Origin of the sequence: Nocardia abscessus NBRC 100374, assembly GCF_000308455.1 — a bacterium.
Lineage (GTDB): Bacteria > Actinomycetota > Actinomycetes > Mycobacteriales > Mycobacteriaceae > Nocardia > Nocardia abscessus.
On the sequence record NZ_BAFP01000123.1, the window covers coordinates 1 to 186,831 of the forward strand.

General features: G+C 69.0%; 152 protein-coding genes, 1 tRNA gene and 1 pseudogene. 80 read left to right on the forward strand and 74 right to left on the reverse strand.

Annotated features, from left to right (window positions below; all coding sequences use genetic code 11):
- The 3 genes and pseudogenes from ON19_RS25210 to ON19_RS25220 all read right to left on the reverse strand — a co-directional run.
- Window positions 1-487: pseudogene (locus ON19_RS25210) on the reverse strand (hypothetical protein); the annotation flags it as partial.
- A gap of 248 nt (window positions 488-735) precedes the next feature.
- Window positions 736-1,170 (reverse strand): effector binding domain-containing protein, encoded by a 435-nt coding sequence (locus ON19_RS25215; RefSeq protein WP_043697910.1) that lies wholly within the window; start codon window positions 1,168-1,170, stop codon window positions 736-738.
- Window positions 1,167-1,610 carry a GyrI-like domain-containing protein gene (locus ON19_RS25220; RefSeq protein ID WP_043698209.1) on the reverse strand — a complete coding sequence of 148 codons (444 nt, stop codon included), beginning with the start codon at window positions 1,608-1,610 and terminating at the stop codon, window positions 1,167-1,169. Before ON19_RS25220 ends, ON19_RS25215 begins: the two co-directional genes overlap by 4 nt.
- Before the next feature lie 369 nt (window positions 1,611-1,979).
- On the opposite strand from ON19_RS25220, the gene ON19_RS25230 reads away from it, so the two are divergent.
- Window positions 1,980-2,717: a uracil-DNA glycosylase gene (locus tag ON19_RS25230; protein ID WP_086006712.1), complete on the forward strand. Its 738-nt coding sequence runs from the start codon at window positions 1,980-1,982 to the stop codon at window positions 2,715-2,717.
- Between the two features lie 32 nt (window positions 2,718-2,749).
- Here the strand turns inward: ON19_RS25230 and ON19_RS25235 are convergent, their stop codons facing one another.
- The 3 genes from ON19_RS25235 to ON19_RS25245 all read right to left on the reverse strand — a co-directional run bounded on the left by ON19_RS25235 (window position 2,750) and on the right by ON19_RS25245 (window position 4,725).
- Entirely contained in the window at window positions 2,750-2,983 is a 234-nt protein-coding gene (locus ON19_RS25235) for a metallothionein (protein WP_043697915.1), read from the reverse strand.
- An 89-nt stretch (window positions 2,984-3,072) separates the two neighbouring features.
- Window positions 3,073-3,258, reverse strand: coding sequence for a ferredoxin (locus ON19_RS25240; RefSeq protein ID WP_043697918.1), 186 nt, complete (start codon window positions 3,256-3,258; stop codon window positions 3,073-3,075).
- Between the two features lie 3 nt (window positions 3,259-3,261).
- Window positions 3,262-4,725: a cytochrome P450 gene (locus tag ON19_RS25245; protein ID WP_083899620.1), complete on the reverse strand. Its 1,464-nt coding sequence runs from the start codon at window positions 4,723-4,725 to the stop codon at window positions 3,262-3,264.
- A 101-nt stretch (window positions 4,726-4,826) separates the two neighbouring features.
- Here ON19_RS25245 and ON19_RS25250 point away from each other — a divergent pair, with 101 nt between their 5' ends.
- Window positions 4,827-5,492: a TetR/AcrR family transcriptional regulator gene (locus ON19_RS25250; protein WP_043698222.1), complete on the forward strand. Its 666-nt coding sequence runs from the start codon at window positions 4,827-4,829 to the stop codon at window positions 5,490-5,492.
- On the opposite strand, the gene ON19_RS25255 is transcribed toward ON19_RS25250, so the two are convergent.
- The gene (locus ON19_RS25255; RefSeq protein WP_083899621.1) at window positions 5,476-6,102 is read right to left on the reverse strand and encodes a TetR/AcrR family transcriptional regulator; all 627 of its coding nucleotides are present in this window, start codon (window positions 6,100-6,102) and stop codon (window positions 5,476-5,478) included. The two genes, ON19_RS25250 and ON19_RS25255, sit on opposite strands and share 17 nt — an antisense overlap.
- 306 nt (window positions 6,103-6,408) lie before the next feature.
- On the opposite strand from ON19_RS25255, the gene ON19_RS25260 reads away from it, so the two are divergent.
- Window positions 6,409-6,837, forward strand: coding sequence for a DUF2511 domain-containing protein (locus ON19_RS25260; RefSeq protein ID WP_157229835.1), 429 nt, complete (start codon window positions 6,409-6,411; stop codon window positions 6,835-6,837).
- A gap of 285 nt (window positions 6,838-7,122) precedes the next feature.
- Window positions 7,123-7,659 carry a hypothetical protein gene (locus ON19_RS25265; RefSeq protein ID WP_043698231.1) on the forward strand — a complete coding sequence of 179 codons (537 nt, stop codon included), beginning with the start codon at window positions 7,123-7,125 and terminating at the stop codon, window positions 7,657-7,659.
- A 70-nt stretch (window positions 7,660-7,729) separates the two neighbouring features.
- On the opposite strand, the gene ON19_RS25270 is transcribed toward ON19_RS25265, so the two are convergent.
- From ON19_RS25270 to ON19_RS25280, 3 genes are read right to left on the reverse strand one after another with little or no spacing between them, the layout of a single operon-like run.
- Window positions 7,730-8,248 carry a hypothetical protein gene (locus ON19_RS25270; RefSeq protein ID WP_157229836.1) on the reverse strand — a complete coding sequence of 173 codons (519 nt, stop codon included), beginning with the start codon at window positions 8,246-8,248 and terminating at the stop codon, window positions 7,730-7,732.
- A gap of 32 nt (window positions 8,249-8,280) precedes the next feature.
- Entirely contained in the window at window positions 8,281-9,462 is a 1,182-nt protein-coding gene (locus ON19_RS39175; protein ID WP_051169288.1) for a DUF6973 domain-containing protein, read from the reverse strand.
- Window positions 9,459-9,764 carry a hypothetical protein gene (locus tag ON19_RS25280; protein WP_043697923.1) on the reverse strand — a complete coding sequence of 102 codons (306 nt, stop codon included), beginning with the start codon at window positions 9,762-9,764 and terminating at the stop codon, window positions 9,459-9,461. The genes ON19_RS39175 and ON19_RS25280 overlap by 4 nt, the downstream gene beginning before the upstream one ends.
- Between ON19_RS25280 and ON19_RS25285 the strand changes: the two genes are divergently transcribed.
- Both ON19_RS25285 and ON19_RS25290 read left to right on the forward strand, forming a co-directional pair.
- Window positions 9,741-10,262 (forward strand): YbaB/EbfC family nucleoid-associated protein, encoded by a 522-nt coding sequence (locus tag ON19_RS25285; RefSeq protein WP_157229837.1) that lies wholly within the window; start codon window positions 9,741-9,743, stop codon window positions 10,260-10,262. The two genes, ON19_RS25280 and ON19_RS25285, sit on opposite strands and share 24 nt — an antisense overlap.
- 198 nt (window positions 10,263-10,460) lie before the next feature.
- Window positions 10,461-11,588, forward strand: a complete 1,128-nt coding sequence (locus ON19_RS25290; protein ID WP_227954610.1) for an alpha/beta hydrolase — start codon at window positions 10,461-10,463, stop codon at window positions 11,586-11,588.
- Here the strand turns inward: ON19_RS25290 and ON19_RS25295 are convergent.
- Entirely contained in the window at window positions 11,577-13,016 is a 1,440-nt protein-coding gene (locus tag ON19_RS25295) for a helix-turn-helix domain-containing protein (protein ID WP_218006475.1), read from the reverse strand. The genes ON19_RS25290 and ON19_RS25295 overlap by 12 nt on opposite strands.
- A 284-nt stretch (window positions 13,017-13,300) precedes the next feature.
- On the opposite strand from ON19_RS25295, the gene ON19_RS25300 reads away from it, so the two are divergent.
- Entirely contained in the window at window positions 13,301-13,891 is a 591-nt protein-coding gene (locus ON19_RS25300) for a hypothetical protein (protein ID WP_255218409.1), read from the forward strand.
- Window positions 13,892-13,902: 11 nt separating this feature from the next.
- Window positions 13,903-15,027 (forward strand): radical SAM/SPASM domain-containing protein, encoded by a 1,125-nt coding sequence (locus ON19_RS25305; RefSeq protein WP_227954609.1) that lies wholly within the window; start codon window positions 13,903-13,905, stop codon window positions 15,025-15,027.
- A 7-nt stretch (window positions 15,028-15,034) separates the two neighbouring features.
- On the opposite strand, the gene ON19_RS43980 is transcribed toward ON19_RS25305, so the two are convergent.
- Window positions 15,035-15,409, reverse strand: a complete 375-nt coding sequence (locus ON19_RS43980) for a hypothetical protein (RefSeq protein ID WP_227954608.1) — start codon at window positions 15,407-15,409, stop codon at window positions 15,035-15,037.
- Between ON19_RS43980 and ON19_RS43985 the strand changes: the two genes are divergently transcribed.
- The gene (locus ON19_RS43985) at window positions 15,408-15,692 is read left to right on the forward strand and encodes an RNA-binding protein (protein ID WP_227954607.1); all 285 of its coding nucleotides are present in this window, start codon (window positions 15,408-15,410) and stop codon (window positions 15,690-15,692) included. The genes ON19_RS43980 and ON19_RS43985 overlap by 2 nt on opposite strands.
- Here the strand turns inward: ON19_RS43985 and ON19_RS25315 are convergent.
- A complete protein-coding gene (locus ON19_RS25315; protein ID WP_043697935.1) occupies window positions 15,689-16,615 on the reverse strand; it encodes a carbohydrate kinase family protein in 927 nt (308 codons plus the stop codon). The genes ON19_RS43985 and ON19_RS25315 overlap by 4 nt on opposite strands.
- 4 nt (window positions 16,616-16,619) lie before the next feature.
- Window positions 16,620-17,087 carry an NUDIX hydrolase gene (locus ON19_RS25320; protein ID WP_051169289.1) on the reverse strand — a complete coding sequence of 156 codons (468 nt, stop codon included), beginning with the start codon at window positions 17,085-17,087 and terminating at the stop codon, window positions 16,620-16,622.
- Window positions 17,088-17,305: 218 nt separating this feature from the next.
- Between ON19_RS25320 and ON19_RS25325 the strand changes: the two genes are divergently transcribed.
- Together ON19_RS25325 and ON19_RS25330 are read left to right on the forward strand one after the other, a co-directional pair.
- Entirely contained in the window at window positions 17,306-17,494 is a 189-nt protein-coding gene (locus ON19_RS25325; RefSeq protein WP_043697938.1) for a hypothetical protein, read from the forward strand.
- A 6-nt stretch (window positions 17,495-17,500) separates the two neighbouring features.
- On the forward strand, window positions 17,501-17,704 hold the full coding sequence (locus ON19_RS25330; protein WP_043697941.1) for a hypothetical protein: 204 nt from the start codon (window positions 17,501-17,503) through the stop codon (window positions 17,702-17,704).
- A 181-nt stretch (window positions 17,705-17,885) separates the two neighbouring features.
- Here the strand turns inward: ON19_RS25330 and ON19_RS25335 are convergent, their stop codons facing one another.
- The 6 genes from ON19_RS25335 to ON19_RS25360 all read right to left on the reverse strand — a co-directional run bounded on the left by ON19_RS25335 (window position 17,886) and on the right by ON19_RS25360 (window position 23,024).
- Window positions 17,886-18,257, reverse strand: coding sequence for a hypothetical protein (locus ON19_RS25335; protein ID WP_157229838.1), 372 nt, complete (start codon window positions 18,255-18,257; stop codon window positions 17,886-17,888).
- 223 nt (window positions 18,258-18,480) lie between these two features.
- A tRNA-Ala gene (locus ON19_RS25340) sits at window positions 18,481-18,556 on the reverse strand.
- A gap of 88 nt (window positions 18,557-18,644) precedes the next feature.
- Window positions 18,645-19,730 (reverse strand): divisome protein SepX/GlpR, encoded by a 1,086-nt coding sequence (sepX, locus tag ON19_RS25345; RefSeq protein ID WP_043697947.1) that lies wholly within the window; start codon window positions 19,728-19,730, stop codon window positions 18,645-18,647.
- Window positions 19,731-19,991: 261 nt separating this feature from the next.
- A complete protein-coding gene (locus ON19_RS25350) occupies window positions 19,992-20,642 on the reverse strand; it encodes a GNAT family N-acetyltransferase (protein ID WP_043698246.1) in 651 nt (216 codons plus the stop codon).
- Window positions 20,643-20,654: 12 nt separating this feature from the next.
- The gene (glp, locus tag ON19_RS25355; protein WP_043697950.1) at window positions 20,655-21,911 is read right to left on the reverse strand and encodes a molybdotransferase-like divisome protein Glp; all 1,257 of its coding nucleotides are present in this window, start codon (window positions 21,909-21,911) and stop codon (window positions 20,655-20,657) included.
- Window positions 21,912-22,067: 156 nt separating this feature from the next.
- Complete coding sequence (locus tag ON19_RS25360; protein WP_043697953.1) at window positions 22,068-23,024, reverse strand: UTP--glucose-1-phosphate uridylyltransferase; 957 nt, start codon at window positions 23,022-23,024, stop codon at window positions 22,068-22,070.
- Between the two features lie 68 nt (window positions 23,025-23,092).
- Between ON19_RS25360 and ON19_RS25365 the strand changes: the two genes are divergently transcribed.
- From ON19_RS25365 to ON19_RS25375, 3 genes are all read left to right on the forward strand, one after another.
- Entirely contained in the window at window positions 23,093-23,701 is a 609-nt protein-coding gene (locus tag ON19_RS25365) for a 5-formyltetrahydrofolate cyclo-ligase (protein WP_051169290.1), read from the forward strand.
- Between the two features lie 69 nt (window positions 23,702-23,770).
- Complete coding sequence (locus ON19_RS25370) at window positions 23,771-24,064, forward strand: FmdB family zinc ribbon protein (RefSeq protein WP_043697957.1); 294 nt, start codon at window positions 23,771-23,773, stop codon at window positions 24,062-24,064.
- Window positions 24,065-24,151: 87 nt separating this feature from the next.
- Complete coding sequence (locus ON19_RS25375) at window positions 24,152-24,817, forward strand: SAF domain-containing protein (RefSeq protein ID WP_043697960.1); 666 nt, start codon at window positions 24,152-24,154, stop codon at window positions 24,815-24,817.
- A 90-nt stretch (window positions 24,818-24,907) separates the two neighbouring features.
- On the opposite strand, the gene ON19_RS25380 is transcribed toward ON19_RS25375, so the two are convergent.
- From ON19_RS25380 to ON19_RS25415, 8 genes are all read right to left on the reverse strand, one after another.
- Window positions 24,908-25,579: an MspA family porin gene (locus ON19_RS25380; RefSeq protein ID WP_043697963.1), complete on the reverse strand. Its 672-nt coding sequence runs from the start codon at window positions 25,577-25,579 to the stop codon at window positions 24,908-24,910.
- Between the two features lie 66 nt (window positions 25,580-25,645).
- Window positions 25,646-26,320 (reverse strand): MspA family porin, encoded by a 675-nt coding sequence (locus ON19_RS25385; protein ID WP_043698251.1) that lies wholly within the window; start codon window positions 26,318-26,320, stop codon window positions 25,646-25,648.
- 321 nt (window positions 26,321-26,641) lie between these two features.
- Window positions 26,642-27,313, reverse strand: coding sequence for an MspA family porin (locus tag ON19_RS25390; RefSeq protein WP_043697967.1), 672 nt, complete (start codon window positions 27,311-27,313; stop codon window positions 26,642-26,644).
- 65 nt (window positions 27,314-27,378) lie between these two features.
- Window positions 27,379-28,053, reverse strand: a complete 675-nt coding sequence (locus ON19_RS25395) for an MspA family porin (RefSeq protein WP_043697970.1) — start codon at window positions 28,051-28,053, stop codon at window positions 27,379-27,381.
- 694 nt (window positions 28,054-28,747) lie between these two features.
- Window positions 28,748-29,242, reverse strand: coding sequence for a MogA/MoaB family molybdenum cofactor biosynthesis protein (locus ON19_RS25400; protein ID WP_181719529.1), 495 nt, complete (start codon window positions 29,240-29,242; stop codon window positions 28,748-28,750).
- Window positions 29,243-29,343: 101 nt separating this feature from the next.
- Entirely contained in the window at window positions 29,344-30,780 is a 1,437-nt protein-coding gene (locus ON19_RS25405) for a S1C family serine protease (RefSeq protein ID WP_083899623.1), read from the reverse strand.
- 250 nt (window positions 30,781-31,030) lie between these two features.
- Window positions 31,031-32,485 (reverse strand): sensor histidine kinase, encoded by a 1,455-nt coding sequence (locus ON19_RS25410; RefSeq protein ID WP_083899624.1) that lies wholly within the window; start codon window positions 32,483-32,485, stop codon window positions 31,031-31,033.
- A gap of 10 nt (window positions 32,486-32,495) precedes the next feature.
- Window positions 32,496-33,182: a response regulator transcription factor gene (locus ON19_RS25415; RefSeq protein WP_043697976.1), complete on the reverse strand. Its 687-nt coding sequence runs from the start codon at window positions 33,180-33,182 to the stop codon at window positions 32,496-32,498.
- A 356-nt stretch (window positions 33,183-33,538) separates the two neighbouring features.
- Between ON19_RS25415 and ON19_RS25420 the strand changes: the two genes are divergently transcribed.
- The 6 genes from ON19_RS25420 to ON19_RS25445 all read left to right on the forward strand — a co-directional run bounded on the left by ON19_RS25420 (window position 33,539) and on the right by ON19_RS25445 (window position 39,767).
- On the forward strand, window positions 33,539-36,298 hold the full coding sequence (locus tag ON19_RS25420) for a sensor histidine kinase (RefSeq protein WP_043697979.1): 2,760 nt from the start codon (window positions 33,539-33,541) through the stop codon (window positions 36,296-36,298).
- Window positions 36,295-36,705, forward strand: coding sequence for a roadblock/LC7 domain-containing protein (locus ON19_RS25425; protein ID WP_043697982.1), 411 nt, complete (start codon window positions 36,295-36,297; stop codon window positions 36,703-36,705). The genes ON19_RS25420 and ON19_RS25425 overlap by 4 nt, the downstream gene beginning before the upstream one ends.
- A 7-nt stretch (window positions 36,706-36,712) precedes the next feature.
- Window positions 36,713-37,084, forward strand: coding sequence for a DUF742 domain-containing protein (locus ON19_RS25430; RefSeq protein ID WP_040782732.1), 372 nt, complete (start codon window positions 36,713-36,715; stop codon window positions 37,082-37,084).
- Window positions 37,085-37,121: 37 nt separating this feature from the next.
- Window positions 37,122-37,742, forward strand: a complete 621-nt coding sequence (locus ON19_RS25435; RefSeq protein ID WP_051169312.1) for a GTP-binding protein — start codon at window positions 37,122-37,124, stop codon at window positions 37,740-37,742.
- Entirely contained in the window at window positions 37,735-38,544 is an 810-nt protein-coding gene (locus ON19_RS25440; protein WP_051169292.1) for an MHYT domain-containing protein, read from the forward strand. The genes ON19_RS25435 and ON19_RS25440 overlap by 8 nt, the downstream gene beginning before the upstream one ends.
- 173 nt (window positions 38,545-38,717) lie before the next feature.
- Window positions 38,718-39,767 carry a DUF1906 domain-containing protein gene (locus ON19_RS25445; RefSeq protein ID WP_051169293.1) on the forward strand — a complete coding sequence of 350 codons (1,050 nt, stop codon included), beginning with the start codon at window positions 38,718-38,720 and terminating at the stop codon, window positions 39,765-39,767.
- 619 nt (window positions 39,768-40,386) lie between these two features.
- Here the strand turns inward: ON19_RS25445 and rpmF are convergent.
- From rpmF to mrf, 3 genes are read right to left on the reverse strand one after another with little or no spacing between them, the layout of a single operon-like run.
- Window positions 40,387-40,560, reverse strand: coding sequence for a 50S ribosomal protein L32 (gene rpmF / locus ON19_RS25450; RefSeq protein WP_043697986.1), 174 nt, complete (start codon window positions 40,558-40,560; stop codon window positions 40,387-40,389).
- 1 nt (window position 40,561) lies between these two features.
- Window positions 40,562-40,822 carry a type B 50S ribosomal protein L31 gene (locus ON19_RS25455; RefSeq protein WP_043697989.1) on the reverse strand — a complete coding sequence of 87 codons (261 nt, stop codon included), beginning with the start codon at window positions 40,820-40,822 and terminating at the stop codon, window positions 40,562-40,564.
- Complete coding sequence (gene mrf / locus ON19_RS25460; RefSeq protein WP_043697992.1) at window positions 40,819-42,108, reverse strand: ribosome hibernation factor-recruiting GTPase MRF; 1,290 nt, start codon at window positions 42,106-42,108, stop codon at window positions 40,819-40,821. The genes ON19_RS25455 and mrf overlap by 4 nt, the downstream gene beginning before the upstream one ends.
- Window positions 42,109-42,265: 157 nt before the next feature.
- Between mrf and rpmB the strand changes: the two genes are divergently transcribed.
- From rpmB to rpsR, 4 genes are read left to right on the forward strand one after another with little or no spacing between them, the layout of a single operon-like run.
- The gene (rpmB, locus tag ON19_RS25465; protein ID WP_043697994.1) at window positions 42,266-42,502 is read left to right on the forward strand and encodes a 50S ribosomal protein L28; all 237 of its coding nucleotides are present in this window, start codon (window positions 42,266-42,268) and stop codon (window positions 42,500-42,502) included.
- A gap of 10 nt (window positions 42,503-42,512) precedes the next feature.
- Window positions 42,513-42,683 carry a 50S ribosomal protein L33 gene (gene rpmG / locus ON19_RS25470; RefSeq protein WP_019049259.1) on the forward strand — a complete coding sequence of 57 codons (171 nt, stop codon included), beginning with the start codon at window positions 42,513-42,515 and terminating at the stop codon, window positions 42,681-42,683.
- 1 nt (window position 42,684) lies between these two features.
- Window positions 42,685-42,990, forward strand: coding sequence for a 30S ribosomal protein S14 (rpsN, locus tag ON19_RS25475; RefSeq protein ID WP_043697998.1), 306 nt, complete (start codon window positions 42,685-42,687; stop codon window positions 42,988-42,990).
- 34 nt (window positions 42,991-43,024) lie between these two features.
- Entirely contained in the window at window positions 43,025-43,279 is a 255-nt protein-coding gene (rpsR, locus tag ON19_RS25480; protein ID WP_011211513.1) for a 30S ribosomal protein S18, read from the forward strand.
- Window positions 43,280-43,368: 89 nt separating this feature from the next.
- Here the strand turns inward: rpsR and ON19_RS25485 are convergent, their stop codons facing one another.
- On the reverse strand, window positions 43,369-43,950 hold the full coding sequence (locus ON19_RS25485; RefSeq protein WP_043698264.1) for a LysM peptidoglycan-binding domain-containing protein: 582 nt from the start codon (window positions 43,948-43,950) through the stop codon (window positions 43,369-43,371).
- Between the two features lie 211 nt (window positions 43,951-44,161).
- Here ON19_RS25485 and ON19_RS25490 point away from each other — a divergent pair, with 211 nt between their 5' ends.
- A complete protein-coding gene (locus ON19_RS25490) occupies window positions 44,162-44,623 on the forward strand; it encodes a hypothetical protein (protein WP_043698001.1) in 462 nt (153 codons plus the stop codon).
- A 265-nt stretch (window positions 44,624-44,888) separates the two neighbouring features.
- On the opposite strand, the gene purH is transcribed toward ON19_RS25490, so the two are convergent.
- From purH to sucC, 6 genes are all read right to left on the reverse strand, one after another.
- On the reverse strand, window positions 44,889-46,460 hold the full coding sequence (gene purH, locus ON19_RS25495) for a bifunctional phosphoribosylaminoimidazolecarboxamide formyltransferase/IMP cyclohydrolase (RefSeq protein ID WP_043698004.1): 1,572 nt from the start codon (window positions 46,458-46,460) through the stop codon (window positions 44,889-44,891).
- Window positions 46,457-47,113, reverse strand: a complete 657-nt coding sequence (gene purN, locus ON19_RS25500; protein ID WP_086006713.1) for a phosphoribosylglycinamide formyltransferase — start codon at window positions 47,111-47,113, stop codon at window positions 46,457-46,459. The genes purH and purN overlap by 4 nt, the downstream gene beginning before the upstream one ends.
- 58 nt (window positions 47,114-47,171) lie before the next feature.
- Complete coding sequence (locus ON19_RS42210; RefSeq protein WP_043698010.1) at window positions 47,172-48,674, reverse strand: cell division protein PerM; 1,503 nt, start codon at window positions 48,672-48,674, stop codon at window positions 47,172-47,174.
- 87 nt (window positions 48,675-48,761) lie between these two features.
- The gene (locus ON19_RS25510) at window positions 48,762-49,841 is read right to left on the reverse strand and encodes a DUF5336 domain-containing protein (RefSeq protein WP_043698013.1); all 1,080 of its coding nucleotides are present in this window, start codon (window positions 49,839-49,841) and stop codon (window positions 48,762-48,764) included.
- 437 nt (window positions 49,842-50,278) lie between these two features.
- Complete coding sequence (gene sucD / locus ON19_RS25515; RefSeq protein ID WP_040782761.1) at window positions 50,279-51,193, reverse strand: succinate--CoA ligase subunit alpha; 915 nt, start codon at window positions 51,191-51,193, stop codon at window positions 50,279-50,281.
- A gap of 26 nt (window positions 51,194-51,219) precedes the next feature.
- Complete coding sequence (gene sucC, locus ON19_RS25520; protein WP_043698018.1) at window positions 51,220-52,386, reverse strand: ADP-forming succinate--CoA ligase subunit beta; 1,167 nt, start codon at window positions 52,384-52,386, stop codon at window positions 51,220-51,222.
- Between the two features lie 538 nt (window positions 52,387-52,924).
- Between sucC and ON19_RS39180 the strand changes: the two genes are divergently transcribed.
- From ON19_RS39180 to ON19_RS39185, 3 genes are all read left to right on the forward strand, one after another.
- Window positions 52,925-54,223, forward strand: a complete 1,299-nt coding sequence (locus ON19_RS39180) for a M23 family metallopeptidase (RefSeq protein ID WP_051169296.1) — start codon at window positions 52,925-52,927, stop codon at window positions 54,221-54,223.
- Between the two features lie 397 nt (window positions 54,224-54,620).
- Window positions 54,621-56,000: a DUF1731 domain-containing protein gene (locus ON19_RS25530; protein ID WP_083899627.1), complete on the forward strand. Its 1,380-nt coding sequence runs from the start codon at window positions 54,621-54,623 to the stop codon at window positions 55,998-56,000.
- Window positions 56,001-56,057: 57 nt separating this feature from the next.
- The gene (locus ON19_RS39185) at window positions 56,058-56,492 is read left to right on the forward strand and encodes a hypothetical protein (RefSeq protein ID WP_157229839.1); all 435 of its coding nucleotides are present in this window, start codon (window positions 56,058-56,060) and stop codon (window positions 56,490-56,492) included.
- A gap of 119 nt (window positions 56,493-56,611) precedes the next feature.
- On the opposite strand, the gene ON19_RS39190 is transcribed toward ON19_RS39185, so the two are convergent.
- On the reverse strand, window positions 56,612-57,838 hold the full coding sequence (locus tag ON19_RS39190; RefSeq protein ID WP_051169298.1) for a helix-turn-helix domain-containing protein: 1,227 nt from the start codon (window positions 57,836-57,838) through the stop codon (window positions 56,612-56,614).
- Between the two features lie 215 nt (window positions 57,839-58,053).
- Between ON19_RS39190 and ON19_RS25545 the strand changes: the two genes are divergently transcribed.
- From ON19_RS25545 to ON19_RS25555, 3 genes are all read left to right on the forward strand, one after another.
- The gene (locus ON19_RS25545) at window positions 58,054-58,368 is read left to right on the forward strand and encodes a hypothetical protein (protein WP_043698020.1); all 315 of its coding nucleotides are present in this window, start codon (window positions 58,054-58,056) and stop codon (window positions 58,366-58,368) included.
- Between the two features lie 243 nt (window positions 58,369-58,611).
- On the forward strand, window positions 58,612-58,977 hold the full coding sequence (locus tag ON19_RS25550) for a hypothetical protein (protein WP_043698023.1): 366 nt from the start codon (window positions 58,612-58,614) through the stop codon (window positions 58,975-58,977).
- Between the two features lie 270 nt (window positions 58,978-59,247).
- On the forward strand, window positions 59,248-59,544 hold the full coding sequence (locus tag ON19_RS25555; RefSeq protein WP_043698026.1) for a carbohydrate-binding module family 14 protein: 297 nt from the start codon (window positions 59,248-59,250) through the stop codon (window positions 59,542-59,544).
- Between the two features lie 23 nt (window positions 59,545-59,567).
- Here ON19_RS25555 and ON19_RS25560 read toward each other — a convergent pair whose 3' ends face one another.
- Window positions 59,568-60,791 carry a cytochrome P450 gene (locus tag ON19_RS25560; RefSeq protein WP_043698029.1) on the reverse strand — a complete coding sequence of 408 codons (1,224 nt, stop codon included), beginning with the start codon at window positions 60,789-60,791 and terminating at the stop codon, window positions 59,568-59,570.
- Window positions 60,792-60,940: 149 nt separating this feature from the next.
- Between ON19_RS25560 and ON19_RS25565 the strand changes: the two genes are divergently transcribed.
- The gene (locus tag ON19_RS25565) at window positions 60,941-61,495 is read left to right on the forward strand and encodes a TetR/AcrR family transcriptional regulator (protein WP_043698032.1); all 555 of its coding nucleotides are present in this window, start codon (window positions 60,941-60,943) and stop codon (window positions 61,493-61,495) included.
- A 13-nt stretch (window positions 61,496-61,508) separates the two neighbouring features.
- Here ON19_RS25565 and ON19_RS25570 read toward each other — a convergent pair whose 3' ends face one another.
- Both ON19_RS25570 and pcrA read right to left on the reverse strand, forming a co-directional pair.
- Window positions 61,509-61,934 (reverse strand): hypothetical protein, encoded by a 426-nt coding sequence (locus tag ON19_RS25570; protein ID WP_043698035.1) that lies wholly within the window; start codon window positions 61,932-61,934, stop codon window positions 61,509-61,511.
- 57 nt (window positions 61,935-61,991) lie between these two features.
- On the reverse strand, window positions 61,992-64,574 hold the full coding sequence (pcrA, locus tag ON19_RS25575) for a DNA helicase PcrA (RefSeq protein ID WP_043698038.1): 2,583 nt from the start codon (window positions 64,572-64,574) through the stop codon (window positions 61,992-61,994).
- Window positions 64,575-64,958: 384 nt separating this feature from the next.
- Here pcrA and ON19_RS25580 point away from each other — a divergent pair, with 384 nt between their 5' ends.
- Window positions 64,959-65,252 carry a chorismate mutase gene (locus tag ON19_RS25580; protein WP_083899637.1) on the forward strand — a complete coding sequence of 98 codons (294 nt, stop codon included), beginning with the start codon at window positions 64,959-64,961 and terminating at the stop codon, window positions 65,250-65,252.
- Window positions 65,253-65,393: 141 nt separating this feature from the next.
- Here the strand turns inward: ON19_RS25580 and ON19_RS25585 are convergent, their stop codons facing one another.
- Complete coding sequence (locus ON19_RS25585; protein WP_043698044.1) at window positions 65,394-66,851, reverse strand: NAD-dependent succinate-semialdehyde dehydrogenase; 1,458 nt, start codon at window positions 66,849-66,851, stop codon at window positions 65,394-65,396.
- Between the two features lie 232 nt (window positions 66,852-67,083).
- Between ON19_RS25585 and pgi the strand changes: the two genes are divergently transcribed.
- Entirely contained in the window at window positions 67,084-68,721 is a 1,638-nt protein-coding gene (gene pgi, locus ON19_RS25590) for a glucose-6-phosphate isomerase (protein WP_043698046.1), read from the forward strand.
- 14 nt (window positions 68,722-68,735) lie between these two features.
- Here the strand turns inward: pgi and ON19_RS25595 are convergent, their stop codons facing one another.
- The gene (locus ON19_RS25595) at window positions 68,736-69,284 is read right to left on the reverse strand and encodes a potassium channel family protein (RefSeq protein ID WP_051169299.1); all 549 of its coding nucleotides are present in this window, start codon (window positions 69,282-69,284) and stop codon (window positions 68,736-68,738) included.
- A gap of 181 nt (window positions 69,285-69,465) precedes the next feature.
- Here ON19_RS25595 and ON19_RS25600 point away from each other — a divergent pair, with 181 nt between their 5' ends.
- On the forward strand, window positions 69,466-70,653 hold the full coding sequence (locus tag ON19_RS25600) for an NAD(P)/FAD-dependent oxidoreductase (protein WP_043698049.1): 1,188 nt from the start codon (window positions 69,466-69,468) through the stop codon (window positions 70,651-70,653).
- Window positions 70,654-70,748: 95 nt separating this feature from the next.
- Here the strand turns inward: ON19_RS25600 and ON19_RS25605 are convergent, their stop codons facing one another.
- Window positions 70,749-71,432, reverse strand: coding sequence for a nucleoside/nucleotide kinase family protein (locus tag ON19_RS25605; protein ID WP_227954606.1), 684 nt, complete (start codon window positions 71,430-71,432; stop codon window positions 70,749-70,751).
- A gap of 173 nt (window positions 71,433-71,605) precedes the next feature.
- On the reverse strand, window positions 71,606-72,532 hold the full coding sequence (locus ON19_RS25610) for a LysR family transcriptional regulator (protein ID WP_043698052.1): 927 nt from the start codon (window positions 72,530-72,532) through the stop codon (window positions 71,606-71,608).
- A gap of 79 nt (window positions 72,533-72,611) precedes the next feature.
- Between ON19_RS25610 and ON19_RS25615 the strand changes: the two genes are divergently transcribed.
- The gene (locus ON19_RS25615; protein ID WP_051169314.1) at window positions 72,612-73,004 is read left to right on the forward strand and encodes a nuclear transport factor 2 family protein; all 393 of its coding nucleotides are present in this window, start codon (window positions 72,612-72,614) and stop codon (window positions 73,002-73,004) included.
- A gap of 5 nt (window positions 73,005-73,009) precedes the next feature.
- Here the strand turns inward: ON19_RS25615 and ON19_RS25620 are convergent, their stop codons facing one another.
- Both ON19_RS25620 and ON19_RS25625 read right to left on the reverse strand, forming a co-directional pair.
- Window positions 73,010-74,629 carry an acyl-CoA dehydrogenase family protein gene (locus tag ON19_RS25620; RefSeq protein ID WP_043698059.1) on the reverse strand — a complete coding sequence of 540 codons (1,620 nt, stop codon included), beginning with the start codon at window positions 74,627-74,629 and terminating at the stop codon, window positions 73,010-73,012.
- On the reverse strand, window positions 74,616-75,266 hold the full coding sequence (locus tag ON19_RS25625) for a TetR/AcrR family transcriptional regulator (RefSeq protein ID WP_043698062.1): 651 nt from the start codon (window positions 75,264-75,266) through the stop codon (window positions 74,616-74,618). Before ON19_RS25625 ends, ON19_RS25620 begins: the two co-directional genes overlap by 14 nt.
- 53 nt (window positions 75,267-75,319) lie before the next feature.
- Here ON19_RS25625 and ON19_RS25630 point away from each other — a divergent pair, with 53 nt between their 5' ends.
- From ON19_RS25630 to ON19_RS25640, 3 genes are all read left to right on the forward strand, one after another.
- Window positions 75,320-76,093: a crotonase/enoyl-CoA hydratase family protein gene (locus ON19_RS25630; RefSeq protein WP_043698065.1), complete on the forward strand. Its 774-nt coding sequence runs from the start codon at window positions 75,320-75,322 to the stop codon at window positions 76,091-76,093.
- A 5-nt stretch (window positions 76,094-76,098) separates the two neighbouring features.
- Entirely contained in the window at window positions 76,099-77,340 is a 1,242-nt protein-coding gene (locus ON19_RS25635) for a non-ribosomal peptide synthetase family protein (protein WP_043698067.1), read from the forward strand.
- A gap of 313 nt (window positions 77,341-77,653) precedes the next feature.
- A complete protein-coding gene (locus tag ON19_RS25640) occupies window positions 77,654-78,388 on the forward strand; it encodes an MspA family porin (RefSeq protein ID WP_169334221.1) in 735 nt (244 codons plus the stop codon).
- A gap of 13 nt (window positions 78,389-78,401) precedes the next feature.
- Here ON19_RS25640 and ON19_RS25645 read toward each other — a convergent pair whose 3' ends face one another.
- Window positions 78,402-79,076 (reverse strand): pyridoxamine 5'-phosphate oxidase family protein, encoded by a 675-nt coding sequence (locus ON19_RS25645; protein WP_043698075.1) that lies wholly within the window; start codon window positions 79,074-79,076, stop codon window positions 78,402-78,404.
- A gap of 80 nt (window positions 79,077-79,156) precedes the next feature.
- On the opposite strand from ON19_RS25645, the gene pdxR reads away from it, so the two are divergent.
- Genes pdxR through ON19_RS25665 form a run of 4 tightly spaced genes read left to right on the forward strand, consistent with a single transcriptional unit; the run spans window position 79,157 to window position 83,750 of the window.
- The gene (pdxR, locus tag ON19_RS25650) at window positions 79,157-80,527 is read left to right on the forward strand and encodes a MocR-like pyridoxine biosynthesis transcription factor PdxR (RefSeq protein ID WP_043698079.1); all 1,371 of its coding nucleotides are present in this window, start codon (window positions 79,157-79,159) and stop codon (window positions 80,525-80,527) included.
- Window positions 80,528-80,537: 10 nt separating this feature from the next.
- Window positions 80,538-80,783: a DUF2630 family protein gene (locus ON19_RS25655; RefSeq protein ID WP_043698279.1), complete on the forward strand. Its 246-nt coding sequence runs from the start codon at window positions 80,538-80,540 to the stop codon at window positions 80,781-80,783.
- Between the two features lie 8 nt (window positions 80,784-80,791).
- A complete protein-coding gene (locus ON19_RS25660) occupies window positions 80,792-82,228 on the forward strand; it encodes a dihydrolipoyl dehydrogenase family protein (protein ID WP_043698083.1) in 1,437 nt (478 codons plus the stop codon).
- Between the two features lie 13 nt (window positions 82,229-82,241).
- A complete protein-coding gene (locus tag ON19_RS25665) occupies window positions 82,242-83,750 on the forward strand; it encodes a carboxylesterase/lipase family protein (protein ID WP_043698086.1) in 1,509 nt (502 codons plus the stop codon).
- A 9-nt stretch (window positions 83,751-83,759) separates the two neighbouring features.
- Here ON19_RS25665 and ON19_RS25670 read toward each other — a convergent pair whose 3' ends face one another.
- Together ON19_RS25670 and cobF are read right to left on the reverse strand one after the other, a co-directional pair.
- Window positions 83,760-84,629, reverse strand: coding sequence for an Fpg/Nei family DNA glycosylase (locus tag ON19_RS25670; RefSeq protein WP_043698089.1), 870 nt, complete (start codon window positions 84,627-84,629; stop codon window positions 83,760-83,762).
- A 60-nt stretch (window positions 84,630-84,689) separates the two neighbouring features.
- Window positions 84,690-85,433 (reverse strand): precorrin-6A synthase (deacetylating), encoded by a 744-nt coding sequence (gene cobF / locus ON19_RS25675; RefSeq protein ID WP_043698092.1) that lies wholly within the window; start codon window positions 85,431-85,433, stop codon window positions 84,690-84,692.
- Window positions 85,434-85,542: 109 nt separating this feature from the next.
- Here cobF and ON19_RS25680 point away from each other — a divergent pair, with 109 nt between their 5' ends.
- From ON19_RS25680 to ON19_RS43990, 7 genes are all read left to right on the forward strand, one after another.
- Window positions 85,543-86,370: a thymidylate synthase gene (locus ON19_RS25680; protein WP_051169300.1), complete on the forward strand. Its 828-nt coding sequence runs from the start codon at window positions 85,543-85,545 to the stop codon at window positions 86,368-86,370.
- Complete coding sequence (locus ON19_RS25685) at window positions 86,367-86,873, forward strand: dihydrofolate reductase (RefSeq protein ID WP_083899630.1); 507 nt, start codon at window positions 86,367-86,369, stop codon at window positions 86,871-86,873. The genes ON19_RS25680 and ON19_RS25685 overlap by 4 nt, the downstream gene beginning before the upstream one ends.
- Before the next feature lie 199 nt (window positions 86,874-87,072).
- Window positions 87,073-87,399, forward strand: coding sequence for a cupin domain-containing protein (locus ON19_RS25690; RefSeq protein ID WP_043698095.1), 327 nt, complete (start codon window positions 87,073-87,075; stop codon window positions 87,397-87,399).
- A 57-nt stretch (window positions 87,400-87,456) separates the two neighbouring features.
- Window positions 87,457-88,515, forward strand: coding sequence for a Dyp-type peroxidase (locus tag ON19_RS25695; protein ID WP_043698288.1), 1,059 nt, complete (start codon window positions 87,457-87,459; stop codon window positions 88,513-88,515).
- Window positions 88,512-89,312 carry a family 1 encapsulin nanocompartment shell protein gene (locus ON19_RS25700; protein WP_043698098.1) on the forward strand — a complete coding sequence of 267 codons (801 nt, stop codon included), beginning with the start codon at window positions 88,512-88,514 and terminating at the stop codon, window positions 89,310-89,312. The genes ON19_RS25695 and ON19_RS25700 overlap by 4 nt, the downstream gene beginning before the upstream one ends.
- 102 nt (window positions 89,313-89,414) lie before the next feature.
- Window positions 89,415-89,945, forward strand: a complete 531-nt coding sequence (locus ON19_RS25705) for a hypothetical protein (RefSeq protein WP_043698101.1) — start codon at window positions 89,415-89,417, stop codon at window positions 89,943-89,945.
- 77 nt (window positions 89,946-90,022) lie between these two features.
- Window positions 90,023-91,828 carry a TerD family protein gene (locus ON19_RS43990; protein WP_051169301.1) on the forward strand — a complete coding sequence of 602 codons (1,806 nt, stop codon included), beginning with the start codon at window positions 90,023-90,025 and terminating at the stop codon, window positions 91,826-91,828.
- Window positions 91,829-91,831: 3 nt separating this feature from the next.
- Here the strand turns inward: ON19_RS43990 and ON19_RS25715 are convergent, their stop codons facing one another.
- Window positions 91,832-92,506 carry a TetR/AcrR family transcriptional regulator gene (locus tag ON19_RS25715; RefSeq protein ID WP_043698104.1) on the reverse strand — a complete coding sequence of 225 codons (675 nt, stop codon included), beginning with the start codon at window positions 92,504-92,506 and terminating at the stop codon, window positions 91,832-91,834.
- A gap of 219 nt (window positions 92,507-92,725) precedes the next feature.
- Here ON19_RS25715 and ON19_RS25720 point away from each other — a divergent pair, with 219 nt between their 5' ends.
- The 4 genes from ON19_RS25720 (at window position 92,726) to ON19_RS25735 (ending at window position 97,792) form a co-directional block, all read left to right on the forward strand.
- Window positions 92,726-94,261, forward strand: coding sequence for an amino acid permease (locus ON19_RS25720; protein ID WP_043698107.1), 1,536 nt, complete (start codon window positions 92,726-92,728; stop codon window positions 94,259-94,261).
- An 80-nt stretch (window positions 94,262-94,341) separates the two neighbouring features.
- Window positions 94,342-95,094 (forward strand): DUF1989 domain-containing protein, encoded by a 753-nt coding sequence (locus tag ON19_RS25725; RefSeq protein ID WP_043698295.1) that lies wholly within the window; start codon window positions 94,342-94,344, stop codon window positions 95,092-95,094.
- Window positions 95,091-95,705, forward strand: a complete 615-nt coding sequence (locus tag ON19_RS25730; RefSeq protein ID WP_043698110.1) for an urea amidolyase associated protein UAAP2 — start codon at window positions 95,091-95,093, stop codon at window positions 95,703-95,705. The genes ON19_RS25725 and ON19_RS25730 overlap by 4 nt, the downstream gene beginning before the upstream one ends.
- 80 nt (window positions 95,706-95,785) lie before the next feature.
- Window positions 95,786-97,792 carry a 5-oxoprolinase/urea amidolyase family protein gene (locus ON19_RS25735; RefSeq protein ID WP_043698298.1) on the forward strand — a complete coding sequence of 669 codons (2,007 nt, stop codon included), beginning with the start codon at window positions 95,786-95,788 and terminating at the stop codon, window positions 97,790-97,792.
- A 109-nt stretch (window positions 97,793-97,901) separates the two neighbouring features.
- Here ON19_RS25735 and ON19_RS25740 read toward each other — a convergent pair whose 3' ends face one another.
- The gene (locus ON19_RS25740) at window positions 97,902-99,056 is read right to left on the reverse strand and encodes an epoxide hydrolase family protein (protein WP_043698113.1); all 1,155 of its coding nucleotides are present in this window, start codon (window positions 99,054-99,056) and stop codon (window positions 97,902-97,904) included.
- Window positions 99,057-99,118: 62 nt separating this feature from the next.
- On the opposite strand from ON19_RS25740, the gene ON19_RS25745 reads away from it, so the two are divergent.
- On the forward strand, window positions 99,119-100,069 hold the full coding sequence (locus ON19_RS25745; RefSeq protein WP_043698116.1) for a helix-turn-helix transcriptional regulator: 951 nt from the start codon (window positions 99,119-99,121) through the stop codon (window positions 100,067-100,069).
- A 6-nt stretch (window positions 100,070-100,075) separates the two neighbouring features.
- Window positions 100,076-100,201, forward strand: a complete 126-nt coding sequence (locus ON19_RS43995; RefSeq protein WP_255218410.1) for a hypothetical protein — start codon at window positions 100,076-100,078, stop codon at window positions 100,199-100,201.
- 13 nt (window positions 100,202-100,214) lie between these two features.
- Here the strand turns inward: ON19_RS43995 and ON19_RS25750 are convergent, their stop codons facing one another.
- A complete protein-coding gene (locus ON19_RS25750) occupies window positions 100,215-101,225 on the reverse strand; it encodes an NAD(P)-dependent alcohol dehydrogenase (RefSeq protein ID WP_086006714.1) in 1,011 nt (336 codons plus the stop codon).
- 90 nt (window positions 101,226-101,315) lie between these two features.
- Here ON19_RS25750 and ON19_RS25755 point away from each other — a divergent pair, with 90 nt between their 5' ends.
- Window positions 101,316-101,969, forward strand: a complete 654-nt coding sequence (locus tag ON19_RS25755) for a TetR/AcrR family transcriptional regulator C-terminal domain-containing protein (protein WP_083899632.1) — start codon at window positions 101,316-101,318, stop codon at window positions 101,967-101,969.
- Window positions 101,970-101,972: 3 nt separating this feature from the next.
- Here the strand turns inward: ON19_RS25755 and ON19_RS25760 are convergent, their stop codons facing one another.
- A complete protein-coding gene (locus ON19_RS25760; RefSeq protein WP_043698119.1) occupies window positions 101,973-102,446 on the reverse strand; it encodes a MarR family winged helix-turn-helix transcriptional regulator in 474 nt (157 codons plus the stop codon).
- Window positions 102,447-102,549: 103 nt separating this feature from the next.
- On the opposite strand from ON19_RS25760, the gene ON19_RS25765 reads away from it, so the two are divergent.
- The gene (locus tag ON19_RS25765) at window positions 102,550-103,686 is read left to right on the forward strand and encodes a GDSL-type esterase/lipase family protein (RefSeq protein ID WP_043698305.1); all 1,137 of its coding nucleotides are present in this window, start codon (window positions 102,550-102,552) and stop codon (window positions 103,684-103,686) included.
- A gap of 43 nt (window positions 103,687-103,729) precedes the next feature.
- Here the strand turns inward: ON19_RS25765 and ON19_RS25770 are convergent, their stop codons facing one another.
- On the reverse strand, window positions 103,730-104,341 hold the full coding sequence (locus ON19_RS25770) for a TetR/AcrR family transcriptional regulator (protein WP_043698122.1): 612 nt from the start codon (window positions 104,339-104,341) through the stop codon (window positions 103,730-103,732).
- 74 nt (window positions 104,342-104,415) lie between these two features.
- Here ON19_RS25770 and ON19_RS25775 point away from each other — a divergent pair, with 74 nt between their 5' ends.
- Genes ON19_RS25775 through ON19_RS25785 form a run of 3 tightly spaced genes read left to right on the forward strand, consistent with a single transcriptional unit; the run spans window position 104,416 to window position 106,063 of the window.
- Complete coding sequence (locus ON19_RS25775; protein ID WP_043698308.1) at window positions 104,416-104,973, forward strand: peroxiredoxin-like family protein; 558 nt, start codon at window positions 104,416-104,418, stop codon at window positions 104,971-104,973.
- Window positions 104,970-105,452: an anthrone oxygenase family protein gene (locus ON19_RS25780; protein WP_043698125.1), complete on the forward strand. Its 483-nt coding sequence runs from the start codon at window positions 104,970-104,972 to the stop codon at window positions 105,450-105,452. The genes ON19_RS25775 and ON19_RS25780 overlap by 4 nt, the downstream gene beginning before the upstream one ends.
- Entirely contained in the window at window positions 105,449-106,063 is a 615-nt protein-coding gene (locus ON19_RS25785; protein ID WP_043698129.1) for a YHS domain-containing protein, read from the forward strand. The genes ON19_RS25780 and ON19_RS25785 overlap by 4 nt, the downstream gene beginning before the upstream one ends.
- Before the next feature lie 95 nt (window positions 106,064-106,158).
- On the opposite strand, the gene ON19_RS25790 is transcribed toward ON19_RS25785, so the two are convergent.
- From ON19_RS25790 to ON19_RS25805, 4 genes are all read right to left on the reverse strand, one after another.
- Window positions 106,159-106,758: a Uma2 family endonuclease gene (locus tag ON19_RS25790; RefSeq protein WP_043698131.1), complete on the reverse strand. Its 600-nt coding sequence runs from the start codon at window positions 106,756-106,758 to the stop codon at window positions 106,159-106,161.
- 124 nt (window positions 106,759-106,882) lie between these two features.
- Window positions 106,883-150,739 (reverse strand): non-ribosomal peptide synthase/polyketide synthase, encoded by a 43,857-nt coding sequence (locus ON19_RS25795; RefSeq protein ID WP_043698133.1) that lies wholly within the window; start codon window positions 150,737-150,739, stop codon window positions 106,883-106,885.
- Window positions 150,740-151,200: 461 nt separating this feature from the next.
- Window positions 151,201-151,968, reverse strand: coding sequence for a precorrin-4 C(11)-methyltransferase (gene cobM, locus ON19_RS25800; RefSeq protein ID WP_043698135.1), 768 nt, complete (start codon window positions 151,966-151,968; stop codon window positions 151,201-151,203).
- 604 nt (window positions 151,969-152,572) lie between these two features.
- Complete coding sequence (locus tag ON19_RS25805; RefSeq protein ID WP_043698137.1) at window positions 152,573-152,998, reverse strand: PPOX class F420-dependent oxidoreductase; 426 nt, start codon at window positions 152,996-152,998, stop codon at window positions 152,573-152,575.
- A 511-nt stretch (window positions 152,999-153,509) separates the two neighbouring features.
- Between ON19_RS25805 and ON19_RS25810 the strand changes: the two genes are divergently transcribed.
- Together ON19_RS25810 and ON19_RS25815 are read left to right on the forward strand one after the other, a co-directional pair.
- Complete coding sequence (locus tag ON19_RS25810; protein ID WP_043698138.1) at window positions 153,510-154,337, forward strand: alpha/beta fold hydrolase; 828 nt, start codon at window positions 153,510-153,512, stop codon at window positions 154,335-154,337.
- A gap of 158 nt (window positions 154,338-154,495) precedes the next feature.
- Window positions 154,496-154,903, forward strand: coding sequence for a hypothetical protein (locus ON19_RS25815; protein ID WP_043698142.1), 408 nt, complete (start codon window positions 154,496-154,498; stop codon window positions 154,901-154,903).
- Between the two features lie 146 nt (window positions 154,904-155,049).
- Here ON19_RS25815 and ON19_RS42215 read toward each other — a convergent pair whose 3' ends face one another.
- Window positions 155,050-155,316, reverse strand: a complete 267-nt coding sequence (locus ON19_RS42215; protein WP_157229840.1) for a hypothetical protein — start codon at window positions 155,314-155,316, stop codon at window positions 155,050-155,052.
- 471 nt (window positions 155,317-155,787) lie between these two features.
- Here ON19_RS42215 and ON19_RS25825 point away from each other — a divergent pair, with 471 nt between their 5' ends.
- Window positions 155,788-157,335, forward strand: a complete 1,548-nt coding sequence (locus tag ON19_RS25825; protein WP_227954604.1) for an amidase — start codon at window positions 155,788-155,790, stop codon at window positions 157,333-157,335.
- A gap of 314 nt (window positions 157,336-157,649) precedes the next feature.
- On the opposite strand, the gene ON19_RS25830 is transcribed toward ON19_RS25825, so the two are convergent.
- The gene (locus tag ON19_RS25830) at window positions 157,650-158,162 is read right to left on the reverse strand and encodes a nitroreductase/quinone reductase family protein (protein WP_051169302.1); all 513 of its coding nucleotides are present in this window, start codon (window positions 158,160-158,162) and stop codon (window positions 157,650-157,652) included.
- Between the two features lie 382 nt (window positions 158,163-158,544).
- Here ON19_RS25830 and ON19_RS25835 point away from each other — a divergent pair, with 382 nt between their 5' ends.
- Window positions 158,545-159,018 (forward strand): hypothetical protein, encoded by a 474-nt coding sequence (locus tag ON19_RS25835; protein ID WP_157229841.1) that lies wholly within the window; start codon window positions 158,545-158,547, stop codon window positions 159,016-159,018.
- Window positions 159,019-159,098: 80 nt separating this feature from the next.
- Here ON19_RS25835 and ON19_RS25840 read toward each other — a convergent pair whose 3' ends face one another.
- A complete protein-coding gene (locus ON19_RS25840) occupies window positions 159,099-159,389 on the reverse strand; it encodes a hypothetical protein (RefSeq protein WP_157229842.1) in 291 nt (96 codons plus the stop codon).
- Window positions 159,390-159,635: 246 nt separating this feature from the next.
- On the reverse strand, window positions 159,636-159,908 hold the full coding sequence (locus ON19_RS25845) for a hypothetical protein (protein WP_043698152.1): 273 nt from the start codon (window positions 159,906-159,908) through the stop codon (window positions 159,636-159,638).
- A 425-nt stretch (window positions 159,909-160,333) separates the two neighbouring features.
- Here ON19_RS25845 and ON19_RS25850 point away from each other — a divergent pair, with 425 nt between their 5' ends.
- Window positions 160,334-161,779, forward strand: a complete 1,446-nt coding sequence (locus tag ON19_RS25850) for an ATP-binding protein (protein ID WP_227954603.1) — start codon at window positions 160,334-160,336, stop codon at window positions 161,777-161,779.
- Window positions 161,780-162,020: 241 nt separating this feature from the next.
- Here ON19_RS25850 and ON19_RS25855 read toward each other — a convergent pair whose 3' ends face one another.
- The 3 genes from ON19_RS25855 to ON19_RS39200 form a co-directional block, all read right to left on the reverse strand.
- Complete coding sequence (locus tag ON19_RS25855) at window positions 162,021-163,211, reverse strand: FAD-dependent oxidoreductase (RefSeq protein ID WP_043698157.1); 1,191 nt, start codon at window positions 163,209-163,211, stop codon at window positions 162,021-162,023.
- 1 nt (window position 163,212) lies between these two features.
- A complete protein-coding gene (locus tag ON19_RS39195; RefSeq protein ID WP_086006715.1) occupies window positions 163,213-163,812 on the reverse strand; it encodes a TetR/AcrR family transcriptional regulator in 600 nt (199 codons plus the stop codon).
- A 99-nt stretch (window positions 163,813-163,911) separates the two neighbouring features.
- The gene (locus ON19_RS39200; RefSeq protein ID WP_157229843.1) at window positions 163,912-164,268 is read right to left on the reverse strand and encodes a hypothetical protein; all 357 of its coding nucleotides are present in this window, start codon (window positions 164,266-164,268) and stop codon (window positions 163,912-163,914) included.
- Window positions 164,269-164,527: 259 nt separating this feature from the next.
- Between ON19_RS39200 and ON19_RS25870 the strand changes: the two genes are divergently transcribed.
- Window positions 164,528-165,844, forward strand: coding sequence for a helix-turn-helix domain-containing protein (locus tag ON19_RS25870; protein ID WP_043698160.1), 1,317 nt, complete (start codon window positions 164,528-164,530; stop codon window positions 165,842-165,844).
- A gap of 40 nt (window positions 165,845-165,884) precedes the next feature.
- Here the strand turns inward: ON19_RS25870 and ON19_RS25875 are convergent, their stop codons facing one another.
- Window positions 165,885-166,184 carry a DUF6506 family protein gene (locus ON19_RS25875; RefSeq protein ID WP_043698163.1) on the reverse strand — a complete coding sequence of 100 codons (300 nt, stop codon included), beginning with the start codon at window positions 166,182-166,184 and terminating at the stop codon, window positions 165,885-165,887.
- Between the two features lie 124 nt (window positions 166,185-166,308).
- A complete protein-coding gene (locus ON19_RS25880; RefSeq protein WP_051169315.1) occupies window positions 166,309-167,235 on the reverse strand; it encodes a LysR family transcriptional regulator in 927 nt (308 codons plus the stop codon).
- 566 nt (window positions 167,236-167,801) lie between these two features.
- Between ON19_RS25880 and ON19_RS25885 the strand changes: the two genes are divergently transcribed.
- The 3 genes from ON19_RS25885 to ON19_RS25895 all read left to right on the forward strand — a co-directional run bounded on the left by ON19_RS25885 (window position 167,802) and on the right by ON19_RS25895 (window position 171,696).
- The gene (locus ON19_RS25885) at window positions 167,802-169,295 is read left to right on the forward strand and encodes a purine-cytosine permease family protein (RefSeq protein WP_157229844.1); all 1,494 of its coding nucleotides are present in this window, start codon (window positions 167,802-167,804) and stop codon (window positions 169,293-169,295) included.
- A 272-nt stretch (window positions 169,296-169,567) separates the two neighbouring features.
- Entirely contained in the window at window positions 169,568-170,953 is a 1,386-nt protein-coding gene (locus tag ON19_RS25890; RefSeq protein ID WP_051169307.1) for an MFS transporter, read from the forward strand.
- A complete protein-coding gene (locus ON19_RS25895; RefSeq protein WP_043698169.1) occupies window positions 170,950-171,696 on the forward strand; it encodes a 3-hydroxybutyrate dehydrogenase in 747 nt (248 codons plus the stop codon). Before ON19_RS25890 ends, ON19_RS25895 begins: the two co-directional genes overlap by 4 nt.
- An 8-nt stretch (window positions 171,697-171,704) precedes the next feature.
- On the opposite strand, the gene ON19_RS25900 is transcribed toward ON19_RS25895, so the two are convergent.
- Complete coding sequence (locus ON19_RS25900) at window positions 171,705-172,298, reverse strand: SACE_7040 family transcriptional regulator (protein WP_043698172.1); 594 nt, start codon at window positions 172,296-172,298, stop codon at window positions 171,705-171,707.
- 93 nt (window positions 172,299-172,391) lie between these two features.
- Here ON19_RS25900 and ON19_RS25905 point away from each other — a divergent pair, with 93 nt between their 5' ends.
- From ON19_RS25905 to ON19_RS25930, 6 genes are read left to right on the forward strand one after another with little or no spacing between them, the layout of a single operon-like run.
- On the forward strand, window positions 172,392-173,990 hold the full coding sequence (locus tag ON19_RS25905) for a carboxyl transferase domain-containing protein (protein ID WP_043698175.1): 1,599 nt from the start codon (window positions 172,392-172,394) through the stop codon (window positions 173,988-173,990).
- A gap of 5 nt (window positions 173,991-173,995) precedes the next feature.
- Window positions 173,996-176,050 carry an acetyl/propionyl/methylcrotonyl-CoA carboxylase subunit alpha gene (locus ON19_RS25910; RefSeq protein WP_043698326.1) on the forward strand — a complete coding sequence of 685 codons (2,055 nt, stop codon included), beginning with the start codon at window positions 173,996-173,998 and terminating at the stop codon, window positions 176,048-176,050.
- A complete protein-coding gene (locus ON19_RS25915; protein ID WP_043698178.1) occupies window positions 176,047-177,207 on the forward strand; it encodes an acyl-CoA dehydrogenase family protein in 1,161 nt (386 codons plus the stop codon). Before ON19_RS25910 ends, ON19_RS25915 begins: the two co-directional genes overlap by 4 nt.
- On the forward strand, window positions 177,204-177,689 hold the full coding sequence (locus ON19_RS25920; protein WP_043698182.1) for a MaoC family dehydratase: 486 nt from the start codon (window positions 177,204-177,206) through the stop codon (window positions 177,687-177,689). Before ON19_RS25915 ends, ON19_RS25920 begins: the two co-directional genes overlap by 4 nt.
- Window positions 177,690-177,732: 43 nt before the next feature.
- Window positions 177,733-178,545: an HpcH/HpaI aldolase/citrate lyase family protein gene (locus ON19_RS25925; protein WP_043698185.1), complete on the forward strand. Its 813-nt coding sequence runs from the start codon at window positions 177,733-177,735 to the stop codon at window positions 178,543-178,545.
- Window positions 178,546-178,575: 30 nt separating this feature from the next.
- Window positions 178,576-180,525 carry an acetoacetate--CoA ligase gene (locus ON19_RS25930; RefSeq protein ID WP_043698188.1) on the forward strand — a complete coding sequence of 650 codons (1,950 nt, stop codon included), beginning with the start codon at window positions 178,576-178,578 and terminating at the stop codon, window positions 180,523-180,525.
- 66 nt (window positions 180,526-180,591) lie between these two features.
- Here ON19_RS25930 and ON19_RS25935 read toward each other — a convergent pair whose 3' ends face one another.
- The 3 genes from ON19_RS25935 to ON19_RS25945 form a co-directional block, all read right to left on the reverse strand.
- On the reverse strand, window positions 180,592-181,026 hold the full coding sequence (locus ON19_RS25935; RefSeq protein ID WP_051169308.1) for a PIN domain nuclease: 435 nt from the start codon (window positions 181,024-181,026) through the stop codon (window positions 180,592-180,594).
- Window positions 181,023-181,223 carry a type II toxin-antitoxin system VapB family antitoxin gene (locus ON19_RS44550; RefSeq protein ID WP_043698333.1) on the reverse strand — a complete coding sequence of 67 codons (201 nt, stop codon included), beginning with the start codon at window positions 181,221-181,223 and terminating at the stop codon, window positions 181,023-181,025. The genes ON19_RS25935 and ON19_RS44550 overlap by 4 nt, the downstream gene beginning before the upstream one ends.
- A 313-nt stretch (window positions 181,224-181,536) precedes the next feature.
- Entirely contained in the window at window positions 181,537-181,719 is a 183-nt protein-coding gene (locus tag ON19_RS25945) for a hypothetical protein (RefSeq protein ID WP_043698191.1), read from the reverse strand.
- 203 nt (window positions 181,720-181,922) lie between these two features.
- Between ON19_RS25945 and ON19_RS25950 the strand changes: the two genes are divergently transcribed.
- The 4 genes from ON19_RS25950 (at window position 181,923) to ON19_RS25965 (ending at window position 186,115) form a co-directional block, all read left to right on the forward strand.
- A complete protein-coding gene (locus ON19_RS25950; RefSeq protein ID WP_043698194.1) occupies window positions 181,923-182,168 on the forward strand; it encodes a hypothetical protein in 246 nt (81 codons plus the stop codon).
- Window positions 182,169-182,448: 280 nt separating this feature from the next.
- Window positions 182,449-183,690: a TetR/AcrR family transcriptional regulator gene (locus tag ON19_RS25955; protein ID WP_043698336.1), complete on the forward strand. Its 1,242-nt coding sequence runs from the start codon at window positions 182,449-182,451 to the stop codon at window positions 183,688-183,690.
- A 149-nt stretch (window positions 183,691-183,839) separates the two neighbouring features.
- Entirely contained in the window at window positions 183,840-185,078 is a 1,239-nt protein-coding gene (locus ON19_RS25960) for a TetR/AcrR family transcriptional regulator (protein WP_043698197.1), read from the forward strand.
- A 149-nt stretch (window positions 185,079-185,227) separates the two neighbouring features.
- A complete protein-coding gene (locus ON19_RS25965) occupies window positions 185,228-186,115 on the forward strand; it encodes an aldo/keto reductase (RefSeq protein WP_043698200.1) in 888 nt (295 codons plus the stop codon).
- A 116-nt stretch (window positions 186,116-186,231) separates the two neighbouring features.
- Here ON19_RS25965 and argS read toward each other — a convergent pair.
- Window positions 186,232-186,831: arginine--tRNA ligase domain-containing protein (argS, locus tag ON19_RS25970; RefSeq protein ID WP_083899640.1), on the reverse strand; the 600-nt coding region annotated here is incomplete at its 5' end.

Here is a 186,831-nt window from a genome sequence, read left to right on the forward strand (position 1 = left end):
CGAGCAGCCGCGCGGCGTGCAGCACGGTGCGCGAGATCGCGGCGCTCAGTTCGGCCCGGTTGGCCGCGTCCCGGGCGACCCACGCGCCCTTGGCCTCGATCACGCCGTGCGGTATCCGGTCGGCGATCATCCGGCGTAAGGTGTCCGCGCCCGGCTGACCGGCCCATTCGACCAGCGCGTGCGCCTGCCGCGCATCGGTGTACGGCCCTTGCATCCGCACCCCCGCGAGCATGTCACCGTCGGCGTCGAGCGCTGTGAAGAACAGCGACGTCGAACCACCGTCGGCGACCACGTCGTATTCGAGTGCGTGTTCGACTCCGAAACGCCGGTAAACGTCCAGCGCCCCGTCCAGATACCGGTGCCAGAGCTCCGGCTGAACGCTCGGTTCGGAGACAAAGAACGCACATTCGGATTGCGCGTCGTAATACCGCAGCACTCCCCGCCCACGGGAGTTCCTCGGCACGACTGCAATCAGATCCACAGTCATGTTGTTCCTACTCCATCGCCGCGCTGTCATGCGCGATAGTCCAGCCCGATGCAGCCCCCCGCGGCCCTGCGCCGAGATGAAGTTGCCCAGGGCAGTATCCGTCATCGGACAGGAATTGACCAGCCGTCCGGCTAATTTCCCGAAAACTTGGCGGTACATACGATATCTTCGCAGGTCAAACCATGTGCAATCAATATCGGGAATAACATGGAGACCAGTCGGTTCGGGGGTAGCTACCGTCTAGCAAGCTAAACGAGGATGGAAATGAACAGCTCGACCGACTCCGGGCCGTGCCAGATCTCGATCTCTTCACGGTAGGCGCGGGTTATCTCCGCCGAGGCCGTGGCGTCGTCGACCTGCGCCCACACGTCCTCCACCGGATCGTGATAGTCGCCGTTGGGAGCGAAACGGGCGTAAACGCCTTTCGGCACCTTCACCAAGATGTCGCCCACCGGCACGGCGTCCGGAGCGGGGTACTCGAAGCAGACCACCGCGTTGTAGTTCCCGGCCGGATCCGGCACGTACACCGTGTACATCGGATGGTCCTCGCCCGCCCGGTCGCGCAGCCGGTCCTTCAGGAACTCGATCAGGTCGCTGTTGCTGACCTTGAAGCTCGGGCGCACGCGCGGGACGACCAGCCCGCCGTAGACCGCCTCGGCACGCACCACGATCGCATAGCTCATCGCGCGTCGACCGCCAGGTACAGATCGATCTTGTAGGCGTGCGGGTAGCACTCGAAATCGCCGGTGTAGGTGCGTTTGATGTGGTTGTGTTCCTCGGCGTAGGCGATCTGCGTCCACAGGTCGGTCATCACCTGCGGGAAGTTACCGACCGAGGAGAACCGGGCATAGGCGCCGCGCGGCAGCCGAGCGACCAGGTGACCGCGGGTGACGTCGTCGAAGGACGCGCACTGATAGCCGACGATCTGGGTGTTGTAGGTGCCGAGTTCACCGGTGTAATCGGTGTAGGCGCTGGCCAGCGGCCCGCCGAGTTCCTGGTGCAGCACCGCCGCCCAAGCGGCCTCCAGATCGCGGTCCCGCAGTTCCCCGAGCGCGCGTTTGGGGCTGCGTACCGGCAGCCCGGCAACCCACGTCTCGTCCCGCTCGACGATTTCAAACTGCATGAAAAGACTCTTTCGAAGGAAGCCGGAGGTCAACCACCGCATCCGGTCGGTCGGAAACGCCATGCTACCAACCCCGACCGGGTGGTACCGATCACATATCGGCCCGGGTTGCCGCACGATCACCCCGCTGAACTGGACAGATGTCCGAAGCGGTACGGTCCGGACGGGACCGTTCGGCGAACGAGAGCGCCGTCCGGTCGCGCCGAGGCACAGTGGGCACGATCGTCCGTTTCGCCCATTCTGTGGCACCACCGAACGGAGTTCTGATGATCGAGACGCCGATCTCCGGCCGACGCAGGCGCGCCGCCGGGGGGCACCCGTACGAGCATCCAGCGGGCAGTGCCACCGATCCGGGCGGCCGGTACTGACATGTGCCGAACCATCGCCGAACTCGACGCGGCGGTCGCGGACTGCTTCGCCTGCCCGCGCCTGGTGGCGTGGCGCGAACTCGTCGCGAAACAGAAGCGCGCCGCCTTCCGCGACCAGACCTATTGGGGCAGGCCCGTCCCCGGCTTCGGTCCGGCGGACGCGCGGATGCTGCTCGTCGGCCTCGCGCCCGCCGCGCACGGCGGCAATCGCACCGGCCGCATGTTCACCGGCGACCGCAGCGGCGACGTGCTCTACGCGGCGCTGCACGCGGTGGGGCTGGCCAATCAGCCGACCGCGGTCAGCCGCGACGACGGCCTGCGCCTGCACGGTGTCCGGATCACCGCCCCGGTGCACTGCGCGCCGCCGGACAACAAGCCGACGCCCGAGGAACGAGACCGTTGCGGTCACTGGCTGGACACCGAACTGCGCCTGCTGGCCCCCACCGTGCGCTCGGTGGTGGTACTCGGCGCGTTCGGCTGGCAGGCCCTGCTCCCCGTACTGGCCCGCGCGGGCTGGGTCGTACCGCGTCCGCGACCGAAGTTCGGCCACGGCGCGCACGTGGAACTGGCCGCGACCGACGCGGGCCGACGCCCGCTGCACCTGTTCGGGTGCTATCACGTGAGCCAGCAGAACACCTTCACCGGCCGGCTCACTCCGGCCATGCTCGAGGCGGTACTCGCCGACGCGGCGGCGGCCGCCGGGCTCGAGGTGCGGCGCGGTCACGCACCGCGCGGGTGATCGGTCGCGCACCGCCGCTTCGATCCGGCGGCTCAGACGTGGTCGACCAGAGCCGGATGACCGGCTTCGTGGGCGCAGTGCGCACAGCAGAAGTAGTCGCCGCGCGCCTCGACCCCGTGGCCGAGGATGCGGCAGGAACAGTGCGTGCACGTCGGGGCCATGGCGTTGATCGCGCATTCGAAGCTGTCGAAGGTGGCGGACTCGCCGTCCCGGGTGATGGTGAACGTCTTGTCGTACTCGTTTCCGCACGTGTCGCAGGTGGCCATGGGTTTCACCGGTCCTCTCGCGTCGATGGGCAGAGCATCGCAGTTCGCGGTACCCAGCGCGGGGGGACGCAAAACGGGCCCCGGCGGCCTCAGGCCAGGCGCAGCGCCCCGACCGGGCAGCTGTCGACCACGAGCTCGAGCAGTTCCCGATCAGGCGCTGCGGCGGTGTCGGCCTGCGCGACGATCCCGTCGTCACCGACGCGGAACAAGTCGGGCGCGAGTGCTTCGCACATGCCGTGCCCGGCGCACAGGGTGCGGTCGGCGATGATCCGCATCGGTCAGATCCGTTCCAGCCGGATGGGCAGGCCATCGGCGGGCACCGGGCCGGTTCCGGCGACCAGCGGCACCTGGTAGCCCTCCGGCACGCTCCAGCGGTACCGCAACAGCATCTGGTGCACAACTGCTTTCACCGTCATGCCGCCGAAGTAGAGGCCGATGCACTTGTGCGCGCCGCCGCCGAAGGGCGCCCACGCGAAGCGGTGCGATCGGTCCTCGCGGCGGTGATCGGCGAAACGTTCCGGGTCGAAGGTGTCGGCATCGTGCCAGTACGCCTCGTTGCGCATGAGGCCGTACGTGCCGCACAGGATCAGCGTCCCCTTCGGCAGGTAGTAACCGAGGATGTCGGTGTCGGCGATGGTTTCGCGGACCTGCTGGGCCACCGGCGAATAGACCCGCAGCGCCTCCTTGAACGCGAGGTCGAGCGAGGGCAGGCGATCGAGATCGTCGTAGTCCAGCGCGGGCTTGCCCAGCGCGACGGATTCCGCGCGCAGCCGCTCCTGCCACTCCGGATGCCTGCCGAGCTCGTAGACGAGCATGGACGCGGCAATGGTGCTGGTGTCGTGGGCGGCCATCATCACGAAGATCATGTGCTCGACCACCTCGGCGTCGGTGAAGGTCTCGCCGTCGGCGGTGCTCGCCCGGCACAGCACGCTGAACAGGTCGTCGCCCTCGCCCGCGCGCTTGGCGGGCAACTCCCGGCGGAAGTGCTCCTCGAGCACCCGGCGCCCGCGCACGCCGCGGGCCCACACTCCGCCCGGCACGTTCGCCCGGATCAGCGCGGCCCCTCCGCGCACCGCGTCCTCGAAGGCGCGCTCCAGCCGTGCCGCGTCCGCGCTGAGCTCGGCGCCCGCGAAGACTTCGGTGGCCTGCTGGAGCAGCAGTTTCTTGATCGCGCGGTAGACGCGGAAGTCGTCGCCGGGCTCCCACCGCGCGATGCCACGCGTGATTCGCGGCGTGGATAGGCCCAAGTAGCCGATCAATCGCGGCCGAGTGAAGGCCTGCTGCATGATGCGCCGGTGGAAAAGGTGCTCGTCGAAATCGCGCAGCAGCAGTCCACCGCGGAAGAAGGGGCCGATCAGCCACTCCCAGCCGCGCTGCGCCGACAACACCTTGTCCCGGTCCAGCATCACCGCCTCGTACCCCTCCGGACTGCCGAAGGTGACCATCCGCCGACCGAGCATGCCCATCCACTGCACCGGACCCAAGCGATCGAATCTGTTGCGCGCGAACTGGATCGGATCGGCCAGCGCGTGCAGCGTGTATCCGATCCCGGGGAGCCCGAAGTCGCCGGGCACGGGTTTCAGCCCGCTGCCCGGTGGCGGATCGGCCAGCGGACGCACCGGCGCCGGGTAGGACGCGACCAGCCGCGCAGCCGCCCGCTGCGCGTGCCACGCCCAGGTGACCCGCGCCTGGCGGACCGCGCCGGAGACCTCGTTGATCGATTGGGGCACAAGCAGACTCATGACCGTCTTCCCTTCGCGACACTGCGATGGTTCGACGATATAGGAAACAATCGTTTCCGTAAACGTTTGTTTCCCAATAGCGGCTGTGTCAAGCTGGCGTGGTGACCCGTACCGTCAGCGGCACCTACCGCGGAGCCTCCACGGCCGAGCGCCGCGAGGATCGGCGCAGGCGGCTGCTCGACGCGGCTCTGGACATCATCGGCACCCAGGGGTTGTCGGCGTTGACCGTGCGCGGCGTGTGCGAACAGGCCAAGGTCGGCCCGCGATTCTTCTACGAAGCGTTCCCCGACCTCGACGCGCTCGCCTCCGGCGTGCTGGTCGAGATCCAGCAGGCGGCGCTCGATCGGGCGAAGGCCGCGATCGCCGAGACCGCGGGCACGCCCGGCGACCGGATCCGCGCCGGGGTCGCGGCCCTCATCGTGGAACTCACCGACGACCCGCGGCGGGCGAAGGTCGCGTTCGCCCAGACCTACGGGGACGAGGCGCTGATGCGCAGCCGGTTCGCGGGCATGCGCCAGGTCGCCGACGTCATCATCGAGCAGACCCGTCTCGTGTTCGAGCTGCCCGAAGGACAGGACACCGCGATCGCCGCGACCTCCCAGCTGATCACCGGCGGCGCGGCCGAACTGGTACTGGTCTGGCTGGACGGCGGACTCGACATCGACCGGGACGGGCTGATCTCGCTGCTCGCCGACTACACCGTGGCCATGATCGATCGGCTGCCCGCGGTCGCCGGACGGCTGTCCGGCCTCACACCAGATTCTTGATCAGCGCGGACATCAGCGGCTCGCGCAGCCCGGGCAGCGCGGCGAAATCGTCCGCGACGACGCGATTGGTCGCCAACGAGACGACCGCGCCGATCACCGCCTCGCCCACCAGCTGCTGATGCGGCCGGGTCGCCCCGAGCGCCGCGGCGAACCCGTCCACCAAAGTGGCCTGGGCCGCAAGCCGCCGCTCCAGCACCGGCCTTCCCGCCGCGTACACCTCCACCAGGAAAACCCTCGCGACCTGCGGCTCCTGCGCCAAGGTAGCGAAGTACGCGTCGAGTGCGCGATCCATCCGTTCGAGCGGAGTGCCGTCGCCCGCGAGCGCGCCCGCGATGCGGGTCATCACGATCTCCACGGCCATGTCGTAGGCGGCGAGGAAACACGCCTCTTTGTTCGCGAAATGCTGATAGAAGGTCATCCGCGAGACCTCCGCGCGCTTCAGCACATCCGCCACCGTCGCCGCCGCGTACCCCTTGTCCGCGGCGGCCTCGATCATCGCCACCAGCATGCGGGCCCGCTGCGCGGCGACCACGTCTTCCGGGGCGATCCCGTGGTTTCCGCCGTGCAGTTTCCCGCCCGCCCGCGCCTTCAGCAACGATCCTCGCTCCACGCTCCGATGCTAAGCACTCGCGCGGTCGCGCGAGTGCGGAAACACGGTCGCCTGTCTTCGCCGCCCTGCCCACCGGTCCGGGACGGGTGCAGGTCGACGTGACCACCGACTTCCCCCACATGTCGGCTTCCACCGTGGAGATCCGGATCCGCTGAGCCACTGCACGCGGCCGATGTCGTCAAAGTCCTCTTGCCGGGCGGGGTGGGGTCACGTCGGCACCAAACCCCTGGCGCTACAGTGGCTTCGGTCGGTAGGCTTCCTGCCGAGCGCACGGGGACAGCGCGACCGCAGAGGGGGGAGACGCGGATGACCGTGTCGGCAGGACACACGGATCTCGGTACTCGGCCGGGAAGAGCCCGCCGAGCACTGCTCACATGTCTCATCGCCGGCGCTTTGGCGTCCAGCGCATGCGGCGGCGGCTCGGGACCGAAGAACCCCCCACACCCGACACCGTCGCCTCTACCACCACCCACCTCCAACAGCCAGGCGATCCGCAGCGAGAACCTGGGCTACCTGTGGCCGCTGACCGTCGATCACGGCACCCTGGAATGCCGTCCCGGCGATCAAGCCGTGTTCATCGCCCCGGACGGCACCGCCTACGCCTTGAACGGCAACGCGTCCGACGCCGGCGTGGCCGACATCGAGCCCCTGCGCGCCACCGGCGCGGGAAACGACAAGATCAGCCTCGGAGCCATGCGGACCAAAGCCCTCTCCCTCTGCCACCAGCACGGCTGAGCAAATCCGTGCGCACCCCATGGTCAGCGCATCGCGGTATGCGGACCGAACGAAGCGACCGGCAGGGCTCGGCGTAGGGGAAGACGGGCAGCGCGAGCCTGCTGTGGCAGATTCGCGAAAGTAGGCGGGTGATGGCGATGCGTGGGCGGTGCCCGGCTCCTAGACTGGGGAACTGCGGCACGGTCGACCGTCGAAGGGCTCCGGCAATTCCACGATCGGCATAACTCGAAGTCCCGATCCGGCATGGGCCGGTACATCCGGCCCGGTTTCATGGAGGAGGGCCGCATGCCCGATCCGTTCCATATGCGCGTCTGTCTACTCGGCGAGGGTTGCGTCTGCCCCACGGTCACCCTGTTCCTGGCCCCGGAGCCACTGATCCCCGGCGGCAACATGCTGCACCTGCTCGAACAGGCCCCGCTCTCCGACGAGACCGGCGCCCCGACACCCGACGCCGAGCTGATCGACTTGGTCCAGAGCGAGCCGGCTCCCCCCGATCGAGGGGTCCGCACCGAACTCCAGGTGTTCCACACCGACCGCCCCGACCCACACCAGATCCACGCCATCCTGCACGACCAGCACATCACCGCCGCCGCCCCGATGGGTCTGGACCTCAGCGACCCCGCCGAACTGGTCCGCCTGGCCCTACTCCCCGAACATCCCATCGGCTACCGCCGCATCGACGACTTCCAACAGGAAGCCACCTCCCGCGCCATGCTCGCCGTCTACCGCCTCTTCGAAGTAGACCAACGCGTCCGCCTCACCTACCACGGCTTCGCCGACCCGACCACGGGCTGGTTCGCTTTGCGCACAGCGATCGCCTGAGCGCGATCGATTCTGTCGTGCATAGCCGCACCCGCCGCTCTTCGATCCCCGGGCCACGAGTCGACAGCGGTCAGGAGAACTCCTCGATATCCAGGACCCAGACCGGACCGCTGGACAACGGTCCGTCCTGCCGCGTCTCCCGCGCCCGCACGACGGAATCGGGCGTCGCATATTTCTTGGCGCGCACACTATGGCGCGGCAGCTTGTCGTCGAAGGCGTAAACGACCTTGCCATTGAGCACGAAAACTTGGATCGCGGAATCCGAATCCTGGGGCAGCCCTCTCCACTCGAGATCCTCGGTCCCGAGCGTGGCATTCACCTTGTCCTCCGACACCGGCGAATAGAAGCTGTACATCCGGTCCCACGCCCCGATTCCGATCTTCGAATCGGTGACGACATCCCCCAGCCGCGCGGTGCCCCGCGTATCCCGCACACGATCGAAAGCCGCCGCCAGCGCAGGATTCTCGTCCTCGACGGTCACACTCTCACCCACGAAGGGGAGCCGGCATCCAGCGGCAACCGCGACAACCGCCGCCAGCCCGAGAACGCTCAGTGCCCAACTGGTAATGGTTTCCGTACTGGTTCGCATGAGTCTCCGATGTTCGAGTGAGGTAGTCGGCGCTACTTGGGCGAAGGTCGATCGTTCGGCAACGGTGTGCCGGGCAGGAACTGCGGGTTCTTGTCGAATTCGGCCGAATCGACAGCTTGCCCCTCCCCGGCCTGGTTGGTGAAGCTGAGGCGCTGATTCTGATTGATCAGAACGGTGTCGCCGCGCTCGACAGCGTCCTTGACGAGATCTTGCAGCTCTTCTTGGCCAGCATCGGGATTCGCCAGCGCGATCTTGCGGCCGATTTCGTTGTTGTAGAGGTCCATCGCCTCACGAACCGCAGCGTTGTCGGGACGACCTTCGTGCTTGGAGGTGTACTCATTGGTCCAGTCCTCGCCGAATTCCTGCGTCATCAGGGCGTTCCAGTACGCGTGCCGGAAGGCGTCGGTGTGGTTGTCCTGGGTGTTGTCGTTGGGGAACAGCGAATTGGCGGTGTCTTCAGCCTCCGTCTTGAGGTTGTAGAACCTGATCTTGTCGCCGAGGCTGAGTTGTTCGAGCATGGCGGCTTCGGCCACCGTCACATTCTGCGGTTCGAACCCGGGCTTCAAGCCCATGAGAGTCGCCAGCGTTCCGTCCGGCCACTCCACCATGCCGCCTGGGTCGGCCTCCACCTGATAGTCCGTCACGATCCGCTCGAGTTCGGCTCCGGGCGGGATCGGAACGTCGGCAAAGGCGTTCTCGATGGCCTTGCGGGCATTCTCCGCAGCGTCGGCGGCAGCCTGGAGCGCGGCGACAATGTCCGTTTGGTGCTGCTTGGCGATCGCGCGCAAGACGAAGTCCGCCATGGCCCACGAAGTGTCGGACTGGCTCAGCAGCCAAGCCAATGTCGTGTCGTCATAGCCGACGGCACCGCTTTCCGCGACGACGAACTTCTGCTCCTCAGCGGTCGCAATAGCGTTCACCGCAGTGGTTTTCGCGAAGCCGAGGATGTTCCCGATCAGGGAACTCGCTTGTTCGCCTTTTTCGAATGCGGTAGCCACTTTGGACATCGAGGACAGCGCTTCTGTTCCCTTGTCGCGCATGGCGTCGCTCGCGGGGCCGCGCCAGAAGCCGGGCGAATCGGCGAGTTGCCGGGAAACCGCGCCGTGTTCGTCGGAGATCGCTTTGACTCCGCGGCCCCACTCCGAACCCTGCTCCGCCAGAGGTGCGACGTTCCAGCTGCGAATCTGCGACTTGGTCGGTGGCAGCGAACTCATCTGGGCGGGTCCTCGACGGATTCGAGTGCGCCCGCGTTGATCCGGTCACGGTTGTTGTACTCGGTGATGCTGATGCCCGCCTTATCCGCGATTTCGGTCAGCTGAGCATTGACACCCCGCAGGCTCGCACCCGCGCGCCAGCCCGCCTTCATGAAGGCGTGCCCGAGACCGGAGCCGGGCAGCGCCTGCTCGATCGCGGCGATGAAGCTGCTGGTCGGTACCCCCGCCAGCGCATCGCGAGACTGGTTCAGCGCGCCGATCATGCCTTCGACAGCGGCTTGATCGACATAGAGCTCGGTCATGAATCCCTCCCCTGGAAACGGCTATTCTATGGCGACTCTATTGGAGATGTGGGAGGGGGTCCGAAGGTGTATCCGATCAATGGGGACATCGATCCGATAACCAACCGGATGGATGCGGTGCGGCGAGCGCTGCTGACCGATCGCGCCAGCGCAGGCCGATATGGAGTCACCGTCGAAGTCGGCGCGGACGGAACCTTGGCGGCGGTTCGAATCGACGACAGCGTGACGCCGTACGGAGCCGAACTCGGCAAGCTGATCACCGATTTGGCTCGAGAAGCCCTCGAGGAAGCTCGCGCCAACGTGCGCGATCGCTTGGCCGAATTCACCGAGGATCCCCGCATCGAGGCTGTGCGGGAAACATTGCATACCGCCGTAGAACGCCCGTATCCCGCCGAGCCCCAACCACTCCGCCGCCCCGTGCCGGTGAAAGAGGACGAGCTCACCGAGGAAGAGTTGATCGAACTGAACGAGCAGCGCAACCGAAGTTTCTTTCGCTGAGGACAACACCGCTCGGCGCCCCACCAGCTGACCGCTGGGATCGAGCCCGAGTCCCCGGTCACAGGGACGGAAAAACAACGTTCCAGTAGGGGACGTAAGGAGCAAAAATCCCCAAGCTTTTGACCTGGGGATTTTGTGAGTGGGCTTCCTGAGGTCGCAGTCAACAATGAAACCCCTGGTCAGGCACTTGTGCAGTTGGTGGCCGACGCGAAGCATCGTGTTCAGGACGGAGTGCCACCTCGGGGTTTGACTAACGCCTCACCGAAGCGGATGCGCCGGCTGTCCGAGGAGGAGCGGACATCGCTGGCAGAACGCACCACATTGCCCGCCACCTGCGCCCGGAACGAGGCTGACGGGCCGACACGCGCCCGGATGGCCTCCCAAGCCCAACACCCGGGCCGGTCGGGCGAAACAGAGCGAATCCGCGCCGTGGTGCGGATCTGCGCTCTCGTCCTACATCGTAAGCGCCGCCTGGTCGCGGGCGCGCACCTCTGCTTCACTGATTCGGTGCCCTCAGCCAGCGCCACCAACCAAATCCGCACACTCGACGGCCTCCACCTTGCAGCCACCCTCGCCACTCCTGAGCAGCCAGCGGCGCGTGCCGTCCTGCTAATACATGGCGGGGGCGTCACCCGCGAGGAGGGCGGCTTCTTCACTCGCCTGGCGGCGGGCCTGGCCGATGTCGGCATCGCCTCGCTCCGCTTTGATCTTCGTGGTCATGGCGAGAGCGAGGGCCGACAAGAGGAGCTGACACTTTCCACCATCCTGAACGACATCCGCGTCGGTCTGGCGCACCTCCGAGAGGCTACCGGCGCGGACGAGCTGAGCCTCTTGGGTGCGAGCTTCGGCGGTGGCATCTGCGGCTACTACGCCGCCAAGCGTCCGGACGAACTGGCGCGGCTGGTCCTGCTCAATCCGCAGTTCGACTACAAAAAGCGGACTATCGACACCCGGCCGTACTGGGCGGACGACGTCATCAACGACGAAGCCGCACGTGAGCTGAACGAGACCGGCGCCATTCAGTTCACCCCGACGCTCAAGCACGGCCGCCCGCTCTTGAACGAAGTGTTTTGGTTGAAGCCGAATAAGGTACTTGGCGAGATCAAGACGCCGACCCTCATCGTCCACGGCAACGCCGACACGCTGGTGCCGATCGACGGCTCGCGCGCTGCGGTCTCTCAGTTCACCGCACCTGTCGAACTGGTGGAGATCGACGGTTCGCAGCACGGCTTCGCCGTCCACGATGATCCGCAGTATCTCAACCCCAAGAGCCAGGAGTATCAAGCCGAGGTCATCGGCATCGTGGCGCAGTGGCTACGGCATTAGGACATCGTTGAGCATCCGGACACTCGGCCGGTTGCGCCACGGGTCGAGTGCCCGAACGACTTCGACCACCACGTTCATGGTGCGCTCGGATCTGGTTTCCCTGGCTACTGTGACCGCCGTGGCGGCAACGGTCGCCGCTTCATCGGGTTCACCGCCGAGCGCCAGCGCCTTGGCTTGCCGAGCCCCGAACAGGCCGCTGTCGCGCTTGGAGAGGGTGCCGCCCGCCAGCACATCACCGAACAGCTGCACGGCCTGGTGCGGCTTGCCCGCTTCGGTATAGCAACAGGCCGAACGCACGAGCAGCGTGCTCTGTTTGAAGTAGGCCCCGAGCGCATCGCCACCGGCATCCTCGGCAGCGGATAACAACTGCTGAGCGTGGACGAGATTCTGTTCGACCGCGGCCAGCGGTTCGCCGGTCATAGCAAGGCCCAGCGCTTCCTGCTGTACTACCTCAGCCTGAGCACGAGGCGGGAGCTGCCACGGTCCGGTGCTGGCGGCCTGCGCCAAGGACAACACGGTGCCCGCATCCTGCGTGTCGTAGGCCATTTGGGACTTCTTGAGCAGGACGTAGCCCTGGAGCGGCAAGCTGCCCGCTGCCTGCGCCCACTCCATTGCCCGGTCGTACAGGAACGTCGCGGTTAGCGGATCGTGCAGGTCGCGGTAGAGCCAGCCTGCAAATTCGGCACCATCGGCCCCGACCTCCAGTAGCTGACGCCGAATCTCGGGCTTGGCATCGCGACTATGCCGGCGAATGGCCCCGAGTACGCCAAGGACGAGCGGGAGCGCCGCCGCAGGGCCGAGAGTGCCATCGTCCGCCTTGCATCGGACGAGCTGCTGGCGGAAAAAGTCCACCACAGGCCCGTCGAAGTAGCGATGCGCGTTGTCCAGCGCCGCGCCGACCCGCTGAAGCTCGTCGGCACTACCGACCGGAGGTGTATCGGCTCCATCCGACGCCAACCAGCGGGCCAGCAGTAGGGCGTTCTCGCCTGCCCCGCGCGGGACGGCTGGCTGCGCTGCCGTCACACCGTCGACGGACGGTGGCACTTTGAACCACAGCAGCTCGTCCGGGATGCCGAGGATCTGTGCCCACCGCACCAACTTCGAGAGCTGTTCGGGCGCCGCTCCTTTCTCGATGCGGCTGAGCTGCGCCTGGGTTAGTTCGAGCCAATTGGCGACAAGCTCCTGCGGCAGTGGTCGGCCGTGGTACGGATGCGTCCGATAAGCGAAGATCACTCGGCCCATGTGCCAGGTCGCGAGGGCATCACGGATCTGGTCGGTCTGCCAGAAATCACCGGAAACGCTCGGCGGCTGTTGCCGCTCACCGCGAGATGCAGATTCGCAGGGAGCGCAGAGAGGTTCGGGGTTGTAGCGATTCAATCTGGAACCGCATCGGGCGCAGTAGCGCTGCTCCTGGGATGCCCGTTTCATGGTTTGTTCCCCTGGGGTCTCTTGGGCGTTGGTGCGCCGTTTGCCCTGGTCGCGTGACCGTATCAGGGCTTCGCATCGGCCGCTATACGTTTCATACATAGCGCGTATGCCCCCGCGTCGTGGCCGTTTTCGCGCAGTCGGCTGACCCTTACCCAGTCACCCAAAGGTCCACTAGGGAAAGGGGGTAGGCCGTGGCATTGTCCCTCGTCGTTCCGATTTTCGGGCCACCAGCCGCTGGCAAAACGACCCTGACACTGCGTCTCGGATCGGCGTCAGGGCGCCGGGTGTTCCGGCTGCGCGAGCACGTCTCCAAGGAGGTGCTGGCCGCGACAGCGACCAGCAGCGAACAACTCGGCTGGATCGACGAGTTCACTGTGGCCGAGGCGCTGCGCTCCTACTTCAACGCTGCCCACGACGACCCCGACGTCCATACCGTCCTGCTCGACAACTTTCCGGGCTCGGCCAACCAGGTCGACCAGCTCCTGATCACGCTGTGGATGTTGACCCCGACGCCACATATCGAAGCCATCGAAGTGGTCACGGACGTAAGGACGCTCAAGCAGCGGGCCAGAAACCGTAAGGTCTGCCACCGCTGCGAGCGTGACCCGATCTCCGATCCGCGGTTGCCGGCGATTCCGAGCAACGACGACCCGTGGCAGTGCGCCCACTGCGGCGGCCTCCTGCATCCCCGCCGTGGTGATTCACCCCGGCTGCTCAAAGCCCGGATGCAGCGCTACCACCACACGGCAGCCGGAATCCGAGCAGGCTTTACCGACTCCGGGATCACCGTCACCCAGCTCGACACCACCAACACGATCGACGGAGCAGCGGAACTGCTTGCCCCGCTTCTTATCTCACGGAGCAGATCACTATGACGACTGTCCCCTTGCCGACGCCCGGCCTCCGAGGTGATGGCTACGGCCACGCCCGCATGCCGCGCCGGATCGACCTCCCCGCGCCAGAGCGCATCGACCGCGTGGCCTACGGCCGATTCCGCAACGTCTACCTCTACATCACCGAAGCCTGCCAACTGCGCTGTGAGCACTGCTACATGGGCGAGCGGCTGGAGCGGGCGCTCAAGATGCCACTGCCGAAGATCGCCGAGACGCTGACCACCTGGCGCAAGTTGGGCGGCAGCAAGCTCACCCTCCTCGGCGGCGAACCGACGCTGCATCCGTACTACTGCGAAGCTGTGCGACTCAGCCGCCAGCTCGGCTATGAGCACGTCATCACCACGACGAATGCTCAGAAATCCGCGCTCAAGAGGTTCCGGCAACTGGCGCCAGACGACTTCGCCTACGTGCAGGTCAGCTTGGACGGTGGCAGCCGAGAGACGCACGACGCCGTGCGCGGCGCCGGCACTTTCGACGACGCGATGGAGACCACGCGCGAACTGGCCGAGCGCGGCTTCGACACCCGGATCATCTGCACGGTGAACAAGGCCAATGAACGAGATGTGTTGCAGCTGCTCGACATCGCGGACGTGCTGGGCGTCAGCCTAGTGAAGTTCCACGTCTTCTCGACCATCGGCACCGGTCACGGCAACGCCGAGATGGCGATGACGCCGCCGGAATGGGTGACGTTCTGCGATCGGCTCAATCAGGTTGCGCCGGAATACAGAACACGGGTCTGGTACCAACCGACCTACGCCCGGCGCGACCAGATGGAGCGCTACGCGGCCGAGGGCTACCAAGGGTGCATCGGCCGAACGTTGGACCGGATCTCGATCTTCCCGGATGGCCGCTGCTACGTCTGCTCGTATCTGTTCGACACCGACCTGTACTTCGCCCAGATGGTCGACGGGCACATCCAGCTCAACCACAACTCGAACGAATTCGATCTGTTCACCAGCGCACTGGCCGAAAGCACCTGCGGCGGCTGCAAAGCCAGCGCTTGCATGGGCGGCTGCCCGGCCGAAGAACTTGTGATGGGCAAAGCCTCCTGCGAGGCAGACGACGACATCGTGCCGGTCTGCCGCCTTTGGAAGTCCAGCGCCAAACCCGAAGAGTGAGGAAGCCTCAATGGACGACATGGACCGGATCGCCGAAAATCTGTGCTGGATCGACTGGAACGACATCGACGACGTCGAACTCAATTGCCGTGAAGCCCTGAATGAACTCGCGGCCGAACCCCGGATCGTGCGCATGCGACTGGAGCAGCTGCCCGATCGACCGGAACTGCTTGCCCTGTGCGAGCACTACGACATCCTCGACAAGATCGTGCTGCACACCGATGACGATCACGGCGTGCGTATCCGGCTGCACTTCTTCTTGCCCGGCTACTTCGACCGGCCACACAACCACCGCTGGTCCTACGCCAGCCGCATCTTGCGCGGACAGTATCGGCACTACCTCTTCGGGAATGCCGAGGTAGACGAGCACATCGAGCCCCATGAAACTGCCGGTGCTGCAGGCGCGGGAGGAACCGGTGGGCACGACCTACGCCCTGCACCACACGATGGTTCACGCCGTCGTGGCCGAGCCGTACACGGTGTCGCTGGTAATCCGCGGCCCGGCGATCAAGGACAAGTTCCTGGTGATGGACCGCAAGACGGGCGAGGCGTGGTGGCAGTACGGCGCGACGCAGGAATCGGCGGAAGATGCGCTCCGCAAGCGGATGACGCCCGCCAGGTTGCAAGAGCTTATCGGCCGCCTGGACGAGTGGCAGTTGTTCTAGCTGGCGACGGACTGCGGGCGTGAGGCGATGACCGCCCGTAACTCGTCCAAGCTCGGCAGCGGGGCACTCTGGTGTCGTGCGCACCGGAATGCCCCGCTGGCCGATCCAAGCAGCATGCCACGATGCATCGACCATCCCGACCGCAGGCCGTAGAGCAGCCCCGCCGAGAAAGCGGCCCCTGCACAATGGGTGTGCCGAACTTCCACTGGGAAGCTGGGCGCGGACACCGTTTCCGATCTGCTGACCGCAATCGCGCCGAATGCTCCAGCCGTCACGACCACCCAGGCCGCGCCGGTCTGGACCAGCAAGGATCGCGCTACCTCCGGCGCCGCGGCGTGGGCGGCATCATCGACGTTGGTTTGGATCACCAGCCCTGCGCACCCACGGATGGCGGACGCCATCGCCTGTGAAAGTTCGGAGCCGCCCAGATTGAGCAGCATCGGCACCTCGACTGCGCGGCCGGCCTCGATCACCCGGAGCGCTGCCCGCTCTATGAGCTGATAGCAGTCCAGGTAGAGAAACGATGCACTGGCGATCGGCGACAAGTCGGCGCGCTCCAGACTGCCAACCACGGCGGGCAGGTGTGCAAACCAGGTCCGGGTGTGATCGTCGTCGGCTGCCACGACGACCCGTGGCGTGACGACCTCTGAACGGATCGCAAAGGCACGTTCGACGCGGCGCTCCTCCAGCCATCGGCGAACGTACTGGCCTTGCTCGTCGTCGCCGATGTCATTAGAGAGGAGCAACGAGGGCGCTCCCAGGGATGCGAGCGCCGCCGCTGTCATCGGTCCGTCGGCCGCTACCGACCACTCAATGCTTCGGATTTCCGCCCCGTGGTTCGCTGCCGGAAATCGGGGCAGGTTCCACAGCTCCGCCAGCGCCAAGTAGCTGACGCACACCACCGGGCCGGACTGGAGCGTCATAGCTCTACCAGCCGTAGACCGAGAACGGCGTGCCCTCGGCGATGTGCTTCATCGCGGCCCGGCAGTAGTCGATCATGCGATCGGGCGGAGTGTCGAGCGCGAACCAGTCGAGCGCGCTGCACTTGTCGGGCTCACAGTTCGTCGGCTCGCCCTGCCAGTTCGTCACAGTGAAGAAGATCGCCATGCGGCCACCGGACGACGAGTTGTGCATGAAGTGGCTGAACTGCACGTCCTCCGGCTTGATCGTCACGCCGATCTCCTCGGCGGCTTCGCGGATCAGAGCGGTGACGACGGATTCGCCTGCCTCCAGGTGGCCGGCGGGCAGGTGCCATGCGCCGTCCTCGAACCCGGTGTTGGAGCGCTGCCCGTAGAGCACGGTGTCACCGCGGCGCAGGACCAAGTGAACGTCGGCAGTTACCTTGTGCCGCAGCGGCTTTGCATCCGGGATGGTCTCGGTTGCTGTACTACTCACACATGCTTCCTTTCGTTTAGCTGTTGTTGTTGATGCCGCGCCCCGGCGGCTGAAGCTCCTGAAGCGCCCCGAGCCTAATGCGCGGCCAGCTTGCCGAATATGCGCCGGACGCATACCCGCGGGGCAACCGCCGGTATAGAACCGTTCGGCCACCCGGACCAGGCTCGACCCTGGGGCCGCCCTGTAGTGGCCCGGTCGCCAACGGGAGGAACCGGGAGATGACGGAAGACCTGCGGCACATTCACATTGAGTCCGGTGCGCTGCGGCTGGACTATCAGGCCAGCGCCACACAGGCCCGGAACGTGGCCGATGAACTGGCGCAGTGCTGTCCGGGTCTCACGGTGACCGTCGATGGCAACGTGCGAGCAGATCTGCCGCCGCTGCCCTGCGCGGCACTCTGGGATTGATGCTTGATGGCTACGCCAGAACCTCTGAACCGCAAGACGTTTGTTCAAGCGGACGGCATGCTGGCCGAATTCATGTGCCAGGTGCAGTTGCTCGATCTCACCGTGGAACGGGCCAGGAAACTGCTGTATATCCACCGCCATCACCATCCGGACGAATGCATCGTGCATTTGGAGGCGGCGTACCTGCTGTTGATCGAAGACGGTGACTGAGCGATGTCGCCCCTCGTCCTGATTGTGTGGGCAGCGTCGACGCTCTTCACGGCTGTGTTGTCGTTCCGAGTTGGCTACTGGTGGAAGACGACCGAGCTGCACGGTCGGCATGCGCTCGGTGCTGGTGGTCGAACACTACAAGACCATTGCTTTCACGCCGGAGTTCATCGAATTGATGCGCTCAGCCATGGAGAAGACCGTCGCTGAGAGCCAGGCCGCGACACGCCTGTATCGGAAACAACTCCAAGACCAGCTCAAGGAGCTGGACACCAAGGAGGCGAACCTGGTTGAACTGGCCGAGGACGGCGCGATGCCGAAAGCACCGATCAAGACGCGCCTGACCGAGATCCAACGCACGCGGGAGAAGCTGGCGGCCGAGCTGGGCCAGGTGGCCGAGAATCTGAATGCTGGTGTGGAGTACATCACTGCATGCTTGGAGCTGCTGCGCGATCCGCACAGTACGTACATGGGGGCCAGCGACAAGGTCCGGCGCAGCCTGAACCAGGCGATCTTCAAGCGAATCTACGTGTTCAACGAGGAGATCATCGGGCACGAGCTACAACCGGCGTTGGCCGAGCTGCGCGCCGTCCAAGCCGGAGTTGCAGCCATGCAGCGAGGAGAAGACCCAAGCAAAGCCTCGATGCTGGCACGGAGTGTGCTGAAGCGGCACGTGCCAAAAATAGAACTCGCCACCCGAAGAGGTGGCGAGTCGCTGAGGTTGGTTGAAGACCTGACCTGCGGTTTTTCTTTAGGGCAGGGCTTTAATACGGACCATATGGTGGAGCTAAGGGGAATCGAACCCCTGACCTTCTCGATGCGAACGAGACGCGCTACCAACTGCGCTATAGCCCCGTGCGGCTCCGGGGAACCGCGCTGTGACACTGTATCAGGCCGTGGTGCCAGACTCCGAATCGGTGCTCTGACCTGCGCGGACGGGAGATCACGCGCCGGCGGCGCGGCGGACGTCGCCGCTGGTGCGGGTGCGCAGGGCGCGGGCGGTGGCGGGGTCGAAGGGGTCGAGGTGGGCGAACATGGGGTCTTCGTCGTCGGGCTCGAGCAGCGTGGAGCGGCGGCGGAGGGCGCGGGCGGTGTCGCGGTCCATCGCGCCTTGCGGGGCGCGGCCGCGTCGCGTGCGGGAATCGGCTTCCCCCTGCTGGCCGCTGCCGAGGCGGGCGGCGCGCCTGCGGCGGATCTCCTCCTCCATCCGCACCTGCTTGCGCAGGTAGGCCAGGTAGGTCACCAGCACGGTGACGGCGAGTCCGCATGCCCACCACAGCAGCGAGGTGAGTACCAACGCGAGGGCGCCGGACAGGATGGCGGCCAGCAGCAGGCCGAGCACGGCGCGCTGCCGGAAGGTGTAGCGGGCGGCGCGGGCGATGGCGTCGGCCTCGGGGTCGTAGCCGCCGCGGCCACGGCGAGTGGGGACGAAATCCGGTTCCATCGGGTCGGCGTCGTCGTAATCGTCGTAGTCGTCGTACGCGTCGTAGTCCACGCGGGCGGGCACGTTCGAGCGCGCAGGCGGGATTCTGGCCGCGACCGGCTCCGGGTGGTGTGCGCCCACGCCGTCATCATCGGTCTCCGCGTCGATCTTCGCAGCGACTTCGGCGGCTTCGTCGTCGTGTTCCGACTCGTCGTCGTCCGGTGCGGCGGGCGCGAGGTCGTCGACCTCGGCGTCGTCCGTTTCGGCGTCAGCGATGTCGGATGCCGCGGTGTCGTCGGCCGCGGGCGGGTTCTCCTCGTCGGTCTCGGTGACGGGCTCGTCGGCCGGTGTCGTCATCCGGTCCTCCGCATCATCGCTGTGGGAATGCTCTCTCGGTACGCGGCGGGGCCGCCAGTTCGGATCGGTTTCGTGCCCGGCGGCCGGGCCTTTCCTGAGACGTCGTTTGCCTCCGCCGCGGTGCAGGACTCTGGTGGCCAGCGCGGCGTCGGTGGTGCGGCGGATTCTGGGGTGGCGGTCGGCGAGAATCGGAAACAGAACAAAGACCCAGAGCACGACGAGACCGATCCACAGGATCGAATTCGGCATCGCGTCAGCACCTCCGTCCCGCCAGGATTTGTCCGGCTCGGCCCGCGAGCGGGTGCGTCATACGCCCCGCGCTCGGCCGGCTCCCGTCCGCGCAGCGGCGTGGACGCCGGTCCCCTCGCAGGCTCCCTGCCGATGACGCAAGACGCACCATCGACGTCCGTAGGCTAATTCCGGGTAGCACCAAGTTCCGGCAGGCGCGCCGTGCTCATCCGCCACACCTGTCACATTTCCACCAACGCCACCGCGTTCCGGTGGCCGGTTCTACTGGAGGGTGACGCGCCCCTCTCGCACCATCCGGTCCAGGACCGTTCCGGCGAGTTCCTCGACGGTCATGCCGACCAGCAGGTGGTCCCGCCAGGCGCCGTCCACGTCGAGGTAGCGCCGCAGCAGCCCCTCCTCCCGGAATCCGACATTCCGCAGCACCGCTTGACTGGCCAGATTCTCCGGTCGCACGGTGGCCTCGATCCGGTGCAGACCCACCGGCCCGAAGCAGTGGTCGACGCCGAGCGCCAACGCTGCGGTCGCGACGCCCTGCCCGCTGAGATCTTTGGCCACCCAGTAGCCGATCCAAGCCGAGCGCAGTGCGCCGCGCACGATATTGCCGATGGTCAGCTGCCCGCTGAAAGCCCCGTCCACTTCGATCACGAGCGGGATCATCGCGCCGCGGCGGGCCTCGGCTTTCAAGCTCGACCACAGCGAGGGCCAGTTGGAGGCGTGATTGCGCGCTTCCCACGCCCCGCGGCCGGTCGGCTCCCACGGCTCGAGATGCGCCCTGTCCCGCAACCGGATCCGGCTCCAAGCGGCCGCGTCACGCAACCGCACCGGACGCAAGGTCACCTGTCCCGCGGCCACCCGGACCGGGCCCAGTCGCGCGGGCCACCCCGGATGCTGCGTGACCCGGAAAACGTTCATCGCGTCCACGACTCATCCGCGCTGTGCGAGGAAGGCGACCTGGACTTCGTCACCGGTGCGGATCTCGGTGTCGTCCGGATCGATCACGATCAGGCTGTTCGCTTCGGCGAGCGTGGCGAGCAGGTGCGAGGACGAGTTCCCGCCGCCGAGCGGCTGCACGAGGTATTCGCCGGTCGCCTCGTCCCGCATGAGCTGCGCGCGCAGGTAGCCCTTGCGCCCGGCCATGGAACTGATCGGCGTGATGGTGCGCGCGCTGATGATCCGGCGCATGGGATGCCTGCGCCCCAAAGCGATCCGGATCAGAGGCCGCACCATCACTTCGAAAACCACCAGTGCCCCGACCGGGTTGGACGGCAGCAGGAAGGTCGGCACCTCGTCGCGGCCGAGCCGGCCGAAGCCCTGCACCGAGCCGGGATGCATGGCCACGCGGGTGATCTCCAGTTCGCCGAGCCCTTCGAGCGCCTCCCGGACCTGCTCGGAGGCCCACCCGCCCACCGCGCCCGCGATGACGACCACCTCGGAGCGCACCAACTGCCCCTCGACCACGTCACGCAACCGGCGCGGATCCGAACTCACGATGCCGACGCGGTTCACGTCCGCGCCCGCGTCCCGCGCGGCCGCGGCCAGCGCGTAAGAGTTCACGTCGTAGACCTGGCCGGGACCGGGTGTGCGGTCGATATCGATCAGCTCTCCACCGACCGAGAGCACCGATAGTCGCGGGCGCGGGTGCACCAGCACCTTGTCCTGGCCGACCGCGGCGAGCAGACCGACTTGCGCGGCGCCGATGATGGTGCCCGCGCGCACCGCGACGTCGCCGGGCTGGACGTCGTCACCGATCCGCCGGACATAGTCGCCGGAGCGCACCGGCTCGTACACCTTGATCCTGGCGCGCCCGCCATCGGTGAAGTCCAACGGGAGCACCGCGTCGGCGAGGGTGGGCATCGGGGCGCCGGTGTCCACCCGGACGGTCTGGCGCGGTTGCAGGCGGATCGGCTGCCGCGAACCGGCGACCACCTCGCCGACCACGGGGAGGGTCAGGTCGACGAGATCGCCCGCCTCGTCGCGGATGTCGGCCCCGGCCGAGGCGACGTCGACGCTGCGCACGGCGTAGCCGTCGATGGCGGCCTGGTCGAAGCCGGGCAACGGCCGCTCGGTGACGACATCCTCGGCGCACAGCAGGCCCTGGGCCTCGGAAATCGCGACCCGGACCGGCCGGGGCGCGACGGCCGCGGCGGTCACCTTGATCTGCTGATCCTCAACCGAGCGCATCCAGCCCTTCCTGATTTTCTCCGCACTCCATCCGACCTCGCCTGCGCTGCGCGGGCACGCGTGATCCCGCCGCGGCGCAAGCGCATTCGCGCGCACCGCGGTGAACCATCATTCGTACCCGACGGTCCAGTCTCGGCGAAACCCCGGCCGGGTCCGTCAGTCGTCGGTCGTCAGCTGCGGATCCCAGTCCGGACCGAGGCGGTGCTGCAGCCACTCCCGCAGGGCGGGGCCGTATTCCTCTCGTTCCAGTGCGAAATCGACCGCAGCACGAAGATAACCGCCCGGGTTGCCCAAATCGTGGCGCGACCCACGGTGCACCACGACATGAACCGGATGTCCCTCGGCGATCAGCAGGGCGACGGCGTCGGTGAGCTGCAATTCGCCGCCCGCGCCGGGCTCGATGCGGCGCAGCGCGTCGAAGATCGCGCGGTCGAGCAGGTACCGGCCCGCGGCGGCGAACGTAGACGGCGCGTCGGCGAGCGCGGGCTTCTCCACCATCCCCTTGACGCGCAGCACGTTCGGGTTCACCGCGTCCGGCACCGGCGCCACGTCGAACACGCCGTACGCGCTGACTTCGTCCTTGGGGACGTCGATGGCGCACAGCACCGTTCCGCCGCGCTTGCGGCGCACCCGGCTCATCACGTCGAGCACGCCACGGGGCAGCACGAGGTCGTCGGGCAGCAGGACCGCGATGGCGTCCTCGTCGTCGTCGAGCGCCCGTTCGGCCTGGGCGACGGCGTGACCGAGCCCGAGCGGCTCCTCCTGCACGACCGAGGTGACGTCGAGCAGCCCCGGCGCCTTACGTACCTTCTCGAGCAACTGGTACTTGCCGCGCTCGGCCAGCGTGCTCTCCAGGACCAGGTCTTCGACGAAGTGCGCGACCACGCCGTCCTTGCCCGGGGACGTGACGATCACCAGCCGTTCGGCGCCTGATTCGGCCGCCTCGGCGGCCACCAGCTCGATGCCGGGGGTGTCCACCACAGGAAGAAGTTCTTTGGGCACCGTCTTGGTCGCGGGCAGGAACCGTGTCCCGAGCCCGGCCGCGGGCACCACGGCCGTGCGGAAGCACGACACCACCGAGGCGTCACCGGGCTTTCCGGCCTTTGCTGTCATACGCATACCCTATCCATCCATCACGCCGCCGGGTCGGCGTCGCGCCGGCCCGGTCCCGCGGTGAGCCTATGGTGATCACTGTGGAGATGCCCGGCGAGCGCGATAAACATGCATGGCGCATCGAACTGGTCGCCCGGCGGGGTGTGATGAGCGCCACGGAGCGGGAAAAGGAAGCGTTCGCGCTGGCCGGTGCGGTCGGCACGTTGGACGCGCGCGGGTGGGTCTGCGCGTATGTGCCGGTCGCCGGCGAACCGGGATCCACGGCGATGCTGGACGCGCTGCTCACCGAGGGTGCGCGGGTGCTACTGCCCGTCACCGGTCCGCCCGGGCCGCTGAGCTGGGCGGAGTACACCGGCACGGATGCGCTGCGCCGGGCCCGCTACGGCCTGCTGGAGCCCGTCGGGGCCGTACTTCCGCCGGATACCGTGGCCAGGGCCGAGCTCATCCTGGTCCCCGCGCTCGCGGTGGATCGCCGTGGTGTGCGGCTCGGCCGCGGTGCGGGCTATTACGACCGCACGCTGCCCGCGGCGCGGCCGGACGCCCGGCTGGTCGCGATCGTCCGGGACGACGAGCTGCTCGACCGTCTGCCCGAGGAACCGCACGATCTGCGCATGGGCTGGGCGCTCACGCCGCGCGGTGGCCTGCGGCGACTCGGCGACGATTACCCTGAGGAATGAAACACCGATTGGCGGTGTTGGCACTGTCGGCTGTAGAGTGCCAGATCGACGAACACCGCGGAGGATCCTGTGCCTACTTACTCGTATGCGTGCACCCAGTGTGACAACCGCTTCGACATCGTTCAGTCCTTCTCCGACGAAGCGCTGAGCGTGTGCTCGGAGTGCTCCGGGAAGCTGCGCAAGCTGTTCAACTCGGTCGGCATCGTCTTCAAGGGCAGCGGTTTCTACCGCACCGACAGCCGCGGTGGCTCCTCCACCGCCAGCGAGCCCGCCAAGTCCGAGAGCAGCAACTCGAGTTCGTCGTCGGACTCCGGGTCGTCGAGCGGGTCCACTGCGTCCACCAGCACGGCCGTGGCCAGCTGATCTGACGGTTTTCCACAGCCAGTCACCTATCCACAGCCCCCCGTGATCCGGGCCGGGCGAGTGCATGTCCGGCCATAGGATCCGGCCATGACTCGCGCACTCGCCGACCTCGGCCGCGGCGGCTGGAATCCTTCCGAGTGGCAGCTACCGCCCTGGGCCGACATCGTACTGGCCCGGCGTCTGCTCGCTGCCGCTCTCGCCGCGCTCGCGGCGTTCCTCTTCCTCCGTGGCGACCCGGACACAGAACGCACGCCGGTCGTCGTCGCGGGCCGGGATCTGGCACCCGGACGGCTTCTGGAGGCGGCTGATCTGCGCTCCATGCCGCGCGAGGCGGGCACACTGCCCGCGGGCGCGGTCACCGATCCCGCCGCCCTCGTCGGCGCGACGCTCACCGGCGCGGTGCGTCAGGGCGAGATCCTCACCGACCTGCGCGTCGTCGGTCCGCGCTCGGCCGCGGCGGCGACCGGTGCCCGGGACGCCAGGATCGTGCCCGTCCGCCTGGCCGACACGGCGGTCGCCGACATTCTGCGCGCGGGCGATCGCGTCGATGTCATCGGCGCGGAAGACGCGAGCGGACCTGGTACCCGCCCGGCCCGCACGCTTGCCACCGATGCCGTCGTCATCCTGGTCTCCGGTGTGGGCGACGGACGCGCAGCCGCCGAACGCGTGGTTCTGGTCGCGATGGACGCCGAGCACGCCACCGCCGTGGCCCGGGCGTCACTGCGCACCGCGCTCACCGTCGTCTTCCACTGACCCGCCGACAGCGGTCGGCCGGATATGCGCGAAACGGGCCTGTCGTGACGGCGACAGGCCCGTTCGCGTTGCACGAGTGGTTATCCGAGATCAGCCGAGGCTGAACGGCGCTCCCCACAGCGTCACCCAGGTGATGACGTTGTCGGTCTCGACCTCGACACTCACGAATGCACGCGCCTGCGCATAGCCCCCGCAGCCGCTGAGACCGATGGTCTCATCGGCCCACGTCACCGAACCGCTGGTGCCCTTGAACGCATTACGCGTCTTGTGTGACTCGTTACCGAAGTCATCGGCCTGCTCCAGATCGAGTACATAGAACGACTTCGCCTGGCCCGGACCCAACGACAGGTTGCCGCCGCTGTTAGCCCCTACCCCGCCGGTGAGGTTCTGTCCGTCGCTCCAGTCCACCTCGCCGTCCACACCACCGGTGGCACCGCCACCGGCGATGTTCACCTGGCAGCCCACGGTGTAACCCGGGAAGATCTTGCCCCCGGCCGCACCCGACAACTCGACCTGCGCACTACCGGACACCCACGCATTGCGGTGCAACGGCGTCGAACCCATGGACGGGCTGATATTGGCCGACTCACCGACCAAGCGGATGGTCACGACGGTGCCATCCGACAATGTCTTGGTCAGCTCACCGCCCGGCAGCGGAACAAAGGTGTCGGCGTTGGCCGCACCCGTCGAGAGCAGGCCCACAGCGATTGCCGCGGACGCGCACAGCCCGGCCGCGCGCGCCATTTTCTTACGATCGAACATGATGGTAATCCCCTAAGAGAATCGAATTCGCTTCAGCGAAAGAAGGTTTGACAGATCCGATCCGCGTCAGCCGATGCTGAACGGCATCCCGTACAAGGTGGTCTTCGAGTAGTGATCACCGATGATCTCGACGACCGTGTACGAACGCGCCTGCGCGTAACCCGCGCAGCCCTGGATCTGGATCTCCGCATCCTGATACTCCACCGAGTACACACCCGGCTTCAGGATGTCCTTGTAATCGATCTGAACGAACTTGACCTCACCGGGACCGAGGTTGATACCGATCGAACCACCGGCGCTCGCGCCGCTGAGGTTCACGCTGCCGGACATACCGGCGGAAATCGCGTCGTCGGCGATGCTGACCTGGCAGCCGACGATGTAACCGGTGCTCAACTGCGAAGCACCGTGGGTGGACGAATTATTCGTGCCCGGGTTCCCGGTCGGACCGTTGTTCGGCCCGATCTCGCCCTCCGGGGTGACGGCTACATCGGCGATGGCGTTCCCCGATACCCACACGACACGGCCGGCACCGTTCGCGGCAAGGGATGGGGAGATCAGGGCGCGCTCGCCCGTACGGGCGATGTTCACGCCAGGGCCGACCTTGTGACCGTCCGGCAACGGCACGAAGACATCGGCATTAGCGGCACCGGTCGACAACAGACCGGTTGCTACGGCCGCCACGGCGGCGGCGCCCGCGACGCGGACGCCTCGAGACAGACCGTTGGTGCGGTACTTGCTCATCTTTTTCCTCATCAGGTTGCATCCGCCCACCTCAGGGTGTCGAGGCGGACATGTCCCTCCAAAGCCGACGGCCCTCGATGGAATGTGCTGTCCATCAAGCGACGCCGACCATCGCCTCATCGAGCGATCTCGGACGAAACAATGTTATTCGGTATCAACCAGACTTTTCCGGAAATTCGGGCAAATAGTCTCGGAGCAGAAGCGATCGGACTAAGATCGCCCGGCTTCTTGCCGCGCAATCGAATTCATGACGAAATGGACCCGCCGCGAAGCGAGGGGTCCATTTCATCAAGTGCTACGGGTTTTTCACCCGCCGTTCACTCAGCCGAGACTGAAAGGCTGTCCCCACAACGTCACCCAGGTGATGACATTGTCGGTCTCGACCTCGACACTCACGAATGCACGCGCCTGCGCATAGCCCCCGCAGCCGTTCAAACCGATGGTCTCATCGGCCCACGTCACCGAACCGCTGGTGCCCTTGAACGCATTACGCGTCTTGTGTGACTCGTTACCGAAGTCATCGGCCTGCTCCAGATCGAGCACATAGAACGACTTCGCCTGGCCGGGGCCGAGCGACAGGTTGCCGCCCGAGTTGGCGCCCACGCCGCCGGTGACATTCTGTCCGTCGCTCCAGTCCACGTTGCCGTCGACGCCACCGGTGGCACCGCCACCGGCGATGTTCACCTGGCAGCCCACGGTGTAACCGGGGAAGATCTTGCCCCCGGCCGCGCCGGAGAGTTCGACCTGCGCACTACCGGACACCCACGCATTGCGGTGCAACGGCGTCGAGCCCATGGACGGGTTGATATTGGCCGACTCACCGACCAGACGAATGGTCACGACAGTGCCATCAGACAGCGTCTTGGTCAGCTCGCCGCCCGGCAGCGGAACGAAGGTGTCGGCGTTGGCCGCACCGGTGGAGAACAATCCCATGGCAATGGTGGCAGCGGCGCCGACGCCGGCCATCCGAGCCAGGTTCTTACGGTTGATCATGGTTGATATCCCTCGAGGGTTGAGTCCGCTTCAGCGGGAGGATGGTTCGTTGGATTCGACAGACGTCAGCCGATGCTGAACGGCATCCCGTAGAGGGTGGTCTTCGAGTAGTGATCGCCGATGATCTCGACGACCGTGTACGAACGCGCCTGCGCGTAACCCGCGCAGCCCTGAATCTGGATCTCCGCATCCTGGTACTCGACGGAGTACACACCGGGCTTGAGGATGTCCTTGTAATCGATCTGAACGAACTTCACCTCACCGGGACCGAGGTTGATACCGATCGAACCACCGGCGCTCGCGCCGCTGAGGTTCACGCTGCCGGACACACCGGCGGAGATCGCGTCGTCGGCGATGCTGATCTGGCAGCCGACGATGTAGCCGGTGCTCAGCTGCGACGCGCCGTGCGTCGAGGAGTTGTTGGTTCCGGGGTTTCCGGTCGGGCCGTTGTTCGGTCCGATCTCCCCCTCCGGGGTGACGGTGACGTCGGCGACCGCGTTGCCCGACACCCAGACCACGCGCCCGGCGCCGTTGGCGGCCAGCGACGGCGAGATCACTGCCCGCTCTCCGTTCCGGGTGATCGTCACGCCGGGTCCCACCTTCTGGCCGTCCGGCAACGGCACGAAGGTGTCGGCGTTGGCAGCGCCGGTCGAAAGCAGGCCCATGGCAACAGCCGCGGCAGCGCCGATGCCCGCGACGCGGGCACCGCGGCGCAGACCATTGGTGCGGTTCTCGCTCATACTTCCCCTCATCAGGTTCAAACAGTCAACCTCGACCATCGAGGCTGGACAGTGGTCCTCTCAGGCCCAGCTCAGTGTGTCGCTCCTTTGTTGCCGACGTGTAACCGGCTGTTATTTCGGCGCAACGTACTGGCTGACGACGGAATCGAGCCGTATTCCGCCGAACGGCTTCGTGGTGCCGATACCGGGCCCGCGGGGTCCATTCGTCAATTGGCTCGATGGGAGATTAAACGTTCCATATCGAAGCCCGCAACGCGGGGTTTCGTAAAGTTCAAGGTGACCTGCATCACAGTTGCGCACATTTGAATATCGCTTGACGTGCATAAATGCAGGCTCGCTACAGCCGAGCCGGGCGGAGCGACGGATTCGAGGGCACAGGAGCGCCAGTGACCAGGTACGGGACAGGGCAGTAACGATGCCTGGGCGGGTTACTTTCAACCGGAAACGATCACCAGAAGATAACGAACTCGGGCCCGTCCTAGTACGTAGCTACTACGTAGATAACGGTCTCAGCCGTGATGCGGGGGCACCTGGGAGCGCAGCCACTCGTCGCCGGCCCGGTTGTCGTCACGGTCGTCGCGCTCGTCGCCGGTGGTCTCGGGCAGCGTGTCACCGAAGACTTTCGCCAGGCGCGCGGCATCCCTCGCCCGGCGCGCGGCCGGGCGAGGGTTCTCGGCGGGAGTAGGGGCGGTGATTATTCGACCAATCCGGACAGCTCGCCGATCACCCGGCTGGCGAGCGGGCCGAGGGTCGCCATGCCGTCCCGGATGGCGGACCGGGTGCCGGGCAGGTTGACCACCAGGGTGCTGCCGGAGACACCGGCGACACCGCGAGAAAGACCCGCGTCCAGTGAGCCGGCCACCCGGCCGGAGGAACGAAGGGCCTCGCTGATTCCGGGCAACTCGCGGTCGAGCACCTGCGAGGTGGCCTCCGGCGTCACGTCACGCGGGGACATGCCCGTGCCGCCGACGGAGATCACCAGATCGACGCCGCCGATCACCGCGGTGTTGAGCGCATTGCGGATCTCCACCTCATCGGCCTGCACCGACACCGACGCGTCCACGAGGAAACCCGCCTCGGTGAGCAGCTCGGTGACCAGCGGGCCGAGCGAGTCAATACCTCCATGCGCCGTTCGATCGTCGACGACCACCACCAGAGCACGCCCCGCCACAGGAGCATCGATTTCCATGCTGCTCACCGTAGCGCCTGCGTCGAGCAACTCGGCGGCCGCGCCGAGAACGTCGGCGTCGACCTCGATCAGCCGGGCCCGGTCTGCCGGAACCGCGCGGATCATCGGCCACCCTCCGCGGGCGCGCCGGAGAGGGTCACCTCGACGGTCTTGGCGTTGTTGCCTTGGTCATCGGTGTAGGTGACTTTCACCTTGTCTCCTGGTTGGTGTGAGCGGACCGCGGCGACGAGCGCGTTCCCCGAATCGATCGGGCGGTCGTCGAGCTTCGTCACCACCGCCCCCGGCGGAATGCCCGCGCGGGCCGCGGGCCCGTCCGCCGTCACGTCGCGGACCTTCGCGCCGGAAACCTGCTGCGCCGGGTCCTGCTGACGCGACACCGTGATCCCGATCTGGGCGTAGGTGGCCTTGCCGGTCTTGATCAGTTCGTCGGCCACCCGGCGGGCTTGATCCACCGGGATCGCGAACCCGAGTCCGATCGAGCCGGTCTGCCCGCCTGCCGTCTCGGTGGGCCCGAGCGTCGCGATGGCGGTGTTGATGCCGACGAGCTTGCCGTTGCCGTCCACCAGCGCGCCGCCGGAGTTACCCGGGTTGATCGCGGCGTCCGTCTGGATCGCGTCGATCACCGGACTGACCGCGGGACCGGGCTCGCTTCCGTCCCCGGAGGTCACGACGGGACGGTTCAGCGACGACACGATGCCCGTGGTGACCGTGCCGGCCAGGCCGAGCGGCGACCCGATCGCCACGACCGGCTGGCCGACCTGCAGATTCGCCGAGGTGCCCAGCTCGATCGGAGTCAGGCCGGTTTTCCCGGACACCTTGATGACGGCCAGGTCGGAGACCGGATCGGCGCCGACCAGCGTCGCGGGCGCACTGCTGCCGTCGGAGAAGACGACCTCCATCTTGGCGCTCGGCCCACCGCCCGCGGCCACGTGGTTGTTGGTCAGGATCAGCCCGTCGGAGGACAGGACCACACCGGAGCCCTCGCCCTCGGCCTTGCTGCTGGCCACCTTGATCATCACCACGCTGGGCAGCACCTTCTGGGCGACCGCCTGGGTGGAGCCGGCCGGAGCGTTGACGGCGTTGCTGACGTTCGGCTTCGGCGCGTCCAGCGCGTTCGTCACCGGGGCGCGCCCGTCGTCGCCGCGGGTGACCAGGGCGCCGACCGCACCGCCGACACCGCCGCTGACCAGCGCGAGCGCGACGGCGCCGACGGCGAGACCGGTGCGGAACGGACGCCGGGCCCCGGCGGGCGCAGCGCCGTAGACCGGGCCGTGCGGTCGCGTGGCCTCCGCCGGACCGAACGACGCCGGGTGTCCCGGAAACGGCGGAGCCGGATCGTGCTGCGGCGGATAATGCGGGACCGGGTGCTGCGGGCCGTAGCCGTACGCGGGCGGTGCGCCGGGCCCGTGCGGCGGCTGGCCGGGCGCACCCGCCGCTCGCGCGTCGGGCGCCGCGCCGCGGATCTGCTCGGTCGGCCGGCGATCGGGTCCGCCGTCCACCGGACCCGGCTCCCGGCGATCCTTCGAATCCTCGGTCATGGACTCCTCGTTTCTGCTCACGTCTCGACCAGGTTGGCCATGGCGGCTGAGAGCCGACTGAGACCGTGCTTTCAGTTTTCCGAGATCTGTCCCCAGGCGCCGGTACGCGATAGAACCACCGGCAACTCGATGTCTCAAATCCTGCGGCAAACCGATCGGAGCAATGTGCGAAATAACCCCGCCGACGATGAATATTCCGCACCGGACCGAAGATTATGCGGAAAACTGACTTCGGCCGCCCGGTATTGCGTCAATCGGGCGCGGGCGCGCCCGGCTCGCCGGGCAACACGATGCGGACGACGGTGCCGCCGCGTTGCGAGGTATCGATGGCGATGGTGCCGCCGTGTTTCGTCACCACTTGCTTCACGATCGCCAGCCCGAGACCGGAGCCGGGCATGGACCGCGACGACATGACCCGATAGAAACGCTCGAACACCAGCTCGCGCTCGGCCGCGGGAATGCCGGGACCCGCGTCGTCGATGGACAGTTCGAGCAAGCCGGGGCCGCTCTCCCGCATCAGGATCCGGACCTGAGCAGCCGCGGGGCTCCACTTCGCCGCGTTGTCGAGCACGTTCAGCACCGCGCGCTCCAGGCCTGCCTCGTGCCCGTAGACGAACCACGGGCGCAGGTCGGCGACGAACTCGATGCCGGTGCGCCTGCGCCGGGCACGCTCGAGCGCGCGTTCCACGACCTCCCCGAGATCCACGCGCTCGTAGACGGTTTCCGGCGCGTCCTCCCGTGCCAGATCGACCAGATCGCCCACCAGCGTCGACAACTCTTCGATCTGGGCCATCACGTCGGCGCGCAGCCCGGCCATGTCCTCGTCCGGGAGGCGGGGAGCCCCGGGACGACTCGAAGCGATGAGCAACTCCATGTTGGTCCGCAGGGACGTCAGCGGTGTCCGCAGTTCGTGCCCGGCGTCCGCGACGAGCCTGCGCTGCCGGTCGCGCGACTCGGTCAGCGCGCGCAGCATGGTGTTGAAACTCTCTGTGAGCCTTGCCAGTTCGTCGTCGCCCGTGACCGGGATCGGCGTCAGGTCGTCGGTGCGGGCGATCCGCTCCGTGGCCGCCGTCAGCCGCGCGATGGGCCGCAGACCGGTCCGCCCGACCGCCGTGCCCGCCGCGGCGGCCAGTACGACCCCACAGCCGCCGACGACGAACAGCAGCCAGGCGAGCCGGTCGAGCACTTCCCTGGTGCGGTCCAGTCGCTGGGAGATGACCAGCGTCGCACCCGAGTCGGTGTTGACGGCCAGCACGCGCTGATTGCCGACCGTGCGCAGCGACGAACTCCGCTCGCCGCGCGCCACGGCCACCTCTTGGGCGCCGACCGGCGGATCGGTGGACTGCGGCGGCAGCCAGCGCCGCAGGTCGGGATAGATCAGCGCGATGCCGGTGTCGTCGTAGAAGGCCGCGGCGACCATCAGGTTCAGGTTGTTGAACCCGTAGGGATTGCTGGCGATCACGGCCGTGGACCTGCTGCGCAGCTGGGCGTCCACGTCGGCGTACAACGCGCGCGCCACCAGCGCGTAGGCCGCGATCGAGGTGACCGCCACCGCGATCGCCACCACGGAGGCGGCCAACAGCGTCACCCGCCACCGCAACGAGACCGACCGCGTCAGCGGCATGGGCGGCCGCATGTCCGCGGACTCGAGCGGTCGCTGGCCGAGCGCGGCGACCACGGGATGCTTGGGAACTGTCCGTGCCATGACCCGCGACCTACGGTGGCGTTTCACGCAGCACATAACCGACGCCGCGCACGGTGTGGATCAGCCGCGGCTCACCCTCGGCCTCGGTCTTGCGGCGCAGATAACCGATGTAGACCTCGAGCGCGTTTCCCGAGGTTGGGAAATCGTAGCCCCAGACCTCCTCGAGAATGCGGCTGCGGGTGAGCACCCGGCGCGGATTCGCCATCAGCATTTCCAGCAGTGAGAACTCGGTGCGGGTGAGACTGATCTGCCTGCCGCCGCGGGAGACCTCGCGAGTCACCGGATCCAGCGACAAATCAGCGAACTTCATTGCCTCCGATGCCTCGCCCGGATCGGCGGTCGTGCGCCGCAACAGCGCGCGCAGTCTGGCCAGCAGCTCCTCCAGCGCGAAAGGCTTCGGCAAATAGTCGTCGGCACCGGCATCGAGCCCCGCGACCCGCTCGGATACCGAATCTCGCGCGGTGAGAACCAGAATCGGCAAATCATCGCCGGTGCTGCGGAGACGGCGGCAGACCTCGAGCCCGTCCAGCCGGGGCATCATCACGTCCAGCACGAGGGCGTCCGGTCGCTGGACGGTAGCCTTCTCCAGTGCGTCCACACCATCCACCGCGAGATCGACGGAGTAGCCGTTGAAGGTGAGCGACCGGCGCAGCGATTCCCGGACCGCCCGATCGTCGTCGACCACCAGAATGCGCATGTCACCAGTTTGACCGCACCGACTGAGAGGTAACTGAGAGGGCGCTCCCGACACGCCGGGGCCAGCAGGGCCGACAACCCTCGGCGCGTCGCGCCTGTCAACCCCGGGTGACCAGCGCCTTCCGTGGCCTTTCCGGGAAGTTGACGCGTCCCTTACGCATTCCACCGCGAATCTTGTTCTCTATAGCCATATTCGGCAATTTGCGGACGGACTCCCCCGGATTGCCGATGACCCCTCTGCACGGTATGTTCCGTGCGGTAAAAAGAAGACCTCTAGTTGGTTCTTTGCGGGTTGAATCAATACCGAACAGCCACGCGCGCCCGAGGTCACTGGTGAAGCGGAGGCGACGGAAGCGGATGGAAGCTGCACCGCGGTCCTGGCAATTCAGCCTGTCGAACTGGTCGGTCACCCGCAAGGTTGGCGTGGTGCTGGTGCTTCCGGTGCTGTTGGCGACCGTCTTCGCCGTGCTCCGAATCAACAACGAACTGCGCACCATGGCGCAGTTGGACGCGGCGACCGAACAGGCGATCATCATCCGGCCGATCGTCAAGTTCGGTTCGGCCACCGAGCAACTCGGCGTCACCGCGACCGCCACCTGGGGCAACACCGCCGACCCGCAGACCGACGCGGCGCTGACGAAGTTCGACCAGGCGCTGGCCGAGCTGGAAGCCGCGTTGCAGACCACGAAGGTCAGCAGCCGGGTCACCTCCGAACTCGCCTCGGCCATCGCCACCGGGACCACGATGCGCAACAGCCTGCGCAACGGCTCGCCCGCCATGGTCGGTGAGCAGTCCGACGAGATCATGGTGCGGATCGGCAACGCGCTCGCGCTGTCGCCATCGGTGGACGATCTGGTCATCCAGCGGTACTTCCTGCAGCTGGCGTCGGTGCAGACCGCGCGGCGCGTGGTCACCCAGCAGCGCATGCTGATCGGCTCGCCGGACGCGGGCCGCAACCCGAGCGTGCGGCCCCGCGTGCTGGTCGCCGCAGGCGCCGAGATCACGATGATCTACCAGTACGCACAGATCCTGCCGGACTACGCGGGCAACATGCGCCCGCTGCTGGACGCGGTGCAGACGCGTCTGGGCACCTTTAGTCAGAACGTCGCGGATCCGGCGAGCAACCCCGCCGTGCTCGACTCGCTCCTGGTCAGCTCGGACACCTACGAGAAGACCACCGCGCAGCTGATCGACACCATCGACGGCGCGCTGGCCGACCGCACCACCGAGGCGCAGACCGGCGCGCTGCGCGAGACGACGATCGTCATCGGCATGCTGCTCGCGGGCCTGGCCTTGGCCCTCTCGGTCGCGCGCACCCTGGTCGTCCCGGTCCGCAGGCTGCGCCGGGACGCGCTCGAGGTCGCGCACATCAAGCTGCCCGACGAGCTCGCCGTGGTGCGTGCGGGCGGCACCACGCCGGAGATCACCCCGGTCGCGGTGCACACCACCGACGAGATCGGCCAGCTCGCCCGCGCCGTGGACGAGATCCACGAACAGGCGCTCAACCTGGCCGCCGATCAGGCCCGCCTGCGCCTGCAGATCGGGAACATGTTCGAGACCCTGTCGCGCCGCAGCCAATCGCTGGTCGAGCAGCAGTTGGCGCTGATCGAGGATCTCGAGCACGACGAGGACGACACCGACCGGCTGCAGAGCCTGTTCCGCCTCGACCACCTGGCCACCCGCATGCGCCGCAACGGCGACAACCTGCTGGTGCTCGCCGGTACCGCGCTGCGGCGCGGTCAGCTGCACCCGGTGCCGCTGTCGGACATGCTCTGGAGCGCGGTCTCCCAGGTCGAGGACTACCAGCGGGTGGAGATCGGCGCGGTGCCCGACGGCATCGTCGCGGGCGAGCCCGCCGTCGACATCGAGCACCTGCTCGCCGAGCTGATCGACAACGCGCTGCGTTACTCACCGCCGACCACGCCGGTCACCGTGATGGTGTCGCGCGCGGTGGACGGCGGATACCTGATCGAGATCACCGACCGCGGCCTGGGCATGTCCCTGGAAGACCTGCAGACGACCAACGACCGGCTCGCCTCCGGTGGTGAGGTCACCGTCGAGACCGCGCGCCGCATGGGCCTGTTCGTCGTCGGTCGCCTGGCCAAGCGCCACACCATCACGGTCAACCTGCGCCGCACGTCGACGATGGCGCAGCAGCCGGGCATCACCGCCAGCGTGCACCTGCCCGGGGCGCTGGTGGCGCCGCCGATGGACGTCACCGACCCCGCGGGCAAGCCGCTCGACCTCACCGCCGAGCATCAGCTGCCCTCGCCGGTCGCGCCGCCCACCGGTGCGCAGCCGCGCAACCTGGTCCCGGTGCCGAGCCTGCCCCAGCGCGACACCGCACGGTTCGGCGTGACCAGTTCCGGACTGCCCCAGCGCCGTCCGGCCATCCGCGTCGCCGACGCTCCCGACCAGCCCACGGTCTCCACGCCGGTCGGCCGGGCGGTCAGCCCGGCGGAGCAGCCGCCCACCCAGCCGTGGCCGGTCCTCACGCCGCGCTCGGACGACCACACCCCGACCGGCCCGTTCGCCCCGGTGACGCCCGCCACCGGTGAGCAGCCAGTCGAGCGGGAGCAGCCGCGCACCGATCTGTGGGCCGAATTCAAGGACGACGAACCGACGACCGGCCCCGCTCCGGCCGTGCCGAGCCAGCCGCCCGCGCCGCAGACCACCGCCCGGTCCGGTCTTCCGATCCGGAAGCCGGCCGTACCCGCCGACCCGCCGCAGGAGGCAGCACCGGAACCCGCGACGGTGACCTCCTCCCGGCTGCAGCCGGTCGCGGGCGCCTCTCCGACCCCGATCTATCAGCGCATGGTCTCGGAATGGCTGGTCGAACCCTCCACCTCGCAATCGCCGGAGAGCACGTGGTCCTCGCCTGGTGACGCGGGCTGGTTGGCCGCGGAGGACGCCAGTCATCCGACCACGACCGCGCGTACCGTCGGCGGACTGCCGATTCGCAGGCCGGGCGCTCAGTTGGTGCCCGGCGGTCTGGCGCAGGCCGAGGACGCGGGCGCGCGTGATCCGGAAGAAATTCGCAACAACCTGACCAGGCATCTCAGTGGGGTCCGCAGCGGGCGGGCCAATGCGCAGTACAACGACGGAGGGCTTGCATGACCAACGCGAACAACAGCACCACGGACGAGAATCTGAACTGGCTGGTCGCCCGCTTCACCCGTGATGTGCCCGGCGTTTCCCATGCGGTGCTGGTATCGGCGGACGGCTTGTTGCAGGCCACCAGTCCGCACCTGCCCAGCGATCGCGCCGAACAGCTCGCCGCCGTCACCGCCGGACTCGCCAGCCTCTCCATGGGCGCGGCCTCGCTGTTCGACGGCGGCAAGGTCATGCAATCGATCGTGGAGATGCAGCGCGGCTATCTGCTGGTGATGAGCGTCGGCAACGGCTCGCACCTGGCGGTGCTGGCCAACAAGACGCACGACATCGGACGTATCGGCTACGAGATGGCCCTGCTGGTCGATCGGGTGGGTTCGGTGGTCACCGCGACCGCGCGCACCGCTGTTTGAGTGTGAGATGTCCAACCCATACGGCCCCGGACCACGACCGACAACGCGCGTCCGGCCATACGCCCTGACCTCGGGGCGCACCGAACCCGCGATCGACCTGCCATTGGAGGCGGTCATCGAAACCTTGTCGTACACTGCACATCTCGACTGGCCGACCGGCGACATCCGCACCGAGATACTGCGACTCGGCACGCACCGGCTGTCGGTCGCCGAGATCGCGGCACATCTGGACCGGCCGCTCGGCATGGTCCGAGTGGTGATCGGCGACCTCGTCGTCGACGGCACCATGCGCGTGCATTCGACCCTGACCGAAGAGGCGAGCTATGACGAGCGCCGTTCCCTGATGGAGAGGACATTGCGTGGACTCCGCGCCCTATAGGAATCTGGGGCCCAGTGGACATCCCGGGCCAAGTGGAATTCCCGGACCCGGAAACGCCCCCGGACCGGACGGCTTCGAGAACCGGGTCGCCTCGACGAAGATCGTCGTCGCGGGCGGCTTCGGCGCGGGCAAGACGACATTCGTCGGCGCGGTGTCGGAGATCGTTCCGCTGCGCACCGAGGCGATGGTGACCCGTTACTCCGACGGCATCGACGATCTCGCCGAGACGCCGGAGAAGGAGACCACCACCGTCGCCATGGACTTCGGCCGGATCATCCTGCCGGGCAACCTGGTGCTCTATCTGTTCGGCACGCCGGGTCAGCGGCGGTTCTGGTTCATGTGGGACGACCTGATCCGCGGTGCGATCGGCGCCGTGGTGCTGATCGACACCCGGCGGCTGGAGGACAGCTTCGCCGCGGTCGACTTCTTCGAGGCGCGCAAGCTGCCGTTCCTGATCGCGGTCAACCGCTTCCCGGACGCGCCGCGCTTCCCCATCGCCGAGCTGCGCGAGGCGCTTTCGGTGCGCGAGGGCGTGCCGATCGTGGACATCGACGCGCGCAACGCGATCGAGGTGCGCCAAGCGCTCGCCGCGGTCACCGAGTACGCGATCGCCCAGCTGAAGGCGAGCGAACTGGAAGGAACAGCGCGGCATGCGTGAGGTCGCGGTGCTGGCCGCGGGCGGTGGCGCGGGAACGTCCGTCGACCAGTTCGCCCTCGGCTATTGGCTGGTCGGGCTGTCGCTGGGCATTTCGGTGCTGGGCGCGGTAGTCGGTCTCGCCTGCATCCTGCACGGCGCGCGCTCGGTCCAGTTCCGGTTGGTGTGGCTGGTTTCGGCGGCGATATCGCTCGGCGGCGTCGGGGCGTGGCTGGCCACGTCGGTGGCCATGCTGGGCCTGAAAGTGCCGGGCAGCGCGATGCGTTACGACACGGGCAGACTGATCTCGGCCCTGGTGGTGGCGATCGTCTCGGTCTTCGCCGCGCTGCTGATCATCGGGCGCACACCGCGGCTGACGCTGCTGTTGCCCGGCGGGGTGGTACTCGGCCTCGGCATCGGCGTCACGAACTACCTCGGCGTCGGCTCGCTGCAGATCCAGGGGTCGGTCGGCGTGACGATGTGGCTGGCCGTGATCTCCGCCGTGATCGGGGTGATCACCGCGACCGCGACGCTGTGGCTGTTCCAGACGATGCGCTTCCCGCTGGCCCGCGCCGCGACGGTGCTGCTGTTCGGCGTCGGCGTGGCCGCCACCTACTACACCGCGCTCGCCGCGTTGCACTTCGACGTGAACCGGTCGGCGAAGGTGCCCGATGGCGTGGAGTTGTTCGACTTCGTGTTCCCGATGTTCGTCATCGGGTTGCTGGCACTGACGGTGCCGATCTCCGCCGTGCTGATCGCTCCGGACCGCCGGGAGCTGGCCGGGCCGCCGAAGGCCCGCCGGCCGAAGCTGGAGCCCGCCCGCTGATCCGAGGCACCGTCGGGAAAACGACGGTCGGCACCCGAATCGCACCGCCGGCCGTTCGGTTTCGCGGTGCGTGTCGAGCCTCCTCGACCGTTTTCCGCTGAGCGATCCCCCCGCGCCGCCCGGATTCGGCGATGGCCCGAATTCACCCGCCCGGCCGACTTACAGTGGAGGCCATGCGTTTCGGTCTGGACTACGCCGCTGGACGCCCGGGGGGCGCGGCGGTTCGGGCGGCGGGGTTCGATTTCGTGGTGCGGTACCTGTCCGACGGTGGCCCGAGTCTGCCCGGCAAGCTGCTCACCCCGGCCGAGGCGAACGATTTGCGGACGCACGGGGTCTCGATCGTGTCGAATTGGGAGACCACGGCCGCGCGGATGCTGGACGGCTACGGCGCGGGCATCGTGGACGCACGCGCGGGCCTCGCCCAGGTGTTGCGCTGCGGCGGACGGGTGGACCGGCCGATCTACTTCTCCGCGGATTTCGATGCTTCACCGCAGGACCAGCTACCAATCAACGCCTACCTGGACGGGGCGGCGACGGTGCTGGGGCGCGCGAACGTCGGTATCTACGGCGGGTACTGGGCGGTCAGCCGCGCGCTGGACGCCGGATACGCGACGTGGGCGTGGCAGACCGACGCCTGGTCGGGCACGAACGTGGAGACCAGACGCGCCATCCATCAGACCCGGCGCCAAGTGACGGTCGGCGGCGTGCGCTATGACGTGAACGAGGCCGAGACGACCGATTTCGGCCAGTGGGACTTCGTGGGACGGGAGGATCCGGACGTGACGCCGGAACAAGAGGCAGTGCTGCGCGACATCCAGATTCAGCTGCGCGGACCGGGGTTGTCGGGCTGGCCGCAACTGGGGGCCGATGCGGACGGCCGGAATCGTACGCTGGTGGACGGATTGGCCGCGGCGCTGGCGCGCATCTCCGCATTGGAGCGCGAATCCGCCGAGTTGCGAACGCAAGTGGGCGAATTGCGGACCGAGATCAGCGAACTGGAGGCGACGACGGCCGAGCTGACCGAGCAGGTGCAGCGCTGGAACGGACGGCACTGGCCGTGGCCCCTGTCGCTGATCGAGGGGCCCGCGGCACTGGTCGGCGAGCAGCTGGCGCGTCTGGAGGCGTTGTTGCCGGATCTTCCCGGGCTGCCGGGGCACGACGGTGGCCAGCGGCGCGCTGCGATCGACGACGACCGGCCGCCCGAGTTGACCTCGAAAAACTGAGCCGCACACCGGCGCGACCACCGGACGCGCGCAGTCCGGCAGGGCGAGAGGGAAATCAGGAGAGCGGCAATCGGCGTAACGCCCCGCAGAGTGGCGATGAGCGGGCTCTCCTGGAAACCAGGAGAACCCGCCCTCGAGCACGAGGGTACCTCCCTCCGGCCGAGAGCGCATCCTTTCTGGGGACTTTTCCGTAGTTCAAAAACCAACCGTCAGTGCGCAATTCACCATCTGGCTACCCAGCCGCAATCGCTTCCGGCGCAATAGTGCGACGTGATGCAGAGCACATCGATAGCTATAAAATAGCTAACTCGGGCGTTGTTCGCGCGAATATTTTTCGTCCGACACCCCCGAGTGCGCGTTTCCGGACGATTGACCGAGAACCGGCGCGTTCTGCCGCTCACCAGTATCCAGCGAGCTACCGTGGGCCGGTACGAGGCAGGTCTATCGGCGTCGCGGGTCGCATCGAAGCGCATCAAGACGATCGGCGATCCGGCCGCTTCCCTATCGCTGCCGGGGTCGCCGAATACGCAGGTCCAACGACGCGCAACGCAGCGAAGCGGGGCCGATCCGGATCACACCGGCGGCCCCGCTTCCGTTCCGCGAGTTTCGGATGCCCGGCTCAGAGCCGCTCGACGTCGATCAGTCCGCGGCGCACGGCCGCGACCAACCTGCGCGGCACCTGATGCACGACGCCCCCGACGGTCACCGGCACCAGGTCCACGGGAACGGCCTTCCAGTTCGAGCGGCGGCTTCGGGTGTTCGACCGCGACATCTTCCGCTTCGGTACCGCCATCTCAGGACCCCTTCCGTGCGCGCTTGCCGTATTTGCGTTCGAACTTCTCCACGCGCCCCTGGGCATCCAGCACGCGGTGCGCGCCGGTCCAGAACGGGTGCGAGTCGGCGGTGACGTCCACCGTCAGCAGCGGATAGGTGTTGCCGTCGGTCCACTCGACGCTGCGTGCGCCGGTGGCCGTGGACCGGGTGAGGAACCGCTTGCCGGTGCTCGCGTCCTCGAAGACCACCGGGTGATATTCCGGATGGATACCCTTCTTCATTTCGCCTCTCCTCTCGGGCTTTTCGCGTCTTCCACGGGCTGGCCGGTCGCCTCGTCACTCGCGCACGGGTCGGCGTGCCAGTCGCCGAACGGGTCCTCCCACTGGGCCACTCGCTCCGGCGCACGCTCGACCAGGCGCAGTTCGTCGTCCTCCACCAGCGCCCAGTGCAGCGCTTCGCGGATCTCCGCCGGATCGGCTTCGTGCACCAGGATCGACAGCGAGATGTCCCGGTCGCCGAAGCGTTCGTCCCAGCGCAGGGCCGCCATCGCGCGGCGCTCCGGATCCGCCTCGGCCAGTTCGGCTTCCGGCATCGCGGCCAGCCAGCGCCCCGCTCCGCCCACCCGCAGACCACCACCGGCGGATTCGAGCCACACCACCTCGTCGGGTTGGGTGGCCAGCCAGATGCGCCCGCGCGCGGTCACCACGCCGTCGAGCAGCACGTCCAGCGCCTCGTGCAAGCGAGCGGGATGGAACGGCCGCGCCGCGGCGAACTCCACGAGTTCGACGCCGCAGTCACCGGTCAGGGGTGGTCGGCCGCGCAGCAGCGGCGCGTGGGCGTCGAAGACCCGGCCGCGCCGCGAATCGGCGGGGATGCGGGTGAGCAGCGTCTCGACCAGGGCAGGGGTGAGCCGGGGGAGCTCGTCCACCCAGGCGACCGGCGCGCCGGGGACGAGCCTGGCCAATACCGCGGCCAGCTTGGCCCGCGCGTCGCCGAGCAGCGCTCCGGAGGCGTCGTCGGCGCCGAGGGCGATGACGGCATCGGCGAAATCGACCTGGCCTACCGCGACTTGCGCCACTGTGCGGTCGTCGTCGGCGGTGGCGAGGCCGCGCTCGGCGAGCGTGTCGTCCCCGGTCGCGTCGGCGAGCCAGGCGTCGGCGTCCAGGCAGGTCAAAACCGCGTCCACGCGCACGTCGCGGCCCGCGGGGCCGTCCACCCGGCCGTGCACGCCCGCGACCACGACGTTCTCGATGGCCTGGCAGACCGCTTCGGCCTCGAACGCCGGGTCCAGCGCGAGCACGATGCGATCGACCGACTCGCGCTGGGCGAGGGTGCACAGCAGCGGAAGCAGATCCATCCGCAGCGTGCAGGAGACGCAACCGTGCGCGAGCTCCAGCACGGCCGAGGTTTCCTGCGTAGCGGTGCGCACCGTGCGGTGCACGATGCCTTCCCGCAGCTGGGTCAGGTCGTGGCGGACCACGACGGTACCCGGCGCCATGCCGAGCACCGCGGCCGCGCGATCCACGCCCGCCGCGGCGAGTCCGGCGAAACCGGCGAGCGCAACCACGGGCGTTCTCCGGTCGGACTCGGGTGGGACCTGGGTGGAATCTGCCGCAGCCACCGGGGCACCCCTTTCAGTAACGATTTTCATTTGCTTTACGGCAACGGTACATTGTGCGGCAGCCATTGTCGAAAACGATTGTCATCTACTGGAGGGAGTCCGCATGTCGGCCCACTGCCAGGTCACCGGGCGCAAGCCCGGCTTCGGCAAGTCCGTGTCGCACTCGCACAAGCGGACCAGCCGTCGCTGGAACCCCAACGTCCAGCGCAAGACCTACTACCTGCCAAGCGAAGGCCGGCGCGTCACGCTGACCGTCTCCGCCAAAGGCATCAAGACCATCGACCGGGACGGCATCGAGGCCGTGGTGGCCCGGATCCGGGCCCGCGGCGACAAGATCTGAGGAGCGACCCATGGCGTCGAAATCGACCGACATCCGCCCGATCGTCAAGCTGAAGTCCACCGCGGGCACCGGCTACACCTACGTCACCCGCAAGAACCGCCGCAACGACCCCGACCGCCTGGTCCTGCGCAAGTACGATCCGGTGGTGCGCAAGCACGTCGACTTCCGCGAGGAGCGCTGAGATGGCCAAGAAATCGAAGATCGCGCGCGACGAGCAGCGCAGGGCGATCGTGGCTCGCTACGCGGCTCGCCGCGCCGAGCTCAAGGAGCTCATCAGGAAGCCGGGCACGCCGGAGGGCGAGCGCGCGGCCGCGGAGGCCGAACTGCGACGCCAGCCGCGCGACGCCAGTCCGGTACGATTGCGCAATCGGGACGCCGCCGACGGACGACCGCGCGGTCACCTCCGGAAGTTCGGGCTCTCCCGTGTGCGTGTGCGCGAGATGGCCCACCGTGGCGAGCTGCCCGGTGTGCGCAAATCGAGCTGGTAGACAACCACTGTTCTCGTGAGAAGGAACTCGTCATATGGCAGTCAAGCGAGCACCGTCGAAGAAGGTCCGTGCCGAGCAGGCCCGCCGTCCGAAGAAGAACCCGCTCATCGCCGCCGGCATCGAGACGGTCGACTACAAAGACGTGAACCTGCTGCGTACGTTCATCTCCGATCGCGGCAAGATCCGCAGCCGCCGGGTCACCGGGCTCACCCCGCAGCAGCAGCGCCAGGTCGCTGTCGCGGTGAAGAACGCCCGTGAGATGGCGCTGCTGCCGTTCACCAGCCGCTAGGCGCACTTCGCGACACGAGCGAAACGAAGAAGACCCCCGAGGCTCGAGCACCGGGGGTCTTTGTCGTCGTCGCTACCGAGCCGACCGGCTCACGGGATGGTCAGCACCTGGCCCGGGTTGATCGCGTCCGGGTTCGGGATGCCACTGGCGTCCGCGATCTCCTGGTAACGGTTGCCGTCACCGTAGAAGCGCTCGGCGATCGCCCACAGGGTGTCGCCCGGCTCGACGGTGTAGGTGCGCGGCTCCGGGGCGGGCGGCGGAGGCGGCACCTCCTCGGCCGGAGCCGCGACCTGCTCCTGCTCTTGGACCGCTTCTGGCTCCGGGGCAGGCAGCGGGGTGTCGGTATGAGTACCGGAAGCCCACAGCGCGCTGCCGTCGGCGCCGTACAGCACGACGTTGCGATCGGCCTGCACGACCAGCCGGTCGGCCGCCTGGCCGTTGGTCTCGGTCGCCCACGCGGCGCCGTCGCCCTTGTAGAGCACGAAGTTGCCGTCGTCCTGCAGCACGGCGCGCTCCACGCCCTGATCATGAGTTTGCGTGGCCCACACCACATTTCCGCCCGGCTCGGACAGCACCAGATTGCCGTCCTCCTGCAGGGTGAGGGTGTAAGCACCACCTTGGAGGGACTGGCCCCGTCCGAGTTCTTCGCCTACGCGCAGCGTGTCGACCACGTTGATTCCTTTCCGGAAAAGCTGGTAGAGCATCCGACATGGATGAGCGCCACACCCCCTGGCGCGCACCCCCGCCGAACTTACTGCCCCCGAACGGTTTTCGGAGCGAATACGTGCACGGTTCGCGGAACGTTCACTGTGGGGTTCGTCCTAGTGCACGATGCGCCCGGCGTGCGCTGTGTGCAGTCGCGCCGGGACTAGGGTGTCGGGTATGGATCGGATCCAGGCCGGACGCGCCGCCACAGCTGTCGCCGTAGTGCTCGCCTGTCTCGCCGCAACGGGCTGCGGCGACTCGGACGACAAGGGGGCGGCGCCGAACTCGAGCACCACATCGACGGCCGCGCCCCGCACGCCGATCGAGGACCCGCGCGGAAACGAGGGCAAGCCGTTCACCGCCGACCCGGCCATCGTCGGGGCGCACCCGATCCCGTTCCAATCGTGGACTCGGTTGGCGGACAACAAGATAGCCGTCAATTTCGAAACCGGGTCACCGGAGTGCTACGGCGTGGACGCCACGGTCACCGAATCCGCGTCGACGGTCACCGTCGAACTGCGCTCGGGCAGCCGCGCCGAGGCGGTCGGCCGGATGTGCACGATGATCGCGGTCTTCGGGACCATGGAGGTGCCGCTGAAGGAACCGCTCGGCAACCGCACGGTGCTCAGCGCGGTCTAGAGCGCCACGCAGCACGGTCCGGTGCTGCGCACGGCACAGCCGTCCACACCGGCGCCCGGGTAGCTGTCAGCTTGCGCCAAGCCATCATCTGAGCTGGGAAAACGAAAACGAACCGTACTGCGCCGCAATGTAGTCCATGGACCGAAGCCGGGCGCATGCACCGAATCTGCTGCCGCACTGGGCAATACGGTTTCCGCTCATCGTCGCGATAACACAAACGCCGCGTCGGATCATCGATCCGACGCGGCGTTTCCGGCTACCGGCCTCAGTGGGCGAAGTGGCGGGCCCCGGTGAGATAGAGCGTGACGCCCGCCTCGCGCGCGAGGTCGATGGTCTCCTGGTCGCGCACCGAACCGCCCGGCTGGACGATGGCGCGGACACCGGCGTGGATCAGGGTCTGCGGCCCGTCCGGGAACGGGAAGTAGGCGTCCGAGGCCGCCACCGAGCCCTTGGCGCGGTCACCCGCCCGCTGCACCGCGAGACCCACCGCGTCCACCCGGTTGACCTGCCCCATGCCGACACCGACCGAAGCGCCGTCGTGCGCGAGCAGGATCGCGTTGGACTTCACGGCCCGGCACGCGCGCCAGGCGAACGCCAGATCGGCGAGCGTCTCCGCGTCGGCGGGCTCGCCCGCGGCGAGGGTCCAGTTGGCCGGGTCGTCGCCCGGGGCATCCAGCACGTCACGCTGCTGCAGCAGGGCGCCGCCGCTGATCGGCCGCAGCTCGGCGCCCGCGCGCCGGGGCGGCTCGGCGACGAGGATGCGAACGTTCTTCTTGCGCTGCAACACTTCCACCGCGCCGTCGGCGTAGGACGGCGCGACGATCACCTCGGTGAAGATCTCGGCGACCTGCTCGGCCATCTCCACGGTGACCTCGCGGTTCGCGGCGATCACCCCGCCGAACGCGCTGACCGGGTCGCAAGCGTGCGCCTTGCGGTGCGCGGCGGCGATGTCGGCGCCGAGGGCGATGCCGCACGGGTTGGCGTGCTTGATGATCGCGACAGCCGGGGCCTCGTGGTCGAAGGCGGCACGCCAGGCCGCGTCGGCGTCGACGTAGTTGTTGTACGACATCTCCTTGCCGTGCAGCTGCCGCGCCTGCGCCAGCCCGAGGCTGCCGTCGCCGGTGGTGTACAGGGCGGCGGACTGATGCGGATTCTCGCCGTAGCGCAGCACCGCCGACCGCTCCCAGGTGCCGCCGAGCCATTCGGGGAACCGGATCGCCGTGTCCTCGGCCGCACCGTCGCCGGTCAGCACGTTGGTCATCCAGCTGGCGACCGCCACGTCATAACTCGCGGTGTGCTGGAACGCCTTGGCGGCCAAGGCGGTGCGCTCGGCCAAGGTGAAGCCACCGGACTTCACCGCGGCCAGCACGTCGTCGTAGTCGCCGCTGTCGACGACCACGGCCACCGAGGGATGGTTCTTCGCCGCGGCGCGCACCATCGACGGCCCGCCGATATCGATCTGCTCCACGCACTCGTCGGGGGTGGCGCCGCCTGCCACGGTCTGGGTGAAGGGGTAGAGGTTCACCACCACCAGCTGGAACGCCTCGACGCCGAGCTCGACCAGCTGGTCGACGTGCTCCTGCTTGCGCGAGTCGGCCAGGATGCCCGCGTGCACCCGGGGATGCAGCGTCTTGACCCGGCCGTCGAGGGTCTCCGGGAAACCGGTCAGGTCTTCGACCTTGGTCACCGGGATGCCCGCGTCGGCGATCCTGCCCGCGGTGGACCCGGTCGAGACCAGCTCGATGCCCGCGGCGTGCAGACCGGTCGCGAGCTCCACGAGACCCGTCTTGTCGTAGACGCTCACCAGCGCCCTGCTGATCGGCTTGCGTTCACTCACCGGAGAACTCGCTCATCTGGGATAACTGCCTTTCGTCCGTCGGAGACAATGCCTCGCGTCGCGACGGCGGCGACGACCTCCGCCAGCAACCGTCGCTCGACAACCTTGATGCGCTCGTGCAGGGTGGCCTCGTCGTCACCCGGCAGCACCGTCACCGCCTCCTGCGCGAGGATCGGCCCGGTGTCCACGCCCTCGTCGACCAGGTGCACGGTGCAGCCGGTGACCCGCGCCCCGTAGGCGAGCGCGTCACGCACACCGTGCGCGCCGGGGAAGGCGGGCAGCAGGGCGGGGTGGGTGTTGATGATCCGGCCGCCGAACCGGTCCAGGAAGGCGGGGCCGAGCAGCTTCATGAAGCCCGCCGACACTACGAGATCCGGCTCGTGCGCGCCGACCGTCTCGGTGAGCTCGACATCCCACGCGGCGCGGTCGGGAAAGTCCTTCAGCGCCACCCGGAAGTGCGGTACGCCCGCGGCGTCGGCGTGGGTCGTGGCGGCGCAGAGCCGGTCGACGCCGACGGCGACGACCTTCGCCGGGTAGCCGGGTTCCGACGCGGCGTCCAGCAGGGCGCGCAGCAGCGAACCGGTGCCCGACGCCAGCACGACGACGGTGGCCGGCGTCGCTGCGGGCTTCCACGAGGCATGCGGGGACGTCAGCGCTCTACTCCTGCGATCGATCGGATGGCGGACGGATGCGGCACCGCCGGGTTAGAGCCTAACGACCGTCCATCCGGTCACTGTCCGGCAGGTCCGCCTCGACCACCTCGGCGTCGACGATGTCCGGGGTGGCGTGGTGGTGGTATCCGCCGCCGGTCTCGATCGCGGGCTGTTCGTCCACGAGTTCGGCGTCCAGCGGAGCCTCCAGCTCGCGCCGGTCGTAATCGTCGTAGGGGTCGTCGCGGTAGTCGTAGTAGTCGTCGTCTTCGTAGTAGTCGTCGTCCGCCTCGTAGTAGGCGTCGTCCTCGTCGTGGTAATCGTCGTACGGATCGGTGTAATCGACCGGCGGGATGCCGACGGGCACGAGGAACCAGCGCGCGAAGGCCAGCCCCGCGTAGCCGGGAATGGCCAGCCAGGCGAACGTGATCAGGGGGAAGACCGGCAGGTCGAGGCCGACCCGGCCGATCGTGCCGAGCTCGCCGCCCGCGACCACGCCTGCCACCGTCAACGCGAGCGCGGAGAGCGCGGCGGAGGTGAGTGTGGCCCACGGCGCGGTGATCCCGTCGGTGGAGGTGCGGGCGAGGTCCAGCCCCCCGAGCACGCCGACCGCCGCGGGGACCAGCAGCAACACCGGCCACCATCCGGCCGCGGGTCCGGTGGGCACCGCGGCGAGCAACGGAAAGGCCGGAATCGGACCGCCGACCACGGAGAACACCCCGAAGGAGGCGGCGCCGATCTGCGCGCTGGAACCGACCAGCACACCGACGGTCTGGATCGCCAGATTCGGCAGATACGCCAGCGAGAGCACCGTCAAGCCGAGGACGCCACCGGCGTTTCCCGCCGACTGGTACATGTCGCCGAGCCGGGAAATGTGCGCCAGGAACGAGATCACCACCACCGCTGTCGCACAACCCAGCAGCCGGGCCACGGTCCGGCCCGCGCCGTAGAGGCCGGAGACCGCCCAATCGGGCAGGCGCAGCAGCACGAACAGCTGTCGCCGGAGACGGACGGCGATACCGATCGCGGCGGCGAGCAGATACAGGCCCGCGACCCACGCGAACGCGGCCAGGGTGTTCGGCGGTTGCAGCGGGAGCACACCGGAGGCGTCTTCGGTGACCGCGAGGCAGACGGAGGTGACCAGCAGCGGACCACCCACCGCGGCGCCCGCGATCCACCCGAGATCCGCCCTGGTGCACCGCGGTTCCACGGCGCGAGCGCTTTCCCGCGCGGCCAGCCAGACCAGCAGCGCGGTCGGCAGCAGCGGAAGCAGCCCGAGCGACGTCTTGCCGATCACCAGCGGAACCTGGTGCACGCCGAGCCAGGAGGCGGCGATCGCCCCGGACGTGCCCGCGAGATCGCTGCCCGAGGCGAGCAGCGCGCCGAACACGAGGACGACGAGGGTGGTCAGCCCGAAGGCCGAAGGACGGCCCGCGACCGCGATGAGAACCCTGGACCGCTCCGGGGTGAGGGACAGAAACCCGGCTTCGTCCGCTTCGGGGTGCGGCCGCGACGCGCGCGACCCGCCGATTCGGCGGGTCGAAGAGTTTCTGGAGGAGCTCATGGCAATTCAGCGTGGCACTCTCCCCGGCGCAAGAGGGTCAGGCGCGCCGCAGGCGGCCGCCGCGCCGGGGAGGATGCCGCTGAGTTCTTACTTGTTGTTGTCGTCCGAGGGACGGAATGCCTGGGTGGCGTCCGACGAGGGATCACCACTCTGTTCGCCGCCGAACGGCTTGTTCTGCTGGCTCGGCTGGGCCTGTTGCTGCTGGCCGTAGCCCGGCGAACCGTAGGGCGCCTGCTGGCCCGCCTGCTGCTGCCCGCCGAAGTGCTGGGTGACGCTCTCGTCCGGGCGCGGCTGCGCGCCGTACGGCGAAGCCGGCTGCGGGGACGCGCCGTAGGCGGTCGTCGGCTGGCTCTGCCCGTAGGGCGACTGCTGCTGCCCGTACGACTGGCCCTGCTGGCTCTGGCCGTAGCCCGGCTGCTGGCTCTGCCCGTAAGGCGACTGCTGCTGCTGCTGCGCCTGGGAGGGGAACTGCGGCGGAGCGGACTGAGCGCCGTAGCCGGACTGCCCGTACGGGCTCGCGCCGTAGCCGGGCTGACCCGGCTGACCCTGGCCGTAGGACTGCTGTCCGTACGACGGCTGCTGCTGCTGGCCGTAGCCGCCCTGGCCGAAGCCGCTCGGCGCGGTGGCCGGGCGCGGCGCGGGCGCCTTGAGGATGCCTGCCTCGAACAGCGTCGCGGCGATCGCCACCGCGGCCTGCACGAAGGCCAGCGCCAGCAGGATGTACGCACCCGCCTTCAGCTCGCTGCCCTCACCGAAGTTGAACGACTGGAACAGCAGCGCGAGGAAACCCGCGGTCGAAGCCGCGGCGGCCACGCCGATCCAGTTCTGCTTCGGCAGCAGCGACAGCCCGGCCAGCAGGCCGCCGAGCAGCAGCAGGCCCAGCAGCGGCGAGCCGGAGGCCACCTCGAAGAGGTTGGCCGACTCCGGTGTGCCGACGGTCCGGCCGCCGAAATCGATCGGCTTGGTGCCGAGGAACGGCAGGAAGCCGAGCAGGAAGTTGATCACGCCGAGTGCCGCTACGCCGACCACCAGGAAGAACGGCAGACCTTTGGCATCGGAACCGGTAGCGCTCGAACCTGCATTGGCACCACCCGTCGCCGGGCTCTGACTGGATGGCGCTGAGGGCGTGGGTGTGTTGTACCCGGAGCCCCCGGTCGGGTAGGACATGTCGTCGTCTCCTAAATCGAGTCGTACATGGTCTTCACGGCTGGATTACTTCTGACGCTACTGCACTCCCACGCCCAAATCACCCCGCCGCGACGGCCGGGACGAGCGAGTCCGCCCATATCTCGGCAGGTCGCGGGGCGTGTCCGGCGCCGAGCCGTTGGCGAGACCACCTACCGCTTCTAGACACTGTTGCCCGCGATGGCGCTTTTCACACCACGCGGGTTCTCAATAGCGGGGAATTCCCGGTGACAAGTCGATGAACCATCCGTCCGGCTGCCTCGTGTGGACAGATAAGGGGACGACGAACCCCCGCCATACCTTCGATTCCGCACGTGGCTGGTCCGGACGCTCCGCTACTGCCCGAGCCGGAGCCCACCGCCACACATGACGAAGGCCGCCTCCCGAATTCGGAGGCGGCCTTCGTGCGCGGTGGGAGATCAGGCGCTGATGCTGGCCTTCTCCAAGATCTCGCGAGCCAGCGCGGCGGTCTCGGACGGGGTCTTGCCGACCTTCACGCCCGCGGCCTCCAGCGCGTCCTTCTTCGCCTGGGCGGTGCCCGACGAACCGGACACGATGGCGCCCGCGTGGCCCATCGTCTTGCCCTCGGGGGCGGTGAAACCCGCCACGTAGCCGACGACCGGCTTGGTGACGTTGGCCTTGATGTAGGCCGCGGCCCGCTCCTCGGCGTCGCCGCCGATCTCGCCGATCATCACGATCAGCTTGGTCTCCGGGTCCTTCTCGAACGCCTCGATGGCGTCGATGTGGGTGGTGCCGATGACCGGGTCGCCGCCGATGCCGATGGAGGTCGAGAAGCCGAAGTCACGCAGCTCGTACATCATCTGGTAGGTCAGCGTGCCGGACTTGGAGACCAGGCCGATCGGGCCCTTGCCGGTGATGTTGGCCGGGGTGATGCCGACCAGCGACTCGCCGGGGGTGATGATGCCGGGGCAGTTCGGGCCGATGATCCGGGTCTTGGCGCCCTTCTCCACGTTGTAGGCCCACGCGTACGCGGTGTCCTGCACCGGGATGCCCTCGGTGATGACCACGAGCAGCGGGATCTCCGCGTCGATGGCCTCGATGATGGCGTCCTTGGCGAACTTCGGCGGCACGAACGCGATGGACACGTCGGCGCCGGTCTCCTTGATGGCTTCGGCGACGGTGCCGAACACCGGCAGCTCGACCGCGTTGCCGTCCTTGTCGGTGTGCGCGACGGTGGTGCCCGCCTTGCGCGCGTTCACACCGCCGACGATCTGGGTGCCCGCCTTCAGCATCAGCGCGGTGTGCTTGGTGCCCTCGCCGCCGGTGATGCCCTGGACGATGACCTTGGAGTCCTTGTTCAGGAAGATAGACATTTCGTTTCGTCCTTACTCGGCCGTCGTTATCGGGCGGCTGCCAGTTCGGCGGCCTTGTCGGCGCCTTCGTCCATTGTCTGCGCCAGCGTCACCAACGGGTGCGCGGCATCGACGAGGATCTTGCGGCCCTCGTCCACCCGGTTGCCGTCGAGGCGGACGACCAGCGGCTTGTTCGCGTTGTCACCCAGGATCTCCAGCGCCTTCACGATGCCGTTGGCGACCGCGTCACAGGCGGTGATACCACCGAACACGTTGACGAACACGCTCTTGACCTGCTCGTCGTTCAGGATGACGTCGAGACCGGCGGCCATCACCTCGGCCGAGGCGCCACCGCCGATGTCGAGGAAGTTGGCGGGCTTCACGCCGCCGTGGCCCTCGCCCGCGTAGGCGACCACGTCCAGGGTCGACATGACCAGACCCGCGCCGTTGCCGATGATGCCGACCTCACCGTCGAGCTTGACGTAGTTGAGGTCGTTCTCCTTGGCCTTCAGCTCGAGCGGGTCGGTCGCGTCCTTGTCCGCGAACGCCTCGTGCTCCGGATGGCGGAATCCGGCGTTCTCATCGAGGGTGACCTTGCCGTCGAGCGCGAGGATCTCGTCCTGCGGGGTGCGCACCAGCGGGTTGACCTCCACCAGGGTGGCGTCCTCGGCGACGAACACCTCCCACAGCTTCTGGATGGTCACGGCCGCAGCGTCCAGCACGTCGGCGGGCAGATGGCCCTGCTCGGCGATCGAGCGCGCGAACGCCAGGTCGACGCCCTTGACCGCGTCGACCGGAACCTTCGCCAGCCGCTCCGGCTTGGTGGCGGCGACCTCTTCGATCTCCATGCCGCCCTCGACCGAGCACATCGCCAGGTAGGTCCGGTTGGCCCGATCCAGCAGGAAGGAGATGTAGTACTCCTCCGCGATGTCCTTGGCCTCGGCGACAAGGATCTTCTTGGTGATGTGGCCCTTGATGTCCAGGCCGATGATGTTCTGCGCGTGCGTGAGCGCGTCGTCCGGGGTGGCGGCGTACTTCACGCCACCGGCCTTACCGCGGCCACCGGCCTTCACCTGGGCCTTGATCATCACCGGCTTGCCGATTTCCGCCGCGATGGCGCGGGCGTCCTCGGCCGTGTCCGTGACGCGGCCCTCCGACGAAGGCACTCCGTGCTTAACGAAGAGCTCCTTCGCCTGATATTCGAAGAGATCCATGTACTCACCGTCTCGTCTGCGTTGTGATGACAACGTCTTTGTTGGCGGCCCGACGTCGGAAGCGGGTCGGGTCGGACTCTAACCAGTCACATGGAGGGCCAATCGGCCACGTTCATCCTAAGTGGCGCAGGTCACCCGGCGCTGCCGGGAGCGGCAAAACCGCTGGCCAACGCTACTGGCGAGTAGGTTGCTGACACCGCGCCAGGTAGAGCGGGCGAAGCCGGGAACGCACCGCGGACTACTACAACTCGTCGTTGAACGACCTCTCCGGAGTGCCCATACAGCAGTGAGATATTCCGGAGGCTAAGCGTGATCAATCTCACATGTTTGTTACGGACCCGTCGCAGCGCTTGTGGGCACGACATCGTTTCGTTACCGTCATTGCGGTCGATGTCACAACACGGTCACGACTAGGAGGACGGCAAGCTTTGACGCAGCACAGCACTCCGCAGCAGGAGAGCCGCTCCGCATTCGACCGATCGACGCCGCTGGTCAGGCGGCATTCGAGTTCCATCCGCTTCACGATGTGGCACCGCCGATGAATCACAGCTCCACCTTCGCTTCCGATGATCGGGTCCGCTCCGGACATCGTTACCGCCCCGACGACGAGCCCTTCGATCCGGTGGGCAGCCACGCCGATCCCTCGTTCGACCAGCACCACGCCGGATACGAGGCGCCGCCGCAGGCGGACTACCACTTCCACCCCGCGAGCGGTGGGTACGACTACGCGGCCGATGCGCCCGTCGACCCGAGCTACGCCCAGCCCGCCTACCAGAACGAGTCCTACGCCGCCCCCGCGGCCTACGACAACGCCTGGGACACGAACAACGCGTGGGCGCAACAGGATTGGGCTCAGCAGGGCACCTGGTCCGATGGCGGCGCCTGGAATGCCGGCGACGCGTGGGCCGAAAACTCCGGCGACGCGTGGGCCGAAGAGGGTTCCTGGACGCCCGACGAGAAATCGTGGGTTTCCGACACCGGTTGCTGGGCCCCCGAGGAATCCTGGGCGACCGACACCACCGAGCCCGAGGCCGTCGATCCCGAGCCCAGCGCTCCCGCCCTACCGACCGTGATCCCGGCCCGCCGCGCCACGAACAAGCGTGGCGGCGCGCACCGCGTGCCCGCCCCGCCCGCCGCCCTCAAGGGCCGCGCCGCCGTCGCGGCCGTCGCCGCGGGTGCGGTGGTCGCCGCCGGGCAAGCCGCGTTCGCCTCGCCCGAGCAGCCGTCGCAGACCGTCGACTACGAAGCCGCGGGCCAGATCCACGAGATCGCCGCGCAGTCGATGAACGTGGCCGACCCCACGGCTTCGCCCGAATCGCCTCAGGTGCTGAATGTTTCGGCCCCGGCGAACCTCGATCAGTTCAACGACATGCTGCAGAAGGGCCAGAAGTACGCCGAGGACCTCGCCACCCAGGAGGCCGCGAAGCTTCGCCCGCTCTTCCACAAGTTCTTCGCCGCGGGCACCTTCACCTCAGGGTTCGGCGCCCGCTGGGGCGTACAGCATCTCGGCATCGACATCGCGGGCCCGATCGGCACTCCTATCTACGCCGTCGCCGACGGCACCGTGATCGAGGCCGGTCCCGCGTCGGGCTTCGGCATGTGGGTCCGCCTGCTGCACGACGACGGCACCGTCACCATCTACGGCCACATCGATACCGCCACGGTGTCGCAGGGCCAGCGCGTGCTCGCCGGAGACCAGATCGCCACGATCGGCAACCGCGGGTTCTCCACCGGTCCGCACTGCCACTTCGAGGTCTGGCTGAACGGCGTCGACAAGGTAGACCCGCTCCCCTGGCTGGCTACCCGCGGCATCAGCCTCGGCCCACAGCGCGACTGAACGGCGCGGCCGCGTCACCAGTCCGGCCGCTTCCACCCGCGCAGCCGTAGCAGAAGCCTTTCCAGCGCAGTAGCCCTACTCCGGCGTCCGCGCGATGGCCGACCGCCTTGCGTTCGTACCTCGGCAACCACAACGTGTGGAGAACCGCTGGCCGGCGCGGGAAACGTGCGCACACGTTTCAGGTAGGTGCCGCGCCCAGCCGCCTCCGCACGGTGATCACACGGGCGACCCACCCCGGTTCGACATCGAGCCCATTTCCCGCCTCGCAGCGCAGCTGATGCGCACGGCGATTCGTCCGTCCAGCCTCCGGCAGCGCATTCTCACTCAGCCGTCCCAGCAGCGGTACATGACGATGCGCACGTTTCCACGACGACTGACGACGGATTAGCGTCGGCTCATGACTCGACGTACAACGACGTACACGCAGTTCATCGCATTGCCTGCCGAACGCATCTGGCAAGTGCTCGCCGACCCGGAGCGGTGGCCGGAATGGAACCCGGATATCACCGCTGTACGGCTGAGCGGAACGGTCACGGTCGGCAGCAGGGGAACGTACGTGCCGAAAGGGCGCACCCACCGCGTTCTGCACCCGCGCGCCGCCCTGCCGTTCATCGTCGCCGCCGCGCGGACCGGGCAAGAGTTCCGGATCGAGCAGCCCGAACCGCTCGGCCGAATGCGACTGTCCTGGACGCTGACCCCGCGCGACGGCGGCACCGAACTCACTCAGCAGCTGACGTTTCTCGGCGCTTCATCGGGCGTGGCCCGCCCGCTCGCCGCGTTCCTGGAGTCCGAGGTGCGCGTGTGCTTTGCCCGTCTGGCTCGAGTGGCCGGTCTGACGCCTGGTCCCGACGCGCTCACTGTGGTCATCCCGGGCGGCAGTGGCGGACTCGGCAGACACGTCGCCGCCGACCTGACCTGTCGCGGCCATCGCGCGATCATCCTCACCCGCCACCGTGACCCCGAGCTACCGTTCGATCAAGTGGAGTGGGACGGCAAGACGGTAGGCGAATGGGTTGCGGCACTGCGTAATCCCGGCCGAACCGCGATCGTCAATCTCGCGGGTAAGCTGGTCGACTGCCGTCCCACCTCGCAGAACGTCGCCGAATTGCGTGATAGCCGAGTGGATTCCACCCGAGCCCTGGTTGCGGCAGCAGCGACACTCGACGAGCCGATCGACTACTGGGTGCAGGCGAGCACCACCGCGATCTGGTCCGACGCGGGCGAAACCCGTTGCACCGAAAGCACTCCCCTGCCGGTAGGGCTACCGCAGATGACCGGCGTGGCCGAACCGTGGGAGCGCACGTTCAACCCGGCCCGCGCCGCGCACTGGACCGTTCTGCGGACCTCCATCGTGCTCGACCCGCACGCGCCCGCTCTGCAGCGGCTCGGCCAGCTCACCAAAGCGGGGCTCGGCGGTCGTGTCGGTTCCGGCGAGCAGTGGTTCAGCTGGATCCACATCGAGGACTGGCTGGCGATCGTGCGCGCCGCGCTCGGACTCGATCCGGCGGTCGAGCTGCCGGACGGAGTCCTGGTGGCCGCCACCGATGCCCCGGTTCGCAACCGCGAGCTGATGCGCGTCCTGCGCAAGCGCCTGCACCGGCCACCGGCACCCCCGACACCGAAGCTCCTGCTGTCGCTCGGTGCTGTCCTCCTCCGCTCCGACCCCGCCCTCGGCCTCACCGGCCGCCACGCCACCTCGGAGGTCTTGCAGAAGGCGGGCTTCACCTTCCGCTATCCCACCCTCGAAAAGGCGTTGGCGGACCTGCTACCCCACTGACCGGTCTCGAAGGATTCGGGGTGCGAAAGTGCCTGATCCTCGGGGCATCATGGGGCAATGACAGAACCGATGCCGCCTCTGGAACCGATGCGGCCCGTGGAACCGATGCGGCGCCTATCCCGAAGACCGGCATTCGGTCGGCCGTTGGCGTTGGGGCTGGTACTCGGTTTCATTCCGGGCGTGCTCGTGACAATCGTGGCGGCAGTTGGGCTGTTCATGCATCGAACAGACACGGTCCGCACGTATCCGGCGCTGAATGACACGTATGCCGCCGCCATAAAGCGGATACACAGCCCGATGGACATCGACGCATACGAGGTATGGCTCGGACCTTTGGTCGACACCGGGGTGCCGCGCGGTCACGTCATCGCGATCCCACTCGGCTGGAGTATCGAGCCACGGATCGACTGGAACGAAGACATGGTTGTCCTGCATTTCACCCCCGGTGGGGAAATCCGTGTGCCCATTGCAATGGTGCTGGATACCCGCTAGTCGACTTACTTCGACGCTCTGCCACAACCTGACACGCCCTACCTACGACACACGCCGTGCGTCACCTCAACCGGCACCAGGAATGGTGGCTCGCGCTCGCTCTCGTGGGGAGGGGGCTGTCACGTTACCGTGCCGGCGAACAACTCCGGCGCAGCCTTCCGCACCTTCCGCAAGACTTTTGATGCGCGTTCCGAGGACACGGCGGAGAGAATGGGCAGCGCGGACCGCCATAGCTTCGCCGCGTCTTCATGCCGTCCGAGACGCCACCGGATCAGCCCTGTTTCCGCAGCGGAAAGTGCATGAATCCTGGTGTGGGTCTCGGGGTTCCACATCGAATGGGACAGGTACAGGTACCGCTCGGCTTCAGCGTGGTCACCCAGGGCGGCGAACGCTTTCGACGTCTGCCTCGCTACGCTCGCTTTGTTCGGGCACCACAGCGCCGCCCAGCGAGGTAACTCGGTGGTGATTTCCGTGTCTATCCATGGTTCCGCCTTGCGGAGGGTATTCCGCGCGGCTCGATGCTGCCCCGTTTCGGCATAGCAGCGCGCCAGACCGACCAGGAATAAGGACATGGTGTCCGGAGACACTTTGTCGCGCGCCGCTGCCACTCCCCGTTCGGCAAGCTCGGCGGCGTGCTGTGGCTGTCGGACATCGGTGGCATGCAACCCGAGGATGCGGAAACAGAAACCATCCTGTCCCGGCACATGACATTCCTCCGCGAGCCGCAATGCCGAAAGGAAATACCGCTGCGCGATACCGTCTTCCCCTGCGTCGTGCGCTTTGAAACCCGCGAGATAGGCCAGCTCGGCGGCAGCGCTGAACGCTGCGGACCGGACCGTCGAGTCGGCGAACCGCGACCGTAGCAGGGACGCGACATCGGTACTCAGGAACTCGGCTACAGCGGTTCGGCCGATTCCGCCGCCCTTGACTTCGTCCAGGCGCAGGAAAGCGTCCGTAATTCCTTGGACAGCACGAACTTCTGGCATACCGACGCGCGCCGTGTCGTCGACTCGGACCAACCGGGCTATGTCCGACTGCGATGCCAGCGCTGTCGCCGAAAGCGCCGCGCTGTAGACGGACGTGCGTAGGAACGACCGCCGGTCGACATCCGCTCTGCCCAACACACTGACCAGTGTGACAGGATCGCATGTCATTTCGCCGCACGCGCGCATATAGGCCGCGACCACATCGGCCGAAGCGACGCGTGTCCCCGTCTCGACATGGCCCAGGTAGCTGCGCGAAAACGGTATCCGCGCCGCCAACTCCGCCAGCGACAACCCCGCCGCCTGCCTGGCGGCCCGCAAACGCTCCCCGATATCAGGCGGCAATCCCCCATCCGTCCCCATGCGTGGATCGTAGGCGGGTCCGTAGACGCGCTGTAGCCGTTTCCCCAGTCCGGAAGGAAGTTTTCCGCGCAACGCTTGTCCCGGCACCCACCCGGCGAGCGCGTCTCTTCCGTCCGGAAGGGACGCACCGCCAGCCGTGAGCGGCCCGCGGTGACATCACCTCGCCGGGTGGCGTGCGCCCAAATGACCAGCGAGAACAGCAGGGGTGATACGCGATGGGGTTCGATTGGTGGCGCCACGCCGAGCAGGACGACATGTCAGCGCAAGCGATCATCGACCGCGTAGCCGCCGAGTGGCGCGCCGCCCGCGAACGCGAGCGCCCCCGCACCGAGCAGCCCGACCCCGGACTGTGGCCCATCGGCTGGCCGCACGAAGCTCCCGACAATCCGTTGAACGTCTCCGAAGCGCACCGAGTCATGCAGCAGCACAGGGCATGCCGCGCCGATCAATGCCCGCGCAAGGCGGCGGCCCGGCAGACGCTCATCGATGCGGGGCGCATGAAGCCGGACACCTCGCGGGAGCCGCACTGAATGTGTCCCAGCTCAGTCGTGGTGGAGGCCGAACTCAGGGGATGACATGGGAACACGCGGAGGGCATCGGTGATCGGCTTCATGCTGACTGGGTCGTTTATCGCGGGGGTCACAGGCGCGGCGGTAGTGACTGCGGCACACCGACCTACCCGATTCAGGTAGCAGCTGCCACGACCGGGCAGCCTGGTCTGGTCACCGGTTCAAAAGAAGCCGAAGAAGGCAATCTGAGAAAGGCACGATGAAGTGAGCAGCTACCTGGTGATCCAGCTGTACTGCACCACTATGGAGGCAGACGCTATCCGTTCGGTGCTGGCAATGAAGGTCGCCGAGTTTCCTGGATTCGCCGACGCCAGGATCCAGCTCGGACAGAAGGCAGAGACGGACTCCGAGATGCACCTGGATTGGGCTGCCCAGCACCCAGGACAGGATGCCGCTGACCGCGCATACTTCCTCCTGGAGGTGACCTCCGCGACCGATATCGCAGAGCCGATACTGCGAGAAGTGGAGGATGCGGTCACCGATTCGATCAATTCGACCTACAACGACAACCCCGACGAGATCATCGAGGTCCCCTGGGGAAGTTACGCCGGAACCACCCTCCCCAGCTGAGGGATCCAGCGGACCGGTCACGGCGGTGGCGCTGGACTGTATCCAAACTGTCGATCTGCCTCGACGTCTAGCGGCAGACCGCTCGCAGGAGCAGGGTTCCGGTAGTGATCGCCAGTTGCGGCGAAGTCGTTGGTGGTCAACGTTTCTCATTGCGAAGTGGCGAGTGGCTCGGCGCGCGCGGTTGTGACGAGATCGGCGCGTTCACGCGTGCGTCCTGCCAGCCCATGCCATGATGCGAGCGGCCCTGACCCTTACCCGAAGGAGACAACAGTGCGATTCACCTGCCTTCTGGCTTTACCCGCCGTCGCGCTGCTCGGTTCGGGCCTCACGCTCGCCGGCGCGTCCTCCGCCCTCGCTGAAGGTCCCGAACTCGATGTCGCGGCCTTCAGCTGTCCCCAGCCCGACGGACTCTTCCCTTACCCCGGGGACGTGACGAAGTACGTTCAGTGCTCGAACAACGTCCCGACCGTTCACAGGTGTCCGGACGGCCTGAATTGGAACCGGACCGGCCAGTACTGCGACTGGCCGGCCAGCGCGGGCGCGGTGGCTGAAGTCCGGCAGCGGTAAGAGCGGCGGACGGAACGACCCGATCAGTGCCGCACGCGGACCGGCACGTTGGTCCAGCCCGCGACGCTGGTCTGCGCCGCTCTTCGCAATCCTGCTCGATCCAGGGAGTATTCGGGCATGAAGTCGAGCATCGCGTCCAGGGCGATCCGGCCTTCCAGGCGTGCGAGGGCCGCGCCCAGGCAGCTGTGTATGCCGTAGCCGAAGCCGAGGTTGTGACCGGAGTGCGGTCGGTCGATGTCGAAGCGGTCCGCGTCGCGGAATGCCCGCTCGTCGCGGTTCGCCGAGGCGAGCAGCATGAGCACGGGGCTGTGTGCCGGAATGGTCTGCCCGTGCAGATGCACTTCGCGCAGGGTGTAGCGGAGGTCGTATTGCACCGGTCCCTGGTAGCGCAGTAATTCCTCGAAAGCGCCGGGGATTTTGGACCGATTGGCGCGCAGGTCCTGCCATTGCTCGGGCTGGTCGGCGAAGATCACCGCGGCGTTGCCCAGGAGTTTCGCCACGGTCTCGGCTCCGGCGCCGGCCAGAAGGGAAGCGAAGCCGAGGATTTCGCGGTCGGTGAGCCGCGTGGGAGCGCCGTCCTCGCGCTCCACCTCCACTTGGGTGAGACTGCTGATCATGTCGTCTCGAGGGTCGGCGCGGCGTTCCAGGATGAGCTGGTAGTAGAAATTCGCAGTGGCCTCCACAGCCAGTCGACCCTCCGGTGTGAGGCCGTTGTACCCGGGTTTACGTTCCATCGGCGCCGCCAGCCAGAGACGCAGCTGCTGGCGATGTTCGGGCGGTACGCCGAGCATCGTGGTGATGACCTCGATCGGGAACAACTCCGAAAAGTCAGCGACGACATCGAAATCGTGGGGATCGAGTTGCTCGGCGAAGCGGTGGACGGTGTCGCGGATCATCGACTCGAGTCCGGCGATGGCGCGCGGGGTGAACACCTTGCTCACCAGCTTGCGCATCCGGGTGTGCTCGGGCGGGTCCATCATGATGATCATCGGCGTCGTCTGGTCCGGCGGATCGGGATCGAGAACCATCTCGAGCGTGATCCCCCGCGCCGACGAATACGTCTGGAAGTCCTTCATCGCCGGTGCGACGTCTTCGTAGCGCGACAGTGCCCAGAAGCCGTAGGCCGGGTTGTGGTAGACGGGGGCGTGGTCGCGCAGCCGACGGAAGGTCTCGTCCGGATCGGCGAGGAATTTTTCGGAGTAAGGGTCGAATTCGATCGTGTCGTCCGGGACAAGTGTGTCTGTCATCTGTATCTCTACTGTTCCGGGAAGGCCCGCATCGCACCGAGTCCGACGGTGGGTGCCTAGGATTCGGCTCGAGAGCGGACGATGTGGAGAACCGGATTCTCCGGCACCGCTGATGTTACAGTTTTTACGATTCTTGTAAAGGATGTAAGTTGGATTCGGACGGCGGCACGAGCTCGGACACGACGACCCGGACGCGGATACTGCGGGCGACCTTCGAGGTGCTCGGCCGCAGAGGGCACAGCAAGCTGAGCCTGTCGGATGTCGCCGCCGCGGCCAAGGTGTCGCGGCCGACGCTGTATCGGCTGTTCTCATCGAAGGAGGAACTCCTCGCCGCGTTCGGCAACTACGAGCAGCGAAACATCGAGGAGGGGCTGCGCGCCGCGACCGAAGGACTGACCGGCCACGACCGGCTGGACGCCATCCTGCGCTTCATCGTCGACTTCCAGGATTCGTACTCGCTGAGCCACCTGGTCGCCGTGGAGCCCGATCACGTGCTGTCGCAGATTACCCGGGTGATACCGATCATGCGCGGGCTCATCGCGCCGATGGTCGACGGCGACGACGCAGAACTGGTCGCGGCCACGATCGTGCGGCTGGCGGTGTCGCACTACCTCGTCGCGAGCGACGACAAGGCGACCTTCCTTGCCCAGCTCCGGCACGTGGCCCGAATCGAGGCGCCCGCCCCGCCGCGGCCTGGTCGATGAAAGCGACCAGCGCCTAAGGCGTCGCCGCGATCGCGAGACCGAACAGCGCGACGACCTTGACGACCTCCAGGCCGATGTACCAGAAGTGAGCGTGCGAGCGCGGTAGTTCCTCGCCCGCCAGCACACGATCGGCGCGGCGGGACAGCGGCGGGCGAACCACCAGGATCTGAACTGCCAGCAGCGCCACGGCCACGCCAAGCCACAGCCACGTCGCCCGGCCCGGCCCGACGATCAGTGCGGCGACCACCAGCAGCGCCGCGAGCACGGCCTCGGTGACGTTCAGCGCCCGGAACACCAGGCGGCCGATGCCGAGACCCAATGGCAGCGTCACCCCGGGAGCCCGGAACTTCAGTGGCGCTTCCAGGAACGAGATGGCCAGCACCATACCGAGCCACAACATGGGCAGAAACCACAGAACGTGCTGCGCGATCGTATCCACTTCGCGGACCCTACCGGCGTGGCGCGCTCCCGGGCAGGGCCGGAATACCCACGCCGCTCAGAGCTTGACCAACGTCCGGCTGTACTGCGGGATCAACCGGATCTTGCCCGCGGTGCCGAAGTCGATGGTCACCGTGGCCAGTGGGCCGAAGCCCTCGGCGGCGATCACCCGGCCGAGACCGTACTTGTCGTCGCTGACCCGATCGCCCACGGCGAGCACCAAGTTCGTGTTGTTGCGGGTCGCGCCGCCGGGAGCGGGCCTGCGCGGTCCACGATCACGCAAGCCGGGCCGCTGCTGCGACCACCCGTCACCGCGCGTCCAGTCCCGCTCCAGGCCGTCGTCGTCGCCACGCCGCCGGAGACCTCTCGTCCCGGGCGATCCGGCCGGCTCGAGCCGCCGCCAATCGAGGAGGTGACCGGGGATCTCTTGCAGAAACCGTGATTCCGGGTTCGACACCGGCTGACCCCAGCCCGAACGCACCACGGCACGCGTCAGGTACAGCCGCTGCCGGGCCCTGGTGATGCCGACGTAGGCGAGGCGGCGTTCCTCGGCCAATTCGGTCGGATCGCCGAGCGCCCGCATGTGCGGGAACTGCCCGTCCTCCCAGCCGGTGACGAACACCACCGGGAACTCCAGTCCCTTGGCGGTGTGCAGCGTCATCATCGTGACCACGCCGGAGCCCTCGTCCGGAATCTGGTCGGTGTCGGCCACCAGCGAGACCCGCTCCAGGAACGCCGCGAGCGAACCGGGGTCCGGCTCGCCTTCACCCACCTCGGGCAGCAGCCCCTCCTGCCGGGCCGCCTCGGCGTTGTTGTGCGCCTCGGAGCTGAACTCGCGCGCCACGCTGACCAATTCGTTGAGGTTGTCCAGCCGGGCGCCGTCCTGCGGGTCGTCGGACGCCTCCAGCTCGGCGCGATAACCGGTGCGCTCGAGCACCGCTTCGACGACGTTGCCCACGTCGGGGAAGTCGGATTCCGCGCGTTCACCGGCGGCGCGGACGTCGTCGAGCAGGTCGAGGAAGCTCGCGATGGCGCGCTGGGCACGCGTGTTCAGCAGCGCCACTTTGCCTTCGGCGGCGTCGCGCAGCGCGGCGGCGAAACCGATCCCGCGCTGTTCGGCATGGACCGCCACGCAGGCTTCGGCGCGGTCGCCGATGCCGCGGCGGGGCGTGTTCAGGATGCGACGCATGCTCACCGCGTCCTCCGGGTTCTCCAGCACCCGCAGGTAGGCGACGATGTCGCGCACCTCTTTGCGCTCGTAGAAGCGGACGCCGCCGACCACCTTGTAGGGCAGGCCCATCCGGATGAAGATCTCTTCCAGCGCGCGGGAGTTGTTGTTGGTGCGGTAGAACACCGCGACGTCGGCGTAGTTGGCCTCGCCCTGGTCGACCAGCCGGTCGATCTCGCGCGCCACGAACGACGCCTCGTCGTGCTCGTTGTCGGCGACATAGCCGGTGATCAGGTCGCCCTCGCCGGAATCGGTCCACAGCTTCTTGTCGCGCCGGTTCTCGTTGCGCGAGATCACCGCGTTGGCGGCGGAGAGGATGTGCTGGGTGGAGCGATAGTTCTGCTCCAGCAGAATGGTTTCGGCGTCGGGGAAGTCGCGCTCGAACTCCTCGATATTGCGGATCGTCGCGCCGCGGAAGGCGTAGATGGACTGGTCGGCGTCACCCACCACGCACAGTTCGCTCGGCGGAACCCGATCCTCGGCCCCCTCGTCCACGTGGTGGCCGACCAGCTCGCGGACCAGGACGTACTGCGCGTGGTTGGTGTCCTGGTACTCGTCCACCAGCACGTGCCGGAACCGGCGGCGGTAGTACTCGGCGACCTGCGGATGGTTCTGCAGCAGCGCCACCGTCTCGCCGATCAGGTCGTCGAAGTCCAGCGCGTTCGCCGAGCGCAGCCTGCGCTGATACTCGGTGTAGACCCTGGCCACCAGGCCGGGCAGCTCGGTGTCGTCCGATTCCGCGTCCGCGGTGGCGCGGGCCGGATCGATGAGCTCGTTCTTCAGGTTCGAGATCGCGGTGGCGAGCAGGCGCGCCGAGTACTTCTTGGTGTCGATGTCCAGGTCGCGGCTGATCATGGTGAGCAGGCGCCGCGAATCGTCCGCGTCGTAGATGGAGAAGTTCGAGTTCAGGCCGGGCAGCAGCGCCGCCTGGGTACGCAGGATGCGGACGCAACTGGAGTGGAACGTCGACACCCACATGGTGTTCGCACGCGGTCCGACCAGCCCTGTCACCCGCTCCCGCATCTCCGCGGCGGCCTTGTTGGTGAACGTGATGGCGAGCACTTGGCCCGGGGTGACGCCACGAGCGGCCAGCAGATAGGCGATGCGGCGGGTGAGCACGGCGGTTTTTCCAGAGCCCGCGCCCGCCACGATGAGCAGGGGGGATCCGGTGTGCACCACCGCCGCCCGCTGCTGCGGGTTCAGGCCGTCGAGCAGGCGCTCGGCTTCCTCGGCGCGCCGCTGCTCGCGCTCGACGCGCTGCCGCTCGCGCTCGGCGTCCGTGGGCGGCGCCTCGGGCGCGGCGGCAGGCCGCGACCCCTCCGCCGCGTCACCGCCGGGGAACGGCGGTTTCGGTGTCGGGTCCGGGTGCGCGATCCGACCGGCCTGCGTCTTGGGAGCCACCGTGATGTCCATCGTCCATCCACGCTACCGGCGGCCACCGACACGGATGAAGCCCCGGGGGACATCGGTATCGGTTCGGCGCCGGATGCCTGAACGGCGCGTGAACTCCCGCTGGTGGGAAGCCGGGGCGAAACGACCTGCGTCTCTCCCGCGATTCCCAAACGTATCCGTTTTGCATACCCCCCAGCCCGTGGCACACTGGCGACATGCTCAGCGCTTCCGCAAGACATCCGATTCGGCTGCCGGCCGGACACCGGGATCGCGGAGCCTGTACCTGAGCACACCTTTCTGGGGGGACAATACAAGGCCCACCAGGTCTGTTTCACGGTGAAAGAACTGATCGGTAACGAGCCGCGTGCACGCGCCGATCCCTGTTCTGACACGAGGAGATGAATGATGAGCACCCCTGCCACGACGACCGGGTCCGAATCCGCGTTGCCGCAGACCGAGGCCGAGATCGACAAGCTCCGCAAGGAGATCGACAGTCTCGACGCCGAGATCCTGGCCGCGATCAAGCGGCGGACGGAGATCTCCCGGATCATCGGCCGGACGCGCATGGCGTCGGGCGGGCCGCGCCTGGTGCACAGTCGCGAAATGAAGGTGCTGGAGCGGTTCAGCGAGCTGGGCCAGGAAGGCCACACCCTCGCCATGCTGCTGCTGCGCCTCGGGCGCGGTCGCCTCGGCCACTGACCTGACAATCACGCGGCGCGCTCGCGAGACCGTCGCTTCCACAAGGCCGCCCCGGGTGTGCTCAACCCCGGGGCGGTCGTTTCATGTCCGCGGTCGGATGCTTCGAGTGCCGGTCGGCCGCATCCCACCCCCGCGGAAGCGTCAGGTGAGTGCGATGTACTTGGTGGACAAGTACTCCTCGATCCCCTCGGTGCCACCCTCCCGGCCGAAACCGGACTGCTTGACGCCACCGAAGGGCGCCGCGGGGTCGGAGATGACGCCGCGATTGACGCCCACCATGCCGGATTCCAGGCCCTCGGCGATCCGCATGGCGCGATCGAGGTCGCGGGTGTACACGTAGCTGACCAAGCCGAATTCGGTGTCGTTGGCGGCGGCGAGCCCTTCGGCCTCGGTCCGGAAGCCCACGATCGGCGCGACCGGGCCGAAGACCTCCTCGCGCAGAATCCTGGCTTGCGGCGGGACGTCCCGCAGGACGGTCGCCGGGTAGAACCAGCCGGGCCCGGCGGGCGCCTTGCCGCCGATCAGCACCCGCGCACCGGCCGCGACGGCGTCGTCCACCAGTTCGCTCACCGTGTGCAGTTGCTCCTCGTTGATCAGTGGGCCCAGCGTGGTGTCCGGGTCGGCGCCGGGTCCGAGCCGCACGCTGCTCGACATCGCCTCCACCAGCTTGGTGGAGAACTCCTCGAGCACGCTCTCGTGCACGTGGAAGCGGTTGGCCGCGGTGCACGCCTCGCCGCCGTTGCGCAGTTTCGCCAGCATTGCGCCCTGCACGGCGGCATCCACGTCGGCGTCCTCGAACACCACGAACGGCGCGTTCCCGCCGAGTTCCATCGAGGTGCGCAGCAGCCGGTTCGCGGACTTCTCCACCAGCTTCTTGCCCACCTCGGTGGAGCCGGTGAAGGTGAGTTTGCGCAGCCGGGGATCGTCGAGCAGCGGCTGGGTCACCGCGCCGGAGCGGCTGGAGGTGACCACCGAGAGCACGCCGTCGGGCAAGCCGGCCGCGCTGCACAGCTGGGCCAGCAGAAGCATGGTCAGCGGCGTCGCCGAGGCGGGTTTGACGATCATCGTGCAGCCCGCCGCCAGCGCGGGGCCGATCTTGCGCGTGCCCATGGCGAGCGGGAAATTCCACGGCGTGATCGCCAGGCAGGGGCCGACCGGTTGCTTGTGCACCATGATCCGCCCGGTACCGGAAGGCGCGTGCAGGTAGCGCCCGTGCACCCGGGCGGCCTCCTCGCTGAACCAGCGGAAGAACTCGGCGCCGTAACGCACCTCGTTGCGGCTCTCCGGCAGCGCCTTGCCCATTTCCAGGGTCATCAGCAGGGCGAACTCCTCCGCGCGGGCGGTGATCTGCTCGAACACCTCGCGCAGGATCTCCCCCCGCTCGCGCGCGGCCGTGGCCGCCCATTCGTCCTGTGCGGCGACGGCCGCGTCGAGTGCGCGCACCGCGTCCTCCGGGGTCGCGTCCGCGACGTGCGTCAGCACCTCCCCGGTCGCGGGATTGTGCACCGGGAAGGTGCCCCCACCGGTGGCGTCCACGGGGCGCCCTGCGATCCACAGCTGCTTCGGTACGGATTCGAGAAGTTCACGTTCGGAGCCCATGACGCCAGACTATGCCTCACACCGGGAGCACATCCTGGAACTCATATCGGCCGCCCCCATCGGGTCGGTGCAGGGGCCCGGCCCGGCGCGTCGCCCCGGCCGCGGGCACCTGTGGCCACGGTAAGTCCGATGTGGCGCAGCGGATTCTCGCCTCGGCGGCGGCACCGGCGGACCCGACTCTCCGCGAACGCACCCGTGCGCGCGACCGTGCCTGCTTGTACCCTCGGCGAACGTGAGCAGCGACATCACCGCGACGGCGGCATGGCGGAAACTGCACGATCATCACGGCACCGTCGCCGACCGACACCTCAGGGAGTTCTTCGCGGACGATCCGGCGCGGGGCAGCGAGCTGACCGTCGAGGTGGGCGATCTGCACATCGACTACAGCAAGCACCGCGTCAACCGGGAAACCTTGCACCTGCTGGTGGAATTGGCGCGCGAGGCCGGTGTGCCCGAGCGGCGTGCCGCGATGTTCGGGGGCGAGCACATCAACACCTCCGAGAACCGCGCGGTCGGCCATGTCGCGCTGCGGCTGCCAGCGGGCGAGACCATGGTCATCGACGGCGCCGACGCGGGCGCCGAGGTGCACGAGGTGCTGCGGCGGATGGGCGAGTTCACCGACGCGCTGCGCTCCGGCGCGTGGCGCGGGGCGACCGGCGAGCGCATCACGACAGTGGTCAACATCGGCATCGGCGGCTCGGACCTCGGGCCGGTCATGGTGCACCAGGCGCTGCGGCACTACGCCGACGCCGGGATCGGCGCCCGGTTCGTCTCGAACGTCGACCCGACCGATCTGATCGCGAAGCTGGACGGCCTGAATCCGGCCACCACGCTGTTCATCGTCGCCTCGAAGACGTTCTCCACCCTGGAGACGCTCACCAACGCGACCGCGGCCCGGCGCTGGCTGGTCGCCGCGCTCGGCGAAGGCGCCGTGGCCAAGCACTTCGTCGCGGTATCCACCAATGCCGAGCGGGTCGCGGAATTCGGTATCGATATCGAGAACATGTTCGGTTTCTGGGATTGGGTCGGTGGCCGATACTCGGTGGCCTCGGCGATCGGCCTGTCGGTGATGGCGACCATCGGCAAGGAACGCTTCGCCGAGTTCCTCGCCGGGATGCACGCGGTGGATCGGCACTTCGCCGAGGCGCCGCTGGAGGCGAACGCCCCGGTGCTGCTCGGCCTGCTCGGCGTCTGGTATTCGAACTTCTTCGGCGCCGCCTCCCGCGCGGTGCTGCCGTATTCGAACGATCTGGCCCGTTTCCCGGCCTATCTACAGCAGTTGACCATGGAGTCCAACGGCAAATCGGTGCGCGCCGACGGCACCCCCGTCACTACCTCCACCGGCGAGATCTTCTGGGGCGAACCGGGCACCAACGGCCAGCACGCCTTTTACCAACTGCTGCACCAGGGCACCCGGCTCATCCCCGCCGACTTCATCGGATTCGCCCAACCCACAGCGGATCTGGCGACCATCGACGGCACCGGCAGCATGCACGACATCCTGATGAGCAACCTGTTCGCGCAAACCAAGGTGCTCGCCTTCGGCAAGACCGCCGAGGAGATCGCCGCCGAGGGCACCGATCCCGCACTAGTGCCGCACAAGGTGATGCCGGGCAACCGCCCCTCCACCACCATCCTCGCGCCCCGGCTCACCCCGTCGGTGGTCGGTCAGCTCATCGCGCTCTACGAGCACCAGGTCTTCGTGGAAGGCACCATCTGGGGCATCGACAGCTTCGACCAGTGGGGTGTCGAACTCGGCAAGCAGCAGGCCCTCGCCTTGGCCCCGCTGCTCACCGACGCGCAAGAGCCCCAGCCACAGGACGATTCGTCCACCGACTCGCTCATCCGCTGGTACCGCGGGCACCGCTGATCCATCCCGCGACGCTAGTCGGCCCCGCCGGGCGGGCTTTTGCGCTGCGCCTCGTCGAGCCGACGGACGATGAGCGAGGTGCCTATCGCGATCAAGGTGCCGATGACGCCGAGATCGAAGACGACCTGGACCATGGTGGCCACTTTCGCCGCGGGCCCGACCGCATGCACGTCCCCGTAGCCGACGGTCCCGAGAGTGACGATCGTGTAGTAGAGCGCGTCGGTTCGCGTGTGCAGTCCGTCGAACTGGCCGGGCGCGCGCTGTTCGAGCACGTAGTAGTAGAGGGCGAAGAACGTCACCACGACGCAGACCACGAGCAGCACGTCGTTGATCCGTCCGCTGCTCGCCCGCGGATCGCGGAAGTAGCGGCGGACGCGCCACCGAGCCAGCCAGATCAGGCCGGCGACTCCGACGACGAAGGCGACCAGCCCGAGCACCGCGGCGGGGCGACCGAGCGGCACGCTCTCCAGCGGCAGAAAGTAATAGAACAGCAGAGCGCACACCACGGCCGGCACATTGTGCACCACGCGCGATGACCTGCCGACTGCGCGATTATCCGTCATCACTCCATCATCTGCCCAGGTAGAGCGCATGAGCCGCTGCACGCGCCGGACGCGATGCGCGGTTGGCTTGCCGCGGGCCGTCAGGTCTCGGCGGCGCGGTGACGTGATCCGCCTCACCAGGTGTCACAAGGATCGGTTGCGCGGTGTCTTGTGTCCGAAGCCCTCGAACGAAGGAGACGCCATGACTGGAAACATCGATGTGGTCGTGGTCGGCGGCGGATACGCCGGCGTCTTGGCCGCCAATCGCCTGACGCAGCGTGACGACGTGACAGTGACTCTGATCAACCCGCGCCCGACCTTCGTCGAGCGGATCCGCCTGCACCAACTGGTCGGGGGTTCGCACCAGGCGGTCGTCGACTACCGCGAGATCCTGGGCGAGCGCGTCCGGCTCGTGGTCGACACCGTGACCCGGATCGACGCGGCCGAGCGCAGCGTGGCCTTGGCGACCGGCGGCACGGCGAGCTACGACTATCTGGTGTACGCGGTGGGCAGTGGCAGCGCCGATCCGGGCGTGCCGGGAGCGGGCGAGTTCGCCTATCCGGTCGCCACTCTGGAGGAGGCGCGGCGGCTGCGGCCGGTCTTGGACGCCGCGCCCGTGACGGCCGCGGTGACCGTCGTTGGAGCCGGTGCGACCGGCATCGAGATCGCCGCCGAGCTGGCGGAGCAGGGTCGCCGGGTGACCGTGGCCTGCGGCGGGGCGCTCGGCCCGTACCTGCATCCTCGGGGTCGGCGGTCGGTGGCCAAGCGGCTGGCCGAACTCGGGGTGACCGTGCTCGAAGGCCCCCACTCGAAGGTCACGTCCGTGACGCCGGATTCGGTGCGGCTCAGTGGCGGCCACACGCTGCGGAGCACGGTGACCATCTGGACCGCCGGTTTCGGCGTGCCGGACCTGGCCGCCCGCAGTGGACTGAGCACCGACGCGGTCGGCCGCCTGCTCACCGACGAGACGTTGACGAGCGTGGACGACGTGCGCATCGTCGCGGCGGGCGATTCGGCGGCGCCGTCGGACCTGCCGTTGCGAATGAGCTGCCAGACCGCCCGTCCGCTGGGCGCCCACGCCGCGGACACGGTGCTGGCCCGGATCGCGGGTACGCAGCCCGCGGCCATCGACGTGGGTTACTTCGGCCAATGCATCGCCCTGGGCCGTCGCGCCGCCACCCTCCAGGTCGCCTCGAGGGACGACACCGCGAACAGGTTCTACATCGGTGGTCGCCTGGCCGCGAAGATCAAGGAAATCGCCTGCAAGAACGTCGTCAAGGAACTGGCGGACGAGGCACGCAAGCCGGGGTCGTTCACCTGGGGGTTCAAGGACGGCAAACGCAGGCAGCTGCTGCAGGCCGAGCGCGGCGCGGCGCCTGCCACCCTCTGACCGGCGGCCTGCGCCGTCGGTGTCCGAGACGTGCACGCGCCGTGTCGGTTCGGCTCGGTGGACGAGGACGGCAGCCGTGCACGACGCGTCGTGCCTCAGCGGTCGAGGACCGCGTAGCCTTCCGCGTGCCGGCGCAGCACGAGGTCGGCGCGCTCCCTTGTGGTCGCGACGAGATCCGCGTTGCGTAAGTCGCTGTCGTGCACCTTGTCGCGGGCTGCCGTGGGAGTGCGACCGCCGCGGATGTGCCTGTCCAGCAGGCGATTCTCGAGCACGTCGCGCGGCGCGTCCAAGTACCAGCATTCGTCGAGCAGGGCGCGGACCGCTGACCACCGCCGCCCCTCGAAGTCGTCGAGGAGCAGGTAGTTGCCCTCGGTCAGGATGATGGACTGCCGATCGAGCACCACGCCGCCGGGCACCGGCGCATCGATGGACCGGTCGAACGTCGGCCATGGCACCGGGGCACCCACCGGCGTGGTGCGCAGGCGCCGCAGCCCCGCGACGTAGCCGTCGACGTCGAAGGTGTCCGGCTCACCTTTGCGCGCAAGGCTTTCCATCGCGCGCAGGACGTCGTTGCCCAGGTGATATCCGTCCATGGGTGCGATCTCGGCGACCGTGCCGCCCGCCTCGGCATTGATCGCATCGCGCAATGCGACCGACAAAGTGGATTTGCCCGCGCCCGGCGGCCCCGCGATACCGAGCAGATACCGCCCCCGCGCGGCCCGGTCGAGCACCCGCCGGACCAACCAGCTCACCGGTCGCTGCACGAACTCCCCTGCCACCGCCGCCACACTACCGCCGCGTGCCGTCTCATGGCCCACCCGCGAACTCGTGCGGACGATCGCGCCGCACGGCGGTCTTGCGCCGCGCAACACGGTTGAACGAGCTGATCGGCCCGGCGCAGTGGCCCCGCGTGCCGCGGACCTGGCAGGCGAATGACCGATATCGGCGGCGCTCACCCGCCACCGCGAAGACGCCGGCGCACTTGGGCGGACAACTCCGCCGCCTGGTCGCGCAGCGCCTCGGCGAACATACCGCGAGGTCCGGCGGTGCCGCGGTCGCCACCATGGGCGAGGACGGTCCGCCGCACCGCGGCCGGGTGATCGATCCGGAGCAGCGCGATGGTCGGCGGCAGGAGGGGAACGGCGATGCCGGGAACCACGGTGATGCCCAATCCTGCCGCGACCAGGCCGAGTTTGGCGAACCAGTCGCGGGCGACGAAGGCGATATCCGGCTCCCAGCCGGGATCGCGCCACGCACCGAGGAGGGTGGCGGCCGGCTCCTGGCTGCCCACGATCCAGCGTTCGGCGCGGAGCAGATCGGGCGGCGCGCTGGTGGCTCCCGCGAGCGGATGCGTGGACGCGACCGCGACGAGCAGCGGATCGTCCAGCAGCGGTTCGATCGCCACGCCGCTGGGCGGGGTTTCCGGCGCGGTCACCACGGCGAGGTCGAGGCGCTCTCGCGCGACGGCGGCTAGCAGCCGAGGACTGAGCCCCTCCCGCAACGAGATCCGCAGCTGCCGATCGCGGAAGGCCGCGGCGGCGATCGCGCGGGGCACCAAGGCGGCCGTCGCGGTGGAGAACGCGCCGATGCGCAGGCGGCCTGCCGGGCGCGCCGCCAGATGGCGGATGTTGTGCCGGGCGTGCTCCAGCTCGCCGAGGATCGCCTCCGCGTGCCGCAGCACGATGCGTCCGGCTTCGGTCGGCCGCACACCGCGGGCGTGGCGCTCGAACAGTGCGCGACCGGCGGCCCGCTCCATCAACGCGATCTGGCGGGACACCGCGGATTGGGTGTAGCCGAGATTCTCCGCCGCGGTCGAGAACGATCCACAGGCAGCCGCCTCCCGAACCACGCGCAGGCCCGCGACGGTGAACTCATTCATGCATAATGCTCATACCAGATATGCCAGACAGTCGCTTGTCGCATGTATCGGGCGACTTTAGCGTCGAGTCGTGACCGCGATGGAGAACAAGAAGCTGCTCGCCGACATCTTCGAGCAGATGTCCCTCGGCAATACCCGCGCGCTGACCGACGCCATGGCCGACGACTTCCGCTGGGTGTTCCCCGGCGACTGGTCCTGGAGCGGCACCTGGGAACCGAAGTCCGCGGTGCTCGAGGGCCTCCTTCGTCCGCTCATGGCGCAGTTCACCGAGTACCGCAGCGCCGCGGAGCTGATCCTCGCCGAGGACGACCGCGTCGTCGTGCGGGCCCGCGCCCAGGCCGTGACCACGCGCGGCGAAACCTACGAGCAGATCTACTGCTTCCTCTTCCGGGTCGCCGACGGGAAGCTGCGCGAGGTGGTCGAGTACTGCGACACGGCGTTGGTCGAGCGCGTGTTGACCCGCCCTGCGTGAGCGGCTCAGACGAACGCGCGCTCGATGATCGCGCCGGTGTCCACTCCCGTGGGCAGCGTGCCGAACGCGATGCCCCAGTCGTCGCCGAGCCGGGTGGCGCAGAACGCGTCGGCGACCGCCGGGTGACCGTGGCGAACCAGTTGCGCGCCCTGGAGGACGAGCGCCATCAGCTCTACCACGCGCCGGGCGCGGTATTCGATGTCGTCGAGATTCGACAGCTCCTTGCCGACCAGGGCGATCGCGTCGTCCAGGCGCGGGTTCGCGCCCTTGGCCAGCGACACCTCGTCGAAGTACGCCTCGACCGTCTCCGGCTGGCGTCCCATGGCGCGCAACGCGTCCAGCGCCGCGACGTTGCCCGACCCCTCCCAGATGGACATCAGCGGCGCTTCCCGGTACAGCCGCGGCATGCCGGATTCCTCGGCGTATCCGTTGCCGCCCAGGCATTCCAGCGCCTCGGCCGCGTGCGCGGGGGCCCGCTTGCACACCCAGTACTTGGTGACGGCCAGCGCGATGCGCCGCAGCGCCGCCTCGGCCGGATCCTGTCCGGCCCGGTCGGTCGCCCCGGCCAACCGCATCATCACGGTGGTCGCGGCGTCGGATTCGATCACCAGGTCGGCCAGCACGTTGCGCATGGCGGGCTGGTCGATCAGCTCGGCGCCGAAGGCCTTCCGGTACCTGGCGTGATGCACCGCGTACACGGTGCCCGCCCGCATACCGGTGGCCGAGCCGATCACGCAGTCCAGCCGGGTCATGTTCACCATCTCGATGATGGTCTTGACGCCCGCGCCCTCCGCGCCGACCAGCCAGCCGACGGCGTTCTCGTACTCGATCTCCGAGGAGGCGTTGGACTTGTTGCCCAGCTTGTCCTTGAGCCGCTGGATACGGATGGGGTTGCGGGCGCCGTCCGGCAGCACCCGGGGCAGCAGGAAGCAGGACAGGCCGCCGGGCGCCTGCGCCAGGGTGAGGAACATGTCCGACATCGGCGCGGAGGTGAACCATTTGTGCCCGACGATCCGGTAGGTGCCGTCCGGCTGCGGCGTCGCGGTGGTGGTGTTGGCGCGCACGTCCGAGCCGCCCTGCTTCTCGGTCATCGACATACCCGCGATGAGTCCGGCCTTGGTGGACGGTTCCCGCAGCCCGAAGTCGTAGACGCGGGAGCCGAGCAGGGGCTCGAACCTCGACGCCAGTTCCGGGTTGTGCCGCAACGCGGGGACCACCGCGTAGGTCATCGAGATCGGGCACATGTGGCCCGCGTCAGCGATGCCCCAGGTGTAGAACTTCGCCGCGCGCGCCACGTGCGCGCCCGGGCGGTCGTCCAGCCACGGGGCGCCGTGCAGGCCGTGCTCGACCGCCACGCGCATCAGATCGTGCCAGTGCGGGTGGAACTCGACCTCGTCGATGCGGTGACCGTAGCGATCATGGGTGCGCAGGACCGGCGGGTATTCGTTGGCCAGCCTGCCCCACTCCTGCGCCTGCGCGCCACCGGCGAGCGCGCCCAGCTCTCGCACCTCGGATTCGGCCCAGCCCGCGCCTTCCCGGCGCAGGCCTTCGAGCAGCGCCGGATTGCGCGCGGCATCGAAGGGGACGATGTCGGGTACCTGGTTGAGGACTTCATGCGTCTGCATCGGACACTCCTGATTCCAGCCGAGCGCGCCCGGCGCCCGGGTCGTCGCGCACGCCCAGCGCGCGGATCGCGAAAGCGATGAGTTCGGGGACGACGGATTCGCCATGTGGCGCGTCGGCGAGCGGGCCGACGAGCACCTCGCCGATCGCGCCGACCAGCGCGGCCGCGCTGATCCTCGGGTCCTGCGGTGGCAGTTCGGCCCGCGCGACACCTTCGGCCACCGCCGATTCGAAGGTCTCGGCGAACGCGCGCCGGAAGCGCAGACGTTCGCTGTCCACGGCCGCGTCGACCGGCTCGGCGAGCAGCACGTAGGCCAGATTCGGGTTCTTCAGCGCACGACCGGCGAAGGTCTCCACCGCGGCGGTCACCCGTTCGATCGCCGTTCCGCGCGCACCGGCCGCGGCCACCGCGGCGACCTCGCCTGCGACGACTTTCCGGAACACCGCCCGCACCAGAGCGGCCTTGCCGTCGAAATTCTTGTAGACGGTGCCGGTGGCCACGCCCGCCTCGGCCGCGACCGCCGCCATGGACAGCGCGGCATACCCGCCATCGGACAGCACCTTGGTCGCGGCCTGCACGATCAGCCCCGCCTGGGCGTCCAGGCGGGCTTGCACAGCGGGGGTTCTGCGGTAGGCCACCCAAGAAGTGAAGCACGAATTCATTTCTTCCCACAAGGGTGCTTTTACGGCGTATGGTCGAGCCCGTGACCGTACTGATCGAACGCAACGGGCCCGTGACCACCGTGATCCTGCACCGCCCCGAGGCGCGCAACGCGGTGGACGGGCCGACCGCCGCCGCGCTGGCCACCGCCTTCCGCGAGTTCGACGCAGACCCCGACGCGGCGGTCGCGGTGCTGTGGGGCGACGGCGGCACGTTCTGCGCGGGCGCCGACCTGAAGGCGCTCGGTACCGAGCGCTCCAACCAGGCCACCGAGGACGGCGACGGCCCGATGGGCCCGACCAGGATGCGATTGTCCAAGCCGGTGATCGCCGCGGTCTCCGGTTTCGCGGTAGCGGGCGGGCTCGAGCTCGCGCTGTGGTGCGACTTGCGGGTCGCCGAGCGCGACAGCACCTTCGGCGTCTTCTGCCGCCGCTGGGGCGTTCCGCTGATCGATGGCGGCACCATCCGGTTGCCACGGATCGTGGGTGCGGGCCGCGCCATGGATCTGGTGCTCACCGGACGCGAGGTCGGCGCCGACGAGGCGCTGCACATGGGTTTGGTGAACCGCGTGGTGCCCACCGGCGAAGCCCGCGGCGCGGCGGAGGCGCTCGCCGCGGAACTGGCCGCGCTGCCGCAGACCTGCCTGCGCTCGGACCGGATGTCGATGCTGGAGCAGGAGGGGATGACCGAGGAGTCCGCGCTGCGCAACGAATTCCGGCACGGGTTGACGGCGCTGGCCGACGGCGCGCTCGACGGCGCGCAGCGCTTCGCGGCGGGTGCGGGCCGGCACGGCGCTCGCGCCTGAGCCCGATGGGCCGCCTGAGCGTCGTCGACGAGATCTTTCTGCGCACCCATCGCGGGCTGGGCACCCCGATCGCACTGCAGGGGCTGTGGCGAACGACGGACCGGGTGGACCCCGCGCTGCTGACGCGGGTGCACGAAGCCCTGCGTTCGGGACCGCTGGGGCGCAGAGTGGTTGCAGCGCGGGTGCCGGGCGCTCGCCGGGCCTGGCGACCGAACGTCCGCGCCTATCCGATCGGCCACGCCGATGGCGTGCTCCCGGTCGCGGAACTGCTCGACTGGGCCGACGCGCAAGGCGCCGGGCTCGATCCGGAACACGGTCCTGGGTGGCGACTTTCGACCGCGGCGCTGGACGACGGCGGATCGGTCGTCTCCCTCACCTGCTCGCACGCGCTGGCCGACGGGCGGGCGCTGGTGCTCGCGGTGGACGACGCTCTGGGCGGAGCTCGGGTGCCCGCACCGAATCTTTCCGCGCGAGAATCGGATTGGTCCGATGCCAGGCGACAGTGGTCGATCGTCCTGCGCGGGACCGCGGCGGCGCTCCGGCACGGGATACCGCGGCAGCCCGCCGCACCGATCCGGGACGAGGAGCCGCGCGAGGCCCGCAAGACTACGCACAGCGCGATCCTGCAATGCCCGGCCGCGGAGTGGGACCGCATCGCCGCGCGAGACGGCGGCACCGCCAACAGCCTGTTCATCCACCTCGTCGCGAACATACTGTGGGACAGCGGGTTTCCTCGCGAGACGATCGAGGCGAGCCTGCCCGTCGACACCCGCGACGAACCCCGCGTCGACAACGACCTCGCCATGACCCGCATCGCGATCACCCGCGCCGACACACCCGCGACGATTCGCACGCTGGCTCGCCGCGCCTACGACCAGCGCATGTCCGCGCCGAGCGGCATGCCCGAACAGCTCCTGCAGGTGATCCCGGACCGCTTGGCCTACGCACTGTCCAAGGGCGCTGGCGAGCGGGACATCCTGTGCTCCAATATCGGAACGCTCCCGGCGTCGTTGCGCACGCTCGGCCCGCACCGCTGCACCGGTGTCGCCGCCCGTGCCATCCACCCCGGCCTCGGCGCCGCACGTCTGCCCCGCACCCGCCTCTCGGGCTACCTGTGCCGCATCGGTGACGACTATGTACTGAGCCTGGTCGGCCTCGACCCGGCGCGGATCGCGACGGCCGATGCGTTGCGCGAGCTGGCAATGCGCGCGGTCGGCTCCGCGGGCTTGCACGTCTTCGCGTGGTGAGTTCGCACGAGGGGCATCTCGCTACATCGTGAGCGACGCGCAAAGCAACGGCGAACTTCTGGCGAATTATTGGCTATCTGGTATTAAATCGAATGGTTCGTTCGCCGATCCCGGTGGTCGGCGCGATGCCGACGACGACCGCCCAGCGGTCGCGCCGGCCGACTCGCCGTGTCGGCGCCTCACCGCAGCGAGCCGCACCGCCGGATAGAGTCGCACTGCCGCGCATGCCGAATGGAGTCCGCGACGACCCATTTGCCGTGCGAGTCCGTTTGCGTACGAAGTTCCGATTCGATCGATACTCGACTGGAGCATGATGAACCGCAAGCATTCGCGTACTCTCGCCGCGATCATCGCGGTAGTCGTGGCCGCTACTGGATCTTTCGCCGTTTCGCATACCGTGGCGGGGGCCGAGCCAGGGGAGGTCGGCACCCGCGGGCTACATCTGATCGCGTCGGTGGACTACAACAACGTCGTACCCGGCGGCGACATCGCATTGGGAATTCCGTTCGCGCACGCGGTCAAGGTGTCCGGAGACTTTTCGGTCGTTTCCGACGGCGCCGCGGCAATGCGTGGCGGAGAGATCGTCGCCGGATATCTGATCGGCTGTGCGGTGGACATTTCCGACGGCATCTCGGTGTCCATCGCCGGGGCTGTCGGCGCAGGTGTCGAATTCACGCCCGGGATCGTCATCGAGTTCGGTGGGATCGATTTCGGAGGACTCAACGAGCACGGGATGCTCGAAGAGCTGCCGGTAATCGTCGCTCCCGTCATTGCCCTCGGCGCGGACACCAGCTTCGGTGTCGACGGCGAAGTCGGCGGTGAGATCACCGTGAATCTGGCGCCGGGCAGTGTGACCGCCGCGGTGATCGCCGAGGCGGACCTGGACGAGGAGTCGACGTTCCCCTTCACCTTCGCGCACAGCAATACGCCGCTGAATGTCAACGGATGCCTTTCCCCCGCCTCCGCGATGCCGTTCATCACCGTTCGCGCCGAGGCACGCAACGGCATTGCGCAAACTACCGGCTACGGTCCCCATTTCGTGTTCTGAACGTAAGAGCTGCTCAGGAGTCGGCACGCTGGAGGACGTCGGCCGGGACGGGGATACCGGGATCGAGGTCCGGGGAATCGATGGCGGCGTCCCATACCCGGCGCAGAGGAAGGACGCCCGCCCAGACGCCGCCTGCCTCGATGTCGGCCGCGTCGTCCATGGGGCCGCCTTCGCGGATCTTCACCGATGCCTCGGTGAGATCCAGGGCGAGAACTTTGGTCGCGGCGAGTTCCTTCTTGCTCGGGGGCCGCACTCGCGACCACGAGCCGGGTGCGGCGTGCTCGACGATCACGCGTAGTCCGTGCACGCGTTCTTCGTGGTCGGTCACCTCGCGAGCGCGGCCGAGCACGACCGCCGAGCGGTAGTTCATCGAGAAGTGCATGGCCGAACGCGCGTAGACCACGCCGTCCACGAGCGTCACCGCTACCGAGATGTCGGCGGCGAGTGCCGCGCGCATGTTCCCCGCACCGGTGGAACCGTGCAGGTAGAGCGTGTCACCGTCGCGACCGTAGGCGGTGGGCAGCACGACCGGCGTGCCGCCGAGCAGCACACCGAGGTGGCAGATCAGCCCGGCGTCGAGCACCGCGTCCAAGTCGGCGCGGTCGGTCCTGGCGCGGTCGGTCACCCTGGTCGGCGTGCTGCGCGGCGTCGGCGAGAGTGGAGTCCGTGGGCTGACTGTCTCGGTCATGGACCCAGCATCGGGCCGCGAATGGCATTATCAAAGTGCCAATTCAAGTGAATTCCAGCGGTCCACTTCGAGGAGGAGCCGTGCTGGAGGACCTTCCCCTCGACCTCGATCGTGAGCTTGCGCAACCGCTGTCGGTGCAGATCGCCGACCATATGCGCCGTGCCGCGACCACCGGACCGCTGCGCGGCGGGGACCGCCTGCCGTCCACCCGCGCGCTGGCCGAGCGGCTCGGCGTGAGCCGCACCGTGGTCGCCGCCGCCTACGACCAACTGCACGCGGAAGGCTGGATCACCGGCAGACGCGGCTCCGGCACCTATCTGACGACCGCACCGGCCGCGGCGCCCGCGCGCACCGCCGCCGGCCACGACACCGCCCCCGCGCCGCACCTGTTCGACCTCGCCCCCGGAGCTCCGTGCGTCGACGCCATCGACCCGGCCGCGTGGCGCCGCGCCTGGCGCGCTGCCGCGGATCATGCGCCGCTCGTGCGCAAGGACCGCGCGGGTGAGCCGGAATTCCGCACGGCGGTCACCGAGCACCTGCTGCGCCACCGCGGGATCGGGGCGGGCAGCGATACCGTGCTGCTCGCCACCGCGGGAACCAGCTCCGCCGTCGGTGAATTGGCCGCGGCGCTGCTGCGCCCGGGCGCTGCCGTGGCCATGGAGGACCCGGGCTACCAGCGCGCCGCGGGCGCCTTCGCGGCGGCAGGCGTCGAGGTCCTTCCTGTGCCGGTGGACGAGAACGGCCTGCGCGTCGATCTGCTGCCGCCCCGGATCGAAGCGGTGTATTGCACGCCGGCGCATCAGTTCCCGCTCGGGGCGCGCATGCCGGCGGCGCGGCGGGTCGAGCTGGTCGAGCACGCGCGACGATCCGGGATCTTCGTCATCGAAGACGACTACGACGGAGAATTGCGCTACGACACCGCGCCGCTGCCGTTGCTCGCCACCATGGCTCCCGATGTCGTCGTCCACTTGGGCACGACGAGCAAGATCCTCTCCCCTGCCCTCGGTGTCGGCTGGCTGCTGGCCGCTCCGGCCGTCGCCGAGGCGGTGCTGGCCCATCGCGAGCGCACCGGCACCGGCCCGAGCCCGGCGGGCCAGCGGGTGCTGCTCGCCTTGGCCGCACACGGCGACCTGGCCAGGCACCTGCGCCGACTGCGTCGCGCGCTGCCGCCGCGCCGGATGCTGGTGGTGACCGAATTGCGCCGCCGTGGACTCGGCGTGCTCGGCGACGACGCGGGTTCGCATGTCGTGGTGCCGGTGGAATCGGCCGAGGCCGAGCGGCGCGTGGTCGCCGCGGGGCAGGCGCGTGGTGTCGCGCTCGACGGTTTGGCCAGGTATCACCTCGGATCGCGCCGCACGCACTTCGGTGTCGCGCTCGGCTACACGGCGCTGTCGTGGCCGGAGCTCGCCGCCGCCGTACCGTTGGCCGCCGAGTGCCTCGCCCGGCCGTAGCATGGTCCGCATGAGCGAACAGGACATCTTGGCGCGCATCAAGGAACTGGTCGACCAGGAGCACCAGCTGCGCTCGCAGGCCACCCACGGCGAATTGGACCCGAAGACCGAACGCCAGCGCCTGGCCGAACTCGAAGTGATGCTGGATCAGGCCTGGGACCTGCTCCGCCATCGCCGGGCGCGGATCGACCTGGGCCAATCCCCGGACGGGGTGCAGCCCAATTCGGTCTCGCAAGTCGAAGGCTACCTGCAGTAGGCGCGGCGATGTCGAGCACAGCGACCGACTACGACGTCATCGTGATCGGTGGCGGGCCCGCGGGTGAGAACGCCGCCGCCTACGCCATCGCGGGCAGCGACCGCACGGCCGCCATCGTGGAGCGTGAACTCGTGGGCGGCGAATGCTCCTACTGGGCCTGCGTTCCGAGCAAAGCGCTGTTGCGACCGGGCCATGTCCTGTCGACCGCGCTGGCGATGCCGGGTGTTTCGGCCAACGGTCTCGACGTCGAGGCGGTGCTGCGGCGGCGCGACGCCTTCGTGCACGACCACGACGATTCCGCGCAGGTCGACTGGGCCGGTGGCAATGGCATCGACGTCGTGCGCGGCACCGGCCGCCTGACCGGTGCGCGCACGGTGGAGGTCGACGGGCGGCAGCTGCGCGCCGGGCATGCCGTCGTGCTGGCCACCGGCACCACCGCGAACGTCCCCGACGTGCCGGGCCTGCGTTCGGCACTGCCGTGGACTTCGCGCGATGTCACCAATCTGCACGAGGTACCGCGCCGGGTCGCCGTGGTCGGCGGCGGCGTGGTGGCCGCCGAGGCGGCGACCTGGCTGGCCTCGCTCGGGGCCGAGGTCACCCTGCTGGTGCGCGGCTCGGCGCTGCTGGCCGCGGCCGAACCGTTCGCGCGCGATCGGGTGGCAGCGGCGCTGACCGACGCCGGCGTGCAAGTGCGCTTCGGTACCGCGCCCGCCGCCGTCGAGCGCCCGGCCACGAAGGACACCGGGGAAGGCTGGATCCACGGCGGCGCGGCCATGATCCGGCTGCGCGGTCCCGAAGGCGAGTCGGCTCTCGAGGTGGACGAGATCGTGGTGGCGGCCGGACGCGCGCCCGCCACGCAGGGACTCGGCCTGGACGCGGTCGGGCTGCCCGACGGGTACGTCGCGGTGGACGACCACCTCACCGCGCGCGACGTCGAGGGCGAGTGGCTGTATGTGGTCGGCGACCTCAACCACCGCGCCGCGCTCACGCACATGGGCAAGTACCAGGGCCGGGTGTGCGGCGACGTGATCGCGGCGCGCGCCGAGGGCAGGCCGCTGGACGACCCGCGGTTCGTCGCGAGTTCCGACCACGGGAAAGTGCCGCAGGTGGTGTTCACCGCGCCCGAGGTCGCCTCGGTCGGGCTGACGGAGGCCGCGGCCAGGGACGCGGGCCATCCGGTCGAGACCGTCGAACTCGACATCGCCGTGGCCGGGTCGGCGCTGTCCCGCGACGACTACGCCGGCCGCGCGAAGCTGGTGATCGACAGCGCGACCGACACGCTGCTGGGCGCGACCTTCGTCGGTCCCGAGGTGGGCGAGCAATTGCACGCGGCGACGATCGCGGTGGTCGGCGGGGTGCCGCTGTCCACGCTCTGGCACGCGGTGCCAGCCTTCCCGGCGGTCAGCGAGTTCTGGCTGCGACTGTTGGAGGCGCGCCGCTCGTAGCTACCATTTGTAGATGGTGGCAACAACGGATATCGCGACCGCCGACGGAGTCGTCCGCGGCCGTCGGGGCCGCCGCGTACTGCGCTGGCGGTCCATTCCCTACGCGGCTCCTCCGATCGGGGACCTGCGATTTCGCGCTCCCCAGCCGGTCGAACCGTGGTCCGGCGTTCGGGCGGCGACGGAATTCACCTCCGCGGCGATGCAGCATCGCTCCGGGGCGCGGATCGGGCCGCGCGCCTACCAGCCGACCAGCGAGGACGCTCTGACACTGAATGTCACCGCGCCCGCGACCGCGGCGGCGGGCCCGCGACCGGTGCTGGTCTTCATCCACGGCGGCGGCTACCTGATCGGGACCTCGGCGCTCGGGCTGTATTCCGGCGCGCGGCTGGCGGTGCGCGGTGACGTTGTGGTGGTGTCGCTGAACTACCGGTTGGGCGCGTTCGGCTATGTCGACTTCAGTGAGTTCGGTACCGCCGAGCATCCGTTCGACGCGAACCTCGGATTGCGTGATCAGCTCGCCGCCCTGAAGTGGGTGCAGACCAACATCGCGGCCTTCGGCGGTGACCCTGGCAACGTGACGATCTTCGGCGAGTCGGCGGGCGCGCACGCAGTGCTCGGTCTGCTGGCCACCCCGGCGGCCGAGGGCCTGTTCCACCGGGCGATCTCGCAGAGCCCGCCCGCCGACTGGGCGATGACCGCTGAGGAGGCACGCGGCTTCGCGCGCCGCTGTGTCGCCGCGCTGGGCGCCACGCCGGACACCGCGCACACCGCGCTGCGCACCGCGGCTCCCAACGACATCCGCCGCGCCGTCGACCGCACCATCGCCCAGTTGCTGCGGGAACAGCCGGGCGTCTTCCCCGCCTGTCCGGTCGTGGACGGCGAGTTCCTGCCGCGCTCCCCCGTCGACGCGATCAGCGACGGCTCCGCCCACCGGGTTCCGCTGATCATCGGCACGAACCGGGACGAAGGCACGCTCTTCGCCAGGTTCGCCGACGAACTGCCCACCACGCCGCGGCGGCTGCGCTCCGCGCTCGGCCACTCCACCGAGGCCGAATCCCGGATCGCCGCGGCCTATCCCGGTTATCCCCAGCCGAAGGCCGCGGTGCAGGCGGGCGGCGACTACACCTTCTGGCGTCCTTCGCTGACCGTCATGGAGGGCCACAGCAGGCACGCGCCCACCTACGCCTATCGATACGACTACGCCCCACGCGCCCTGCATCTGGCCGGGCTCGGCGCCACGCACGCCACCGATCTCATCGCGGTCTTCGGCGTCGGCGACACCCCGATCGGCCGTGCCGTCACCGCCGCGGGCGGACGGCGCGGACTACGCGCGGTCACCGACCAGTTCCAGAACAATTGGCTGGCTTTCGCGCGCACCGGCGCTCCGCTGCCGTCCTGGCCCGCCTATACGGAGGCCCGCAGGTCCACGCTGATCATCGACTACCCGACTCGGGTGGAACACGATCCGGACCGGGCCAAACGACTCGCCTGGCAAGGCGTGCGGGTTCCCACGGTGACCTGAGACGGGCGGCTACTTCAGCAACCGCGACATCCGCCGGTCGGCGAGGATCTTGCCGCCGGTCTGACAGGTGGCGCAGTACTGGAACGACCGCTCGGCGTAGGCGACCTCGCGGACCGTGTCGCCGCAGACCGGACAGGCCAGCCCGGTCCGGGCGTGCACCCGCATGCCCGAGCGCTTCTCGCCCTTCAGGCGGGCGGCGTCCTGGCCGACCGAGCGGCCTACCGCGTCGGTGAGCACGGCACGCATGGCGGTGTAGAGCTCGGCCACCTTGTCGGCGGGCAGGGTCTTCGTGTTCGCGAACGGCGAGATCCGCGCGGTGTGCAGGATCTCGTCGGAATACGCGTTGCCGACGCCTGCCAGCAGCGTCTGGTCGACCAGCGCGGTTTTGATCCGCTGCGAAGTGCCGTCCAGGAGGTCGGCGAACTGCGCCTCCGTCACTTCCAGCGCGTCGGGACCGAGCCGGGCGATACCGGGCACCGCCTTCGGATCCTCCACCACGTACACCGCCAACCGCTTCTTGGTGCCCGCCTCGGTCAGGTCGAACGCGGGCGTCGCCCCTTCCGGCGTGAAGAAATGCACCCGCAATGCCAGCGGGCTCTTGCCGCCCGGCTTGGGCGGCGTCGGGCTCGGCTCATCGATCCAGCGCAGCCATCCGCCGCGCGACAGATGCGTGACGAGCCACAGCCCATCGCATTCCATTCCGAGGAATTTGCCCCAGCGTCCCCCACCGGTGACGTCTCGGCCGGACAGCGCGGTCACGGGAGGCTCGAAGGTCTTGACGGCGCTCAGCGCGGCCACGTCGACGCGGCCTACCACGGCGCCGACCGCATGCTCCCGCAGGAACTGCGCCAACGCCTCCACTTCCGGTAGCTCTGGCACGGGGACCAGACTACCCAGCCCGGCCGACAACCTCCCGGTTCTCGCGTGCCGCCGGGCGGCTCACCCGCCGCGGCGCAGCAGGTAGATGTCCATGATCCAGCCCTTGCGCTCGCGCAGCTCGGCGCGGCGGCGGACGATCAGCTCCCGCACCGCGGGCAGCGGCCCCTCGATCAGCGTCTCGTCCGGCATACCGAGGTAGGCGCCCCACCAGATGTGCACGTCCTCGTCCGCGATCGCCGTGAAAGAGCACTCGCCGTCCAGCATCACCAGCGCGTTCTCCGCGCCGAGCCCCTCCTCGCGCAGGCGGCGGCCGGTGGTGATGCACACCGGTTCACCGATTCCGTGCAGCACGATCCGATGCCGCGCGGCCAGCGCCTGGGCGCTGGTGATTCCGGGAACGACCTCGTGCTCGAAGTGCGCCACGCCCCGGGCGAGCACCCGTTCGACCATGCGCAGCGTGCTGTCGTACAGCGCGGGATCGCCCCAGACCAGGATGCCGCCGACGCCCTCGGCCGCGGCGAACGCCGACTCCAGCAGCGCCGACCGGCGATCGTGCCAGTCGTCGACCACGTCCAGGTAGTCGGCGGGCGTCCGGTCGCGCGGCGGGTCGGCGATCGGCACGATCCGGTACGGCCGGTCCATGTGCGCGTCGAGGATCGCGGTCCGCACGTCGACCAGTTCCCGCTTGGCCTCGCCCTTGCCGATCACGAAGAACGTCTCGACCTGGCGCATCGCCTTGATCGCCTGCACGGTGACCTGGTCGGGATCACCGGCGCCGATGCCGATCACGTAGAGCTTGCGCATGGGCTCGAGCTTGCCAGGTGGGCGGTGGACCACAGGGGCCGGGCGGCGCGGGGACGCGGCCGATCCGGCTCGCCGAGCCCGCCGAGGGCGAAGACTAGAGTGGCGAGGCGTGGCTCATGACGCGCTCGATCCGGCTCTCGCCCCAGACACCCAGTACGAAGACCTGCTGCGGCTGGTACTGGCTTCCGGCACGGAGAAAGCCGATCGCACCGGGACGGGAACCCGCAGCATCTTCGGTCACCAGTTGCGCTACGACCTCTCGGCTGGGTTTCCGCTGATCACCACGAAGAAAGTCCACCTGAAGTCGATCGTCTACGAGTTGCTGTGGTTCCTGCGCGGCGACTCCAACATCGGCTGGCTGCGCGACCACGGCGTGTCCATCTGGGACGAATGGGCCGACGCGAACGGCGAACTCGGGCCGGTCTACGGCGTGCAGTGGCGGTCCTGGCCGACGCCGGACGGTACCCACATCGACCAGATCTCCCAGGTGCTGCAGACCCTGCGCACCGACCCCGACTCCCGGCGCATCATCGTCTCCGCGTGGAACGTGGCCGACCTGGACAAGATGGCGCTGGCGCCCTGCCACGCGTTCTTCCAGTTCTACGTCGCCGACGGCAAGCTGTCCTGCCAGCTCTACCAGCGCAGCGCCGACCTGTTCCTGGGCGTGCCGTTCAATATCGCCAGCTACGCGCTGCTGACCCACATGGTCGCCCAGCAGGCCGAGCTGACGCCGGGCGACTTCATCTGGACCGGGGGCGACTGCCACGTCTACGACAACCATCTCGACCAGGTCGCCGAGCAGCTGAGCCGCGACCCCTACCCGTTCCCCACGTTGCGGCTGCGTCCCGCGCCGACGCTGTTCGACTACCGCTACGAAGACGTGGAAGTGGTCGACTACCGGCATCACCCGGCCATCAAAGCTCCGGTGGCGGTGTGAGCGAGAGCCGCACGATCGGATTGATCTGGGCGCAGACCCTGGACGGGGTGATCGGGTTGCGCAACACCATCCCGTGGCGGTTGCCCGAGGACATGGCGCAGTTCAAGGACGTCACCTGGGGTCACAGCGTGGTGATGGGCCGCAAGACCTGGGATTCGCTGCCGCCGCGGTTCCGGCCGCTGGCCGGGCGGCGCAATATCGTGGTGACCAGGCAGCCCGACTGGTCGGCCGAAGGCGCCGAGCGTGCGGCGTCGGTGTCCGAGGCGCTGGCCCGGTGTGCCCCGCACACCGTCTGGGTCGCCGGTGGCGGCGAGATCTACCGCGCCGCGCTGGAATTCGCGACCGACCTGCGCGTCACCGAGATCGACGCCGCGGTCGAGGGCGACGCCTTCGCGCCGCCGATCGGGCCGCAGTGGCGACCGGACGACCCGGAGCCCTGGCGGACCTCGGCCACCGGTCTGCGGTTCCGCATCCGGCACTATGTCCGCGAGCACACCGCCTGACTCGTGCACCGATCTACGCCACGCCGCGTGCACCCTGTGAACGCCGCCCCCAGCGGCGGGGCAGGTGAAACCCGGCCCGCGCGGCGGCCGAGTCGGGCATACTCCTCGTTATGCGGCGATCGGACCTGTCTCCGGTCGCGCGCCTCGAGCCGTTGCCACCAGCCCGGCATCGGCTGTGGTGATCTGCGAAAGGCGGCCCATGGAAAAGAAATCGCTGACTGCGGTAGCGCGCCAGCAGCTGAAGCTGGCAGCCGTCGCCACGAGCGGACGCAGTTCACAGACAATCTATGGCGGCCATGCGCACACGCTGCGGCAGACGGTGGTCGGCCTGACGGCGGGGCAGAGCCTGGCCGAGCACGACAACGCGGGCGAGGCGACCTTGCTGGTGCTCAGCGGCACCCTGATCCTGATCAGCGGCGCCAACGAGTGGAAGGGCTCCGCGGGCGACCTGATCGTGGTGCCCAAGGCACGCCACAGCGTCAAGGCGATCGACGACGTCGCGTTCCTGCTGACCGTGGCGATGTAGTCGCCACGGCGCGGGTCCGCGCCGCGGCCGGACCGGCCGGGCGTTATGGTGTCGATCATGGGTGAGCCGCAGCCGATCCTCGAACCGCTCACGCCGTCGGCGATCTTCTTGGTCGCTACGATCGACGAGGGTGGCGAGGCAGCGGTCCGCGACCTGCTCGCCGACATCACCGGCCTGCGCCGTTCGGTGGGCTTTCGCCTGCCGGGAGCGAACCTGACCTGCGTCACGTCGATCGGCTCCGACGCATGGGACCGCCTCTTCGCCGGGCCGAAACCCGCTGAGCTGCATCCGTTCCCGGGTTACGTGGGCGCACGCCACACCGCGCCCGCGACACCGGGCGACCTACTGTTCCACCTCAAGTCCGAGGTGCAGGACGCCTGTTTCGAACTGGCCATGGCCATCGCCGACCGGCTCGCGGGCGCGGCAACGATCGTGGACGAGACCGTCGGCTTCCGCTACTTCGAGCAGCGCGACCTGCTCGGCTTCGTGGACGGCACCGAGAACCCGGAGGGCCGCGCGGCCGCCGCGGCCGCGCTGGTGGGCGAGGAAGACCCGCAGTTCACCGGTGGCAGTTACGTCATCGTGCAGAAGTACACCCATCCGCTGACCGACTGGCGGGCGCTGTCGGTCGAGGAGCAGGAGCGGGTGATCGGCCGCACCAAGCTGGACGATTTCGAACTTCCCGACGAGATCAAGCCCGCCGACTCGCACGTCGAGGTCAACACGCTGATCGATCCGGACGGCACGGAACACCAGATCCTGCGCGGCAACATGCCCTTCGGCAGCGTGCGCGACGGCGTGTTCGGCACCTACTACATCGCCTACGCGGCCACGCCGAGCGTCACCGAACGCATGCTCACCCGCATGTTCCTCGGCACCGACGAGGCCGCCTACGACCGCATCCTGGATTTCTCCGTCGCCCTCACCGGCACCTCGTTCTTCGCACCCACCGTCGATTTCCTCGACGATCTGCCGCCTGCGCCGTCGGAAACGGCGGAACCCGCGGTGTCCGTGGACACCGACGGCGCCGGTCCCGCGGATCTGCCCGCAACAGCCGCGCCCGCGGGCGACGGTGCCCTCGCTATCGGCTCGTTGAAAAGGAGCACCCGGTTATGAACAACCTCCATCGCGAACTGGCGCCGATCACCGCCGAGGCGTGGGCGGCCATCGAGGAGGAGGCGACGCGCACCTTCAAGCGGCACATCGCAGGCCGGCGCGTCGTCGACCTGTCCGGCCCGCACGGCATCGATTACTCCGCCGTGGGCACGGGGCACACCACGGCGATCGACTCGCCCGACGCCGGGGTGTTCGCCCGCCAAAGGGTGGTCGCGCCGCTGGTCGAACTGCGTGTGCCGTTCACGCTCTCCCGCGAGGAACTCGACAATGTGGAGCGCGGCGCCCAGGACGCCGACCTGGACCCGGTGAAGGACGCCGCCAAGAAGATCGCGTTCGCCGAGGACCGCGCGATCTTCGAGGGGTACCCGGCCGCGCACATCACCGGCATCCGCGCCAGTTCGTCCAACGAGCCGATCACGCTGCCCGGCGACACCCGGCTGGTACCCGAGGCGATCGCGCAGGCGCTCAGCGCGCTGCGGCTGGCCGGTGTCGACGGGCCGTACTCGGTGCTGCTCAGCGCCGAACTGTTCACGGCGGTGAGCGAGACCTCTGACCACGGCCACATGATCCGCACGCACATCGAGCGCCTGATCCCGGAAGGCGAGATCATCTGGGCGCCCGCCATCGACGGCGCGATCGTGCTCACCACCCGCGGCGGCGATTTCGATCTGCGTATCGGCCAGGACCTGTCCATCGGCTACCTGTCGCACGACAGCACGTCGGTCCAGCTGTACTTCCAGCAGAGCCTGACGTTCCTGGTGTACACCGCCGAGGCCGCGGTCCCGCTGAACGTCTGAGCACCGCCGACGCATCGGCCACATCTGGGAAAACCGCCAGGTGTGCGCCGGTGCGCGACGCGGTAGCCTGAGCCGGAAATGCGCCCGAGGCAGGTAGGTGAGATGACAACGGTGCGGGCAGGTGTGGTCCCGACCCAGCGCGCCACGCTCTACAGCGTGTTCGGCGTCTTGGCGACCGTCACGATCTGTGGCTCGTTCGTCGTCGCGTTCGGGGTGAACCGGGTGTTCACCGGCCTGCTGGCCGGGGCCGTCGTCGGAATCGCGGTGCTGGCCGCACTGTTCACCAGAGACGCCATCGTGCTCACCGACCACGCCATCTACCGGCGCACGCCGTGGACGGTCTCCAGCATCCCGTGGGAACGGGTGGTGGCCGGACGGTTCACGCTCGACGAGCGCGCCCGCTGGTCGCTGGCGCTGGATCTGTCCGGTGGCGACGAACCGCACGGCGAATTGGTCCTGCTGTCCATCCCGCCGGTGGTCCGCCCGGTGGCGGGCGCTTACGACCTGCGCAAACGCGACCAGGTGACGGAGATCCGGGCGATTCTGCGGCACAAGCGGATTCCGGTGACCGTGCTCCCGCAGATCGCGGGGGCGCTGCAGGAACACTGGCAGATCGCGCCGCCGACGCACTGAGACCGCGACGGCGTTCGGCAGAGCGCGCGGATGCGAGACGCCGTACACCGGTTTCGGTTACGTTGACAGACGTGTCCATGCCGAAGGGCGCCAACGTGCCGGTGCCGAGTTCCGCCGTCCGGATCGAAGTGGGCTGGCGCGCCGGGGCGAGTGCGCCGGACACCGACGCCTCCGCACTGCTCGTGGTGTCCGGAAAGGTGCGCTCCGACCGCGATTTCGTCTTCTACAACCAGCCCGCCCACCCCTCCGGCGCGGTCCGGCACGAAGGCAAGCGGCCGGGATCGATCGTGCTGGACATGCTGTCCGCGGACTTGGCGCAGGTCGAGTCGCAGATCGACGGCATCGTGATCGCCGCGTCCACCGAGGGCGGCGCGGTCGGGCTGCTGGACGGACTGTTCGTGCGCGTCGTGGACGCGGGCACCGGAGCGCAGCTCGCCCGCTTCGACGGCATCGGCGCGACCAGCGAGACCGCGGTGGTGCTCGGCGAACTGTACCGGCGCGACGGCGGTTGGAAGTTCCGCGCGGTGGGCCAGGGGTACACCTCGGGTCTGGCCGCCCTGGCCACCGACTACGGCATCGCCGTGGACGACGCGCCCGCCCCTCCTCACGAATACGCGCCACCGCCACCACCGCCCGCGCCGCCGCAAGAATTCACGCCGCCACCACCGCCGACCGGGGCGGTACCGCCGGAGCCGAGTCGGCTGGTGGCGCCCGCTCTCGGGACCGGCTCCACCGAACCGCACCAGGGCCCGTTACCGCGATCGGATTCTGCGCCCGGTCCCGGTTCCGATCGGTCCACCGCGCCGCAACCGATGGCCGAACCCGACCGGTCCGGCCCGACGACCGGCCGAGGCCCCAGCCAGATCGCCCCGGCGGGCGATCACACACCACCGCCCGCCCCGCCGAGCCAGCCCGCTATGCCGCATCAGCCCGACTCGTCCGGCGCGACGACATGGCAGGCACAAGCCGTACCACCGCCTGGTCAGTACGGCCCGCCAGGCGGGTACGCACCGCCGTCCAGCCCATCCGCGTCTCCCGGCCGAGTTCCAGGACCGCCGAGCGGCTTTGCGGTACCGGGGCAGCCGCTACCGCCGGGCTCGTATGCGCCCTACGGTCAAAGCGCGCCCAGCGATTACGTGCCACCCGGCCAGTACCCGGTCCCCGGACACCACACCTCGCCCCCGGGCTACCACCTGCCTGGCCAGTACATGCCGGCGGCGGGACAGTCGGTGCCGCAGGGACGCAACGCTCCCGGGTGGGCGGCGTCAGCGGGACAGCCTTCCGGCAAGCTCTCGCTGACGGAGGACTTCCCCTCGGTGTCGCTGACCGCGCTGGGCGCGACCTCCGGCATCATGCGGGTCAACCTGAGTTGGACTTCTCCGGCGAGCGAAGGCTCCGCGCTGGATCTGGACCTGTGCTGCTTCTGGGAACTGGCCGACGGCCGCAAGGGCGATATCCGTCCGGTCGGCGACTTCGGTGCACTGGAGCGGCCGCCGTTCATCCGGCTGGACGCGGACGACCGCTCCGGGACCGGCGCCGCCGGGGAGAACCTGGAGATCGACCTCGGCCACGCCGCCGAGTTCCGCCGAATCCTGGTCTTCGCCACCCTTTACGACGGCGCGGCCGACTTCCGCGGCGTCCGGGCGACCGCCGCGCTGTACCCGGCGGGCGCGCCGCCGATCGAGCTGACCGTGGACGGTTGCACGGACGGCTCCAGGGATGTGGTGCTGGTGCTCATCGAGAACACCGGCGCGGGTCTGGTGGTGCGCCGGGAAGGACGCTTCGTCCCGCCGCCGCCGAACCGTCCGCGCTGGGGCGTGACCGAGGTGGACAAGGCGTACGCCTGGGGGCTGGACTGGGTGCGGGGCACCGGCAAGTCCTGACGCTCAGACCACGGGCGCGGCCAGCCGGTCCAGCAGCACGACCGCCTCGGCCCGAATCGCGTCGAGATCGCCGGTCCAGCCGAGGGCCCGCAGCACCGCCCCCGGGATGGTCCGCTCCGCGTACCTGGGCGCGGCGCCCTCGTCGGAGCGGATGCTGATCACGGTCTCCACCAAGCGGAACGGCAGCAGCTCCGTGCCGGGCACGCTCGCCGCGCCACCCTCGGCGAGCACCTGCGCGGCCAGAGTCTCGTATTGCCCGCGCAATTCGTCGCGGCGCAGGCGGAAGGCGGCGAACCGCTCGGTGCGCAGCTCCGGCAGCAGATACAGCGCACCCAGGTTCCAGCGCGAGGCGCACAGTTGCCGCACGTCGAACACGACCAGCGCGTACAACCGGACCGGCGCCGGGTCGGACGCCGCGCGCAGTCGCTCGGCCAGTTCGATCGGGGCGGCGACGGTTTCGGCGAGCAACGCGTCCAGGATGTCGTCCTTGGCCGCGAAATGGTGGTACAGCGAAGCCTGCCGTATCCCGACGGCGTCGGCGATCGCACGGGTGGAGGTGTTGGCGTAACCGTTGGTGGTGAACAGTTCGCCTGCGGCGTCCAGGATCTCGGCGCGCGGCGTCGATCCGCGTCGGCGTCGCTGTTCGACGCGCGGCCGTCCGGGACCGAGGTTCGCCACTGCCCCATTCTGGCAGGTGGGCGGGCGGGCGCTGCGGTGCGGTGGCCGTCCGCGCCGTGTGTGAACGGCCTGCGTGCATTTCCTGTCACTTGATAGAAATAACGGCAACACAGAAGTTACCGGAGGTAGCGGAAGTGATACATCCAGGTCACCGGAAGCGCGATCGTAGACGCAAAACTGTCGTCTGATAGTTATTGGTCGCACGCCGAAGGACCGCCCATGGCAACCACGCTCGCCCCACCCCCGCCCTCCGACCTCAGCGGCGACGGCGCCGACCTCGCCCGGTTCGGCTACCAGCCCGTCCTGCACCGCAAGCTCGGACGCTACGCCTCATTCGCGGCCGGCTTCTCGTTCGTCTCCATCCTCACCACGATCTTCCAGTTCTTCGGCTTCGGCTACTCGTTCGGCGGAGCCGCCTTCTTCTGGACCTGGCCGATCGTCTTCGCCGGGCAGTTCCTCGTCGCGCTGAACTTCGCCGAACTCGCCGCCCGCTACCCGATCTCGGGCTGCATCTACCAGTGGTCGCGACGGCTCGGCGGCGAACTCGTCGGCTGGTTCGCCGGCTGGATGATGATCATCGCGCAGATCGTCACGGCCGCCGCGGCGGCGATCGCCCTCCAGGTGGTGCTGCCCTCGATCTGGAGCGGGTTCCAGCTCGTCGGCACGGACACCGCGCTCAGCTCGCCGTCCGGCGCGACCAACGCCGTGCTGCTCGGCAGCATCCTGCTCGCGGTCACCACGCTGATCAACGTGATCGGCATCGATCTGATGGCGCGGATCAATTCGATCGGCGTCACCGTCGAGATCGTCGGCGTCCTCGCGATCATCGCGCTGTTCTTCACCGGCACCGAGCGCGGGCCCGGTGTGGTGCTGCACACCGAGCAGGCCGCGCCGGGTCCCTACTGGGCCGCGTTCCTGGTGTCCGGGCTGATGGCGGCTTACGTCATGGTCGGATTCGATTCCGCGGGCGAGCTTTCCGAGGAGACCAAGAACCCGCGCCGCGTGGCGCCGCGCACCATCCTCACCGCGTTGGCGGTCTCGGCGCTGGGCGGTGGGCTCATGCTGCTGGGCGCGCTGATGGCCGCGCCGAGCCTGTCCGACGGTGCGCTGGCCTCCGACGGACTGGCCTACGTGCTCACCGCGAAGCTGGACAGCCCGGCGGGCAAGGTGCTGCTCGGCTGCGTCGCGGTCGCGATCACGGTGTGCACCCTGGCGATCCAGACCGCGGGCTCGCGGTTGATGTTCTCCATGGCGCGGGACGGGAAGCTGCCGTTCGCGGGCAGGCTCGCCGCCGTGCACCCGCGCTACGGCACGCCCGTGCTGCCCGCCGTCGTGATCGGTGCGCTTGGCATCGGCCTGCTGGTGCTCAATCTCGGCAACGCCGCGATCTTCGCGACGCTGGCCAGCGTCTGCATCGTCACGCTGTATCTGGCCTACCTGCTGGTGACGGTGCCGCTGCTGGTCCGCAGATTCACCGGTCTGCCGGACGCGGGCACCGACGCGCGGCTGTTCAGCCTGGGCCGGTTCGGCATTCCGGTCAACGCGCTCGCCGTGGTCTGGGGGATAACGATGGTGATGAACCTGGCCTGGCCGCGGGCGGAGGTCTACGCGCCGGACGGCGGCGGGTGGTGGATGCGCTGGGCCGCACTGCTTTTCGTGCTGCTGGTGCTGGCCGTCGGCGTGGTGGTGCATCGCTTCGTTGTCGGTTGGTCACGAAACGTCGCGAGCGGCGAGCCCGCACCGCAACCGGCCTGATCGACCCGGTGCGGCGGCGCACTACCCGGCGCCGCCGCACCCGGCCGCATGCCCAGGACACCAGCACGAAAGGAATCACCGTGACAAGCACTGCGGACACCTCCGGCGCGCGAGCGCACGCACGAGCGCAGGCCGCGGCCGCGACCATCTCGGAGCCCGCGCCGCCCGCCGAGGTCCCGGCCTCGAAGATCACCTTCGCCCAGCGGATTCCGGCAGGCGGATACGCGAACCTCGCGCTCGGCCGCGGCACCCGGATCCGCCTGCGCGATCCGGACGGCGCGGCCTGCGCGCACCTGCTGCTGACGCGCACGGAGGCGCCGTGGGAGCGCCTGAACGTCGCCGACACGATCAAAGTGCCGTGGCAGGCGTACCTGGGCAGCGGTCACCCGCTGCTGTCGGACCAGGGTCGCGTCCTGGCGACCGTGCTCGCCGACACCTCCGGCCACCACGACACGCTCTGCGGACCGACCGCCCAGGCGCGCGACCTGCTGCTGCTGGCGGGCGCCAAGCAGGGGCTGCGCCCCGCGGACATCGGGCCGACGGTCTCGTTTTTCCGCGGCGTGCGGGTGCAGCGGGACGGAGCGCTCACCGCCACCGGCAGCGCCGCTCCCGGCTCGTCGGTCGATCTGCTCGTGCACCTGCCGGTCACCGTGCTGATTGCCAACGCCGCCCATCCGCTGGACGACCGGCCCGCGACCGACCTCGATCTCGTCGCGTGGGCCGCACCGGAAGACCTCGCCGTACCCGCCGACCGGGACCCGGAATACCAACGGGCCGTGCAGAACACCGAACAAGCCTGGACGGCCGCGCTGACCATGGAGGCAACCGCATGACTTCGGCCCGCACCATCGTGCTCGACGAGACCGTCCCCGCCCGCGCGCCGTGGTCGGCCGTGGTCCGTGCGGGCGAGCACCTGGAGATCATCGATCTGCACGGCAACCAGGCGGTGGACTGCCTGCTGTACTCGGCGGCCGACCACTCCGACCGCTACAGCGCGCAGGCCACGGTCGCCGCCCAGCGCAATATCTTCCTCACCACCGGCAGCGAACTGCGCACCGACGCGGGCGCCACCCTGATGACCGTCGTGGCCGACGAGGTGGGCAATCACGACACCATCGCGGGCGCCTGCTCCCAGGAGTCCAACACGCTGCGCTACGGCCACCACACCCGCCACCAGCACGCCTGCGTGGAGAACTTCTTGACCGAAGCCCTGCGCTGGGGCCTGGGCAAACGCGACCTGGTATCGAACATCAACTGGTTCATGAACGTTCCGGTCGAGGCGGACGGCACGCTGGGCATCGTGGACGGATTGTCCGCACCGGGCAAGCGGGTCACGCTGCGCGCCGAGATCGACACGCTGGTGCTGGTCTCCAACTGCCCGCAGATCAACAATCCCTGCAACGGCTTCGACCCGACTCCGGTACGCATGGTGGTGTCGCGATGACGATCGCCGAACTACCAGTGGCCGGGACGGCGCAGACCGAAACCGCCCTTCCCGGCCGGGTGGAGGTGATCCGCCCCGGCATGCTCACCACCGTGCAGGACTGGCCGGGCCGGGTCGGGTATTGGCACGTCGGCGTCCCGCCGTCGGGGCCGATGGACGATCTGTCGTTCCGGCTGGGGAATCGCGCGCTCGGCAACGCCGACGGCGCCGCCGGGCTGGAATGCACCCTCGGCGGCCCCGCGCTCCGGTTCACCGCGCCGACCTGGGTCTGCGTCACCGGCGCCCCGGCGGACGTCATGGTGGACGGCGTCCGGGTGCCCCAGTGGCGCACGGTCCCGGTGCCCGCGGGCGGCGTGCTCGACATCGGCGCGGTGCGCGGACCGGGCATGCGCTGCTACGTGCTGATCGCGGGCGGCATCGACGTGCCCGAATACCTCGGCAGCGCGGCCACCTTCACCCTCGGCCGCTTCGGCGGCGGCACCGGAGGCGCGGTGCGCGGCGGTGACGCGCTTTCGCTGGGCGCACACCGGGGCAGGGTCGCGACAGCCGTGCCGATGGACGAGCAACCGGTGCTCACCCGGCACTGGGAACTCGCGGTCACCGAGGGCCCGCACGGCGCGCCGGAGTTCTTCACCCGCGCCGACTTCGACACCGTGGTCGGCACCGACTACGAGGTGCACTTCAACTCCGACCGCACCGGCGTCCGGCTGATCGGGCCGAAGCCGGAATGGGCCCGCGCCGACGGCGGCGAGGCGGGCCTGCACCCGTCCAATATCCACGACACCCCGTATTCGGTCGGCGCGCTGGACTTCACGGGCGACACCCCCATCCTGCTGGGGCCCGACGGGCCGAGCCTCGGCGGTTTCGTCTGCCCGGTCACCGTCGTGGCGGCCGACCGCTGGAAGCTGGGGCAGTTGTCGCCCGGCGACCGGGTGCGCTTCGTGCTGGTCCGCAGTGACCGCGCCGCCTCGATCCGCGAACTCGGGGCCGCGCGCCGCGCCGCATGGCCCACCGTGCTGTCGGCGGGCGGCGACGGTGACGACGGCGTGCTGCGCCGCGCCGAGGTCGACGACGAGACCGCGGTGACCTACCGCCGCGCCGGCGACGACGGCGTGCTCGTCGAATACGGAGCTATGACACTGGATCTCGGCCTGCGCGCCCGGGTGCACGCCCTGCACCAACATCTGCTCGCCGCCGGAACGCGTGGCGTGACCGAACTGACCCCCGGCATCCGCTCGTTGCAGATCCGGGTCGATCCGCACGTGCTGCCGGTGCCCGCACTGCTCGATCTGCTCGCCGAGGCCGAAGCGCAGCTGCCCGCCTCCGATCGGCTCGTCGTGCCCAGCCGGGTCGTTCATCTGCCGCTGTGCTGGGACGACCCGTCCACCCGCGAGGCGATCACCCGCTACATGCGCGGCGTGCGGGCCGACGCACCCTGGTGCCCGTGGAACATCGAATTCATCCGCCGCGTGAACGGCTTGGCGGCCGTATCCGACGTCTACGACACCGTGTTCGGCGCCGAATACCTGGTAATCGGCCTCGGCGACGTGTACCTCGGCGCGCCGGTCGCCACCCCCACCGATCCCCGGCACCGGCTGGTCACCACGAAGTACAACCCCGCCCGCACCTGGACGCCGGAGAACGCGGTCGGCATCGGCGGCGCCTACCTGTGCGTCTACGGCATGGAGGGGCCGGGCGGCTACCAATTCGTCGGGCGCACCACGCAGGTATGGAATCACGGCGCCGGTGCGGCGCCCACGGTTCCCCCGGGCGCCGACCGTGGCGTCTCGGGAGCCGAAACCCCCTGGCTACTTCGTTATTTCGACCGGATTCGCTGGTATCCCGTCGAGGCGGAGGAACTCCTCGATATGCGCGCCGACTTCGCCGCGGGCAACGTCGAGGTGCGCACCGACGACGGCGAATTCCGCCTGACGGACTATCGGACGTTTCTCACCGAGAACGCCGAGTCCATCGCGGCCTTCCGGGCGAAGCAGGCGCAAGCCTTCACCGCCGAACGCAATTCCTGGCGATCGGCGGGCGAACTCACGGCTCGGCAAGGCGGCCGCGAGCAAACGCCTGCACACTGAGCGCGGCGGATCCGCGCGCGTCGGCCGCCCGGCCGGTGGCGTAGTCGAGATCCACCCGCCGTCTGCTCGGCCTCGGCTGAGCATATCCAGCGCGCTGCGGGCCGATGGTTCAGCGCAGGTCGCGGAAGAACTCGCGAATGTCGGCGGTGAGCAGCTCGGGTTCCTCCATGGCGGCGAAATGGCCACCGCGGTCGACATCGTTCCAGCGGGTGATGGTGTTCTCGGTCTCCGCGTAGCGGCGGACGCCGATGTCGTGCGCGAAGACCAGGGCGGCCGTGGGCACGCCGGAGTTCTGCTTCGGCTCGCCCCACGCGGCGTTCTGGGCATAGCCGACATAGGCCGCAGAGCCCGCGGTTCCGGTGAGCCAGTAGAGCATCGCGTTGGTCAGCAGCCGATCCCGGTCGAGGATCTTGTCCGGCTCGACACCGCGCGGATGAGTCCACTCCCGGAACTTGTCCATGATCCAGGCCAGTTGCCCCACCGGCGAGTCGACCAGTCCGTAGGCCAGGGCCTGCGGGCGGGTGGACTGAATGGCGATGTAGCCGAACTCCTCGTGCATGAACGCCTCGATCCGCCGGATGCGATCGCGTTCCAGCTCGGTCAGGCTCGCCAGTTCTTCCTCCCCGAGCGGCAGCGGCGGAAACGGACCAGGTCCGCCGTTGGTGTGCACGCCGACGACCCGGCCGGGCGCCGTCCGGCCGACCTGCGGGCTCACGGCCGCTCCGATGTCGCCGCCCTGCACGCCGTAGCGCTGGTAGCCCAGCCGGTCCATGAGTTCGGCCCAAGCTGCGGCGATCCGCTCGATGGTCCAGCCCGCCTCGGCGACCGGCCCGGAGAACCCGAATCCCGGCAGCGAGGGAATGACCAGGTGGAAGGCGTCGGCAGGGTCGCCGCCGTGCTTCCCCGGGTCGGTCAAAGGCCCGATGACGTCGAGGAATTCGGCCACCGAGCCCGGCCAGCCGTGCGTCAGCAGCAGTGGCAGGGCGTCCGCCTCGGGCGAGCGGACGTGCAGGAAGTGGATGGTCTGCGCGTCGATCACCGTCGTGTACTGCGGGTGACCGTTCAGCTGCGCTTCGGCCGCGCGCCAGTCGTATCCGGTGCGCCAGTAGCCGACCAGCTCGCGCAGCCAAGCGGTCGGTACGCCGGTGTCCCAGCCGTCGCCGGGGAGCGGGGCGGGCCAGCGGGCGGCGTCGAGCCGGGAGCGCAGGTCGTCGAGCTGCCGCTGCGGGATGTCGATGCGGAAGGGGCTGATCTCGTTGCTCATGAAACAGACGGTATGACGCATCTAGGACAACTTCCGCCCTAGGTTCGGGGCAGACTTTTCCCATGCTGGAAACCTCGGCGCGCCTGTTGCGCCTGTTGTCGCTGCTGCAGACGCCCCGCGACTGGACCGGAGCCGAACTCGCCGAGCGACTAGAGGTGGACGTGCGCACCGTCCGCCGGGACATCGACAAGCTGCGCACGCTGGGCTATCCGGTGGACGCGACGCCCGGCGTCGCGGGGTACCGGCTCGGCGCGGGAGCGAATCTGCCGCCGTTGCTGTTGGACGACGACGAGGCGGTGGCGGTGGCGCTCGGCTTGCGCACCGCGGCGGGCGGCACCATCGCGGGCATCGAGGACAGTTCGCTGCGCGCTCTCACCAAACTCGAGCAGGTACTGCCTTCGCGGCTGCGCCACCGCCTCGGCATGCTCCAAGCGGCCACGGTCACGGTGCCCGCGGGCGGCCCGACGGTCGAACCGGACGTGCTCACCGCCGTCGCGGCCGCCATCCGCGACTGCCATCGCCTGCGGTTCGACTATCGCGCGCACGACGGCACCACGTCGCTGCGCACCACCGAGCCACATCGCCTGGCGCACACGGGCAGGCGGTGGTACCTGATCGGCTGGGACGTCGATCGCGCGGACTGGCGCACCTACCGCGTCGACCGCCTGCACCCGCGCATCCCGACCGGCCCCCGCTTCACCCCGCGCGAGGCGCCCGACGCCGACCTGTCCGGGTACCTCTCCCGCGGCGTGACCACCGCGCCGTACCGCTACGAAGCCCGCGTCACCCTGGGTGTCCCCGCCGAGGTGGCCGCCGAGCGCATCGCACCGACCGTCGGGGTGATCGAGGCGTCGGACGACGAGAACTGCGTACTGCGAACCGGCTCCGACTCGCTGGACGAACTGGCGATCTATCTCGCCACCTTCGGCTTCCCGTTCCGGGTGCACGAACCGCCGGAACTCGTCACCCACATCCGTGAACTCGCCGCGCGCCTCGGCGCGGCGGTCGACTGACGGCGGGTGCCGGGCAAGGCGGGCCGGGTCTACCGCGCGGGCGAGACCCTGGCGACCGACGGCGCCGAGGTGGGCAAGCTGACCTGGGCCTATTACCTCGCGGAGCGCGCGGGCGCCCTCCGGGCCGGATGACCGGCCGACCGGTTCAGACGACGATCACCGTCTTGCCCTTGGCGTGTCCCTCGGCGACATGGCCCACCGCCGCGGCGGCCGCGGTGAGCGGACAGCGCCGCTCGATCATCGGGCGCAGCTTGCCTTCCGCGGCCAGCCCGGCGAGGAACTCGAGGTCCGCCCGGCGCGGGCGCATCAGCAGGGGGCGCATCGTCTGGCTGACCACCAGGCCGGTCAGCACCACCTTGCCCACCCACAGCACCGGTCCGAGCCAGTTCCCGCCGGGCGCACCCGCCGAGGAGACGAAGACGCCCTTCGGCGCGAGCACCCGGCGGCAGGCGGTCAGCGACCGGTTGCCCACCAGATCCAGCAGGACGTCATACCGATCGGCGCCGCGCGTGAAATCCGCTGTGGTGTAGTCGATCACCCGGTCCGCGCCCAGCGAGCGCAGCGTCTCGACGTGACGTGTGCTGCACACGGCCGTCACCTCCGCACCGAGCGCCTTGGCGATCTGCACCGCACTCGTTCCCACGCCGCCCGACGCGCCGTTGACGAGCACTTTCTGCCCGGCGCGCAGACCGCCGACATCGCGCAAGCCCTGCAGCGCGGTCATTCCGGAATCCGGCAGGGCCGCGGCCTCCGCCACGGTCAGGCCATCGGGGACGCGCGCGAGCCGCTCGACCGGGACACACACGTACTCGGCGAAAGCCCCCGCGTCGACAGCGCCGAAGACCATGTCTCCGCAGTCGAATTCGACAATTCCCGCACCGACCTCGACCACTTCACCGGCCAGATCGTGCCCGATGATCGGGTCCTTCGGCCGCCGCAGCCCGAAACCGAGCCGGATCGCGTAGGGCTTACCGGTGAGCAGGTGCACGTCGCCGCGGCACACCGCCGCCGCCCGCATGCGAACCAGTACCGCACCGGCGCCTGCGACGGGGCGCGGCACCGTCTCCGTTCGGAGGACTTCGCTGGAACCGTATCGCGGCGCGACGATCGCGCTCATCGTCGCGCGCTCGAGGGTGGACTGCTGGCCGTCGGACATGACATTCCTCGTCTTCACCGGGTACTTACAGTGTAAGTGCGACACCGCCGACGGTACGCTTACGCTGTAAGTGCGTCAAGAGGGGAAACCGTGCCCGAGAACCGTGCGCCGCTCACCAGGGACGCGGTGCTGCACGCCGCCGTCCGGCTCGCCGACGAGCAGGGCTTGCCCGCGCTGTCCATGCGGCGCCTCGCGCAGGCGCTCGGCGTCGAGGCGATGTCGCTGTACAACCACGTGCGGAACAAGGACGACCTGCTCGACGGCATCGCCGATCTGGTGGTCGCCGAGATGACGCCGCCCGCCGTCGGCGGGGATTGGCGGGCCGCCCTGCGCGCCCGGTCGGTGTGCGCCCACGAGGTCCTGCTGCGTCATCCGTGGGCGACCGGGCTGATCGGCACCAGGATCAACGTGGGCCCCGCCATGCTGCGCTACATCGACGCCACCGTGGGCTGCCTGCGCGCGGCGGGCTTCTCCCTGCCCCAGGCGGACCGCGCGTGGAACGCGCTGGACAGCCATCTCTACGGCTTCACGTTGCAGGAGTTGAGCTTTCCGCTCGAGCCGTCCGAATACGCTTCCGCCGCACAGCAGTTCCTGCCGCTCATCCCGGCCGACGAGTATCCACACATGCACGCGCTCGCCCGGCTGGTGATCGACGGAAAGCACTCGGGCATCGCCGATTTCGCTTTCGGCCTCGAGCTGATCCTGGACGGGCTGGAGCGGGCGCTCGCCGCGAACGCGGACTGACGCTCAGTCCATCCGGAAGGTGGCCTCGGGGTTGGCCGTGTCCCGGACGATTCGCAGCGCCTCGGACAACGCGGCGAGCTGCGCCGGAGTCAGCAACCCGACGAACCAGCGGTCGACGGCGGCGAGATAGTCCGGCAGCACCTGCGCGAGCCGCGCCGCGCCAACCTCGGTCAACACCGCGTAGGCGCTGCGCCGATCCGCCGTGTCCAGCTCGCGTTCCACCAGTCCGGCACGGGCCAGCCGATCGACCAGCCGGGTAACGCCGCTGGTGGACAGCGCGGTCTGCACCGCCAGCTCCGACATGCGCAACCGGCGCCCGGACGAACGACTCAGCCGCATCAGGGCGTTCAGATCCAAGCCGGACAGACCGTGGGCCTGCCATACCGGCTCCAGCTTCGCGACCACGCCGCCGTACGCCTCGAACAGCAGGCCCATCGTGGTCAGACGCGGGTCGTCGAACAGCTCGGTCACGTCCATGCGGGCAACCTACCCGAAAGCTGCCCAATAGTTGACACGCGGAACAACTAGCCGTAGAAATATGCATACGCATTATTCCTCGCGTCAACTAATGGAGGTTCCCATGTCTCAGACCGCCTGGATCGCCGGCTTCCGCACCGGGGTGATCCGTCCGGATGAGCAGATCAAATTCGCGGACTCGCGCGCGTTCACCGACCAGACGGTGCGCCAAGTGCTGCACCTGGCGGGCGGCGGCGCGCAACTGCGGGTGGGGCTGACCAACCGCTACGGGAAGACGCCACTGGCGGTCGGCGCGGCGCGGATCGCCCTGCGCAAGACCGGCAACGAGATCGTCGCCGAGACCGACGCCGCGCTGCGGTTCGACGGCGGCGAGCAGGTCGTCGTCCCGGCGGGCGGCGAAGTTCTCAGCGACCCGGTCGAATTGGCCGTCTCGGCGGGCGCGGATCTGGCGCTGAGCCTCTATCTGCCCGGCCCCACCGGGCCGGCGACGTTCGCACACCAGCCCGGCGAAACCGCCTACATCGCCGACGGCGACGTCACGGCCCAGGCCGCGCTCACCGCCGTCGAGGAGGTGCCCGCGCGGTTCTTCGTCGTCGGCGTCGACGTGCTCGCGCCCGCGGAAACGCCGGTGGCCGTGGCGTTCGGCGATTCCTGGTTCGAAGGCGTCGGCACCACGCTCGGCGCCAACCGCAGGTCGGTGGACGTGCTCAACGCGCGCCTGGACCGCGGCTGGGTGGTCAACCAGGGCATCGCGGGGAATCGGCTGCTGACCGACATGGTCGGAGAACCGGGCCTGGCGCGCTTCGACCGCGACGTGCTCGGCGTGCCCGGCGTGACCGGCGTCCTGATCAACTTCGGCATCAACGACCTCATCCTGGGCGGCATGGCCGGCCAGCCGCCCGCGACCGCGGACGAACTGATCGCGGGTTTCACCACCCTCGCGCGGCGAGCGCACGCGGCGGGACTCACCATCCACGCCGCCACGATCGGCCCCTACGGCGGCGCCGTCTACGAAGATCTGCACGTCGCCGAGACACTGGCGACTCGTCGGCGCGTGAACGAATGGCTGCGCGGCTGCGACGCCTTCGACTCGGTGTTCGACGTGGCGCGTGCGGTCGAGGATCCGGAGCGGCCGGACTTCATCCGCCCCGAATTCGACAGCGGCGACGGCATGCACCTCAACGACGCCGGCGCCCGCGCCATGGCCGAAAGCGTCGACGTCGCGGCGCTTTTCGACTGAAAAACGCACACGAGGCGGCGGCATTGCGCAACCCGGTCGACTCCTAGGGCTCGAGACCGCGCAGCACGATCTCGACACCACCTCGGAATTCGTCCTCGGCCGACATGCCCTTGGCCTGCCCCGCGGTCTGCGCCAGATGCGGGTAGTCCGCGGCGGGGAGTTCGGCCATCGCGATCGTCCCCCGCCCCGGCAACGGCGCGTAGTGCTTGTTCTGGAGGTAGCCGACCAGGAAGGCGATCAGCGTGCGCTGGGCGATGACGCGGGCGCGTCCGGTGAATCCGCCCTCGGTGAGCACGGCGAGCATCGCTTCCATCACGCGCAGCGACTCCACCGACGACTGCCGATGCCGCAGCACGAGCGGCACGGCGGCCGGATGGGCCGAGAACCCGTCACGGATGTGCTCGAGCAGCGCCGTGACCCGCGTTTTCCAGTCGCCTCCGGCGGGGAGCGACGTGTCGATCGAAGCGAACACATGGTCTGCCACCAGCACCTCGAGCGCATCGCGGTCGCGCACGTAGCGGTACAGGGCCATGGTGGCCATGCCGAGTTCCTTCGCCACCGCACGCATCGTGAGCGCGGACAAGCCGTCGCGGTCCAGTACGGCGAGGGCCGCCGCGGCGAGATCGGCGGTGGTCAGCGAACGGGGACGGGGCACGGATTGACAGCGTACAAGCCACGCGCATACTGGTCGTAGGCGTACGAAGTACACCTACGATGAAGGAGCCCACCATGTCGCTGACGACCGCAGTCTCCGGTCGCACCCTGCTCGCCATCTCCGGTGCGCGAGTCCGGATACCGGACCCGGACCACCTGATCCACCTTCAGTTCCGGCGCTTCGCCGGATGCCCGGTGTGCAACCTGCACCTGCGTTCGATCGTCGCCCGGCACGACGAGATCGCCGCCGCGGGCATCCGCGAAGTGGTCGTCTTCCACTCCAGCGCGGAGGAATTGCGCAAGTACACCGCCGAACTACCGCTGGAGGTGATCGCCGACCCGGACCGCAAGCTGTATCGCGAATACGGCGTCGAGACCTCGCCCCGCGCGCTGCTCGACCCGCGCGGCTGGCCCGCCATCCTGCGCGGCGTAGCCCACGCCGCGTACGCCACCCTGCGCCGCAGGCAAGCCGCTCCGCCCATCAAGCCCGAGGGCGGCAGTCTCGGGCTGCCCGCCGACTTCCTGATCTCCCCCGACGGACGCGTGCTCGCCGCGAAGCACGGCACGCATGTCTACGACCAGTGGTCGGTCGACGAACTGCTCGCGCTCGTCCCGGCGGAGCGTCGCGCGTGAGGCTTGCCGAAAGATTCTTCCCGGCACGGGCATTCGCGTTGGTTTTCGGTGGGCTGCTCGCCGGTGCGTTCGGCTATGGAGCGGTCAACGTCCTCTACGCGTTCCGTAAAGTCCCGCTGGACGTGCGCTTCACCTTCCACACAGCACTGATGAGCGTGAACGGCCTGGTCATGCAATCGCTGATGGGCCTGACCATCCTCAGCACGGCGGTGCTCGCCATCCGTTCCACCGGCCGGCCACGCCTGCTCGCAGGTGGCGCGGGCATTCTCGCTGTCGCGGCGTTCCTCATCACCCGCCTGGGCAACGTCCCGATCAACCAGAAGATCAAGGTGTGGGCGGTCAGCGGCCCACCGGCCGACTACGCCGAAATCCTCAGCCGCTGGGAGGCATTCCACTTCGCGCGCACCGCATGCGCGCTGGTGGCATTCCTCCTCGTCGTGCTGACCACCCTGCTTCCCGCGAAAGAGGCCCGCCCATGATGACCGTCGAACTGTTCGTCTCCGACCCCGCTCTGACCACCGACCGCAAACGCGCCCTGGCCGAACGTATCCTGCGCGTCCTGACCACCGAGCCCAGCGCTCCGGACTCGGTAATGTCCAAAGCCCGCGAACTGACCCACGTCCTGGTGCGCGACGCCGAGGTGTGGGCGACCGGCGGACCGGCCCTGGACGCCGCGCCGCGCTACTTGGCTCGGCTCACCGTCCCCGGATCATGGGCCAACAACACCGAATTCGGCGGCCACGTCATCCCCCTGATCACCGAAGCCATCGCGGGCACCGAGCCCGACCCGGACCGCCTGACCCGAGACCCGCACTGCGTGGTCCAGATCATCGGCCTGCGCGAGAACAACCTCGGCGCCTTCGGTCACACCCTCACCGCCACCGAGATCACCAAACTGATGACCGAGGACTACCGAGCCTCCGCCCCCCACACCGACGCTCCCGAAGGCCACGCCATCGACCCCGTCTGCGGCATGACCGTAGACCTGTCGACCGCCCGCTTCACCCTCACCCACAACGGCACCCACTACGCCTTCTGCGCCCCCGTCTGCCGCAAGGTCTTCGCCGAGGACCACGCCGTCCCACTCTGAACCGTCCCGCGAGTGGCACATGGTGGAGAGGCCTTCTGGCACTTTGCCGCAGCCATGTGCCACTCGCGGCTACTTCGCGCTTTGCGGCGGGTTGGTCAGGGTTGTTCGAGTACGTTGAATGGAATGGTCGCCTCGACCGGGTCGTCGAGGAGCAGAACACGTCGGTGAACCGTGTGGGCAAGGTAGCGGCGACCGGACCAGTCGAGACGGTATTCCTCGATTTCTTCGATGCGCTCTTCCTTCTGATCGAGCCGGACGATCAGATACCGGGGGATACCGGCGGCTGCGTATTGAATTCGCTTGTCGCTTATATCGGCGTCGATGGTTGATTCGGAAGTGACCTCGACCACCAGCAGTATGTGCTCACGCACCGTGTTCACGTCGTAAGGTTCACAGTCCCGGATCCAGATGTCGGGATAGCGGATGTTCAACCGCCGATCGGCGGCTGTGGATTCCGCGTCAGCGAATCGTGCGGCAACGTCGGAGTCCACGACCATACACGGCCCGCCGTCGCGCCGGGCCGACTCCAGCATCCCGGCCAGCCGCCGCACCACACGGCTGTGCACGGGGCTCTGGGCCATCAGTCGCACCACACGCCCGTCGACGATCTCGATGTCACCGAGCTCGGCAGTCGCCCCTTCGGCGAACTGCTCGGCCGTCACACGCAGTACCTGTTGCTCGTCGGGAGCGCTCATAGCGGACATCATTGCAGTTCGAATCCGAGCAGACGAGCCCCTCCCGTTCAGAGGGGGCTCGTCTGCTCCGACTGGCAACGCTTGATCCGGGTGCTCCTCCCGAGGCCATGGAGCTGGACTCGCGCTACTCCGCGATCACGATCCGAATCTCGTCGCCCGCCGCGTCGGTCGCTTCGCCCGACCCCGCGAACCAGTGGGTGACCTCGCCCTCGGTGAGGTCGGTGTCGAGGTCGCCGGTCGGGACGACGGACAGGGCACCCGCGGTGGCGGAGGTCAGGAACTCGAGGATGGCGGGGCGGCCGGATACGGCGGCGGTGTACGTGGTGGACTCGTAGTCGATCTCGTACTCCTCGCGTACCCGTTCGGCCTCGTCCAGCGCCTCGGACTGGGTGATCGCGACCACCCCGTCCGCCGTGGTGACGACGAACGCGGGGTGTTCCTCGCCCAACGGGCGGACCCGGTCGGCGTAGGACACCGGGTGCGACGGGGCCGCGGCGATGTCCTGCTTCACCTGCGCGTCGGAGAGCGCCACCCAGTGGATGTCGCTGTCGGCCACCGGTTCGGAGGAGATTCCGAACCCGGCGCCTGCCGGCTCGTCTGCCGTGAGGTCGCCCGCGAACAGGCATGCCGCACCGGCCTTCTGCACCGCCCAGGCCGCGACCACCGCGTCCACCGAACGCGGCAGCGTCACCGCGACGACGTCGCCCGGTCCGGCACCGCGATCGATGAGCACCCGGGCCAGCTGGGAGGAACGCCGGTCCAGCGTGTGGAAGGCGACTTCGTCTTCGCCGGCCAGCAGCGCGGGGGCCTCCGGGTCCTCCTCGACGACCTCGGCGAGCACCTTGGCCACCGTGCGCGCACCGACCCGGCCCACCGGCTCCGGCGCCGAAGCCGCTGCCGCGACCCCGGATTCGACCAGCAGGCGGGCCCGTTCGCCCTCGTCCAGGATGTCGATGTCGCCGACCAGGGCATCCGGATCGCCGATCAGCGCCTCCAGCACCCGCACCAACCGCTCGGCCAGGGTCTCGACCTCTTCGGCAGTGAACCGGCTGCCCAGGTACTTCAGGGTCAGCTCGATCGTGGACTCCGCGATCACCAGCAGCGTCATCGGGTAGTGCGTGGCGTCGTTGACGCCCACACCGGTCACCGACATGCCGTCGATCGAGCTCGCGGCCGAGATCGCTTCCTTGTCCATCGGGTACGACTCGAACACCAGCAGCGTGTCGAACAGCGACCCGGTGCCCGCCACCCGCTGGATGTCGGTGAGCCCCACGTAGTGGTGCTCGAGCAGGCCGGCCTGATCGCCCTGTAGACGCGCCAGCAGCTCGCCGATGGACTGGCGGTCATCGATGCGCAGCCGCACCGGCAGCGTGTTGATGAACAGACCCACCATCGACTCGACGCCGGGCAGCTCGGCCGGACGGCCGGACACCGTCGCGCCGAACACCACGTCGCCCCGGCCGGTGAGACGTCCGAGCAGGATGCCCCAGGCCGCTTGCACCAGCGTGTTCACCGTGACGCCGAGTTCGGCGGCGTGCTTGGTGATCCGGCGCGTGCGGTCGGCGTCGAGTTCGGTGACCACCTTGCCGATCTCGTAGCTCTCCGAGCCCCGCGGTTGCGGTGCGAGCTGGGTGGGTTCGTTGACGCCCTCCAGCGCCGCCGACCAGGCGCGCAGCGAGGCGTCCCGGTCGCGCCCGGCCAGCCAGCCGAGGAAATTGCGGTAGGAGGCCACCCGCGGCAGCGCGGTCTGGTCGCCGCGCACCGCGTACAGCACCAGCAGGTCCCGCATGAGCAGCGGCATCGACCAGCCGTCCAGCAGGATGTGGTGGGTGGTGATGGCCAGGTGCCATTGCGCGGAGTCGCTGCGGAACAGGGTGAACCGGATCAGCGGCGGGGTGGCCATGTCGAAGTGCGTCGCCTGGTCGGCCGCGACCTGCCTGCGCAGCTCCGCGGTCCGCTGCTCGGCGGGCAGATCGGTGAGATCCACTTCCCGCCACGGCGCCGCGACTCGATCCAGCACCACCTGCACGGCCTGCCCCTCGGCGTCGGTGACGAACGCGGTGCGCAGGTTCGGGTACCGGTCGACGATGCCCTGAGCCGCCGCCCGCAGCCGAGCCGCGTCCAGCGCGCCGCCCAGGTCCACCACGGCCTGCATGGTGTACACGTCCACGGTGGACTGGGTCATCATCGCGTGGAACAGCAGACCGGACTGCAGCGGCGAGAGCGGCCACACCTCGGCCAGCGCCGGGTAGGTCCGTTCCCACTGCTCGATGTCGTGCTGCCGCACCCGCACCAGCGACATGTCCGACGGCGTGAAGCCGCCCGCGTCCGGCTGCCGCGCGTGCGTGGCCAGCGCGGTGAGCGCCTCGACCCAGAGGTCGGCGAACTCCTGCACCCGCTCCTGGGTCAGCAGACCGGTCGGGAAGGCGAACGACGCGCCCAGCCGCGGCCCCTCGTCGGAGTCGGTGACGATCGCATTGATGTCGATCGTCGCGTTGGCGGGCATGTCGAGGTCCATGTCGACATCCAGCTGCCCCAGGTCGGCCACCGGCACCCAGCCGATCTCGGCCAGCTGCTCGGGGATCTCCCCGGCCGACATCCGGCCCAGGTAGTTGAAGCTGATCTGTCCGGACGAGCCGAGGCCCGGCGCCGTCTCCGGATTCAACTGCCGCAGCAGGCCGTAACCGAGCCCCTTGTCGGGCACCGCGAGCAACTGCTCCTTGATCGACTTCACGATCTCGCCCAGCGCGGCGCCACCGGCGAACGCGTCGGTGAGGTCGGCATCGGCCAGATCGAGCCGGACGGGATAGGCCGAGGTGAACCAGCCGACGGTGCGCGACAGGTCCGCTCCGGGCACCACGTCCTCTTCACGACCGTGGCCTTCCAGCTTGACCAGTGCGGCCTGCGAGCCATCCCCGCGCCAGCGCGCGACCGCCATGGCCAGCGCCGAGAGCAGGCCGTCGTTCACACCGCCCCGGTACAGGCCGGGGATCGCGGTGAGCACCGCGTCGGTGACCTCGGCGGGCACGGTGACCTCGACCCGTTCGACAGTCGCGAACGTGTCGACCGCCGGGTCGAACGCGCGCTCGCCGAGCAGCGGGTCCGGCGTGGCCGAAACCTGCTGCCAGAACGGCAGTTCCGCGACGCGGTCCGGCGCGCTCGCCGCCTCGACCAGGCTGTGCGCCCAGCGCCGCATCGACGTGCCGTTGGCCGGCAGCGCCACCGGCTGACCGGCGACCAGCTGCGACCAGGCGACCGCCAGATCCGGGATCAGGATGCGCCAGGACACGCCGTCGACCACGAAGTGGTGGGCGACGATCAACAGCACGTCCCGCCGCGGGCCTTCGAAAGCGAACCAGACGAACTGCGCCATCGCGGCGTTCGCCGGATCCAGCCTGCCCAGCGCGCCGTCGAGCGCCTCGGTGGCGACCCGGGCCAGCTCCGCCTCGTCGGCGTCGGCGGCCAAGTCGACCCGGTGCACCAGAGCGTCGACGTCCACCGCGCCGTGCGGCAGCGCCTCGAACGTCCAGTCGGCGCCGGTGCGGCGCAGCCGCGAACGGAGCACGTCGTGGTGGTCGAACACCGCCGCGATGGTGGCGACCAGGGTCTCCCGGTCGATGCCATCGGGCAGCCGCAGCGCCATGGTCTGCGAGAACCGCTGGTAGGACGAGCCGCTCGCGAGGATCTGCCGCATGATCGGGGTCAGCGGGATCTCGCCGACACCGCCGCCGGGCAGCTCCTCCAGCTTCGCCTGCTCCGTGCCCGTACCGAGCGCCGCGATCTCGGCCAGCGAGGCCACGCTGCGCCGCTCGAACACGTCACGCGGAGTGAACAGCACGCCGCGCGCCTTGGCCCGCGAGACCAGCTGGATCGACAGGATGCTGTCGCCGCCGAGCGCGAAGAACGAGTCGTCCAACCCGATCTGGTCGACGCCGAGCACCTCGGCGAACACCTCGGCGATGACGGCCTCGACCTCGCCGACCGGCGCGCGGAATTCGCGCGGGGCCAGTTCGGGTTCGGGCAGCGCCTTGCGATCCAGTTTGCCGACCGGGGTCAGCGGGATCTCGTCGATCACCACGATCGCCGTGGGCACCATGTGCGGCGGCAGGCTGCGCGAGGCGTACTCGGTCAGCCGTGCGGTGTCGATCTCGCGGCCGGGCGCGGCCAGCACGTAGGACACGAGAATCGTCGCGCCCGCCTCGGTCTTGCGGCCGATGGTGATCGCGTACTCGACGTCCTCGTGGCTCGCCAGCACGGTGTCGATCTCGCCGAGCTCGATGCGGAAGCCACGGATCTTCACCTGGAAGTCCGAGCGGCCCACGTAGTCCAGCTCCCAGCGCACCGACGGCAGCGCGGCGTTGCCCGCCCGCTCGCCGGGTTCGGCGAACCAGCGCACCACGTCACCGGTGCGGTACATCCGCGCGCCCTCGTTGCTCCACGGGTTGGCGACGAACCGTTCCGCGGTGAGGTCCGGGCGGTTGTGGTAGCCGCGCGCCAGCGCGCCACCGGCCAGGTACAGCTCGCCCGCGACGCCCGGCGGCACCGGGTTGAGCCGGTGGTCGAGCACCAGCGCGGACATACCGCGCACCGGGCGGCCGATGGTGATGTGCCTGCCCGGCGTCAGCTGGGCGTAGGAGGAGATGATCGTCGTCTCGGTCGGGCCGTAGGCGTTGAAGTACTTGCGGCCCGGCCACCACTTGGCCAGCAGTTCCGCCGTGGTGACGTCACCGCCGACGGAGGCCACCTCGAGCGCCTCCATGCCTTCCGGATCGACCGTGCCCAGCACCGCGGGGGTGATGATCGTGTGGCTCACCCGCTCGGTGCGCAGCAGCTCCGCCAGATCCGGGCCGCCGATGATGGTCGACGGCACGACCACCAGCGTGGCGCCGGTGTAGGCGGCACACAGCCACTCCAGCACCGACGGGTCGAAGCTGGGCGAGCAGATGTGCAGGAACCGGTGGTGCGATTCCAGCTGGTACAGGTCGGTCGCGACACCGACCAGGCCGCCCATGCCCGCGTGGGTCACCGTGACGCCCTTGGGCATACCGGTCGAGCCCGAGGTGTAGATGACGTACGCCGGGTGGCGCATGGCCAGCGAGGAGATCCGGTCGGCGTCGGTGACCTGCTCGGCGGACCGGCTCTCGATCAGCTCGCCCAGTGCCGGGTCGTCGATCCGCAGCCACTCGACATCGCGCGGCAGCCGGTCCACGTACTCGCTCGCGGTGATACCGATGACCGCGCCGGAGTCGTTGACCATGTGCCGCATGCGGTCTTCGGGGTAGGTCGGGTCGATCGGCACATGCGCGCCACCGGCCTTCGCCACCGCCCAGAACGCGGCGACCATCTCGTAGGAACGCGGGAACGACAGCGCCACGATGCGCTCCGGTCCCACGCCGCGCGCGATGAGCACCCGCGCCAGGCGCGAGGAGTACTCGTCCAATTCGCGGTAGGTGATCGAGCGGCCCTGGTAACGCACCGCGATCTGCTCCGGGTCCAGCCGCGCACCGTACTGCAGCAGGTCCGGCAGCAGGCCGGTGGCCATGACGTCCTCGCCTGCCACATGCGTGAGCAGGTGGTACTCGGCCGCGTCCAGCAGCGGCAGGTCACCGATCGGGGTATCCCGGTCGGCGGTGATCGCGGTGAGCAGCCTGGTGAAGCGCTCGGCGAAGATCTGCACCGTCTCGTCGTCGAACAGGTCGCGCGCGAAGGAGAACTCCGCGTACATGCCCGCCTCGTCGGGGTTCTCCCCCGCCTCGCGGATGGTCAGCGACAGGTCGAACTTGGCGGTGTCGACATCGAAATCGACCGCGCCCACGTGCAATCCGGGCAGTTCGAAGCTGCTCTCGGGCAGGTTCTCGAACGACAGCGCCACCTGGAACAGCGGATGGCGCGCGGTGGAGCGCTCCGGGTTGAGCAGTTCCACCAGTCGCTCGAACGGCAGGTCCGCGTGCGCGAACGCCTGCAGGTCGGCGTCCTTGGTGCGGGCCAGGAACTGGCCGAAGGTCAGGTCGCCGTCCACGTGCGAGCGCAGCACCAGGGTGTTGACGAACATGCCGATCACGTCGTCGAGTTCGGCTTCGCCGCGGCCCGCGATGGGCGTGCCGATGGCGATGTCGTCGGTGCCGGACATGCGCGCGAGGAACAGCGCGAGCGCGGCGTGCACGACCATGAACAGCGTCGCGTTCTGCTCCCTGGCGATCTCGGTGAGCATGCGGTGCAGCTCGCCGTCGATCGGGAACACCACGCGCCCACCGGCGAACGACTGCGTCGTCGGACGCGGCCGGTCGGCGGGCAGGTTGAGCTCGTCGGGCAGCCCGGCCAGCGCGGCGCGCCAGTATTCGGCCTGCTGCGAGATCAGGCTCTCCGGGTCGGTCTCGGACCCGAGCACGTCCCGCTGCCAGAGGCTGAAGTCGGCGTACTGCACCGGCAGCGGCGCCCAGCCCGGTTCCACGCCGGCCGAGCGGGCCGCGTAGGCCAGCATCACGTCGCGGGTCAGCGGGCCCATCGACCAGCCGTCCGCGCTGATGTGGTGCGCGACGAACACGAGCACGTACGTTGTGTCGCCGCCCGCGTCGGTCACCCGGAACAGCTTGGCCCGCAACGGAACCTCGGTGGTCACGTCGAATCCGGCCGAGACCACCTCGATGATCCGGTGGCGGATGTCCTCGGCCGCGACCGCTTCGGGCGTCAGGTCCGGCACGGCCCGCTCGACGGGCACGATCACCTGATACGCCGTGCCGTCCTGTTCGGGGTAGACGGTGCGCAGCGTCTCGTGCCTGCCGATGACGTCGCCGACCGCCGATTGCAGCGCCTCGACATCCAGTTCGCCGGTGAGCCGCACGGCCACCGGGATGTTGTTGACCGCCGAGGCGGTGTCGAACTGGTTGAGGAACCACATGCGCTGCTGTGCCAGCGACAGCGGAATCCGCTCCGGACGCGGGCCCGCGACCAGCTCGCGACGGCCACCGGCACCCGCGTGCTGCTCGACCTTGGCGGCGAGTCCGGCGACGGTGGAGGCTTCGAACAGCACACGCACCGGAACGCGCGCGTCCAACGCCGCGCCGATACGCGCCGCGACCTGCGTCGCCAACAACGAATTACCACCGAGGGCGAAGAAATCATCATCCGCGCCGACACGCTCGACACCGAGCACCTCGGCGTACACGGTCGCCACGATCTCCTCGATCGGGGTCGACGGCGCACGAAACGCTTGAACCTCGAACTCCGGCTCGGGCAACGCCTTGCGATCGAGTTTGCCGTTGACGTTCAACGGCAAAGCATCCAGCACCACGAACGCCGAGGGCACCATGTACGACGGCAAACCGGCAGTCAGTTCGGACTTCACCTGCGCCACATCGACACCGGCATCGGCATCGCTCGGCACCAGGTAGGCCACCAGCCGGTCACCGGTCTTCGGATCCGACTTCGCGATCACCGCTGTCTGCGCGACCTCCGGCAGCGCGAGCAGTGCGGCTTCGATCTCACCCAACTCGATACGGAAACCACGGATCTTCACCTGGAAGTCCGTACGACCCCGATATTCGAGTTCGCCGTTGGTGTTCCAGGCGACCAAGTCACCTGTGCGATACATCCGAGCACCGGGCTGGAACGGGCTGGCCACGAATCGGTCCGCGGTCAGATCCGCACGACCGAAGTACCCGCGCGCCAACTGCGCACCGGCCAGGTACAACTCACCGGAAACGCCGTCCGGAACCGGCCGCAAGCGGCCGTCGAGGACGTAGACCTGGCTGTTCCATTCGGGCGCACCGATCGACACGGATGTCTCGTCGGAGAGGGTGACGCGGTGGCTGGTGATGGACACCGCCGCCTCGGTCGGACCGTAAAGGTTGAACAACTCGGTGCGCGGGTTCTCCCGCAAGAACCGCTGCGCCACCGAACCCGGCAGGGCCTCACCGATCGCCAACACCCGCCACAGGGAATTCGGCATACCAGCCGTCAGCAGCGCGTCCAACATCGACGGCACCACATGCAACGTGGTGACCCACTCGCGGGCCATCAACTCGTTCAGGTACGCCGGGTCGCGGTGACCATCGGCTGAAGCGATCACCAAACGCCCGCCGCACACCGCGGCCGACCAGAACTCCCACACCGACAAGTCGAACGTCGCGGCCGTCTTCAGCAGGATCGCGTCGGCGGCATCGAGACCGAACTCGATGTTCTTCCACTGCAACTGGTTCGCGATCGCACCGTGCGGCACCGCCACACCCTTCGGGCGGCCGGTGGAACCGGAGGTGAAGATCACGTACGCGGTGTTCTCCGGACGCAACGGGGCGACACGATCGGCATCGGTCACCGGCTTGGCGTCCACACCCGACAGATCGAGTTCATCGATCCGCACCACCGGCGCGACATCGGTATCGAAATCGGCGTCCGCATTCGACAGCACACAAACCGGTGCCGCCGTCTCCAAGATGTAGCTCGTGCGCTCGGCAGCCTGATCCGGATCCACCGGCACATACGCACCACCGGACTTCGCCACCGCATACATCGCCACGATCAAATCGACCGACCGGCGAAGCGCGAGCGCGACCCGCGACTCCGGACCCACACCCAACGAGATCAAATGCCGCGCGAGGCGATTCACCCGGACATCGAGCGCGCCGTAGGTGATCGACTCGCCGTCTTCGGTGACGAGCGCGACTTCCTTCGGCCCGGCCGCCACCGTGGCATCCAGCAGCGACACCAGTGTGGCGGAGGTGTCCACCGGCTGGTCGGTCGCATTGCGTGCGCTGAGCAACCGGGTCCGTTCGGCGGCGTCGAGCAGTTCGAGGTCGCCGACCGGGGTGCGCGGCGCGGCGACGATCTCGCCGAGCAGGCGCGCGAACCGGTCCACGAAGCCCTGCACCGTCGCGCGATCGAACATGTCGGTCGCGTAGGTGAAGAATCCGGTGATGCCCTCGGGCGCGCCCGCGTCGTCGTAGCGGTCGGTCGCGATCAGGTGCAGGTCGAACTGGGACAGCTCGGTGTCGATGTCCAGGCCGGACACGCTCAAGCCGGGCAGCTCCAGCGCGGACTGCGCCAGGTTCTGGAAGGACAGACCCACCTGGAACAGCGGGTGGCGTGCGGTCGAGCGCACCGGGTTGAGCACCTCGACCAGGCGCTCGAACGGCACGTCGGCGTTGGCGAACGCCTGGATGTCGGTCTCGCGCTGACGGGCCAGCAGGTCGGTGAACGCCTCGCCCGCCTCGACCCGGGTGCGGAACACCAGGGTGTTGACGAACATGCCGATCAAATCGTCCAGCGCGGCTTCGCCACGACCCGCCATCGGCGTGCCGATCGCGATGTCGTCGTTGCCCGACAAGCGAGCCAGCAGCACCGCGAGCGCGGTGTGCACGACCATGAACAGCGTCGCGCCCTCCGCACGCGCCAGCTCGATCAGCGCCTGATGGGTCTGCGCGTCCACCCGCAGCTCCACCTTGCCGCCCGCGAACGACTGCACCGCAGGGCGCGGCCGGTCCGAGGGCAGGTCCAGCTGGTCGGGCAGCTCGGCCAGGGCCTGCTTCCAGTAGGCGACCTGCTTGGCGGCCAGCGATTCCGGATCGTCCTCGTCGCCGAGCAGTTCGCGCTGCCAGATGCTGTAGTCCGCGTACTGGACCCGCAGCGGCGCCCAGTTCGGCGCCTCGCCCGCCGCGCGCGCGGCGTAGGCGATCATCAGGTCCCTGGTCAGCGGCCCGACCGAGGAGCCGTCACCGGAGATGTGGTGCACCACCATGGCCAGCACGTAGTCCACCGACCCGTCCGGCCCGGTCGGCGCGCCCTCTCCGGCGATCTGGAACAGCGCGACCTTCATCGGCACCTCGGTGGTGACGTCGAAGATCGTCGAGGTCAGCGCCACCACGGCGGATTCGATCTGCGCGGGCGCGACCACCCGCACCTCCAGGCGCGGCATCGCCTGCGCGGGCGGCAGGATGACCTGCACCGGGCCGGACTCGGTCTGCGGGTAGACGGTGCGCAGGATCTCGTGCCTGCTCACCAGGTCGGCGATGGCGGCACGCAGCGCGGCCACGTCCAGCGCGCCCGACAGCCGCACCGCGATCGGCACGTTGTAGGCCGCCGACTGGGTGTCGAACCGGTTGAGGAACCACATGCGCTGCTGTGCCAGCGACAGCGGGATGTGCTCCGGCCGCTGTCCGGCGGTCAGCGCGCGGCGGCCGCCCATGTCGGCGTGCTGCTCCACCCGCACCGCGAGCGCGGCGACGGTGGACGCCTCGAACAGCAGGCGCACCGGCACCCGGGTGTCCAGCGCCTCGCCCAAGCGGGCGGCGACCTGCGTGGCCAGCAGTGAGTTACCGCCCCAGGCGAAGAAGTCGTCGTCCAAGCCGAGACGCCTGGACTCGCCGCCTTCGCGATCGGAGATGCGCAGCACCTCGGCGAAGGTGTTCGCCACGATCTGCTCGATCGGGGTGACCGGCGCGCGGAACACCGCCTTCTCGAAGGTGGGCTGCGGCAGCGCCTTACGGTCCAGCTTGCCGTTCGCGTTGAGCGGCAACGCGTCCAGCTCGATCAGCATCGACGGCACCATGTACGACGGCAGTTCGGCCGCCAGCGCGGACTGCAACGCGCGCTTGTCCAGCGTGCCGGTCCGCGGCACCACGTAGGCGACCAACCGGTCGCCGATGCTCGGATCGTTGTGCGCGACGACGGCGGCCGCGCTCACCGTGTCCTGCCGCAGCAGCGCGGCCTCGATCTCGCCGAGCTCGATGCGGAAGCCGCGGATCTTCACCTGGAAGTCGGTGCGGCCGCGGTAGTCCAGCTCACCGGTGGCGCTCCAGGCCACCAGGTCGCCGGTGCGGTACATCCGCTCGCCCGCCGTGCCGAACGGATCGGCGACGAACCGGTCGGCGGTCAGGTCGGCGCGACCGAAGTAGCCGCGCGCCAGCTGGGCACCGGCCAGGTACAGCTCGCCGGAGACGCCCACCGGCACCGGCCGCAGGCGGGAGTCGAGCACGTAGACCCGGCTGTTCCACTCCGGGGCGCCGATCGAGACCGCCGCCTCGTCGGCATCGGTGACCAGGTGGCTGGTGATCGACACCGCCGCCTCGGTCGGACCGTAGAGGTTGTGCAGTTCGGCGGCGTTGTTGCGCCGCAACCGCTGGGCGGTCGCGGCCGGCAGCGCCTCGCCGATGGCCAGCACCCGCCGCAGCGAGGCCGACAGGCGGCCACCGGATTCGGTGAGCAACGCGTCCAGCATGGACGGCACCACGTGCAACGTGGTGACGCCGGTGGCGCGCATCAGCTCGTTCAGGTACGCCGGGTCGCGGTGCCCGTCGGCCGCCGAGATCACCAGGCGGCCACCGGAAACCGCGGCCGACCAGAACTCCCACACCGAGAGGTCGAACGTCGCCGCCGTCTTCAGCAGCACCGCGTCTTCGGCGCCGAGCTCGAAAACGGCCGTCTCCCACTCCAACTGGTTGACGATCGCGCCGTGCGGGACGGCGACGCCCTTGGGCTGGCCCGTCGAACCGGACGTGAAGATGACGTACGCGGTGTTCGCGGGGGTCAGCGCACCCGTGCGCTCGGCCGCGGTCACCGGCGTGTCCGCGTACCCGGCGAGGTCGAGCCCGTCGATCTGCACCGTCTCGGCCGCCGCGGTGCGGAAGCCGTCGCGCGCGGTGGTCAGCACGCACACCGGCGCGGCGGTGTCGAGGATGTAGTCGGTCCGCTCGGCGGGCTGGTCCGGATCGATCGGCACGTACGCCGCACCGGCCTTCGCGACCGCGTACATGGCGACCACGAGGTCGGTGGAGCGGCGGATCGCCAGCGCGACCCGGTCCTCCGGGCCGACGCCGCGACCGATCAGGTAGCGGGCCACGCGGTTGACCCGCGCGTCCAGTTCGGCGTAGGTCAGCTCGCGGCGCCCGGTCGGCTCGTCGGCGACCAGCGCCACCGCCTCCGGCGTCGCGGCCACGGTGGCATCCAGCAGCGACGCCAGCGTCGCGGTCGTATCCACCGCGTGCTCGGTGTCGTTCCAGGCGGTGAGGATGCGCTCGCTCTCCTGCGCCGCGAGCAGATCGATCTCGCCCACCAGCACCGAGGCGTCGGCCAGCACGGCGTCGAGCACGCGCAGGAACCGGTCGGCGAAGCCCTGCACCGTGTCCTCGTCGAACAGGTCGGTGGCGTAACCGAATTCGGTGATGATCTCGGCCGGTGTGCCGTCCTCGGCGTACCGGTCGTACAGCGTGACGTGCAGGTCGGTCTTGGCCAGCTGCGAGTCGAAGTTGACCGCGCTCACGGTGAGCCCGGGCAGCTCGAAGGTGGTCTCGGCCAGGTTCTGGAACGACAGGCCCACCTGGAACAGCGGGTTGCGCGCGGTCGAGCGCACCGGGTTGAGCACCTCGACCAGGCGCTCGAACGGCACGTCGGCGTTGGCGAACGCCTCCAGGTCGCGCTCCTTCACGTCGCCGAGCAGGTCGGCGAAACGCTCGGCGGGCCGCACCCGGGTACGGAACACCAGGGTGTTGACGAACATGCCGATCAGGTCGTCGAGTTCGCGTTCGCCGCGACCGGCGATCGGGGTGCCGACCGCGATGTCGTCGGTGCCCGACAGCCGCGACAGCAGCACCGCGAGCGCCGCGTGCACCACCATGAACAGCGACGCGTTGTGCGCGCGCGCCAGCTCGTGCAGGCGGGCGTGCCGCTGCGGGTCGATCTCGAAGCGGATCGCCTTGCCCTGGAACGACTGCGCGGGCGGGCGCGGCCGGTCGGCGGGCAGCTCCAGCTGATCGGGCAGATCGGCCAGCGCCGAGGTCCAGTACGCCACCTGCCGCGCGGCCAGCGATTCCGGATCGTCCTCGGACCCGAGCACCGCGCGCTGCCACAGCGCGTAGTCGGCGTACTGCACCGGCAGCGGCTGCCACTGCGGCACCTCGCCCTGCACGCGGGCCACGTAGGCGGCCATCACGTCGCGGGCCAGCGGGCCCATCGACGAGCCGTCGGCCGCGACGTGGTGCACGGTGAACGCGAGCACATGCTCGGCTGTGCCGGATCCCGCCCTACTCCCGCCTGTGTCGGATCCCGCCCTACCCCCACCCGGGACGATCCGGAACAGCGCCACCGCCAGCGGCACCTCGACGGTGACGTCGAAGGTGGTCAGCGCGAAACCGATGACGGCGCCGAGCAGATCCTCCTCGGCGACGTCGATCGGGGTGAGCGCCGCAGCGGACCGGTCCGCGGGACGGATCACCTGGTGCGGCCCGTCCGCCGAACGCGGGTAGGTGGTGCGCAGCACCTCGTGGCGGGCGAACACGTCGCCGATGGCCTGTTCCAGCGCGGCCACGTCGAGCGTGCCGGACAGCCGGACGGCCAGCGGGATGTTGTCCACCGCCGAGGTGGCCGTGTCGAACTGGTTGAGGAACCAGTACCGCTGCTGGGCGGGCGAGAGCGGGATGCGCGCCGGGCGCTCCCCCGCCTCCAGGCGCGGCCGGTCCCGGCCGGACCCGGCGTTGTGCTCCACCCGGGCAGCCAGCGCCACCACGGTGGACGCCTCGAACAGGTCACGCACCGCGAGCCCGGTGTCCAGCGCGGCGCCCAGCCGCGCGGTCACCTGGGTGGCCAGCAGCGAGTTGCCGCCGAGTTCGAAGAAGTCGTCGTCCAGGCCGACCCGCGCGACACCGAGCACGTCGCCGAAGGTGCCCGCCACGATCTCCTCGATCGGGGTGGACGGAGCGCGGAACACCTTGGCCTCGAACACCGGCGCGGGCAGCGCCTTGCGGTCCAGCTTGCCGGAGGCGTTCAGCGGGAACGCGTCCAGCACGACGAACGCCGAGGGCACCATGTACGCCGGCAGCTCGCCGCCGAGTTCCGCGCGCACGCCGTCGATGTCCACCGAACGGCCCGCCGTCGCGATGACGTAGGCGACCAGCTGGTCGCCCAGCCGATCGTCCGAGCGCACCACGACCACGGCCTGCGCGATCGAGTCCAGCGCCGTGAGCGCCGACTCGATCTCGCCGAGCTCGATGCGCAGACCGCGCAGCTTCACCTGGAAGTCGGTGCGGCCCAGGTACTCCAGCTCGCCCTTGTCGGTCCAGGTGACGAGGTCGCCGGTGCGGTACATCCGCGCGCCGGGCTCCCCGTAGGGGTTCGCCACGAACCGGTCGGAGGTCAGATCGGGACGCGCGACGTAGCCGCGGGCCAGTTGCACGCCCGCGAGGTACAGCTCACCCGCGACACCCACCGGCACGGGGTGCAGGCGCGAATCCAGCACGTACACCTGGGTGTTGAACACCGGAGCACCGATCGGCACCGACACCGTGTCGTCCTCGGTCACCTCGTGGAAGGTGACGTCGACCGCGGCTTCGGTCGGGCCGTACAGGTTGTGCAGGCGCGCGCCGGTGAGTTCCTGCATCCGCTGCGCGGTGGCGGCGGGCAGCGCCTCACCGGAGGCGAAAACGTTGCGCAGGGTGGTGCATTCGTCGGCGCGTTCCTCGGCGGCCGCGTCAGGCCCGGAGGCGGCAGCTTGCGTGACCACGGAGGGCCCCGCGGCCGCCGCATCCAGCACAGCTACGAATACCGAGAGCATCGAAGGCACGAAGTGCGCCGTGGTGACCTGCTCGTCGGTGATGACCTGCACGAGGTAGGCCGGGTCGCGATGGCCGTCCGGCTTCGCCACCACCAGGCGGGCGCCGACCTGCAAGGGCCAGAAGAACTCCCACACCGACACGTCGAACGTGGCCGGGGTCTTCTGCAACACCACGTCGGTGTCGTCCAAGCCGTACTCGTCCTGCATCCACACCAGGCGGTTGACGATCGCGGCGTGCGAGACCGCCACGCCCTTCGGGCGGCCGGTCGAACCGGAGGTGAAGATGACGTACGCGGTGTTCGACGGACGCAGCGGCGCACGGCGTTCGGCGTCGGTGACGGGCTCGTCGGAGTAGTCGGCGAGCGAGACCACATCGATCTCGATCGCCTGGGTCGCGCCCGCGTCGAAGCCGTCACGCGAGGTGGTGAGCACGCACACCGGCCGGGCGGTGTCGAGCACGTAGCGGGTGCGGTCGGCCGGATGATCCGGATCCAGCGGCACGTACGCGCCACCGGCGACGCTCACCGCGTACATGCCGACCACCAGGTCGATCGAGCGGCGCATGCCCAGCGCCACCATCGAATCCGGGCCGACGCCCAGCGCGATCAGGTGCCGGGCCAGGCGATTCACGCGAGCGGCGAACTCGGCGTAGGAGAGACTCGTCCCCTCGAACGTCACCGCGGGCGCGTCCGGGGTCCGCGCGAGCTGCGCGGCGAACATCGACACCAGGGTGGCGGCCGGGTCGACCGGGTGCGCGGTGTCGTTCCACCGCTCGATGACCTCGGTGCTCTCGACGCTGTCGAGCAGCTCGACGTCGCCGATGGTGACGGACGGATCCGCGACGACCGCGGTCAGCATCCGGACCAGGCGCGCCGCCACACCCGCGATGGTGTCGGCGTCGAACATGTCGGTGGCGTAGGCGAATTCGGCGGTCATGCCGTCGACCGCACCGGCGGCGTCGAACCGGTCGGCGAGGTTGAGATGCAGGTCGAACTTGGCGGTCACCACGTCCAGCGGCACACCGGCCACCTCGAGCCCGGGCAGCTCGAACGCGGCCTCACCGGTGTTCTGGAACGACAGCATCACCTGGAACAGCGGGTGGCGCGCCTGCGAGCGCGCCGGGTTCAGGATCTCCACCAGCCGCTCGAACGGCAGGTCCGCGTGCGCGAACGCCGCCAGGTCGGTGTCCTTGGTGCGCTTCACCAACTCGGTGAACGGTTCCGCGGGATCGACCGCGCTGCGCAGCACCAGGGTGTTGACGAACATGCCGATCGCGTCATCGAGCACCGCCTCACCGCGGCCGGCGACCGCGGTGCCGATGGCGATGTCGTCACTGCCGGACAGTCGCGCCAGCAGCGCCGCGAACGCCGCGTGCACGACCATGAACAGGCTGGCGCCGTTCGCACGGGCCAGCGCGTTCAGCTCGCGCAGCAGCTGCGCGTCGAGAGAGAACTCGTACACGCCACCACGGTTGGACGCCACCGCCGGGCGGGAGCGGTCCGAGGGCAGGTCGAGCTGATCCGGCAACCCGGCCAGGGTGTCGGACCAGAACGCGACCTGCTGGGCGATCAGCGAACCGGGATCGCCTTCGGAGCCGAGCGTTTCGCGCTGCCACAGCGCGTAGTCGGCGTACTGCACCGGCAGCGGAGCCCACGCGGGCGCCTCGCCGCGCGAACGCGCCGAGTAGGCCACCATCACGTCGCGCGCCAGCGGGCGCACCGACCAGCCGTCGCCGGAGATGTGGTGCACCACGAACACCAGCACGTGGGTGTCGGGCTGCGAGCCGTCCATCGAGCCCGCGATGCGGAACAGCTCGGCCCGCACCGGAACGTCGGCGGTGACGTCGAAGCCGGTCAGCACCAATTCGCTGATCCGCTCGGAAATTTCGGCCTCGGACACCTCGATCGGGGTGAGATCGATGGCGCTGTGCCCGGCGGGCAGCACGACCTGCACGCCCTGGCCGTCGGCGGTCTCCGGGTAGACGGTGCGCAGCACCTCGTGCCGGTCGACCACGTCGGCGACGGCCTGGCGCAGCGCCTCGGTGTCCAGGGTTCCGGTGAGCCGGACTGCGAGCGGGATGTTGTTCACGGCGGTCTGGTTGTCGAACCGGTTCAGGAACCACATCCGCTGCTGGGCCAGCGACAACGGGATCTTCGACGGTCGCGGGCCCGCTACGAGCTCGCGGCGACGGCCGGTGCCCTGGTGCGCCTCGACCCGTGCGGCCAGCGCGGCCACCGTGGGCGCCTCGAACAGCACGCGGACCGGGATCCTGGTGTCCAGCGCCGCGCCGAGGCGGGCGACCACCTGGGTGGCGATCAGCGAGTTGCCGCCCAGGTCGAAGAAGTCGTCGTCCAGGCCGACGGCGCGTTCGGCCTGCGCCAGGCCGAGCACCTCGGCGAAGACGTCGGCGACGATCTCCTCGACCGGTGTCGACGGCGCACGGAACGCCCGTGCCTCGAAAACGGGTTCGGGCAGCGCGCGCCGGTCCAGCTTGCCGTTCGGGTTCAGCGGCATGGCGTCGAGTACCACGATCGCGGCGGGCACCATGTACGACGGCAGCAGCGCGGACAGATGCGCGCGCAGCTGCTCGACGTCCACGGTGGCGCCGCCCGCGGGCACCACGTAGCCGACCAGCTGGTCGCCGGTGCGCGCGTCGGAGCGCACCAACGCGACCGACTGCGCGACCGATTCGTGGCCGGTGAGCGCGGCCTCGATCTCGCCGAGCTCGATGCGCAGGCCGCGCAGCTTCACCTGGAAGTCGGTGCGGCCCAGGTATTCGATGGCTCCGGTGTCGTCCCGGGTGACCAGGTCACCGGTGCGGTACATCCGCGCGCCGTGCTCCCCGTACGGGTTGGCCACGAAGCGGTCGGCGGTGAGGTCGGCGCGGCCGACGTAGCCGCGCGCCAGCTGATCGCCCGCGAGGTACAGCTCGCCCGCGACGTTCGGCGGCACCGGGTGCAGCCGCGCGTCCAGCACGTACGCCTGCGCGTTCCACACCGGCAGGCCGATCGGCACGGCGCCGTCCACCTGCTCGGCCACCGGGCCGTGCGTGGCGTGCACGGTGAACTCGGTGGGGCCGTACAGGTTGTACAGGGCGGCGTCGCTCACCCGGCGGATGGCGACGACCGCGTCGGCTGTGAACGCCTCACCGGCGACGAACAGCGTCCGCAGCGAGGCGAGCGCGGTCGCGTCGGCCGGGTCGATCCCGCCCGCGAAGACGCTCAGCATGGACGGCACGAACGAGGTCATGGTGACCCGCTCGGCGGCGATCACCTCGGCGAGGTACTGCGGGTCGCGGTGCCCGTCCGGGCTCGCCACCACGATCCGGCCGCCGGTGCTCAGCGGTCCGAACAGCTCCCACACCGACACGTCGAAGGTGGCGGGCGTCTTGAACAGCACGACATCCTCGGCCGCGATGCCGTATTCGCTGGTGATCCAGCGGATCTGGTTGACGACCGCGGCGTGCGACACGGCGACGCCCTTGGGGCGTCCGGTGGAGCCGGAGGTGAAGATCACGTACGCCGGGTGCTGCGGGCGCAGCGGCGCGATGCGCTCGGCATCGGTGACGGGTGCGTCCGGGTAGCCGGACAGGTCCAGCTCGTCGATGCTCAGCGTCGCGCGGCCCGCGCCGTCGAACGCGTCGCGCGCGGTGGTGAGCACGCAGACCGGGTCGGCCGAATCGAGCACGTAGTGCACGCGGTCGGCGGGCTGGTCCAGGTCCAGCGGCACGTAGCCGCCGCCCGCGGCGTGCACCGCGTAGGCCGCCACGACCAGGTCCACCGAGCGGCGCATGCCGAGGGCGACCAGCGTCTCCGGGCCGACGCCCGCCTCGATGAGGCGGCGCGCGAGCCGCCGCACACGGGCAGCGAATTCGGCATATGTCAGCGTCGCGGAGCGACCCGATGAGGGGTGGTGGTCGGGCGACGGGTGGGCGAGCGATGTTCCGGTGGCCGGGTCGACCACGGCCACCGCGTCCGGCGTGGCCGCGGCCTGCGCGGCGAACTCCTCGACCAGCGTGGTCGCCGGGCCGAGATCGCGGGCGGTGTCGTTCCAGCCGCGCAGCGCCTGCGCGGTCTCCTGCTCGTCCAGCAGCGCGATATCGCCGATGGGCCGGTCCGGCTGGGCCGCGACGGCCTTCAGCAACCGGCCGAAGCGGCGGCCGAACTCCGCCATGGTGGCCGGGTCGAACAGGTCGGTGGCGTAGATCAGCTCGGCGGCGATACCCGCGGGGGCAGCGCCGGTACCGGCGGCCGCCTCGGCGGTGTCGCGTTCGGACAGCACCAGTTGCAGGTCGAACTTGGCGACGTCGATCGGCAGGTCGACACCGCTGACCGTGAGACCGGGGAGTTCGAGGCTGTTCTGGCCGGTGTTCTGGAACGACAGCATCACCTGAAACAGCGGGTGCCGCGCCTGCGAGCGCGCCGGGTTCAGGATCTCCACCAACCGCTCGAACGGCAGGTCGGCGTGCCCGAACGCGGCGATGTCGGTGGCGCGCACCGAACGCAGCAGGTCGGTGAACGTCGCCCCGCTCTCGATCGGGGTGCGCAGGACCAGGGTGTTGACGAACATGCCGATCAGGTCGTCGAGCGCGCGCTCGCCACGGCCCGCGACCGGGGTGCCGATCGCGATGTCGTCCTCGCCGGACAGTCGCGCCAGCAGTACGGCCAGCGCGGTGTGCGCGACCATGAACAGCGTCGCGCCCCTGGTGCGGGCGAGTTCGGTGAGCTGGGCGTGGGTCTGCGCGTCGATCTCGAAGACGTGCGTGGCGCCGCGGCCGGAGGCGACCGCGGGACGCGGCCGGTCGGCGGGCAGGTCCAGTTGCTCGGGCAGCCCGCGCAGCGTGTCCGACCAGAACGAGATCTGCTCGGAGATCACCGAATTCGGGTCGTCCTCGGCGCCGAGTACCTGGCGCTGCCACAGCGCGAAGTCCGCGTACTGCACTTCCAGCGGACGCCAAGCGGGCTCGCCGCCGTCGACGCGGGCGCCGTAGGCGGTCATCACGTCCCGGGTGAGCGGGCCCATGGAGAACCCGTCGGCCGAGATGTGGTGCACCACCAGGGCGAGCACGTGCTCGGTGGGGCTGATCTCGAACAGCCGGGCGCGGAACGGCACCTCGGCGGTGACGTCGAACGCCGTGCCGATCAGCTCCGCGAGCCGCTCGGGCAGTTCGGCTTCGGTGACGTCGACCGGGGTGAGATCCGGGATGACCTTCGCGGTGGCCACGGTCTGCTGGTGCGCGGCGCCGTCCACCTCGGGGTAGAACGTGCGCAGCGACTCGTGCCTGGCCAGCACGTCGGCGACGGCGATCTGCAGCGCCTGCCGGTCGAGCAGGCCGGACAGCCGCACCGCGGCCGGGATGTTGTCCACCGCCGAGTCGGGGTCGAAGCGGTTGAGGAACCACATGCGCTGCTGTGCCAGCGACAGCGGAACCAGCTCCGGCCGCTGCTGCGGCGCCAGCGGCGCCCGGCCGCCCGCGCCCGCCTTGGTCTCCGCGCGCGCCGCGAGGGCGACCACAGTGGACGCCTCGAACAGCTCGCGCACGCCGAGGTCGGTGTCCAGCGCGGCGGAGAGCCGAGCGGCGACCTGGGTGGCGGACAGCGAGTTGCCGCCGAGGGCGAAGAAGTCGTCGTCCAGGCCGACCCGCTCCAGGCCGAGCACGTCGGCGAAGGTGGCGGCGACGATCTCCTCGACCGGCGTGGTCGGGGCGCGGAACACCGCGGCCTCGAACACCGGCGCGGGCAGGGCCTTGCGGTCCAGCTTGCCGGAGGCGTTGAGCGGGAACTCGTCGAGGACGATCACGACCGACGGCACCATGTACGCGGGCAGTTGCCGCGCCAGGTCTTCCCGGACCAGCTCGATGTCCAGCGCGGCGTCTTGCGCGGGAATGACGTACGCGACGAGCTGATCGCCCGCGTGCGCGTCCGAGCGCACCACTACGACCGCTTGGGCCACCTCTTCCAGACCGGTGAGCGCCGATTCGATCTCGCCGAGTTCGATGCGTAGACCGCGCAACTTCACCTGGAAGTCGGTGCGGCCCAGGTACTCCAGCTCACCGCGCTCGGTCCAAGCCACCAAGTCACCCGTGCGATACATCCGCGCGCCGGGCTCGCCGTAGGGATTGGCGACGAAACGATCACTGGTCAGATCCGGTCGCGCGACGTAACCACGCGCAAGCTGCGTGCCCGCGAGGTACAGCTCACCCGCGACACCCACCGGCACCGGACGCAACCGCGCGTCCAACACGAACACCTGGGTGTTGAACACCGGAGCACCGATCGGGACGGTCTCGGTGTCGGCGTCCACGACCTCGTGGAAGGTGACGTCGACCGCCGCTTCGGTCGGACCGTAGAGGTTGTGCAGCGCCGCACCGGTCAACTCGCGCAAACGATGCGCGGGCTTGGGCGGCAACGCCTCACCCGAAGCGAACACCAAACGCAGCGAATCACACCGCGCGGCAGCCGCATCAGCGACGAACACCGCCAGCATCGACGGCACGAAGTGCGTGACGCTCACCTTCTCGGCGCTGATGATTTCGGCGAGGTAGGCCGGGTCACGATGACCGTCCGGCTTCGCGACGACCAGGCGCGCACCGATCTGCAACGGCCAGAAGAACTCCCACACCGACACATCGAACGTCGCAGGCGTCTTCTGCAACACCACATCAGCCGGGGTCAGCTGGTAGGCGGTCTGCATCCAAACGAGGCGGTTGACGATCGCCGCATGCGACACCGCCACACCCTTCGGGCGGCCGGTCGAACCGGAAGTGAAGATCACATACGCGGTGTTCGACGGACGCAGCGGCGCACGACGATCGGCGTCGGTGACCGGCGCCTCCGACAGGCCCTTCAGGTCGAGCAGATCGATTCGCACCTGCGCGGTGTCGATGTCGAGGTCGCTGCCCGAGGTGAGCACACACACCGGATCGGCCGTGCCGAGGATGTATTCGGTGCGCTCGGCCGGGTGATCCGGGTCCAGCGGCACGTACGAGCCACCGGCCACGGCGACGGCGTACATGCCGACCACCAGATCGATCGAGCGACGCATGCCCAGCGCCACATAGGATTCCGCGCCCACGCCGCGGGCGATCAGCCAGCGCGCCAGCTGGTTCACCCGCCAGGAGAACTCGGCATAGGACAGACTTGTCCCCTCGAACGTGACAGCGGTCGCGTCCGGGGTGCGTTCCACCTGGTCGTAGAACATCGAGACCAGGGTCGCGCCGGTGTCCACCGGGTGCGAGGTCTCGTTCCAGCCGCGCACCACGAGCTCGCGCTCGGCGGTGTCGAGCAGCTCGATGTCGCCGACGACCGCACCGGGCTCGGCGGTGATCGCGGTGAGCACCCGGATCAGGCGGTCGGCGATGCGGCGCACGGTCTGCTCGTCGAACAGGTCGCGCAGGTAGCCCGCGCGCACCCGCAACCGCGAATCCAGCTGCGCGATCAGGGTCAGCGGGTAGTGCGTGGCGTCGGCCGCGTCCAGGCCGACCACGGCCATGCCGTCGATGTCCGCGGCCTGCGCCTGCAAGCCCGCCGCGTCGACCGGGTAGGACTCGAACACCACGAGGGTGTCGAACAGGCCGCCGATGCCCGCGACCGCCTGGATGTCGGCCAGGCCCACATAGTGGTGGTCGAGCAGATCGGCCTGCTCGCCCTGAGTGCGGACGAGCAGGTCGCGCACGGACTCCGACGGATCGAAGCGCACCCGCACCGGCACGGTGTTGATGAACAGACCGACCATCGCCTCCACGCCGGACAGCTGCGCGGGGCGGCCGGAGACGGTGGTGCCGAACAGCACGTCGTCGCGGCTGGTCATCCGGCCGACGAGAATGCCCCAGGCCGTCTGCAGCACGGTGTTCGGGGTGACGCCGAGCGAGCCGGCCAGCGCGGTCAGCCGCGCGGTGGTCGCCTCGTCCAACTCGAAGAAGTACTCGCCGGACAGCGAGGTGATCTCGCGACCGGCGTCCGGCCGCGCCAGCAGGGTCGGCTCGCCGACGCCGCGCAGCGCGTGCGCCCACGCGGCCAGCGACGCCGCGTGGTCCTGCTGCCGGGTCCAGTCCAGGAAGTGCCGGTAGGAGCGCACCGCGGGCAGCGCGGAAGCGTCCGCGTGGACGGCGTAGAGCACCAGCAGATCCCGCATGAGCAGCGGCATCGACCAGCCGTCGAGCAGGATGTGGTGGTTGGCCACCACGAACTGCCAGCGGTCGGGCGCGACCTGGATCAGCGTGAAGCGGATCAGTGGCGGCGCGGTCAGGTCGAACCGCCGCATGCGGTCCGCCTCGATCAGGTCCTCGGCCGACCCGGATTCGGTTCGGTCGTGCTCGGACCACGCGACGCGGACGCTGTCCAGCACGATCTGCACCGGGTTGCCGTCGTGGTCGCTGACGAACGCGGTGCGCAGGTTCTCGTAGCGGTCCACCAATGCCTGTGCGGCCGAACGCAGCCGGGCGGCGTCCACCCGGCCGGTGAGCGTCAGCACCGCCTGCGCGGTGTAGACGTCCACCGAACTCGCGGCGAGGCGAGCGTGGAACAGCAGACCCGACTGCAGCGCCGACAGCGGCCAGACGTCCGACAGCGCCGGGAAGCGCCGCTCCCAGGTATCGATATCCCGTTGCGTGCTGCGCACCAGCGCGAAGTCCGACGGGGTGTGCCCACCCGCGCCGGTCGAATTGGCGTGGCGGGCCACCGCTTCCAGCGCCGTGGTCCACAGCTCGCCGAATTCGCGCACCTCGGCGGCCGACAGCAGGGTCGACGGGTAGCCGATGTTGGCGGTCAGCTTGTCACCGACCACGATCGCGTTCACGTCCAGCGGCGCCATCGCGGGCATGTCCGCGTCGTAGGCGCCGCCCAGCGCGCCGAGTTCCGGCGCGGGGATCCAGCCGAAGCCGCGCAGCGACTCCGGTACATCGCCCTCGGAGACGCGACCGAGGTAGTTGAAGCTCACCTGTCCGGGCAGTTCACGCGGCAGCTCGACCGCGGTCTCCGGGTTCAGGTAGCGCAGCAGGCCGTAGCCGATGCCCTTGTCCGGCACGGAGAGCAACTGCTCCTTGACCGCCTTGACGGCCGCGCCCAGCGCGGGTCCGCCGGCGAACGCCGCGTCGACATCGATGCCGGACAGGTCGAAGCGGACCGGGTAGATGGCGGTGAACCAGCCGACGGTGCGCGACAGATCCGCACCGGGCACCACATCTTCCTCGCGGCCGTGACCCTCCAGGCGGATCAGCAGCGAATCCTCGCCCCGGGCGGCCACCCGGCGCGCCCGCCACTTCGCGGTGGCCAGCGCCAGCGCGGTGAGCAGGCCGTCGTTCACACCGCCGTGGAACAGCGCCGGAACCTTGGTGAGCAGGGCCTTGGTGACCTCGGCGGACACCTCGACCTGAAGCTTGTCGATGACGCCCGAGGTGTCGAGGGCCGGGTCCATCGGACGCTCGGTCAGCAGCGGATCGGCCGTGGCGACCACCGAACGCCAGTAGTCCAGTTCGGCCACCCGCTCGGGGCCGGCCGCCTCGCGCTCCAGCGCCTGCGCCCAGGCCCGCATCGACGTGGCCGGGGCGACCAGCTCGGGGGTCTGCCCCGCGGTGCGCTGGCCCCACGCCGTGACGAAGTCCGGCACCAGGATGCGCCAGGAGACGCCGTCCACCACCAGGTGGTGGGCGACGACGATCAGGCGTCCGGCGCGCTCGGCGGAATCGGGTTCCAGCCAGACGAACCGGATCACCACGCCCGCCGCGGGATCGAGCCGGTCCAGCGACTCGTCCAGTGCGGCCGAGGCGATCTCGACCAGTTCGGCGTCGGTGACGCCCGCGGCGAACTCGGTGCGGTCGATCAGCGCGTCCACCTCGACCGTGCCCGGCGCGGCGGTCTCGACGACCCAGTCGTCACCGTCGCGGCGCAGGCTCGCGCGCAGCATGTCGTGCCGATCGATGACGGCGCCGACCGTCGCGGCGATGCCCGCCCGATCGATGCCGACCGGCAGTTCCAGCGCCAGCGTCTGGTTGAACCGGCCGAACGAGCCGCGCCGCTCGGCCATGAACCGGACCACCGGCGTCAACGGCATGGCGCCGATGCCGCCGCCGGGCGGCTCGGCCAGGGTGGTGGCCGACGCCTCGGCCGCCTCGGTGGTCTCGGCGACCGCGGCCAGGCCGGCCACGGTGCGCTGCTCGAAGACGTGCCGGGGGGTGAACACCACGCCGCGCGCCTTGGCCCGCGACACCAGCTGGATGGAGACGATGCTGTCGCCGCCGAGGGCGAAGAACGAATCGTCCACGCCGACCCGCTCCACACCGAGCACCTCGGCGAACACCTCGGCGATGGTCTGCTCGACCGGGGTGCGCGCCGCGCGGAACACGACCTCGGTCGCGAACACCGGCTCCGGCAGCGCCTTGCGGTCCAGCTTGCCCACCGGGGTGAGCGGCACGTGGTCGATCACCATGATCGACGAGGGCACCATGTACGCGGGCAGGCGCTCCTCGACATGCGCGGTCAGCGCCGCCACATCGATCGAGTGCCCCTGCGCGGCAACGACGTACGACACCAGCGACACGGCGCCCGCGGCGCTCTTGTGGCCGACGGTGACGGCGAAGTCGACGGTCTCGTGCGCGGCGAGCGCGGCGTCGATCTCGCCGAGCTCGATGCGGAAGCCGCGCACCTTCACCTGGAAGTCGGAGCGGCCCACGTATTCGACAACGAGCGATTCGACTCCTCCAGCGGGCGCGGAGCCTGCGGAGTGCCCGACCCGGGTCCAGCGGACCACGTCACCGGTGCGGTACATCCGTGCGCCGGGGACGTACGGGTTGGCGACGAAACGCTCCGCCGACAGTCCCGGGCGCGCATGGTAGCCGCGCGCCAGCTGGACGCCCGACAGATACAGCTCACCTGCGACACCCACCGGAACGGGCCTGAGCTGGGCGTCGAGGATCAGCGACTGCATGCCGCGGGTCGGGCCACCGATGGTGACCCGGTCGCCGGGCGCGAGCGCGTCGCTGATGTTGGTCATGATCGTGGTCTCGGTCGGGCCGTAACCGTTGTGGAAGCGGCGGCCCGAACCGTCCGGCGCGCCACCCCACTTGGTGACCAGATCGGCGGGCACGGCCTCGCCGCCCGCCACGATCACCCGCATGCCCGCCAGCGCCGCCGAATCCAGCGAGGCGAGCACCGACGGGGTGATGAAGGCATGCGTGACCCGCTCGGCGCGGATCAGCTCGGACAGCTCCTCGCCGCCGTAGACGCCGGGCGGGCAGACCACCAGCGCGCCGCCGCGGCCGATCGCCAGCAGGAATTCCAGGATCGATGCGTCGAAGCTGGGCGAGGCGAAATGCAGTGCGCGCGTGTCGGAGTCGACGTCGTAGCGGACGTTCTGCTCGTCCCGGAAGTTGGCCAGACCGGCGTGGGTGACCACGACGCCCTTGGGCACACCGGTAGAACCGGAGGTGTAGATGACGTACGCGGGGTGCTCCGGCCGCACCGGGCGCACCCGATCGGCGTCGGTGACCGCGGCGTCGTCGAATCCGTCGAGATCCAGCTCGTCGAGCACCAGCCACTCGACCGACTCGGGCAGCTCGGCGCGCACCGAGGCCACGGTGAGACCGATCGGGGAGCCCGAGTCGGTGACCATGTGCGCGATGCGGTCGGCCGGGTAGGTCGGGTCGATCGGCACGAACGCGCCGCCGGACTTGGACACCGCCCACTCGGCGAAGTACGACTCGTCCGAGCGCGGCACGGCGACCGCCACCAGATCCTCGGTGCCGATGCCACGCTCGATCAGCAAGCGGGCCAGGCGGTTCGACCGCGCGTCCAGCTCGCCGTAGGACACACTTCTCCCCTGGAACACCACGGCGGGCGCCTCCGGGTCGATGGCCGCGGCCTCGGCGATCAGGTCCGGCAGTGTCCGCGCGGGCGTGGCGGGCGCGCCGGTGCGGGCTATCAGGTCGGCCCGCTCGGCGGCGTCGAGCACGTCGATCGCGCCGACGGTCACCGACGGATCCGCCGCGACGGCCGCGAGCACGCGTTCCCAGCGGTCCACGATGGCCGCCGCGGTCGCCTCGTCGAACAGCTCGGTGGCGTAGGTGAGCGCCAAGGCCATGGCGCCGGAACCGGTTTCGCCGCGCTCGGCGAGGGTGAACTGCAGGTCGAAGCGCGCGACGTTCTCTTCCAGGTCCAGCGCGGACACCGACAGGCCCGGCAGCTCGAGGGTGGTGCGCTCCAGGTTCTGGAACGCCAGCATCACCTGGAACAGCGGGTTGCGGGCCTGCGAGCGCTCCGGCGCGAGCAGTTCCACCAGCCGCTCGAACGGCACGTCGGCGTTGCCGTAGGCGTCGAGGTCGGTGCGGCGCACCCGGTCCAGCAGATCGGCGAACGACTCACCCGGCTCGATGCCGGTCCGCAGCACCAGTGTGTTGACGAACATGCCGACCAGGTCGTCGAGCGCGGCCTCGCCGCGGCCCGCGATCGGCGTGCCGACCGCGACGTCGTCGCTGCCGGACAGACGCGACAGCAGCACCGACAGCGCGCCGTGCATCACCATGAACAGCGACGCGCCGCGCTGCCGCGCGAGGTCTTCCAGCGCGGCGACCAGTTCACCGGGCAGCTCGCGATGCAGCGTCGCGCCGTGGTGCGAGGCGACGGCCGGACGCGGGCGGTCGGTGGGCAGGGTCAGCTCGTCGGGGACGTCGTCGAGCGCGCGCCGCCAGTACGCGACCTGCTTCGCCAGCAGCGAGTCCGGGTCCTCCTCGGACCCGAGGATCTCGCGCTGCCAGACCGCGAAGTCGGCGTACTGCACTGCCAGCGGAGCCCAGCCTGGGGCGCTGCCGGTGCTGCGCGCGGTGTAGGCGGCCATCACGTCGCGGGTCAGCGGGGCCATCGAGAAGCCGTCGGCCGCGATGTGGTGCACCACCACGACGAGCACGTGCTCGTCCGGCCCGGCCGCGTACAGCCGGGTGCGCAGCGGAACCTGTTCGGCCACATCGAATCCGGCGGTGACGAACTCGGTCACCGTCTCGATCAGCCGCGCCGGGTCGACCGCCACGGGATGCAGGTCGAGGACGATGTCCTCGGCGGGCACGATCACCTGGACCGGGGTGCCGCCGTGTTCGGGGTAGCGGGTGCGCAGCGACTCGTGCCTGCGCACCACGTCGGCGACCGCCAGACGCAGCGCCTCGACATCCAGCGCGCCGGTGAGCCTGATCGCGATCGGCAGGTTGTAGGCCGCCGAGGCGGTGTCGTACTTGTTCAGGAACCACATGCGCTGCTGCGCGAACGACAGCGGCACCAGTTCGTCGGCCGCACGCTCGCGGGCGACCAGGCGGGCCCTGGCCGCGCCGTCGGCGTGCGATTCCACCCGCGCGGCGAGCGCTTCCACCGTGGAAGCCTCGAACAGGGTGCGCACGGCGACGGTCGTGCCGAGCGCGGCGCCGATGCGGGCGACCACCCTGGTCGCGATCAGCGAGTTGCCGCCGAGGTCGAAGAAGTCGTCGTCCACGCCGACCCGCTCCAGGCCGAGCACGTCGGCGAACACCGCCGCCACGGTTTCCTGCACCGGGGTGACCGGCGCGCGGAAGGCGCGCGCCTGCGCGGTCGGCGCGGGCAGCGCACGGCGGTCCAGCTTCCCGTTGACGGTCAGCGGGATCCACTCCAGCCGCACCACGGCCGAGGGCACCATGTAGGCGGGCAGTTGCGCGGCCGCGCCGTCGCGGACCGCGTCGAGCACGGGCTCGACGCCCGGCTCGGACACCACGTAGGCGACGATCCGCTGATCGCCGGGCTGGTCCTCGCGCACGATGACCGCGGCCTGGGCGATGCCGTGCTGGGCGAGGATCGCGGACTCGATCTCGCCGAGCTCGATGCGGAAGCCGCGCACCTTGACCTGGTCGTCGGCGCGGCCCAGGTATTCCAGCTCGCCGAAGCGGTTCCAGCGGGCGAGGTCGCCGGAGCGATACAGTCGCCCGCCCGGCACGTCGCCCATCGGGTCGGCGACGAAACGAGCGGCCGACAGATCGGGACGGCCCAGGTAGCCGCGAGCCAATTGCGGTCCCGCCACGTACATTTCGCCCGCGACGCCGACCGGCACCGGGCGCAGCCTGCTGTCGAGCACGTACACCCGCAGACCCGCGATGGCGCGGCCGACCACGCTGCCGGAAGCGGCGGCGATGGTCGCGGCGTCCAGCGCGCGGTAGGACACGTGCACCGTGGTCTCGGTGATGCCGTACATGTTGACCAGCAGCGGCGCGGTCGTAGACGTCGCACCGGTGCCGTCGCCGTGGCGCGCGACCCAGTCCGACAGCCTGCGCAGCTCCAGCGCCTCGCCGCCGAACACCACGTAGCGCAGCGCCAGCGGCGCGGCGTCGGGCGCGGCGTTCCGGTCCGCTTCGGCCAGCTGGTAGAACGCGGACGGGGTCTGGTTGAGCACCGTGACGCGTTCGGCGCGCAGCAGTTCCAGGAACTGCTCCGGCGAGCGCGAGGTGTAGTAGTCGACCACCACGAGGGTGCCGCCGAACAGCAGCGGGCCCCACAGCTCCCACACCGAGAAGTCGAAGGCGTAGCTGTGGAACAGCGTCCAGGTGTCCTCGGGCCCGAAACCGAAGTCGCGGTTGGTGTTCGCGAAAAGCCGAACCACGTTGCGGTGCGCGACGGCGACGCCCTTCGGGCGGCCGGTCGAGCCGGAGGTGTAGATCACGTAGGCGACGTTGTCGGGCGTGAGCGCCGCGTTGCGGTCGGCGTCGGTGATCGGGGCGTCGTCGGCGTCCTCGACATTGCCGGTCTCCACCGCGAATCCGTCCAGCACGACGGCGGGCAGCCCGGCGGGAACCTCGACCTGCACCGTGGAGTCGAGCACCACGCTGGTGGGCCGGGAATCGGCGAGCACGTAGGCGATGCGCTCGGCCGGGTAGGTCGGGTCGACCGGCACGTAACCCGCGCCCGTCTTCACCACGGCCAGCAGGGCGACCACGAGGTCCAGCGAGCGCGGCAGGATCACCGCGACCAGCGTCTCGGGCCCGGCGCCGTCGCTGATCAGCCTGCGCGCCAGCACGTTCGCGCGCCGGTCCAGCTCGGCGTAGGTCAGCGTCTCCACGCCGAAGCGGGCGGCCACCCGGTTCGGGTGCGCGGCCACCGCCGCGTCGAACAGCCCGACCAGCGTGATTTTCGGATCGGCGAACGCGCCCGCGACGCTCTGGGCGCCGGAGGACACCCAGCGCTGCGACACGTCCAGCCGCTCGCTCTCGCCGAGCAGGTCGATATCGCCGATGGCGATCTCCGGGTCCTCGGCGATGCCGCGCAGGATGCGCACCAGACGGTCGGCGAAGGCCGTCACCGTCTCCGGGTCGAAAAGTTCGGTGGCGTAGTTCCACGACAGCGTCAACCCGCCGTCGGCGGCCTCGCCCACGGTGAGCTGCACGTCGAATTTCGCGGTGCCGGGGTCGAAGTCGACGGCGGCGAGCTCGAGGCCGCCGGGCAGCGCGACGGCGCCGAGCTCGGCCGCCGAGGCGGCCTCGAAGGTCAGCGCGACCTGGAACAGCGGGTGGTGCGCCTGCGAGCGCGCCGGGCTGAGCACGTCCACCAGCCGCTCGAACGGCACGTCGGCGTTGGCGAAGGCGGCCAGATCGGTGCGACGCACCTGGTCGAGCAGCGCACCGAAGTGGGCGCCGGGATCGACCTCGCTGCGCAGTACCAGCGTGTTGACGAACATGCCGACGACGTCGTCGAGCGCGCGTTCGCCGCGGCCCGCGATCGGCGTGCCGATCGCGACGTCGGTGCTGCCCGACAGCCTGCCCGCCCACACGGCCAGCGCGGCGTGCACGACCATGAACAGCGTCACGCCGCGGGCGCGCGCCAGCTCGGCGAGCGCCTCGTGCACCTGCGCGTCGACCGAGAAGTTGTGCGTGCCACCGGCATTGGAGGCGATCTCCGGCCGGGGCCGATCGCTGGGCAGCTCGATCTGGTCGGGCAGGTCGCGCAGCTGGTCGGTCCAGTAGGCGATCTGGCGCGCCGCGACGGAGTCAGCGTCGTCCTCGGCGCCGAGCACCTCGCGCTGCCACAGCGCGTAGTCGGCGTACTGCACCTCGAGCGGGGCCCAGGAGGGCACCTCGCCGCGGGCGCGCTCGGTGTAGGCGAGCACGACATCGCGCAGCAGCGGCCGCAGCGAGAAACCGTCCGCGCTGATGTGGTGCACGACCAGCACCGCGACGTGCTCGATCGCCGACACCGCGAGCAGGCTCGCCCGGAACGGGATCTCGGTGGTGACGTCGAAGCCGACGCTCGCCAGCTCGACGACCCGCGCGGGCAGCTCGTGCGCGCCGACCGATTCGGCGACCAGGTCGAAGCCGACCTCGCCGACCGGCAGGACGCGCTGGTAGCCGGTGCCCTCCACCTCGGGGTAGACGGTGCGCAGCGCCTCGTGCCGCGCGAGCACGTCACGGATGGCCGCGCCGAGTGCGGCGACGTCCAGTTCACCGGTCAGCCGCAGGGCCACCGGGATGTTGTTGACAGCGGTCCGGTTGTCGAACCGGTTGAGGAACCACATCCGCTGCTGGGCGAGCGAGAGCGGCACCAACTCGGGGCGCTCCCGCGCGACCAGCGGCGTCCGGCCGCCCTGTCCCGCGGCCGATTCCACCTTCGCCGCCAGCGCGACGACGGTGGATGCCTCGAACAGCGCGCGCACCGGAACCTGCGTGTTCAGCGCCTCGCCGAGGCGAGCCGCCACCTGGGTGGCGACCAGCGAGTTGCCGCCCAGTTCGAAGAAGTCGTCGTCCAGGCCGACCCGCTCCACGCCGAGCACCTCGGCGAAGGTCTCGGCCACGATCTCCTGCACCGGCGTAGCGGGCGCGCGGAACACCTTGGCCTCGAAGACCGGTTCCGGCAGCGCCTTGCGGTCCAGCTTGCCGGAGGCGTTCAGCGGGAACTCGTCGAGCACCACGTACGCCGCGGGCACCATGTACCCGGGCAGCCGCGCGCCGAGCTCGGCCTTGACCGACTCGACGTCCACCACCCGGTCCGGGTCCGTCACCAGGTACGCGACCAGCTGATCGCCGGTCCGCTGGTCGGTGCGCACCACGACCACAGCCTGTGCGACCGATTCCAGCGCAGTGAGCGCCGACTCGATCTCGCCCAGCTCGATGCGCAGACCGCGCACCTTGACCTGGAAGTCGGTGCGGCCCAGGTACTCCAGCTCGCCGTCTTCGGTCCAGGCCACCAGGTCGCCGGTGCGGTACATGCGCTCGGCATCGCCGAACGGGTTGGCCACGAAACGCTCGGTGGTCAGGTCGGGGCGGCCCACGTAACCGTGCGCCAGCTGCGCGCCCGCGAGGTACAGCTCGCCGGGCACGCCGACCGGAACCGGCCGCAGGCGCGAGTCCAGCACGTACACCTGGGTGTTGAACACCGGAGCACCGATCGGCACCGACACCGTGTCGTCCTCGGTCACCTCGTGGAAGGTGACGTCGACCGCGGCTTCGGTCGGGCCGTACAGGTTGTGCAGGCGCGCGCCGGTCAGCTCGCGCAACTTCTGCGCGGTCACCGCGGGCAGCGCCTCACCGGAGGCGAAGACGTTGCGCAGGCTGGTGCACTCGGCCGCGCGCTCCTCGGCCACGAACACCGACAGCATCGACGGCACGAAGTGCACCGTGGTGACCTGCTCGTCGACGATCAGGCGCGCCAGGTACGCGGGATCGCGATGGCCGTCCGGCTTCGCCACCACCAGGCGGGCCCCGACCTGCAACGGCCAGAAGAACTCCCACACCGACACGTCGAATGTCGCGGGCGTCTTCTGCAACACCACGTCGTAGGCCGCCAAACCGTATTCGGCGTGCATCCACACCAGGCGGTTGACGATCGCGGCGTGCGAGACCGCCACGCCCTTCGGGCGGCCGGTCGAACCGGAGGTGAAGATGACGTACGCGGTGTTGGCCGGACGCAGCGGCTTGTGCCGGTCGGCGTCGGTCAGCGGCTCGCCGGAGAACTCCGACAGGTCGAGCTGATCGATGCGCACCTGCCGGGAGACGGTGGTCTCCAGGTCGGAGCCGGAGGTCAGCACGCACACCGGGCGCGCGGTCTCCAGGATGTAGTCGATGCGCTCGGCCGGGTGGTCCGGGTCCAGCGGCACGTACGCGCCACCCGCGGCGTTCACCGCGTACATGCCCACCACCAGATCGATGGAGCGGCGCATGCCGAGGGCCACATACGATTCCGGCCCGACGCCGTTGACCTTGAGCCAGCGCGCCAACCGGTGCACCCGGCGGGCGAACTCGGCGTAGGACAGACTCGTCCCCTCGAAGGTCACCGCCGGGCTGTCCGGGGTGCGCGCGACCTGCGCCTCGAACAGCGAGACCAGGGTCGCCGCGGCGTCGCCGACCGGCGAGGTGAGCGCGGCGTCGACCGGGAATTCGGTGGCGTTCCACCGCTCGATCACCAACGACCGCTCGGCGTCGTCCAGCAGGTCGATGTCGCCGACGGTGACCGACGGATCGGCGGCGATACCGCGCAGCACCCGGACGAACCGCTCGGCGAACGTACCGGCGAAAACGCCGTCGAAAAGGTCGGTGGCGTAGACCAGTTCGGCGTCCATCGCCGCTTCGGCGCCGGGCACCTCACTGAGCGTGAGCTGGAGGTCGAACTTCGCCGTCGGCTGGTCGATGCCCAGCTCGGAGACGGTGAGGCCGGGCAGCTCCAGCGCGGTGCGGCCGAGGTTCTGGAACGACAGCATCACCTGGAACAGCGGGTGGCGCGCCTGCGAGCGGGCCGGGTTGAGCACCTCGACCAGCCGCTCGAACGGCACGTCCGCGTGCGCGAACGCCTGCAGGTCACGCTCGCGGACCCGGGCGAGCAGGTCGGCGAACGACTCGGCGGTGTCCACTTCGGCGCGCAGCACCAGCGTGTTGACGAACATGCCGACCAGATCGTCGAGCGCCTGCTCGCCACGGCCGGCGACGGGAATGCCGACGGCGATGTCGTCGGAGCCGCTCAACCGCGCCAGCAGCGCGGCGAAGGCGCCGTGCACCACCATGAACAGCGTGCTGCCGTGCGTGTGCGCGACCCGGTTCAGGTCCTCGATCAACCCGCCCGGCACACGGAACCGGTAGGTCCCCGCGCCGTAGGAGGCGACGGCGGGGCGCGGGCGACCGGCCAGGCGCAGTTCGTCGGGCAGACCGGCCAGCGCCCCGCGCCAGTAGTCGAGCTGCTCGGAGATCAGCGAGGTCGGGTCGTCCTCGGAGCCGAGGGTGTCGCGCTGCCACAGCGCGAAGTCCACGTACTGCACCGCCAGCGGCGGCCAGCCCGGCTGGGCGGCCGAGGTGCGCGCCAGGTACGCGGTCATCAGGTCGCGCACCAGCGGACGCATGGAGAAGCCGTCGGCGGCGATGTGGTGCACCACCACCACCAGCACGTAGTCGTCCGGACCGAGCCGGTAGGCGCGCAGGCGCACCGGCGGTTCGGTGGTCACGTCGAAGCCGCGCTCGACGAACTCGTAGAGCGCGCCGAGCAATTGCCCCTCGGCCACCTCGACCACGTCCAGCTCCGGAATGGCCCGGCCCGCGTTGAGCACGCGCTGGTAGGCGACACCGTCGCGGGACGGGTAGACGGTGCGCAGCGATTCGTGCCGCCCGACCACGTCGGCGATCGCGCCGCGCAGCGCGTCCAGGTCCAGCGCGCCTTCCAGCCGCACCGCAGCCGGGATGTTGTTCGCGGCGGAGTCGGCGTCGAAACGGTTGAGGAACCACATGCGCTGCTGCGCGAGCGACAACGGCGGATGCTCGGGACGCACCTGTGCCGTGAGCGCTTGGCGCGCACCGCTGCCCGCGTGCGACTCGATCCGGGCGGCCAGCGCGGCCACGGTCGGGGCTTCGAACAGCACGCGCACACCGACGTCGGTGTTCAGCGCCGCGCTCAGCCGCGCGACCACCTGGGTGGCCACCAGCGAGTTGCCGCCGAGTTCGAAGAAGTCGTCGTCCACGCCGACGCGCGGCACGCCGAGCAGATCGGCGAACAGCTCCGCCACGATCTCCTCGATCGGCGTCGAGGGCGCGCGGAACACCCGCGCCTCGAACACCGGCGCGGGCAGTGCCTTGCGGTCCAGCTTGCCCGACGCGTTGACCGGGAACGCGTCCAGCACGACCAGTGCGGCCGGGATCATGTAACCCGGCAGCACGGCGGCCAGGGCGGCCTTCACGTCGTCGGTGTCGACGGTCGCGAACGGCTCGCACACCAGGTAGCCCACCAGCTGATCGCCCGCGTGCGCGTCGGAGCGCAGCACCACGACCGACTGCGCGACACCGGGCTGCGCCAGCAGCGCGGACTCGATCTCGCCGAGCTCGATGCGCAGACCGCGCAGCTTCACCTGGAAGTCGGTGCGGCCCAGGTAGTCCAGCTCGCCGTCCGGCGTCCAGGCCACCAGGTCGCCGGTGCGGTACATCCGGGTGCCCGGGGCGCCGTAGGGGTTGGCCACGAACCGGTCGGAGGTCAGGTCGGGGCGGCCCAGGTAGCCCAGTGCCAGCTGATCGCCCGCCAGATACAGCTCACCCGCGACACCCGGTGCGACGGGGTGCAGACGGCTGTCGAGCACGAAGACGCGGGTGTTCCACACCGGGCGTCCGATCGGCACCGACACCGTGTCGGCTTCCGTCGCCTCGTGATACGTCACGTCGACGGCGGCTTCGGTCGGGCCGTACAGGTTGTGCAACCGTGCGCCGGTCAGCTCGCGCAAACGCTGCGCCGTCTGCGCGGGCAGCGCCTCACCGGAGGCGAAGACCTGCCGCAGCCGCGCCGCGGGCAGGCCGTCACCGTTCTCGTTGCCCAGCGTGGACACGAAGACCGAGAGCATGGACGGCACGAAATGCGCTGTCGTGATCTGCTTGTCGGCGATGATCTGGGACAGGTACACCGGGTCGCGGTGCCCGTCCGGGCGCGCGACGACCAGCCTGGCCCCGGTCTGCAACGGCCAGAAGAACTCCCACACCGACACGTCGAACGTGGCGGGCGTCTTCTGCAGCACCGCGTCGTCGCGGCCGATGGGGTATTCGTGCTGCATCCACAACAGCCGGTTGACGATCGCGGCGTGCGAGACCGCCACACCCTTCGGGCGTCCGGTCGAACCGGAGGTGAAGATGACGTACGCGATGTTCTCCGGCCGCAGCGGCTGCGTGCGCTCGGCGTCGGTGATCGGCGCGCCGCTGGTCGCGGCGAAACCGGGCACGCCTTCGATACCCTCCACCGACAGCGCGGTCACCCGCGGCTGCGGGTCGAGGCCGAAGCCGTCCGCGGAGCGGTACAGGATCATCCGCGGCCGCGCGGTCTCGATGATGTAGTTGACGCGATCGGCGGGCTGGTCCGGGTCGAGCGGCACGTAGGCCGCGCCGGTCTGCACCACCGCGTACATCGCGACGACCAGTTCGGTCGAACGCCGCAGCGCCAGCGCCACCAGCGATCCCGGGCCGACGCCCGCGCCGATCAGCTGCCGGGCGATGCGGTTGGCCCGCTCCTGCAACTGGCGGTAAGTCAGCCGCTCGTCCTCGAAGTCCAGCGCGATGGCATCGGGCGTGGCCGCCGCCTGCGCGTCGAACAGCGAGACCAGCGTCGCGAGCTGGTCCACCGGGTGCCCGGTGTCGTTCCAGTCGACCAGCACCCGCGCCTGTTCCTCGGGCGCGAGCAGGTCGATGTCGCCGATCGGCACGTTCGGGTCGGCGGTCACGGCCGCGAGAATGCGGTCGAGGCGGCGGGCGAACGCCGCGACGGTCGGTTCGTCGAAAAGATCGAGGGCGTAGGAGAACTCGGCCGACATGCCCGCCGATTCGCCCTGTTCGTCCTGGGTCTCCGAGAGAGTCAGCTGCAAGTCGAACTTGGCCAGCCGGGCGTCGTAATCGATGCCGTTGACCGAGAGACCGGGCAGCTCGAGGCTGGCCTGCCGGGTGTTCTGGAAGGTCAGCATCACCTGGAACAGCGGGTGGCGCGCCTGCGAGCGCGCCGGGTTGAGCACCTCGACCAGCCGCTCGAACGGCACGTCCGCGTGCGCGAACGCATGCAGGTCGGTCTCGCGGGAGCGGGCCAGCAGATCGGCGAAGCTCGACGCTCCGTCCACCTCGGTGCGCAGCACGAGCGTGTTGACGAACATGCCGATCAGGTCGTCCAGCGCGGCCTCACCGCGGCCGGCGACCGGGGTGCCGATGGCGATGTCGCTGGTGCCGCTGGCCCGGGCCAGCAGCACCGCCAGCGCGCTGTGCAGCACCATGAACAGCGAGGCATTGTGCCTGCGGCCCAGCTCGATCAGGGCACGCTGGGTCTCGCCGGAGATCACGAACGGGTAGGTGCCGCCGCGGTAGGAGGCGACGGCGGGGCGCGGCCGATCCGAGGGCAGCACCAATTCGTCCGGCAGGTCGGCCAGTTCGCGGGTCCAGTACCGGATCTGGGTGGAGATCAGCGAACTCGGGTCGTCCTCGGCGCCGAGCACCTCGCGCTGCCACAGCGCGTAGTCGGCGTACTGCACCGGCAGCGCCGACCAGGCCGGCGCCTCCCACGACGTGCGGGCGGCGTAGGCCACCATGACGTCGCGGGCCAGCGGTCCCATCGACCAGCCGTCGGCGGAGATGTGGTGCACCACCATGCCGAGCACGTACTCGGTCTCGCTGATCTCGAACAGCCGGGCGTGCAGCGGCACTTCGTTGGTCACGTCGAACGCCATCGAGGCCAGCTCGACCAAGTGATCGATCAGGTTGTGCTCGGTCACCGGCACCGGGGTCAGGTCCGGCACGATCTGCGCGGCGTCCAGCACCACCTGCACGGGCCCGGTCTTGGTTTCCGGGAAGACCGTCCGCAGCGACTCGTGCCGATCGATCACGTCGATGACCGCGACCTGCAACGCGGCGATGTCCAGATCGCCGGACAACCGGATGGCGACCGGGATGTTGTTGACCGCCGAGGAGGTGTCGAACCGGTTGAGGAACCACATGCGCTGCTGCGCCAGCGACAGCGGCACCTGCTCCGGACGGTGCCGGGCGACCAGCGCCTTGCGCGCGCCGTCACCGGCGTGCGATTCCACCCGCGCGGCCAGCGCCGCGACCGTGGACGCCTCGAACAGCATGCGCACCGGCACCCTGGTGTCCAGCGCGATGCCGAGGCGGGAGGCCACCTGGGTGGCGATCAGCGAGTTGCCGCCCAGTTCGAAGAAGTCGTCATCCACGCCGACGCGCGAGATGCCGAGCACCTCACCGAAGATCTGCGCGACGATCTCCTCGATCGGCGTCGTCGGAGCACGGAATTCGCGCACCTCGAACACCGGGGCGGGCAGCGCCTTGCGGTCCAGCTTGCCGGAAGCGTTGAGCGGGAACGCCTCGAGCACCATGATCGCCGAGGGCACCATGTACGCGGGCAGCGTGCGGTGCAGCGCGTTCTTGATGCTGTCCAGATCAACCGGGCCACCCGCGGTGACCACGTAGGCGACCAGCTGATCGCCCGCGACGGTGTCCATGACCAGCACGACGGCCTGGGTGACGGCCGGGTGGTCGAGCAGGGCGGTCTCGATCTCGCCGAGTTCGATGCGCTGACCGCGGAATTTCACCTGGAAGTCGGTGCGGCCGATGTACTCCAGCACACCCGCGCTGCCCACCTCGGGATCGCGCGGCTGCACCCAGCGCACCAGGTCGCCGGTGCGGTACAGGCGGGAGCCGGGCGCGCCGAACGGGTCGGCGACGAAGCGTTCGGCGGACAGGTCGGGACGGCCGTAGTAGCCGCGGGCGGTCTGCACACCGCCGAGGTACAGCTCGCCGGGCACGCCGACCGGAACGGGCGCGAGGCCCTCGTCCAAGACGTAGGTCTGCGCGTTCCACACGGGGCGGCCGATCGGCACCGACGTGGGCGCGACCTCGTTGAGGTGCCAGGCGGTGGCGTGCACGGTGAACTCGGTGGGGCCGTACAGGTTGTGCACCGCGGCGGTGGAGAACTGCCGGAACGCGGTGACGGTCGCGGGCGGCAGCGCCTCACCGGCGACGAGAACCGCACGCAGCGAAGCGCATTCGGCCGTGGACGCGGACCCGGCGAACACCGAGAGCATCGACGGCACGAACGAGGTCATGGTGACGTGGTGGCGTCCGATGATCTCCGACAGGTAGATCGGATCGCGGTGGCCGTCCGGCGCGGCGATCAGCATGCGGGCGCCGACGGCCAGCGTGCCGAACAGCTCCCACACCGACACGTCGAAGGTGACCGGCGTCTTCTGCAGGATCACATCCGCCGGGCCGATCCGGTATTCGGCGGTGATCCACGCGATCTGGTTGACCACCGACGCGTGGCTGACCGCGACGCCCTTGGGGCGGCCGGTGGAGCCGGAGGTGTAGAGCACGTACGCGGTGTTGGTGGCGCGCAGCGGGGCACGGCGCTCGGCGTCGGTGACGGGCTCGTCGCCGAACCCGCTCAGGTCCAGGGTGTCCAGCGTCAGCACCGGGATGCCCGTGGCGGTGACGTTGTCGGCGGTGGTGGTCAGCACGCACACCGGCGCGGAGCTTTCGAGCACGTATTCGGTGCGCTCGGCCGGGTGGTCGGGATCGATCGGCACGTAGCCGCCGCCGGCCGTCATCGTGGCGTAGATCGCCACCAGCATGTCCACCGACCGGCGGATGCCGACGGCGACCAGCGTCTCCGGGCCGACGCCCGTGTCGATGAGCTTGCGCGCCAGGCGATTCACGCGCCCGGCGAACTCGGCGTAGGTCAGCTCGACCGGCGCGCCGAACTCGTCCGCGCCGCGAACGCCGCCGTCGAACACCACGGCGGGGTCGTCGGGCCGGGCCCGCACCTGCTCGGAGAACAGCTCGAGCACCGTCGCGGCGGGGACCTCGCGGGTGGTGTGGTTCCACTCGGTCAGCACACGGGCGCGCTCGGCGTCGTCGAGGATCTCGATGTCGCGCACGGCGGTTGCCGGTGCGGCGACGGCGGCTTCCAGCACCCGCAGGTAGCGGCGGCCGAACTCGGCGACGGTCGGGGCGTCGAACAGGTCGGTGGCGAAGGAGATGACCGCGCCCATGCCCGCGGGCTCGCCGTTCGCGCCGCGCTCCTCGGTGACCGTCCACTGCAGGTCGAATTTGGCGATGTCGACCTCGAGCTCGTCGGCGGTGACCGAGAGACCGGGCAGTTCCAGGGTCGCGTGCGACATCTCCTGGAACGACAGCATCACCTGGAACAGCGGGTGACGCGCCTGCGAGCGGGTCGGGTTGAGCACCTCCACCAGGCGCTCGAACGGCACGTCCGCGAACGCGAACGCGGCGAGGTCGGTTTCCCTGGTGCGGCCGAGGAATTCGGCGAACGGCTCGCTGCCGTCCACCTCCGAGCGCAGCACGAGAGTGTTGACGAACATGCCGATCAGGTCATCGAGCGCCTGCTCGCCACGGCCCGCGACCGGCGTGCCGATCGCGATGTCGTTGGTGCCCGACAAGCGGGCCAGCAGCACGGCCAGCGAGGCGTGCATGACCATGAACAGGCTGACGCCCTGCGCACGGGCCAGCGCGACCAGACGCCGGTGCAGCTCGACGTCGATGTCGAAGCTCACCCGGCTGCCGTGGAAGCTCTGCACCGGCGGACGCGGACGGTCCGCGGGCAGGTCCAACTGATCCGGCAGGCCCGCCAGCGCCCTACGCCAGTAGGCGATCTCGCGCGCCGCCATGGACGCGGGATCGGACTCCGCGCCGAGCAGTTCGCGCTGCCAGACGCTGAAGTCCTGGTACTGCACCGGCAGCGGAGCCCAGCTCGGCGCCTCGCCCGCGGCGCGGGACAGGTAGGCCGCGGCCACGTCGCGCGCCAGCGGGCCGAACGAGAAGCCGTCGGCCGCGATGTGGTGCACCACGAACGCCACGGCGTAGTCGGCGGTGCCGTTGCCGCGTCCGCCGGTGACCGCGAACACCCGCACCCGGATCGGCAGCTCACGCGAGACGTCGAAGCCGCGCGCGGCGAATTCGGCCAGCGCGGCGTGCAATTCGGCCTTGTCGATCGGCTGCAACTCGATGCCGAGCTCGACCTGGTCGACCGGAAGCACCTGCTGGTAACCGCCGTCGCCGGACTCGGGGAAGATCGTGCGCAGCGACTGCTGCCGCTCGACCACGTCCAGCAGCGCCGACTGCAACGCCTCCAGGTCCACCTGGCCGCGCAACCGCACCACGAACGGCAGGTTGTAGGTCGGCACGGTCGGGTCGAACTGGTTGATGAACCACATGCGCTGCTGTGCCAGCGACAGCGGCACCCGCTCCGGCAGCCGCTGGGCCACCAGCGGCGGACGCGATTCGCCGACCGGAGCGGCGTTCTCCGCGCGCGCCGCGATCCCGGCGACGGTCGGGGTCTCGAACAGCGCGCGCACCCCGATCTGGGTGCCGAAGGCCGCGCCGATCCGCGCCACCACCTGCGTGGCGACCAGCGAGTTACCGCCCAGGTCGAAGAAGTTGTCATCGATGCCGATGCGGTCCTGGCTGAGCACGTCGGCGAAGATGCCCGCCACGATCTGCTCGGCCTGGGTGCGCGGTGCGCGGAAATCGCCCGCGTCGGCGCTGAACACCGGCTCCGGCAGGGCCTTGCGGTCCAGCTTGCCGCTGGTGTTCAACGGGAAGGCGTCCAGCACCATGATCGATGCGGGCACCATGTAGCTGGGCAGCTTCTCGGCGGCGAACCTGGTCAGCTCCACCGGGTCCACGGTGTGGCCGGGAGCCGGGACGACGTAGGCGACCAGCTGCTGGCCGGTAGCCGTGTCCATCACCAGCACCACGGCCTGGCTGACCGCGGAGTGGGCGAGCAGATCGGTTTCGATCTCCCCCAGCTCGATGCGCTGACCGCGGAACTTCACCTGGAAGTCGGTGCGGCCGATGTATTCCAGCGTGCCCGCGTCGTTCCAGCGCACCAGGTCGCCGGTGCGGTACATCCGCTCACCGTCGGTCGACAGCGGGTTGGCCACGAAGCGGTCGGAGGTCAGGTCGGGACGGCCGCGGTAGCCGCGGGCGAGCTGACGCCCGCCGAGGTACAGCTCGCCCGGCGCGCCGATCGCGGCCGGACGCAGCCGCGAATCCAGCACGTAGACCTGGACGTTCCACTCCGGGATGCCGATCGGCACGGTCACCGTGTCGGCGGCCGTCGCCTCCCAGTAGGTCACCGAGACCGCGGCCTCGGTGGGGCCGTACAGGTTGTGCAGCCCCGCCTCGGTGATCGCGCGGAAGCCCGCGGCGGTCTCCGGCGGCAGCGCCTCGCCGATCACGAAAACCGCGCGCAGCGTGGCGCATTGGGCCTGCGTGGCGTGGGCGACGAACACCGTGAGCATGGACGGGACGAAGTCGGTCACGGTGACCCCGTGCCGGGAGATCAGCTCCGCCACGTACAGCGGGTCGCGGTGCCCGTCCGGCGACGCGATGACCAGTTTCGCGCCCACCAGCAGCGGCAAGAAGTAGCCCCACAGCGACACGTCGAACGTGGTCGCGGTCTTCTGCAGGTACACGTCTTCCGCGGTCAGCCGGTACTCGTCGAGCATCCACAGCTGCTGGTTGACGATCGCGTGATGGGTCACCGCCACGCCCTTGGGGCGGCCGGTCGAACCCGAGGTGTAGATGACGTAGGCGGTGTTGTCCGGGCGCAGCGGCGCGAGCCGCTCGGCGTCGGTGACCGGGGCGGCCGAGTACGCCGAGGTGTCCAGGGTGTCGATCTCCACCCGGCGCACCGACTCCGGCAGCTCCAGCTCGTCGGCCGACAGCGTCAGCACGCACACCGGCGCGGCACTGTCGAGAATGTAGGCGGTGCGCTCGGCCGGATGATCCGGATCGATCGGCACGTACGCGCCACCGGCTTTCAGCACCGCGTGCATGCCGATCACCAGCTCCAGCGAGCGGCGCATGCCCAGCGCGACGAGCGATTCCGGGCCGACACCGTCGGCGATCAGGAAGCGGGCCAGCCGGTTGACCCGCGCGTCGAACTCCGCGTAGGTGAGCGTCGCGCCCTCGAAGTCGAGCGCGATGTTGTCCGGGGTCAGCGCCATCTGCGCGTCCAGCAGCGCCGCGAGGGTGGTCTCCGGGACGTCCTGCTCGGAGTCGTTCCACTCCAGCAGGGTCCGCTCGCGCTCACCGGCGGTGGTGACCGGAAGGTCCCACACCGTCTCGTCCACGTCGGCGGCGAGGAAGCGGTCGAAGAACTCGAGGAAGCGTCCGTGGTGGCGGCGCGCCTCGTCCTCGGTGTAAAGGTTCGGGTTGGTCTCGAAGTCGATGTGCGAGCGGGTCCCCGCGACCGACTGGTAGAAGTTGACGCCCAGATCCTCGATGCTGCCGGTGGACAGCACGCTGAGCTGCCCGACCATCGGGCCCATCACCAGCTCGTCACCGAACAGCATGATGTTGACCCACGGCCCGAAGAACTCCGTGGTCACCACGCCGTCGCCGGCCGCGTCGCGGCGGATGTCCTCGTGCCGGTAGCGCTGGTGGCGCAGCGCGCCGGAGACCTCGACCTGGACCTGTTTGAGCAGCTCGGACACCGTGGTGGAGTGGCCGACATGCAGCCGCAGGGGCACGATGTTCGACGACACGCCGCCCGAGCGGCGCATCGCTGCGGTGGTGCGCGCGGTCACCGGCAGGCTGAGGATGACGTCCTCGACCCCGTTCCACTGCGCCAGATACGCGGCGAAGCCCGCGAGCAGCAGACCGGCGGGCGAGGAATCGTGCCGTGCGACGGCCGCGTCCAATCGGCCGTTCTGCTCGTCCGACAGCGCCGCGCTCACGACGCCGTTGATCGCGGCGGGCGGCGCGGAACGGCCGGTCAGGCTGGTGCCCTCTTCCAGCCCCGCCACCCGCTGCGCCCAGTACTCCTTGTCGGAGACGAAACGGGAGCTCTCGCGATAGGCGATTTCCTGCTCGTAGAGGGTGTGCAGATCGGTCGCCTTGGACGGCGTGGGTTCAGCCCCGTCGACGTAGGCGGTGTAGAGCTCCGCGATGCGGTTGAGGTTGGTCATCGCGCCGTAGCCGTCGAGCGCGATGTGGTGGGCGCGGGAGTACCAGTACCAGTGGTCGTCGGCCAGTTGCAGCGCCGCGATCATGATCAGCCGGTCGTCGACCAGGTCGAGCGGGCGACTGTACTCGGCGCGCATCCATGCCATCGCCGCGGCGGCCGGGTCGGCCTCGCCGCGCAGGTCTACGTAAACGACCTTGTCGTAATCCGCGATGGAGTGATCGATGAACTGCAACGGCTCGCCGTCGCGCTCGACGATCCGGAGGAAGCCCGAACCCAGCTCGTGCGAAGCGTCGATGCTGGCGCGCTCGAGCACGTCGACATCCAGCTCACCGTGCAGGTCCACGTACTGCGCGATGGTGACCGGCACCTGCGGGTCGACATGCTGCGCGTACCAGATGCCCAGCTGAGCAGGAGACAACGGGAAGGCGCCGGACAGGCCGGGTTCTACCCCAGAACCAGCGTGTGCCCGTTCGCCACCAGTTTCGCCGTTTCCGCCGAAATCCAGCCGGTCCAACCGTAACCTCGCTTCCGGAACACCACGCAAGCGCTCCCCGACCACACCCGGAGGGGGCGCACACCTATCCGAGCGTGGCGCCTGCGTCCCCAGGTTCAGTTCTCACATCAAATCAGGCAAAAAATGTTCATTTGAACTATCTGTCCAACATGCCGGCCTTGTTACATGGGCTCGACCGTGCCCAGCACCCACCGACCGGCTCCGCCGGGACCTTCTTTGCGAATCACCGGATCAATCTACCGTCGCCTCCGGCACCCGACCAACCATCGGACATAGCGAGCAAACATCACCGCTGGCAGGGGCATTGCAGTGAGTTCGCCAGCCGATGTTGCGGTTCTCACACACGTCACTCCTGCGCCACTTGGGCACTTTCGTGACGAGGTGAGGCACGCGCCTACGGCACCCGCCCTCGGTGGACCGTCCGCGTTGTGGACCGACGCTCGCGTCCACCGGCACCGTTGTCATCCGCGCTGCGCACCGGCGGACCCGCGCACCCGCGAGGGGTCGTAGAGGTGGGATTGCGCGCACGACACCGCGGGCGTGAGCGCGCGGCCCACCAGGATCACCGCCGCCTGCCGCAGTCCGGCGGCTTCGACCTGGTCGGCGATGTCGGTCAGGGTGCCGCGCAGGACCAGTTGCTCGGGTTGACTGGCGCGGTAGACGACGGCGACCGGGCAGTCCGGGCCGTAGTCGGCGGCCAGTTCGGCGGCCAAGGCGCGGACGCGGGTGATGGCCAGGTGCAGCGCGAGGGTGGCTCCGGTGGCGGCGAAGTTCGCCAGCGCTTCGGACTCGGGCATCGCGGTGGAGCGGGCCTGGGTGCGGGTCAGCACGACCGACTGCACCAGCTCCGGCACCGTCAACTCAGTGCCGAGCACCGCCGCCGCGGCGGCATAGGCGGGCACGCCCGGCGTGACGTCCCACGGCACACCGTGCGCGTCGAGCCTGCGGGTCTGCTCGGTCAGCGCGGAATACAGCGACGGGTCTCCCGAGCACAGGCGGGCCACGTCCTTGCCTTCCGAGGTGGCGTGCACCAGGCGGTCGGTGATCCGGTCGAGGTCCAGGTGCTGGGTGTCGACCAGCTCGGCGTCCGGCGCGCAGTACGCCAGCACGTCGGGATCCAGGTAGGTCCCCGCGTACAGGCATACCGGCGACGCGCGCAGCAACTCGACCGCGCGCACCGTCAACAGATCGGCCGCGCCCGGCCCGGCCCCGATGAAGTGCACGGTCATGCGCGCGAGTGTATTGACCGCCGCCCACCGCTTACCCGGCGACCGAGCGCCAGAGCCCTGTCGGTGGAGCAACACTTTTGAGACCGGGACTATTCGAGCGAGGTCCATCGCGTGGCCGCGGCGATGTCGCGCGGTGCTGCTTCAGTTCCGGCACCTGGGTGGGTCGGCTGTCGAGGTCAACTGATTCCGGTGGCTGTGCACCCAGTGATGGGCGGCGCGGATTGCCTCGACGGTTCCGGTGTCGCGTAGTGCGGTCATGGCGGCTTCGCCGGCGGCGGCGCGGGACTCGATCCCGCGCCGGCAGCGCTGCTGCCACCAGAGAATGGTGTCGACGACAGCCTGATGGTCGTTGAGGCCATAGGTGTTGCGGATCAGTTGTAGGTGGTTCGCTGCCTGGGCGACGTCGTCGATACCGGGTCCGAGATCCAGATACTGCCAACACAGGTGCGCGACGTCGTGGACGCGAGCGCCGGGTGCTGCGAGGTCCCCGACCTGGGTCAGATCAGCGCACCGGGCACCGGCGGCGAATCAGCTCGACTACCACTAGCGGATGCGCCTCGGCGAGGCCGACTACCGGCGGAATGCGCGGCGGCGATCCGGCCGGTCAGGCGGTGGCGTCGAAGTGGGCGATCACCTTCGTGGGCCGCAACCGGACCACCAGTTCCCCGGCGACGCCGTTGCGCTTGCCGAATTCCTCGGCGCGGTCCGCGCCCGTGTAGCGCCCGCCGATCTCGGTGGCCGTGCGCAGCAGTTCGTCGGGGTCTTCCGAGAGCGTGACCGAGCCCTGCAACTGAACCGACGCGTAGGGCGGTTCCTCCAGGTCCACGCACACGGCGATGCGCCCGTCACGGGCGAACGCCTTACCCTTCGCGGTCGACTTGCCGGTGTTGAAGACCAGTTCGTCCCCGTCGAGGACGAACCACACCGGACTCACCACCGGCCTGCCGTCAGCGGCGACGAACGCCACCTTGCCGGTACGGGTGCCGTGGCTGAGGAACTCGCGCACGTCGGGATCGGAAAGAGAGGCCATCCATTCACCCTAGGTCGCGGTCGGCCACAGATCACGCGACGAATCGCCGGGACGCGAACCAGCGGGACGCCCCACCCCCGCCGCCTACGAGTCGGCAAGCGCAGCGAATCCGGAGGCTTGCGATTGCTTGCGCCATTGCCCAGAGTCACGGCGACGGCGGGCGGAGTCACGTCGACGGGCGGCGTCACGGCCGCGACCGGGCCGAGCCACGGCGACCGGCGGAGTCACGGCCGAGCCACGGCACCAGGCGGAGTCACGGCAACGACGGGCCGAGTCACGGCGACAGGCGGAGTCATGGACGGCGGGCAGCGCGGATCTGTGTCGGCGAGCAGGTACATCTGGCCGGTCTCGGTGGAGGCGTGCTCGAGCCGCCCGCGCACCTCGAGCGAGACACCGGGGGTTCCGGTAGAACGGCGCGTAAAACACCGGATATCCAGGTGGAACACCGTGTCAGTGGCCGTGTCAGCTTGGTGTCAGGATGTTGTCAGGTCAGACGCCGAGAGTGGTTGCCATGACAAAGGACAACACTTCCTCGACCGATTCGAAGTGGACCGGCATGGTGCTGGTCGACGATACGGCCTTGGCCGTCACCGACACCGGCGGTCCCGGCATTCCCGTGGTCTACCTCAATGGCCAGTTCGCCACTCAGAGGAACTGGCGGAAGGTCATCGCCGAACTCGGTCCCGGGTTCCGGCACATCACCTACGACGAGCGGGCCCGCGGCAAATCCCGGCGTTCGGCGGACTATTCCTTCGAGGTCGCCGTCCGCGATGTCGATGCCGTCCTGGCGGCCAGGGGTGTGGACCGGGCGCTGGTGGTGGGCTGGTCCTACGGGGCAGTCGTCGCGGCACACTGGGCCGGCCGGAATCCGGATCGTGCCGTCGGCGCGGTCTTGGTCGACGGCGCATTCCCGTACGACTGGCTCGACGAGGCCATGGAGCAGCGGATCCGCAAGCTGTTCAAGCGGCTGGGCTGGTTCACCCCGCTGCTGCGCCCGACAGGCCTGACCCCGCGGATGACCGCCGAACAGATGGCCGACAGCAACATCGAGCTCGGCAGGCTCTCCCGCGAGCGCGAGCTGGGCGCCGTGCTCGACGACATCACCGTGCCGGTGCGGTATGTGGTTGCTTCGGGGACGTCCTTCGGGAGCCGCGGTGACGAGCAAGAACGGATCCGCACCAGCCTCGATGCGGTGACCGGCCGCAACCCGAACATCCACATCAGCGCGAAGGTCGACAGCAACCACGGGGCCCTCCTGCGCAAGGACTTCCGCGCCATCGCCGAGGCCGTCCGCGAGACGGCAGCCGCCCATGACCGGCAGGGTTCGCCGAGCCGATAACCAACGGGCTCACAACCGGTCGGGCGGCAGCGTTCGCCGTCGTCGTGACGTACCCCGCCACCTCGAGCAATCCAGGTACCCCGGGCACCAACCCGACCGCATTCCACCATCGATCCGTTCAATTACATTGCAGTACAACGTCTTTGAAGGAGCACACTATGTCCGCCACCCTGACCGACCAGGACAAGAGCACCCTGCGGACCGCCGCCTACGGTGCCGTATCGCTGATGGCCGCCGCTGACGCCACCGGCAAGCCCCACAAGGTCGCCACGAACGGTTCCATCGCCTTGTCGTCGGCGACCGGCCTGGTCGGGCACGTGCTCGCCGCGAAGTCCAAGGACATCCACCTGAACGGCAAGTCCGTCGCCGAACTCGCCGACCAGGTGCTGCCCGCCCTGACCGCCGCCATGAGCCTGCTCGCGAAGCGAGATCGGGCCGAGGCCGACAACTTCCGCAGCACCGTCCTCGTCGCCGTCGGCGCAGCCACCCGGACCCACCAGGGCGAGACCAGCCCCACCCTGGCCGAGATGACCCGCAAGATCACCGCAGCCCTCGACGCCGCCTGATGGAATGTCGACCCGCAGCAACAGCCGTGTCACGGAGTCCTCTCCGAACTCCGTGACACGGCGTCGCAAACGCCCGCTCCGCGCCGGTTCTCGTCGGTCAGCGCACTTTGTCCATGGCCACCCGACCACTGGGCACCAGCTGAAACCTACTGATGAACGGTCGTGAATCCGAGCGTTGCGGCAGGCGCCATCGCGCGGATGGTTTCCGCACCTCTGCTCCTCCATATATTGCGGCTGTCGAGTGCAGCGACCAAGCCGAACAGGCTGAACGGATTGATGGACATCAGGATGGAGTTTCTGGTTCGTGGCGTTGCGGAATCCCGCCGCGCGACCGACTTCTTTGTCGGCCTACCGACGCCGTTGTCGAGGGCGGGTTCAGGTGACGGCGCTGTCACCAGTTGTGCTTGTTGCACGTCAACCAGCCTCATCGAATACGTACCGGCCCCGCATCCGTAAATTCACCTAGGCATATACCTGCTTATGCAATCTGATCGGGTTCGTCCGCGACGGCGACACCGTGATCGTGCACTCCATGGACCGCCTCGCAACGACTGCCCCTATACCTTGCACCAGCTGCGGCACTCGCGGTTGACCCACGCTGCGGAGAAGGGCGTCCACGCCGGTACTGATGAAGTTGTCCGGGCATACATCGCACAGCCTCGCGAAGTACGCGCGGGTGTCTGAGAACTTCCAGGCCGACACCGATCCCGCCGCGCGTCGCCATGGCCGGCGGTCGGGCGGATAGTCCGCGGCCGGAGAGGAACATGATGAGGATTGAGATATCTGTCCCGTTGCGCGAAGCGGCATTTCATGCCCTGCGCTAATGGAGTTGGCCCACTGCCGACGCTGTGACCTGGAGTCGGCCGTCCTCGATGGCACAACGAGTGCGTGACTTCACCAATGCAGGTGGTCCGTTCGACTTTCCCGTTGTGCGAAGCGGCATTTTATGTCCTCTGCCGCAGGCCAATAGCGTCGGATTCATGGAGTGGAATTTCCGGTCGGCCGAGGAGCTCGCGGCTGCGTTGCGTGTCGGTGCGGTGACCTCGGTGGAACTGACCGACGAGGCGATCGCCCGTATCGAGCGCGACGACAAAGCGATCAACGCGATCTGTGTGCCGGACTTCGATAATGCGCGGGCCGCCGCACGCGACGCCGACCAGGCGCGCGCCCGCGGTGAGGATCGGCCGTTGCTCGGTATCCCGGTGACGGTCAAGGAGTCGTACAACATCGCTGGGCTGCCCACGACCTGGGGCATGCCGGCGCAGCGGGACTACGTGCCTGCCGAGGACGCGGTACAGGTGTCGCGGCTGAAGGCGGCCGGCGCGGTGGTGCTCGGTAAGACCAATGTGCCGGTGGTGCTGCGAGATATCCAGAGCTTCAACGAGATCTACGGCACCACCAACAATCCGTGGGATCACGGCCGCACGTCGGGTGGGTCGTCCGGCGGTTCGGCGGCGGCCCTGGCGGCCGGATTCGGCGCGCTGTCCATCGGCTCCGACCTCGCCGGTTCGCTGCGCACCCCCGCGCATTTCTGCGGTGTCTACGCGCACAAGCCGACACTCGGGCTGGCGCCGACCCGCGGCATGGTCGCGCCGCCCGCGCCGGCCTTGCCGGTCGACCTCGACCTCGCCGTCGTCGGCCCGATGGCGCGCACCGCCCGCGACCTCACGCTGCTGCTCGACGTGATGACCGGACCGGACCCGCTGACCCACGGCGTCGCCTACGACGTCGCACTGCCGCCCGCGCGCCATGAGCGGCTGGCCGACTTCCGTGTCCTGATCATCGAGGACCATCCGCTAATTCCGACCGGATCGGCGGTGCGGGCGGGCGTGAACCGGGTCGCCGAGGCGCTCGTCGACGAGGGCGCCCGCGTCGAACGGCGCAGTCCGCTGCTGCCCGATCCGACCGAAGCGGCGACGCTCTACATGCTGCTGATGCTGTCGAACGCCGCCGCAAGTATTTCCGTCGACGTGTACGAACAGCTGCGGACCCACGCCGCCGCCCTGAGCGCGGACGACCATAGTCTCGATGCGGCGCGGCTGCGCGGCATGGTGCTCAGCCACCGCGACTGGGTCGAGGCGAACAACCGTCGCGAACTCCACCGCCACGGCTGGCGGCAGCTCTTCGCCGAGTTCGATGCCGTGGTGTGCCCCATCACGCCCACTCCCGCCTTCCCGCACGACCACAACGGAGGTCTGGAGAACCGGCACATCGACATCGACGGCATCGAGTACCCGTACTTCGACCAGCTCGTCTGGGCCGGTGTGGCCACCATGCCCGGCCTGCCCGCCACCGCCATACCCGCGGACCGGTCCCCCGAGGGGCTGCCGGTGGGAGTGCAGCTCATCGGTCCGATGTTCGAGGACCGCACCCCGCTGCGGCTGGCCGAACTACTCGAGCAGAAGATCGGCGGCTTCCAGGCACCTTTGTAGCTGGCGCGGTTGAGGCGAAGATAGGGCGCATCGGCTCAATCTCCCTCATATATACGGGGTACTCCGCGTGGAGGTCGCCGTCGAACAGCCTCCAGAAGAAGGCGTTCATCTTCGCGGCGGCGGGTGCGTGCCGGGTCAAGATCGCGGCGACCACCGGTGGCACGTCATCCGGGATGCGTCCAGCGGCGCACTGGAGTACGTACTCGTTGCGGGCGACTGGACCGCCGCTGGGCGGAACGCGTGGGCAGGGCAATCCCGCCCGGCAACATTGCAGGCAGGTTCGCGCAGAACGTTCTGCGCCCCTGAGAGGTCGCTCAGCTCCCGCCGTCGAGGGTCAGCACGACCAGCGGCATGGGCCGGTCGACCTTGGACTGGAAGTCCGCCAGCAGGGGGTTGTTGGCCAGCACCCAGGCCGCGAACTCGTCGTAGTCCGCGCCTTCGAGCACCTTGCCGGTCGCCTGGTAGGTCTTGTCCCGGAGCTCGATAGTGATCTGCGGATTCGCCTTGATGTTGTACCACCAGGCCGGGTACTTGTCCTCGATGAACGAGCTCACGAACATGATGTCGTCCCGGTACAGGGGCCCCAGCGGAGTCGTGTGCCGCTTGCCGCTCTTGGCTCCCGTGGTGGTGAGCAGGATGAGGTCCCCGCCCGCGTATGCACCGCCCACCTTGCCCGAGTTCTCCCGGAACTCCTTGATCACATCATCGTTCCAGTTGGCGATGCTGTCCTGCTGGTCCCAAGCCTGGTTCCACGGCGCGTTCGGATCGTTGTAGTCGGTGATGTCGGCCTGATCCGGCTGTCCGGCAGTTGATTCGGTTTCGCTCATGATTCGATTGTGTCGCGGAGATAGGACAGTTACCGTCCTAATTCGCCGAGAGAACCGTGCCCTTGTAGCACGCGGCGTTCCCGCCGGGTATGCCTTTGCCTGGGCGTAGTTGCGGGCCGCTCCAGCCTGTAGGGGCTGACGACTGTGGCGCAGACCGTGCAGTTCGGAATCCCGCCTGCGCGACCGACTCCCTGTCGGCCTACCGACACCGTTGCCGAAGGCGGGTCCAGGTGACAGGCGCTGTCACCTCAGCTGCGCTTGCCGCACGGCAACCAGCCTCATCGAATACGTACCGATCCCACATAGATTCACCATGCATATACCTATTTATGCGGACAGCGCGCGGTTGCGGATTTGATATACATAAGCTTACCATCTGCTTGTGCTTACTAATCCCCTACAGGAATCCGCCGACCCGCACGGTGCGGCAGGTGAACCGCCGTTTTCCGAAGGCACCGTGCTCATGCCCTGGCAAGCCGGTCCCCGCCACGACAGCGCAGGTCCGGTGTTCGTCAGCGTCACCGACTTCCTGGCCGCCTCCGAAGAAGACGTTCAGGAGATCTACAAGACGGGGATGCGGCTGGGCCGGAACTGGCCCGTGATGCACGGCGCGGTGGGCCTGTGGCTGTGGGCCCGACCGTCGGAGGCACGCGGCGGCTCGATCTCGGTGTGGGAGACCGAAAAGGACATGCGGCGGTTCGTGCGCTGGCCGGTGCACGCCGACATCATGCGGAAGTGGCGGGGGCGAGTCGGCCTGGCCACCGACTCGTGGCAGGCCGCCCGGTTCGACGCCCAGGAAGTGTGGGCACGGGCGCGCCACACGATCGACTTGCGCCCGCACCCACAGGCCGGATGACCTCCCGGCCGCGCACCGCGATCAGACCACTGCTCCGAAAGATCCTGGTGGCTCAGAGACGTCCGGCCGACCGGTCTACATCAGGGGCGGCGCATGAACGCCATCAGGCAGCACTCCTTGGTTCTCTCGCTGTCGACGCTCCGTTCGATCACGCTGACCAGCTCCCAACCCTGGGATTCGAGCAGTTCGATCCCATTGAGCAGGTGGACAACCGGCTCGAAGATCGCGGGCCTGTTGTCCCCTAGGGTGCGGAGCTCCACTCGCGGAGGCGAGCTCAGGACCAGGTTCCGGCGCGGATAGGATCGCAGGTCCACCGCGCCGTTCAGCACGGCGATCACGTCGAAGACAGGCCCGGGTGCAGGAGTACTCACGTCCCCATAATCCTGCACCCTTGGCACTCTCGACACTTCGGCCAAAACACTGAGCATCCAAGACTTTCGCTCAGTGCGTGCGGAGGCATTGTCTGGTGCGCTGGCCCGACGACGCTGCGACGTCCTCTACGCCATACTCGAGACAAAGCAGCCCTACCGCATGCCGGAGTCCGTCGCCGCTCGATGAAATCCACCCGCCGCTGGTGCGCGGATCAGGGTGGCATCCCCGTCGAACTCTGCTATGGATCAGCGTTGCCAGGGCAGGCAGCCCGCGGCGCGCAGGCGGGTAGCCAGGCCGGAGCCGATGGTCGTGCTGGAACCGTTGCCCGCGGTAAGAGCCAGCAGGAGGTCGAGGCCGAGTCCGGCGCCGAGGGAGCAGCCCAGCAGGTTGATGTCCACCGAGATGATCTCGTCCTTCGGTGCGCCGGGCAGGGCCTCATCGGCATGCGCCGAACTCGCTCCGGCCACGGTGGCGGCAACGAGCGTCACGGCGATGAGACCGGCTCGGATGGATCGCACTTGTCCTCCTTCTGCGCCCTGATCGGACGCGGTCCTGGTGCCGGGCAATGGTTTCAGTCGTCGTCGGCGTCCGCGCCCCCGACCGGCGGTCCGCCGCATGGTTTGTTGACCGATCGACAGCGCGGGAAACCCCGTTTCCGTCCGGAGCCGGTGACGTGACACACACCGATCCGAGCCGTCGCCGAGGCATGCCGGAAGCCGGGGATCCGGCCATGCAGTAACGGAGGTCGCCGTCCGGGATGTCGATGCCGCCCTGGCGGCAAGGGGAAAGTGGCGCGGCCGGGTCGGGCTCGCCACCGACTCGGGCAGGCCGCCGGGTTCGAAGCCGAGGAAGTATGGGCACAAGCCAGGAACACGGTCGAGCGGCGGCCACACCCGCAGGCCGGTTGACCCGACGGCGCCCTTGCGCAACCTCCGAACCACCAATGGCTGGTCCGCTTTCTGACCTCGAAGTCGGCCGCGATGGTGAGGGCGGGGTCCCGTTTCTCCCATCTGAACTATCGGCAGATCATCGGCGCATATATCGGCAGATCGACGGCAATAGTATCGGCAAATCAACGGGCAAGTGGTCGGCAGGTGATCGGACATTTTGTCGGCAGATCGTCGGTTTGCGATACGATCGCCCTATGCGCCAAGCTGTCGACTACCTGCCCCGCCGAGCCGCCGACCTGGTCGAGGAGGCTCTCGCAGATACCCGTGTCGTCATCATCAACGGCGCCCGCCAAACCGGAAAGAGCACACTCGCTGAGCGATGCTTGGTCGGCCGCCCTGCTGTCAAGAGATATTTGGACGATCCCCGGACCCGCTCGTCGGCCGCCACCGACCCGGTGGCCTTCCTCGATGAGCCCGGCACGATGTTGATCGATGAAGTTCAGCGTGTCCCCGAACTCTGGCTGGCGATCAAGAATACGGTAGACCGAGACCCCCGTCCCGGCCGGTTCCTGTTGACCGGTTCGGCGAGACTGCTCGGTCTGAGTGCACTGCCCGACTCCTTGCCGGGACGCTCCGAAACGATCGAGCTCTTTCCGCTGTCCCAGGGCGAGATCGACGGGATGCCGGACGGTTTCGTCGATGCGGCGTTCGCCGAAGGCAGCCGCTTGCGGACCGTGCGATCAGAACTGCGACGCAGAGACTACGCAAATCTCGCCGCCCGTGGCGGCTACCCCGAAGCGATCCGTCGAACCGCGCCCCGCCGACGCGGCCAGTTCTTCAAGTCCTATCTCGATGACATCATGAGTCGCGACGTCCATCAAGTCGCCGACATTCAGCGCAGTGCCGACATGCGCCGTCTCATCGCGATTTTGGCCGGGCAAAGCGGCGGGCTACTCAACTACCGACGCGTGTCCGCAGATCTGGGCGTCCCGGTCACTACCATTCGCGAGTACATCAGCCTGCTCGAGGTCATCTACCTCATCCGGCTCATCCCGGCTTGGTCCTCGAACGCCACAGCCCGGGCTATCGCCACACCCAAGCTTGTCTTCAATGACTGCGGGCTTGCCGCGCATTTGCTCTCCGGCGTCACGAACGATGCCACGACCGGTGGCCTCCTCGAAACATTCGTTCTCGGCGAACTGACCCGCCAACTCACCTGGAGCCAGACCATGGCCCGGCTCCACCATTACCGCGACCGCGACGGCTACGAGGTCGACGCCATCCTCGAAGACAATGCGGGCCGCATCATCGCGATCGAAGTCAAAGCCTCCGAAACCGTCCGCACTGACGACTTCCGGGCTCTCCGCATCCTGCAGAACCGCCTCGGCGACCGATTCCACGCCGGTTTCGTCCTCTACTGCGGCGATCAGCAACTGCCCTTCGGCGACGGCCTGTGCGCATTGCCGATCAGCACTCTGTGGACGACACCATCGACATAACGGAAGGGTTCGAACTGCGCTCGGACGCGCCGGCGCCGCACGTTCTCGCGGCGACGGCCCGATTTCTGCCATGCCTCAGGGCAAGCAGCCGGCGGCGCGCAGACGGGCGCATTGCTCGGCCAGTTCTTCTGCCGGGCAATGGATCTGATGTGTCACGGGCGTCGACCGCCCCGCTGTCAATTGTTGACCGATCACGAAGAACGGAAACCTCGATCTCGACCGGGCTCGTCTACGGCGGCGTTCAGGTGCGGATGTGTTCCGGCCGAACGCCGAGTCCGATGAATCGGCCCACCGCGTGGCGCAACACGGGCAGCCGCCGGAAAACCCGGAAGATCGGCGGGACGTGGGTGGCTGTGTCGTCGTGCAGATTCTTGGGGTAGAGGTCGCGCAGAATGGCCAGCTGAAACAGTTGAGTCAGTTTGACGGGCAGTTGGCGGCGGGCCTGCACGCGGGGCGGATCGGCGTCGGTCAGGGTGTGGGCGAGCAGTTTCGGGCCGAGGATGTTCGCGGTTGCGACGGCGTCCTGGATGGCCAGATTTATGCCGACGCCACCCGCCGGTGACATGGCGTGCGCGGCATCACCTATGCAGAGCAGGCCCGGTCGGCACCACTTGCCGAGCCGATCGACACGGACCGTCAGCTGATGGATGTCGTCCCAATCGGCGAGTTCGTGGACGCGGTCCCGCAATGCGGGGGCGAGCGCGCTGATTCTGTCGCGTAGCTCGCCGATGCCGAGCGCGCGCAATTCTTCGTAGGCGTTCGTGGGAATGGTGTATGCCACCTGCCAGTAGTCCCCGCGGTCGATGGCGACCATCGCCCCTTTACCGCCTTGGAAGAACTCGACCCGGTCCGTCGCTCGCCGCGACAGCCGAAACCACAGGACGTCCATCGGCGGCGAGCTCGCCGCTGCCTGCAAACCGGCCGCTTCTCGCATACGCGAGTGGCGGCCGTCAGCGGCCACGACGAGATCGGCGCGGATTTCGAAGCTTCCGGTGTCGGTGGTCGCCCGCACACCGAGGACTCGTTCGTTCTCGATGAGCAGATCGGTCGCTTCCGTGCGTTGCAGGAGCCGGAAGCCTGGGAAGGTCGCGGCCTTGGTCGCGAGAAAGTTCAGGAACTCCCATTGCGGCATGAACGCGATGTACGGGCTGCGGACCGGCAGTTTCCGGAAATCCGCGAAAGTCACGGGCGTGCCGCCGACAGCGACGGTGACGCGATCCATGGTGCTGTGCGGGAGACGGTGGAATTCGTCCAGCCAGCCGAGTTCGTGAATGAGTTCCTGAGTGGACGGATGGATGGTGTCGCCACGAAAATCGCGCAGGAAGTCGGCGTGTTTTTCCAGCACGACCACTTCGACACCCTGCCGGGCCAGCAGCGTGCCCAGCATCATCCCGGCGGGGCCGCCGCCTACCACGCAGCATTGCACGTTCATTTCATGCACCGGCGATCTCTCCTTCTTCGGATGGCGCGCTTCGAACAAGTCCGTGGAGCACGAGACCCACCAGCTCGGCGACATCGACCGGGATGCCGGTGCTGCGGCCGACGGCGAGCGTCGCGAACAGAGCGGTCGCGGTCGTGTGCGCGTCATGGTCACGCAACTCCCCCGCTGCCACACGGGAGCGCAGATACTCGGCCATCACGGCCTGCCCTTCCCCGACGAACTCCGCCAGCACCGCCCGCACGTTCTCGTGTGAATGCCCGGCGGCGAAGAACAGCCTGATCAGCTTGGCATTGGCGGCCAGGACGCCGTCGAATTCGCGCATGACCCGGGGCAAGACCTCGGTCGCCGGGCTGCCCGCCGCCTGCTCCAGCGATTCGCGCAACTGCCGCGAGAACCCGCGCTCCCGCAGCAACGCTGTCACCAGCGCCTCTTTACCGGCGAAATAGTGATACAGCAGGCCGGGCGCGACCCCGGCCGCAGCCGCGATGTCCTTGACCGAAGCCCCGTCGATCCCCTTGTCGGCGAACACTTCCAACGCCGCGTCGAGCAAGCGCTCGCGCCGCCACTCCGCCTGTTCTCGTCGACTTCCCACAGACACTCCATTGATTGAACGATCATTCAACGAAGTGAACGTACCACCCCGACCGCGAGAAACGGAAGCTTGCCCGACTCACGCGGGGCATGGATCACGTCAGACGTCCGTTCGACCGCCCATGCGGGGGCCGAGGGGCCATGGCGCGGCGGGCTGCCCCGTGCCCTGCGGTGGAATGTGCCTGGAATCGAGGGTGATCAGCCCGCACACCGACATGATCGCGTCCGCGCGGTCTTCCAAATGGTCCCGAGACGGGGTGATCACCGCGATCGCGCCGAGGCGGCCGATCACGGTGAGCAGCGCCTCGAGCGACGCGGGCGCGGTCGGGCCCGCGACCAGCGTTCGTGCCAGATCAAAACCCGACGACCTCGCCAGCACGCGGATCTCCAGTTCGTGCCTCCGCGCGCGGCGCCCGGAAATGTCGCGGCGCAGGTATCCGACCACTTTCGGCTTCATGATCACCTCTCGTTCGATGGGTGCGCCCGCCGCCGGGGGCTTTCGCCACCGCTCGCGGCTCACCGCGTCCGGAGTGCCGTGCCGACACGACATCACCCCGACGGCGCGCGCATCTCGAGCCTCGAGGAACGCACGGAACATCGCGACGCTGTCAAGCGCACGACACCGGGTGTGCGATATCTGCGGTTGCCCCTCGCTGCCTGCGGATTTGTGCTTAAAGTTCGCGCAGGACAGCAAATTTCGGGATAGGGGGCCGAAAGTGATCGACAACGCGATGGACGGCGTGTGGACGACGCCGCAATTCCGCAAGTTGCTCGCCGAAGGGCGGCCCGGTCAAGCCCTCGCCCTCGTTCGAAAAGAAATGGGCTTGTCCCAAGCCGACTTCGGTGCGCTCCTGCACTGGGATCGCACCCACGCGGGCCGGGTGGAACGCGGAGAAGTGGGGACCATCTTCGACATCCGCGAACTGGTCCGAGCCGCCGACGCATTGGGGATCCCCCGCTCCGCGCTGCTGCCCCTCTTGCTCGCGACACCCGATACGGGGACCATCGACTACGGGGGTGGCGAAGGAGTCGATGACGTGGACCGCAGACAATTCGGCCTGGCAGCGACAATAACGGCAGTGGCGGGAGTCTCCATACCGCCGTCCAAGGCGGCTGAACCGATTCGAGTCGGCGCCGGGCATGTCACCTACATTCGTGTGCTCACGCAACGGCTGTGGGAGCACGACAACCAGCGCGGAGGCGGCGGCGTCTTCGACTACGCAGCACGGCAATACGCTTCGGTACGGCGGCTGCTGGACTCCAAGTCGTACGGCCACCGCCTGGGAGCCGAATTGGTGAGTGCGACCGGATGGCTGTCGAATACCGTTGCCTGGCTGGCCCGTGACAGCAATCGACCGGGCACTGCCTGGCGGCACCTCACGGAATCCGTTCTGCTTGCCGAACAGTGCGGCGACAATGCCTTATTGGCCGCCGCCCTCGGAGACCTCGCGAATCTCGCCGCGTCCTCTCCCGCTTCTTTTGCCGAGCCCGTGCGCCTCGCGCGGCGTTCGACAGAACTCGTCAGGGGCATACCGTCGGCTCGCATGAACGCGCTGAAGGCCGCCGAGGAGGCAATCGCGTACGCGGCCGTCGGTGACCAGCAGGAGTTCGATCGCGCGATGGCGCGGGTATGGCGCGAGGCCGATCGCGGTCTCGACAGCCCGGACGACCCGGCATGGTTGGAGCACGTCAACGAGGCCGAGTTGCACGCCCACGAGGCGCGAGGACTCCGGATGCTCGGGCACCACGGCCGGGCCGCCGAGCTGTACCGCGAGAGCGTCACCCACGGGAGTTGTTTTCCACGCGACGAAACCTCCTACCGCGCCTATTTCGCCGCCGCTCTCGCCGGGCTCGGCGACACCGCCGCGGCGATCACCGAAGCGCACACCGCCCTGACTCTCCTGGAAGGCCCCGTCAACTCTCCGCGACTCCTGGCCGAATTACGCCCGGTCCGCGGAGCCGCCACCCGCACACGGGGAGACGACGCAGAACACTTCCGCCACCGATTCGATACGCTCGCCCGAACGGCCTGACCCGGACAACAACAGACGCGATCTGCCCTGCGGCATGCGGTCAGGAGAAGATAGCGTGCACCTGGTCGACTGCTTCAGGCCCGTAGCCGACCGTGCCCACAGGCACCACACCGTCGATCGCCTCGATGACGCGCCCGGCCCAAACGGGCCCGAACCCTCCGCACAGCTCGATCAGTTGCACTCCCTCGTCCACCAGGCGGCGCGCGACCTCGATGCCTTCCTCTGGCTTCTCCACCCCCACGAGGACAGTTCGGCACTTTCCGGTGTCGACGACGCTGACATCGCCGCCAGCCGCGCTGCCGGCCGCTGTGTAGATGAATCCCCAGTGCATGAGCGCCATAGGTGTGTACCTCCCTGAGACCGTTGAAGCCACCAGCCAAACAGATCTCGGGCGAAAGCGTCCAGGAGCGCAGGTGAACCTGTGTGCTCCGCAGCTCGGACCGCCGATGTTCGCTCGGCGAAAGTCAGCCCAGGCGTCCGAGAAGGATGTCGCGCTGGTCGGCGACCATGGCGCGGATCGCGGCGACGACGGCGGCCACTTCCGGGCGGCGGAGCGTCTCGGCGCGGGCGACCAGCCAATAGCCGAGGGTGACGGTCACCGAATCGGCCAGGACGCGAACGAGATCCGCGTGGCGGTCGGCCATGAAGCAGGGCAGCAGGCCGAGGCCCGCTGCCGCGCGCGTGGCCTCCACATGCACGAAAACATTGGTGGACGTGACGGATTCGCGCATCGCGGGGGCGAAGCTGGAGGCGAGGTCGAGGTCGTCCACTTGGAGCATGGAATCGATGAAGTACACCAGCGGGTGCTCGGCCAAGTGGTCGATCGTCGCGGGCGTGCCGTGGTCGCGCAAGTAATCGCGCGAGGCGTAGAGGCCCAGGCAATAGTCGGCCAAGTGGGTGGCGGTGGCGCGGTGTACCTGCGGCTCCCCGACGACGATCTCGAGGTCGAGTCCCGAACGCTGTTGCGACGCACGCCGGGTGGTCGCCACGATCTCCACCGTGATCTTCGGGTGCAGCCGCTGCACTTCGGCGGCCGCGGGTGCGGCGATATAGGCGCTGAAGCCGTCCGTCGCCGAGATCCGGACCACCCCTTCCAGCGATCGGTTCCCGCTCCCGTCGGCGGCCAGCGACTTCACGGCCGACTCCACCGCCTCGGCCGCGGCGAGCGCCTCCCTGCCGAGATCGGTCAGCTCCCAGCCACCGGCCACCCGGGTGAGCACCCGGCCGCCGAGGGTCTGTTCCAGCGCGGCGATGCGGCGGGAGATCGTGGTGTGGTTGATGCCGAGTTCCTCGGCCGCGGTGACGAAGCGGCCGGACCGACCGACCGCGAGCAGAACGAGGAGGTCATCGGCGCTGGGACGCCGGGCAGACCCCGCGGAAGCCGGGCTCATCTCTGCATCTTCGCAGAACGGAACCGCCCGCCGCTCCGGCAACTGTTCGAAACCGGCCCGTGACCTCGCCTCTTCTACACCGCGTCACCGGCACAGGCGGCACAAGGAACAACAACGGTGGTCCGACCCGTCTGGGCCGGACCGACGCCTGATCGTGGGCCGGACACCCGCACAGCAACCCATCTGCCATGAAGCGTGGCGGCGACACCATCGAGCGACTACCCGGTCGAGGCGCAGGTTGTCAGCACCACTAGTTCTGCATCACCAGGCCATACGCCTTCCGATAACGGCTCGTTGATCAGGTGTCAGATGCCCCCGGCACATCACCCAGAGTGCGACCAACGGTGCGATCTGCGCTTCAGTAACGGCTACCGAATCGAAACCGGGTACTAGTCCTGAGCACCAGATCCGTTGCGCCTCAATAGTTGCTCCGTCAACGATGGTTCCACCCAGCACCCCACCGCCATACAATGAGCCATCACTTAACGGCACGATATACAAGTATATCGAATGGCCGGGGCCCGGTGCCCGCAGCCGGTCGCGGCCCTCGGCGAATGGATCTCGGCATGGCAATGGCTTCAACGGCTTCAGCGAAATCTTCGAAGTGGTCCGTCGAGCGCAAAGGCGCCGAATGGGTCACCGACGAGGAGCGTCGAGGTAAACCGCGCGCCCAGTTCTGGCCGTGGGCGGGCACCAGTTGCAACGTGCTGCTGATGTCGTTCGGTCCGTATGTCATGGCACTGGGCCTCGACTGGCACCTGGCAGCGCTGGCGGCGGCGGCCGGTGCGGTGCTGTCGTTCCTGCTGCTCGCTCTGGTGTCACTGGCCGGGCAGCGGGGCGGGGCGGCGACCATGGTGGCCGGGCGCGCGGCGTTCGGATTTCACGGCAACAAGGTCCCGACCTTGATCAGTTATCTGGCGTTGGTGGGGTGGGAGACCTTCTCGGCGGTCCTGGCGACCCTCGCGGCCCGCACTGTGGCCCATCGGCTCGACCCGGAGATGGATACCAGACCGCTCATGGTCGTCACTCTCTGCCTCGTCGTCCTGGCCAGTACGGTGGTCGGCATCTACGGCTGCCATGTGATCCTGCGGATCCAGAAGTGGTTCGCCCTCGTATTCACCGCGCTGTCGGTGGTCTACTGCGGGCTGACGCTGCCCGAGATCTCGTTCGCGGCGCACGGCCAGGCCAGTTTCGGCGCGTTCACGGGCGGGATCATGTTGACCGCCAGTCTGCTCGGCCTGAGCTGGGTGAACTGCGCGGCCGACTACACCCGTTATCTGCCACGCGAGACCGGCAGAGGCGCGCTGGTGGGATGGATCACCTTCGGCGGCACCGCGCCCGCCGTCGTGTTGATGGGATTCGGGACGCTGCTGGCCGCCGGCGACCCGGAGGTCGCGGCCAGGGCCGCGACCGATCCGATCAGCGCCTTGTCGGCCCATCTGCCCACCTGGTTCCTGGTGCCGTATCTGATCCTTGCGTTGGTGGGTTTCGTGTCCGGCTCCATCATCGGCCTGTACTCCTCGGGCCTCGCGTTGCAGACCTTGGGTGTGCGGATGCCAAGGCACTACACCGTGCTGATCGACGCGGTCCTTATCGCGGGCGCGGGTGGCTATGTCGTCTTCGCCGCTCCGGGCTTCTTCGCCCCGTTCCAGGCATTCCTGACCACGACGGCGGTGGTGATGGCCGCCTGGTCCGGAATCTTCGTCGTCGACCTGTGGCAGCGCCGCCACATCGGCTACGACCGGACGGCCCTGTTCAGCCCGCTCGGCGCCTACGGCAGGGTGAACCGCGCCGGGATCGGCTGCCTGACCGTCGCGACCATCGTCGGGTTCGGCCTGATCACCTCCCCCGATCCGAACATCGGCCCACTGCTCGGATATCTGTTCACTCCAGCCGCCCGCGCCGGCGGCTTGGGCAGCAGCAACCTCGGCATATTCGTCGCGCTGGTCCTCGCGACCGCGGGCTACGCGGCCCTGCACCGAGTACGCCCGTCCGCCCCGCCGAACACGACCGAAGAGATCGAGAACCGTGATACGAACCTGATCCGGGTCACCACGTAGAGCTCTTCGCCGCCGAGCCGGTCACGGACGTCGCCGCGCCAGATCGCGCGCCGGGCCGCATCCGACTTCGCGCCCGTCCTGGGCCGTGAACGCCTGCCGACTTCAGCCTGAATGCTGCCGCAGCCGCATGTATCTGCATCTTTGCAGAACCGAACTGCATTAATGGTCATTGCGGCGCAATTCGTCTGCACTAATACTCGGTGCAGCCAAGCATTGTGGGGGCCGTCACATCGGAGTCCGAAGTGTGGCCCCGGGCACGAAGGAGTAGCGCGATGAGGGAGCACAGCGCCGGAGCGACACCGGCGGAGGATCGGGGCGGCACGACCAGCGGTTTGCGCCGCGTGGTGGCCGCATCGATGGCGGGCACGGTCGTGGAATGGTACGAGTTCTTCCTCTACGGCACCGCCGCCACGCTGGTGTTCAGCAAGGTGTTCTTCGCCAAGGACACCAGCGATCTGGACGCCATCCTCGCCGCGTTCGTGACCTACGCGGTCGGTTTCGCGGCGCGCCCGCTCGGCGGCGTGGTGTTCGGGCATTTCGGCGACAAGTACGGCCGTAAGAAGCTGCTGCAATTCAGCCTGATCCTGGTGGGCAGCGCGACGTTCCTGATGGGCTGCCTGCCGACCTTCGGGCAGATCGGCTACTGGGCGCCCGCGCTGCTGGTGGCGCTGCGCTTCATCCAGGGCTTCGCGGTCGGCGGGGAATGGGGCGGCGCGGTACTGCTGGTCGCCGAGCACAGCCCGAGCCGCAGCCGCGGTTTCTGGGCGAGCTGGCCGCAGGCGGGCGTGCCCGCGGGCAACCTGCTGGCGACGGTGGTGCTGCTGGTGCTCACCTCCACGCTGTCGGACGAGGCGTTCCTCGGCTGGGGCTGGCGCGTGGCGTTCTGGCTGTCGGCGGTAGTGGTGCTGGTCGGTTACTACATCCGCACGAAGATCACCGACGCGCCCATCTTCGTCGCGGCGCAGCAGGAAGCCGAGCAGATCAAGTCCACCTCGCTGAGCGTGGTCGAAGTGCTGCGCCGCTACCCGCGCGGCGTGCTCACCGCGATGGGCCTGCGCTTCGGCGAGAACGTCATGTACTACCTGGTGGTCACGTTCACAATCACCTACTTGAAGGTGGAGGTGCACGCCGACACCGCAGTGATCCTGTGGTGGCTGCTCGCCGCGCACGCGGTGCACTTCGTGACGATCCCGCTGGTGGGCAACCTGTCCGACCGGTTCGGCAGGCGACCGGTCTACCTGATCGGCGCGCTGACCGCGGGCACCTGGGGCTTCTTCGCCTTCCCGATGATGGACAGCGGCCACAACGCGATCATCATGTCCGCCATCATCATCGGCTTGATCTTCCACGCCTTCATGTACGCCGGGCAGCCCGCGATCATGGCCGAGATGTTCCCCACCCGGATGCGCTACTCCGGGGTGTCCCTCGGCTATCAGGTGACCTCGATCGTGGCCGGCTCGCTGGCGCCGATCATCGCCGTCCGGCTGTTGAACACCTACCACTCCGCGGTGCCGATCGCCTGGTACCTGGCGGGCGCGGCGGCGGTGAGCGCGATCGCCGTGTTCTTCGGGCGAGAGACGAAGGGGCTGAGCTTGGAAAGCATCGATCACGCCGACGCCGAGAGCGTCGGCGCGCGGGCCGAAGTGACCGTGCGATGAGCGATCTGGCGGAGCGCAGCGCCCTGGTCACCGGCGGCGCGAGCGGCATCGGCGCGGCGTGCGCCCGTGCGCTCGCGGCGCGCGGCGCCACCGTCACGGTGGCCGACGTCGACGATGTCGGCGCGAAGGCCGTGGCCCGCGAACTGGGCGGCAAGTCGTGGGCGGTGGATCTGCTCGACGTCGCGTCGCTAGAGGAGCTGGAACTCGACATCGACATCCTGGTGAACAACGCCGGGGTGCAGCACATCAGCCCGATCGAGGAGTTCGCGCCGCAGCGGTTCCGCGATCTGCTCGCGCTGATGGTCGAGGCGCCGTTCCTGCTGGTGCGCGCGGCCTTGCCGCACATGTACCGGCAGGGCTGGGGACGTATCGTCAACATCTCCTCGGTGCACGGCCTGCGCGCCTCCGAATACAAGGTCGCGTACGTGACGGCCAAGCACGGACTGGAGGGGCTGTCCAAGGTCACCGCGCTCGAGGGCGGCCCGCACGGCGTGACGAGCAACTGCGTCAACCCGGGCTACGTGCGTACACCGCTGGTGGACAAGCAGATCGCCGACCAGGCCAAGGCGCACGGTGTGCCCGAACAGGAAGTGGTGGAGAAGATCCTGCTCACCGAGAGCGCGATCAAGCGCCTGGTGGAGCCGGAAGAGGTCGCGGCGCTGGTGAGCTGGCTCGCGTCGCCGGAGGCGGGCATGGTCACCGGCGCGGCCTACACGATGGACGGCGGGTGGAGCGCGCGATGAGGGCGCGCTCACCCGAGGGCGGTCAGCGCCATCCTGCGCAGCACCGGACGGGCTCGGGCCGCGGTCGCGTTGCCCGCGCTGTGCGGGGTGGAGTTGATCAGGCCGAAGGCGGCGTGGGCTTGGACCCGCGCCGTCTCCTCGGGTAGTTCCGGATGCAGCTCGCGCAGCACGCCCACCCAGATCTCCACGTATCGACGCTGGGTGCGGCGGATCTCGCGACGGGCGGCGGCCGGCACGTTGTCCAGGTCGCGGTCCTGGATGCGGATCAACTCCGGTTCACCGAGCGCGAAGTCCAGATGATGGTCGACCAGCCCGGCGAGCGCCCGCTCGGCGGACTTCGCGCCCGCCACCACCGCCGTACCGCCGTCGAGCAGGCGCTGACTCACCCCCACCAGCAGCTCGACCAGCAGCGCCTCCTTGTTCGGGAAGTGCCGGTAGACCGCGGGACCGCTGATGCCGACGGCGGCGCCCAGATCGTCCAAGCGCATGCCGAGGAAGCCGCGATCGGCGATCAACCGGGCCCCGGCTTCCAGCAGTTGTGCCCTGCGTTGCGCCTTCAATTGCTCGCGACGCGTGGGCGCGACGGATTCGGCACTGGTCACACGCGTTCCTTTCCGCCGACCTGGACATCTCGGTTAATCAACACTAACCTGAATTTTAGTTATCGGCGACTAACTGGACGACAGGATGGCGTGATGACCGTTACCGAAGAGGCCGTCGGCAACCGCGCCGCGCACGCGGCGTTGGTCGACGACCTGCGCGCCCGGCTGGCCGCCGCGGCGCTGGGCGGGCCGGCGAAGGCGCGCGATCGCCACGTCGCGCGGGGCAAGCTGCTGCCCAGGCAGCGCGTGGACCAGTTGCTGGACCCGGGGAGCCCGTTCCTCGAGCTCTCCCCGCTGGCCGCGACCGGGATGTACGGCGACGAGTCCCCCGGCGCGGGGATCATCACCGGGATCGGGCGGGTGTCCGGGCGCGAGTGCGTGATCGTGGCCAACGACGCGACGGTCAAGGGCGGCACCTACTACCCCATGACGGTCAAGAAGCATCTGCGCGCGCAGGAGATCGCGTTGCAGAACCGATTGCCGTGCGTGTACCTGGTCGACTCCGGCGGCGCCTACCTGCCGCGCCAGGACGAGGTGTTCCCCGACCGGGAGCACTTCGGGCGCATCTTTTACAACCAGGCGACCATGAGCGCCAAGGGCATCCCGCAGATCGCCGCGGTGCTCGGCTCGTGCACCGCCGGTGGCGCCTACGTGCCCGCGATGAGCGACGAGGCCGTGATCGTGCGCAACCAGGGCACCATCTTCCTCGGCGGCCCGCCGCTGGTGAAGGCCGCGACCGGTGAGGTGGTCACGGCGGAGGAACTCGGCGGTGGCGAGCTGCACTCGCGCACCTCGGGCGTCACCGACCACCTGGCCGAGGACGACCAGGACGCGCTGCGCATCGTGCGCCGCATCGTGGCCACCCTCGGACCGCGCACGCCGGTGCCGTGGGACGTCCGGCCCGTGATCGCGCCCGCCGCGCCGGAATCCGAGCTCTACGACGTGGTGCCGGTGGATCTACGCACCCCGTACGACGTGCGCGAGGTGATCCATCGCCTGGTCGACGGCACACCCGAGGGCGAGAGCGGCTTCCACGAGTTCAAAGCCGAATACGGCAAGACCCTGGTCACCGGTTTCGCGCACATCCACGGGCATCCGGTGGGCATCGTCGCCAACAACGGCGTGCTGTTCAGCGAATCCGCCATGAAGGGCGCGCATTTCATCGAGCTGTGCGACAAGCGCAGCATTCCGCTGCTGTTCTTGCAGAACATCACCGGATTCATGGTCGGCCGCGACTACGAGGCAGGCGGCATCGCCAAGCACGGCGCGAAGATGGTCACCGCGGTGGCCTGCGCGCGCGTGCCGAAGCTCACCGTCGTGATCGGCGGCTCCTACGGCGCGGGCAACTACTCGATGTGCGGGCGCGCGTATTCGCCGCGGTTCCTGTGGATGTGGCCGAACGCCCGGATCTCGGTGATGGGCGGCGAGCAGGCGGCGTCGGTGCTGTCGACGGTGCGGGGCGACCAGCTCGACAGCAGCGGGCAGCCTTGGTCGTCCGAGGACGAGGAAGCGTTCAAGGCACCGATCCGGGACCAATACGAAAGCCAGGGCAACCCCTACTACGCGACCGCCCGGCTGTGGGACGACGGCGTCATCGATCCCGCCGACACCAGAACCGTGCTCGGGCTGGCGCTGTCGGTGTGCGCGCAGGCCCCGCTCGAACCCGTTTCCTACGGCGTTTTCCGGATGTGATGGCGATGCTGAACAAATCTGTTCCGGTCGGATTCGACACCGTGCTGGTCGCCAACCGCGGCGAGATCGCGGTGCGGGTGATCCGCACACTGCGCGCCCTGGGCATCCGCTCGGTGGCCGTCTACAGCGATGCCGACGCCGACGCCCGTCATGTCCACGAAGCCGACACGGCGGTGCGTCTCGGCCCGGCCCCCGCCAGGGAGAGCTACCTCGCGATCGACCGGGTGGTGGCCGCCGCCGTGCGCACCGGTGCGCAAGCGGTCCACCCCGGCTACGGATTCCTCTCGGAGAACGCCGCTTTCGCTGCCGCGCTGGCCGAGGCGGGCATCGTCTTCCTCGGCCCGCCCGCCCGCGCCATCGAGGTGATGGGCGACAAGATCACCGCGAAGAACACGGTGGCCGCGTTCGGTGTCCCGGTGGTGCCCGGCATCGCCACACCCGGCTTGACCGACGACGATCTGATCACCGCGGCCGCCGAAGTCGGCTACCCGGTGCTGGTCAAGCCGTCCGCGGGCGGTGGAGGCAAGGGCATGCGCCGGGTGGACGATCCGGCCCGGCTGCCGGAGGCGCTGCGCAGCGCCCGGCGCGAGGCGGCCGCCGCGTTCGGCGACGACACGCTGTTCCTGGAACGGTTCGTCACCCGGCCGCGGCACATCGAGGTGCAGATCCTGGCCGACCAGTTCGGCAACGTGCTGCACCTGGGCGAGCGCGAATGCAGCTTGCAGCGCCGCCACCAGAAGGTGATCGAGGAGGCGCCCTCGCCGCTGCTGGACGCGGCCACCAGGGCCAGGATCGGCGCCGCCGCCTGCAACACCGCGCGCAGCGTGGACTACGTGGGCGCGGGCACCGTGGAGTTCATCGTCTCCGCCGACCGGCCCGACGAGTTCTTCTTCATGGAGATGAACACCCGCCTGCAGGTGGAACATCCGGTGACCGAGCTGGTCACCGGGGTCGACCTGGTGGAATGCCAGGTCCGGGTGGCGGCCGGGCAGAAGCTGGCGGTGGCCCAGGACGACATCCGCATGGTGGGGCACGCGATCGAGGCCAGGGTGTACGCCGAGGACCCCGGGCGCGGGTTCCTGCCCACCGGCGGCACGGTGCTCGACCTCGACGAGCCCGAGGGCCAGGGGGTGCGGGTCGATTCGGGCTTGCGGATCGGCACGCACGTCGGCAGCGACTACGACCCGATGCTGTCGAAGGTCATCGCGCATGCCGGTGACCGCGCCGCCGCGCTCGCGAGACTCGATCGGGCGCTGGCCGACACCGTGCTGCTCGGCGTGACCAGCAATGTCGAATTCCTGCGCTTCCTGCTGGCCGATCCGGACGTGGCCGAAGGTCGGCTGGACACCGGCCTGCTGGACCGGCGGGTGGCCGACTTCCGTCCCGCCGCCGTCGGCGACGACGAGTTCGTCGCCGCGGCGGCCTGGCACTGGCTGCGCCGCTGGCCGGCCACGCCGCGCGATCCCTGGGACATTCCGTCCGGCTGGCGGATCGGATCCACCGCACCCACACCGATCCGGCTGGCGGGCGGCGATCGGATCGAGCACGTCTACGTCTCGGGCACGCCCGACGGCGGCACGGTCGAGGTGGGCGAGGGCGAAACCCGCTCGCTCACCGCGACCTTCACCGCTTCCGATCGCTATGCGGGCGTGCTCACCCTGACCCTGGACGGCCTGCGCCGCACCTACCGGGCCGCCGAACACGACGGCCTGCTGTGGGTGGCCGGACCGTCCGGCATCGCGGCGCTGCGCGAAGTGGCCGAGGTCAACGTGCGCGGCGGTGACGAGCACGTGGGAGACGCCGAGATCCGCTCCCCCATGCCGGGCTCGGTGATCGCGGTACCGGTCGCTTCGGGCGCCGCCGTCGCCGCGGGCGATCCGGTGGTCATCGTGGAGGCGATGAAGATGGAACACTCGCTCACCGCGCCGGTCACCGGAACCGTGGAACTACTGGTCGAGCCGGGCGCCCAGGTGCGCCTCGACCAAGTGCTGGCGCGCGTCGTCGCGCAGGCCGCAACGAACCCCGCCGAACAGGCCGAACGAGAAGGAATCCCCACATGACCGACTTCCTGTCCACCGGCACGCTGCCGGAGGAGTACCGGGATCTCGCGCTGACCGTGCGCGACTTCGCACGGTCGGTGGTCGCACCGGTGGCGGCCGAGCACGACGCCAACCACACCTTCCCGTACGAGGTGGTCGCGGGGATGGCCGAGATGGGCTTGTTCGGCCTGCCGTTCCCGGAGGAGTACGGCGGCATGGGCGGCGACTACTTCGCGCTGTGCCTGGCGCTCGAGGAACTGGGCAAGGTCGACCAGAGCGTGGCGATCACGCTGGAGGCGGGTGTCTCGCTCGGCGCGATGCCGATCTACCGCTTCGGCAACGACAAGCAGAAGCAGGAATGGCTGCCGCAGCTGACCAGCGGCCGCAACCTCGCCGCGTTCGGGCTCACCGAACCGGGCGCGGGCAGCGACGCGGGCGGCACCAGGACCACCGCGGTCGCCGACGGCGGCGAGTGGATCATCAACGGCAGCAAGCAGTTCATCACCAACTCCGGCACCGACATCACCGTGCTCGTCACGGTGACCGCGGTGACCGGGCAAGCCGGTGGCAAGAAGGAGATCTCGACCATCCTGGTGCCGACCGACACTCCCGGTTTCGTCGCCGAGCCCGCGTACAACAAAGTGGGCTGGAACGCCTCCGACACCCATCCGCTCAGCTTCACCGACGTGCGCGTGCCCGAGGAGAACCTGCTCGGCGAACGCGGACGCGGCTACGCGAACTTCCTGCGCATCCTCGACGAGGGGCGCATCGCCATCGCCGCGCTCTCGGTCGGCGCCGCGCAGGGCTGTGTGGACGAGAGCGTGCGCTATGCCAAGGAACGCGAGGCGTTCGGCCAGGCGATCGGGCGCAACCAGGCCATCGCGTTCAAGATCGCCAGGATGGAAGCGCGGGCGCACGCCGCCCGCACCGCCTACTACGACGCGGCGGCGCTGATGCTGGCGGGCAAGCCGTTCAAGAAGCAGGCCTCCATCGCGAAGCTGGTGGCCAGCGAGGCCGCCATGGACAATGCCCGCGACGCGACGCAGATCTTCGGCGGCTACGGCTTCATGAACGAGTACCCGGTGGCCCGGCACTATCGCGACAGCAAGATCCTGGAGATCGGCGAGGGGACGACGGAGGTGCAGCTGATGCTGATCGGACGGGAGCTGGGCCTGTGACCCGGCGGACGGTCGTGCAGCGCGGCCTGTGGTTCGAGGAGTTCGACACCGAGGCGGTCTACGAGCACCGCCCCGGCCGCACCATCACCGAGGCGGACAACGTCCTGTTCACCACGCTGACGATGAACACCCAGGCGCTGCACTTGGACGCGGCGTTCAGCGATCGGCTGCCACCGTTCAACCAGCGGCTGGTGAACTCGATGTTCACCCTGTCCACGCTGATCGGGCTGTCGGTGGCGCAGCTGACCCAGGGCACCATCGTGGCGAATCTCGGCTTCTCCGAGGTGTCGTTTCCCAAGCCGCTGTTCCACGGCGACACCATGTACGCCGAGACCGTGGTCACCGACAAGCGCGAGTCGAAGAGCCGTCCGGGCGAGGGCATCGTGACCTTCGCGCATACGGCGCGCAACCAGCACGGTGACGTCGTCGCCACGGCCGTGCGCAAGACGCTGGTCCGCAAAGCCCCGGAGGCCGGTTCATGAGCAGCGGACACGGCATGAGCGCTCACACACGAAAGGACGCAGCATGAGCTGGCAGATGGCGGGCCCGGCGTGGTTGTTCTGCCCGGCGGATCGCCCGGAACGCTTCACGAAGGCGGCCGCGGCCGCGGACGTGGTGATCCTCGACCTGGAGGACGGCGTCGCCGCGCACGACAAGGCGGCGGCGCGCAAGGCGCTGCTGGAGACCCCGCTGGACCCGCAGACCACGGTGGTGCGGGTCAACGCGGCGGGCACCGAGGACCACGCGCTCGACCTGGCGGCGCTCGCCGACACCGCCTACCGGCGGCTCATGCTGTCGAAATGCGAGTCGGCCGAACAGATCACGGCGCTGTCGGACTACGAGGTGATCGCCCTGATCGAGTCGCCGCTCGGTGCGCTCGCGGTGAACCAGGCGGTGACGGCGCGCAACGCGATCGGCGTCATGTGGGGCGCGGAGGATCTGGTGGCCGGGCTCGGCGGCGCCGGGAGCAGGCACGCCGACGGCAGCTACCGCGACGTGGCCCGCCACGTGCGGTCCGCCACGCTGCTGGCCGCCAAGGCGTTCGGCAAATTCGCGCTCGACTCGGTGTATCTGAACATTCGCGATCTGGACGGCCTGCGCGCCGAAGCCGAGGACGCGGTCGCGGTCGGCTTCGACGCCAAGGTCGCGATCCATCCGAGCCAGGTGGCGGTGCTGCGGGCCGCCTACGCGCCCTCGGAAGAAGAGCTCGCCTGGGCCAGGCGGGTGCTGGAGGAGGCGCCGAAGCACCGTGGGGTCTTCGCCCTCGAGGGCAGGATGGTCGATGGCCCCGTGTTCCGGCACGCCGAGCAGATCGTGCGGCGCGCCGACCACGCCTGATCACCGAGTTCCACAGCCAGGAGGAATGCGATGCAACCACAGTGGGTGCCGACCGAGCAGGATGTCACCGAGGCCAGGATCACCGACTTCGCGCGATTCGTCGCGGAGCGCACCGGCGTGCATTCGGGCGACTATCACGCGCTGTGGCAGTGGTCGGTCGAGGATCTCGCCGGATTCTGGCATGCGCTGTGGGACTACTTCGAGCTCGGCGACATCGCGGGGGAAGTGCTGGCGAGCGCCGAGATGCCGGGGGCGCAATGGTTTCCCGGCACCAGGCTCAACTACGTAGATCAGGTGATCCGGCAGCTGCGCACCGACCGGCCCGCGATCAAGGCGGTCAGCGAGGACGCTCCGATTCGGGAGGTGTCCTGGGCCGAATTGATCGACCACACAGCGTCTTTCGCACAGACATTGCGATCGCTCGGTGTACATCCCGGTGACCGGGTGGCCGGGTATCTGCCGAACATCCCGGAGGCGGTGGTCGCGTTCCTGGCCACGGCGAGCATCGGCGCGGTGTGGAGCGCCTGCGGGCAGGACTATTCCCCGAAGGCCGCGCTGGACCGGCTCGGGCAGCTGGAGCCGACCGTGCTGGTCACCGCCGACGGCTACCGTTTCGGCGGCAAGGCGCACGACAAGCGCGACGACATCGCCGCCTTGCGTGCGGGCCTGGCCTCGCTGAAGGGCACGATCGCGGTCTCCCGGCTCGGGCTGGACGTACCGGACGCGACCTCGTGGGACGACGCGATCACCAGCACCGAGTCGCTGCCCCCGGTGATCACCACGGAATCGGTGAACTTCGACCATCCGCTGTGGATCGTGTTCTCCTCCGGCACCACCGGCCTGCCCAAGGGCATCGTGCACGGCCACGGCGGCGTTCTGCTCGAACACCTCAAAGCGGTTGCCCTGCAATCGGACATCGGCCCCGAGGACACCTTCTTCTGGTACACCAGCCCGAGCTGGATGATGTGGAACTTCCAGATCGCGGGCCTGCTGGCCGGGGCCACCATCGTCACCTACGACGGCAGCCCCACCGCACCGGCCCCCGACGCACTGTGGCGCATCGCGGCCGAGGTCGGCGCCACCGTGCTGGGCGCCAGCCCCGGCTACGTGCTGGCGTGCATCAAAGCGGGGTCCGTTCCGCGCACCGATCACGACCTGTCGGCGCTGCGTACGGTCGGTATCACGGGTTCATCGCTGCCCACGTCGTCGGCGCTGTGGCTGGGCGAGAACGTCGGCGAGCACGTGCAGGTCTCCTCGATCAGCGGCGGCACCGACGTGGTGTCGGCGTTCATCGGCGGCGTGCGCACCGTGCCGGTGTGGCCGGGTGAGCTGTCGGCGCCCTATCTCGGCGTCGCGCTGGATGCCTACGACCCGGCCGGGCAGCCGGTGCGCGGCGAGGTGGGCGAACTCGTCGTCACGGCGCCGATGCCCTCCATGCCGGTCGCGTTCTGGCGCGACGAGGACGGAAAGCGTTATCACGACGCGTATTTCGACATGTTCCCCGGCGTCTGGCGGCACGGCGACTGGATCACCATCACCGACCACCACAGCGTCGTCGTGCACGGGCGCTCCGACTCCACGCTCAACCGGCACGGCATCCGGATGGGCAGCGCCGACATCTACCAGTCCGTCGAACGGCTCCCGGAGATCGCCGAGGCGCTGGTGATCGGGGCCGAGCAGCCCGACGGCGAATATTGGATGCCGCTGTTCGTGGTCCTGGCGCCCGGCGCGGAACTCACCGACGAACTGAAAGCGCGCATCAACAGCACCATCCGCACCGAAGTGTCCCCCCGGCACGTGCCCGACGAGATCATCCTCGCCCCCGGCATCCCACATACCCGCACCGGCAAAAAGCTCGAGGTGCCGATCAAGAAACTGTTCCAAGGCGCCGACCCGAGCCGCGTCGTCGAACGCAGCGCCGTGGACAACCCGGACCTGCTCGACTGGTACGGCACGGTCCGGCCCGGGGGGCGCGGCTGAGTTCGCTTTCGAGTACGGCTGCCGTGCGGGCGGACTTTCCACGTCGAGCGCACGGGACGCGACCCCCTAGTCGATGCTGCCCTGTGGCACCACCCATACATGGGGCTGCCTGGTCACCGTCGCGATGTGTTCGAAATCCGCGTCATAGTGGACTAGTACCGCCCCGTGAAACTCGGCGACGGCAGCGGTGAGCAGATCCACGATCCCCGCCGCTCGGTGGTGGGCTCTGCGCGCCATCAGTTGCTGGACCTCGCGCGCACGGTCGGCGATCGTTTCGTTGATCGGCAGGTTGACATAGAGAGCGCGGCGGCGCTGTGCGATGTTCTGCACGTCGGCAAGGTTGCGCCCGGAGTAACCGGCTTCCAGATCCACCGTGACACAGGTCGCGGCCGCGCGATCACCGATCAGTCCGGCGATCACCGCGCGTACCGGCTCGTGCCCGAGCCTGGCACTGGCGGAGGTGTCTACGAGATGCAGTCGAATAGGCGTGGTTTCGCTCAACGACGAGCCCCGCGCATTATCTCGGCATCACCGATGTCGGGCCCCACCCCGAACCCGTACGGATCGTTCAGCACCTGTTCGATCCGGCGTCTGCGTTCGGCGACGAATTCCAGCGCCGCGTTCACCGTGTCTTTCTTGGTGGTCGTCCCCAGTTCTTTGGCAGCGAGGGCTAGGGCTTCATCGTTCACGTCGATCATCGTCTTCATGTATACAAGAATATATCCGTTCAAACCTCTCAAGCAATACTATGGACGGCTCGCGGCGGCGACCGGCCAGCGCACCGCCGCGCTTTCCCGCACCCATGTCGAAGGTCGCCGCCAGGGCTAGATCATCCTCCCCGGGCACCCGCGCGACAGCTGGAAGTGGCCGATCGAGAAGCTGTTCATCCGGGCCGCGTCGTCGAACGCAGCGCCGTGGACAACCCGGACGTGCTCGACCGGTACGGCACGATCCGGCCCGGGGGGCGCGGCTGAGTTCGGCGAGTTGCACTGTATTGCAGGGGATTTGGTTCTATCTTCGATAGACGCGCCCGCCGATGGACGCGGTGAAGACCGCCGCCCGCGCGCCGCGGGCGGCCTCCAGGTTGCGCTTCTCCTGCGGAGTGAGCCGGTAGCGCGCCGTGATCCGTCGCACCGCGGCGATCACGGCGCCGAGCACCGGGATGGGGTCCACCGGGCGCAAAGCCAACGCCATGGTGAACTCCTTACCAGAAAGACGCACCGGTACAACCGAATTCGGGCGAATAAGGGCCTTGAATCCGTTTCCGCCGACGCGGCCGTGACCCATTCGGCTCCACCAAGCCACACGTTTTCGAACGAGGGCATCGGACGACCGTCCGGTCCATAGCCACCACCGCACCACCGCACCACCGCACCGATGCCTATCCCGACGTCGCGGTGTTCAGTCCGAACCTCGACGGCGAGGTGGCGCCGAACACTCGGCTGCCGTTCGGCGGCGTGCGGCGGTGCATCGGCGCGGGATTCTCGCTACTGGAGGGCGCCACCGTGCTGCGGCAGATCCCGCTCCGTCACTCGCTTCCGCGGGACAGCAGGCCCGAGCGCGGCAAGATCCGCAACATCACCAGAGTGCCGCGCGGTAGAGCCCGGGTGGGCATCCGTACCCGAAGCGACCGAATTATGTGAACAATAATTCTTTTCCGAATCATCACTTGTAGTGCGGATATATTCGTGTAAGTTTGTCCCTGTTCGACATCCTGTCACGGCACGGTGTTCCTGGTGCCCCCACGCTCGGCCGCGACCGGCTGTCGGCTTCCGGACGCATCGGCACGCACATCCCGCCTTGCCGCGGGCCGACGCGCGACGGAGAACAGGTACCGCTCCCGGGGGCCGCTCATCCCCGGGAGCGGTATCGGCGTGGCACGGCCCGGCCCGGCCATACGGCCAGGTCGTTACGATGTTCGTCATGAGTGTCGACAATCGCCGTACGGCGCGGAAGGCGAGCAGCGGCGACTCGGCACCTCGGGAGATCCGGCGCAGGCCGAAGAATCGGCGCGCACAGATCGCGGCCGCGTCGGCGGCCGCGTTCGGCGCACTGGGCTACCACGGCGTGAGCATGGACGACATCGCCTCCGGGCTCGGGATCAGTTCCGCGGCGCTGTACCGCCACTATCCGAGCAAGTACGCGTTGTTCCGGGAGGAACTGCTGCGCGTGGGCCGGGCGATGACCGAATCGGTGGAGCTGCCCGAGGAGGCGGCGGACTGGCCGGCCGAACAGCGATTGCGGCACGTGCTCGATGCGCTCATCGCGGTGACGATCGAGAACCGCCCCACCGTCACGCTGGTGCGCTGGGAGGTCCGCTACCTCGAGCCCGACGACCAGACCACGCTCAACCAGCAGCAGGCCACGGTCCTCGGCGCGCTGGGCGGTCAACTGGCCGCGCTGCGCCCGGAGCTCGACGAGGCGGACCTGCGCGTGCTGCGCGCCGCACTGCTCAGCACGATCACCAGCATCGCCGACCACCATGCCGCCCTTCCCACCAAACCCCTTGCCCGCCTGCTGCATTCGGCCTGCTGGTCGATCGCGCACGCGAAGCTGCCCGCGCTGCGCGCGGTCGAGCCGGTCGCGGTGGTGGAGATCCCGGACTCGTTCAAACACGAACTGCTGCTGCGCAAAGCGGTCGAGCTGTTCCACGAGCGCGGCTACCCGAACGTCAGCGTCGAGGACATCGCCACCGCCGCCGGACTGTCGGCCGCGTCGGCGGTGTACCGGTTCTACCGGGGCAAGAGCGACATCCTGGCCGCCGCGTTCCGCAGGGCCGCCGAACGGGTCTCCGGCGCCGTGGGCCCCGCCGTGGCCGCGGCCACCGATTCCGAGGACGCGCTCACCGCGTTGATCGCCCAGTACGTCACGGGATCGTTCGCCGAACGCGCCCTCACCTTCGTGTATTACACGGAGTTCCAGCACGTTCCGGCCGAGGAACGCACGGTGCTGCGGAATATCCAGCGGCTCAGCGTGGAAGAGTGGGCCAGGTTGCTGCGCGAGGTGCGCTCGGAGCTGACTCCGGCCGAGGCGCGCATCCTCGTCCACGCGGCGTTCGCGGTAGTCGTCGATCTGGGCCGCTCCTTCGGCAACGAATCATTGGCCGCCCAGGATCGAGTGCGTCTGCTGATGCAGTTGATTCTCTTCGACCGGCCCGCGCGCTAGCCGCATATGTGATCAGCGATTCTTACCCCGCCGTAAGCATTGTGCGATATGAAAGCCCGATCACAGCCTTCTTGTGATCTACCATTCATTTGTCGCCGAGCAGGGTTGGCAGCGATGTACCAAGCATTGGGTTGGGCTACCATCGCCGCATGGGTGCCCGGGACGACCGCGCTGCGGACGAGGCGGCCGACGGGACACCGGCACGGGTGATCCGTCGCCGACCGCGCGACCGCCGTGCGCAGATCGCGCAGGCGTCGGCGGAGGCGTTCGGCGCGCTGGGCTACCACGGCGTCAGCATGGAGGACATCGCCTCTCGGCTCGACATCAGTTCGGCGGCGCTGTACCGGCACTACCCGAGCAAGTACGCGCTGTTCCGCGAGGAAGTGCTGCGGCTGGGCGCGGTCAGCAAGGAAGCGGCCACACTGCCGGACACCACGGGCCTGCCCGCCGGGCAGCGACTCGAACGAGTGCTCGACGTGCTGATCGCGGCCGCCATCGCCAACCGGCGCAGCGCCGCGCTGCTGCGCTGGCAGCGGCGCTACCTGGAGGACGCCGACGCGGCCACCCTGACCGATCAGCTCGCCTGCGTGAACGCGGCGCTCACGTCACTGCTCGCCGCGACCAGACCCACGCTGCCCAAGGCCGACCGCGCCGTGCTCGCCGCGGCGGAGCTGAGCATGCTCGGCAGCATCGGCGATCACCACGTCTCGATCCCGGTGCGCACGCTCACCGCGCGGCTGACCGCGGCCTGCCACGCGATCGCCGCGTGCGAGCTGCCGCCTCCCGGCAACGCCGAGAACTTCACCGCGAGCGAGATCCCGCTGACCTTCAAGCACGAACTGTTGCTGACCCGTGCGGTCGAACTGTTCCACCAGCGCGGATACCCGAACGTCAGCGTCGAGGACATCGCCACCGCCGCCGGGCTGCCCGCCTCCTCGGCGGTGTACCGGTTCTACCGCGGCAAGGGCGACATCCTCACCGCGGCGTTCCGCCGAGCGGCCGAACGGGTGTCGGCCGCCATCGGGCCCGCCGTCGCCGCCGCCGAGACGCCCGAGCACGCGCTGAATACGCTGATCGAGCTGTACGTTGCGGGTTCGTTCGCCGAACGCGAGCTGACCTTCGTCTACTACGCCGAGATCAGCAACGTGCCGCCGGAGGAGCGCACCGTGTTGCGCAACATCCAGCGGCTCAATGTCGAGGAGTGGGCCAAACTGCTGATCGGCGTGCGGCCCGAGCTGTCCGCGGCCGAGGCACGCCTGCTGGTGCACGCCGCGTTGGCCCTGGTAGTCGACCTGGGTGAACGCTTCGGCTCCGACGACCCTTGGTGCTCGCCCCGGCGCGTGATCCGGCTGATGCAGGTGATCTTGTTCGAGCGAACGGCGGCGTAGGGCAGGGTCGCGCGGGCATTACGCCACCGGCGAACACCGCGCCGGGAATCGACCTCGCCACAGCGCTGTTGGGGCAGGAGAGCGCGCCGGGCCATTGCGACACTCGGGCAGCGTTCACGCAGTCTCCGACTTCGGAAGGTAGATCCTTTATGAGCACGAACCTCGACGCGCAGCCCGCGGCGGCCTCCGGCACCTTTGCCATCGGCGGCGATCTTCCGGTGCACCGGCTCGGGTACGGCGCGATGCGGTTGACCGGCCCCGGTGTGTGGGGCGATCCGAAGGACCCGGATGAAGCGGTACGGGTGCTGCGCCGCGCGGTGGAACTCGGCGTGAACTTCATCGATACGGCCGACTCCTACGGCCCGTTCGTCAGTGAGAACCTGATCCGCAAGGCTCTGCACCCCTATCGCGAGGACGTGGTGATCGCCACCAAGGCGGGGCTCACGCGGCAGGGGCCCAACGAGTGGCGTCCGGTCGCCAGGCCCGAATACCTGCGCCAGCAGGCCGAACTCAGCCTGCGCCACTTGGGCGTCGACCGGATCGATCTGTACCAGTTGCACCGCATCGACCCCCAGGTGCCGCTGGCCGACCAGCTCGGCGAACTCGTAGCGCTCCAGCAGGAGGGCAAGATCCGGCATATCGGCCTCTCCCAGGTGAACGTCGAGCAGCTGCGACAGGCGCGCGAGATCGCCACCATCGTCTCGGTGCAGAATCTGTACAACCTGGCCAACCGAGCCGACGAGGACGTGCTGAACTACGCCGAGCAGGAGAACATCGGCTTCATCCCGTGGTTCCCCATCGCCACAGGTGAACTCGCCGCTCCCGGCGGCCCACTGGCGGCCATCTCCGCCGAGCACGGCGCGAGCCCCGCGCAACTCGCTCTGGCCTGGCTGCTGCGCCGCTCCCCCGCGGTGCTGCCGATCCCGGGAACCTCCAGCGTCGCGCACGTCGAGGAGAACATCGCGGCCGCCCGAATCACCTTGACCGACGACGAATTCGACTCCCTGTCCGCCGCCACCCGCTCGACCGGCAACTAGCCCACCCCGCCGACACTCCAGGCACCCCCGATCCAACCCGCGAGTGGCACATCATCGAGAGGTCTACTCGCGATTCGCCGCAGCGATGTGCCACTCGTGCGGGCTGGATCGAGGGTTTACATGCGTTCGGGCGCTTTTATGGCTAGTAGGTTCAGGCCGTGGGCCAAGGTGCGGGCGGTGAGTGCGCACAGGGCGAGGCGGTTGGTGCGGGTCGGTTCGTCGGCGGTCAGGACCGGGCAGTTGTCGTAGAAGGCGGTGAAGTCGCGGGCCAGCTCGTAGAGGTAGCCGCACAGGCGGTGTGGTTCCAGGGTGGACGCCACTTCGATGACCGTGCTGCCGTACGCGTCCAACTCGAGCGCGAGTGCGCGTTCGGCCGGTTCGAGCGCCTGTCCGGCATCGACCACAGGGGTGGGTTCACCCGCTTTGCGGAGGATGGAGCGGATGCGGGCGTGCGCGTATTGCAGGTAGACCGCCGTGTTGCCGGTGAGGGCGGTCATGCGGGCGAGGTCGAAGGTGTAGTCCTTCACCCGTGAGGTGGACAGGTCGGCGTACTTCACCGCGCCGATTCCGGACTGCTCGGCAATCGAATCCAGTTCGGCGGCGGGCAGATCGGAGTTCTTCTCCTGTACGACGCGGCGGGCGGCGGCCACGGCGTCGTCCAGCAGGTCCATCAGTCGCACCGTGCCGCCCGCGCGGGTCTTGGCTCTGTCGCACTC

What these genes read in the sequence shown, in the direction of transcription:
- ON19_RS25790 (WP_043698131.1), bottom strand. Translation starts at nt 106,758, where the DNA reads ATGAGCGCTCCCGACGAGCAACAGGTACTGCGTGTGACGGCCGAGCAG.
- ON19_RS25270 (WP_157229836.1), bottom strand. Translation starts at nt 8,248, where the DNA reads ATGCGAACCAGTACGGAAACCATTACCAGTTGGGCACTGAGCGTTCTC.
- ON19_RS25280 (WP_043697923.1), bottom strand. Translation starts at nt 9,764, where the DNA reads ATGACCGAGCTCTATGTCGATCAAGCCGCTGTCGAAGGCATGATCGGC.
- ON19_RS25945 (WP_043698191.1), bottom strand. Translation starts at nt 181,719, where the DNA reads ATGGCGTTGGCTTTGCGCCCGGTGGACCCCATCCCGGTGCTCGGCGCC.
- ON19_RS25615 (WP_051169314.1), top strand. Translation starts at nt 72,612, where the DNA reads ATGGAGAACAAGAAGCTGCTCGCCGACATCTTCGAGCAGATGTCCCTC.
- ON19_RS25455 (WP_043697989.1), bottom strand. Translation starts at nt 40,822, where the DNA reads ATGAAGAAGGGTATCCATCCGGAATATCACCCGGTGGTCTTCGAGGAC.
- ON19_RS25915 (WP_043698178.1), top strand. Translation starts at nt 176,047, where the DNA reads ATGACCGACTTCCTGTCCACCGGCACGCTGCCGGAGGAGTACCGGGAT.
- ON19_RS25750 (WP_086006714.1), bottom strand. Translation starts at nt 101,225, where the DNA reads ATGTCCGACGGCCAGCAGTCCACCCTCGAGCGCGCGACGATGAGCGCG.
- sucC (WP_043698018.1), bottom strand. Translation starts at nt 52,386, where the DNA reads ATGGATCTCTTCGAATATCAGGCGAAGGAGCTCTTCGTTAAGCACGGA.
- ON19_RS25585 (WP_043698044.1), bottom strand. Translation starts at nt 66,851, where the DNA reads ATGGGCTCCGAACGTGAACTTCTCGAATCCGTACCGAAGCAGCTGTGG.
- ON19_RS25245 (WP_083899620.1), bottom strand. Translation starts at nt 4,725, where the DNA reads ATGAGTCTGCTTGTGCCCCAATCGATCAACGAGGTCTCCGGCGCGGTC.
- glp (WP_043697950.1), bottom strand. Translation starts at nt 21,911, where the DNA reads ATGCGCTCGGTTGAGGATCAGCAGATCAAGGTGACCGCCGCGGCCGTC.
- ON19_RS25425 (WP_043697982.1), top strand. Translation starts at nt 36,295, where the DNA reads ATGACCAACGCGAACAACAGCACCACGGACGAGAATCTGAACTGGCTG.
- ON19_RS25855 (WP_043698157.1), bottom strand. Translation starts at nt 163,211, where the DNA reads ATGAACGTGCAATGCTGCGTGGTAGGCGGCGGCCCCGCCGGGATGATG.
- ON19_RS25965 (WP_043698200.1), top strand. Translation starts at nt 185,228, where the DNA reads ATGAGCACGAACCTCGACGCGCAGCCCGCGGCGGCCTCCGGCACCTTT.
- ON19_RS25445 (WP_051169293.1), top strand. Translation starts at nt 38,718, where the DNA reads ATGCGTTTCGGTCTGGACTACGCCGCTGGACGCCCGGGGGGCGCGGCG.
- ON19_RS25775 (WP_043698308.1), top strand. Translation starts at nt 104,416, where the DNA reads ATGTCGCTGACGACCGCAGTCTCCGGTCGCACCCTGCTCGCCATCTCC.
- rpsN (WP_043697998.1), top strand. Translation starts at nt 42,685, where the DNA reads ATGGCCAAGAAATCGAAGATCGCGCGCGACGAGCAGCGCAGGGCGATC.
- ON19_RS25390 (WP_043697967.1), bottom strand. Translation starts at nt 27,313, where the DNA reads ATGATCAACCGTAAGAACCTGGCTCGGATGGCCGGCGTCGGCGCCGCT.
- ON19_RS25735 (WP_043698298.1), top strand. Translation starts at nt 95,786, where the DNA reads ATGCTCACCACCGTGCAGGACTGGCCGGGCCGGGTCGGGTATTGGCAC.
- ON19_RS25955 (WP_043698336.1), top strand. Translation starts at nt 182,449, where the DNA reads ATGAGTGTCGACAATCGCCGTACGGCGCGGAAGGCGAGCAGCGGCGAC.
- ON19_RS25850 (WP_227954603.1), top strand. Translation starts at nt 160,334, where the DNA reads ATGGCTGGTCCGCTTTCTGACCTCGAAGTCGGCCGCGATGGTGAGGGC.
- ON19_RS25490 (WP_043698001.1), top strand. Translation starts at nt 44,162, where the DNA reads ATGGATCGGATCCAGGCCGGACGCGCCGCCACAGCTGTCGCCGTAGTG.
- ON19_RS25815 (WP_043698142.1), top strand. Translation starts at nt 154,496, where the DNA reads ATGTCCGCCACCCTGACCGACCAGGACAAGAGCACCCTGCGGACCGCC.
- ON19_RS25405 (WP_083899623.1), bottom strand. Translation starts at nt 30,780, where the DNA reads ATGACCGAGGATTCGAAGGATCGCCGGGAGCCGGGTCCGGTGGACGGC.
- ON19_RS25380 (WP_043697963.1), bottom strand. Translation starts at nt 25,579, where the DNA reads ATGTTCGATCGTAAGAAAATGGCGCGCGCGGCCGGGCTGTGCGCGTCC.
- ON19_RS39185 (WP_157229839.1), top strand. Translation starts at nt 56,058, where the DNA reads ATGACAGAACCGATGCCGCCTCTGGAACCGATGCGGCCCGTGGAACCG.
- ON19_RS25610 (WP_043698052.1), bottom strand. Translation starts at nt 72,532, where the DNA reads ATGAATGAGTTCACCGTCGCGGGCCTGCGCGTGGTTCGGGAGGCGGCT.
- ON19_RS25365 (WP_051169290.1), top strand. Translation starts at nt 23,093, where the DNA reads ATGGTGATCACTGTGGAGATGCCCGGCGAGCGCGATAAACATGCATGG.
- ON19_RS25875 (WP_043698163.1), bottom strand. Translation starts at nt 166,184, where the DNA reads ATGGCGCTCATGCACTGGGGATTCATCTACACAGCGGCCGGCAGCGCG.
- ON19_RS25805 (WP_043698137.1), bottom strand. Translation starts at nt 152,998, where the DNA reads ATGGCCTCTCTTTCCGATCCCGACGTGCGCGAGTTCCTCAGCCACGGC.
- ON19_RS25705 (WP_043698101.1), top strand. Translation starts at nt 89,415, where the DNA reads ATGACAACGGTGCGGGCAGGTGTGGTCCCGACCCAGCGCGCCACGCTC.
- ON19_RS25360 (WP_043697953.1), bottom strand. Translation starts at nt 23,024, where the DNA reads ATGACAGCAAAGGCCGGAAAGCCCGGTGACGCCTCGGTGGTGTCGTGC.
- ON19_RS25695 (WP_043698288.1), top strand. Translation starts at nt 87,457, where the DNA reads ATGGGTGAGCCGCAGCCGATCCTCGAACCGCTCACGCCGTCGGCGATC.
- ON19_RS25690 (WP_043698095.1), top strand. Translation starts at nt 87,073, where the DNA reads ATGGAAAAGAAATCGCTGACTGCGGTAGCGCGCCAGCAGCTGAAGCTG.
- cobF (WP_043698092.1), bottom strand. Translation starts at nt 85,433, where the DNA reads ATGCGCAAGCTCTACGTGATCGGCATCGGCGCCGGTGATCCCGACCAG.
- sucD (WP_040782761.1), bottom strand. Translation starts at nt 51,193, where the DNA reads ATGTCTATCTTCCTGAACAAGGACTCCAAGGTCATCGTCCAGGGCATC.
- ON19_RS25785 (WP_043698129.1), top strand. Translation starts at nt 105,449, where the DNA reads ATGATGACCGTCGAACTGTTCGTCTCCGACCCCGCTCTGACCACCGAC.
- ON19_RS25580 (WP_083899637.1), top strand. Translation starts at nt 64,959, where the DNA reads ATGAGCACCCCTGCCACGACGACCGGGTCCGAATCCGCGTTGCCGCAG.
- ON19_RS25760 (WP_043698119.1), bottom strand. Translation starts at nt 102,446, where the DNA reads ATGGACGTGACCGAGCTGTTCGACGACCCGCGTCTGACCACGATGGGC.
- ON19_RS25545 (WP_043698020.1), top strand. Translation starts at nt 58,054, where the DNA reads ATGGGGTTCGATTGGTGGCGCCACGCCGAGCAGGACGACATGTCAGCG.
- ON19_RS25440 (WP_051169292.1), top strand. Translation starts at nt 37,735, where the DNA reads ATGCGTGAGGTCGCGGTGCTGGCCGCGGGCGGTGGCGCGGGAACGTCC.
- ON19_RS25325 (WP_043697938.1), top strand. Translation starts at nt 17,306, where the DNA reads ATGACGGAAGACCTGCGGCACATTCACATTGAGTCCGGTGCGCTGCGG.
- ON19_RS25890 (WP_051169307.1), top strand. Translation starts at nt 169,568, where the DNA reads ATGAGGGAGCACAGCGCCGGAGCGACACCGGCGGAGGATCGGGGCGGC.
- ON19_RS25960 (WP_043698197.1), top strand. Translation starts at nt 183,840, where the DNA reads ATGGGTGCCCGGGACGACCGCGCTGCGGACGAGGCGGCCGACGGGACA.
- ON19_RS25655 (WP_043698279.1), top strand. Translation starts at nt 80,538, where the DNA reads ATGAGCGAACAGGACATCTTGGCGCGCATCAAGGAACTGGTCGACCAG.
- ON19_RS25375 (WP_043697960.1), top strand. Translation starts at nt 24,152, where the DNA reads ATGACTCGCGCACTCGCCGACCTCGGCCGCGGCGGCTGGAATCCTTCC.
- ON19_RS25415 (WP_043697976.1), bottom strand. Translation starts at nt 33,182, where the DNA reads ATGCGCATTCTGGTGGTCGACGACGATCGGGCGGTCCGGGAATCGCTG.
- sepX (WP_043697947.1), bottom strand. Translation starts at nt 19,730, where the DNA reads ATGCCGAATTCGATCCTGTGGATCGGTCTCGTCGTGCTCTGGGTCTTT.
- ON19_RS25350 (WP_043698246.1), bottom strand. Translation starts at nt 20,642, where the DNA reads ATGAACGTTTTCCGGGTCACGCAGCATCCGGGGTGGCCCGCGCGACTG.
- ON19_RS43985 (WP_227954607.1), top strand. Translation starts at nt 15,408, where the DNA reads ATGAAACTGCCGGTGCTGCAGGCGCGGGAGGAACCGGTGGGCACGACC.
- ON19_RS25895 (WP_043698169.1), top strand. Translation starts at nt 170,950, where the DNA reads ATGAGCGATCTGGCGGAGCGCAGCGCCCTGGTCACCGGCGGCGCGAGC.
- ON19_RS25400 (WP_181719529.1), bottom strand. Translation starts at nt 29,242, where the DNA reads ATGGAAATCGATGCTCCTGTGGCGGGGCGTGCTCTGGTGGTGGTCGTC.
- ON19_RS25635 (WP_043698067.1), top strand. Translation starts at nt 76,099, where the DNA reads ATGGGCCGCCTGAGCGTCGTCGACGAGATCTTTCTGCGCACCCATCGC.
- ON19_RS25260 (WP_157229835.1), top strand. Translation starts at nt 6,409, where the DNA reads ATGACCGTGTCGGCAGGACACACGGATCTCGGTACTCGGCCGGGAAGA.
- ON19_RS25740 (WP_043698113.1), bottom strand. Translation starts at nt 99,056, where the DNA reads ATGAGCAACGAGATCAGCCCCTTCCGCATCGACATCCCGCAGCGGCAG.
- ON19_RS25830 (WP_051169302.1), bottom strand. Translation starts at nt 158,162, where the DNA reads ATGAGCGAAACCGAATCAACTGCCGGACAGCCGGATCAGGCCGACATC.
- ON19_RS25925 (WP_043698185.1), top strand. Translation starts at nt 177,733, where the DNA reads ATGAGCTGGCAGATGGCGGGCCCGGCGTGGTTGTTCTGCCCGGCGGAT.
- ON19_RS25235 (WP_043697915.1), bottom strand. Translation starts at nt 2,983, where the DNA reads ATGGCCACCTGCGACACGTGCGGAAACGAGTACGACAAGACGTTCACC.
- ON19_RS25630 (WP_043698065.1), top strand. Translation starts at nt 75,320, where the DNA reads ATGGTCGAGCCCGTGACCGTACTGATCGAACGCAACGGGCCCGTGACC.
- rpmB (WP_043697994.1), top strand. Translation starts at nt 42,266, where the DNA reads ATGTCGGCCCACTGCCAGGTCACCGGGCGCAAGCCCGGCTTCGGCAAG.
- ON19_RS39180 (WP_051169296.1), top strand. Translation starts at nt 52,925, where the DNA reads ATGAATCACAGCTCCACCTTCGCTTCCGATGATCGGGTCCGCTCCGGA.
- ON19_RS25930 (WP_043698188.1), top strand. Translation starts at nt 178,576, where the DNA reads ATGCAACCACAGTGGGTGCCGACCGAGCAGGATGTCACCGAGGCCAGG.
- ON19_RS25295 (WP_218006475.1), bottom strand. Translation starts at nt 13,016, where the DNA reads ATGAAACGGGCATCCCAGGAGCAGCGCTACTGCGCCCGATGCGGTTCC.
- rpmG (WP_019049259.1), top strand. Translation starts at nt 42,513, where the DNA reads ATGGCGTCGAAATCGACCGACATCCGCCCGATCGTCAAGCTGAAGTCC.
- ON19_RS25810 (WP_043698138.1), top strand. Translation starts at nt 153,510, where the DNA reads ATGACAAAGGACAACACTTCCTCGACCGATTCGAAGTGGACCGGCATG.
- ON19_RS43980 (WP_227954608.1), bottom strand. Translation starts at nt 15,409, where the DNA reads ATGGGGCTCGATGTGCTCGTCTACCTCGGCATTCCCGAAGAGGTAGTG.
- ON19_RS42210 (WP_043698010.1), bottom strand. Translation starts at nt 48,674, where the DNA reads ATGAGCTCCTCCAGAAACTCTTCGACCCGCCGAATCGGCGGGTCGCGC.
- ON19_RS25640 (WP_169334221.1), top strand. Translation starts at nt 77,654, where the DNA reads ATGAACCGCAAGCATTCGCGTACTCTCGCCGCGATCATCGCGGTAGTC.
- ON19_RS25330 (WP_043697941.1), top strand. Translation starts at nt 17,501, where the DNA reads ATGGCTACGCCAGAACCTCTGAACCGCAAGACGTTTGTTCAAGCGGAC.
- ON19_RS25910 (WP_043698326.1), top strand. Translation starts at nt 173,996, where the DNA reads ATGCTGAACAAATCTGTTCCGGTCGGATTCGACACCGTGCTGGTCGCC.
- ON19_RS25720 (WP_043698107.1), top strand. Translation starts at nt 92,726, where the DNA reads ATGGCAACCACGCTCGCCCCACCCCCGCCCTCCGACCTCAGCGGCGAC.
- ON19_RS25265 (WP_043698231.1), top strand. Translation starts at nt 7,123, where the DNA reads ATGCCCGATCCGTTCCATATGCGCGTCTGTCTACTCGGCGAGGGTTGC.
- ON19_RS25905 (WP_043698175.1), top strand. Translation starts at nt 172,392, where the DNA reads ATGACCGTTACCGAAGAGGCCGTCGGCAACCGCGCCGCGCACGCGGCG.
- rpsR (WP_011211513.1), top strand. Translation starts at nt 43,025, where the DNA reads ATGGCAGTCAAGCGAGCACCGTCGAAGAAGGTCCGTGCCGAGCAGGCC.
- rpmF (WP_043697986.1), bottom strand. Translation starts at nt 40,560, where the DNA reads ATGGCGGTACCGAAGCGGAAGATGTCGCGGTCGAACACCCGAAGCCGC.
- ON19_RS25595 (WP_051169299.1), bottom strand. Translation starts at nt 69,284, where the DNA reads ATGACGGATAATCGCGCAGTCGGCAGGTCATCGCGCGTGGTGCACAAT.
- ON19_RS25420 (WP_043697979.1), top strand. Translation starts at nt 33,539, where the DNA reads ATGGAAGCTGCACCGCGGTCCTGGCAATTCAGCCTGTCGAACTGGTCG.
- ON19_RS25880 (WP_051169315.1), bottom strand. Translation starts at nt 167,235, where the DNA reads ATGAGCCCGGCTTCCGCGGGGTCTGCCCGGCGTCCCAGCGCCGATGAC.
- ON19_RS25700 (WP_043698098.1), top strand. Translation starts at nt 88,512, where the DNA reads ATGAACAACCTCCATCGCGAACTGGCGCCGATCACCGCCGAGGCGTGG.
- ON19_RS25745 (WP_043698116.1), top strand. Translation starts at nt 99,119, where the DNA reads ATGCTGGAAACCTCGGCGCGCCTGTTGCGCCTGTTGTCGCTGCTGCAG.
- ON19_RS25660 (WP_043698083.1), top strand. Translation starts at nt 80,792, where the DNA reads ATGTCGAGCACAGCGACCGACTACGACGTCATCGTGATCGGTGGCGGG.
- ON19_RS25215 (WP_043697910.1), bottom strand. Translation starts at nt 1,170, where the DNA reads ATGAGCTATGCGATCGTGGTGCGTGCCGAGGCGGTCTACGGCGGGCTG.
- ON19_RS25645 (WP_043698075.1), bottom strand. Translation starts at nt 79,076, where the DNA reads ATGACCGAGACAGTCAGCCCACGGACTCCACTCTCGCCGACGCCGCGC.
- ON19_RS25410 (WP_083899624.1), bottom strand. Translation starts at nt 32,485, where the DNA reads ATGGCACGGACAGTTCCCAAGCATCCCGTGGTCGCCGCGCTCGGCCAG.
- ON19_RS25230 (WP_086006712.1), top strand. Translation starts at nt 1,980, where the DNA reads ATGTGCCGAACCATCGCCGAACTCGACGCGGCGGTCGCGGACTGCTTC.
- ON19_RS25765 (WP_043698305.1), top strand. Translation starts at nt 102,550, where the DNA reads ATGTCTCAGACCGCCTGGATCGCCGGCTTCCGCACCGGGGTGATCCGT.
- ON19_RS25240 (WP_043697918.1), bottom strand. Translation starts at nt 3,258, where the DNA reads ATGCGGATCATCGCCGACCGCACCCTGTGCGCCGGGCACGGCATGTGC.
- ON19_RS39190 (WP_051169298.1), bottom strand. Translation starts at nt 57,838, where the DNA reads ATGGGGACGGATGGGGGATTGCCGCCTGATATCGGGGAGCGTTTGCGG.
- ON19_RS39175 (WP_051169288.1), bottom strand. Translation starts at nt 9,462, where the DNA reads ATGAGTTCGCTGCCACCGACCAAGTCGCAGATTCGCAGCTGGAACGTC.
- ON19_RS25430 (WP_040782732.1), top strand. Translation starts at nt 36,713, where the DNA reads ATGTCCAACCCATACGGCCCCGGACCACGACCGACAACGCGCGTCCGG.
- ON19_RS25315 (WP_043697935.1), bottom strand. Translation starts at nt 16,615, where the DNA reads ATGACGCTCCAGTCCGGCCCGGTGGTGTGCGTCAGCTACTTGGCGCTG.
- ON19_RS25730 (WP_043698110.1), top strand. Translation starts at nt 95,091, where the DNA reads ATGACTTCGGCCCGCACCATCGTGCTCGACGAGACCGTCCCCGCCCGC.
- ON19_RS44550 (WP_043698333.1), bottom strand. Translation starts at nt 181,223, where the DNA reads ATGATCGACGTGAACGATGAAGCCCTAGCCCTCGCTGCCAAAGAACTG.
- ON19_RS25560 (WP_043698029.1), bottom strand. Translation starts at nt 60,791, where the DNA reads ATGACAGACACACTTGTCCCGGACGACACGATCGAATTCGACCCTTAC.
- cobM (WP_043698135.1), bottom strand. Translation starts at nt 151,968, where the DNA reads ATGACCGTGCACTTCATCGGGGCCGGGCCGGGCGCGGCCGATCTGTTG.
- ON19_RS25510 (WP_043698013.1), bottom strand. Translation starts at nt 49,841, where the DNA reads ATGTCCTACCCGACCGGGGGCTCCGGGTACAACACACCCACGCCCTCA.
- pcrA (WP_043698038.1), bottom strand. Translation starts at nt 64,574, where the DNA reads ATGGACATCACGGTGGCTCCCAAGACGCAGGCCGGTCGGATCGCGCAC.
- ON19_RS25620 (WP_043698059.1), bottom strand. Translation starts at nt 74,629, where the DNA reads ATGCAGACGCATGAAGTCCTCAACCAGGTACCCGACATCGTCCCCTTC.
- ON19_RS43990 (WP_051169301.1), top strand. Translation starts at nt 90,023, where the DNA reads ATGCCGAAGGGCGCCAACGTGCCGGTGCCGAGTTCCGCCGTCCGGATC.
- ON19_RS25220 (WP_043698209.1), bottom strand. Translation starts at nt 1,610, where the DNA reads ATGCAGTTTGAAATCGTCGAGCGGGACGAGACGTGGGTTGCCGGGCTG.
- ON19_RS39200 (WP_157229843.1), bottom strand. Translation starts at nt 164,268, where the DNA reads ATGAAGCCGAAAGTGGTCGGATACCTGCGCCGCGACATTTCCGGGCGC.
- ON19_RS25885 (WP_157229844.1), top strand. Translation starts at nt 167,802, where the DNA reads ATGGCAATGGCTTCAACGGCTTCAGCGAAATCTTCGAAGTGGTCCGTC.
- ON19_RS25395 (WP_043697970.1), bottom strand. Translation starts at nt 28,053, where the DNA reads ATGAGCGAGAACCGCACCAATGGTCTGCGCCGCGGTGCCCGCGTCGCG.
- ON19_RS25385 (WP_043698251.1), bottom strand. Translation starts at nt 26,320, where the DNA reads ATGAGCAAGTACCGCACCAACGGTCTGTCTCGAGGCGTCCGCGTCGCG.
- ON19_RS25530 (WP_083899627.1), top strand. Translation starts at nt 54,621, where the DNA reads ATGACTCGACGTACAACGACGTACACGCAGTTCATCGCATTGCCTGCC.
- ON19_RS25600 (WP_043698049.1), top strand. Translation starts at nt 69,466, where the DNA reads ATGACTGGAAACATCGATGTGGTCGTGGTCGGCGGCGGATACGCCGGC.
- ON19_RS25665 (WP_043698086.1), top strand. Translation starts at nt 82,242, where the DNA reads ATGGTGGCAACAACGGATATCGCGACCGCCGACGGAGTCGTCCGCGGC.